Origin of the sequence: Micromonospora sp. NPDC048063, from assembly GCF_043202855.1 — a bacterium.
In the GTDB taxonomy this organism is placed as follows: Bacteria; Actinomycetota; Actinomycetes; order Mycobacteriales; family Micromonosporaceae; genus Micromonospora.
In genome coordinates, this window is sequence record NZ_JBIDBG010000010.1 from 1 (window position 1) to 230,686 (window position 230,686).

Consider the following 230,686-nt stretch of genomic DNA (forward strand, 5'->3'; position numbering starts at 1 on the left):
GGCGCGGTCATCCGGCGGATGCGCATCCGGGCGCCGGCCTCGTCGATCAGGTCGATCGCCTTGTCCGGCAGGAAGCGGTCGGAGATGTACCGGTCGGCCAGGGTGGCGGCAGCCACCAGCGCGGCGTCCGTGATCGAGACACGGTGGTGCGCCTCGTAACGGTCCCGCAGCCCCTTGAGGATCTCGATGGTGTGCGCCAACGACGGCTCACCGACCTGGATCGGCTGGAAGCGGCGCTCGAGCGCGGCGTCCTTCTCCAGGTGCTTGCGGTACTCGTCGAGGGTGGTGGCGCCGATGGTCTGCAGCTCGCCACGGGCCAGCATCGGCTTCAGGATGCTCGCAGCGTCGATCGCGCCCTCCGCCGCCCCAGCACCGACGAGGGTGTGGATCTCGTCGATGAACAGAATGATGTCACCGCGGGTGCGGATCTCCTTGAGGACCTTCTTCAGGCGCTCCTCGAAATCACCCCGGTAACGGGAACCGGCGACCAGGGCACCGAGGTCGAGGGTGTAGAGCTGCTTGTCCTTCAGCGTCTCCGGCACCTCGCCCTTGATGATCTTCTGGGACAGCCCCTCCACCACGGCGGTCTTGCCGACGCCGGGCTCACCGATCAGGACCGGGTTGTTCTTCGTCCGGCGGGAGAGCACCTGCATGACCCGCTCGATTTCCTTCTCGCGCCCGATGACCGGGTCGAGCTTGCCCTCGCGGGCGGCCTGGGTCAGGTTCCGGCCGAACTGGTCCAGCACGAGGCTGGTCGACGGCGCGGCCTCACCCGGCGCGGTACCCGCCGCGGCCGGCTCCTTGCCCTGGTAACCGGAGAGCAGCTGGATCACCTGCTGACGGACCCGGTTGAGGTCGGCGCCGAGCTTCACCAGGACCTGGGCGGCGACGCCCTCACCCTCACGGATCAGACCGAGCAGGATGTGCTCCGTGCCGATGTAGTTGTGCCCGAGCTGCAACGCCTCACGCAGCGACAGCTCCAACACCTTCTTGGCCCGCGGCGTGAACGGAATATGCCCGCTCGGCGCCTGCTGACCCTGGCCGATGATCTCCTCAACCTGCTGACGGACGCCCTCCAGGGAGATACCGAGGCTCTCCAGGGCCTTTGCCGCGACACCCTCACCCTCATGGATCAGGCCCAGCAGGATGTGCTCCGTACCGATGTAGTTGTGGTTGAGCATCCGGGCCTCTTCCTGGGCCAGGACGACAACCCGTCGCGCTCGGTCGGTGAACCGCTCGAACATGTCTGCCACCCCTGGAGAGTGACGCCGTCCCGGGTGACAGGAGGCCACCCGGGACGACGTCTTTCGGGACTACCAACGGCGGTTGGTCGTCACGCGCTGACGTAGGCTTCCGAGCCCACCAGCGCGTCACCCAGCTTCATCGACACACCGGTCAGGCGCGCCCGGGACTCGCCGTCCTTCGTCCGCAGCGCGGCGTCGGCGTGCTCGGCGGTCAGCAGCGTGCCGGTCGGCTCGATGTCCTTGAGCTGGCCGCTCAGGTGCACCGGGGCCGCCGCGTAGAGCGTGGCAGACGGGGTCACCAGCTCGAAGTGAGCGTCGAAGTGCAGCTCACCCGGGTAGCGCAGCCGGCTCAGGCTCTCCTCGTTGCCGTCGCCGAGCTGGCCGCCCGAGACGGTGAAGAAGCTGGCCCGCAGCATGACCTTGCCGCCGAGAGCCGGGCTGTTGCCCACCAGCGCCACGCGGGCGAGCTGGGCCAGCACCCCGGAGCCCTGGTCGTGCTTCTCCGGCCCGAAGAGGAGGATCTCGGCGCCCGCGGCGAGCGGGTAGTCGCCGGCGAGCTCGATCTCCTCGGTGCGGCCGTTGACCTCGACCTTGATCTTCGCCTCGGTCGAGGCCTGGATGATGATCGACGGGTCGACCAGCATCGAGACGCACGGGCCGATGCTCGACGCGAAGAAGGCGCTCGGCGTGTTGCCGACGGCCTCGTTCTCGTCGTTCGACGGGTACCACGCGGCCGGGAGGTTGGTGCCCCGGACCACGTTGTGCGCCGGCATGACCTCACCCTGGTCGCCGTACGGGCGGCCGAGGAACGGCGAGGTGAGCGGGGTCTTGTACGGCGGAAGGCCGTCCACGATCCCCTTGACGTCGATGACACCCCGGTGGGCCAGCCGCATGGTGCTGGTCTCCAGGATGCCGAACCGCCGGATGTAGAACTCCGCGGGGAAGTTCTTGCCGGGCACGATCTGCTTGATGTGACCAGTGTTCGGCAGGTACGGGTTCGACAGGATCTGGATCCGGTCGTTCAGCGTGTAGCTGAACCCCTTGATGCCGACCTCGGGGGCGCTGATGAGCTCCAGGTTGAAGCTCGCCGTGCCGTCCTCGTCGACGGTGTGCTTGAACCCCGGCATCGGCCACTTGTTCATCTGCACGAAGCCCGACAGGTTGATCGTCTCCCGACGGCCGCCGTAGTAGTCGTCACCGAAGACGACCGTCGCCGCAGCCAGGATGTGCGGCCGCAGCGGCTTCGGCTCGATGTTGAGCGACTCGTAGGTCTCTCTCGCCGTGTCAGTCACGGCTCCACCTCCCTGTTTGCCCCGGATGCCCTGACGCCCTCTGTGACGCTCTGCTCAACCCGGGAGGACCACTGACCCGAACGCTATTGTTTTCTAAAGTAACTGTCAACGGGGCCGCAGTGATCGTTTGCGAAATAATGTCCGGTTTCACTGATGGTTCAAGGGGATCATCCAACGGGGAGGGTTGAATCCCCGTAAGCGCATATCCCACCGACGCTATTTGTTCGTATACCGCTTCGGCACACGGTCGGAGCGCCCCCACAGGCTCGGGTAGGGCCGCGCCTCGTCCGCGACGGGCCGCCGGCGCCAAGTAGGGGCGTGCCGGCGGGCAGCCAATGTCAGCGGCGCGCCGGTCGGATCCGGCGGTCAGACCGCGTGGGTCGCCGCGGTGAGCCGGAAGTCCTGGACGCGCAGCATCGGCATGGCCGTACGTGCCACCGCGTCGCCCCAGTCGCGGGCCCGGGTCGGCACGGTCCGGCCCACCTCGGTGACCCGGGCCGCCATCGCCAGGGGGCTGTCGTTGAAGCGGAAGTTGTTGACCGCCCCGACGACCTCGCCGTCGCGCACCAGGTAGACGCCGTCCCGGGTCAGCCCGGTGAGGGCCATGGTGGCGAGGTCTACCTCACGGATGTACCAGAGGCTCGTCACCAGCAGGCCACGCCGGGTCGTCGCGATCAGGTCGGCGGCCGACACACCACCCGGCCCCTCCAGGATGAGGTTGTCCACCGCGGGCGTGAGCGGCATGCCCAACTCGTCCGCGCTGTCGCGGGTGTGCACCAGCGACCGCAGCCGACCCTGGTCCCACCAGCGGGTCGCGCCCAGCGGAAGGCCGTTGTCGAACACCGACCTCGTCGGCGTCGACGCGGGCGCCACCAGGAACGGGGCGCAGCGCAGCCCGTCGGCCGCCGGGTCGCTGCGCAGGGTCAGCGGCACGCCGGCGAGTTGCTCCCCGATCCGGGTCCGGCCCCCCGGTCCGCTGTAGACCGTCCGCCCCTGCGCCGCCGCCCGGGCTCCCGCCGTGGTGTAGGCGTAGTTCATCAGGTCGGCGACGGCGGTCGGCGGCAGCAGGCACTCGTAGCGACCGGGCGGCACCTCGAACCGCCGCCGGCCCCAGTGCAGGCGCCGGTCCAGCTCGTCCTGCAGCGCGGCCACCGAGACGTCGCCGAAGTCGGTGGTCACGGCGTTCGTCCAGACCGGGAAGCCGTCCCGGTCACGCGCGGTCAGCTCCAGGTGCCCGGCGGGCTCGTCGTGGCGCAGCCGCACACCCGTGGAGGTGCCGAGGAACGTGCTGCGCATCCGGTGCTCGGCGTACCCGTGCAGCACCCGGCCGCCGCGCCGCGCCCGGCCGAACCCGGCGGCCAACTGGTCGACCAGCCCGGTCAACACCGTCGGCGGCGCCGCCGGGACCGGGTCCTCCCAGTGCGGCGACCCGGCACCGGAGGCCGGCAGGGGCCGCGCGTCCGGCGCCGGCGGCGCCTGGCGGGCGGCCGCCCGCGCCGCCTCGACCAGCGCGACCACCTCGGCCCGGTCGGCCGGCCCGCACAGCGACACCGCACCCACCCGGCCGCCTGCGACGGCCACCACCGACACCCGGCGTTCGTCGCCGCTCCCGTTGCCGGTCAGCGCGTTGTCCGCCCACCGCAGGTGCACGTCGGCGCCCTGTTCCACGATCGCCACGCAGTCGTCGCCGCCCGCCGCGCCGAGGGCGATCTCCACCGTCTCCTGCGGGCTCGGGGTCCTCACGCGGGCGCCTCCGTCCGGGTGTTGGTCACGCGTACGCCTCGGAACAGCGCCGAGGGGCACCCGTGCCCGGCGGCGGCGAGTTGCAGCGGCTGCGCCTTGCCGCACTGCCCCGCACCGGACAGCAGCCAGGTCTGCGGGCCGCCCACCGCCTCCAGCGACCGCCAGAACTCCAGCGTCGTCCCCGTGTACGCGGCGTCCCGCACCTGGCCGGCCAGGCGGCCGTCCCGGATCCGGTAGAAGCGCTGCCCGGTGAACTGGAAGTTCACCCGTGCCATGTCGATCGAGAAGCTGTTGTCGCCGACGACGTACAGCCCGTCCCGCACCCGGCCGATCAACTCGCGGGTGTCCGGCCCGTCCGGCGCGGGGCGGAGCGAGACGTTCGGCATCCGCTGCACGGGCAGGTGCCGGTACGACTCGGCGTACGCGCAGCCGGTGGAGCGGACCAGCCCGGCGGCGCCGGCGGTCTGCCGATCGTGCTGCGTGCCGACCAGCACGCCGCCGCGGACGAGCGGCCACGACCGGGCGGCCACGCCGTCGTCGTCGTAGCCGATCGTGGCGAGCCCGTGCGGGGTGGTGCGGTCGGCGACCACGTTCATCGCCGGCGAGCCGTAGCGGAGCGACCCGATATCGTCCGGGGTGACGAACGAGGTGCCGGCGAAGGCCGCCTCCCGGCCGAGGATCCGGTCCAGCTCGGTGGCGTGCCCGACGGTCTCGTGGATCGTCAGCCAGAGGTTGGTCGGGTCGATGACGAGGTCGTACTCCCCCGGCTCGACCGACGGGGCGGCGAGCTTCTCGGCCAGCAGCCCCGGCAGGCGGGCCAGCTCGCCCGCCCAGTCCCAGCCGGTCCCGGTCAGGTACTCCCAGCCGCGGGCGGCCGGCGGCCCGAGGGTGCGCATGGTCTCGAAGGTGCCGTTGTCCGCGTCGATCCGGAACCCGACCACCATCGGGTGCAGCCACGTCCGCCGCTGCCGGATGCGCCGGCCCTCGCTGTCGTGGTACACGGTGGACTCGCGGAACACCTGCAGGTACGCCTCCGCCAGGTCGGCGCCGCCGTCGCGCAGGATCGCGCACCAGCGGGCCAGCAGGGCGGTGCGCTCGGCGGCGGGCACCGCGAAGGGGTCCACCTCGCACGGCGACTCCCACACCGCCGGCCCGTGGACCGGCTCGGGCGCCAGCCGGGGCGGTGCGCCGCGCAGCGGGCGCAGCATCCGGGCCAGCTCGCAGGCCCGGGCGGCCAGCTCGGTGACCCCCGGCGGGGAGAGGTCCATCCCCGAGGCGAAACCCCAGGTGCCGTCCACGAGGACCCGCACGCCGACCCCGGTCTCGACGCTCTCCTGAATGCCCTCCGGCTGCGCGTCGCGGACCCGCTCGCGCAGCGCCCGCACCCGCCGCAGCCGCACGTCGGCGTACGAGGCGCCGAGCCGGCGGGCCCGTTCCAGCGCGGCCAGGGCCAGCTCCCCGGCCGGCAGCGTGTCGAATCCCGGTTCCGTGGCGACGGCCGGGGCGGGCCCGGCGGTCACCGGAACCGGATGTCGGGGTACTGGGTGGTCCACTCCCCCGCCCGCACGGTACGCAGCGCCTCGGCGACCCGGTCGACCTCGCCGCGGGTGCTGTAGACCGCGAAGGAGAGCCGCACCGTGCCGAGCAGCCCCAGGTCGTCGAGGAACGCGCTGGCGCAGTGCACGCCGGACCGCACGGCGATGCCGTGCGCGTCGAGGTGCCCGCCCACGTCGTACGGGTGCAGGCCGTCCACGGCGATGGAGACGATGCCGGCCGGGTCCGCGGCCGGGTCGCCGACGACCCGCACCCGGTCGACGTCGCGCAGGACGTCGACGGCGTACCGGACCAGGTCCGCGTCGTGCGCCCGCACCGCGTCCCGGTCGAGCCCGTCCAGCCAGGTCAACGCGGTGGCGAGACCGACCGCGGCGCCGATGTCCGGGGTGCCGGCCTCCAGCCGCGCCGGAACCGGCACGTAGGACACCGGGGCGTCGTGCGAGACCCCCTTGACCGTCCCACCGCCCACCTGGTAGGGCGGCAGGTCGGCGAGCAGTTCCCGCCGGCCGTAGAGCACCCCGGAGCCCATCGGGGCGTACACCTTGTGGCCGGAGAAGCAGTAGAAGTCCGCGCCGATCTCCCGCACGTCGACCGGCAGGTGCGCGACCGCCTGCGCGCCGTCGACGACCACGGGCACGCCCCGATCGTGCGCCACCCGGACCAGCTCCCGCACGGGGTTGACGGTGCCGAGCACGTTGGAGACGTGGCTGACCGCGACGAGGCGGGTCCGCCGGCCCAGGACGGCGGCCAGATCCTCCGACCGGACCGGCCCGCCGGCCGGCGACGGCACGACCCGCAGCCTCGCCCCGCTCCGTTCGCAGAGCCGGCGCCACGGCAGCAGGTTGGAGTTGTGCTCCATGCCGGTGACCACGATGTCGTCGCCGGCGCCGACGATCCGCTGGGCGAAGGTGTCGGCGAGCAGGTTCACCGCGTCCGTCGTGCCCCGGGTGAAGACGATCTCGTCGGCGTGGGCGGCGTTCACGAACCGCCGGACCACCTCCCGGGCGTCCTCGTAACGGCCGGTGGCCTGGCGGCTGAGTTCGTAGAAGCCGCGCCCGACGTTGCTGTTCGCCGTGGTGTAGAAGTCGACCACCGCGTCGAGGACCGACCGGGGCTTCTGCGTCGTCGCGGCGTTGTCGAGGTAGGCCAGCGGCGGGCCGTGCCCGGCCACGTCGAGGAACGGGAACTCGGCCCGTACCGCGGACAGGGGACGGGCAGCCGTGTCGGTCATCGTGCTTCCTCCGTGAAGCTTGCGGTGAAGCGGTCGAGGAAACCCGGCGGGCAGGGGAAGAGCTTCTGCTCCGGGTAGGGCCGCTCGGACGGGGGGATCCACCCCGGCTCGCCGCGCCGGGGCCACCGCCCGGCCCGGTCCGCCAGGTGCGGGCCGTGGAAGAACCAGCAGATCTGGCTGACCTGCTCGGTGAAGACGACGGGATGCACCTCGGGCGAGTACATCGCCATGTGTCCGTACGCGGCCAGGAACTCGCCCGCCACCCCCATCGAGGCGCCGAGCATGACGTGACCGAAGACGTCGTGCACGGCCCGGAAGATGTCGTTGTGCAGCAGCGGTACGCCGCCGACCGTGACACCCGACGGGGCGCAGAGCGGATGGTCCGGCGCGGGCCCGTCGGGGCCGTGGCCGTCCCGGGTCAGGTAGACGTGCAGCACGCCGGTGCGGGCGAGGCGGTCGACCAGGTCCGCCGCGCCCCGGTACGGCTGCCCGGGGCCCCGCCACGGCTCGACGCGGATCCCCGCCCCGGCCAGCAGGGCGAAGTGGCGCAGGTTCTCCTCCGTGAACCGGCGGTAGCGGGCCGCCAGGCCCGGCCCCAGGTCGCGCCGGGGCGCCCGGTCGAAGTGCCGCGCCACCGTGCGGCAGAACTCCGGGTCGACGCGCACCCGGGTGCCGGGCAACCCACCCAGGTCCCGGCGCGGCAGCTCACCGCGGGCGGCGGCGTCGTCGACGTACGACTGGGCCAGCGCGAGCAGACCGGGGTGGCCGGCCGACGGACGGGCCGGGCGGGGCGCGCTCGGGCAGGCCGCGGTCATCCGGCCCTCCCCGGCCCGGCCCCCGGCGGGCCGGATCCGGCCGCCTCGGGCCGGCCGGCGCCGGCCGACGCGCCGGCGGGGCGGCGCGCGCGCAGGCAGAGCGCCGAGCCGGGCAGGGTGAGCACGCCGTCCGCGTCGGCGAAGGCGGCGGCGGCCTCGGCGAGCCGCTCCCAGCCCGCCCGCTCCGCGTCGGCGCCGAGCTGCCGCCGCACCGTGGCGAGCACACCGGGCGGCGTCACGTCGCGGGTGTACGCGAGGTACTCGTCGACGGACGCGAAGCGCATCGCGATCCCGACGGACTCGGTGCCGACGTCCGTGAAGCCCGCGGCGAGCAGGTCGGCGCGGGTGCGTTCGGCGTCGGACATGCTGAACGGGCCGGGACGGCCCGGCGGGGGGACCGGCAGGCCCGCGGCCAGCGTCCGGAAGCCCAGCGAGGTCATCGGGTTCGCCTCCGGCGGCCCCCAGACGGCGGCGGCCAGCACGCCGCCGGGAGCCAGGAGGCGGTGCAGGCCCGCGAGGGTACGCTGCCGGTCCACCGCGAACATCAGCCCCCACCGGCTGAGCACCGCGTCGAAGGAGTGCGCCGGCAGGTCGAGGGCCTCCACGTCGGACTCGGCGAACTCGATCGGGTGGTTGAGGCCGGCGGCGCAGTGGCGGGCCCGGTCGACCATCTCCGGTGCGAGGTCGATGCCGAGCACCCGGCCGGTGGGGGCGACCAGCCGGCCGGCGCTGACCGACGGCTCGCCGGTGCCGCAGCCGACGTCGAGCACCCGGTGGCCGGGGCGGAGCCCGGCGGCGCGCAGCAGCCAGTCGGTCACCGGCGCCGCGGCCCGCTCGTAGCGGTCCTGCCAGAAGTCCCACCCGGCGCTGACCGCGTTCCAGGTGTCACGTTGCTCGGCCTTGAAGGCCACGGAGTCGAACCGGACGGCGGTCATGTCGCTCTCCTCGCAGGCGGACTCGGCCTCAGCTAACTATATGATTGACAAGTTGGTCGGGCAACGGCGTGCGCTTGCCATCACCTGCCCGCCGCCGACACCCGGGCCCTCACCGGACGGCCGCCGGGCGCGCCGGACGCTCGCCGTCGAGCAGTTGCAGCAGGTAGTCGCCATACCCGCTGGCGCGCAGCGGCACCGCCAGGCGGCGCATCGCCGCGTCGTCGAGCAGCCCGGCCCGCCAGGCCGCCTCCTCGACGCAGCCGACCTTGACGCCGTGCCGTTCCTCGATCACGCGCACGTACTCGGCCGCCTTCATCAGGTCGCCGAACCGGCCGGTGTCCAGCCACGCGGTGCGCCGCCCGAGCAGCCGCACCTCCAGCCGGCCCTGGCGCAGGTACTCCCGGTTGACGTCGGTGATCTCCAACTCGCCCCGGGCGCTCGGCGTCAGCTCCGCGGCGATGGCGACGACGTCCGCGCCGTACACGTAGAGACCGGGCACGGCATACCGGGACGGCGGGACCAAGGGCTTCTCCACGATGTCGCGCACCGCGCCGCACTCGTCGAGGTCGAGCACCCCGTACGGCCGCGGGTCCGCCACCGGGAGCCCGAACACCAGCCCACCGTCCACCCCGGTCAGCTCGGCGAGCTGCCGGTCCAGCTCGGCGGAGTGGATGATGTTGTCGCCGAGGACGAGCATGGCCGGGCCGCCGGCGAGGAAGTCCGCGGCGAGCAGGAGCGCGTGCGCGATGCCGTCCGGGCGCTCCTGCACGGCGTACCGCAGGTCGAGCCCCCACTGGCCGCCGTCGCCGAGCAGGCGCCGGAACAGCGGCTGCTCGTCGGGGCGCGTGATGATGAGGATCTCCCGCACACCGGCCGTCACGAGGGTGCTCAGCGGATAGAAGATCATTGGCTTGTCGTAGACCGGCATCAGTTGCTTGGAGACCGCCCGGGTCACCGGCCACATCCGCGAGCCGGTGCCACCAGCGAGCAAAACACCACGCATTTTTAAAGCGTAGCGCATGGCGCCTGCGCGTGGTGGAAACATCACGTCGGGTGCCGGGCGGGGTAGCCTGCCCGGGGTGACCCGACCGTCGCGGAGGGAGCGGCAATGACCGACGTCGACCAGGAGACCGCGCTGCCGAGCTGGCCCGTCGGCGCCGACGGCGCGTACGTGGCCGCGCGGCGGGCACTCGCGTCGGCCGAGCAGGACCTGCGCGACCAGCTCGAACGCGTGGCCGCGGCGCGGCGGCGGCTGCCGCCCGGCCCGTTGCTGGCGGACTACCGGCTCGCCGAGGGACCGGCCGACCTGGCCCGGCCCGGGCCGGCCCGAAGCGTCCGGCTGCGCGACCTGTTCGAGGAGCACGAGACCCTCTTCGTCTACCACCTGATGTTCGCGCCGGACGCCGCCGAGGCCTGTCCGATGTGCTCGCTGTGGGTGGACGGCTTCCACGGGGTGCTTCCGCACCTGCGGCGGCACACCGCCGTGGCGGTGGTGGCGAAGGCGCCGCTGCCCCGGCTGCGCGCCTGGGCCCGGCGGCGGGGCTGGACCGGCCTGCGGGTCCTGTCCAGCCACGGCACGTCCTTCAACGCGGACCTGCGCGCCGAGCACCCGGACGGCACGCAACGACCGATGGTCAGCGTGCTGCGCGCCGAGGGCGATCGGGTACGGCACCTCTACTCCGCCCCGGCGAGCTTCCCGGACGGCGGCGAACGCGGCATCGACCTGCTCAGCCCGGTCTGGAACGTCCTCGACCTGCTGCCCCAGGGCCGCGGCGACTGGTACGCCGGCAACGACTACGTCCCCGGCCCGGCGACGTCCCCCGCACCGGCCTGACGGTCCGCCCTCGGACCGGCCCGGCGGCCTCCCCGGGCCGGCACGATCGCGCGTCCGGCCCGGCGGCTCGCCCGCGCCGGCACGACACCGTTCCGGCCCCGCCCGGCGGCGGATGCTCGCCGCCGGGTCACGACCCGGTGGCGAGCAGGTCGGGCAGCCGCACCGCCGCCAGCCGGCGGCCGGCGAAGTCGGCGTACCAGAGCAGCGCGCCGTCCCAGGTCAGGCCGACCGGACGGCCGGCCACCGGCGCCTGTCCGCGCAGCGTGCCGTGCCGGGCGTCGACCGCCCGCAGCATCGCCCCCTCGAAATCGGCGTAGACCACGAGGTCACCGGCCACCGTCAGCCCGGACGGCACGCCGGGCACCGGGAACTCACGCTGGACGGTCATCGTGGCGACGTCGCGGAGCTGCACCACCGACGGCCCGCGCAGCCCCATCCACATCGCCACGCCGGTGGTCTCCACCCCGCAGAGCCGGCCGCTGGGCGGGGCCACCTCCTTCTCGCCGAGTGCCTCGCCGGTGAGCGGGTCGATCAGCAGGATCCGCTTCGGACGGCCGCCGACCTGGCAGAGCGCGCCGCCGCCCACGGTGAGGTCGGCCCGCGCCCGGGGGCAGGACAGGGTCCGCACGACGGCGCCGGTGTCCGGGGCGAGAGCGTAGATCTCGCCGGCCTCCTGGTCCGAGTGCCAGAAGAACTCGCCGTCGAAGGTCAGGCCGCACAGGTAGCGCCCCGGCGCGGGCAGCGACCGGACGACCGGCAACGTCGTGTCGATCTCGCGGATGGCCATGGACGGCCCCTTTCGTGGCAGGCGGGTGGACGGCGGGACGTGGGCGGACGGCCGGCTCAGGGCCCGCCCGCCAGCGCCCGGGACAGGTCCTCGGCGAGGTCGTGCGGATCCTCGATGCCGACCGACAGGCGGATCAGCGAGTCGCCGATGCCCCGCCGCGCGCGGGCCTCGGGCGACAGCGGACGGTGCGTCATCAGGGCCGGGCACTCCACGAGGGAGTGCACGCCCCCGAGGCTGACACCGCAGGTGAAGAGCGTGAACCGGTCCAGCAGTCGCTCGGCGGGGCCGCCGAGGTAGTCGAAGGAGACGATCGCGCCGGGGGCGCTCATCTGGGCCTTGACGACCGCGTGCTGCGGGTGCTCGGGCAGCCCCGGATAGTGGACGGCGCCGACCGCAGGGCTCGCCCGCAGCCGCTCCACCAGGACGCGCGCGGTGGCGACCTGCCGGTGCACCCGCAGCGACAGGGTGTGCAACCCCCGGCGGACCAGGAAGCAGTCCAGCGCCCCCGGCACGTTCCCGGCCATCGTCCGGTACGCCCGGACCGCGGCGTGCAGGTCCGCGTCGCGGTAGACGAGGGCGCCGCCCAGCACGTCCGCGTGGCCGGCGATGGACTTGGTGGTGCTGTACAGCGAGACGTCGGCGCCGAGCGCCAGCGGCTGCTGGAGCACCGGGCTGGCGAAGGTGTTGTCGACCACCACGCGGGCCCCCCGCTCGTGCGCCCGCCGGCTGGCCTCGGCAACGTCCACCACGGTGAGCAGCGGGTTGGTCGGCGTCTCGATCCAGACCAGGGCGAGGTCCGGCTCCGCCAGGGCCGCCGTGATCCCCTCCGGGGTGGTCAGGTCGGCGTACCGCACCCGCACGCCCTGCCGCGCGGCCAGGTCGAACAGGCCGTCAGTGCCGGCGTACACGTCGTCGGTGCTCACCACGCACTGCCCGGGCCGCACCAGCGACAGCAGGGTCGCGGCAGCGGCCTGGCCGGAGGAGAAGACGGTGGCGAACGGGGCCCGTTCCAGCCCGGCGAGGCACTCCTCCAGCTCCTCCCGGGTGGGGTTCTCGCCCCGGCCGTAGAAGTAGCGGGGCTCGTCCTGCGCCCGGCGCTCGTAGGTGGTGGAGACGTGGATCGGGGGGACGACGTCCCCGGTGCCCGCCGACGGCCGGCGGCCGCCGTGCACCAGTCGGGTGTCGAAGCGCATGCCGCTCACCCCTGCCCCACCGTGGCCGCCCGGAACGGGGCGAACGCCCGGACCAGCCCGGCCGGCACCCGGACCGGCTCGGTGCGCCCGTTCGGCCCGCGCATGCACGCGATCCGCTGGCGCCCCCGGGCGACCAGCAGGTCGTCGCCGCCGAGCCGCAGGTAGTCGAAGCCCAGCTCCATCTGGGTCTGGCTGAGCTCGACCAGCCGCATTCGGACCGCGAGGCGGTCGAACGGCGCCAGTTCGGCGAAGAACTCGCACTCGGCCTTGAGCGTGAACAGCTTCAGATCGGCGCGCAGCTCGTCGAGGATCTCCGGCGCGTGCTCGTGCAGGAACATCTCCCGGCACCGGCCCTGCCAGCGCAGGTAGTTCACGTAGTACACGTTGCCGACGAGGTTCGTCTCCTCGAAGCCGACGACGTGCCGGTACTCGTAGTAGCGCGGCATGCTCACCGCCCCGCCCCGCCGAGCACGGCGACCACGGTCTGTGCCGCCGCTCCCGCGACCGCCACGACCCGGGTGGCGATCCGGACGTCGCCGGCGTCCAGCACCACCCAGCCGTCGGGGAACGCCCCGGGCAGCAGGGTGAGCCGGCCCTCGGGGCGGCCGGCCTTCTGCAGGCACTCCTCCGCGCACCAGACCCGGGTGGCGGCCACGTCCGGCGGGTCGCCGACCTCCGCGACGAGCAGCGCCGCCACGGCGCCGTGCCGACCCACCAGGTCGCGCCGCACGTCCGCCGGGCGGGCGGCCACCGGCTCGGCGTCGCAGGCGAGCGTCCCGTCCCCGGCGACGGCGAGGTCGAGCGGCGCCGAGTGCGCCACGGAGACGGTGTACGGCAGGTCGACCTCCGGCCGTCCGTCAGGCCGGTGCCGCACCACCACGGGCTGGCCCAGCGCGCGGGAGAGCAGCGCGCCGGAGTCGCGGGGCCCGCCGCCGGGCGCGGCGGCGACGGCGATGTCGCCGGGAAACACCTCGGCGAGCCGTCGTTGCAGCAGCGGCCCCAGCAGCACGGGCGGCCAGGACCCGCGCGGCGCGTGCGGACGCACGGCGCGCAGTCGCAGGCCCATCCAGTGCTCGATCACCGCGCCGGTGGCGTCCCGGACGACGACGTCGTACACGTAGGCGGTGCCGTGCTGCTCGCGTTCCCGCGCGGTCATCGTCACGGCCTCGGTGGCCGACAGCTTGGGGCCCGCCGACCAGATCCGGTCGATGCCCTCCGGCAGCAGCGTCGCGTCCGGCACGCACACCTGGATCCCGTGCATGAACGCGTCCCGGGCGCCCGGGTCGCCGAGCACCAGCCGGCCCGGCAGGAAGGCGCTGAACCAGGAGGCGGCGTCGCTGGTGACGACCTCGGCCTCGGCGACGCGCGCCGCGACCTGCCGGTAGCCCTTGATCCGGCGGAACCGACCGGCCTGGAACAACACGTCGCCGTAGAGGTCGCGGGCCGGGTCGAGCGGTACGGCCGGCAGCTCCGCCGGCGCCGGCGCCGCGGTGTACGCCGGGTAGGTCTCGTCCGGCGCGAACCGGAGCCGGGCGCGGAAGTGGTCGGCCGCGAAACCGGTCGCCGCGCTGCGCAGGACGACGTCGATGACCTGCTCCGACCGGACCAGCGCGGCGATGCGTACGGTCGTGCCGGTGTCCGGGTCGACGACCACCGGGCGGTCGAACCGGACCTCCTCGATCACGGGCACCCCCGGGTGCCGGGCCAGGGCGGTGGCCACCTGGGCCATGGCCTCCAACCCGAGCACCGCCGGGAACAGCAGGTCGCCGTCGAGCCGGTGGTCCTCGAGGTACGGATCCGTGGTGCGGGCCAGGTCGACCTCGCAGACCAGCTCGATGCAGTCGTAGCGCACCAGCGGCCGTTCGGTGAAGCGCAGCAGCGGCAGCTCCGAGCGGTGGTAGCGGAGGGTCTCCACGCCGCCGGTGCGCCCGGTGACCACCACCACCGGAGGCAGCGTGTCGTCGGCGACCACCTCGCGCAGGACCCGCAGGCCGTCGTCGGGGCTGATCGGGGTGACGCCGGAGCCGCTCAACGACTCGACCACCGACAGCCGCTCCCCCATGCCGACCCCGGACCACACCGACCACTCCAGGCAGACGGCGCGGCACCCCGGCCGCGTCGCGGCCACCTCCCGGGTCAGCTCGGCCAGCGCCTCGTTCGCCGCGGCGTAGTGCGCCTCGCCGTGCAGTCCGGCCCGCCCGATGATGCTGCCGAACGTGACCAGCAGGCGCAGGTGTGCGGGGTCGACTGCGGCGAGGACCGCCCGCAGGCCGTCGACCTTGGCGGCGAACACGCCCCGCAGGGCCGCCTCGTCCAGGTCGACGAGCGCGGCCGGGGTGTTCTGCCCGGCCCCGTGCAGCACGGCGGTCACCGGGCCCCAGTCGGCGGTCACCGCGGCGACCGCGGCGGCCACCGCGTCGGCGTCGGTGACGTCGACGCGCAGGTAGCGCAGGTCGGACGCGGCGTCCGCGAGCCGCATCAGATTGCCGGCCAGGGCCTCGTCGGCGGCGGGGTCGGACCGGCCGAGGACGGCCAACCGGGCGCCGCTCTCCCGGGCCAGCATCAGCGCGGACTCGGCGGTGATGCCCTTGCCGCCGCCGGTCACCAGCAGCACGTCCGCCGGACCCAGCGGCAGCGCGTCCGGCTCGGCGCCGGACGCGGGCAGCGGGCGCAGCACGGGCACCCGGCGGCCGCCGCCCGGGTCGTACACCACCTCGGTGAAGTCCTCCGTGGCGGCCACGTCGGCGACCACCCGGTCGACCGCGGCCGGTTCGAGGGGGGTGGTCACGACAGTGGTCCGCAGCCGGTCGCCCTCCAGCCGGGCGGTCTTGGCCACCGCCCCCGCCCGCGCCGCCGGCTGCACCACCACGAGCCGCCCGCCGGGCGGTCGGCGCAGCGCCGCCTGGGCCCCGCGCACCGCGACGGCCAGGTGCTCCTCGTCGGGTTCGTCCGGCAGGCAGACCAGCACGCCGTCGCCGACGCCGCCCGCCTCCAGAGCCCGGCGCAACGCGTCCGCGAGCGGGTGGTCGGGGTCGGCGAACACCTGCCAGCGACCGCACGGCTCCGTCGGGTCCGTCACCGGCAGCGGCTCGTCGACCAGGTCGACGACGAAGGTACGCACCCACGGCGCGACGCCGGCGACGAGGTCCGCGCGCTCGTGCGGGGCCTCGCGCTCCCGGGCCTCCAGCGCCTCGGCCATCTCCCGGACGGTGGCGGTGGCGAAGTTGGTCGGTATCGCCACCGCGGAGAGCCCCATCGCGCGGGCGGCCTCGTTGACGAGCTGGCCGACGGTGATCGAGCTCATGTGCAGGTCGTCGAGGAACCGGCTGTCGTCCCGGAGCACCTCCACCGGTAGCTCGGCGCGCTGCGCCACGAGGTGCCGCACCAGCTCCAGCGCGCCGGTGGCGGCCGGCAGCGGGGTTTCGTCGGCCCGGGCCGGAGCCGGGACCGGTTCGACCGCGGCCGGCGCCGGCCCGGCCAGCTCGGGTGCCGCCTCGCACGGGCTCGCGAAGAAGGTGCGGGCGCGGTGCGGGTCGAACGGTCGGGTCAGCCGGTCCTCGAACAGGGCCGGGTACGCGGTCGGGCCGCCGAGCACGTACACCGCGCCGACTGCGGCGAGCAGGCCGGACAGCGACTCGGCGTCGGTGTCGACCGCCAGCGCCGGCACGTCCGGCGCCTGCTCGCGGGCCAGCCCGGTGAGCACCTTGCCGGGGCCGACCTCGAGGAACAGGTCGACCTCGGCGGCGGCGCGTGCCAGCGCGGCGGCGAAGCGCACCGGAGCCTCGATCTGCCGGTGCAGGTGCTGCGGCAGGTCGGTGTCCGACGGGAGGACGGCGCCGGTCACCGTCGAGGCCACCCGGCGCAGCAGCGGCCCGAACCGGCGGGACCGCAGGCACTCGGCGAAGGCGGTGGCCGCCGGTGTCATCAGCGGCGAGTGGAAGGCGTGCGGGACGGGCAGCCGGGTGCAGCTCACCCCCGCCGTCGCGGCCCGCCGGGCCACCTCGGCCACGACGGCGTCGCCGCCGGCGACGACCGTCTGCCGGGGCCCGTTGTAGCCCGCGATCACCGCGCTGGTGCCGGCCAGCAGGGCGACGGTCTCCTCCGGCCCGGCGGTGACGCCCAGCATCGCCCCCGGCGCGGCGTGCCTGGCCATGGCCTCGCCCCGGAGCGTGACGAGTTCCCGCAGCTCGTCCTCGTCGAGGCAGCCCGCCCAGTGCAGCGTGGTGAGCTCGCCGAGGCTGTGGCCGACGACGACGGTCGCGTCGATGTCGAGCGCGGCGAGGGCGCGCAGCCCGGCCAGCGAGCCCGTGACGATCCGGGGTTGGGCGAACGCGGTCGACCCGGCCGCCTCGTCCCTGGGCGGTTCCCCGGCCGCGCGGTAGACGTCGTCCACCTCGGTGAACCGCCGGCGCAGCGCCCCGCCGCCCCAGCCCCGGCCGGAGCCCTGGCCGGGGAACAGGAAGCCGACCCGGACCGGCCGGGTGACCCGGCCGGCGAAGACGCCCCGCGCCGGGTCGACCAGCGTCCCGGCGCCCCCGGGCGCCAGGGCCCGGGCCGCCAGTCCGAGGCCGTGGTCGGCCTCCTCCGGGGACCGGGCCACGACCGCCGCCCGGTACGCGCGGCCGCGCTGGCCCCGGTGCAGGGTCGTGGCGAGGTCGCCCAACTCGGCGAAGGCCAGCCCGGCCACGACCATCCGCAGGTCGTCCAGCCGGTCGTGCAGCTCGTCGCGGGTGTCCGCGTCGACCAGGAGCAGCTCGGCGTCCTGCACGGACCGGGCGAGCTGCTGCGTCCGCCGGTCCAGGGACCGGCGGCGGGGGCGGGTGGGGCCGTCGACGACGAGGTGGGTGTTGATGCCGCCGAAGCCCATCGCGCTGACGCCGGCCCGCTGCGCGGCGCCGGCCGGCCACGGCTCGGCCCGCCGTACGGCGCGCAGCGCGGGCCGGTCCGCGGTGAGTTCCGGGTGCGGCTCGACGCACCCGACGGTCGGCGGGACGACCTGGTGGTGCACGGCCAGCACGGCCTTGATCAGGCCGGCCACCCCGGCCGCGGCCTTGGTGTGACCGATCATCCCCTTGATGGATCCGATCGCGGCGGCGTCGGCGTCCGGATCGGCCGCCCGGCGTTCCTCGCTCAGGGCCCGCAGCTCGGTGCCGTCGCCGACGGCCGTGCCGGTGCCGTGCCCCTCGAACAGCGGCACGGTGTCCACCCCGAAACCGGCCCGCTGGTACGCGCGCCGCAGGGCCAGCCGGTAGCCGGCCGCCTCCGGCCGGGTGATGCCGCCCCGGCCGTCCGAGGAGACGCCCCACCCGGCCACCGAGGCGTAGATGCGCCGGCCCTGCGCGAGCGCGTCCCGCTCCCGCATGAGCACCACCATGCCGCAGCCCTCGCCCGGCCAGAACCCGTTGGACCGGCGGTCGTAGACGCGCATCTCGTCGCCGGCGAGCGCGCCGGTCTTGGCGAAGCCGACCATCTCGAAGGGGTCGATGGAGAGGTCCACGCCGCCGGCCACCGCCACGTCGACGTCGAGGTCGGTCAGGCTGCGGCAGGCCGTGACCACCGACAGCAGCGAGGAGGCGCAGGCCCCGTCCACCGTGTACCCGCCGCCGTGCAGGTCGAAGTGGTTGCAGATCCGCCCGGCGATGGTGTTGGACAGGCCACCCGCGAGGCTGTCCTCGGTGATCTCGGCGAACGGCGCCTTGTAGGAGCGCTCCAGGTCGGCGAGGAAGGCCGCCACCCGGTCGTCGTCCCAGCCCTGCTCGCCGAGGGCGGCGCCCACCACGCGCCGGACGTACGGCCAGCGCAGGCGCATCATGCCGGCCCGGGTGAACTCGCCGGTGAGGGTGTTGCCGACGACCACCGCCGTCCGCTCCCGCGGCAGCCCGTCGCCCTCGGGGTACCCGGCGTCGGCGAGTGCCTGCGCGGCCATGTCGAGGGCCAGCCAGTGGGTGAGGTCGGTGGACCGGTACGTGCTCCCGCTGACCTTGAACCCGACCCGGTCGAACTCGTAGCCCTCGATGACGGCCGCGTTGCCGGCGTAGTAGCGGTCGGGGGCGGCCGGGTCCGGGGACCAGTAGTCGGCGGCCCGCATCCGCTCGTCGGGCAGGCGGCGGAACGCGCGCCGCCCGGCGAGGGCGTTCTCCCACAGCTGCCCGGGGCCGGCGGCGTCCGGGAAGCGGCAGGCCAGGCCGACGACGGCGATCCTGCTCATGCCCGCACCATCTCGCGGGCCACGGGTGGCACTGTGCCGTCGACGGCCCCCGGGGCGGCGGGCGTCGTGCCCCTGCCGTCGCGGGCGGCGACGCGCACCGCGTGCAGCGACCAGAGGAAGCCGCCCCGGATCAGGCAGACGATGGCGGTGGCGAAGAAGAGGCCGTAGACGATGGACGCGCCGGTGAGGACGCCGTACACCAGGGCCACCCCGCCGCCGAAGGCGAACTGGGACAGCGGCCGCGACGGGGTCGTTCCCGGGTCGGTGATCATGTAGTTGGTGAACAGGACGAACGCCACCCCGGTCATGGTGGCCAGCGCCGACGGGATGGAGGTGTCCAGCACGAGCCCCCGCACCACCGACTGGAGCACGAAGACGCCCAGCCAGCCGGCGATCAGCCACATCCGGCCGGTGAGCTTCGCGTTGAGCATGGTGCCGAAGACGACGATGACCGCGGGGACGATCCAGTCCGCGGGGCCCTCCAGGTATTCGGTGAACTGGTACGGCGGGGAGATCGAGATCCACGGGAAGAGCAGCAGCACCACGGCGATGCCGAAGTTGGACGGGTTCATGAAGTGCCGCAGCCGGCCGTTGACCGGCACCCGCAGCAGCCACTTCCCGCTGATCGCCACGGCCACCGCGAAGATCATCACCGGCAGGCGGTCGTTGACGTACAGCAGCATGTTCACCGCGAGGGCGGTGATGTGCGCGGGGTAGAGGAACTCGACCAGGCCGCGCAGGCCGTTGCCGCGGAACCGGGGCGGGCGCTGCTCGGCCCGCGCGCCGATGATCTCCAGCCCGAGCTCGACGGTGTAGCCGGTGGCGAGCGCGATCAGCGGCCACGCCCAGGCCTGCTCGAAGCCGAGGACGGTGTAGCCGGCGATGTTGAGGATGGTGATGGAGATGGCGAACCTGCGCAGCGCGGTGATCCGCGGGTCCTTCGCCGGCTTCTGCGTCATCGCGAGACCTCCCGAGCCTGCGAACCGAGGGTGAGGGTGTGTCGACCGGCGGTGAGCGACAACTCCTGCTCGTGCGGGACGCCGGACCGATCCCGCCAGGTGAGGTGGACCGACACCGGGCCGGTCACGTCGCCGAGACCGAGCGACACCTCGTTGCTGCGCCGGCCCGAGTGGCCGCTGCCGCCGTCGACCCGGTCGATGAGCACCCGGCCGTCCGGCGTGGTCACCCGGACCTGCGCGCCGACGACCGGCGACCCCGCCCCGGCGAGGGGGCCGGCGGCCGGCGCCTGCTCGTGCAGCAGCCGCAGGGTGAGGAAGGACCCGGTGTCCGGGCTGTCGTTGCGGTAGAAGACCGGCGCGTCCCACTGCCGGGCGACGGCGAAGTCGAGCCGGCCGTCGCCGTCGGCGTCGCCGGTCGCGATGCCCCGGCTGGGCACCCGGTCGGCCAGGCCCAGTTCATGGCTGAGGTCCTCGTAGCGGCCGTCGGCGCCCCGGACGTGGAAGGCCAGGTGCTGGCCCCCGGCGATGTCGTCGCCCTGCTCGACCCTGGGCCACCAGCGGGGGTTGGACAGCAGGTCGTCGTTGGCGGTGGCCGCCTCCTGCAACTGCGCCCAGCGGTTGACCTCGCCCTTGACGAAGCCGGCGGTCTGCACGATCGCCGGTTCGCCGCGGTTGGTGAAGTCGCCGAACTTGACGTCCCAGCTCCACCCGCTCCAGGCCAGGCCCAGCTCGGCGCTCCGGTCGTGCCACGGTGCCTCGCCGGCCCGCAACGCGGCGCGCAGCGCACCGGTGTCGGCGGCGGTGTTGACGAACGCGAAGTTGCTCTCCTGGATGCCGAACGAGGTGGTGATGTTGCCAACGTACAGGTCGAACATGCCGTCGCCGTCGATGTCACCGAAGTCCACGCCCATGCCCTTGAACGAGTCGTGGCCGAGCCGCTTGGACTTGGGGGTCAGGCCCGGCAGCCCGGGGCTCTCGACCAGCGCGAAGTCGATCCGCCCCCGCTCCGACCGGTTGTGCAGCAGCCGGTCCGGCCCGAAGTCGTTGGCCACGTACAGCTCGGGCAGCTGGTCGCCGTCGAGGTCGTTGGCGGCGACGGCCAGGGTCCAGCCCCGGGAGACCTTGGTGTCGAAGACGTCCGGGACCTCGGCGAAGGAGACGCTCGGCGTGGCGCCGGCGGTGGCGCCGGTCCACCGGAACACGTGGTCCTCGCCGCCGTTGAGGCCGTTGGACATGGACCGGTTCATCGCCACCCCGCCGTGCACGGTGTCGTCGAGGACGGCGCTGTCGGGGAAGTAGTTGCCGATGTAGACGTCGAGCTGCCCGTCGCCGTCGAAGTCGGCCAGCGTGGCGGCGTTCGTGTTCCACTTCGGCCCGTCGTACCGGCTCCCGCCGGTCGCCGCGCCCGGCACCAGCTCGACCGGGTGGTAGGCGTCCCGGGACAGCCCGGTCGCGTCGGCCCGGGCGAGGAAGACCACCGGGGTCCGGCCCCACCAGTACACGAGCAGGTCGGTGCGGCCGTCGGCGTTGAGGTCGCCGGGCAGGCAGCCCATCGGGGCGATGTACGGGTTCGTCGGCAGCGGCGCCGGGTCCAGCACGAACGGCTGGTAACGCTCGGCGCCGGCGGTCGGGGCCGGGGTCACCACGACGCGGTCGACGCGCGGGTCGGTGACGCACATGTCGTTGGCCAGCCCGTCGCCGTCCAGGTCGTTCATCGCGACGCCGGCGCCGACGGAGGAGATCCACGCCGCCAGGTGCTGGTACGCGCCGTTGACCCGGCGGATCGACTGCTGCGGCAGCCCGCCCGGCATCGGCAGCGACATCGGCGTGAACCGGTACGGCTGTGCCATGGCGCGCCGCTCGTCGGCGTTCGCCTCCGGCTGCCGGACCAGCACGTACATGCCGGTGAGCAGCACCAGCGCGACCAGTCCGGCGATCTGCCGGCGGAACATAGTGATGATTGCCGACAAGGGTCAGCACCTCCCCAGCGTCACGAACTGCTTGGCGATCCGCTGCCGCCACACCAGGTAGGCCGGCTCCGGCCCGTCCCGGTCGAGGTCGGCCAGCGCGGCCTGGGTGACCGCCGCCGCCTCGGCCGGTGGCGCGCCGCAGAAGACGTCGGTGGCGACCGCGGTGTGCGCGGTGGTCAGTCCGGCGCGCTCCCGGGCCTCCGCCGCGAAGGCGCTGCCCTGGGCCATCGCCGGGGCGTACGCGCCGCTGCGCTCACGCAGCCGCCGCAGGTCCTCGGGCGGTGCCCCGCCGGCGTACGTGGCGGCCAGCGCCACCCCGCTGTACAGGTCCTCGTGCCGGTCCGGCGGGAACCCGTCGACCGTGTCGGCGATCCGGTCGGTATCGCCGCCCTCGACGAACCACAGCGCCCGGCCGATGCCCTGGTCCACGACGCGCCCGGTCCACCGCCCGATCGGGTCGCCGGGCCAGGGCAGCACCTCGTCGCGCCGGTGCGACCGCACGTACCGCCGGGTGTGGAAGTACGCCTGGTGGAATCCGTAGCCGTCCAGGGCGAGCCAGCCCAGCAGCCGGTCGGCGGGTTGGATGGCGTGCCGACGCCAGCGGGGCAGGCGGGCCATCGCCCAGCCCACCCCGACATGGACCATGTAGACGTGCCGGGCGGCCGGCCCGGCCAGGAACCGGGCGACCCGGCGGCCACCGGTCAGCCCGTCCAGGACGGCGAGGCCCATCGCCGCGCCCTCGTACGCGAACCCGCGCAGCTCCGGCTCGACGGTCTCCAGCGCCACGGCCGCCTCGTCCGGGCCGCGGGCGCCGACGGCGTGCCCGTAGCCGGTGAGGAAGTGGGCGCCGACCGACTCCAGCCGCTCACGGGTCGGCTCGTCCCGGGCGCGGAAGCCGCGGGTCGCGAAGGTGGTCTGGGCCATCCCCGGCGTCAGGACGTATTGACGAATGGTTCGCCAATTGGCGGGCATGGCGCACTCCTCCCGCAGGTGGGACGCGGTTGAATCAGACGACGGTTGACGAAATGGTTCGTCGAAATCCAGCTCCGACGGGAGCCGGCGGATCGCCGTACCGCTACGGACCCATGTTTCACGGCGTTCATCGGATCCACTTCTCCCAACTTGCTCGGCTGACCCGCCAAAGGCTCCCCAGCCGGTTGCCGAGGCGTTCAAGAAATCGTCAAGGAGGACTACGCAGACTCCTCTGCGGTGCCCGATCCACTGCCACAGGGAGCTGATGTGAAATCGACGTCTGGCGTTGCCCGGAGCACGATGGAGCAGTCCCGGGAGGCGGCTGCGGCGCGGGCGATCGACTACATGCGCCGGCATCTGTCGGAGCCGCTGCAGCTGGCCGACCTGGCCCGGGTGGTTCCCTTCAGTCCGTTCCACTTCCACCGGCTGTTCCGTGACGTGACCACGATGACCCCGGCCCGCTTCCTCGCCGCGCTGCGGATGGCGGAGGCCCGCCGGATGCTGCTGCACTCCGGCCTGACGGTGACCGCGATCAGCGGCCACGTCGGCTACACGAGCGCGGGGACGTTCACCACCCAGTTCTCCCGGCTGGTCGGCACGTCGCCGGGGCACTTCCGGCAGATGTCCCGGCTGCTGGCCGGCCGGCCCTGCCACGTCCTGGCGGGCTGGCTGCGCAACGCCGTCACGGAGGTCACCCGGCCCCGGATGGTGCTGCACGTGCCCGACAGCGAGCCGGGCGACCTGGTGCTGGTCGGCCTGCGGGCCGACGGGGAGGCCGCGGACGCGTCGACCGCCTGGGCGGTGGCGCCCGACGGCGCGCAGGTCCCGGTGGTGGCGCGCCCGGGCACGTACCAGGCCCGGGTCGTGCTGGTCCGGGGCGACAGCACGCTGACCCGGGCCCTGGTGGACGAGGAGCCCACCAGCCACCTGGTCGGCACCGCCGAGCTGGTGCTGCCCCAGGACGGCTGCGCGGCCACCCCGGTCGCCACCGCGCCGCCGCGGCCGACCGACCCGCCGGCGCTGGCCATCGGCCCGGTGTGCCGGCTCGTCGAGACGTTCACGCGGCTGTCCGGCCCGGTGGGCCGGTCGGGCCCGGCCTGGCCGGCCGGCCGCACCGCGCTGGCCGCGGCGGCCATCGCGTGACCCGGCGGCACGGGCACGCACGCGTGTCGGCGACAGGACCACGAGGTCGTGACCAGGAAGGCGGTGCCGGGCCATCATGCCGTTCCTTCCCGACCCGGGCGGACCGTCCCCGCTGAGGGTGGTCATCGCCGGTGCCGGCTACGTCGGCACCTGTCTCGCCGTCACCCTCGCCGGCCGCGGCGCCGAAGTGGTCGCCGTCGACAGCGACCCGGGCACCGTCGCGGACCTGCGGGCCGGCCGCTGCCGGCTGCCCGAACCCGGCCTGGCCGGCGCCGTCCGGGACCTCGCCGCCACCGGGCGACTGACGGCCAGCACGTCGTACGACCCGGTCGGCGCGGCGGACGTGGTGGTCGTGACTGTCGGCACGCCGACCGACGCCGGCCACGAGATGGTCACCGACCAGCTCGTGGCGGCGTGCGAGCAGATCGCCCAGCGGCTGCGCGCCGGGCAACTGGTGATCCTCAAGTCGACGGTCTCCCCCGGCACCACCCGGACCCTCGTCGCGCCCCTGCTGGAGAGCGGCGGGCTGGTGCACGAGCGCGACTTCGGGCTGGCCTTCTGCCCGGAGCGACTCGCCGAGGGGGTGGCGCTGGCGCAGGTGCGGACGCTGCCGGTGGTGGTGGGCGGGTGCGGCCCGCGCAGCGCCGCCGCGGCCGAACGGTTCTGGCGGTCCGCGCTCGGCGTGGACGTCCGGCAGGTGCCGTCGGCCGAGGCCGCCGAGGTGGTCAAGCTCGCGACCAACTGGTGGATCGACGCGAACGTGGCGATCGCCAACGAGCTCGCCCGGTACTGCGCGGTGCTGGGGGTGGACGTCCTCGACGTCATCGGCGCGGCGAACACCCTGCCCAAGGGCAGCAGCATGGTGAACCTGCTGCTGCCGGGGGTGGGTGTCGGCGGCTCCTGCCTGACGAAGGACCCGTGGATGGCGTGGCGGGACGGGCGGGACCGGGGCGTGCCCCTGCGCACGGTCGAGACCGCGCGCGCGGTCAACGACGACATGCCCCGGCACACCGCCGCCGTCATCGCCGACGAGTTGGTCAAGCTGGGGCGGGACCGGTCCGACACGACGATCGCCGTGCTCGGTGCGGCGTTCAAGAACGACACCGGGGACGTCCGCAACACTCCGGTGCGCGGGGTCGTGGCGGCGCTGCGCGACAGCGGCTTCCGGGTCCGGATCTTCGACCCGCTGGCCGACCCCGCCGAGATCGTCGCCCGGTTCGGCACCGCACCGGCGGCGAGCCTGGACGAGGCGGTGAGCGGGGCGGGCTGCCTGGCCTTCCTCGCCGGGCACCGCCAGTTCCACGAGCTCGACTTCGGCGCCCTGGCCGAGCGGGTGGACGAGCCCTGCCTGGTCTTCGACGGCCGCATGCACCTCTCGCCGGCGCGCATCCGCGAGCTGCACCGGTTCGGCTTCGCCTACCGCGGCATTGGAAGGTGAGGAACAGTGCCCAGATCCCTGGTCACCGGCGGCTTCGGCTTCGTCGGCAGTCACGTCGTCGAACGGCTGGTCCGCCGGGGTGACGAGGTCGTCGTCTTCGACCTCGCCGACCCGCCGCCCGACCTGGAGCACCCGCCGGGCGCGATCCGGCACGTTCGCGGCGACGTCCGGGACGCCGACGGGCTGGCGGCTGCCGCCACCGGGGCGGAGGAGGTCTACCACCTCGCGGCGGTCGTCGGCGTCGACCGGTACCTGAGCCGGCCGCTGGACGTGGTCGAGATCAACGTGGACGGCACCCGCAACGCGCTGCGCGCCGCGCTGCGCGCCGGCGCCCGGGTCGTGGTGTCCAGCACGAGCGAGGTGTACGGGCGCAATCCGCGGGTGCCGTGGCGGGAGGACGACGACCGGGTGCTCGGCAGCACGGCGACGGACCGGTGGTCGTACTCGACGAGCAAGGCGGCGGCCGAGCACCTGGCGTTCGCGTTCCACCGGCAGGAGGGCCTGCCGGTGACGGTCCTGCGGTACTTCAACGTCTACGGCCCGCGCCAGCGCCCGGCCTACGTCCTGAGCCGCACCGTCGCCCGCCTGCTGCGGGGCGTTCCGCCCGTGGTGTACGACGACGGCCGCCAGACGCGGTGCTTCACCTGGATCGACGAGGCGGCCGAGGCGACCCTGCTGGCCGCCGCCCACCCGCGCGCCGTCGGCGAGTGTTTCAACATCGGCAGCAGCGTGGAGACCACCGTCGCCGAGGCGATCCGGCTGGCCGGCACGGTGGCCGGGGTGCCGGTGGCGGCCCAGACCGCGGACACCGGAGCCGGGCTCGGCTCCCGCTACCAGGACATCCCCCGCCGCGTGCCGGACTGCGGCAAGGCCGCCGCGCTGCTGGACTGGCGGGCCCGCGTACCGCTGGTGACCGGCCTGCGCCGGACCGTCGAGTGGGCCCGCCGCAACCCGTGGTGGACCGCCCAGGCCGACGACGGACTGGTCGTCAGGTAGGTCGGGCCGGTGCGTCGACCCGCGCCGATCCGGCCAGGCACGAAAAGGGAACCGGGACACATTCCGACGAATCCGTGAACGGTTCACGAGATCGCCGACGACCGTCCGGTTCCAGCATTTTCCGACAAAATGACAGATAGATCGTTGTGAACGGCAGACTGCCCCGGCCGCGATGCCGCAGCTAGCGTCCTGCCGGCTATATGGAGCCCGGAAAGATCGACTGTCGTCGAGCCGCTCGACCGGGGTGGTCAGCCCTTTGACGGGGTGCCGGATCCGCCGGTGCGCGTCGCCACGAATAGGCCCCGGCCGGTCAACCAGCCCTCGACGTACGTGGACTCGCAGCCGGCCGCCGCGAACGCCGAGTCGTACTCCTCGCGGGTGAACATGGTGAGCAGGCCGACCTGGCTGAACTCCCGGATCCCGGCGGCGTCGCCGACGAGCCAGCGCTCCTCCATCCGCGTCACCCGCCCCTGCCGGGTGGACCGCGACACCCGCGCCACCGTGCGGCCCTCCTCGCGCACCAGGTCGCCGCCGACGTACCCGTCGATGAACCGCTCCGGGAACCACCACGGCTCGAGCACCAGTACGCCGCCCGGCGCCAGGTGGGCCGACATCGCCGCCACGGCGGCCCGCATCTCGGCCACCGTGCCGAGGAAGTTGACCGCGGTGAACAGGCAGGTCACCGCGTCGAACGTGACGCCGAGGTCGAACGCCCGCATGTCCCCGGCGTGCAGGCGCACCCCGGGCAGCCGGTGTCGGGCCAGCGCCAGCATCGCCGGGGCCAGTTCGAGCCCCTCCACGTGGGGAAAGCGGGCGGCGAGGGTCTCGAGGTGCGCACCCGTGCCGCAGCCGACGTCGAGCAGCCGGACGGCGTCGGGGCGGGCGGCCAGGATCCGGTCGGCCACGTCCGTCGCCTCGTCGTGCCAGCTCTTGCCGCGGCCGCGGTAGGCGGCCTCGTACACCTCGGCGTGCTCCGGTCCGAACATCTCTCCCCCTCGCGGCATGGCCGCCCGTCCGTCGGCGCCCCGGCGGTACCGGGGCCCGACCGGCCGAACCGGCGGCTTCTATAACCCCGGTCTGATATTGTCGTACCCGTGCACGCGTTCGACATCCTGGGCGATCCCGTCCGCCGGCGCATCATCGAGCTGCTGGCGGACGGTGAACTGTCGGCCGGCGAGGTCGGTGCGGTCGTGCAGCGCGAGTTCGGCATCTCCCAGCCCGGCGTCTCCCAGCACCTGCGCGTGCTGCGGGAGAACGGCTTCGCCACCGTCCGCCCACAGGGCACCCGACGGCTCTACGCGGTCGACCCCGCCCCCCTGCAGGAACTCGACCGGTGGCTGGAGCGCTACCGGCGCTTCTGGAACCAGCGCCTCGACGCCCTGGGCACCGAGATCGCGCGCGGTCGCGCCCGCCAGGGCGAGGGCCGCACCGGCGGGTCCGAGGGGCGCCGGCCGCGCCCCCGGGCGTCCGCCGACGGCCAGGACTAGGTGGTACGGGCAGTCGCCGACGGCCACGACCAGGCGCCACGGGCAACCACGGACAGCCGCGACCAGGCGTCACGGGCAGTCAGCCCCGCCCGGTGGACGGGCGCCGGCGGGGCCGACACGGGCCGGCCCCGGCGGCGTACCGCCGGTCAGCCCGCGCTGCGGGAGGCGAAGTCCGGCAGCAGTCGGACGACCTCGTCGGGGCCCGGCATGGCGGCGATCTCGGCCGCCACGGCCCGCGCCCCGGTCCGGTAGCTCTCGTCGGTCAGCAGGCGCTTCGCGGCGCCCGCCACCGAGTCGGGGCTGATGTTGTCGGGCAGGAGATGGTCGCCGGCGCCGGCCTGCGCCACCGCCTGCGCGTTGGCGAAGGAGTCCCCCGCCCACGGGAAGGACAGCTGCGGCACGCCGACGCCCAGGGCGCCGAGGGTCGTGCCGCTGCCGCCGTGGTGCACCACCAGGTCGACGTGGGGCAGCAGGGCCGCCTGCGGGACCCATGCCTCCAGCCGCACGTTGGCCGGCACCTCGCCCAGCCCGCTGACGTCGAGGGACGGGCCGCTGGCGACCAGGACGTCGGCGTCGAGGCCGGCGAGCCCGTCGATCGCCGCCCGCAGCACCTCGACGGTGCCGCCGCTGGACGTGCCCAGCGTCAGGTAGACCAGCGGGCGGGCGGTGCCGCGCGAGGACACCCAGGCCGGGAGGTCGCCCTGCTCGGCGAAGGGCACCGGGCGCAGCTCGTGGCGCCGCGGGCGGGCCCGGAACTCCGGCTCCTGCAGCGACGGCGGGAAGATGTCGATGAAGGGGTTGCCGAAGCCGTCGATGCGCCCAGGCGGCAGGTCGAGGCCGAGCCGCTGGGCCAGCCCCCGCACCTCCTCCTCGATGGACCGGGTCAGGTCGTCCGGCGTGTCCCGGCCGACCCCGTGGCAGATGGTCGGGATGCCGGCCTTGAGGGCGGCCAGCCCGGCGCCGTAGTTGCTGATCTCCTGCACCACGAGGTCGGGCCGCAGCCGCTCGATCACCGGCTGGAGCTCGTCGAGGACGCGCTGTGGGATGACCCGCCCGAACACGATCTGCGGCAGCTCGCTGAGCTGCTCGGGGGTCAGCCCCTCGGGGCTGTCGGTGTCGAAGCGGATCCGCAGCGCCGCCAGGAACCCGTCGAAGACCGGCATCCCGGTCGCGACCGGCTCGAAGCCCAGCTTCCGCAGGGTGCCCGCGAAGCCCTCGCCGGTGGCGAAGGTGACCTCGTGGCCCGCCGCACGGGCGGCCGTGGCCAGCGGCAGCAGGGGATAGGTGTGGCCGTGGGTTCCGAGACTGGCGAACAGCACACGCACGGTGATCACTTGCCTTTCCAGGAGTTGGCAGGGCGACCCGTCTACTTGATTCATATCTAGCACACCGGCAAGTCGATCTACAGTGGCTCATCTTGCGCAAGTCCCACGCGCGGGCAACGACCTGAGGATCACGGCCGGTGCGACCGTATTGTGCCGACCCTACCCCTCCACTACGCTTGAAACTATCAAGTGATCTACGCAATGGAGGCTGCGGATGGACAGCGGCGACGGTCAGGACCTGCGTGCGTTCGTGCACGACTCACCGGAGGAGACGGAGACCACCCAGCGCCTGACGAAGCTCTTGACCAACTCCCCCATCCCGACGGAGGAACTGGTCAACAACCTCCCCCTGTTCCTGCGCCGCCACCAGATGACCGACCTGCTCTCCATGGACGCGCTCTACCGTGAGGTCCTCGACATCCCGGGCGTGATCATGGAGTTCGGCGTCCGGTTCGGCCGTCACCTCGCCACCTTCGCCGCCCTGCGCGGTGTCTACGAGCCCTACAACCCGCTGCGGCGCATCGTCGGCTTCGACACCTTCACCGGCTTCCCCGACGTCAACGACGTCGACCGCGTCGGCCCGACGGCGTACGAGGGCCGCTTCGCCGTACCCGGGGGCTATCCGGCGTACCTGAAAGAGGTGCTGGACGCGCACGAGTGCAGCGACTTCTTCGGGCACGTGACGCAGCGCAGCGTGCTCGTCGAGGGGGACGTCCGGGAGACGGTGCCGCGCTACCTCGCGGAGAACCCGCAGACCGTCATCGCGCTGGCGTACTTCGACCTCGACCTCTACGAGCCGACGAAGGCCGTGCTGGAGGCGATCCGGCCCTACCTCACCAAGGGCAGCATCGTCGCCTTCGACGAGCTCGACAATCCGAAGTGGCCCGGCGAGAACATCGCGATGCGGGAGGTGCTCGGGCTGGACCACGCCCCGCTGCGCCTGCTGCCGGGCCGCCCGGCGCCGGCGTACCTGCGGTGGGGCGACTGACCGGCGGCACCTGCCGCGGGGCCCGGGACGGCGACACCCGGCGGGAACCGCGGCGCTCGCGCGCGATTGACCGGACTACGTATAAACTATAACTTACGTTCGTGCCGACTTATGGAGGAGGATGGGCGGACCCCGTCTGACCCGCCCATCCGCCGCGCAGCGACAGTGAGGACGAGACATGACTCAGGAGAAGACCGCACCGGCCGCGAAGAGCACGACCACCAAGAGCACCGCCGCGAAGAAGCCGAAGCCCCCGAACTACGACCCGTTCGTCCGGCACAGCGTCACTGTCAAGGCCGACCGCAAGACCGCCTTCACGGTGTTCCTCGAAGGCTTCCCCGAGTGGTGGCCGAACAACTTCCGCACCACGAAGGTCGGGGCCCCACTGGGCGTCGACAAGAAGGGCGGTCGCTGGTATGAGATCGACGAGCAGGGCGAGGAGCACACCTTCGGCCTGATCCGGAAGGTCGACTCGCCGGACACGCTGGTCATCGGCTGGCGGCTCAACGGCTTCGGCCGGATCGACCCGGACAACGCGAGCGAGTTCACCGTGACCTTCGTGGCCGACGGCCAGAAAAAGACCCGGGTGGACGTCGAGCACACCCACTTCGACCGGATGGGCACCAAGCACGCCAAGCGGGTCCGCAACGGCATGGACAAGGGCTGGCCGACGATCCTCCAGTCGTTCCAGAACAAGATCGACGAAGAAGGGGCGAAGAAGTGAACGGCCCGGTGGCATCAGGTCAGGCGACGGAGCGGGCCCTCGGCCGGCGCACCATCCCGGCCGGCGAAGCCCGCAGCATCATCATCCGGCAGCGGTACGACGCGCCCGTCGACGAGGTCTGGAGCGCCTGCACCGACCCGAACCGCATCAACCGCTGGTTCATCGAGCCCAAGGGCGACCTCCGCGAGGGCGGCAACTTCGCCCTGCAGGGCAACGCCAGCGGCGACATCCTGCGCTGCGAGCCGCCGCGGCGGCTCACCATCAGCTGGGTGTACGAGGGCAAGCCGGACAGCGAGGTGGAGCTGCGACTCAGCGAGGAGGGCGACGGCACCCTGCTGGAGCTCGAGCACGCGACGACCTCGGAGCAGATGCTCGTGGAGGTCGGCATCGGCTGGGAGATGGCCCTCGACTTCCTCGGCATGTTCCTCCGGGGCGACCTGCCGGGCGGCCCGGTCCCGGAGGACGCGGCCGAGGAGTTCGAGCCGAGCCCCGAGATGATGCGGATCTCGCAGGAGCGCGGCGAGGCCTGGGCCGCGCTGGTCCACTCCGGTTCGTAGCCGGGGCGACGGCTGCTCGACCGACCACGACGCGGCCCCGGACGGACTCACGTCCGTCCGGGGCCGTCGTCCGTTCGCCGGCCGTGACGACGGCTCCCCGGACCGCACCGCCCCCACGCCGGGAGGATGCGCGCCCCGTCGGCCGGTAGGCACGTCAGCAGGACAGCACCGGGGTGCGCCGCGACGGCCCCGGGCGCCTGCCGGGGGAGGCAGGGGGCACCGGGGCCGTCGGTAAGGGGTGTCAGCGCTGCTTGCGGCTGTAGAGCCAGATCGTGGGCGGGGCGAGCAGCACGATGAGCACGGCACAGGTCAGCAGGCCGGCACCCATCTCCCCCGAGGTCACCGTGCCGTGCATCAGCCCGCGGGTGGCGGTCGCGGCATGGGTGACCGGGTTCAGCTTGACCACCGCCTCCAGCCAGCCCGGCATCGTCTGCGACGGCGCCAGGATGTTGCTGCCGAAGAGCAGCACGAACTGCAGGAGGTTGACCACGCCGGCGGCGGCGGTCGGCTGCGGGATCAGCACCGCGAACAGCATCCACAGCCAGGCGACGCTGAACGTGAACAGTTGCAGGTAGAGCAGGGCGAGCACCACCCCGGACAGGCCGCCGTCCGGCCGGAAGCCGAGCAGCAGGCCCAGCGACAGCGGCACGATCGAGGTCAGGGCGTACCGGACGGCGTCGCCGGTCATCGCCCCGACCAGCACCGCGGGCTGCCAGATGGGCGTGCTGCGGACCCGGTCGAACATGCCGGTGGCGATGTCCCGGTTGAGCGTCAGGGCGCTCATCATGCTCGACGACACCAGCGAGAGGACGATCACGCCGGGGAGGAAGAACTGCAGGTACTCCCGGGGCGAGCCGGCGATCGCGCCGCCGAGCAGGTAGGTAAAGACCAGCGTCAGGATGATCGGGAAGACCACCGCCGTGCCCAGGTGGTCCTGCACGTACCGGAGCTTGATCAGGTTTCGCCAGGCGAAGGTGCGGACGGCGAACAGCGGGCCGGGGCGGGGCGGCCGTTCCGTGCCGGCCACCGACCGGCTGAAGATCTCGGCCGGCAGCGGCCGCGCCTCGGTGCTGGGTGTCGTCATGCCCGTACCTCTGCTTCCTCTTCTTCGCTGGCGTCGAGCGTCGAGTGGCCGGTGAGGGCGAGGAACACCGTGTCGAGCGAGGGCTGGCCGAGCGTGAAGTCGTCGACGTGGATGCCGGCCCGCGCCAGCTCGCCCAGGGCCAGCGCCGCCCGGTCGGGGTCGGTCACCCGCACCGACAGCCGCGCCGGATCCGAGTCGAGGTCGGCGGCGGCGCCGACGGCCCGGGCGAGCAGGGTGCCCGCGTCGGCCCGGCGCTCGGGGTCGCGCAGCCGGACGTCGAGCACGCCGGCGGCGCGGCTCGCCTTCAACTCCGGCGGGGTGCCCTGCGCCACGATGCGGCCGTGGTCGATGAGCGTCAGCTCGTCGGCGAGGTGGTCCGCCTCGTCGAGGTACTGCGTGGTCAGCAGGACGGTGCCCCCGTCCCGGACCAGTGCCCGGATCATCTCCCAGACCTCGCTGCGGCTGCGCGGGTCGAGGCCGGTGGTCGGCTCGTCGAGGAACAGCAGCTCGGGGGTGACCACCATGCTCGCGGCCACGTCGATGCGCCGCCGCTGCCCGCCGGAGAAGGTCTTCACCAGTCGGCTGCCGACCTCGGCGAGGTCGAACGCCTCCATCAGCTGCTCCGCCCGGGCGACCGCGGACGCGTGCCGGAGACCCTGCAGGCGGCCGGCGAGGATCAGATTCTGCATGCCGGTCATGTCCTCGTCGAGGGACATGGTCTGGCCGGTGAGGCCGATGCGGCGCCGGACCTCGGCGGCCTCGCGGACCACGTCGTGCCCGAGCACGGACGCGGTGCCGGAGGTGGGTCGCATCAGCGTGGCGAGCATCTTGATGGCCGTCGTCTTGCCGGCCCCGTTCGGGCCCAGCACCCCGTGGATCGTCCCGGCCCGCACCGCCAGGTCCAGTCCGTCGACCGCGCGCGTCTGGCCGAAGACCTTCACCAGCTCACGGGTCTCGATGGCCAAGGCCGGATTGGTTGTCATGCTCACTCCTGTCGCGTCACAGGCGAACTCGGGCAGCTGGATCACGAGATTCCGTCGGGGTCAAACTACAAGAACCGCTTATATCAGTCAAGGCTGCTATTAGCCGTGGGCCGAATTCAGTCGGGCGGGTCCAGCCAGAGGTTCGCCGCGTCGTACCAGCGGTCCACGTGCGGCAGCGGGATCGCCCCTCGCACCCGGGAGCTGGTCAGGTGCTCGATGGTCGGCTCGCAGGCCAGGATCGGCACGATCGCCACGTCCTGGAGCACCTGCCGGTCGACCCGGTGCCACAGCTCCTCCGCCTCGGCCTCCGTCCGGGCGGACAGCGCGCGGTCGATCAGGTCGTCGACGACCGGGTTGTGGTATCCGCCGTAGTTGGCCGTGCCGACGCCGGTGTTGGACTGGAACATGGGCTGGACGTACGACCGCCCGTTGTTGCCGAACCAGTCCGGCATCCAGGCGGCCGGGGTGATGTCCCACTCCCCCGCCGCCGCGCGGGCCGGGTCCTGGAGGATGCGGTAGTACTCGTCGGTCTGGTCGATCTCCACCAGCCGGACGTCGACGCCGCCCGCGCCCAGGTCCTCGGCGATCGCCTTGGCCACCTGGCCGTGCACCGCGTCGATCCGGTAGATCATGGTGAGCCGCAGCCCGTCGGGGTACCCGGCCTCGGCGAGCAACTCCCGGCAGCGGGCCCGGTCGCCCCGGTCCCCCGGCGTCGGGTACGGGTCGTACTCGCGGTGGCCGAAGTTGCCCGGCGGGATGGCCGTGTGCGCGGGGCGGGTCACCGTGCCGATGTTCATGTCGTCGAAGAACCGGACCAGCCGCGCCTTGTCCACGGCGTACGCGATCGCCAGCCGGACGCCCCGCCTGCGCAGCGCCCCCCGCTCGTGGGGGCTGTGCAGGTTGAACGCCAGGTAGGGGTTCAGCGCCCAGCCGAGGTTCCGGTCGGCCTCGGTACGCCGGCGGGGCCTGCCCACGGCGGCGCCCCAGGAGAGGTCGGCCGCCCCACTCTCGATCTCGGCGCGGACCCGCTCGTCGCTCACCCTCGCCATCCGGACCTCGATCCGGTCCACGTGGCGGCGGCGGATCGGATCGGCGTCGGCCCGCCAGGCGGGGTTGTGGTCCATGGTCAGGTGGCTGCCCCGGGCATAGCTGGTGATGCGGTACGGCCCGTTCGAGCGGACCAGCCGCGCGAAGTCCGGACCGTCCGGAACGAGGTCGTCGAACTCCCGCGGGGCGGCGGAGGCGAACGGCATCGCCAGCAGGTTGAGCATGTCGTTGGCGGGGCGCAGCAGCTCGATCACCAGGGTCCGCTCGTCCTTGGCCCACAGGCCGCGGATCTCGTGGCTGTTCTGGTAGTCGGCCAGCTCGGCGGCGGTGGGCGTACGACCGGCGAAGCGGGCGCGGTAGCCCTCGGCGAACTCCGCCATGCCGGCGATGGTGCTCGTGTAGTAGGCGATGGCGCCGGCCCCGGCGACCGGGTTGGCCATCCGCTTGAAGCCGCGCACGAAGTCCCCGGCGGTCACCGGGCGCGGCGGCGTGGTGTCCCACCGGACCCCGTCGCGCAGGCGGATCGTGCACGTGCGGCCGTCCTCGCTGAGCCCGCCGTTGTCCACCGTGGGCAGTTCGGCGGCCACGTCGGGCACCGGCACGAGCGCGGCGGCGTCCTCGGTGGTCGGGTAGCTGAACAGCTGCCGGGCGAAGAGCCGGATGACCTGGTGGGAGAAGGCGTAGTAGGCGGCGGCGGGGTCCAGGTGGTCGAGGCCACCGGGCCCGTAGTAGCGCAGCGTGCCGCCGTGGCGAGGCTGCTGGTCGTGGTCCGGCACGGGTCTGCTGCCCCTTCCCCGGGTCAGGCCGGCACGCCGACCGCGACGGACATCACCGACGAGGTGCCGACGACCCGGTCCAGGCGCAGCCCGGCCGCGGTGAACAGCGGCTCCAGCTCGGCGGCGGTGCGTTCCTGGCCGGTGCGCGCGGCGAGCATCATGAAGTCCATCTCCTTGCTCTGGTGCGCCTCGTTGCCCTCGGGGACGACCGCGTCGATCACGAGCACCCGGCCGTGCGCGGGCATGACCCGGCGGCAGTTGGTCAGGATCCGGACGCTGTCCTCGTCGCCCCAGTTGTGCAGGATGCGCTTGAGCACGTGCACGTCGGCGTGGGGCACCTCGCTGAGGAAGTCGCCCTCGACCACCTTCCAGCGCCCCGCCACGTCCGGGGCGTCCAGCCGGTGCCGGGCGACCACATCCGCGCGGTCCAGCAGCACGCCCTGCAGGCCGGGGTGCTCGCGCAGGACGGTGAGCAGGAAGCCGCCCCGGCCGCCGCCGACGTCCGCCACGGTGCCGGTGGCGGGGAAGTCGCCGGCGCGGGCGAGGATGAGGTGTTCCGCCGCGCTGACCGTCTCCATGCCCTCGTAGTAGAGCGCCTCGACCTCGGCGTCGCCGTCGAAGTAGGCGTCCAGCGAGCTGCCGAAGATGTCGGCGAAGGCGGGGCGTTCCGGCCCCAGCGCGCTCGCCACCCGGTGGCTCATCGTCCAGAACATCGTGTCGGTGAACATGAGGATGCCGGCCCGCGCGGGCACCGGCGAGTCCGATCGCAGCGCCGCGCCCTTGTCGGTGAGCGCGAACCGGCCGTCGGACTCGCGGACCACGTCGCGGACCGCCAGCAGACGCAGCACCCGCCGGAGCGCGTCCGCGTCGGTGCCCGTCGCGGCGGCCAGCTCGGCGGGCGTACGGGGCCCGTCGACCAGGTGGTCGGCGACGCCGATGGTGGCGGCGGCCCGCAGGGCTGCCGCGTAGGTGTAGCCCATCGCCTCCTCGTAGAGGGCCAGCGCCGACTGCAACCTGTCCATGTCCCCTCCGGCCCGTGATGGCGGACTCTGCCGCTGCACTGTGTCGAATGCTATACCTGAGTCAAGTGCCTGTCAGGTGCAGTGGGGGCCAGGAGCGCAACTTGCGCGATAGTCCTGACCATGTCCACTTGAGAAAGTGATTGCAGTTCCCGGCCCGGAACGCCGCCGAGCTCCGGGCCCGCCGTCGGCTACGAAGGGATCACCGTGAGCCGTACCGTGGAGTCCCCTGGCCCGGCCACCGTGTCGGCGTCACCGGCGCAGAGTCCGCTGCGCACCGCGTCCTGGGCCCGCATCCGCGAGCTGTTCGCCCTGGACCCGACGACCGTGCACCTCAACACGGGGACGGTCGGCGCGATGCCGTACGAGGTGCTGGACACCGTGGACCGGGTGACCCGGCAGTGGACCGGCGGCCTGCTCGACGTCTACCGCCCGGCGATGTTCACCGAGTACCGGGACGCCATCGCCAGGACGTTCGGCGTGGACGGGGACGAGATCGTGATCTGCCACAACGCCACCGAGGGGGTCGCCCGGGTCATCCACGGCCTCGACCTGCGCGAGGGCGACGAGGTGGTGACGACCACGCACGAGTGCTACTCCGTGCTGTCCAACTTCAACCTGCTGCGCAACCGGTTCGGGGTGGTGCTCAGGACCGTCACCCCGCCGTCCGGCCACGAGGTGCGCGCGGAGGAGATCGTCGAGCTGGTCGAGGCCGCGATCACGCCCCGGACGAAGGTGCTCTCGTTCGCCGCGATCACCCTGTTCACCGGGACGATGTTCCCGATCCGGCAGCTGTGCGAGCTGGCCCACCGGCACGGGCTGACCACCGTCATCGACGGCGCGCTGATCCCCGGCATGCTCGACATCGACCTGCGCGCGACCGGGGCGGACTTCATCACCTGCTCCGGGTCGAAGTTCCAGTGCGGCCCGCTGGGCACCGGCCTGATCTACGTCCGCAACAAGGTCGTCCCCGAGCACAACCCGCTGCCGCTGCCCACGTTCTGGCCGCTCATCTCGACCTGGTACCCGATGATGGGCAGCCCACCGCCGCGGACCAGCACCGCCGTGGAGAGCTACAACATGGGCGACTTCCTGCAGAGCGCCGGCAGCGCCAACCTGGCGCGGGGCGCCGCCCTGGCCCGGGCCTTCGAGCTGTGGGACGACATTGGCCGCGACCGCATCGAGGCGTACATCATGGACCTCGCCGAGTACGCCCGCGGCCGGCTCATCGACGCCTTCGGCGCCGAGGCGATGTACTCCCCCGGCGCCGACCCGCGGCTGCGCTCGCCGCTGCTCGCGTTCAACCCGTTCCGGCGGCCCGAGGACGCCTGGAACATCAAGAAGTTCATCGGCTTCGTCAAGCGCCTGGAGACCGAGCACCGGATCTGGACCCGCTGGACGGAGTTCGACGTGCCCGGCTCACCGCACCAGCACTACGCGGCGCGCATCACCACCCACCTGTTCAACAACCGGGAAGAGATCGACCACACCGTACGGACGATGGTCCGCCTCGCCGAGGAGATGTCCTAAAGTGACGCAGGCGCGCAGTGCACCGACGACGAACGACACCCGGCGGTGGGGCACCCTGCGGCTGCTCGGGCCGGCCGCCGTCCACCAGGCGGACCCGGCGGCCGCCTGGTCGCCGGCCGAGCGCCAGTTGCTGCGGCTGTGCACCCGGCAGCTGATCAGCTACCGCCCGGAGCCCGACCCGGGCGACTGGCGTGCCCTCGCGCCGGTCGCCGACCTGGCCGCCGACGTCCCGTCGACCTACAACGCCGGCCTCGGCGCCAGCCACCGCAGCTACGTGGTGCACCTGCGCCCCGGGGTGCTCTGGGACACGCCGACCCCCCGCCCGGTAACCGCGCACGACGTCGTACGCGGCTTCAAGCGGCTGGCCAACCCGCTCACCCGGCACCCCGCGCTGGCGTACTTCCGGGGCACCCTGCGGGGCATGGACCGGTACTGCGACGAGTACGCCGCGGCGGTCGCCGGCCGTCCGCTCACCGCCGCGCTGCTCGCCGGCTTCCAGGACGCCCACGACATCCCCGGGGTCTTCGCCGTCGACGACGAGACGGTGGTCTTCGAGCTGGACCGCCCGGCGCTGGACTTCGTCGACATGCTGGCGCTGAGCGGTGCCTCCCCGGCGCCGGCGGAGTACGACGCCCACCTGCCGGGCAGCGTCGACCTGCACGAGCACCTGGTCGCCAACGGCCCGTACCGCGTCGCGTCGTGGCGCCCGGGGGGCACGATCCGGCTGGAGCCGAACCCGGCGTGGCGCGCGGAGACGGATCCGATCCGCCGGCAGCGGTTCGACGCCGTCGAGTTCCGCGTCGCCACGGGCGGGCCACGCGAACTGACCGACCGGCTCGCCGCCGACGACGCCGACCTGCCGTGGGGCGTGCCGAGCGGCCCGGTGCCCGGTCACCGGCTCGACCCCTGCCTGGTGTTCAACCTGCGCGACCCCGCCAACCCGGCCGTCGCCGACGTCGCGGTGCGCCGGGTCGTCGCCGGGGCGGTCGACCGGGCGGCGCTGGTGCGCATCGCCCGGGCCGCCGACCCGTGGTCCGAGGTCCGCGCCGCGCACACCGTCGTGCCCCCCGGCAACGACGGACACCGGCAGCCCGACCCGCTCGCCGACCCGACCCCCGACGCCGACGCGGACCCGCGCGAGCGGCTCGCCGCCGCGGGGCACCCGGACGGGCTCACCCTGACCGCGGTGCATCCCGACACGGCCGAGGACCTGGCGCTGGCCCGCTCGTGGGCGGCCGACCTCGGCGCCGCCGGCATCGACGTACGCCTGGTCGCGCTCGACGACGCCAACCACCGGGCCCTGCTCGCCGGCACGGGCGACGCGCCCGCCCTCCGGTGGGACCTGGCGGTGGCCGTGTTCACCGCGCCGTGGGCCTACGGCAACGCCCGGGTGTTCCTGCAACCGTTGGTCGGCGAGGGGCCCGGCAATCCCGGCGGCTACCGCGACGCCCGGGTCGACGGGCTGGTCGAGCGCGCGCTGGACGCCGCCGACCCGCGCGAGGCGGTCGCGCGGTGGCAGGAGGTGGAACGGCTGCTGCTCGCCGACGCCGCGGTCGTGCCCCTGCTGTTCCGGCGGGCCACGGACGCCGCGCCGCGTGGGCCCCGGGTGCGGCGCGCGACCGCCCTGCCGGCGCTCGCCGGCCTGCCCGACCTCGCCGACGTGCGGCTCGGGGTGGACCGGTGAACGGTGCCGCCGCCGACGCGGTGGTCGCCGACTACCTCGCGCTCGGGCTGCGGATGGGCCGGCTCGTCGAGGGCTACGTCGACTGCTGGTTCGGTGACCCGGCTCTCGCCGAGCGGGTCGCCGCGGAGCCGGCGCCGGTCCCGGCGGAGCTGGCCGGGCAGGCCCGCGACCTGCTGCGCCGCCTGGGCGACGCGGACCTCGACGCGGAGCGGCGGCGGTTCCTCGCCGCGCAACTGACCGCGGTGGATTGCGCGGCCCGGCGGGCGGCGGGCGAGCAGATCGGCTTCCTGGCCGAGGTGGAGACCTACTTCGACGTCGAGGTGGGGCTGGGCGACCCGGACCGGTACGCCGCCGCCCACGACGCCATCGACGCGCTGCTGCCGGGCACCGGCCCGCTGATGGACAAGGTCGAGGCGTTCTACGCCCGCAACGTGGTGCCGCCGGAGCGGCTGGGCCACGCCGTGCGGGCCGTCGCCGACGCGCTGCGCGCCCGCGCCCGGCCGCTGCTCGGCCTGCCCGACGCCGAGCGGGTCGACATCGAGGTGGTACGCGACCGGCCGTGGAACGCGTTCAACCGGTACCACGGCGGCTTCCGCTCCACGGTGACGCTGAACGAGACGGCGGGACGGACCATCGCCGTGCTGCCGCTGATGGCCACCCACGAGGCGTACCCGGGCCACCACACCGAGCACTGCCTCAAGGAGGCCGGCCTGGTGCTCGCCCGGGGCTGGGACGAGCACCGGATCGCCCTGGTCAACACCCCGCAGTGCCTGGTGGCGGAGGGCACGGCCGAACACGCGGCGGCGGCGCTGCTCGGGCCCGGCTGGGGACGGTGGACCACCGAGGTGCTGGCCGACGAGGGGGTGCCCGTCGAGGGCGAACTCGTCGAGCGGATGGTGGGGCTCGTCAACGAGCTGATGCCGGCCCGGCAGGACGCGGCGATCCTGCTGCACGACCGGGGGGCGTCGATCGACGACGCGGTGGAGCACCTGCACCGGTGGCTGCTGCTGCCGCGCGACCGGGCCGAGCAGATCGCCACCTTCCTGACCGACCCGCTGTGGCGGGCCTACTCGGTGACGTACATCGAGGGGGCCCGGCTGGTCGGCGGGTGGCTCGCGGCCCGGCCGGCCGGCGAGCCGCTCGTCGCGCGGTACCGCACCCTGCTGACCGAGCAGCTACGTCCCGCGCAGCTCCGCGACGGCACCGTCCCCGCGGGCCCGCGTCCGGTGCCCGCCGCCGGCTGAGCGCCCGCGCCACCGACCGCCGCCCCGCCCACCGGGCGGTGCCGTGCGCGGCCGGTCGATGCGCGGGCGGGGTTTCAGCGGGCGCGGGCCAGGTGTGCCTCCACCGCGTCGGCGGCCCGGACCGCGCCGCCGGCCCGGCGGACGTGGCCCCGCATGGCCTCGACCCGGGCGATCAGCGCGGGGTCGGCCGCGACGGCCCCGACGGCGGCGAGCAGCGTGTCGCCGTCGGCCTTCTCCCCGGGCAGCACCGCGCCGAGGCCGAGCTGGTCGACGCGCCGGGCCATCGGCCGCACGTCGAAGGACTGCGGCACGACCACCAGCGGGCGCCCCCAGTACAGCGCCTCCATGAGGGTGCCCATGCCGCCGTGCGTCACGCAGACCGTCGCCTGTTCGAGCACCTTGACGTGCGGGACCCAGCGGTGCGCCTCGACGTTGGGCGGCAGGTCGCCGAGAGCCGCGGGGTCGACCTGGCCGCCCAGCGTCATCACCACGTGCCACGGCTGGCCGTCGAACGCCCGCGCGCAGTCGCGGAAGAAGTCGGGCCGGTCGTTGAAGGTGGTGCCGAGCGACACCAGCACCACCGGCAGGTCGTCGGCCGGGCGGCTCCACTCGCCGAGGAACCGCCGGTCGTCGAAGCACGGCCCGACGAAGACAAAGCGGTCGTCGAAGGTGTCGCCGGCGATCTGGAACGCCTTCGGGACGAAGACCAGGTTGAGCTCCTCCACGTGGTTCCAGCACTCCACGACCGACCGGGAGAGGCCGTGCTCGGCCAGCAGGTCCCGCAGGGTGTCGCGGAACACCGGCAGGTCGAGCGGGTCGATCGTGCCGGCCAGGGTGACCATGTCCTGGGAGAACGAGTAGTGCTCGTTCGACGCGAACGCCGCGCTGAGCCGGACGGCGGGCCGCCGCCAGCGGGCGGCCAGCAACTGCCCGGCGATGAACGGGAAGTCGTCGTAGAGGACCAGGTCCGGCACGTCGCCGTCGAGCGCCGCGGCGGTGGCCCGGAGCACCGAGACGTTCTCGCGCAGGTACATCAGGTGGGGGCGGACGCCGAGGTCGTCCGAGCCGAACACCTCGGCGGCGTCCGCGTCGATGATCTCGGACTGGTAGGGCACGACCGTCGCGCCGGCGGCGCGGACCGGCCCGGCGAACCCGCCGGCGGTGACGTAGCTGACCCGGTGCCCGCGCCGGGCCAGCTCGGTGACCACGGTGAGGGTGGGCAGGATCAGGCCGTGGCTGGCGACGTTGACGATCAGGAGGTGGGCCATCGTCGACTCCGTCCGTGGTCGGGGTCCCGGGCGCGCCGGCGCGGGTCGGGTCAGGACATCCAGGCGTCCGGGGCGGCGCCGCCCCGGCCGAGCGGCGGGAACAGCTCGTCGAGCCGGGCGAGCTCGGCCGCGGACAGCGGCCGGTGCAGGGCCCGCAGGGCGCCGTCCAGGTGTTCGGGGGTACGCGGCCCGACGACCGCGGCGGTCACCGCCGGCCGGTGCAGCACCCAGGCCATGCCGACCTCCGCCGGGTCCCGGCCGGCCTCGGCGCAGAACTTCTCGTACGCGGTGAGGGTCGCGCGGTGGTGCTCGACCGCCTCGGCGGCCCGTCCCTGCGCGGACTTGACCGCGGTGCCGTCGGCCAGCTTCCGCAGCACGCCGCCGAGCAGCCCGCCGTGCAGCGGTGACCAGACGAGCACCCCGATGCCCTCGGCGGCGGCGGCCGGGAGCACCTCCAGCTCGACGTACCGGCTGACCAGGTTGTAGACGCACTGCTCGCTGGCCAGGCCGAGCAGCCGGTGCCGGCGCGCGGCCTCCTGGGCACTCACCAGGTCCCAGCCGGCGAAGTTCGAGGAGCCGACGTAGCGGACCTTGCCCTGCCGGACGAGCTGCTCCATGGCCTGCCAGATCTCGTCCCAGCCGACCTCCCGGTCGACGTGGTGCATCTGGTAGAGGTCGATGGTGTCGGTCTGGAGCCGGCGCAGCGACGCCTCGCAGGCCGCGACGACGTGTCGGGCCGACAGGCCCCGGGCGTTAGGGCCGTCCCCCATCGGGTTGCCGACCTTGGTCGCGAGGACCACCTCGTCCCGGCGGGCCGGGTCCTTGGCGAGCCAGCGCCCGATCATCTCCTCGGTCCAGCCCCGGTGCACCCGCCAGCCGTAGATGTCGGCGGTGTCGACCAGGTTGATTCCCTGCGCGACGGCGTGGTCGAGCAGCCGGTGGGCGTCGGCCTCGTCGACCCGGCCGCCGAAGTTGACGGTCCCGATCGCGACCCGGCTCACCCGCAGGCCGGTCCGCCCGAGCCGGACATGCAGCGACGACACCCCGGACCTCCCGTGCACCCGGTGCCGGACGCGGCGTCCGGCGACCCGTTGAAGATATACATTTCTCAACCCCTTCACCTCGCCGGTTGCAAGTTCCGCAATCAGGAAGAACGCCTGTCGGGCGATATCGACAGGGCTCCCTTGACGGCCCTCCGAGGGGACTTGAGAATCATGTGGCAACTAGCGAGAGGGGCGTCATGATCCCGCTGTCCAAGGTCGCCATGTCTCCGGACGTCGGCACCCGCGTCTCCGCCGTCCTGAGCAGTGGTCGGCTGGAGCACGGGCCGACCGTCGCCGAGTACGAGGCGGCCGTGGGCAGCCGCATCGGCAACCCCCGGGTGGTCTCGGTCAACTGCGGGACGGCCGGGCTCCACCTGGCCCTGAGCCTCGCCGCGCGGCCGGGGGCCGGCGAGCCGGAGCACGACGGCCCGGGCGAGGTGCTCACCACGCCGCTGACCTTCGAGGGCACGAACTGGCCCATCCTCGCCAACGGGCTGCGCATCCGGTGGGTGGACGTCGACCCGGCCACCCTCAACATGGACCTCGACGACCTGGCCGCGAAGATCTCACCCGCCACCCGGGCCATCGTGGTGGTCCACTGGGTCGGCTACCCGGTGGACCTCAACCGACTGCGCGCCGTCGTGGACCGGGCCACGGCGGGGTACGACCGCCGCCCGCTGGTCGTCGAGGACTGCGCGCAGGCGTGGGGCGCCACCTACCGGGGCGCGCCACTGGGCACGCACGGCAACGTCTGCGCGTACAGCACCGGGGCGATCAAGATCCTGACGACCGGCAGTGGCGGCTTCGTCGTGCTGCCCGACGACGACCTGTACGACCGGCTCCGGCTGCGCCGCTGGCTCGGCATCGAGCGGGCGTCGGACCGGATCACCGGCGACTACGACGTCGCCGAGTGGGGCTACCGGTTCATCCTCAACGAGATCGGCGGGGCGATCGGCCTGTCCAACCTGGAACGGGTCGACGAGCTGCTGCGCCGGCACCGGGAGAACGCCGCGTACTACGACAAGGAACTGGCCGGCATCGACGGCGTCGAGCAGACCGAGCGCGCCGACGACCGGGAGCCCGCCTTCTGGATGTACCCGCTGAAGGTCCGCGACCGTCCCGCCTTCATGCGCCGGCTGCGCGACGCCGGCATCGCCACCAGCGTCGTGTCACGCCGCAACGACGCGCACAGCTGCGTCGCGTCGGCCCGTACCACCCTGCCCGGGCTGGACCGGGTGGCGGACCGCGTGGTTCACATCCCGGTGGGCTGGTGGCTCTCCGAGGACGACCGGTCCCACGTCGTCGAAACGATCAAGTCCGGCTGGTGACCCCCGCCGCAACCCCGAACAGAAGGGCTCCGACATGCGCGTGCTGTTCGTCTCCTCCCCCGGGATCGGCCACCTCTTCCCGCTGATCCAGCTCGCCTGGGGCTTCCGCACGGCCGGCCACGACGTGCTGATCGCGGTCGCCGAGCACGCCGACCGGGCCGCCGCCGCCGGCCTGGAGGTGGTCGACGTGGCGCCCGACTTCAGCGCGGTCAAGGTCTTCGAGCAGGTGGCGAAGGACAACCCGCGCTTCGCCGAGACCGTCGCCACGCGTCCCGCGGTCGACCTGGAGGAGTGGGGGGTGCAGATCGCGGCGGTGAACCGCCCGCTGGTCGACGGGACGATCGCCCTGACCGACGACTTCCGGCCCGACCTGGTGGTCTACGAGCAGGGCGCCACCGTCGGGCTGCTGGCCGCCGACCGCGCCGGGGTGCCGGCCGTGCAGCGCAACCAGAGCGCCTGGCGGACCCGGGGTATGCACCGCTCGATCGCCTCCTTCCTGACCGACCTCATGGACAAGCACCAGGTCAGCCTGCCGGAGCCGGTGGCGACGATCGAGTCGTTCCCGCCGAGCCTGCTGCTGGAGGCGGAGCCCGAGGGCTGGTTCATGCGCTGGGTGCCGTACGGCGGTGGCGCCGTCCTCGGCGACCGGCTGCCGCCGGTGCCCGCCCGACCCGAGGTGGCGATCACCATGGGCACCATCGAGCTCCAGGCGTTCGGCATCGGCGCCGTGGAGCCCATCATCGCCGCCGCCGGCGAGGTGGACGCCGACTTCGTGCTCGCCCTCGGCGACCTCGACATCAGCCCGCTGGGCACGCTGCCGCGCAACGTCCGGTCGGTCGGCTGGACGCCGCTGCACACCCTGCTGCGTACGTGCACCGCGGTGGTGCACCACGGCGGCGGCGGCACGGTGATGACCGCCATCGACGCCGGCATCCCGCAGTTGCTCGCCCCGGACCCGCGCGACCAGTTCCAGCACACCGCCCGGGAGGCCGTCAGCCGGCGCGGCATCGGCCTGGTCAGCACGTCGGACAAGGTCGACGCGGACCTGCTGCGCCGGCTGATCGGGGACGAGTCGCTGCGCACCGCGGCCCGGGAGGTACGCGAGGAGATGGTCGCGCTGCCCACGCCCGCGGAGACGGTGCGGCGCATCGTCGAGCGCATCTCGGGTTGAGCCGGTCGCGCCGCCCGCCGCCGCCACCGTCGGCGGCGGGCGGCGCGAGGGAGCCACTGGAAGGGACACCTCGTGCTGGTCGATGCCGTGACCGCGTTCGATCCCACCGACGCCGACGTCCGGCGTGACCCGTACCCGTCCTACCACTGGCTGCTGCGGCACGACCCGGTGCACCTCGGCGCCCACCGGGTCTGGTACGTCTCCCGCTTCGCCGACGTGCGCGGCGTGCTCGGCGACCAACGCTTCGCCCGGACCGGCATCCGCCGGTTCTGGACCGACCTCGTCGGGCCCGGGCTGCTCGCCGAGATCGTCGGCGACATCATCCTGTTCCAGGACGAGCCCGACCACGGCCGGCTGCGCGGGGTGGTCGGCCCGGCCTTCTCGCCGTCCGCGCTGCGCCGGCTGGAACCGGTCATCGCCGACACCGTCGACGAGCTGCTGCGGCCCGCCCTGGCCCGGGGCGCGATGGACGCGGTCGACGAGTTGGCGTACCCGCTGGCGCTGCGCGCGGTCCTCGGCCTGCTCGGCCTGCCCGCCGCCGACTGGGAGCCGGTCGGGCGGTGGTCGCGCGACGTGGGGCGGACCCTGGACCGGGGCGCCAGCGCCGAGGACATGCATCGCGGCCACGCGGCGATCGCCGAGTTCGCCGACTACGTGGGGCGGGCCCTCGCGAGGCGGCGGCGCGAGGGCGGCGAGGACCTGCTGGCGCTGATGCTCGACGCCCACGACCGCGGCCTGATGAGCCGCAACGAGATCGTCAGCACGGTGGTCACGTTCATCTTCACCGGCCACGAGACGGTGGCCAGCCAGGTGGGCAACGCCGTGCTGAGCCTGCTGGCGCACCCCGACCAGCTCGACCTGCTCCGGCGTCGGCCGGACCTGCTGGCCCAGGCCGTCGAGGAGTGCCTGCGGTACGACCCGTCGGTGCAGTCCAACACCCGGCAGCTCGACGTCGACGTGGAGCTGCACGGCCGGCGGTTGCGCCGCGACGACGTGGTGGTCGTCCTGGCCGGCGCGGCGAACCGGGACCCGCGGCGGTACGACCGGCCCGACGAGTTCGACATCCGGCGGGACCCGGTCCCGTCGCTGTCCTTCGGCGCGGGGATGCGCTACTGCCTCGGGTCCTACCTCGCCCGTACGCAGCTACGCGCCGCGGTGGCGGCGCTGGCCCGCCTGCCGGGCCTGCGGCTGGGCTGCGCCGCGGACGGGCTGACCTATCAGCCGCGCACCATGTTCCGGGGTTTGGCCAGCCTGCCGATCGCGTTCACGCCAGGCGGTTGAGCGCCGCGTCGTCCCTGTCCGAGCAGGAGGAATCGTCGACCATGAGCCATCCCGAACCCGAGTACGACGTGATCGTCGTGGGCGGCGGCCCGGCCGGATCGAGCACGGCCGGTCTGCTCGCCCAGGAGGGCCACCGGGTCCTGCTGCTGGAGCGCGAGAAGTTCCCCCGCTACCACATCGGCGAGTCCCTGATCAGCGGCGTCACCCTCACCCTGGACGCGCTCGGCGTGCGCGAGCGGATGGCGGAGCTGCGCTTCCAGATCAAACACGGCGGTAGCCTGCTGTGGGGGGCCGACCAGACCGCCCCGTGGTCGTTCCGGTTCCGGGAGATCCGCGACGCCCGGTTCGACTACTCGTGGCAGGTCCGGCGCGCCGAGTTCGACGCGATGCTGCTGGACCGGGCGCGGGAACTGGGCGTGGTGGTGGTCGAGGGAGCCACCGTCCGGGGGCCGCTGACCGACGGCGACCGGATCGCGGGCGTCAGCTACCAGTTCCGGGGCGAGGCCGACCCGGTCGACGCCCGCGCCGCGATCGTCGTCGACGCGTCAGGGCAGCAGCGCTGGCTCGGCCGGCACTTCGGGCTGGTCTCCTGGCACGACGACCTGCGCAACATGGCGACGTGGAGCTACTACGCCGGGGCGCTGCGCTACCCCGGCGACCACGAGGGCGACCTGCTCGTCGAGAGCCGTTCCCACGGCTGGCTCTGGTACGCGCCGCTGAGCCGCACCCTAACCGGGATCGGGTATGTCACCCCGTCGGACCGGTTCGTCGAGTCCGGCCTGCCCCCGGAGCAGTTGCTGGAGAAACAGATCGCGGAGTCGAACGAGGTCTCCTGGCTCACCGCCGGCGCGCGGCGGGTCGACGCCTACCGCACCGCGCGGGACTGGTCGTACGCGTGCACCCAGTTCTCCGGGCCGGGCTGGGTGCTGGTCGGTGACGCGGCCGCCTTCATCGACCCCCTGCTGTCCTCCGGCGTGACGCTGGCGATGCGCGGCGCGCTCAGCCTGTCCCGGGCGGTGCACGAGGCGCTGGCCGCGCCGGAGAAGGAGCGTCACCTCATGCAGGTGTACGAGGACCGCTACCGGGACTTCCTCGCCGCCCTGATCGACCTGATCCGGTTCTTCTACGACGGCGCGCACGGCCGCGACGAGCTGCACCTGCGCGCCCAGACCATCGTGGACCCGGACCGGCTGATGCCGCCGAAGATCTCGTTCGTCTCCCTGCTGTCGGGGCTGGCGCGGGGCGACGAGACGCTCGACATCGCCCCTCGGACGGCCATTGACCGTCCGTCGGGCGCTATATAATCTTAAAGCGAAGTGCCTCGATCACATCCAACGCCGAGGAGAGAAGCCGATGCGCACCGCCGGAACGTACATCCGTGGGATCGGGGCCTACCTTCCTGAGACCGTCACCGTCGAGGACGCCGTCGCCCAGGGCCTGTACCCGCAGGAGGACATCGAGACTCACGGGCTGGGCGGCGCCGCGATTGCCGGCGAGCTGCCCGCGCCGGACATGGCGCTGCGCGCCGCCCAGGACGCCCTCAAGGAGAGCGAGCTGGGCCGCGGCGACATCGACCTGCTGCTCTACGCGGCCACCTGGCACCAGGGCCCCGAGGGCTGGCTGCCGCACGCCTACCTCCAGCACTACCTCCTCGGCGGGGTGCCCCGGGCGACCGAGATCCGGCAGGGCTGCAACGGCATGTTCACCATGCTCGAGATCGCGGCCAGCTACCTCAAGGCCGCGCCGGAACGCAAGGCCGCGATGCTCGTCGCCGCCGACAACTACGGCACCCCGCTGCTGGACCGCTGGCGCACCAACCTCGGCTTCATCCTCGGCGACGCCGCATCGGCGGTGGTGCTGAGCACCGAGAGCGGCTTCGCCGAGCTGCTGTCGGTCTGCTCCATCACCGTGCCGGAGGCCGAGGAGGTGCACCGCGGCGGCGAGCCGATGTTCCCGCCCGGCATGACCGTCGGCCGGGAGCTCGACTTCGGCGCCCGGCTCTTCTACCACATCACCGAGCAGACCCCCGTGCTCGCCGTGCTCGGCGAGGCGCAGGAGACGATGACCACCGTCGCCGAGCAGGCGCTCGCCGAGGCCGGCATCGGCACGACCGACCTGGCCAAGGTCTCCTTCATGAACTACTCCCGGGAGGTGGTCGAGCAGCGCTGCATGGCGCCCCTGGGGCTGGGGATGGAGAAGTCCACCTTCGACTTCGGGCGCATGATCGGGCACTGCGGGGCCAGCGACCACCTGCTCGCCCTGCACCACTCGCTGCGGGCCGGCGAGGTCACCGCCGGCGACCACGTGCTCTGGCTCGCGATGGGCCCCGGCGTGGAGTTCACCGCCGCCGTCCTGCGCGTGCTGGACAACCCCTACGTCGACCGCTGACCGCCCCCGCCCGCGCCGCGACCCGACCAACGGAGGTACGACGATGACCCGGGACGATCCCGCCGACAACCCGTACCAGGTGGCCGTCATCGGCATCGGTTGCCGGCTGCCCGGCGACGTCGACACCCCGGACGCCCTCTGGGAGCTGCTGCTCAAGGGCGGCCAGACCGCCGGTGAGATCCCCGCGCAGCGCTGGCGCTCCTACCGGGAGCGCGGCCCCGAGTACGAGGCGGTGCTGCGCGACACCGTCACCGCCGGCAGCTACCTGCGCGACGTCGCGGGCTTCGACGCGGAGTTCTTCGGCCTCTCGCCCCGGGAGGCGGCCGAGATGGACCCGCAGCAGCGGATCCTGCTCGAGGTCGGCTGGGAGGCCCTGGAGCACGCCGGCCTGCCGCCCACCGGGCTGGCCGGCACCGATACGGGCGTCTTCGTCGGGGTCAGCACCACCGACTACGGCGACCGGCTGCTGGAGGACCTGCCGACGGTCGAGGCGTACACCGGTATCGGCGCGGCCACCTGCGCCCTGGCCAACCGCATCTCCTACGCGCTGGACCTGCGCGGGCCGAGCGTCGCCGTCGACACGGCCTGCTCGGCGTCGCTGGTCGCGGTGCACCTGGCCTGCCAGAGCCTGCTGCTGCGGGAGAGCACGGTGGCCCTGGCCGGCGGCGTGAACCTGGTGCTCACCCCCGGGCAGAACGCCTCCCTCCAGGCCGCCGGCACCCTCGCCCCCGACGGCGTGAGCAAGTCGTTCGACCGCGACGCCGACGGGTACGGCCGCGGCGAGGGGTGCGGCGTGCTGGTGCTCAAGCGGCTCGACGACGCCGAACGCGACGGCGACCGGATCCTCGCGGTGATCCGTGGCAGCGCGGTCAACCAGGACGGCCACACCGACGGCATCATGGCCCCGTCCGGCCCCGCGCAGCAGCACGTCGTCCGCCGCGCCTGCGACCGGGCGGGCGTCGCCCCGGCGAGCGTGGACTACGTGGAGGCGCACGGCACCGGCACCCAGCTCGGCGACCCCGTCGAGGCGACCGCGCTGGCCGCCGTCTACGCCGCCGGCCGCCCCGAGGACCGGCCCTGCCTCATCGGCTCGATCAAGTCCAACGTCGGGCACCTGGAGGGGGCCGCCGGGGTCGCCGGGCTGATGAAGGCCATCCTCGCGCTGCACCACGGCCAGATCCCGGGCACCCCGCTGCGCGGCGAGCCGATCGACGCCGTCGCCGACGGCACCGGGCTGCGCCTGGCGACCGGCACGCTGCCCTGGCCCGAGCGGGACGGTCCACGCCGCGCCGCGGTCTCCGGTTTCGGCTACGGCGGCACCATCGCCCACCTCGTCCTGGAGGAGGCGCCGCCCGTGCCCGCCGGGGCCGACGCGCCGGCCACCGACGACGCGGCCCGGCCACTGTTCCCGCTGTCGGCCCGGTCGGACGCCGCACTGCGTCAGCAGGCCGCCCGGCTCGCCGACCGGCTCCACGGCGACGACCGTCCGGACCTGGCCGACGTCGGCCACACGCTGGCGCGCCGCCGGGCCCACCTGACCCACCGGGCGGTGGTCACCGGGCAGGACCGCGACGAGGTGGTCGCCGCCCTGCGCCGGCTCGCCGCCGGGCAGCCGGACCCCGACACGGTGTCGGGGGTGGCGCCGGCCGGGCGGCCCGCCCACCCCGTCTGGGTCTTCTCGGGGCACGGTTCGCACTGGGCCGGCATGGGCCGTGACCTGCTCGTCCACGAGCCGGCGTTCGCCGCGGCCATCGACGAGATCGAACCCGTCGTCGCCGAGGAGGCCGGCTTCTCGCTGCGGCAGGCGCTCGCCGCTCCCGAACTGGCCGGGGTGGACCGGATCCAGACGCTGACCTTCGCCATGCACCTCGGCCTGGCGGCGGTCTGGCGGGCGTACGGGGTCCGCCCGGCGGCCGTCATCGGGCACTCCGTCGGCGAGGTCGCCGCCGCCGTGACCGCGGGCATCCTGCCCCCGACCGACGGGGCCCGGCTGATCTGCCGCCGGTCGGCCCTGCTGCGGCGGGCCGCCGGCCGGGGCGCGATGGCCATGGTCACCCTGCCGTTCGCCGACGTCGCCGAGCGGCTCGCCGGCCGCGCCGACCTGGTCGCGGCGATCGCCTCCGCCCCCGCGTCCACCGTGGTCTCCGGCGACATCGCCGCCGTGGACGCCGTGATCGAGCAGTGGCCGGCGGAGCGGATCGCCGTCCGCCGCGTCCAGTCCGACGTGGCCTTCCACAGCCCGCACATGGACGACCTCGCCGACGAGCTGCGGGCCGCGGCGGCCGACCTGCGCACCGCGGCGGGAACCGTGCCGATGTACTCGACGGTGCTCGACGACCCGCGCGCCGCGGCCGCCTGCGACGGGGCGTACTGGGCGGCGAACCTGCGCCGGCCGGTCCGCCTGGTCGACGCGGTCGACGCGGCCCTGGCCGACGGACACCGCACCTTCGTCGAGATCTCCGCCCACCCGGTGGTCGCCCACTCGCTGCGCGAGACCCTCGACCACGCCGGCATCGAGGACGGGTACGTCGGCACGACGCTGCGCCGCCACGTCCCCGGGCACCGCACCGCCCTCGCCGCCGTCGCCGAGGCGCACTGCCACGGCGTCGAGGTCGACTGGGCGCGGCTGCGGCCCGACGGCGGGCTCACCGACCTGCCCCGGTACGCCTGGCGGCACCAGGAGCTGTGGCGCGAGCCCACTCCCCCGGTGGCCGCCGGCGGGCACGACATCGGCTCGCACACCCTGCTCGGCACGGCGACCACCGTCGCCGGCACCGAGCTGCGGCTGTGGCACACGGTGCTCAGCGACGCGAGCCGTCCGTACCCGGGCAGCCACACCGTGCAGGGCGCGGAACTCGTGCCGGCCGCGGTGCTCGCCGCCACCTTCCTCGCCGCCGGCGCCCGCGACGGCGCGGCGGTGACCCTGCACGACCTGTCGATGCGGGTGCCGCTGGCCACGGCCGGACGCCAGGAGGTCCAGGTGGTGGACGACGGCGGAACGCTGCTGCTCGCCTCCCGCCCGGCCGGCGCGGACGCCGCGCCGTGGCTGACCCACGCCACCGCGCGCGTCACGCCGGACGACACCGCGGCGCCGCCGGCGCCGGCCGCCGGCACCCGGGGCCCCGGCGGCGTGGTCGCCGACCCGGGGCTCGTGCGGGACCGGCTGGCCCGGGTGGGCGTTCCCGAGACGGCATTCCCCTGGACGGTCGACCGCCTCACCACCGGCAACGGCGGGCTGCGGGCCCGGGTCCGCTTCCCCGAGCCGGCCGAGGACTGGGCGGCCGTCATCGACGCCGCGGTGTCCATCGCACCGGCCGCGTTCCCCGGCGAGCCCCGGCTGCGCCTGGTCGACGCGATCGAGCGGATCTGGACGAACGGCACGGCGCCGGCAGTCGCCATCGTCGACGTCGTCCCGGACGACGCGCGAGAGGACACCGTCGACGTCACGGTCTCCGCGTCGGACGGCACGGTGGCCGCCCGGCTCAGCGGCCTGCACTACCCGGTGGTCCCCGACGCCCCGGCCGCCGACACCGACGGAACCGGACCGGACCGGCAGTCCCTGGCCGACCTCGACCCGGACGAGCTGCGCGAGCGCCTGATCGAGGAGGTGCGCGCGGCGGTCGCCGCCGAGATGAAGCTGGCCGTCGAGGCGCTCGACCCGCGCCTGCCACTGGTGCAGCAGGGCATGGACTCGGTCATGACGGTCATCGTGCGCCGGCGGCTGGAGAAGACCTACCGCCGCGTGCTGCCGGCCTCGCTGTTCTGGCAGCAGCCCACCGTCACGGCGATCGCGGTGCACCTGGCCGAGCTGATCGCCGCGCCGTCGCCGGACGGGGCCGTCGCCGACGCCGTGGCCCGCTGACCCACCCGGCCGCGCCGAACCGGAGGAGCCCATGGAACTCACCACGACCGACGCCCGGCCCGGGCTGCGGCACCGGATGCAACAGCTGATCTACGGGTTCTTCACGGCGCAGACGCTGCACGTGGCGGTCCGGCTGCGGATACCGGACCTGCTCGCCGACGGCGCGCGGGACGTCGTCGACCTCGCGGCGGCCACCGGCGCGGACGCCCCATCGCTGCGCCGGCTGCTGCGGGCGCTGGTCTTCCTGGAGGTGCTCGACGAGCCCGCGCCGGGCACCTTCGCCCTGACCGAGCAGGGCGAGGTGCTGCGGGCGGACGTGACCGGGTCGATGCGGGAGCTGGTGCTGCTGCTGTCCGGGCCGGAGAGCTGGGCCGCGTGGGGACACCTCGAGCACAGCGTACGCACCGGTGAGGTGGCGTGGGACCACGTGCACGGCCAGAGCTGCTTCGACCACCTGATGGCGGACCCGCAGCGGCAGGCGGCGTTCAACGCGGCCATGGCCGAGGGCTCACGGGCCTTCGTACCCACGCTGCTGTCGGCGTACGACTTCGGCGACCTGCGCACGGTGGTGGACGTGGGCGGCGGCAGCGGCGCCCTGCTCGCCGGGGTGCTCGCGGCGCACCCGCACCTGCGCGGCACGGTCTTCGACACCCCCGACGGCGTGGCCGACGCGGCGCGCACCATCGCCGAGCAGGGCGTGGCCGACCGGTGCCGGGTGGAGGCCGGTGACTTCTTCGTCTCGGTGCCGCCGGGCGCGGACGCCTACGTGCTCAAGAGCGTGCTGCACGACTGGGACGACGAGCAGTGCGTCGAGGTGCTGCGGACCGTCCGCCGGGCGGTACGGCCCGACAGCCGGGTGGTGCTCATCGAGTCGCTGATGCCGACGACCGTCACGACGGCGCCGAGCGTCGCGCAGGTGGTCATGAACGACCTGAACATGATGGTCTGTCACGGCGGCCGCGAGCGCACCATCGCGGAGTTCCGCGAGCTGCTGCGGGCGGCCGGCTTCCGGCTGGAGTCCGTCACGCCCTGCCCGGCGCCGAGCGTCATCGGCATCCTGGAGGCGGCGCCGACCCCCGCCGGCGGGCCGGGCGGGAGCTGAGGCGATGGCGCGCATCGGCGACGGCCTGGCCGACCTGGACGGCGTCCGGCGGCCGACCGACCCCCGCCTCGGCCCCGACGCCGCCCGGCCCGCGCCGGAGGCGACCCCCGAGGACATGGTCCGGATCCCCGGCGGGACCTTCCTCCAGGGCTCGCCCGAGCGGACGCTGGACTGGCTGGAGAGCGAGGGCCAGGCGTTCCCCCGGGACTGGTTCACCGACGAGACACCGCAGGTGCCGGTCACCCTGCCCGACTACCTCATCGACCGGCACCAGGTGACCGTCGCCCAGTTCGCCGCCTTCGTCTCCCGCACCGGCTACGTCACGTCCGCCGAACGGGCCGGCGGCAGCATGGTCTACGGCGATCAGTACTGGGAGATCCGCGAGGGCGCCTGCTGGCACCGACCGGCCGGGTACGGCAGCGGCGTCCGCAACCGCGACGACCACCCCGTGGTGCACATCTCCTTCGCCGACGCCGAGGCGTACGCGCGCTGGGTGGGCCGGCGGTTGCCCACCGAGCCGGAGTGGGAGCGGGCCGCCACCGGCCCGTCGTACCGGCTCTGGCCCTGGGGCGACACCTGGGACAGCCGGAACGCCAACACCGCCGAGCACACGGCCGGGGCGCTCGGCGACCTGGACGCCTGGCGGACCTGGTGGGGGGCCATCCACGCCGCGCAGGGGCCGATGCCGCAGACCACGCCGGTCGGCGCGTTCTCCCCACGCGGCGACAGTGTCGACGGGTGCGCCGACATGACCGGCAACGTCTACGAGTGGACGTCCACGGTGGCGCACCTCTACTCGCCCACCACCCGGTGCGACCCGACGATCCACCTGGTGATGGGGCGTTTCAGGGTGGTCCGGGGCGGCTCCTGGATGAACTTCCGCTACCAGGTGCGGTGCGCGGAACGGTTGTACGGGGACCCGACCGGATGGTCCAACTTCGCTCTCGGCTTCCGTTGTGCGCGTGACGTCACGGCGGTCCCCGACGTCGACGACAACGGGAGGTAGCGATGGTCACGGTGTTGCTGTCGGCCGGCTGGGCCCACCGGGGGCAGAAGAGTTTCGAGTGCCGCGAGGGCACCGTGCGGGACGTCATCAGGGAGTTCGTCGAGACGTACCCCGTCTACCGCCGCCGGCTGCTCGACGACACGGGCGAGCCGCTGACCTACTACAACGTCTACCTCGACGGGGACCTCGTCGAGAAGGCGGACCGGTCCCGGGTGACCGCCCGGTCCGACAGCACGGTCGCCATCGTCCCGCCGCTGGCCGGGGGCTGACCCACCGGTCGGACGCCCGGTCCCGACCCGGCGTCCGGCCACCGGCGTCCCGCCGAGCGCGTCCCCGTCAGGGAGGAAGCATGCTCCTGCCGCACACCGACGCCCGACCCGGCCCCCGGGCCGACCGTGACGACCTCGCTCGCCGGCTGGCCCGGTCGGCCCGGCACCGCCCCCGCCCGGCCGGCCGGCTGGCGGCCTGGCTCGCGCAGCGACAGCGGGCGAACCCGTTCGAGGTCACCGAGGTGCCGTTCGCCGACCTGACCGGCTGGCACTTCGCGCCCGACTCCGGCGACCTGGTGCACGAGAGCGGCCGGTTCTTCAGCGTCGAGGGCCTGCACGTGCGGACCGACCGCGGGCCGGTCGGCGAGTGGTGGCAGCCGATCATCCACCAGCCCGACCGGGCTATCCTCGGCATCCTGGCCCGGGAGATCGACGGGGTGCTGCACTTCCTCATGCAGGCCAAGATGGAGCCGGGCAACGTCAACGGCGTCCAGTTCTCCCCCACCGTGCAGTCCACCCCGAGCAACTACCAGCGCACGCACCGCGGCGCCCGGTCCCGCTACGTGGAGTACTTCCTGGAACCGGGGCGCGGCCGGGTCCTCGTGGACGTGCTCCAGTCGGAGCAGGGCTCCTGGTTCCGGGGCAAGCGCAACCGGAACATCATCGTCGAGGTCGCCGACGAGGTGGCACCGCACGAGGACTTCGTGTGGCTGACCCTCGGCCAGATCCACGACCTGCTGCACCGGCCGCACCTGATCAACATGGACGCCCGTACCGTGCTGTCCTGCCTGCCGGGACACGCCGTCGCCCGCGACGACGCCGCCGACGCCGGGACGATCGGCGCCGCGGTGGCGGAGTCCTCGCTGACCGACGGCGCGTGGCAGCCGCTGCTCGAGGTCCGCAACTGGCTGACCGCCAACAAGGCCGGTCCCACCCTGACGACCCGGCAGGTCCCGCTGCGCGAGGTGCGGGACTGGTACCGCACCGACGACGAGATCCGCCACCGCTCCGGCCGGTTCTTCCGCATCGTCGGCCGGCGGGTGCGGGCCAGCAACCGGGAGGTGGCGCAGTGGTGCCAGCCGTTGCTGGCGCCGTGCGGGACGGGTCTGGTGGCGTTCGTCGTCCGACGCATCGACGGCGTGCTGCACGCGCTCACCCACGCCGATCTGCGGCCCGGCTACCGGGACACCGTCGAGCTGGGGCCGACCGTGCAGTGCACCCCGGACAACTTCACCGGCCCGGCCTGGGACGGCCGCCCGGAGTACCTCGACCTGGTCCTCTCCGACGAGGTACGCGTGCACTACGACGTGCTGCAGTCGGAGGAGGGCGGGCGGTTCCACCACGCGGTGACCCGGCACATGGTGGTGGAGGTCGGCCCGGACTTCCCCACCGCGACGCCGCCGGACTACACCTGGCTGACCCTGGGCCAGCTGACCGCCGTGGCGGCCTTCAGCTACCAGGTCAACATCGAGGCGCGCAGCCTCCTGCTCTGCCTGCGGGCGCTGCGATGACCGGGCGCGACGACCGGCCCGACGGCGGCCGGCCGGTCCCACCCGGGCCGGCGGTCACGCCCGGACCGCCGGTCACGCCCGAGCCGGCGGCGCCCGAGCCGGCTGTGGCCGCCGGGCCGACCGGGAACGCGGCCGGGATCGATGCGTTTCCGCTGCCTCGCCGGTGCCCGTTCGGCCCGCCGGCCGAGTACGCCCGGCTGCGGGCCGAACAGCCGGTCGCCCGGCTGCCCATGCTCGGCGGCAACACGGCCTGGGTGGTGTCCCGGTACGCCGACGTCAAGCAGGTGCTCGGCGACCCGCGGATGAGCGCGGACCGGCGCCGGGCCGGTTTCCCGCGGTTCGCGCCGACCACGGAGAGCCAGCGGCAGGCCTCGTTCGAGAACTTCCGCCCCCCGCTGAACTGGATGGACCCGCCGGAGCACACCGCGGCCCGCCGCCAGATCGTCGACGAGTTCGCCGCGCGGCGGGTGCGCCAGCTGCGGCCGCTGGTCGAGCGGGTGGTGGACGAGCACCTCGACGCCATGACGGCCGGGCGGTCGAGCGCCGACCTGGTGCCGTCGTTCAGCTATCCGGTGCCGTCGCGGGTGATCTGCGAGATGCTCGGCGTGCCGTACGGTGAACACGCGTTCTTCGAACGCCGGTCCACCCGGATGCTGAGTCGCGGCGCGCCCGCGGACGAGCGGGCCCGGTGCGCCCGCGAGATCCGCGACCTCCTCGACGGCGTGGTGACCGACAAGGAGCGGCACCCCGGTGACGACGTGCTCAGCCGGCTGCTCGCCGCGCAGCGCGCGGCCGGCGAGCCGGACCACGAGGCCGTGGTGAGCATGGCCTTCGTGCTGCTCGTCGCCGGGCACGTCACGACGTCGAACATGATCTCACTGAGCGTGCTGGCCCTGTTGACCCATCCGGAGCGGCTCGCCCGCCTGCGCGCCGAGCCGGGCCGGTTCCCCGCCGCCGTCGAGGAGTTGCTGCGGTACTTCACCGTCGTCGAGGCGGCGACCGCGCGCACCGCCACCGCCGACGTGACGATCGGTGGGGTGACCATCCGGGCCGGGGACGGGGTCGTGGCGCTGGGCCAGGCCGCGAACCGGGACCCGGCGGCGTTCGACCGCCCGGACGAGTTCGACCCGGACCGCGACGCCCGCCACCACCTTGCCTTCGGCTACGGACGCCACATCTGCCCCGGCCAGCACCTGGCCCGGCTGGAACTGGACGTCGCGCTGCGCCGGCTGGTCCGGCGGCTGCCCGGGCTGCGGCTGACCGTGGACGTGGACGACCTGCCGCTCAAGGAGGACGGCAACATCTTCGGCCTGTACGCGCTGCCGGTCGCCTGGTGAGTCGACGCACCCACGGCCCGGGGTGGGACCGCGCCCGGGGTCAGCGTCGCTGGGCGATCACCGTCGTCCACGCCTGGCTGATCCGCTCGGCCGACTCGGACGCGGCCGCCATGTCCTCGGGACCCGCCGTGGCGATCCAGTCGACCGCGCGGCCCTCGGGCAGCGTGCCGGCGAGGTAGTCGTCCAGCGCGACCAGGCTCATCTCCCAGCCGGCGCCGATGCCCCACGCCCCCGGCGCCGCGTTGGGGATGATCTCGGCCGGCACCGGCGCGTGCTCCAGCTCCAGGACGGTGGCGTCCCCCGCCGGCGTGAGCCGCAGCTCGACCTCGCTGCTGCCGTCACTCGACTCCCAGGTCAGGCCGATCGTGTTCGGCCGCTCGCACCGCAGGATCTCGCCGCTGGCGTTGCCCTCCAGTTGGAAGCGCCCGCCGACCCGCAGGTCACCGGAGATCGGCAGGAACCAGCGCACCAGGCGCTCGGGATCGGTGATGGCGTCCCACAGCTCCTCCGGTGAGGCGTCGTAGCTGCGCCGGACCACCAGGGCGTTCATGCCGCTGGGGTGATCGCGCAACTCGCGCTCGGTGTCCCTGACGACGTCGGACGTCTTGTTCATGCCACATGGCCTTCCTGCTGGTGCGTGGTGCCAACGGAGCCGGTCCGGCCCGCACGTCGAGGACTTTAGCAGCCATGACTTACCTAACGTCCGATTTGTGCCCGCCGCGCGTCCGCACCACACGAGCGGGTGACTTGACATCCTCCCCCGCCTAAAAGCGGGGGATTCCCACCCTCACGAGTTGGGGTTCCTGGTTCACCGCAGACCGCACGAAAGGAGGTTCCCCCTCGTGTCTGACGTCCGCTCCGCAGGCGTTTTGTGTCTCGACCAGCCCGGCCGCGACAGCGATGTTCTTGGCGGCGTTGACGTCCCGGTCATGCCGGGTGCCGCAACCCGGACACGACCAATGCCGTGTGCCGAGGGAAAGCTGGGCGAGCAGGTGCCCGCACGCCGAACACGTCTTCGACGACGGAAACCAGCGATCCACCACGGCGAGGGTACGGCCGTCGCGGTGCGCCTTGTAGGCGAGCAGGGTACGGAACTCGGCCCAGCCGGTACGCGAGATCGCTTTGGCCAGGCAGCGGTTGCGGACCATGTTCGCCACCGCCAGATCCTCCACCGCGATGGCCGCGAACCGGCGCACCAGGGCGGTGGACTGCTGGTGGAGGAAGTCCCGGCGCGCGTCACGTACCCGCGAATGCGCCCGCGCGACTTTCCGCTTGGCCTTTGCGCGGTTGGCCGAGCCCCTCTGCCGGCGGGCCAGCATCCGCTGGTAGCGCTTCAACCGACGCTCCCGACGCTCCATGTGCCTCGGGTGGGGGATGCGCTCGCCGGTGGACAACACCGCGAAGTCGGTCAGACCGAGGTCCACGCCCACCACCTCGCCGGGGGGTTCGGGTGCGGCGGGTGCCTCAATGTCGACGGCGAAGGTCACGAACCAACGGCCGTCCGCCTCACGCGACACCGTCACCATCGTCGGACCCAACCCCGCCACGTCCAGGTCCGGCCAGGACCACACGAACCGCAGCACACCCGGCGTCTTCCCCAACGACAGGTTCCCGCCACGCAATCGGAACGCCGACCTGGTGAAACTGGCGGACTGGCGGCCGTGCCGCGACTTGTACCGCGGATACCGGGCCCGCTTGGCGAAAAACGCCATCATGGCGGTGTGCTGGTGCCGCAGGGTCTGCTGCAACGGCACCGACGACACCTCACCCAGAAACGCCAGATCGGGCTGCTTCTTCATCTCCGTCAACGCCCGATCCGTCTCCGCGTAGGAAGTGGATCTCCGCTCGGTGTGCCAACGAGCATGACGGGCAGCGAGAGTGCGATTCCAGACCACGCGCACACACCCGAACGTGCGGTTCAACACCGCCGCCTGCTCCGGCGTCGGGTAAGCCCGACACCTGTACGCCGTCCGGCACAGGGACCAGTCATACCAGAAGGGACAGTCATGGCTGACACTGCGTCCGCCATTCCTCCCCGCCCTGAAGGACGGGGCATCCTGGCGGTGATCCGGTGAAGGCGGCGCGACGGGGCGGTGATCGACGATGCGCTGCCCCCGAACGGCGAGCGACCGCCAGGGCCGGCCCGGGCGGCGGCCCGGGCGGCGGGGGCCTCGGGAAGGACGACGCCACGCGAACCGGACGCGCGGTGGGCGGGCGCGGCCGGGCGGGCCCTGGAAGTGGTCCGAGACGGGTGCCACCGGGCGGGACCCGGAGAGTTGACCGGCGCGGGCAGGCCACCCGGGCGGGCGGGCCGCGACGGGGTCGCGGGATCAGGCGATGTCGCGGTCGACGCGGGAGCGGCGCCGGGCGAGCAGCACGAGCACGGCGAGGAGCGCGAGACCGTCGACGGCGAGCAGGGCGGCGCCGACCGGGTCGATCCCGTGGGCGTGGGCCGGCGCCGGGGGCTCCGGCTGCGGGGCAGCCGCCCCGCCCGCCGCGCCCACCGTGAACCGGGCGATGCCGGAGGCGTCCCGACCGTCGCCGGTGACCACGTGGTACGCGACGGCGATCTCACCGGACCCGGTGACCCGCACCGCCTGGGTCAGGCCGTCGCGGCCGACGGCCGTCAGCGCCCCCTGGTTGAGCAGGGACCGGTCCGCGTCGTAGACGGAGATGTGGGATCCGGCGAGGTCCGGCCGGCCGTCGACCCGGATCCGTACCGCGGTCGGCGCGCCCGACAGGACGGCGCCGTCGGCCGGCTCGACCGAGACCACCTCGACCTTCGACGCGGCGGTGGACGGCGAGTCGATCCGGCCGGCGAGGGCGAGGACGGCCACCAGCGCCGCCACGGTGAGGGCGGCGCCGGCGTAGATCCGTCTCGTGCTCGACATGACGGCGGGGTCAGTCGGTGGCGGCCACGGGCTGGCGCCACGTCGGCGCACCGGCCCGGTGCACGCAGGAGCACGTCGCGGCGGCCCGCTCCGCGGCGTTCGGACGCAGGTGCAGGTACATGGCGATCAGCATCGGGAGGAAGACCACCGAGTTGTAGAACAGATGCAGCTCCACCCGAGGCACGATCAGCTGGAGCAGGCTGGTCGGCTCGGCCGCGCCCGGCAGCCGGAAGGTGCTGTGGGCCTGCACGAGCAGCAGCGCGTGCTCGATGTGGTGCCAGAACTGCAGGGCCAGGGCCACCATCCACCAGGCCCGGGAGCGGCCGGTGAACCCGGACCGCAGCATGAACAGGCCGATCAGCATCACGATGGCGTAGCCGTAGTGCATCCACTCGGAACTGACCAGCCAGGGGAACGGCATCCCCAGCACGCCGCGCGCCTCCGGCCGCGGCCAACCGAGCACCCAGATCTGGTACGCCTGCACCAGGTGCTCCGCCCAGTGCGCGACGACCACCGCCATGTACAGGGTGAGCGCCGTGCGGTGGAACCTGCCGTTGAGTGACGCCATCAGGCCGGGTGACGCGTTGCTCGTAGCGGTTGCCATGGATCCTCCAGACTCCACACCGGAAGGTGTCCCCTCAACGCTAGAGGCGTGACGACCGCAGCGTGACTCTGAGCTTGCGCTGAGTACGCCGGCAGAGGTGAGGGCGTCGTGGAATCGGGCCGGGACCCGGCGGGGCGGACCGTGAGCGCAGCCGCGCGGTCACCGCGGCGAGCCGGCGTTCCTGCTCCGACGCCAGGTAGAAGTGGCTACCGGGAAAGGTCTCCAGCGTGAAGCCACCGGTGGTCAGCTCGGCCCAGGCGTTCACCGTCGCGGTGGCGCAGGTCGGGTCGTCGGTGCCCAGGTAGCCGGTGATCGGAAGGCTCAGGAGGAGTGGACGGTACGGGCGGTCAGCTGACCGTCGCCGCCCACGCCTTCTTGGCGTTCTTCCAGGTCGGAGAGTTGACCTCGTCCCAGGCGCGGTGGCGCAGCTCCTCCAGGACCTCCGCCGGCACCAGGGTGCCCGTCATGTTGGCCCGGTAGATGTTCATCGTGTCCGGGTCGAAGTCGGGGCTGATGTGGCCGCCCGCGATCGCCATGTCGAACAACGGCGCGCCGGGCAGCGGTACGACGAGGAAGAAGTTCGCGGCGTCCAGCCCGTAGGAGACGTGCTCCTTGGCGAGCTGGATGGTCGTCTCGATCTCCTCCAGCGTCTCGTCCGGGTAGCCCATCATGTAGTTGCCGTAGATCTGGAAGCCGTACTCCTTCATGGCGACGATCAGCCCGGGCAGGTCGGCCTTCTCGATGTTGAGCTTGTTGCTCGCGTACTTGCGGATGATCCGCAGGTTGCCCGACTCGAAGGGCATGTTGATCTGCGTGAAGCCCGCGTCGGCCATCGCCTCCAGGACCTCGTGGTCGGGCTTCCAGCGCTTGAGCAGGTGGATGAGGTTGATGCCGTTGAGGTCGCAGATCGTCACGCCCGCGCCCTGGATCTTCTTGAGCAGCCGGAGACCGCGCCGCTTGTCGCCCAGGAGCGAGTCGTCCTCGATGAACACGTTGTCGACGCCCAGGTTCTTCAGCGTCTCGATCTCCGCCAGCACCCGGTCGTCCGACTTGACGCGGAACTTGCCGATCGGGCCGCTGGGACTCCCCTCCTGCTCACCGGCGATGTGACAGTACGCGCAGTGGAACGGGCAGCCGAGCGAGGTCATCATGGTCGCGTACCGCAGCTCGGCGCCGGGCTCGAAGAGGCCGGAGTGCGGCCGGGCGATGGTCCAGTACCGCTCGTTGGGCAGCAGGTCCCAGGCCGGCATGGGCAGGGTGTCCAGGTCCCACACGACGTCCTGCGCCCGCGCGGGGTTCATCCGGATCCGCCCGTCGTCGAGGAAGGCGACGCCGTGGATGTCGGCGAAGCTCGGGTGCGCCGACCGTCGTACGGCCTCGACGATGTCGATGATCGTGTGCTCGGCCTCGGACAGGCAGACCACGTCGAAGCCCGCCCCGAAGAACTGCGGCAGCCGCGACCGCGCGTTGACCCCGCCGGTGACGAGGAGCTTCTCCGGGTAGGCCGCCCGGATGAGCCGCGCGCAGTGCAGGACCATCGTCTCCTGGTCGGTGAAGATCGAGGTGATGCCGACGATGTCGTGGTCCTTCACCACCTCGAGGATCCGCTCGTCGCTGACGCCGGTGCGGAGGAACCCGCTGGGCAGCGGCGTGGGGTTGGCGAAGATCTCGTCGAGCGGGTCGGCGCCCTCGCCGACGCAGGCGTCGAAGACGCGGACGTGCACGCCGTGCTCCCGCAGGGCTCCGCCCAGGTTCGGGTACGCGAGCGATCCGTTCGGCTTGCACACCGTGCCGGGGGCGGTCTGGTTCGGCGGGTACAGCAGCAGCACGCTGACGTCACGAAGACCCATGGCGAAATACTACCTAGTTTTGAAGTGGAAACAAGGACCACGACGACGGAGACTGAAATCGGCATCGATATGTCAAGTGGATGGTCAGGGCGCGACCCGCTCCAGGTACGCCTCGACCTCGTCCGCCGCCCGGGCCGGCCCACCGGCCGAGAGGATGTCGCGCTGCATCTCGCGGACGCGCTCCCGGACCGCGGAGTCGGCCGCGAGCCGTTCCACGGCCTCGCGGATGCTGGCCGGCTCGAGTTGGTCCGGCCGCAGCACGGAGCCCAGGCCCAACTCGATGACGCGCTCCGCGGACGGGGCGGCCTCGGTCGCGAAGTGCGGCACGAGCACCAGGGGGACGCCCGCGGCGAAGGCCTCCAGCACGGCTCCGGTGGTGCCGTGCGTCAGGCACGCCGTCGCGTGCGCGAGCACGGAGTGGAACGGGATCCACTGGTGCGCCTCCACGTTGGGCGGCAGGGGTCCCAGCACCGCCGGGTCGAGGAAGCCGCCGATCGCCATGACCACGTGCCAGGGGGTGTCGGCGAAGGCCTGCGCGCAGGCGCGGAAGAACTCCGGGTGCTCGTTGAACTGGTTGCCGAGCGAAACGAGCAGCACCGGCGCGTCCGGCCGCGGCGGCTGCCAGCCGGGCTGGCCGTCACGGCCGGTGAGGGTGGGCCCGACGAACGCGAACCGCTCGTCGAAGGTCTCGGCGAAGGGCTGGAACGACTTCGGCAGGAAGACGATGGTGAGGCCCTCGATCTCGTCCCAGTACTCCTTGACCGGGGTGTCGACGCCGTACTGCCCGAGCAGGTCGACCAGCACCGAGTGCACGGCCTCCACGTCGGCCGGGTGGCGTTGGCCGTTGCTCTTCCACAGCTCTTTGAACAGCGAGTAGTGCTCGTTCGCGGCGAAGCCGCCGGTGAGGCGTACGGCCGGCCGGTTCCACCGGGTGGCCAGGAGCCGCCCCGCGATGAACGGGAACACGTCGTAGACGACGAGGTCGGGCGGGTTGTCCCCCAGCGCCTCCTCGGCGGCCCGCAGGATGGCCACGTTCTCCCGGACGTAAACCAGGTGCAGTTGCGTCTCGGCGTCCTCCTGCTTGACGACCTCGGGCACGTGGAAGGTGTCGAACTCGGACTTGTACAGCGCGACCTCGGCGCCGGCGGCCTTGACCTCGTCGGCGAACAACGGGGTCGTCACGTACGTGACGCGGTGCCCCCGCCGGGCCAACTCGCTGACGAGGCCGAGCGACGGGTAGACGTGACCGTGACCCTGGACGTTGGCGAAGAGGATGTGACGCTGGCGCATGGGCTCACTCCCGGCTGGTCGTCTCGGCGTTGGCAACGCGGCGCGTGCGCGCGGAGCGGTGGCTCCACTGTGGCCTGGCCGCGCCCGCCGACAAGGGCGACGACGACACGACGAGGGGCCAAGGCTTTAAACATATATAGCACAATGGATCGAGGAGCCGCTATGTCGGAAGATCCGGTGGTTCAGCCGAGGGCGGGCGCCCCGGACGGCTCCGAAAGCACGGCGAGCAGCTCCGCGACGGCGGCGGTCATGGCCTCCCGGCCGGCGCTCAGGTAGCGCCGGGGGTCGACCGAGCCGTCCGTGGCGAGCGCGGCCCGGACCGCGCCGGTGAACGCCACGTTGAGGGCCGTCCCGACGTTGACCTTGACGATGCCGTTGCCGACCCCGGCCCGCAGCTCCCCGAAGGGCACGCCGGACGACCCGTGCAGGACCAGCGGCACCGGGACGGCCTCGCGCAGCGCCACGATCAGCTCCTGGTCCAGCGTCGCCGTCCGGGTGGTCATCGTGTGCGAGCTGCCGACGGCGACGGCGAGCGCGTCGACGCCCGTCTCCGCCACGTAGCGGGCCGCTTCCTCCGGGTCGGTGCGGACTCCGGCGAGGTGGGCGCTGGCCGGCGCTCCCGGCTTGCCGCCGACGTGGCCCAGCTCCGCCTCCAGCCACAGGCCCTGCTCGCGGGCCCAGGTCGCCGCGGCGCGGGTGGCCGCGACGTTGTGGTCGTACGGCAGCGCGCCGGCGTCGAACATCACCGAGCTGAATCCGGCGTCCGCCGCCTGGCGCAGCAGCGTGACGTCCTCCACGTGGTCGAGGTGCAGGCCGAGCGAAACCGGGCAGAGGCGCGCGACCTCGGCCGCCGCGGCGGCGATCGGCAGCACGCCGGCGTGGTAGCGCACCGCGTTCTGGCTGATCTGGAGGATCGCCGGGCGGTCGGCGGCGGCGGCGCCGGCGGCGATCGCCTGGGCGTGTTCGAGCGTGATGACGTTGAAGGCCAGCACGCCGGTGCCGGCGGCGCGGGCGGCGGCGACCAGTTCAGCGGTGGCGGCGAGCGGCATCGGTGACCTCCTCGACGGTGACGTGGGTGAGCAGCCGGTCCGCCGTGGGGGCGTCGAAGTCCCCGGCGTACGGCGAGACGACGGCCGCGGCCGAGATCGCGGCGGCCCGGGCGAGGGTCCGCGGCCACGGCTGCCCGGTGGCGAGTCCCTGGGCGAGGACGGCGGCCAGGGCGTCGCCCGCGCCGGTGGGGTTGCCGAGCACGGTCTCCGGCGCGCGCACCTCGTACGCGGTCCCGCCGGCGACGGCGACGAAGCCCCGGGCGCCGCGGGAGACCACCGAGGCCCCGGCTCCCAGGTCGCCCAGCCGGTACGCGGCGGAGACCGCCTCCGCCCGGGTGCGGGGCGCGGCCCCGACGATGTCGGCGATCTCGTCCGCGTTGGGCTTGACCACGTCGGGGCGTGCGGTGAGCGCGTGGTGCAGCGTGGCCCCCGCCGCGTCGACCAGCACGACCGCCCCCGCCGAGTGGGCCGCGACGGTGAGGTCGCGGTACGCGGTGACCGGCACGCCGGGCGGGCAACTGCCCGAGAGCACCACGACCGCCGCGGACGCGACGGCGTCGTCGAAGCGTTCGGTGAAGGAGCCCCACTCGGCCGCCGTGACGACGGGGCCCGGTTCGTTCAGGACGGTCGCCGCTTTCGGGGACACCACGGTGACCGTGCGCCGGGACTCGCCGCCGACGGTGGTGAGGTCGGCCGGGATGCCGGCGTCGCGCAGCTCCTCCCGGATGGTCTCGCCGGTCGTGCCGCCGGCCAGGCCCAGCAGTCGGGTCGGGGCGCCGAGCAGGGACAGCACGCGCGCCACGTTCACCCCCTTGCCCCCGGCCCGGCACCGCGTCGTGGTGACCCGGTGCGAGGTGCCGGGAACGAGCTCGGGCACCGTGTAGGTGACGTCGATCGCCGGGTTGGGACACACCGCGAGGATCACGGTCGGCTCGCGGTCGCCGGCAGCACGACGGACCGGGTGAGGTGGCGCGGCCGGTCCGGGTCGAGGCCCTTGCGGTTGGCGACCGCGACGGCGAGCCGCTGCGCGGCGACCAGCTGCGCCATCGGATCCGCCGGGGACTGGACCACCATGGCGCCGGTGGCGGCGACGTCCTCCCGCAGGCCGTCCGGCGTCGGCCCGAGGATCCACACCGCCGACTGGGCGTCGGCGACGCTGATGGGGCCGTGCCGGTACTCCATCGCGGGGTACGACTCCGCCCACGCCTGCGCGGCCTCGCGCAGCTTCAGGGCCGCCTCGTGCGCCAGCCCGACCGACCAGCCGGTGCCGAGGAAGGTGAACTGCCGGCGGTCGAGCAGCGCCGGGTCGACGGGGGCGGCCAGGACCGCGCGGGCGTCGTCGACCGCGGTGCCCAGTCCGGCGCCGACGGCGCAGCGCCACAGCGCGAGCGCCGTCGTGGCGAACCGGGTCTGCACGACCGACCGCTCGTCGGCGAAGTCCAGCACCACGGACCGGTCGGCGAGCCGCGTGGCCGCCTCGTCGGGGACGGCGGTGACGACGGTGGACCGCTGGCCGGCGGGGAGGTCGGCGAGCAGGCGGAGCACCTCGGTGGTGGTCCCGGACCGGGTCAGGGCGACGACCCGGTCGTAGCGGCGGTGGTGCGGGAACTGCGAAGCCGCGAAGGCGTCGGTCTCGCCGCCGGCGGACTCCCGCAGCGCGGCGAAGCACTGCGCCATGAACAGCGACGTGCCGCATCCGACGACGGCGACCCGCTCACCGGGTGCGGGCAGCGCCGCGGTCACGGCCGACGACCGGGCCAGGCTCTCGGCTCGCGACCACGACTCCGGCTGCGACGTGATCTCCTCGGTGATGTACGCCATCGACTGCCACCTCATGCAATGAAAGTGCCGCAATTTTGCAACTTGTTGCAGGACGCTACGACGACGGGCGGCACCGGTCAAGGTGGGCCGGGCACGGCGGGCGAGCCGATAGGGTTACCCGCCGGATGCGTCCAGGGACCGGAGTGCGCGACGATGAACCGCTACGAACGGTGGAACAGGCTGCTCGAGATGCTGGCCGAGCAGGGCCAGCTGGACATCGAGACGACCGCCGCAGCGCTGCGGGTCAGCGGCGCGACGGTGCGCCGCGACTTCGACGAGCTCGCCGCCCAGCAGCTGGTCACGCGGACCAGGGGTGGCGCCGCCGCGAGCAACGTCACCTACGACCTGCCGCTGCGCTACAAGGCGGGCCGGCACGCGCCGGAGAAGCAGCGCATCGGCGAGGCCGCCGCCGCGCTGATCGCCCCGCACTCCACCGTCGGCATCAACGGCGGCACCACCGCGACCGAGGTCGCCCGTGCCCTGGCGCTGCGCGCCGACCTGGCCGCCGACGGCCGCACACCGGCGCTGACGGTGGTCACCAACGCGCTCAACATCGCCAACGAGCTCATCGTCCGCCCGCACATCCGGGTGGTCCTCACGGGAGGGACGGCCCGGCCCCACTCGTACGAGCTGGTCGGTCCCATCGCCGCGACGATGCTCGACGGGGTGGCGTTGGACGTCGCGGTGATCGGGGTGGACGCGATCGACCACCGGCACGGGGCGAGCGCGCACCACGACGGCGAGGCGGCCGTCAACCACACCATGCTGGCCACCGCGGCCCGCGCGATCGTGGTGGCGGACGGCTCGAAGCTGGGCCGTCGCGCGTTCGCGCGCATCTGCACCCTCGGCGAGATCGACACGCTGGTCACCGACACCGGCGCGGACGACGAGCAGGCGGCGCTCCTGACCCAGGCCGGGGTGACCGTGGTGCGGGCCTGACCGGCCGCGTCAACGGGGGGTGCGCCGAACCCTGTTCACCCCCGCCCGGCGAGCGCCTCACCCAGCGGGGTGCGCCGGTAGAGCACCGTGCGGCCGGTGCGGGCACGGGCGACCAGCCCGGCGTCGCGCAGCACCGCCAGATGGCCGCCCACCCCGCCCAGGCTGGCCCCGAGCTGGGCGGCGAGCTGGCTGGTGGTGGCGGGCGCGGCCAACGCCCGCAGCACCGCCGCCCGCCCCTGTCCGACCAGCCGGTCCAGCGCGTCCTCCGGCCGGGCCGGGTCGGGCGGCCCCAGCAGTTCCGCCACCCCCGAGGCTCGGTAGACGACGGCGAACGGCCACGGCGGGTCGACGTAGGTGATCATGGTGCCGAAGACCGTGGGGACGAAGAGCAGGCCCCGGCCGTCGAGTCGGCGGACGCCCGGGTCGCCGTCGGCGACCTCGATCGCCCCGACGGCCCCGCCGTGCGCCCACCGCAACCGGGGGTCCAGGTCGGCGACGGCGGCCCCCCAGCCGTACGCGAGGAGCCGGCCGGCCCGGTGCAGCAGGTCCCGTTCGAGGACCGCGCGAAGGCGGGGCCAGTCCGGCTCGACCAGGGTCGCCCAGGCGGCCTCGATCGCGTCCGCGAGCAGGTCCACCACGTGGGGCGAGTCGTAGATCCGGCGCGCGTACGCCGGTGGGGTGCCGCGTGGACCGGCGAGGTTGCGGGCCAGTTCGTCGCGGGCCTGCGCGAGCGGGGTCGCCCGTACCACGGCCAGTTCGTCGGCGAAGTCCCGCCCGGTGCCGTCCGGTGGTGGCTGGATGAAGTCCGCGTTGTAGCCGCCGCGGCGCAGCAACGCCAGCAGCGCGCCCACCGCCGGCAACTCCCGCCGCAGCCGCTGGTACCCCGGTCGCGCCCGGGCCACCCACGGCGCCAGCACGGAGGCGGGGTTCTGTCCGGCGCAGAGCCGCAGCGCGGCCACCGCCTCGCCCAGCGGGGAGATGGCGTAGCGGCTCGCCGCCACGTCGGCCGGGGTCACCTCGATCCGCACACCGCACCTTTCGTCCTACAGCGAAAGGATAGGCCGGCCACCGGAACGGCCCGCACGATGCCCGGGTGACCACCACCTCCACCAGAGCCGGCGCCGGGCGACCCGCCGCCTACCGGGACGCCTTCGCCGTCGCCGAGTTCCGGGCGCTCCTCGGCAGCTTCGGCGTGTTCATGATCGGCGAGACGGTGAAGATGCTCGCCCTGTCCGTGCTCGTCTACGAGCGCACCGGCTCGGGGCTGCTCGCCGCCCTGGCGTACGTGACCGGGTTCCTGCCCCACGCGCTGGGTGGGCTGTTCATGCTCGCGCTCGCCGACCGGTGGCCTCCGCGCGCGGTGATCGTCGGGTACGACCTGCTCCGGCTCGCCCTGGTGGTGGTCCTCGCCCTCGGCGCGCTCTCCCCGGCAGGCATGCTGGTCCTGGCCGCGGCCGTCGGCCTGCTGGCCCCGGTCGGCAGCGCCGCGCGCTCGGCGCTGCTGCCGGAGGTGCTGCCGGGCGACACGTACGTGCTCGGGCGGTCCCTGCTCACCGTCGCGGCGGGCGGCACCCAGGTGGCCGGGTTCGCCCTCGGCGGGCTCCTGCTCGGCTGGATCGGCCCGTACGGCGCGTTGTGGGTGGCCGCCGCGACGTGTGCCGTCTCGGCCCTGCTCGTCCGCGCCGGGCTCGCGGCGCGACCGCCCCGGGCGGGGCGGGACGGTTCCGGGGCGGTCCGGGAGACCTGGCGGGTCAACCGGGCGCTGCTCGCCGACCGGCGGATCCGCGGGCTGCTGCTGGCCCAGTGGCTGCCCGGCTCGCTGCTGGTCGGGGCGGAGGGCGTCGCCGTGCCGTACGCCGCCGGTCTCGGGCCGGACGCCAGCGCGGGCGTGCTGTTGATGGCCGCCGCGTCCGGGATGCTCGTCGGGAACCTGCTGGTCGGGCGGTTCGTCGCCCCCGCCCGCCGGGAGGCGTGGACACCCTGGCTCGCGCTGCTGCTCGGCGTACCCATGCTGGTCTTCGCGGCCCGGCCGGGCCTGTGGCCGGCGGCGGCCCTCTTCGCGGTGGCCACCGCGGGCTTCGCCTACCAGCTCGGTCTGGCCCAGCGGTTCCTCGACGCCGTTCCGGAGGCCCGTCGCGGTCAGGCCTTCGGGCTGCTCGGCGCCGGCCTGATGGCGGCCCAGGGCCTGGCCGCCGCGGCCGGCGGCGCCCTGAGCGACGTCCTCCTTCCGGGCGCGGTGATGGCGCTGGCCGGTGGCGCGTCGCTCGCGGCGACGCTGGCGCTGTGGCGGGTCCTCTCCCCGCTACGATGACGGTCGAGCATCGAGACAGGTCTCTGGCTATACCCGCCCGCGACTGGTAGAAATTTTGCAAGGCCGTTCACCTGCCGGCAAAATTCTTCCCCCACAGTGAGGCTTCGATGACGATAAGAAGGATCATGGCGAGCCTCACGGTCGCCATCGTCGGTTCGGTGGGGGCGGTGACCCCGACCTGGGCGGCCCCCACCGAGGACCGGACCGTCAGCTACCGCGGCTACCAGGTGGCGGTGCCCGCCGGCTGGCAGGTCGTCGACCTGGCCGAGGACCCCCACGCCTGCGTCCGGTTCGACCGGCCCACCGTCTACCTGGGCCACCCCGGCGACGAGCCCTGGTGCCCCTCCGGCCTGGTCGGGCGCACGGCGGGACTCGTCATCGAACCGATCGACGCCGTCACCGCCGACCGCCTCACGGCGGACACCGCCGTCACGACGAGCGGCCGGGCGACCGTGGACGCCCCACCGTCGCGCGACGGCACCATCCAGGTCGCGGTACGCGACGCCGGCGTCCTCGTCACGGCCGCCCACACGCCGGACACCGAGGCGACGGTCCGCCGCATCCTGGCCTCCGCCAGCCTCGGTCGGGGCGCCACGCCGGCGCCCCTGGACCCCGCGCGCACGGCCGCCGGGCCGACCCCGGTGGCACCCCTGGCGGCGGCCGGTCCGCAGCCGGGCACCTACACCGGCAAGGGCTTCGACACGTGCACCGCCCCGGCCCAGTCGACCATGGACGCGTGGCGCAACAGCTCGCCGTACCGTGCGGTCGGCATCTACATCAGCGGCGCCAGCCGGTCCTGCACCCAGGCCAACCTGACGGCGACCTGGGTGACCAACCAGACCAACAAGGGCTGGCACCTGATCCCCATCGAGCTGGACTACCAGGCCCCGTGCGGCACCCGCACGCCGAAGATGTCGTACGACCCGGCCACCGCCCGGTCGCAGGGCGCCACCCGGGCGGCCAGCGCGGTGAACGCGGCCGGCGCGCTGGGCATCCCCGCCGGAAGCGTGATCTACAACGACATCGAGCACTACCCGACGAGCGAGTCGTGCAAGGCGGCGGTGCTCTCGTACCTGTCCGGCTGGACCGAACGGCTCCACGCGCTCGGCTACCTCTCGGGCATGTACTCCAGCGGCTCCTCCGGTGTCCGAGACCTCTGCGCCGCCTACGACGACCCCCGGTACACCCGCGTCGACCACCTCTTCTTCGGCTGGTGGAACGGCGTGGCGGACACCGACGCGGGCAGCTACTGCCCGGACGGGCACTACGCCAACCGTCAGCGGATCCACCAGTACACCGGAGACAGCTACGAGACCTGGGGCGGGGTGCGGATCTACATCGACCGCGACTACCTCGACGTCTCGGCCGGGACCACGCCGCCGCAGGAGTTCAGTGTCACGGTCGACAACGCCACCGCGGGTCGGTTCACGGCGAGCGCGAACTGGGGGACCTCGACCTACTCCAGCCAGCGGATGGGTCCCGACTACCGGTTCGCCGACCCGCTCTCCGCCAGCGACGTGGCCTGGTACAAGGCGAACCTGCCCGAGACCGGCGCGTACGAGGTCTCGGTCTGGTACCCCGCCTCCTCCGGCTACAACGACTCGACCCCGTACATCGTGGCCACCACCGGCGGCAACCAGTCGGTGCGGGTCAACCAGCGCCTCAACGGCGGCCGGTGGGTGTCGCTCGGCGTGTTCACGCTGGCCGCCGGCGACGGCGACAAGGTCGGCGTGAGCCGGTGGACCAGCGGCACGGGCTACGTCGTCGCCGACGCGGTCCGCATCACCCGCGCCTGAGGCAGGTCGCGGCGACCCGTCGGTCCGCCGACCCGTGTCGGTGGACCGGCGGGGCGCCCAGGGGGCGGGCCGTCGGTCCGTGGGCGAGGTCGCCTGCGCCGACCTCGCCCACGGACGCGCGTGGCCACGCCCGCGTCAGACCTTGTCGGCCCCCTCGTTGGCGTCGCGCACGAAGTAGCGCTGGAAGACGACGAAGATGATCGCCACCGGGATGGTGGCCAGCAGCGCCGCGCCCAGCTTGAGCGGGTACTGGGTGCCCTTGCCGAGCGAGCCGCTGACCAGGTCGGCCAGGCCTCGCGGCAGGGTGAACAGGCCGGGATCCTGCACCGCGACCAGGCTGTGCGGGAACTCGTTCCAGGAGCCCTGGAAGGACAGGATCGTCACCGTGATCAGTGCCGGCTTCGCCATCGGCAGCACCACGGACCAGAAGGTCCGGAAGATGCTCGCGCCGTCGATGCGGGCCGCCTCCTCCACGCTGACGGGGACGGACTCGAAGAACTGCTTCATGATGAACACGCCGGCCGCGTCGGCGAGCAACGGCACGATCAGCCCGGCGTAGCTGTTGTACATGCCCAGTTGGTTGAGCACCAGGAACTTCGGGATCAGCAGGACGACGGGGGGCACCGCCATCACGGCGATGATCGCGACGAAGAGGCCGCGACGGCCGCGGAAGCGCAGCCGGGCCAGCGCGTAGCCGGCGAGCGAGGCGAAGAAGACCCGGCCGAGGGTGACCAGCACGGTGACGAGCAGCGAGTTGCCGAGCCAGAGCGGAAAGTTGGTGCCGGCGAAGATCCGCTCGAAGCCGGCCAGCGTCAGCGGGTCCGGGATCGGCGAGAGCGGGTTGGCCGCCGCGTCGGGCTCGGTCTTGAGCGAGTTGCCGATCTGGATCACGAACGGGTAGAGGAAGACCAGTCCGAAGAAGACCAGAACGGCGTACCCCAGGAAGCGGGTGGCCAGGGTGCGGGCGGCGGGGCCGCCGCGGCGGGCGGGCGCCGCCGCGACCGGCGGCCGGTCGGTCAGCGCGGTCATCTGCCGCCCCCTTCCGGTACGCGGCGACGCCGCCAGCCGCGCCGACGGCCCTCGACGTCCCGGTCGGCCATCACCCGGCGCTGGACCAGGGTGAGCACGATGATGATCAGGAACAGTACGAACGAGATCGCGGCACCGGAGCCGTATTCGAAGTCCCGGAACGCGGTCCGGTACGACAGGTAGGCCGGGGTGAGCGTGGTCTTCGCCGGCTCGCCCTGGCTCATCACGTACACCTGGTCGAAGACCTGCCAGGAGCCGATCAGGCCGAGGGTGAGCACCAGGAACGTGGTGGGCTTGATCAGCGGCAGGGTGACGTGCCGGAACCGCTGCCAGCGGGTCGCGCCGTCGAGGGTGCTCGCCTCGTCGAGCGCCACCGGGACGCCCTGCAGCGCGGCGAGGAACATCAGCATGAAGGTCCCGGAGGTCGTCCAGACCACCAGCGCGATGATCGACATCATCGCGACGCTCGGCCCGGAGAGCCACTCCCACCAGCTCAACCCGAGGGGGCCGCCGCCGGTCAGGGCGGCGGGCGCGGCGTCCACGCCGACCGCGCCGAGGAGCAGGTGCAGCACCCCGCGCGAGTCGGCGAACCACTGCGGCCCGTTGACGCCGAAGACGCCCAGCAGGTTGTTGACCGCGCCGGAGTTGGCGAACAGGAACAGGAAGACCACGCTGATCGCGACCGAACTGGTCACCGACGGGAAGTAGAACGCGGTCCGGAAGAACGCCTTCCCCTTCAGCATCCGGTTGTTGACCACGAGCGCGAGCCCGAGGGCGAGCAGCGTCTGCGCCGGCACGACGATCGCCACGTAGTAGATGTTGTTCCGCATGCTGGTCATCAGGTCCCGGCGGGCGAGCCCGTCCTCGGCGAACAGCCGGGTGTAGTTCTCCGTGCCGACGAACGGGACGTCGGCGGTGAACGGGCTGCCCTGGCCGTTCCAGTCGGTCAGGCTCACCCAGAACGCCATCAGGATCGGCAGCAGCATGAACAGCCCGAGGATGACGATGACCGGCGCCACGAAGAGCCAGCCGGCGAGATTCTCCCCGCTCCGGACGCCGCGGCCCGGACGACGGGGCGGGCCCGCGGTCGCAGCGGCGGGCGCCGCCAGTGCTTCGGTTGCCATCTCCCCTCCTTCGACTCGTGGGTGACCGCGGGGGCGCCGCCGACCGGCGGCGCTCCCGCGGTGCACCTCAGTTGCCGCCGAGCGCCGCCTTGGCGTTCTTGTCGAAGTTGGCCAGCACGGCCTTCGGGTCCCCGGCGGCCAGGCCCTGGAGGCCGGCCTCGAGGTCGCTGAGGACGCTGTCCATCTTGGGGGCGTTCACCGGGCCCTGGGCGTACGCGGCGCCGTCGATGAAGGGCTTGTCCGCCGGGAAGGTGCTGGTGTACTGGTCGCGCACGGACTGGCGGGACGGCATGACGCCGAACGCCTTGGCGAAGGACATCTGCTGCTCGCCGGAGGTCATCGCCTCGACGAACCTGATCGCCTGCTCCTTGTGCTTGCTCTTGGCGGCGACGCCCCAGCACTGGGTGAAGGAGAGCGTTCCCTTGCCCTTCGGGCCGGCCGGCAGCTCGACGACCTTGTACTTCACGTTCGGGAAGTCGTTCTGCAGGGCGCCCTTGATCCAGTTGCCCTCGATGGTCATGACGGCCTTGCCCTTGCCGAACGCCTCGCCTGACCAGCCGGCGTCGAGCTGCTTCGGGTAGCGGGCGAGGCCGTCGGTGAGCATCTTCTTGACGTTCTGGAGGGCGGCCACGTTCTCCGGGGTGTCGGCGGTGGCCTGCTTGCCGTCCTTGCTCATCAGCCAGCCGCCGCTCTGCACCATGAACGCGCCGATGCGGTCCCGCGTGTCGCCGAGGGCGAGCGGGATGAGGCCCTTGGCCTTGATCTTCTGGGCGGTGGCGGTGAGCTGGTCCCAGGTGGTGGGCACGTCCGCGTCGGTGAGGCCGGCCCTGGCCCACAGGTCGGTGTTGATCTGGAGGGCGAGGGTGGAGAAGTCCTTCGGCGCGCAGTAGAGCTTGCCGTCGTAGGTGAAGGTGGTGCGCAGGCTTTCGTGGAAGTCGTCCGGGTTGCTGATCTTGTCGCCGTACGGCTCCAGCGCCCCGACGCTGGCGTAGTCGGCGAACCGGGCCGCGTCGACGTAGAAGACGTCCGGCGGGGTGCCGCCGGCGAGGGCCTGGCCGAGTTGCTGGGTGAGGTCCTGGGCCGGGGTGACCGTGGCCTGGTTGCCCGACGACGACGCCCACTTCGCCGCGGCCTCCTGGACGGCCTTGGTCTCGGCATCGCCCGAGGACCCGATCAGGATCTGCAGGTTGGCCGGGCCGCTGGACTGTGGGGTGTCGCCGGAGGAGTCGTCGAAGCCGCTGCCACAGGCGGCGGAGGCGAGCAGGGTGACGGCGGCGATGCCGGCCACAGCCGTCCGGGTGAGGGATCGAGGTGCCATCTGGTTCTCCTGGTGGGGGACGGGGGTCAGGCGGTGTGTCGCAGGACCAGTGAGGGCTGGAGCAACACGTGGTCGGGGGCCCGGTGGGGCCCGTCGAGGACGGCGGTGAGCAGGTCCACGCAGCGGGCCGCGGCCTCGCCGAGGGGTTGGCTGACGCTGCTCAGCCCGATCGCGGCGGCGACCGGGGTGTCGTCGAAGCCGATCACCGGCACGGCCGGATCGGCGGCCCGGACTGCCTGAAGGGCACCCAGGGCGAGGGAGTCGCTGGCACAGACCAGGGCGGTCGGGGGCGCGGCGCCGCCGAGCAGCTCCCGGGCGACCTGCCCGCCCTCGGCGATGCCGTCCACGGTCTCCCGGTCCAGCCCGCTCGGGTCGACCCCCGCGGCGGCCAGGGTCGCGTGCCAACCGGCGCGGCGGTCGTCGCCCACGCCGGAACCGGTCGGCCAGCCGACGAAGGCGATCCGCCGGTGACCGGCCGCCAGCAGGTAGGCGGTGGCCTGTGCGGTGCCGGCGGCGCCGTCGACGTCGACCCAGGGGTGCGCGTCGGGAGCGTCCCAGGGCCGGCCGAAGGTCACGAAGGGCACGCCACGTCGGGCGAGCCAGGCCGTCCGCGGGTCGCCGTGGTCGGTGCCGGTCAGCACGAAGGCGTCGAGGTCGTACGCGCCGAGCAGGTCGTCGTAGGCGACGATCTCGCGGTCGACGTCGGTGGCGGTGTAGAGCATGATCCGGTAGCCAGCGGTCTCGGCGGTCTCGGTGAGGCCGTGCAGGAACCGGTCGAGCACGGAGCCGTTGATCCCGTCCCGGGTGGGTTCGATGCGGACCGCGATCAGCCGGGACCGGCCGGTGCGCATCTGCCGGGCGGCCTGGTTGGCCCGGTAGCCCAGGGCGGCGATCGCCTCCTGCACGCGCAGGCGGGTTTCCTCGCGCACGATGTGCGGGGCGTTGAGCACGTTGGACACGGTCTGCCGGCTGACCCGGGCGCGCCGGGCCACGGTCGCGATGGTCACTTTTTCGGCCATTTCATGCCTCTCGCCGTCTTGAACGATCCAAGCCCCGTACGGCAGAATTGGATCGTTCAAGTTCCAGGAATGTTTCGCACTTTGCACCGCCCGAGGACCGCCTGTCAAGACATCGGTCCGTCCGAGAAGGATCTGGAGTCGAGTCGTGATCGAACGCCACCTGCAACCCCTGCTGCATGATCTGGTAGGGGTGGTCCTCGCTCCCACCAGCGCGCTGGGGGACGCGGCCGGGCAGATCCGCCCGGCCGGCGTCCAGGGTGTCTTCCACGCCGACGCCCGGGTGCTCTCCCGGGCCGAGCTGCGGGTCGACGACCGCGAGCCGGAGGCAGTGGCCCGCGGCGCGGTCGAGCCGCACGGCGTCCGCTTCGTCGGCCTGGCCCGCTGGCTCGGCGACCCCACCCCCGACCCGACCGTCCGGCTCGACCGGACACGGCGGCTCGACCCGCGCGGGCTCGTCGAGGAGGTGCGCGTCGTCTCGACCGCCACGATCGCGGTCAAGGCCGTCGTCAGCATCGACCTCGGCTGCGACCTCGCCCCGATCGAGCTGGTCAAGTCCGGCGAGACGACGCAGCCGCTGGCAGCCCGGACCGGGCGGCCCGGCGAGCTGACGTGGGCGGCGGACGGCATCGTGGTGACGGTCGTCGGCGAGGGCGCCGACGTCGTCGCCGACCGGGCCACCGCGCCACGGCTGTCCTGGCCGGTCGAACTGGCTCCCGGCGACACCGTCACGCTGCGCTGGCGACTGACCGTCGAGGACCCGCGCGCGGTGGTGGTCTGCCCGCCCGGCAAACCCAACTGGTCCGAGCCCGACGTCCACGCCGACGACCGCCGACTGACCCGGCTCCTGCGCCGCAGCCTGGACGATCTGCGCGGGCTGCGGCTCGCCGACCCGGGCGCGCCACAGGACGTCTTCCTCGGCGCCGGGGTGCCCTGGTTCCTCACCCTCTTCGGGCGGGACAGCCTCTGGGCCGCCCGGATGATGCTGCCGCTCGGCACCGACCTGGCCGCCGGCACGCTGCGGGTGCTCGCCCGTCGGCAGGGCACCCGGGTCGACCCGGACACCGGCGAGGCCCCCGGCAAGATCCTGCACGAGCTGCGCCGGCACGAGTTCGCCCTGCCCGACCACCGGCTGCGGCTGCCGCCGGCGTACTACGGCACCGTCGACGCCACCCTGCTGTGGGTCAACCTGCTGCACGACGCCTGGCGCTGGGGCCTGGCAGACGACCAGATCGAGCCGCTGCTGCCGCACCTGGAGGCCGCCCTGGGCTGGCTCGGCGAGCACGCCGACGCCGACGGCGACGGCCTGGTCGAATACGTGGACAGCACCGGTCACGGGCTGTCCAACCAGGGCTGGAAGGACTCCGGCGACGCGGTCAGGTTCCGTGACGGCCGGCTGGCGACGGCACCCATCGTGCTGGCCGAGGTGCAGGGGTACGCGCACGAGGCGGCGGTCAACGGGGCGGCCCTGCTGGATGCCTTCGGCCGCCCGGGGGCGGACCGCTGGCGGGGCCACGCGCAACGGCTGGCCGAACGCTTCCGCGCCGCCTTCTGGGTCGACGGCGGCCCGCAGGGCCCCCGACCGGCGCTGGCGCTGGACCGGGACAAGCGCCCCGTCGACTCACTGACCAGCAACATCGGCCACCTGCTCGGCACCGGCCTGCTCGACGCCGCCGAGGAGGCGCAGGTCGCCCGCCTGCTCACCGGCAACGCGATGGCCGGCGGGTTCGGGCTGCGCACCATGTCCACCGACGACGCCGGGTTCAGCCCGCTGTCGTACCACTGCGGGTCCGTCTGGTCCCACGACACGGCGATCGTGCTCGCGGGGCTGGCCCGGGCCGGCTTCGCGGAAGCCGCGCGCGGCCTCGCCGAAGGGCTGCTCGGGGCCGCCGAGGCGTTCGACTACCGGCTACCGGAGCTGTACGGCGGGGACGACCGGTCGGTGCTCGGCCGCCCGGTCCCCTACCCCGCCGCCTGCCACCCGCAGGCATGGTCGGCGGCGAGCGCGGTGCTGCTGCTCCAGGCGGCCCTGGGCCTCTATCCGGACGTCCCGGCCGGCACGGTCCGACTAGCCCCGCTGGCCGGGCCCGAACTCGGCGCGCTGTCGGTCACCGGTCTCCGCCTCGCCAACCACGCGGTCACCGTCGCCGTCGACGGCACCGGACGGGCGACCGCCGACCTCCCCCGTTCCCTCACCGTGATCCCCGCCCGCGTCCCGCAGCCTCGCCCGTCCGACGACTCGTGGACCGGTGCGGCTTACCGCTGACCCGCTTCCGCCTACCTCCGGCCTCCGAAGCGAGCGGCGGGCTTGCTGGCCCGCTGGTGGCCCCGCCTGCTTCCCGGCATCGCCGCCGGCGCCACCCACGGCGTGATCCGGGTCGGCCATGCCGTCCATGCCCTACTCGGCGCACAGACCGCACCACGGCTACGCCAACCCCGTCATGCTCGTACACGCGGCGACCGCTCCCCACGCGGTCCTGCGGTCCCTGCCCGCCCTGCCACCGGCGCTGTGGAGGCCGAGCCTGGCAGCTGCGTGGGCGGCGGCAGCCGCCGTCACCGCCGCGTACTCCCCCGCCGCGGCACGCCCTCCGGAGGCGACGCCGGCGACGCAGGCTGCCGAGCTGATGTCCCTGGCCGCCGGTACCGGCGACGCCCACGCGATCAAGTTCGCCGACACGGCCATCGACACGCACGGCCACACCGGCAACCCCCGCGACGATCGGCCTGGCGATCCACTCCGGCCGCCAGATCGCCGCCGACTGAGAACTACCGGCGCACGTGCCGCCGCGACCTGGCTCCGGCGCCCGCGCCTGGGCCACTGGATTCGATACGCTCCCGCCTCGCGGAAGTCGCCGATGGGCTCGACTAGCCCTCATCAAGGGCGTCGAGTGGCTTGCGCCAGACCGACACGTGGCTCTCGCTGTCGGACGTGAAGGGAGCCCGGTTCCAGTCCGCCACCCGCTGCTCCAGCGTCAAGCCGGCCAGCCGCGCCATGAGGTCGCACTCGGCAGGCCAGATGTAGCGGAAGTTGCTGCAGCCGTAGCGCGTGCTCCCGTCGTCCAGCCGCCAGTAGTGGTGCGAGGTCCCCTGCTGCGTGACCATGTCGTAGGTGTCGATGCCGACATGCCGGTCGGTCACCTCGAACGGCACCGCCGCCTGCCCTGGCGGGAACCGCCGGATGCCCGGCACCCACAGCTCGACGACGAAGCGACCACCCGGCGACAGGTGCCGGGCAGCGTTGCGGAAGCACTGCACCTGCTCGTCCTGGGTACGCAGGTTGCCGATGCTGTTCCACACCACGTACACGAGCGAGAACCGGCCGGGGACGGTCGTCGTGGCCATGTCACCGACGACGACCGGCAACTCCTCCGCGGGCACCTTGCGCCGCAGCTGGTCGGCCATCGGCTGCGACAGCTCGATCCCGGCCACCGAGAGGCCTCGGGCGGCGAGCGGGATCGCCACCCGACCCGTGCCGATCGCGAACTCGAGCGCGGGGCCGGAACCCGCCAACCGGGCGAGGAAGTCCACAGCGGGGTCGAGCACCTCGGGGGCGAACATCTCGGCCGAGCTGTCGTCGTACCGCTCCGCGGTGTCCTCGTCCCACAGGTCGCTGCTCGTCACGGGCACGAGCCTGCCCGCCTTCCTGTGATCATGCCAGCCATTTTCGAAGAGGCCACGACCGTGACCGCCTCCCGGCGGCCGAAGCCGGCCACCACACCTCATCCCCGACCGACCCCCGGCGCCGCATCGTCCACTGTGCGCTGTCTCGTGTTCCGACGGTCGTCTCAGACCGCTTCCCTCGCTGATGCTGTTCGGATTCCCTGACCCGGTCCTCGCGATCGCGCGGTCTGTCGCACAACGAATGAGGGCGGTGAGAGCGCCGTGCCGGCGGCCTGGTTGCCGTCCGGCGCGGGCCCAGTCCCTGACGAAAGTCAGGGGTGGTTGCTGTCGATCGGACCCTGTGACGGCAGGGCGCGGATTCGTAGCGTGGCCGGCGTCAATCGAGATGATCGGAGCACGCCGTGAGGGCGGATAGTTTCTGCTGGTGGCGGGGGATCGTTCTGGCGGCGGCCACGGGCTTGGCAGTTTCTGTGGGCTCCGGCCCCGCACTGGCCGCTGATGCGGGCGACGACGCCGTGGATGCCGGAGCGGTGGAGCGGGTCGTGGAGGACTTCGCGAGCAGGGCCGGGTATCCGGGGATCGCCGTGGCGATCACCAGGGGAGATCGGGTGCTGCATGTCGGCGGTCATGGTCACGACGCGTCCGGCGCGGCGGTGACCGCGGCGACGCCGATGCCGGTCGCGTCCGTCAGCAAGTCGTTCACGGCCCTGGCGGTAATGCAGCTCGTGGAGGCGGGGAAGGTGGAGCTGGACGCGCCGGTTCGCCGTTATCTACCGGACTTCCAGATCGACGACGCCCGCGGGGCGCGAGTCACGGTGCGGGAGTTGCTGAATCAGACCTCCGGAATCACCGACCGCACGCTGCGGGAGAAGAGCCTGCGGCAGCCGGACTCGCTTGCGGCCGCGCAGCAGCGGGCGCGCGCGGCCACCCTGGCGGCCGATCCCGGCACCAGGTACGCGTACACGAACACGAACTATCACCTCGCGGCGCGGCTGGTCGAGGTGGTCTCCGGGGAGCCGTTCGCGGACTACCTGCGTGATCGGGTGTTCGAGCCGGTGGGTATGCGGTCCACCGTCAGCATCGATCAGACCCCGGGCGATCTGCCGGAGCAGGTGCGTGAGGGTTACGTGTATGCGTACGGGGCGACGGTCCCGGCGGCCGAGCCGAAGCGGTTCGTGGCGGGCTCTGACGGGGTGATCGCCACCGCGGCGGACATGGCTCAGTGGCTGATCATGCAGAACAGCGGCGGTGTCGCGGCCAGCGGTGCGCGCGTGGTTTCCGCATCGAGCATCACCGCCATGCACACGTCGTCCGGCTCGGGCTCGACCTACAGCCTGGGCTGGGATCGTGACGACAACGGCTGGGTCCGCCACAACGGCGTGTGGTTCACCTTCACCGCCAGCCAGCTGCTCCTGCCGTCTGGCCACGGCATCGCGGTGCTGGGCAACAGCGGTATCGGCCTGGGCAACGAGGGCACCGATCAGCTGGCGGACGCCATCGCGGAGCTGGTGAGCGGCGACAGCCCGCAGGCGCCTGCGGCCCTGCGGCTGATCATCGACCTTGTGCTGGCCGGCTTCACGTTGGTCAGCTTGGCGTTGGGCGTGCGCAACCTTCGCCACAGCGGCGAGTGGGCACGCCGGTTCGCCGTCAGGCCGCTCTGGCAGCCGGTCTTGCGGCTGGTGCCGCGGCTGGTGCCGGTGGCGTTGCTGGTGATGCTGCCCGACCTGCTCGGTCAGGTTGTGGGCGGCGGACGGGACGTCACCTTCGTGCAGTTGGCGTACTACACGCTGCCGCTGGTCGTCTGGACGGCGGTCGCTGCGATCACCAATGTGAGCGTCATGATGACTCGGATCTGGGCTCTGGTTCGGGCACGCCACGCTGCCAGCGGCCATGCCGCGTCCGCTGCGGTCGCCCCGGCCGAGATGCTCGCCGGGTAACGCCGATGCTCGCGACGAGCACGATGGGCGGGTGGCCGCGTCGGTCACCCGCCCCGCCGTGGGCGTTGCCCGATGCGGCTGTCCGCCCCGTCCCGTGACTTCAGGCGACCGGGTGCTCGATCTGGGATCGTGCCCGCACGAACATGTCGTCCGGATCGCCTGTCTGCGGAAAGCCGATAAAGGCCACCATGCCGATGCTGTGGTCGTCCGCCCAGGCGCAGGTGTCGACCCAGACGCCCTGATCCTCTCCCTTGCCGCAGCGCGCTTCACCGCCCATCGGGCCGGGTCGCGTGGGTTCGACCTCGGACAACCTTGGCAGTGTCGCGAAGATGCGGTCGAGTGCCGCAGTCGGGTCTGGCACCTTGCCGGACACTCCGCTGACAACAACCGTGTACTTGTCATCCGCAGTGGTGTAAGCAGTTGCGACCGCGCTGGTGGCATCGCCGTCAAGGAGCGTCTTCAAGGCGCCCACGCTCTGCTGCGCCGCATTCCGCCACTTTCGGTTCTTCGACTCCGGCCAGCCACTCAGGAGCTTCTCGGGCTTGTCGAGACGCATGGCTACAGCCTGTGCGGGGGAGGGTTGGGCGTTCCCCGTCCGCTGCGCTGTGTCCGCAGGCCGCGCCAACACGCCCACGATCAGCAGACCCCCGACAACCAACGCACCCATCACCATCGCGCGCCGGCGTTTGGCTGCCACATTCGTTCCCGACATCCGTCACATCCTCGAAGCTCTCGTCGTGCCGACATCGCCGGCGCCTTCCTGCAACACGCTGCGCCGGTTGATGCTCGGAATCTCCCTGATCGGAACGGGCGATGACGTTCACCAGCCATGCGACGTCGAACCACGGTGCCAGTGGGTGACTAGTCAGGCACGACCTCGCCGGTGATGGCGCGGGAACGTTGCGCGACGGCTGCGCTTATCGGTGCGAGGGCCGGAAGGTGCATGCCCTGCGGGCCGAAGATCAGCCATGCGATCGCGACCGCGTACCATGGCGCCGCCGGGCCATGCAGCATCAGCGGATTGCCCTCCTGGTAGCGGAGGATGAACGACCACTGGGTCAGGTCGGCGGAAAGTTCCAGTACGCCGTTGTGCCAGAAGCTCAACATGTTGCCCTGCCAGTCCCCGAGCAGCCGCTGGTTGGTGAGGATCATCCGCACCTGCGCCTGGTCCCGCCACTGGGCCGCCGCCATGGCCTGGGCGCGGCTGCGGGCACTGGCGTTGCTGATGGCGTCACCGGCCATGCCGGCGAGCACGAAGCCCGTCGAGCCGAACCAGAAGTGGCTGCTCTCCCGATACTGCACGGCGGTGCCGTAGAAGCGTGCGTAACCCAGCACCGTGTCGCCGAAGATCGTTTCGTTCTGGCTCACCCGCAGTCCGCTGGGCGGCAGCGCGACCAACTGGCCACCGCGCGCCAGGTGCTCGTACAGCCGGCACGCACTGCTCCAACCGTCGCGCAGAACGGCTTCGAGCGCGGCGGCAGAATCCTTACGGCGGCTCACGTGCGGTTCCTCCGGCTCTCCAGTACGGGCTCGTGGCGGCGCAGCGCCCACCGCACCGCCGCGGTCAGCAGTACGGTCTGGCCCGCCAGAACGGCCATCGCCCAGCTCCACGCGCCGGTGGTGTGCGCCCAGAGTGCGTCCGGCGCGGGCTTCAGCATTATCGCGCGCAGGTCCACCGTGGCGGCTGCGGCGGCGTAGCCCCAGCGGGCCGGGGCAAGCCAGGAGAGCTGTTCGATGCCGGCGCGTTCGACCACGGCGAACAGCCCGCCGCAGAGCACGAGCTGCGCCATCACAAGCCCGACCAGCACCGGCATCGTCTGCTCGCTGGTGGACACGTAGACACTGACCAGCAGCCCGAGCACGGTGGCCGCCAGCGTGGTCAGCCAGACCACCGCGATCAGCTCGACCAGCGGCACGCCCAGCACGAGCGCCTCGGGTGGCGCCGGCCGGCCCACCATGCCGAGCAGGACGAACAGCGCCGCCTGGAACGCGTTCAATACGGCGAACACGGCCAGCTTCGCGCTCAGGTAGGCGCCGGGCGCCATGCCCACCGCTCGTTCCCGGCGGTAGATGGCACCCTCCCCGACGAACTCCCGGATGCCCCCGGCCAGTCCGATGAAGACCGCACCGATGGTCAGGATGACCAGCAGTTGGGCGGCCTCGGTGCTGCGCCCGGGCGGCTGTGCGGGCAGCCCGAGGCCGTCGGAGCCGGGGACCACGTGCAGCAGGGCGGCGAGGCCCACCGGCAGGCCGAGGGAGAGCGCCGCGTACAGCCGGTCGGCGAGGGTGACGGCGACCGTGCGGCGGGCGAGGATCGCCGTCTGCCGCCACCATCCCTGGCGCGGCGGTGACGCGGTGGCCGCCGTCCGCTCGGTCGGCGGTGCGGCCTTGGCCGGCGGGCGGGTGGCCGCGAACTTGGCGGCCCAGACTTCCGGGTCGGCGGCGACCGCGGTGAACACGTCGGCGTACTCGGCCGCCCCGAAGAAGTCGAGCAGTTCGTCCGGCGGGCCGAAGTAGGCGACCTTGCCGCCGCGGGCGAGTACCAGCACCCGGTCGCACACGTTCAGGTGCAGCGGACTGTGCGTCACCACCACGACGGTTCGGCCGCGATCGGCCAGCTCGCGCAGGCCGTGCATCACGTCGCGGTCCAGCGCCGGGTCGAGCCCGGAGGTCGGCTCGTCGAGGAAGAGCAGCGAGGGCTCGGTGAGCAGCTCCAGGGCCACCGAGGTGCGCTTGCGCTGTCCGCCTGAGAGCGTGTCGATGCGTTGGTCGGCGTGTGCGGTGAGGGCGAGCTGGGCGAGTACCTCGTCGATGCGCTGGTCCCGCTCCGCAGGCGTCACGTCGGCGCCGAAGCGCAGCCCGGCCGCGTAGCGCAACGCGCGGCGTACGGTCAACTGACGGTGCAGGATGTCGTCCTGCGGCACCAGGCCGATGCGGTGCCGCAGGTCGGCATACTCGGCGTAGAGGTCGCGGTCCTGGTAGCGGACCGTGCCGGCCTGCGCCGGGCGGTTGCCGGTCAGCGCCCCCAGCAGCGTCGACTTGCCGGCACCGCTCGGGCCGACCACCGCGAGCAGGCTGCACTCGTCCAGCTCGAACGAGACCTCTGAGAGCAGGTTCCGCGTGCCGACCGTGACACCGAGCCCCTCGGCGCGCAGCGACACCCGGCCGGCGTCGACGTAGTCGTGCAGTGCGGTGCCGTCGAACACCATCTGGTGGTGCCCGAACGAGAGGAGGTCCCCGGCGTTCAGCACCGCCTGCTCGACCTGCCGCCCGTTGACGTACGTGCCGTTGCGCGTACCCAGGTCGATCACGCGGAATCCGGCGCCGTCCCGGACAAGGTCGGCGTGGTAGCGGGAGACCAGCAGGTCGTCGAGGACGATGTCGTTCTCCGGCGCCCGCCCGATCAGGATCCGATCCGCGGCCGGGTAGCTGGCCGAGGGGGTCCGGCCCAGCGCGAATCGTGCACCAGGTGGTGGCTCGGCCGCGGATACGGGCCCGCTCGGGCGTACCTCGGTGGACAGGCCCGGCTGCGCGGAATCGGTCACCGGCGGCGGAGCAGCGGGAGGCCCTTCCGGGCGGAAGGTGAGCACCGGACCGTCGACGGCGTTGCCGAGCCGCACCGCGCAGGCGACCCCTATCTCCAGCTCGTGCACCTGACGGCCGTCGAGGAACGTGCCGTTCCGGCTGGCGAGGTCACGCAGGTGCCACCGTCCGGCCCGGTAGGTGATTTCCAGGTGCTCGCGGGAGGCCCGCGAGTCGTCCAGGACGATCGGACAGAGGGGATCACGGCCGATCCGCAGCGGCCCGCCGGCCGCGGTGACCCGTCGCTCCCCGTCCTCACCGGGTACGCCGACCAGCAACGTGGCGCTCGCGCCGCCACCTCCCTCGGGGGCGGTCATCGGTTCGCTCTGGGTTTCGGCAGCCGCTTGGCCATCGACGTCGCCATTTTGATCAGGTCGCTCTGGTGACTGCCACCTTCGTAGTCGTTCTGGATCGCGACCTGGAAGAGCACCTGGCCCGAGCGGACGAAGATCATCGCGTAGACGCCGTTGGAGCCGCTGACGGTGATCCCGAACGACTCCTCACCCAACTTCGGCACCGTGAACGGCCGCCATCCGCACCGCTCGGCCGCCGTGCGGGTGGCATCGAGGAACGGGTCGGCCGCGTTGCCGTAGAAGCCGGCGACCGCTGAGCCGAGGTACGGGTACTGGCCGCTGGACACCCAGTAGCTGTTGCTGCTGTGCGCCCCGATCGCATCACCGCGAACGTTGCCGTCCGAGCAGAGCGCAAGCTTGGCCAGGCCATTGTGCAGCGCGTCGCTGGAGGAGCTCGTGTTGACCAGGTCCCGGTCTCCGAGCTTCATCGCGGACACGACGTCGGCCACCGACAGCAACACCGGCTCCAGTGCGGTCACCGCCGGCGGCGGGGAGGCACGGTCGACGCTGGGGGTCGGACTCGCACCGAGGCCGCCGGGCAGGCTGCCTTGGCTGAGGCTCCACACCGACGGTACGCAGCAGGCGGCCAAGAGGACCGTTGCCACGATTCCGATGATCATCGGGGCTTTGGACTTCTTCCGAGGCTGGCCGGGCGCCCCGGGAAAGCCGGACGGCCCCGGGCCAGGCGGCAGCGGGTAGTCCGCCGGCCCCGGAGCCGGCCGCGGGCCGGGCGGCAACGGGTAGCCCGCCGGCCCCGGAGCCGGCCGCGGGCCGGGCGGCAACGGGTAGCCCGGCGACCCCGGAGCCGGCCGTGGGCCGGGCGGCAGCGGGTAGCCCGGCGACGCAGGGTTGCCCGACGACGGGAAGCCGGGCGGCCCGGAGGTGGGCGGCAACGGAGAGCCCGGCGACCCGGAGGTAGGCGGCAACGGAGAGCCCGGCGGCCCCGAGGTGGGCGGCAACGGAGAGCCCGGCGGCCCCGAGGTGGGCGGCAACGGGTAGCTCGACGGCCCAGAGGTCGGCGGCAACGGAGAGTTCGACGGCCCAGGGGTGGGCGGCGACGACGGCTGCGGTGCCCCGCCGATCGCGGTCTCCGGCGGTGCGGCGTGCAGCGCGTTGACCCAGGCCGCCGCGGCGGCCGGCCGGCGCTCGGCGGTCACCGCGACCATCGACAGGATCCCGCGGATCACCCGGTCCTGCCCTGGACCGAGTGCCGCGGTGAGCCGCTGGGTCATGCCGTCGATGTCGCCGGGCACCGGCATCTCGCTGGTCACCGCGTAGTAGACGGTCGCGCCGAGGGCGTAGCGGTCCGTGGCCGGGGTGTACTCCCCCCGGGCCAGGGACTCCGGTGCCATGAACGGTGCCGTGCCGTACAACCGGGCGGTGCCGCTGGTGCTACGCAGCCGGACCAGGCCGAAGTCGACCAGATAGGCCCGCCCGCTGCCGGAGACCAGGATGTTGGCCGGTTTGATGTCCCGATGCAGGACCGGTATGCCGTCGGTGTCCTGGCCGCTGTGCAGGTAGTCGACGGCCTCGGCGATCGGCCCAAGCGGCTTGAGGATGTCCAACCCGCGCACCCCGCCGCTTTCCAGCATTTCCTGGAGGCTGCGGCCTTCGATCCACTTCATCACGAAGTACAGCCGTGGTGAGCTGTCCGTGGTGGACTCGCCGGCCGGGTGCGGCGACGGGCCGACGAAGACCTCTTTGACCTTCACCAGCGCCGGGTGTTCGAGTTGGGTCGCCAGCGCCGCCTGCAGCCGAAGGCCCTCCAGGCCGCGGTCGGTCTGGTCCTCCGCCGGCACCCGGAGGATCTTCACCGCGTACGAGAACGCCACGTCTCCGTGGTGCTCGCGAGCCCGCCAGACCTCCCCCTCGCCACCAGCGGCACGCCGCTCGATCAGCTCATACCGGTCCGGCGCGTCCGGCGGTCCCACGTAGCTGTGCTGCGCAACCGACACGACGGTCATCGTGCCAAACGGTACTGACGAATCAAAATTCGTGCTCTTGTCGCAACCCTCACCCTTGCGCCGCCGAGAAAGCCCATCGCGGCACCCAGCACAGCCGGCGGAGCCGACCGCAAACCGAGATGCCGACGGTACTTGCGCGCGTCTCGTTCGCCCGCCGAGCCGGGGCAGATGGTGGCTCGTCGCGAGTCTCGCTTCGGCTGACCGCCGGAAGCGCTGCACACCACCCCATCAACTGCTCCGACTGCGGCAACCGCGCTATTCAGCAGGGCCCCGCCGCACGTCATCCCAGCGTCCCTGGAAGGTGTCGCACCACCCGGGTGCTGCCCTTGCAGTCGGCTGGACAGCCCTCGTGGTAGTTCGCGGACTGCTGGGCGCCGGCGAGGAGATACGACAGCCCTACCAGGTTGTCGTCCTTGAGCAGCAGTGCCTCGGCCTCGATTTCCTCGAAGCGCCGCTGCTCGGTCAACAGCCAGCCGAGCTGCCGGTAGGAAGGATTGTGGCCCGGCTCGGCCAGCTTGTCCCGGACGAGCTGAGTCGCCTCCTCCAGGCGGCCCTGTGCCGCCAGCAGCCGCACGCGAACGTGCTCCTCGCCCGCGTCAACGGCGGCCTGGTAGGCGGCTACCGCCTCGTCGGCGCGGCCCAGCTTCTCCAACAGCGCACCCAGCGGCCATCGAGAAACACCCTTTCCGCCGATCGCTGACCGATAGGCGCGGACCGCCTCGTCCAGCTGGCCCGCCCGGGCATACACCTTGGCCAGCCGGACGCCCGCCGCCGCGTCACCAGCCGCGATCGCCATCTGGTACTCGCCGATGGCCTCGTCCATCCGGCCGGCCTTGGCGAGCAACGCGGCGAGACGGACCCGGGCTTCTGGCTCACCCGCCTCCACCGCCGCCCGCCACCCGGCGATTGCCTCGTCGGTCCGGCCCGCATCCGCCAGCATGTTCGCGAGGCCGCCGTACGCCCGAGGCAGACCGGCCTCGATGGCCGCCCGCCAATGCGCCTCCGCCTCCTCGACGCGGCCGTCCTCCATCAGCAGGTCGGTCAGGCGTTCCACATCCAGCCAGTCCCCGCCGCCGGCCCGGGCTTCGAGAATCGTGATCGCCTCGTCCACCCGCCCCTGCTCGACCAGCCACTCGGGGCGATCGTCCGGATCAATCGGCTCATCGATCATGCCGGCACGATACGAATGTGGTGCTCTGCGAATCAGTCGATTTCCTCGGCGTCGCTCAGGTCTTCCAGCCGCACCGGCCGGTGCTGGGCAAATATCACAGCCAGGCCGTAGGGGTCGCAGACGGCAAAGCCTCCCTCCTGGAAGTGCAGCATCCATTCGCTGTCGGCGTAGAAGTTGAGCTGGGGGCTGTCCAGCGGAAGCTCCTCGGCAGGGACTTCCCGGTAGGGATCAAGCTCGTCCTCGGCCAAGCCGAACGAGGCCGGATCGGTCAGCATCGTGGCGCGCACGAAGCGAAGCCCTGTCACCAGGTAGTGATCGATGTCGTCGAGCACGTGGGCGATCATCGGCAGATCGACGTGGTCGAGGTCGTCGGCGCCGTCGAGCAGGATGTTGACCGCGATCGGCAGGCGGTAGGCCGAGCTCGTGACCGGCTGCTGGAGTCTCCATGTGGACAGATCGCCGGGCCCGCGTTCGAGAGCCAGTAGGCCGATGCCAGGACGAGACACGGTCGTGGTCATGTCGACATCCTCCACCCGCCTACCAACGCCTGACCAGACTGGGCATGCGCGGCCTGGGCGGCGGCAATCCCGACCGTGTCGATCAGCCGGCGCCGTATCGGCTGGCGGGTCTCGATCAGCGCACGGTAGCTTGCCGCCCGTGACCGACTGGATCAAGATTTTCGACGACGACTGCCGCCTTCCAGCAGGGCGTGAGCTGAACGAACTGACCACGGAACTGGCGCAGTGCCTACGCGATCCGGACCCGGACGTTCGCGACGGCCATCCGTACGTCGTGCTGCGCACCTGGATCGAACGCGACGTCATCGCCGGTGATCGCCGTGTGCAACTCGGCGACGAGATGGCCGACCGGTTCACCGACCCGCGCACCGAGGCCCGCACCTTCGCGCCCCTGGTCCTGGACATGATCGTCAGTCGGGGAGACTTCCGTCCGCGCTGGCTCGACGCCTTCAGTCGCTGGTATCCGGCAGAGACGGACCTGCGGGGATACCATCCGCGGCTGGGCTGGCTGCACGCGGTGGCGCACGGTGCCGACCTGCTCGGCACCTTCGGCCGCCACCGTGACGTCGATCCCGCCGCCATGCTCGACCTGGCGGGCGCCCGGCTGCTCGCCCGCACCGACCACCTCTGGGCCGAGCGGGAGGACGACCGCCTCGCCCGCGCCGTCGCCCTGACTCTGACCCGCCCGGAGCTCACCGCCGCGGCGTCGACGACCTGGCTCGACCCGATCACCGCCGACTTCCGTGCCGTGTCCGCCTCGACCACACCCACGTACGTTTCCAACACGCTGCGCACACTGCGGGCACTCTACGTACTCGTCGATTGCGGGATACGGGTCCGACCAGACGGTCCCCGGCAGCAGATCACCCACCGCCACGAGGTCAAGCAGCGGCTGGTCGACGTTCTGGAAAGCGACGCCAAGGCCATCGGCTGACCGGGTAGCGGACCAGTCGCACGTGATGGGCTGCGGGCTGCGGGCTGGGGGCTGCGGGCTGGGGGCTGGGGGCTGCGGGCTGGGGGCTGCGGGCTGGGGGCTGCGGGCTGCGGGCTGCGGGCTGCGGGCTGCGGGCTGCGGGCTGCGGGCTGCGGGGTCATGGTCCTCGGCACCAGTCATCAGGTGCCACTCGCCGTCACCCATGCGCCAGCCGATACTGAACCGCTCGATCTGCGGGTACGCCCTCCACGGCGGCAGGACCCGCCCATGAGCATCAAGCTGTTCCCACACGGCGGCGTCGAGAAGTTCACGCGTCCGGTCGTCCACCGTTGACGCTGCTCAGCTCAGGCTGATGACGGGCCGGGTCAGGACCTCGTGGGCGTACCGGTCGTCGGAGGCGAGCCACTGGCCGAAATCCCTGTCGCGGTAGGCGGTCGCAAGGGTGAGCCAGCCCAGGAAGAAGCCGCTGCCGCCACACGTGGCGCCGCCGCCATCGCCGCCGCACACGATGGTTCGCTCGGTGGTCGCCTCGTGCTTGTAGGGATCCTGCCCGATCGCCAACCCCCACAGGTTCGCCTCGCGGTGCGCGCCGGTCTTGCAGTCGTACGGGTAGCCGTCGTTGGGGCAGTCGTCGCCCCAGCGGAACAGGGTTGTCGCACCGGCTCCACACGCCCACTCCCACTCATCCGCAGTGGTCGTCCGCAAGCCGATGCTCGCGAGCCCGGCCACAGCCTCGTCGTAGGAGACCTCCCGGGTCGCCCGGGCCCGCGCCACCTGCCCGCTCTGGTCGAACTCGACCGTCAGCCCACCACCAGATCGGAACACCTTCACCACGCCGCGCCGATCCCCGGTCGACGCGACGAGTTCGAGTACCCGAGGGTCGTCCGGCGCCAGCGGAATCTCGCAGGGGTCGAACGCTTCCACCGCGACCAGCATCGCCGGCATCTCGGCGCCGCGTACCGGCGAGGTCATCGCGTCGACGTACTCGGCCAGCGGTGGAAGGCCGTACTCGTCGGCGCTGTCGGCGTAGCTGGCCGCCTGCTCCGGAAAGGGCTGGAATCGGGCCGCGTCGTAGCCGAGAGTCGGCCGGCCGCCGGGTACGAGAGCGAACTGCATCCCGTCACGGTCGAACAGCGCCATCCGGTGCGACCGCCCCGCGTACGCCGTGTCTTTCAGGCCCACCACAGTCAGGTCGTGTCGGTCGGCGATGTCCTGGGCGATCCGGCGGGCAGCGCCGTCAGACAGGTCGTTCCACTGCGCGAAACTGAGGTCGGCGTACGGCACCGCGCAAGAATAGAGCCGAAGGCGCCGATTCAGGCAACGTGCGTGAGGTAGCCGGCGACGGCCTCGTCGAGCACCTCCCGGCCGGGCCGTGCCCACACCTCCTCGGCGAAGACCTCCACCTCCACCGGTCCGGCGTAGCCGGCCGCGTCCACGGCTTCCCGGAAGCGGCGCAGCTCGACGCAGCCCGCGCCGGGCAGCCCCCGGCCGAGCAGCACCCCCGCCGGCAGCGGCGTCACCCAGTCGGCGATCTGGAAGCAGGCGATGCGTCTCTCCCGGCCGGCCCGCGCGATCTGCGCCCACACCTGGTCGTCCCACCAGAGGTGGTACGTGTCGACGACGACGCCCACCGTCTCCGCCGGATACGGCGCGACGAGGTCCAGGGCCTGACCGAGACTGGCAACCACGCACCGGTCGGAGCAGAACATCGGGTGCAGCGGCTCCACGGCGAGCCGGACCCCCGCGGCCCGGGCGTACGGCACCAACTCGCCGATCGCGTCCCGCGCGTGCGCCCGGGCACCGTCGATGTCCCGGCTGCCGTCGGGCAGGCCGCCGGAGACCAGCACCAGCACCGGCGCGCTTATTGCCGCCGCCTCGTCGATGGCACGCCGGTTCTCGTCGAGCCAGCCGGGAGCGCTGAAGAACCCGCCGCGGCACAGCGATGTGACGGTCAGGCCCGCGTCCCGCACCAGCGCCGCGGCCGGCTCGACCCCGTACGCGGCCAGATCCTCCCGCCACAGCCCCACCCCGGACACCCCGGCGTCGACGCAGCCGGCGACGAGCTCCGGCAGCGGCCACCGCTTCGTCGTCGCCGAGTTGAGTGCGAACCGCTTCACTGCGCCACCCCCGCCGTGGTCATGAACGCCCGCGCGCGGTGCGCGGCCAGCTCGGCGTCGGGCAGCAGCCCGGCCGCGTCGGCCAGCCGCAGCAGCCGGCCCAGGTGCACCGGTGACCGCCCCGACTGGAGACCACCGACCATCGTGAAGTGGTCCTGGTGACCGGCGAGCCAGGCCAGGAACACGATGCCGGTCTTGTAGTAGAAGGTCGGGGCGCCGAACAGGTGCCGGGCGAGCGGCAGCGTCGACGCCAGGATCCGGTCGTACGTCGCCAGGTCGCCGCCGTCCAGTGCGCGCAGCGCGGCGGCGGCCGGCGGCGCGATCGCGGCGAGGACGCCGAGCAGGGCGTCGGAGTGGCCCTCGCCGTCGCCCCGGATCAGGGCCGGGTAGTTGAAGTCGTCGCCGGTGTAGAGCCGTACCCCCGCGGGCAGGCGCCGGCGCAGCGCGACCTCGAAGTCCTCGTCGAGCAGCGACAGCTTGACGCCGTCGACCCTGCCGGTGTGCGCACCGATCAGCGCGACCACGGTGTCCGCGGCCCGCGCGGGATCGGCGTCGCCCCAGTAGCCGGCGAGGGCCGGGTCGAACGCCGGGCCGAGCCAGTGCAGCACCACCGGGCCGTCGGCGTCGGCCAGCAGCCGGCCGTAGACGTCGAGGTAGTCGTCGGCGGACCGGGCCGCGGCGGCCAGGTGGCGGCTGCACATGAGGACCGGCCGGGCGCCGGCGTCCTGCACGTCGGCGAGCTGCTCGGCGTACGCCTTGCGGATCTCGTCGAGCGTGGCCGGGCCGGCCGGCAGCTGGTCGGTGGCGACGCCCGCGCAGATCGCGCCGCCCTCGGCCCGGGCGGCCGCCGCCGAGCGCCGCACCAACTCGCGCGCGGCCGGGTAGTCCATGCCCATGCCACGCTGGGCGGTGTCCATCGCCTCGGCGACGCCGAACCCGTACGACCACAGGTGCCGGCGGAACGCCAGGGTCGCGTCCCAGTCGACGGCGGCGGGCGTGCCCGGCACGTTCTCCGCGCTGGGGTCGGCGACGACGTGCGCGGCGGCGTACGCGACCCGGCTGGCGAAACGGGCGCCGGGCGTGACGTGCTCGCGCCCGGCACCGGAGAGGGTGAGCGGCCCGTCGGGCAGGTTGACGGTCCGGGTCACGGCCGCAGCTCCGTGACCTCGACGCGCCGGCCCTCCCGCGCCGACTGCAGGCCCAGCTCGGCCAGCTGCACACCCCGCGCGCCGGCCCACAGGTCCCAGGTGTACGGGGCGTCCTCGGCAACGTGCCGCAGGAACATCTCCCACTGCGCCTTGAATCCGTTGTCGAACGCCTCGTTGTCCGGCACCTCCTGCCACTGCGCGCGGAAGTCGTCGGTGGACGGCAGGTCCGGGTTCCAGACCGGCTTCGGGGTGGCGGCCCGGTGCTGGACGCGGCAGCGACGCAGGCCGGCGACCGCGCTGCCCTCGGTGCCGTCGACCTGGAACTCGACCAGCTCGTCCCGGTTCACCCGGACGGCCCAGGAGGAGTTGACCTGCGCGACGATGCCGCCGTCCAGCTCGAAGATCGCGTACGCGGCGTCGTCGGCGGTCGCGTCGTAGGGCTGACCGTCCTCGGCCCACCGGCGCGGGATGTGGGTGGTGACGTGCGCGGTGACCGCCCGGACCGGCGCGAGGATCTGCTCCAGGACGTAGTGCCAGTGCGGGAACATGTCGACGACGATGCCGCCACCGTCGGCGGCCCGGTAGTTCCAGCTCGGCCGCTGGGCCTCCTGCCAGTCGCCCTCGAAGACCCAGTAGCCGAACTCGCCGCGCACCGACAGGATCCGGCCGAAGAACCCGCCCTTCACGAGTCGGTCGAGCTTGCGCAGGCCGGGCAGGAAGAGCTTGTCCTGCACGACGCCGTGCCGTACGCCGGCCGCGTCGGCGACGCGCGCCAGCTCGACCGCGCCGTGCAGGGTGGTGGCGACGGGCTTCTCCGTGTAGATGTGCTTGCCCGCCGCGACGGCGAGCCCGATCGCCTTCTCCCGTTCGCTGGTGACCTGGGCGTCGAAATAGATCGAGACGTCCGGTCGCGACAGCGCGGCGTCCAGGTCGGTCGTCCAGTCGGTCAACCCGTGCCGGGCCGCGACGTCGCGTAGTTTGGCCTCGTTCCGCCCGACCAGGACGGGTTCCGGCCAGAGCCGGCTCCCGTCACGCAGCGGTACGCCGCCCTGCTCGCGGATGGCCAGCAGCGACCGGACCAGGTGCTGCCGGTAGCCCATCCGCCCGGTCACGCCGTTCATCACGATGCCGATCGGGACACGTGCCGTCATCGTCCCACTCTCCTCAGGGGTCATCTCCGCACCCGGGCCGGCCGGGTGCCGCACACTGCCCGTCTCCGGCGGGGACGACGGCCCTGCCGTCGTCCCCGCCGGAGGGGTTCAGGCCGGGGTTCCGGTCACCGTCAGGTGACGCAGCCGGCCGATGTTGTCGAACGAGCCGAAGCCGACCCGTCCGGAGCCGAACGTGGTGTCCTTCGCGGTCATCAGCGGGTCCTTCTTCCCGTCCACGTAGACCGCGATCTCGCCGGTGGCCGGCAGGTGCACGACGCGCACCTTGTGCCAGTCGGCGTCGACGATCGCCGGGTTCGCGCCGCGTGACCGGCCGTTCCACTGGTGGTCGATGCGCTGCCGGTCGGCGTTGTTGACCTTGAAGATGCCGTTGTGCGGCAGGATCGTGTTGTCGGTCGACAGGTGGGCGTAGTAGAACTCGGTGTCCGAGCGCCAGCCGAAGACGATGATCACGTCCCGGTTGCTCACCTCGACCGGCGTGTCGAGCCGGACGTCGGCCTGGATCTCCACGGACGACCACTGCGGCCCGTCGGTCACCACCGCGTACTCGAAGGGGCGGCGCGGGCCGGGCCGGCTCACGCCCGCCTCGGCGAGGATCACCTCGTCACGGTCGAACTGCCACTTCGACGGGGTCACCGGCGCCCAGCCGTCCGGGCCCGAGGGCTTGTGCAGCTTGGTGCCGCCGACGTCGCCGCCCGCGAACTCCCGGGTTCCGGTCACCTTCCAGATCTTCCCGTTGGCCTTGGCGAGGAGGTAGAGCCCGCCGGCGGCGTCGGTACCGAAACGCAGGTCTACCCGCTCCGGGTTGCCCGGGGCGCCGGGGCCGGAGAGGTCCTGCATGCGCACCGGCTCACCGGCGGCGGTGAAGAGCGCGAGGCGGTGGATCGTGGCCATCTCGTGGCCCTGCCGCATCTCGTGCGCCTCGGTGTAGAGGACCTGCCCGTCGACCAGATCGCCGAAGACGTACTTGCCCTTCAGCGCGGGCAGCTCGTTGCCGCGGTAGACGAACCCGCCGGCCACCGCGACACCGACGTCGGAGGTGCAGTTCCAGCCGGGCGCCGGGTTGTGGTCGTACGCCGCGACCGGGTACGTGTAGCCGAAGTCGGCGTCGTCCGGCGGCAGCGGCAGGAGCTTGTCGCAGGCGCGCCCCGCCTTGTTGAAGACGAACGCGCCCTCGCGCTCGCTCCAGCCGAAGTTGTCACCGGCGCGCACCTCGTAGATCGCCTCGATGGCGTGCTCGCCGATGTGACCGAGGAACATCCGGCCGGTGGCCGGGTCCCAGCTGAACCGGTGCGGGTCGCGGAACCCGACCGCGTAGACCTCACCCAGGGCGTCGGCCCGGCCGACGAACGGGTTGTCCGCCGGGATGCCGTACTGCCCGTTGGCCGAGTCGGTGCCCTGCGGGTCGATGCGCAGCAGCTTGCCGTGCACCATGCCCAGGTTCTGCGGCTCGGTGTTGCGTACGCCGGTGCCGCCGTCGCCGACGGCCAGGTACAGCAGCCCGTAGTCGCGCTGGCCGGGCCGCGCCGTGGGGTTGAAGTTGATCTCCTGGATGCCGTGGACCTGGCCGGCGAAGCCGATCCGCAGCAGCTCGCGCCGGCTGCCGGAGAACGTGTCGGCGGCCGGGTCGGTCGCCGTCCACTCGGTGATCACGCCGTGGAAGATGCTGTTGGCCTGGGCGTGGTCCGGTGCCCTGGTGGCCAGCGACGCCTGTTCGGTGTGGATGGTGTAGAAGCGGCCGTTGGTGCCGAACTCGGGGTGGAACGCGACGTAGCCGAAGCCCTGGCCGAGCCCGCGGCCGGAGAAGAACTGCGGCGCGAAGGTGTCGGCGACGTCCAGGTAGACGTGCGGCACGCCGTCCCTGACCAGGTAGAGGTGGCCGTTGAGGTCCGGCACGGCACGCCGGCCGGAGCCGTCGGGCAGCTCCATGATGGTGTTGATGCGGGCGGTACGCATCAGCCGCTGGTCGGTCGGTGCCGGGATGGGGAACGACTGAGGGAAGCTGGCGTACTCGGTCAGGACCAGTCCGAGCCTGGACTGGCTGGGCATCTCGACGACCGGGTCGTAGACGGGGTCGGCGGCCCGGACAGGGCCGACCACCAGGGTGGACAGGACGAGGGTGGCGGCGGTCAGCCCGGCCGTCAGCGCGGATCTGCGGGTCTTGCGGACACTGCGCACGCGGGTCTCCTTCCCGGTGAGGCGGTGCGGAGGGTGGTCAGCGGGCCATGTAGCGGTACTGCTTCTCGACGTCGGACGCCGAGACGACGGTGTCGAGGAACATCAGGGCGTCCATACGGCAGTCGCACGGGTTGCGCTCCAGCGTGTCCTGCGGGAAGCTCCCGCCGATCTTGATGCCGCGCGGGTCCGAGGCGGTGGTGACGTGCGGGCCGGGGCCGGACACGAGCCACGGGTCGTCGGTGCGGGTGTAGAAGCCGTCCACCGGCTGGCCGTTGCGGTAGAGCGCCAGCGCGCCGGTGTTGAAGTCGAAGGTGGCCGCGAGGTGGACCCACTCCCCCTTCGGCAGCAGCGTCCGCCAGTCCTCCCCCGCCGCGAAGGTCTGCGAGTTGCCCCCGTCGAGGCGCCGGCCGAGCGCGACCAGCCGCAGTTCGCCGTTGACGTCGATGAGCTCCAGCAGCGCCCGGACGCCGTGGCCGTCCGAGTCGCCCGTCAGCACACCGGCCAGCCCGATCGCGTTGAACCGGTCGGCCGGGTTGGCGGTGGTGGAGTTGGGCGCCGAGGCCTCCATCTCCATCTTGAACCAGCCCATCACGGTGGTGCCCTGGGTGCCGGCGAAGGGGCGCAGGGTGCGTACGCCGCTGGCCGACCAGATGCCCGCCTTCCAGTCGTCGTTGCCGGCCTGGGCGGGGTTCACCTGCCGGGTCTGCAACGCGTTGCCGCTGCCCGGGTAGGCGTGCTCGGCCACGCGCATGTCGGCGCCGCCGTTGACGAGTTCGATCTCGGTGCCGGAGCGGCCCAGGTCCCGCTCGAGCGCCGCGTCACCCTCCGCCGGGTGGTCGAAGTCGTAGAAGGCGACCAGGCTCGATCGCAGGTGGGGATGGACGTCGCGCGGGTTGCTCCGGTCCGCCTGGGCCGGTGGCACCCCGGCGCCCGCCAGCACGCCGGTCGCCAGTACGGCGGCGGTGGCGACGGCGAGCCGTCTCGTTCTGGTCATCGCGATACGCCTCGTTTCAGCTCTGGCGGAGCACGCAACCGCTTCCGGAAGCGCTTCCGTGCTCACGCTCCAACTCTGTGTGCCGCTGTCACGTCGGGGTCTGTTACCGCTTCGGCGGTGCCGTCGGCTCGGCGGGCCGTCCGCCGAGGTACAGCTCGCCGAGCTGCGGGTCGGCCAACAGTTGCGGCGCCGGCCCGGAGATGTGCACGCGCCCGAGGTCGAGCACGCAGCCGAGGTCGGCCGTCTCCAGCGCCCGCCGGGCGTTCTGCTCCACGAGCAGCACCGCCGTACCGGCGTCGCGCATTCGCACGACCTGTTCGAACACGGTGGTCGTCGCCTTCGGGTCCAGACCCATGGACGGCTCGTCGAGGAGCACGACCTTGGGGTTGACCATGAGCGACCGGGCGAACTCCACCTGCTTCTGCTGCCCGCCGGAGAGCAGTCCGGCCAGCGAGTTCCAGCGCTGCGCGACGACCGGGAAGACCTCCTTGACGAAGGCCGTCCGTTCGGCGATCAACGCCTTGTCCTTCAACGTGTAGCCGCCCAGCAGGACGTTCTCCGCCACGGTCATCTCGCGGAAGACGCTGTGCCCCTGCAGGACGTGCGCGACGCCGGAGGCGAGCATCCGCTGCGGCCCCTGGCCGGTCACGTCCACGCCGCCGACGAGGATCCTCCCGGAACGGGGCCTGAGCAGCCCGCTGGCGACCTTCAGGACGGTGGACTTCCCGGCGCCGTTGGGGCCGACCAGGCAGACGATCTGGCCCGCGGGCACCGAGACGGTCAGGCCGCGCAGCACCGGCGCGGCGCGCCCGTAGCCGGCCTGGATGTCGACGAGTTCGATTTCAGACGCCAAGGTAGGCCCCCAGGACGCGTTCGTCGGAGCGGATGAGCGACGGCGGACCTTCGGCGATCGGGCGGCCGCGGTCGAACACCACGATGTGGTCGCTGACGCTCATCACGAGGTCCATGTTGTGCTCGACGATCACGAACGTGCGCCCCTCGGCGTTGAGTTCGCGGACCAGGGTGCCGATCCGGTCCAGCAGCGCCGGGTTGACGCCGCCGGCCGGCTCGTCGAGCAGGACGGTTTCCGGGTCGCTCATCAGCACACCGGCGAGTTCCAGCAGCTTCTGCTGGCCCCAGGACATGTTGCGCGCCTCCACGTCGGCCAGGTGCTCGATGCCGAGGCGGGTGAGCCAGCCCCGGGCACGGTCGACCTCCGCGTGGCCGCGGGCGCCACGCAGCAGGCCGGTCAGGCCGGCCGGGCGTACGGCCGCGAGGACGTTGTCCAGCGCCGTCATCCGGGGAAAGACGCGGCACAGCTGGAACGTACGGCCGACGCCGGCGTGGACGATGCGGTGCGGGGCCGCGCCGGTGATGTGCCGCCCGCGGTAGGTGACCTGCCCGCCGTCCGGCCTGATCATCCCGGTGACGCAGTTGAAGAAGGTCGTCTTGCCCGACCCGTTCGGCCCGATCAGCGCGTTGACCTTGCCGTGCTGGAACTCGACGGTCGCGCCGTCGAGCGCCACCACGCCACCGAACGCCTTGGTGAGCCCGGCGGTGGCCAACCCTCGTACCTCGCTCATGCCGGCACTCCGCTTCGCTCCGTGCCGTCATGAGGCACCACCGCCCTGAGCCGAACGATTCGCTCACTTCGTTCGCTCATGCCGGCACTCCGCTTCGCTCCGTGCCGTCATGAGGCACCACCGCCCTGAGCCAAACGATTCGCTCACTTCGCTCGCTCATGCCCGCTCCTCCGTCGACTGGGTCCGCGCACCGGCGGCGCCAGCGGCGGCGTCCACCGGTTCCCGGGTGGCCGGCGCGGCGGCGGCCTCGGCGCGCTGCTGGCGCAGCTGCGCGGCCGTGATCTCGCGGATCGAGTTCTGCGCCGGCCGCATCCGGCCGAGCAGGGAACCGATCGCCGGCAGCACGCCGTCGGGCATGAAGAGCACGACCAGCGCGAGCAGCAGGCCCGTCGCGGCCAGGTGCAGCTGGGTGTCGCCGAACTCCACCTTGAAGTACTCCAGCCCGATGCCGACCACCAGCGCGCCGATCAGCGGGCCGAACAGGTTCCGGACGCCGCCGAGCAGCGCCATCAGCACCAGGTACGAGCCGGTGAGGATGGAGAACTGGAACACCGGGTCGAGGTCGCCGAACCAGAGCGCGTAGAGCCCGCCGCCCAGGGCGGTGAACCCCGCCGAGACCACGAACACCACCAGCTTGTACGCGAAGGTCGGGGTGCCCAGCGCCTCCGCCTTGTCCTCGTCCTCCCGGATGGCCTTCAGCCCGAGGCCGAACCGGGAGCGGTCGATGACCCACCAGGCCAGCAGGGCCAGCGCGAGCAGGCCGGTGAACAGGTAGTAGAACACCCGGTGGTGCTCCGGACGGAGCAGGTCCGGGAACGGGCGCGGCACGACCAGACCGCGTGACCCGCCGGTGAGCGACGCCCAGCTCTGGAAGACCAGCAGCAGGATCAGCACCAGCGCGATCGAGACGATGACGAACGACGCGCCGCGGACCCGCAGCGCGGCGAAGCCGATCGGTACGGCGAGGGCGGCCACCAGCAGGGCCGCCACCACGAGGGCCACGAAGCTCGGCAGGCCGGCCTTCGTGACCAGCAGGGCGGTCCCGTAGCCGCCGAGCCCGGCGAGGGCGCCGTGGCCGAGGGAGATGTACCCGGTGAACCCGCCGACGAAATTCCATGACGTCGAGAGCACCGCGTAGTTGAGCACCACGACGCCCGCCGAGAGGATGTACGGGTTGGGTGCCAGGGACGGGAAGGCCAGCACCGCCACGGCGAGCAGCACGATCGCCGCCACCTGGAGGGCCCGGTCGAGGCTGCGCCGTGCTGTCGGTGGCCCGGCCGGCGGGACGGCCACCGTCGCCGGGTCAGAAGCGCTGGGCAAGGCGACCTCCGAAGAAACCTTGTGGCCGGAACGCAAGCGTCGCGAACAGGGCCAGGTAGAAGATGGTCTGCGCCCAGGTCGTGCCGAGCGGGATCTGCAGCAGGCTCTGCAGCATGCCGAGCACCATCGCGGCCATCGCGGCACCGGGTACGCTGCCCAGCCCGCCCACCACGATGATGGCCATCAGCGGGCCGATCCAGTGCCAGTGCAGCGACGGGTAGATGGTGGTGTCGAGGGCCAGGGCCGTGCCGCCGACGGCCGCGGTGGCGAGGCCGAGGCCGAAGCCGTACCCGGCCACCCGCTCGGTCTCGATGCCCACCAGCCGTGCCGCGTCGCGGTGCTGGATGGTCGCCCGCAGGGCCCAGCCGAAGGTGGTCTTCTTCATCAGCAGGTAGAGGGTGGCCAGGGCGACGGCGGCGAGGCCGAACGCGATCAGCTTGACCACCGCGACCCGGGCACCGAAGATCCCGAAGCTCGCCGAGCCGTAGCCGAGCTGGACCCGCCGCTGGGTGCCGTCGAACACGTAGCCGAGCAGACCCTCGATGGCGACCGCGATCGCGAAGGTCAGCAGCACCGACATCATGGTCAGCGTGGCCGGGCGCAGCCGGGCCAGGAGCAGCCGCTGCAACAGGACGCCGCAGGCGAAGAAGAGCGGCACGGTGGCGATCATCGACAGCAGCGGATCGACGCCCAGCCGGGTGTGGGACCACCAGGCGAGGTACGCGGCGAGGATGAGGAACGCCGAGTGGGCGATCATCACGACCCGCATGATTCCGAAGTAGAGGGTGAGTCCCGCTGCCAGGAGGGCGTAGAGCCCTCCCAGCAGCAGACCCAGGATGACGCTCTGGAAGAGCAGGGCACCGGAGGGCATGTCGTCCTACCAGGCCGGCTTCGGGTAGACGAGGTCGGTCTCCTTGGCGTCGGCCGGCAGCACGATCTGGATCTTGCCGCCCGCCCACTGCTGGATCATGTGGGCGCCCTTGGGCTTGCCCGTCGCGTCCCAGGAGAGCGGGCCGACCACCGTCTCCACGGTGTTGCCGCGGACCCACTCGACCAACTTCTTCTGGCACTCACCCTGCTCGGCGCAGCCCACCGCGGTGATCGCCGCCGCGACGACCTGCCCGGTCGTGTACGCGTTGGCCTCGTCCTCCTCCGGCGGCGAGCCGAACTGCGCGGTGTACTTCTCGACGAACTCCTTGTTGCTCGGGTACGGCGCGTCCTGCGTGTACCCGGTCGGCGAGAGGATCCCCTCGGTCTTGTTGCCGATCGCCGCGGCGAACTCGGGGTTCGTCGGGGCGGTGGAGAAGGCGGCCAGCTTCGGCTGGTACCTGAGCTGCTGGAGGGCGACGATCAGGTTCACGCCGTCCTGGTACTGGGAGCCGCCCACCACGAGGTCGGCCTTCGACGACGCGATCTTCGCGGCGATGCTGCCGAAGTCGGTGGTGTTCGGCGGGTAGACCTCGTCGACGACGGTGCGGACGCCGCCCGCTTCGAGCTTCTCCTTCAGCCCGTACGCCGTGCCCTGCGCGAACGGGTCGTCCATGGCCGCGTACGCCGCGGTCTTCGGCCGCTGGTCGGGCGGCAGTGCCAGGATGTACTCGGCCAGGTGGTTGTAGTGGTCGTTCGCCACCGCCGGGGCGGCATAGAACAGGTTCTTGAAGCCCTGCTCGAAGACCTCCTTCGCCGCGCCCGCCGGCTCGACGAAGAGCATGCCGTACTCCTCGGCGACCCGGGCCGCGGGCACGACGAGACGGGTCGAGAACGGGCCCACCACGAGGTCCACGTTGTCCTTGCCGATCAACTGCTCGTAGTCGGCGACCACCCGGTCCGCGTTGGACTGGTCGTCGAGGATCTTCAGCTCGACCTTGCGGCCCAGGAGGCCGCCCTTGTCGTTGGTGATCTTGGCCCAGGCCTCGTAGCCGCGCTGGACACCCTTCCCCGGTTCGGAAAAGTCCCCGGTCAGGGGAAGGGAGATCCCCACGACGATCGGATCGTCGGCGTCGGAGGAGCCCCCGCCACCGCCGCCACCACAGGCCGCGAGCGCGAGGGTGAGGCTCGCGCCGAGTGCTGTCATCCACTGGATTCGCTTCAAACGGGTTGTCATCCCGAGACGCTCCTTTGCCGGGACGGAAGCGCTTGCGAAAGCGCTTGCGTAGACTAGGCTGTGGTTTGCGTCACTGGCAATAGTCAGATGACATCGATGTTTCCAGGGAGTTGCCGATGCCCAGGCCTGGCCCGAGACTGCGGCTGATCGACGTCGCCGAGCGCGCGGGTGTCTCGCTGGCGACCGCGTCCCGCGCCCTCGCCGGCCGGGAGGGGGTCAGCGAGGAGGTCGCGGGGCGCGTCCGGCAGGTCGCCCAGGAGCTGGGATACGTCGCCAACCCGTACGCCCGCACCCTCGCCGGCGGCACGAGTTCGACGGTCGGGCTGGTCGTGCACCAGGTCGACGACCCCTACTTCTCCGAGATCGCCGGCGGGGTCATCCAGGTGGCCGCCGAGGAGGGGCTGCTGGTGCAGATCTGCCACTCCGGCCGGGACCCGGACGCGGAGCTACGGCAGCTGCGCCATCTCATCGCGCAGCGGGTCGGGATCATCCTGGTCGCCGGATCGGGCTACGACGACGCCCGGATCGAGGCCGAGGCCCGCGCCGAGCTCGCGGAGTTCCAGAGCCAGGGCGGCCGGGTCGCCGTCATCGGCCGGCACGCCCTCGGCGTCGACGCGGTCCTGCCCGACAACGAGGCCGGCGGCCGCGCCCTCGCCGAGCACCTGCTGGACCTCGGGCACCGCCACATCGCCGTCGCAGCCGGCACGGCCGGGCTCACCACCGTCGCCGACCGGCTCTCCGGCGTGGCGGCCGCCCTGCGGCAGCGCGGCCTCTCCCTCGACGACCTTCCCGTCGTGCACTCCGACTTCACCCGCGACGGCGGCCGGGTCGCCGCCGAACGGATCCTGCGCGACCACCCCCGGACCACCGCGATCATCGCGCTCAACGACGCGATGGCCATCGGCGTGCTGTCGACGCTGCGGGCGCACCGCATCCCCGTGCCCGAACGGATGTCGGTCGTCGGGTTCGACGACGTCTCCGTCGCCGCCGACCTCGCCCCCAGCCTCACCACCATCCGGCTGCCCATGACCGACATGGGGCGGATGGCGCTGTCGCTCGCGCTCAAGCCCCGGTCGACCCGTCCCCGCCGCCGGTCCACCGGCCACCTCCTGGTGGTCCGCGACTCGACCGGGCCCGCCCCCACGGTGCTGCCCGCGAGCCGCGCCGACGGCCACCGCACCGGGGCCGGCGACCTGAGCGGAGCCGTCGGGCCCGTCGGCTGAACCCTCCCCGAGGTCGCGGGCCCTGCACCGGTGGCAGGATCAGGCCATGCCTTTGATCGAGGTCGTACTGGGTGACATCACGGACGAGGACGTCGACGCGATCGTCACCGCGGCGAACGAGTCGCTGCTCGGTGGCGGCGGCGTCGACGGGGCGATCCACCGCGCGGCCGGGCCACGGCTCGCCCGGGCGGGCGCCGCGCTGGCGCCGTGCGAGCCGGGCGACGCGGTGGCCACTCCGGCGTTCGACCTGGACCCACCGGTACGACACGTCATCCACACGGTCGGCCCGGTGTGGGAGGGCGGCGGCCACGGGGAGACCGACGTCCTGGCGTCGTGCTACCGGCGCTGTCTCGAGGTCGCCGACGTCATCGGCGCGCGCAGCGTCGCGTTCCCGGCCATCGCCACCGGCGTCTACGGGTTCCCGGCCGACCGGGCGGCGGCGATCGCCGTGACCACGATCCAGGCCACCCCCACCGAGGTCGGGCAGGTACGCCTCGTCGCCTTCGACGAGGCCACGTACGACCTGCTGACCGCGGCGCTGCACACCTGACCGCCTCGTACGCGCCATCCCCGTGCCGCATCGGCGGGACCCGAATCGAGGTCGGCCCGGCGAGCGCCGCGATTCCCGGGTCGGGTCTGTCACGATGGGCGCTCCCACGGACATGGAGTAGACGTGGGTTCGGGGACTGAGCACGAGGACCGCTTCCGACGCGTCTACGCGGCGAACTTCGAGCCGCTGCTGGCGTACGCCATGCGGCGCGTCGAGCAGCCCGAAGACGCGGCGGACGTGGTCGCCGAGACGTTTCTCGTCGCCTGGCGGCGCAGCCGTGACATGCCGCCGGAGGCTGAGGTTCGGCTGTGGCTGTACGGCGTGGCCCGACGGGTGCTGGCCAACCACCACCGCGGCGGAGTGCGCCGGGAACGGCTCGGTGAACGGTTGCGGCAACGACTCAGGGTCGCCGTCGCCGGCGACCCGGGCAGCGAGGTGCCCGAACGGCTCACGGTCCGGGCCGCGCTGGCCCGGCTGGGCGAGTTGGATCGCGAGGTGTTGATGCTGACCTTCTGGGAGGGCCTGGAGCCGCGCGAGGCCGCCGCGGTCCTGCACGTGAGCCCGGCTGTTGTCCGTACCCGGCTGTCACGTGCCCGGGCCCGGTTGCGAGATCTCGTCGGTGACGACCTCGGCCCGCCCGGACATGTACTCGACGTCATGGCAGCACGCACCTCGGAGGAGGGCAGATGACCGACGAGCACCTCGGCCGGATGGTCCGAGACGCCGACCCGTACCGACCCGATGTCATCAGGCACCTCGACGGGGCCGCGCAGAACCTCTTGGAGGAGATCATGTCCGTGCCGACCCTCGGACCCGTCGCCGAGCCGCCCGGCAAACGCCCCCGGGCGCGCCGCGGCATGATGAGCGGGCTCGTCGGCGCAAGCGTCGCGGCCACCCTTCTCGCCGGCGTCCTGGCCGTCTCGATCATGAACGGTGACCAGCCGGAAGGGCGCCCGGCGACCCCGCCGATCGCCTCCGAAGCGACGGGCCCGGCCGCGTATTCGGCGATGGTGCTCAAGGCGGCCGAGGAGAACCCGCGGCTGCTGATCGACCAGCCTGGCTGGAAGGCGACCACCGTCTACGGGTTCGCCGAGAAAGCGGGCACCATCGCGTTCAGCAACGGCGGACAGCAACTGGAGATGAACTGGTACCCGGCCGCCCAGTACGACGGCTACCACAAGGATCGGCTCCGGGTCAGCGAGCCGGAACCGGTGAAGGTCGACGGCTGGCCGGCCGACCTGTTCCGGTACAGCGCGAGCGACTTCGCCGTCATGCTCCGTCCCCGCGACGGTTCCTTCGTCGAACTGCGTACCGGGAGCGCCTGGACGCGGAGCGAGTTCGATCGCGTTGTCGCCGACGTGGTCCGCGTCGACGCCCGCACCTGGCTGGCCGCACTTCCGGCCGAGATCGTCACACCCGAGCGGGTGCAGGAGCAGGCGGCCAAGGTGCTCGCCGACGTGCCGCTCCCGCCAGGCTTCGACATCGCCGCACTGAACGGTCTCGGCACCAACGACCCCTACCAGTTCGGCGCCAAGGTGACCAGCCGGATCGGCTGCGGATGGATCGCCGAATGGCTGCGGGCGAAAGAGGCCGGCGACGACGGCGCCCTCCGGCGGGCCGCGGACGCGTTGCGCGGTAGCCACAAGTGGAAGGTGCTACACCAGATGAACGACGAGGGTGACTGGCCGGAGGTGTTCTGGGAGACCGCCGACAAGGTGGCCGCCGGAAGCCCGCCCGTCGGGTACAAGGAGGCCCTGGGCTGCGAGTAGCCGTCCCGGACCGGCGAGCAGTCTCGGGCTGGGCGCTGAGGATCCCCGGATCCTCAGCGCCCGGCGCCTGCTCTGCGTCTCATCGCGCCCCGGGGGCGGCGCGCCGATTACGGTCCTGACGGCCTTGCCGCCCTGGGCGGCCTGCTCGCCATCGCCACAGCCCTACTCGGATCGGGCTGGAACTCGGCCTGATCGCCGGCACCGCAGATGGTCACCGACGCGGTGCCCCTGGCCAACCGGGCCAGGACCCAGGGCATGATGGACGTGTCCATCGCTGTCGCCGGCGCCACCGGCGGCCTTTCCTCCGGCCTGGTCGTCTCCGCCGCCGGTTCTCCGGTCCTGGCGCTCGTCGGCGGCCTCGTGTCCCTCACCATGCTGCCCGCCATCACCGCCACCACGAGGATCCGATGAACCCGCCCACCGACCCTGCCGTCCGCACCGTCGACGGCAGTGGCCTTCTCTGCGTCACCCTCCTGCTCCGCCTGCGGAAGGAAATCGACGGCGTCCCGCCGGGCACCGTCGTGCACGTCATCGCCACCGACCCCGTCGCGCCCATCGACCTACCCGCCTGGTGCCACCTGACCGGCCACACGTGGCTCGGCCGCCAACCATCCGCGGCCGGCACGGTCTACGCGATCCGCGTCACCGCAGCGGCCACACCGGTCGACCAGCAGCGACCCTGGATCACCCACAGCTGACCGGCCTGCGGGGCGTTCACCCACTTCACCGTGCCGAGCCTGAGCCGCTCCGATTCGGCGATCCCAGCCCGGTCGGGGTCAGCATCGGCTGCGACGGCGTCTGCGCTCCCCGAAGGACTCGAACCCCTAACCTTCTGGCGCATAGGTCGGGTTGAGGGAGAAGTAGTCCTCCTCTTCCTGGGCCAGGTGCAGCCGGAGCACGGCGTCCAGGCCGTACAGGGCGGCCAGCAGGTCGGGCACCTCCTCGCGGCGCAGCCGGCCGTCCGGGTGTTGGGCCAGGTGGCCGCCGATCCGGTTCATGAGCCGGTGGATCTCCACGTGTGCGCGGCTCATCGTCGAGGTCGCGTCGGCGCTGCCGAGCGGGCCCGCCAACGCCGGGTAGAGGTGGCGTTCCTCGGCCGCCTCGTGCGGCAGCACCTCGTCGACCAGGCGGCGGTGCACGTCGCGCAACGCCGGCACGCACTCCGGCGCGTCGGGGCGGGTCGCCACCAGGTCGGCGGTGTCGCGCAGCCGGGTCAGCACGTCCCGCACCCCGCCGTGCTCGCCGGCGTACCGGTCGAGCAGTTTCCGGGTTTCCGGCGGGACGTCGCGGCGGCGCAGGCCGCCCCCGAGGGCGCGCAGCGCGTTGAGGATCACCAGCACGTCGATGCCCTCCTGGAGGAACGCGCCGGCGACCGGGGGCAGCCCGCCGGCCGCAGCGATGATCATCGCGACGACGGCCAGGCCCATCCCGACGGTGGCGCTCTGCACCGCGATGCGGCGCGCGTACCGGGCGATGTCGACGGCGTCGGCGAGCCGGTCCAGCCGGTCCACGGTGAGCACCGCGTCGGCGACGTCGGCGGACGCCGTCGCCCCGGTGGCGCCCATTGCCACCCCCACGTGCGCCGCAGCCAGGGCCGGGGCGTCGTTGACGCCGTCGCCGACCATCACCGTGATCGTCCGGCCGGACTCCTCCCGGACCCGGGCCACTTTCTCCTGCGGCGAGCACTGGGCGATCACGTCGTCCACGCCGACGGCCTGCGCCACTTGTCGAGCGGTCTCCGACCGGTCGCCGGTGACCATGATCAACCGGCGGAGGCCGGCCTCCCGGAGCCGCCGCACGGTACGCCGGGCGTCGGGACGTACCGGATCCTCCAGCAGGATCGCGCCGAGCGGGGCGCGGTCGTCGCTGACCCAGACGGTGGAGCGGCCGGCCATTTCGGCGCGCTCGTGTACCCGGCGCGCCCACTCGGGTGGTTCACCGGTGAGCTGGCCGACCCGGACCAGGCGGCCGTCCACCCGGCCGGTGACCCCGCGCCCCGGTTCCTCGGTGACGTCGGCCGGCTCGGCCAGCGGCAGCCCCTGCTCGCGGGCCTGCCGGACCAGGGCGGCGGCAAGCACGTGCGGGGAGAGCTGCTCGACGGAGGCGGCAAGCCGCAGCACCTCGTCCCGGTCGCCGCCGGGGGCGACCACCGTCTCGGCGGCACGGGGGCGGCCGGTGGTGAGCGTGCCGGTCTTGTCCATCAGCAGGGTGCGGGCCCGGCCCAGCAGCTCCAGCGACCCGCCGTCGCGGACCAGTACGCCGCGCCGGGCCACCCGGGACAGCCCGGAGACGATCGCGATGGGGGTGGCCAGCAGCAGCGGGCAGGGGGTGGCCACCACCAGCACCGCCACCGCCCGCAGGAACTGGCCGCTGAGCAGCCAGGCGAGCCCCGCCAGCAGCAGGGTGAACGGCACGAACGCGGCGGCGTACCGGTCGGCGAGCCGAACCATCGGGGCCTTGTGCGCGGTGGCCTCCTCCGCGAGCCGGACGATGCCCGCGTACGTGCTCTCTGCCGCGCTCTTGCCGGCCCGCAGCCCGAACCCGGCGCCGGCGTTGACCACACCGCTGACGACCTGCTCACCGGCGGAGCGGGTGACCAGCTGCGATTCGCCGGTGACCGTCGACTCGTCCAGGGTCGCGGCCTCCTCGACGGTCCCGTCCACCGGCACCACGTCGCCGGGGCCGACGACGAGCCGATCTCCCACCGCCACCTGGTCCAGGGGCACAACCTCGATCCCGCCGTCCGGGGTGCGTCGCCGCGCCTGCCGGGGTGCCCGTTCCAGCAGCGCGCGCAGGTCACGGCTGGCCCGGCGCTGCGCGTAGTCCTCCAGCGCCTGCCCGGTGGCGACCATCACGGCGATCACCGCGCCGGCCAGGTACTCGCGGACCAGCAGCGTGCCGACCAGCGCCAGGACGGCGATCACGTCCACCCCGAACTGCCGGCGCCACACCTGCCGCAGCGTCGACCAGGTGGCCGGCAGCAGTGCCACCAGGGTCACCGCCGCCCAGACCAGTTGGGCCGCCTCCGGCAGCCCGGCGAGCCACAACCCGGCGCCGGCCAGCACGGCCAGGGTGAGCAGGGTCAGCGGCGCCCACTGCCGCCAGTCCACCCGGCGCCGCCCCACCGGCCGCTCCGGTACGCACTCGCGCGGTTCCGCCCTCACCTACGGATCGTCCCAGCGGCGCGGCCGGCCGGACCGGGCAACCGAGGTAATCCGGCGCGGGCCGGGCGAGCGCCAGCGCGCTCACCGAGGCCGCCACGACGGCCGGTCGCGCCCCCCTCCGTGGACAACACCCCACCCTGGCGCTGGGCAGCCCTCCCGACGCGCTGGCACTACGGAGGGTGCGGGCCCCGCCTCGCCGCCACCGACCCGAGGGTTCGGGTAAGATCCCCCGCCAGCGGAACATCCCTGGCTAATGCCATCAGCTATCCGAGGGCTCACGCCGAGCTACTCTCCGCCGCCCCGTTCTCCCCGCCACCCCGGTTTCCTCCAGCGGCCAGCACCTCGGCGAAGAACCGCAACCGGACCTCGTCCTGCACCGACTCACCGCCTTCGTGTCCGTTGAACGGGTACACCTCGATCCGGCGCGGGCCGGCATAGTGGTGGTAGGCGCCGAACACCGTCGACGGCGGGCAGCTGGCGTCCATCAACGCCACGCTGAACAGTGCCGGGCAGCGCCCCCGGATGGCGAAGTTGACCCCGTCGACATAGCTCAACGTGTCGAAGACCCGCTCCACGTTGCCCCGGTGGACCTTCAGGTAGTTGACGATCTCCTGGTAGGGGCCGGCGGTGGCCCGCTCGGCGCCACGCCGGAAGTCACAGAGGAAGGGCACGTCGGGCGCGACCGCGCGCAGCCGGGGGTCGAGGGCCGCGACCGCCAGCGACAGCCCGCCACCCTGGCTGATTCCGGTGGCCACCACCTGGTCCGGATCGACCAGCGGATGCGCCCGGGCCGCCTGTACGGCACGCACCGCGTCGGTGACCACCCGCCGGTAGTAGAGGGTTCGGGGGTCGAGCACGCCCCGGGTGACAAAGCCGGGATGCTGCGGGTTGCCGCCGGCCGGCTCGTGGTCGGGGGTCGCTCCGGCACTCCACCCGCTGCCCTGGCCCCGTACGTCCATGAACAGGTGGGCATAGCCCGCGGCGGCGTAGAGCAGGTTCTCGTGCGGCAGGCCCCGGCCGCCGCCGTAACCGGGAAACTCCACCACGCACGGCAGCGGCTTTTCGGCACCGGTCGGGACGGCGAGCCACGCCTTGACCCGGTCGCCGCCGAAGCCACTGAACGTCACGTCGTGGACGGTGATCACGCGCAGCGGCGAGTCGACCGGCTCGAAGGTGGCGTCCAGATCGCGCCGGGCCGCCTCGGCCAGGGTGTCGGCCCAGAACTCGTCGAAATCGGCGGGCTCGCGGCGCACCGGCCGGTATCCGGCGAGTTCGGCCAACGGCAGGTCGGTCAGCGGCATGGCGTACCCCATTTCCTCTGGTCGTGTCGGCCGACCCGAACCAGCCATGGTCACGCTGGGTGACGACTGATGTCCAGTATGGACGGGCGGGTGAACGGCCGGATGCCATCCTTGGCTGCGGCGAGCGGCCGGGTCAAGAGCCCCGTCGCCTGACCCGACGACCGGGAAGTGCGCTACTAATCCGTATTAGCTTCTTGACTCGACGGATCGCCCGGGACCACACTCAGCACTCGGATCAGCCTGACACCTACCGCGCCCTTCGTCACTATTGGTGTCGGGTTGGCCATGCCCCGACGCCGCCCTCGCCGCGACCGCCGGCCAGTCTCCCGTGCCTCGTCCGAGTCGCCGGTTCCGCTCCGACCCGCCTGCCCGTCCCGACAGGAGGACCATCATGGCCAACGACCCGACCCCGACCAGGTTCAGACGCCGAGCGTTGCTGGCCGCCGCAGCAGGCGGAGCAGCGCTGCTCGCCGTACCGATCCGGGCGCTCGCCGAGACGTCGGAGACCACCGCGTCGGGCCTGCCGCTGCTGGCCCCACTGCCGCCCGGAGCACCGGACCGGACCCTGTTCGCCCCGCTGGAACAGCGGTTCGCCGGCTACCTGGCGATCCTTCCGGGGATGACCAACGACATCGACGACACGACCAACCACGGGTTCATGGGCGGCGGCTGGTGGCGCTCCCCGAACGCGCCGTACAACGCCAGGGTGCAGGAGCACGTCTACACGTTGAGCTGGTTCCACGCCAACCAGCGGCCGTGGAATCCGTACGCCGGAAACGCGGCGCTGGCCGGGCGGCTCGACGCGGCGCTCGGGCACTACCTCGGGCTCCAGCACGACGACGGATCCTGGCCGGAGTACAGCCGCAACGAGCACTCGCTGCCCGCCACCGGCTTCGGCCTCGGTTACCTGGCCAAGACCCTGGCCAACCTGCGGCAGTCAGGCGCGCTGCCGCAGCGGCGGACAGAGATCGAACGGGCCCTGCACGCCGGGATGGGCTGGCTGCTGAATCCGGCCAACGGCATCTGGCGTACCCCGGTCCAGTGGACCAACCAGGTCGCCGGCGGCCTCGCCGGCGCGACCCTGGCGCTGCGGCTCCAACCGGACGCCGCGCTGGCCGCCCGGCTCACCGAGCGGATCGACTTCCTGGCCGAGCAGGGACAGAGCCCGGCCGGCTTCTTCTACGACCCGACCGGCATGGACATCAACTACAACTTCGAGGTGATGCTGCCGGAGCTGGCGGAGATCTACCTGCTCACCGGCAACCGGGCCGTGCTGGGAATGGCCCGCCGGTTCACCGAGTGGTTCGGCTACAACCTGCTCCGCGAGCCGGACGGCTCGGGCTGGCTCACCTACTACGCCATGTCCGCCCGGACCAGCGTCGCCTACTACGACAACGTGATCCCCGACCCGGACCGCACCAACCTCAACTCGGCCTTCGTCCACGACCTGCCACAACTCGGCGCGTTCCTCACGTCCAGGGAGGACCGGGCCGCCGCCCGCGCCGCCTGGGCCGCCCAGCCGAGCCCCGCTCCCGGGCCGGCCAAGCAGGACACCTCGCCCCGGATCATCGCGCACGCACCGTACGAGGAGACGCTGCCGAGCAACGCCGAGAAGGAGCGGGCCATCGCGGCGCTGCCCTACCTGCGGCAGCCGGAGTTCGCCCAGGTGCGCCGGGACACCGCGGTCAAGCAGGACTACCTCTACGTCAGGCGGCCGGGGCTCTATTTCGGAGCGTTCTTCGGCACCCGGCCGACCAGCACGGTCCGCAGCGGACCGGGCTTCCTCTGGCACCCGGCGGCCGGCACCATCGTGCACGCCCAGCAGAGCGACACCGGTTGCTGGTCGACGCTGCTGCCCAACGGCAACCCGGACGGCCGGAGCAACCTGGTCGCCGAATACCAGGTCGGTGACCGGGAGTGGAACGGGAAGTTCCTCTCCCCCGGCGACGCGCCGGTGCGGGTGCGCTACCGTCTGCCGGACTCGCGGATCACCACCGAGCTGACCGTCACCCGGGACAGCGTGATTCGCTCGGTGCGGGTCACCTCGACGGCGACCGAGCAGATCCCACTGGTGCTGCAACCGCGGGACGTCGTGACGTTCGCCGACGGCACCCCGGTCGCCTACGGCGCCGACGCGGCTGCCCGCACCGACGGCCTGACCATCCGTCGCGGCGGCACCGTCGTCACGGTCAGTTGGGACAGCGTACGGCCGGCCACCGTGACCAGCACGTCCCGGACCTACCTGCGCGACGCCCGGCGCCGGGTGCACACGCTGCGGGTGCCGCACGACGGCCGGATCGAGGTACGCATCACCCTCTCCTGACCGTACGGTCTGATACCGACCAACTGCCGGACAGCACCACCCTTCCGGCGACCGAGGCGGCCGCCGGCGTGGACACCACGCCGGCGGCAGTCCTCCCAGCAGATGAAATCCGTCCGTGTCCCGCGGCTCGAACAAGGACTGTTCCGCGCCAGCCTGCCCGTCCCACTCGGCTGACCGCCATCGCTTGACCAGTAGCCGTGGCCCGGCCCGCCCGATCTCTTGACACCGCGTAACGGCATTCCCGGCCGCCGGTCAGGTACGCTACGACGCGGTGCGGTTCCGGCCCGTCACCGACGATGGCTACGGCGTCATCAGCGACGTCGCCGCGCTGTCCGGCGGGAGGCTGGCGCTGCGGCCCGGCGCACTCGCCCGGCGCACCGACGAGGGACTGGTCGAGCCGGACCGGGAGGAGAGGGACGACTACGCCGCTACCGCCGGCTCACCGGCGCGGGCAGGATCCGAGCGCGACCCGTCAGCGACTCCGGCGGGCGTTGAGCCGCGCGGCCTGACGCGTCAGGTGGTCTCGCTCGGCGAGGTTGGGGGCCTTGTGGGCCGCCTCGGCGTACAGCCGTGCCGCCGTGGCCAGGTCGCCGTCGCGCTCGTGGAGGTACGCCGCCACCGCGGCGTGGCGCGGCAGCGAGTCGTCCAGCGCCGCGAGCGCCGCCAGCCCGGCGCGCGCTCCGTCGGCCTCGCCGACGGCCACGGCGCGGTTGAGCCGGACGACCGGGCTGTCGGTCAGGCGCGCGAGTTCGTCGTACCACTCGACGATCTGCACCCAGTCCGTCTCCTCGGCGGTGCGTGCGTCAGCGTGCAGTGCCGCGATGGCGGCCTGGGCCTGGAACTCGCCCAGCCGGTCACGGGCGAGTGCGGCCTGCAGGATCTCGACGCCCTCGGCGATCGACGCGGTGTCCCACCGGCCGCGGTCCTGGTCGGCCAGTGGCATCAGGCTGCCGTCGGGCGCGGTCCGGGTGGCGCGCCGGGCGTGGTGCAGCAGCATGAGGGCGAGCAGCCCCGCCACCTCGGGGTGGTCGATCGCGGTCGCGAGCTGCCGGGTGAGCCGGATGGCCTCGGCGGCGAGGTCCACGTCGCCGGAGTAGCCCTCGTTGAAGACCAGGTAGAGCACGCGCAGCACGGTGGCGACGTCGCCGGGCTGGTTGAACCGCACGCCGGAGACGGTGCGCTTGGCCCGGCTGATGCGTTGCGCCATGGTCGCCTCGGGCACCAGGTAGGCCTGGGCGATCTGGCGGGTGGTCAGCCCGCCGACGGCGCGCAGCGTGAGGGCGACCGCGGACGACGGCGTCAGTGACGGGTGGGCGCACAGGAAGTAGAGCTGGAGCGTGTCGTCGACCGCGGGCGCGGGCCCGGGCGCCGGCTCCTCGTCGATGAGGTCCTCACGCCGGCGGCGGGCGGCGTCCGCCCGGGTCGCGTCGAGGAACCGGCGCCAGGCCACGGTGACCAGCCAGCCCTTCGGGTCCCGCGGCGGGTCGGCCGGCCAGACGCGGACCGCCTCGACCAGCGCGTCCTGCACGGCGTCCTCGGCCGCCGCGAAGTCGGCTCCGCGGCGGACGAGGATCCCGAGCACGCTCGGCGTGAGGCTCCGGAGCAGGGCCTCGTCCATCAGATCACTCCGTGATGGTGGGCGGCTCGGCCAGGAACGGACGTACCTCGAGCCACTCGTGGATCGGCCTGCCGCCCGCCCCCGGGGCGGCCGACAGCTCCCCAGCCAGCTCGATGGCGCGCTCGTAACTGTCGACGTCGAGCACCATCCACCCGGCGATGAGGTCCTTGGTCTCGGCGAACGGGCCGTCGGTGACCGGCGGGCGACCCTCACCGTCGTACCGGACGAACGTCCCCTCCGGGGCGAGCGCCTGGCCGTCGACGAACTCGCCGGTCCCCTCGAGCCGGGCCGCGAAGTCGCGCATGTACTGCACGTGCGCCGAGATCTCCTCCGGCGTCCACTGGTCCATGGGCACGTCGTTGACCGCAGCCGGAGCGCCGCGGTAGTGCTTGAGCAGCAAGTACTTGGCCATCGTGTTTCTCCTCGGTGCTGGTGCGACCCATTCTGGTCACGGCCAGCCCGGGGACGGAGCCAGTCACGGGTTCTCGACATCGCCGTCCGAGATTTTTTGGCTCTCCGCCGCGGTCGCCTCGGCCCCGGGACAGGTCTCCCACAGCAGCCCGTCGATCTCGACGACGGGCTGCTCAGCCTCCGCCGAGGGGGCCACCGACCGACCTGGGATATCTGCCCTAGAGATCCTGGACAGGACGTGACAGCAGGCAGAACTCGTTGCCCTCAGGATCAGCGAGCACGACCCAGCTCACGTCGGAGGACTGTCCCACGTCGACGCGTCGCGCACCGAGGGCGAGCAACCGGTCAAGCTCCTCCGCGGTGGACACGCCGTCGGCACGCAGGTCGAAATGCAACCGGTTCTTGATCACCTTGCCCTCCGGCACGGCCGCCACGTCGATCATCGGCCAGGAACGGTCGGAGGCCGCAATGGTGATCACCTCACCATCCTCATCGACAACCTGCCAGCCGAGAACCGAGCACCAGAAGTCGGCGATCAGTTGTGGCCGGACGGCGTCGATGGCGATGGCGGCAAGACGGCTCGGCATGCCGTCATTCTCACCCACGAACAGGCTGAGCCGTGTTCTGGCCGTCCGCTCCACCGCGCCACTATCCAATTGATGATTCTCCATATATTGTGCAGGCCGGAAGCGCCGTTGCCGTTCACTGTGGAGCGTGGAGGAGCGGATGAGACTCATCTCGTGGCAGGACAGGCGACGCGGCCGATCGGCGCCGGCGGCCCTGGGCATCCTGGTGCTGGCGGCCGGACTGGCGGTTGCCGGTCCACCCACCGCCGCACAGGCATCCGACTGCACGCGCACCCACACCGGTCGCACGCCGTTGCCGGACCTGCGTACCGGTACGTACCTCGGTGCGCAGGGCGGGCTCTACCCGGGTGGCGTCAACGTCCGCCCGGCCGCACACGACTCGGCGGGGCGGTCCCTGGCGGCCACCCAGGTCGTCCCGCGCAACGCGGCGGGCGCCGCCGACCCGACCAACGGCCGGATCGTGTTCGCCTCGATCGGCATGTCGAACACCACCCAGGAGTTCCAGGCGTTCATGCAGGCGACGGCAGGTGACACCACCATCAACCCCCGGTTGGTGATGGTCGACGGAGCCCAGGGCGGGCGCGCTGCGACCGACTGGGCTGACCCGAACAGCACCACTTGGCAGATCCTCAACGATCGGCTGAGGCAGGCCGGGGTCACCCCAGCCCAGGTGCAGACAGTCTGGCTGAAGCAGCAGTTCGCCGGGGACGGGCTGGGCGCGTTCCCCAGCGGGGCGCAGAAGCTACGGGACTCCCTACGCAGCATCGTCACCATCGCCCGGAGCAAGTACCCGAACCTGCGAATCGTCCACCTGTCCAGCCGCACCTACGGTGACTACTCCACCGCGACCCGCGGCACCGGCGCCTACGAGCAGGCGTTTGCCGTCAAGTGGCTGATCGAGGACCAGATCGCCGGAGATCCTCGACTGGCGTACGCCGGCAGCGGCGCCCCGGCTCCATGGCTGGCCTGGGGCCCTTATCTGTGGGCGGACGGGCTCGGCGCGGACGACGTGGTGGGCGGCGTGCCGGGGCGCAGCGACGGGCTGGAGTGGTCCTGCGCTGACTACCAGAGCGACGGCGTTCACCCCAGCACCTCCGGCCGGAAAAAGGTCGCCCAGGCGCTGATCAGCTTCTACAAGAACGACACCACCGCCACCCCCTGGTTCCGTCGCAGTTGACCGCAGCCAGCCCGCGACACGCCGCCCGGCGAAGGGACGGACCGGTCGGGCAGGATGGATCCGGTCGCGGAGAACTGCCATGATGCCGCGCATGTCACTGCACCGCCGCACCGTGCTCGGCGCCGGTCTCGCGGCAGCCGCCGCCACCCTCGCCGGCTGTCGCGAGGTGGTCCGTTCGGCCACTTCCGGCCCGACCGCCGGCCCCAGCCCGTCGGCCGCGTCGCCGCGACCGGCGGCGGGACGGGTCACGGCTCCGAGGGCCGCGACGTCAGCCACCACCGGCACCCCCGTGACGTCCGCCGACCGCAGGCTGCTCCGCGAACTCGACCGCCACCTCGTTCCGACCAGCGCCAACCCCAAGCATCCGGCGTACGCGGGCGCGGTCGCGCTCTGTCAGGTGAACGGCACCACCACGGCGCGGGCGCGGGTCGGCAAGGCGCTGCGCTACGGCGCGGGCCCGGTGCTGCTGCCCGAGTCGAAGCAGGTCGCGATGCGGCCCGACTCGATCTTCGACCTAGCCTCGATCACCAAGGTCTACACCGCGATCCTCGCGCTACAACAGGTCGACAAGGGACGGCTCGATCTCCACGCGCCCGTGGCCGAATACCTGCCGGCCTTCACGGGCACGGGCAAGACCAGGGTCACCGTCGCCATGCTGCTGGCGCACACCAGCGGACTACCCGTCGGAGCCAAAGTCGCCGGCCTGCCCGACGACGCAGCCCGCCGGGCGGCGGTCCTCGCCACTCCCCTGGTCAGCGGCGCGATCCCCGGCACGGTCTTCCGCTACTCCAGCGTCGGCCTGATGGTCCTCGCATTCCTGGTCGAGCAGGTCACCGGGCAGCGGCTCGACCAGGCCCTCACGACCGGGTTGACCGGGCCACTCGGCCTGAAGGACACCGGATTCAACCCCAAGACCTGGCTCAGCGCCTCAGATCAGGCGAGCCGACTCGTCGCCACCGACGCGCGGTCCTCCCGAGGGCTGCTCCGCGGCGTGGTGCACGACGACGTCGCCAACCACATGGGGGGAATCGCCGGCCACGCCGGCATCTTCAGCACCGCCGCCGAGGTAGCCGTCATCGGGCAGCTGCTGCTCAACGGCGGCATCCACAACGGCACCCGGATCCTCTCCGAAGAGATCACCCGACAGATGCTCACCAACGTGAACACCGGCCTGCCCGCCGTCGACCCGGAACGACCCAACCGCACCGCCGCGCACGGCCTCGGCGTCGTGCTCGACCAGCCCTGGTTCATGGGCCGGCTCAGCAGCCCCCGCACCTTCGGGCACACCGGCTTCACCGGCACCTCCCTGGTAGTCCACCCGGACCGCCGGGTGGTCCTGGTCCTCCTGACAAACCGTGCCCACCCGAACTGGAGCTGGGCGAACCCGGACCCGGTTCGGGTGGCCGTCGCCAACGCCGTCTCCGCCGCCGCGACTCCGCGCTAGTACTGCCACTACCGGGCCGCACGGTGGCGACGAAACCTCAAGGGGCGTACGGTGCGCCACGGCGTCATGCGTGGTGGGGCCCCTCCCGCCGGTCGGCGGAAGGGGCCCACAGGTCGTCAGCCCTTGACCGGGATGGCCCGGGGCAGCGACTGGTCGATCGAGGCGCCGCCGGCGTCCTCGGCGGTGACGCGGAAGCCGAGGAAGCCGCCCGCGACCAGCGCCGTACGCGGCGCGACGAAGGCGTACTCGCCCTTGTCCCTGCGCGACACGTCGACCTCGGTCCAGGTGGCGCCACCGTCGGCGGTCACCCAGGCCCGCACCTTGCGGAGCGTGTCCGACGCACCGGTGATGCTGGCCTCGAGGGTCAGGGTCCGGTTCGGCCGGGCCCGGTTGTGCAGGTCCAGGTCGGCGGTGACGCGGGTGTTGAGCAGCCGGACCGGGCTGGCCGTGCCGGACGACCCGTCGGTGCGGAAGGTCCACCGGGTCTGGCCTTCGCCGCCCATCGGGAAGACGCCGCCCGAGGTGAACGACCGCTCCAGGACGTAGGACGCGGGGCCGGCGTTGTCGAACGTCTTGTCGATCTTGGCACCCCCGTCCACGACCAGTGCCCCGTTCCGGTAGAGCCTGGTGGTGGACGACCACTTCTGCGGGTAGCTGAAGTCGATGTAGTCGACGGTACGGCCCGTCGTGTCGACAGCGTCGTTCATGCTGAGCTCCAGCCGGGCCCCGGTGATGGTGCCCTGGGCACGGGTCGTCAGCGGACCGGCGAACCAGGTGGCGCTGGTGGTGGTGCGCGGCTGGTAGGTGGTGACCGGTCCCGGCGTGTTACGCAGTTCCACCCGGTCCTTCTGGCGGTAGGTGAACCGCATCCACTGGGTGTCCCGCGCCTGGATGTACTCGGTGCGGACCCGGGGCACGGTCAAGTACGACGGCGAGGTGATGTTGAGCGCGATCAGGCCAGGGCCGTAGACCGTGCTGCCCTCCTGGTAGCGGTGGTCCTCGTTGTAGCCCTTGTAGGTGGTGCGGATCTTGGCCAGGTCGCGGACGTCGCGCCGGCTGAGCCGGTGCGAGGCCTCGGCGGGCACCTCGTCGTCAGCGAAGGTGAGGTCGAAGAGGAACTTGCTGTCACCGGTCATGTGGTCGCTGTTCGCGTCGGCGAGCCGCCAGCGCTCCGAGCGGCCGACGGTGCCGCCCATGGTGCCGTTGGTCGGGCTGATCCAGAGCGTGTCCCGGCTGAACGGGCCGTAGGCCCCACCGATCAGGACGCTGTGGCCGGTCCAGTACTTGCCGTCCGGCGTCGTCCGGCGCAGGTTGGCGGCGACCAGTTCGGGCCGGGTGTCGAAGCCCTCCACGGTGACGGTCCAGCGCCGGGTTTCCCGGGCGTCCAGGACGATCGAGTCGGAGTCCGCCGCGTTGTCCAGGGTCAGGATCGCAACGGCGTGGTTGCCCCCGACCATCATGGCCACGGTGCCGACCACCACGTACGGGCCGTCGGGCACCCGGATGTCGGCGGTGCCCGGTTCCGCGGGGATGTTCGCCGTGATGGCGGTGCCGCTCTGGGTGTTGAGCAGCGTCACCTGGGCCGCGGCCGGGCTGCCGTCGCGGTCGAGCGCGGAGACGGTCACCGTACGGGTCCGGTCGAGCATCAGCGGCACACGTAGCGCCTGGCTGCCGTCGGTCGGGGTGGCGGTGAGCGCACCGCTGTAGGTGCCGGTGGGCGTGCCGGTGCTGTCGACGGTGAGCGTGACCTCGCCGGAGCCGCCGGCGGGCAGGGTGAGGGTGCTCGGGCTGACAGCCAGGAGACCGGCGGGGGTGCCGGCCCCCGAGCGGCCGAGGACGCCGGCGAGGGAGACGGTGGTCTCCGCCGTACCGGTGTTGGTGATGGTGACCTTACGGGTGGTGGTCCCCTCGGCGCCGGGGAAGGCGACTGACACCTCGGAGGCGAGCAGGCGCTGCGACAGCGCGGCGTTGGCGTCGAGCAGGCCGGCGCCCACCTCGTGGATCGACTGCGTGGCGGGCGGGGCCACGGCGGTCCCCATCAGCGCCGACTTCAACCGGTCGGCCTTCCAGTCCGGGTGTTCCTCGGCGAGCAGCGCCGCGGCGCCCGCGACGTGCGGGGCGGCCATCGACGTACCGCTCATCGCCATGTACCTGGGGTCGGGCTGAGGGGTGCCCTTGTTCGTCCCGGCGGCACGGGCGGCGACGATGTTCACGCCCGGTGCGGCGATCTCCGGCTTGATGAGGCCGGGAGCTCGCGTCGGTCCCCGGCTGGAGAAGACGGCGGTGCCGCCCGCGTAGTCGACTGCGGCGACCGACAGGGCGCTGGGGGCGATCGACGGGGCGGAGACGGAGCCGACGCGCGGACCGTCGTTGCCGGCGGAGACCACGAAGAGCGCGCCGGACTGGGCGGTGAGCCGCTCCAGCGCGGTGGACACCGGGTCGGTGCCGTCGGTGGGGCCACTGCCCAGCGACATGTTGATGACCCGGGCGCCCTGCCCGACCGCCCATTCCATGCCGGAGATGATCATCGAGTTGGTACCGTCGCCGTTGTCGTCGAGGACCTTGCCGACGATCAGGTCGGCCTGCGGGGCGACCCCGGAACGGATGCCGACCGCGCCCGCGCCGCTACCCGCCACGGTCGCCGCGACGTGGGTGCCGTGGCTGTGGCCGTCGATGGCGTTGCCCTTGCCGGTGAAGTCCGCGGAGCTGCTGATCCGGCCGGCCAGGTCGGGGTGGGTCGGGTCGACGCCGGTGTCCAGCACGGCGACCTTGACGCCCTTGCCGCTACGCCCCGTCGCCCATGCCTCGGGGGCCTTGATCTGGGTCAGGTTGCGGTCGAGGGCGTCCACCCTGACCTTGGCGTCCAGCCAGATCCGGCTGAAGCTGTCCAGCGTCTCGCCGAGCTCGTCGGCGTCGTCCTTGTCCAGCATGGCCGCGCTGGCGCCGATCGACGGCAGCTCGCGTTCTGCGGAGAGCAACCCGTCGGCCGCGCTCCGCGCCCGGGCCGCCGCCTTCGGGTCGGACTTGACGATCAGCGGGAGGGTATCCCGGCGGGCGTCGTCGAAGCCGTCACGCAGCAGGCCCGTGACGTTGAACAGCTGCGGGTCGAGCCGGCCGCCGACCTGCCCGATCACGTCGCTGGGATAGAAGAAGGTGTCGCCGTCCACGTCGGTGCGGGCCAGGAACGTTCCGGGCGGCGAACCGGGCGCGGGTTCCGCGACGTAGGACCGACTGCCGTCCGGGGCGGTGGTCACCGTTACCCGGTCCCCGGTGACCAGGGTGATCGTCGTGGCCGTAGCCCCCTCCGGGGCGGTGGTGGTGCCGGCTGTCGCACCGGGCGCAGCGGACGCGGGGAGCGCCGGCAGCCCGAGGATCGCCAGGCCCGCCAGCCCCGCGATCCATCGTGAGCGGATGGGTTGTCTCATCAGTCCTCCAGATTCCATTGCCTGTGCTGCGATCCCCCGATTCGGATCCGGAGCACCACGGGAACGCCGGTCTCGTCCGTGGCGAGCAGTACCGCACCGCCCGCCGCGCACCATGCGCCCACCTCGCCGGGGACCGTCGGGTCCTCGGTGAGCAGTTCCACCACGCAGCCGGGTGGCAGGCGATGGCAGTGCCGTTCGAGAACGTCCCGCACTCGTGGCCAGGACTCACCGCCGGCGTCGACGACGGCATGAACGGGTTGCATGCGTTTCCTCGGGGTTGAAAGCGTCTGGCTCGTCGCACGGTAGGAGGCGGCAATTACCACGCCCTTACCGCCGCCAGGCGGGTCCACGCCGCCGGGTCCGCCGGCCCGCCCGGCCGTTTCCCGAGGCCAAGCCCTCGGCCTCCCGTCGGGGCTCGGCCGCGCCTCAGCCGCCGACCGGGCCGGCGGTCGCGGCGTCCGCTGCGGCCAACTCGTCGGCCAGCGCGCGGATGCCGTCGAGGACCTGCAGATCGCCGGAGTCCCGGGCCACCCGCTGGCAGGCGGCCAGCGCCGCCCGCGCCTCCTCCGTGCGGCCGGTGCGCAGGAGGATCTCGGTGAGGTTCGCCAGGGTGGGTGGTAGCGCCCACGAGTGGCCGAGCGAACGGGCCAGCCGGACCGCGGACCGGGCCAGGGCGTGCGCCCGCCGATGCTCACCCAGGTGCAGCTCGATCACCGCCAGGTTGCTCTGGTCGATGGCGAGCACCGTCGGGTCACCCATCCGCCTGGCCGCGGTCACCGCCCGCCGGGCACAGTCCCGCGCCACGTCCAGCCGGCCGTTGACCCGGGCCAGTTCGCCCATGGTGGAAAGCGCCCCGGCCAGCAGCGTCAGGTCGTCGCAGCGTTCAGCCAGCCGCAGCGCCTCCGCGCAGACGTCGGACGCCCGCTCGAGCTCCCCGGTGAGCATCAGGCACGCCGCGCGGATCGACTCGACCCGGGCGAGCCGAGGCAGGATCGCCGCCTCGTCGAGCCCGACGACCGCCTGTTCCGCGCGGGTGAGGGCCGTCAGGGCCTTCGCGTACTGCCCGCAGCCGAAGTGCATCGTCCCCACGGTCAGCTCCAGGTCGACGCGTTCGGTGACGTTGCCCCCACCGGGCACCTCCGCCAGCCGGTGCCGGACCGAGTCCAACTCGGCCAGGCCGTCCTGCGGGCGGGACACCCGGCCGAGCACCTCCGCCAGCACGATCGCCACCCGCACCGTACTGCGGGCGTCCGACGACTGCTGGAACGTCCGCAAGGCCGCGCGCAGTACCCGCTCCCCCTCCTGGTAGCGGGCGCTGCGGCGCAGCACGATCCCCCAGTCCAGGCGGGCGGCGGCCGCGGCGAACGAATCGGCGGCGTCCAGTCGGGCCACCAGGTCCGCGTAGTAGACGCAGGCACTGTCGTTGGCGAAGAGGCTGGCTGCGCGTTCGGCGGCGCGCCGCAGCCAGTCCACGGCCCGCGGGTCGTCAGCCCGACCGAGATGGAAGGCAACCGCCTCGATGGCGTCGGGGCGGCGCGCCAGAATCGTGTCGGCGTACGCGCGATGCAGGTGGCGCCGGCTCGCGGCACCGAGCTGCTCGGCGCAGGCCAACTCCACCAGAGGATGGCGGAACGCGTACCCGAGCACTGGCCGGCCCCCCGTGGTGACCTCCCGTTCCACGACCAGGCCGGCGGCGACAGCGATGTCCAGCGCCGCCGCCACCGCCGGACCGCCGAGCGGCGGGTGGAGCCCGGCCACCGCGACCGCCTCCAGCTCACCGAGAGAGACCGCACCGCCTCCGCCGACCGCGAGTGCCCCGAGCACCGCCCTGGCCTCGCCGGAAAGGCGGGTCAGCCGGCCGCGGACGAGACGTCGCACCCCGTCGGGTACGCCTCGCATGTCACCGGCGGTGGCGAGTTCCAGAGCGAACAGCGGGTTGCCCCGGGACAGCTCGTAGATGCGCCGGGCACGCTGCGGCGCGACGCCGGTGAGCCGCGCACAGTCGGCGAGGCTGAGCCGGAGCAGGGCCACCTCCATGGCCAGCCCCTGTTCCACGGCGGTGTCCAACACCAAACGCCGCGGGTCGCAGGCGGGCAGCTCGTCGTCACGGATGGTCGCGACGAGCCGCCAGCGCCGAAACCGGATGGTACGCAGCAGGTGGTGCAACAGACGCAGCGAGGCCGGGTCGGCGGCGTGCAGGTCGTCGAGGACGATCAGCAGCGGTCGGGCGGCGGCCAGGTCGGTCAGCAGCGCCGCCACCGCCCGGAAGAACCGGGCCTGCTCCTCCTCCGGGCTGGCGGCGCTGCCGGGAGCATCCCCCAGGGTGGTCAGCACAGCGGCCAGCCCTGGGTGCTCGGCCGCCACCGCTGCCCGTTCGGTCGCGGGGCAGGTGGCGAGGTACCCGTCGAGCGCCTCGGCGAACACCCCGTACGGGGTCTGTCCTTCCGCCGGGTGGCAGGTGCCCCACAACACCTGCGTGCCAACCGCGGCGGCCTGCCGAGCGGCCTCCGCGACCAGCCGGGTCTTGCCGATACCCGCCTCGCCGGTCACGAGCGCGAGCGGCACCCCACCCGGCTCGGTAGCGGCCCCGCGACCGGCCGTGGCGTGCTCCACCAGCAGGGCCAGCGGGCGGGTCCGGCCGATCAGCGGCTGGTCGTGCGGGCGGCGGATCGCCGAGGGCAGCAGCGTCGCGGTGTTGTCCGCCGGCACGGTACGCGGAGCAGCCAGCAGGTCCAGCGCTTCCCGCAGCAGCGTCTGGAACTCGGGGGCGGGTGGGACTCCCAGTTCCTCCGCGAGCACGTCGCGCGCCACGTGGTACTGCCGCACCGCCTGCCTCGGCCGCCCCGCGTCCAGCAGCACGCGAGCCAGCAACAGATGCAGCTCCTCGGCATCGGGCACCCGGTCCAGTTCGGCCCGCAGCACCTCGACGGCCAGGTCCGGCTCCCCCGCCGTCATCAGTACCCCGGCCAGGGCGGGTACCACCCGGGCACGCAGCGCCGCCCACTGCCGCCGCCGCTCGTCGGCCCAGGTGGCGTACCGGTCCTCGGGCAACAGTTCGCCGCCCAGCATCTCCAGCGCGGCGGTGAGCGACGCCCGATCCCCGGTGTCGAGGGCGAGACCGGCCATCCTCGTGGCCTCGTCCGCGTCGACCACCGTCGAGGCCGGGTCGAGGCTCAGCAACTCGCCGTCGCTGTGCACGTACGCCGACGGAATCCGCGGAGGTAGTTCCGGTTCCAGCGCGTGCCGGGCACTGTGCAGGGTCACGTGCAGGTTACGCAGGGCCGCCTCGCGTGACACGTCCGGCCAGATCGCCTCCAGCGCCTGGTCCCGGTGCAGGCGGTTGCCGGGCGTGACGGCCAGGATCTTGATCAGGGTCCGGGCGCTGCTGCGCCGCCAGTGCCCGGCGACCGGCAGGCCGCCCTCCCGCTCCACCCGGAATCCGCCAAGAAGGTGGATGCGCAGCCGGCTGGGCCGTCCGAACTCCGGTTCACCCGGCTGAGCTGGCCCTGGCATGCGCGACACCATAGCGACGGTCAGGTGCCGGCCGCCCGCAAGGGGCCACGTCGGCCCTGCGGGACCCCGGTGCGGGTGGTCCCGTCCGACGGACACCGGCCACACATGGTGTCCGAACAGCCGGAGATCCGGACGGCGACGTCTGGGGCAGCCTCAGCCGTCGTTGAGCCTGCCTGAAGCCGCCCGGACCGCTGCGGCGGCATCGGGTGGAGACGCGCGCCTCAGCGTGCGCCGTAGTAGCGGCGGTGCAGGTCGTGCACCTGCGCGGCGAGGTCAGGCACGGGCCCTTCCACCACGACGTTGGGAGCGATGTCCCGGATCGGCAGAGACCGCACGGGTGGCGGGGGCACGTTCATCTCGGTCAGCCAGCCCGCCAACTGCTCGGAAGAAGCCACGTACACGATCCGGCCGAGACCCACCCAGCCGTGCGCCGCAGCACACATGGGGCAGTGCTCGCCGGAGGTGAAGACGGTCGCCTGCGCTCGTTGTTCAGGGGACATGTTCGCCGCGGCCCAGCGGGCCAGCTCGAACTCCGGGTGGCGGGTCCGGTCGCCGCCCGCCACCCGGTTGCGGTCCTCGGCGAGGGCGGTCCCGTCGGCGTCGACCAGCACCGAGCCGAACGGCTCGTCGCCCACTTCCAGAGCCTCGACGGCCAGCTCGATACAGCGGCGGAGATGCCGCAGTTCCATGTCGCTTACCATGGGTCTCCCGGGAGTCAACCGCCGCTTTCAGGGCACTGCTTCAACTGGCTTCGCTCTCGGCAACGGAGGTCAGCCGGTCGGCTGCTGCGACAGGATAGCGATGATCGCGGTGTTGCCGCAGCCGCCGCGCGTTGTGTTGCACCGTGTCGATGCACAACCACCCAGCCGTGGCCGGCACCGCACGGCCGACCCCGGAGGCCAGGTCCGTTTGTGTCGGGTTCGAGGGGCGTCTCATTGATCGAACGTGAGCCGCTCCCATTCGAGGCCGCCGCGCCAGTCGGACCGGCCGGCCGCCCAACCGGTGATGACCGACTGGAGCACGTCCAGTTCGTCGACGTACGCCCGGAAGTGGCGGTCCGGCCCGCCTTCCCGGTACTCGACGACCAGACGCCACCTCCCGTCGTCGTCGCTGGCCTCGGCGCACTGGATATAGGTCTGCCCGTCGGGGGCGCCAGTGCGATTCACAACCAGGAACTCCTCGCCCATCGAGTGCACCCGCTCGGCGAGATCCAGCAGCAGTTCCTCGGCCGGGTCGTCGTACGTGGCACCCGACTCGACTCTGGCCCGGACGGTGGGACTTGTCATGCGGCGAGTGTGCCAGCCCGGCTCGACCCCGCGCCTGCCCGGGGAGAACGAACACGTTCGGCCCCCTCGGGCAGATTTCATGCCCTTCGCGCCGATCGCAACAAGCCTGGAGGTTTCTGGGTCGCCGCTGCCGCGCCCACGTGCCGGCGACGAGGCGATCGTAGGAAGCCGGCCGATCAAGGACGACAGCCGCAGCGCTGCTCAGCGACGGAGCCAGCCGGCCTACCGACCGTTTCGGCCGGACCGACTGGACTGGCGTCCTGACGACGCCTGCACGACATCGGGGCTGCCACCGCCCGATGTCAAGGCCGCGTTCTCCGGGCTCATCGCAGCCGGGCTACTGGCCGTCGATGACGAGAACCCCGACGCGGTTACGGCAGCTCGGCCGGATCTCGCGGGCGAGGTTCTGCTGTTGCGCCGGATGCAGGAACTCCACGAGGCGCGGGCTGTGCTGCAACAGTTGGCGCTCGGCTACCGCACGGCCCCGCGGCAACGCGACCAGTCCGACACGGAAACGGCCCGGAGCCACATCGCCCCGGGCCGCTCCTTCACCCTGGTTCAGCGCACCGCGTACGCCCTGATCAAGGTTTGCTCGACCGCGTTGCCGCGGTCGTCCTGTGCCTTGATCCGCAGCGAGACGAATCCGGAACCGGGGTTGCGGACGCCGACGTGGAAGCCGTCGCCTTGTGGGTGCACGGTCGTGTCGTGCCACGTGGCGCCGTCGTCGTACGAGGCCCGGACCTCGACGGTCTTCACGGCGCCGACGGACGCCCCGGTCTGCGGCACCACCGTCAACCGGAAGTGGCCGGTGACCCCACCGAGCTGGGTGTTGTGCTCGTCGGTGGCGAAGTCGTAGCGCGGCCACAGCAGCGGCAGCGTCGCGGATCCGCCGGCCGGGCGGGTCGAGTCGAAGGTCCAGGCGGTGCGGGTCGACGTCGACAGCGGGTACCAGTTTGCGTGCGAGGTGTCCATGGTGATCCGGTACGTGCCGGGATCGGCGCTTACCGGCACGGTGGCGCGGAGGAACCGTCGCTGCTCGTTGATCAGCTCACCGTTGCGGTAGACGCGCACCAGCGAGGTGTCACCCGGGGTGTCGAACCGGCCCAGGTGGCTGGGGTCGGAGTCGCCGATCTCGGGGATGTACAACTTGAACTCGTCGCCCTGACGGTACGCCTCGGCGACCTGCGGCCCCGCGGGCCCGTTGGCCGGGGCCAGCCAGGTGGACGAGGCCACCTCACCCGGGGTGTGGACCCGTAGGCCGTCGTTGAGCGAGCGCGAGATCTTGGTGACGTCGGGGAAGTAGTTGTGGACCCAGCGGACTCCGGCGAGCGCGCCGGGCGCGTCGCCCGCCGAGTACCACTCCTCCCGCTGGTGCGGCGCGGAGAACCAGTCCACGACGTCCAGCGAGACGCTGTCGTACCACAGCCACATCGGCTGGGTGTCGCCGATGACCGTCTTGTCCTTTGCCGCGGGGAAGGTCGACTTGTAGACGGCCGAGTTGTTGCGGGTGACGTTCACCTGCGGGTTCTCGGGGAGCCCGCCCGAGTGGCGGTAGCTCACGTTGTAGACGTACGGGCTGTTGGCGATGCCCCGCAGGTCGAGCGTGGTGGTGCCCCTGGCGATGGTGTCGGTGAGCACCTTGCCGGTGTCCGCGCCGAGGCCGTAGGTGGGGATGGGCGTCGTGCCGGGCGGGAACGGCGGTGTGAAGGCGCCCGGGGTTCCGTTGACCATGACCGCGACCGCGGCGCCCTTGGCGGCGACCGCCTTCACCTGGTCGAGCATCTGCACCCCGGTGGTGCGCTGGATCACCGCCAGCTTCCCCGTCAGGTCCACGCCCTCCAGCGCGGCCGGGGTCGCCGGGCCGGCGTCGACCGCCTGCATCTTGGTGTGGCCGTCGAAGTTGGCGGTGAAGGCGCCCGGCATCAGCGGGAGCGGGGTGCCGTCCGCGTAGGAGGAGCGGATGATCGGGGCATATCGGCGCGTGCGGAAGTTCAGGTCGAAGGACCCGCGGGTCACCTTCTCGGTCGGCACCACGTACGCGTGCTGGTAGAAGGGGCCGGACATGCCGAGCATGACCTGGAGGCCCGGGCCGAAGGGCGGGATGTAGGTGAAGCCCAGCCTGAAGCCGTGCGCCTCGGTGTTCCTCGGCGTCCGAACCTTGATCTCCTTGCCTTGCCGAGCGTCGAGGGTGACGGTTGTGGGACCGTTCACCTCGAGTTGCGGGTCGCCGGCCAGGGTGAGGTCCTCGGCGCGACCACCAGCGTTCGCGGTGCCCACCAGGCCCATGACGAAGTAGCGGCCGACCGGCACCCGCAGTGTCGTGATTCCGCTATTCAGCGGCACGTCACGGAAGAAGCCGTTGTCGGTGTTGTAGACATAGACGGAGTTGCCGACGCTCGCCGGGTTGCCCTTGCGGTCGGTGGCGTTGATCGTCAGGTCGTAGCCCGGGGGCTGGATGAGGGCACCGATCGTGGTCCGGGTGACCTCGCCGGTGTCGGCGGTCGCGGTGACCCGAGCGGTGTAGGCGCCGTCGAGGCCGGTCGACGGAGTCACCGTGACGGTGGTCTCGGCCGTGCCGACTGCCGGGACGGTGACCGTGTCGGCGGCCAGCGTGAACACACCCGCGGGCGCCGCGGACCCGGTGGGACCGGTGGCGGTGAGGGTGAGTTTCAGTGTCCTTGAGGTGCCGGCGGTATTGACGTAGGTGATCTTTCTGAGGACCGGGGCGCTGTTGCCGTCGATCGCTCCGGCGCTGACCGTGGCCGGGTTCGAGTAGAGGGTGGCGTCGAGGGTCTTCGGCACGTCAACCCTGCCGTTGCCCTGCTGGAACGCCGTGAACGGGCCCGGCTTGGCGGTGCCGACCAAGACCTGCTTGAGGTGGTCGTACGTCCAGTCGGGGTGGCGCTGCTTGAGGATGGCGGCGGCGCCGGCGACGTGCGGGGTGGCCATCGACGTACCGTTGGCGCTGGTGTAGCTCCCGTCCACCGGGGTGCCCATGGTGGTGCCGGCGGCGCGGGCGGCGACGATGCCGACGCCGGGCGCGGTGATCTCCGGCTTGACCGCGAAGTCCGCCGCGCGCGGACCACGGCTGGAGAAAGGCGCGAGGACGTCGCTCTTGTCAACGGCGCCCACGGTCAGCGCGGCGTCGGCAGCGCCGGGAGAGCCAACCGTCGTGCTGCCGGGGCCCGCGTTGCCGGCCGCGATGACGAAAAGGGTGTCGTTGGAGGCGCTCAGATCGTTGACGGCCTGGCTCATCGGGTCCGTGCCGTCGCCGGCGGCCGTCGAGCCGAGGCTCATACTGACGATGTCCGCACCCTGGGCGACCGCCCACTGCATACCCGAGATGATCCCGGACTCCGAGCCCTCGCCCTGGTTGCTGAGCACCTTGCCGATGTAGAGGTCGGCCGCAGGCGCGACGCCCTTGTACTTGCCGCTGGATGCGGCGCCGGAGCCCGCGATGGTGGAGGCGACGTGCGTGCCGTGGCCGTGGTGGTCGACGGGGTCCGGGTCGCCGGTAAAGTTCTTGGTGGCCTTGATCCGGTCGACGAGGTCGGGGTGGTTGGGGTCGATCCCGGTGTCCAGGACCGCGACCTTCACGCCCTTGCCGTCATAGCCCTTTGCCCAGGCCTCTGGGGCGCCGATCTGCGGCACGCTGCGATCCAGGGCGACCTTGACGGGCTTGTCGAGCCAGAGCTTGGTGATGCCGTCCGCGAGCACGGGCCGGACGGCCGCGGTCTTCGCGTTGTCGTCGTCGACCGCCTCCCAGAACGTCCGGGCGTGCTTCTTCGACGCCGACAGCGCGAGGCCGTCGATACTCGACAGCTTGGCCTGCCGCACCGAGCCAGCAGGGGTGGAGGCGTCATCGGCCGCCGCGGGCGTGTTGTACGTGGCGATCAGCGGGATGGCGGCGCGGCGCTCGTCGTCGTACCCGTACGAGACGAGTTTGGTGAGGTTGAACAACTCGCGGTCCAGCCGGCCGGCGGCGATGTACGGGCCGGCCTCCGTCGGGATGGCGTAGAGGTCCTCGCCGAGCTTGACGGTGAGGATGTCCGGCTGCGTTCCGTCGGCGTTCGGCACGACAGTGCCCGCGGAGGTGCCGTCCGAGTACTGGTCGAGCTGGATCCGCTCGCCGGTGACCAGCGTGAGCTGGTGGGAGTCGACGAGTTTGGCGGACTGCTGGGGCCCGGCCGATTCGGGGGGACTCGCGCTCGCTGGGCCGGCGAGTGAGCCGGCCAGGACCCCGACGGCGAGCACCGCCGTCAGCCGCCGGGGCCACGGCGGCCGGGGAGATACGGGAATGGTTCGCACGTGGCGACCACCTTTCAACGGGGGTGGGACGGGGACTTACAGGGCTTCGTAGCCGTCGTCGTCCGCGGGCACGCTGCCCTGGCTGGACGTAGGCTGCTGCGGGGCAGTGGACCGCGCGGACGCGCGAGCCTGCTCAGGCTGCTGGTCCGGCTCGTTCGACGGCGGGACTTGTGGTGTTTCCATGGCGGTCGAGTGTTGTCCCCGCACCGGTTACCGGGCGACTGGGCAGATGACCCAACTTTGCCGCCCCGCACCCGCCTAGCGGTCGTCGCCGGCCGGGTCTTCGGTGACGACGCCGGCTTCCACGACCCGCACGGCCAGCGCCGTCCTGGACGACACCTCGAGCTTGCGCATCGCTGCCTCCAGGTGCCGCGCAACCGTCTTCGGTGACAGGAAGAGGGCGGTGGCGATTTCCCGGTTGGTCCGGCCACCCACGAGCAGCCGAACCACGTCGAGTTCCCGGGGAGACAGCTGATCGCCGTAGCTGCGCCGTCCACCCCGCCACGACGGACGCTTCACCTCCACGCCGTGTGCCCGCAGCGTGTGCATGACCCGCATGGCATCACCACGGGCTCCGAGGGCCGACAATCCCTGGAAGGTCTCCGCAAGGACAGGCAGCGCGGCGTTCGACCGGTCCGCGCGCAGCAGGCAGCCGGCCTGCCGCTCCCGGCTGAGCAGGGCGTCGTACGGCTGCGGGAGGCCCTGCCACGCCTCGGCGGCAAGTGCGAACTGGTCGGCGGCGCTGAGGAGATCGCCTCGGTGTTGGGCCAGGATGGCCCTGCAGGTCGCCAGGGCGGCGTGCGGGGCAGGTGCGCGGCGACCGCACACTCCCGCGGCAAAGGCGTCGACCAGGTCGCTGGCCGTGCTGACGCGGCCGGTCATGAGCAGTGCCTCGACCCGGGCCGGGGCGAGTTCGGTGGCCCAGATCCAGGTGTCCTTGCCCTCGATGAACCGGATCGGCTCGTCGGTCAGTTGCAGCACGTCGTCGATCCGCCCGGCGCCCAGCCGGAGCTTGGCCAGGGCGCCGGCAGGCTCGACCGAGTATTCCGCCCCGCCCTGCCGATCCGCCTGTTCAAGGACAAGCCGCAGGCATTCGTCCGCTCTGTCCTGGTCGCCGCGGGCCGCGTGCAGCAAGCCGGTGACCATGGCCGGCGCCAGGCGACTCACCGGCTGCAGCAGATCCTCGTCGGTAGCCAGCGAACCGGCCCGCTCGGCCAACCCGTCCCACGCTCCGGTGAGCCAGTCCAGCTGCGTCAGCGTCACCTGTCCCACCGCGCGAAGCTTGCGGTACTGGTACTTCTCGGCCAGCCCGACGCCCAGCGCGAGCACCCGACTCGCCTCCGCGTACCGCCCCCAGATCAACGCCATGTGCCCGACGTTGAGATGGCCGACCGTGACGTGCAGCCTCTCGGCGGTGGTGGCCGCGTCGTCGCCGATCAACGCCGCCTCCGCCCACCCCTCCTCCTCACCGAGCAACAGGAGCCCACTCGCCCGTCCGATCCGGATGCTCAACTGGTCCACCGGCGCCATCGAAGCCGGCACCTGCGCTACCCGGCGCAGCCACCTGAGGTGTTCGGCCGCTGGCGTGGTCGTCCCGTACGGCAGGCCGAGAAACATCATCGCGCGGGCCGCCTCCGCCGGGTTGTGCCCGAGGTCGGGAAGTGCGCGTTCCATCTCGATCCGGGCCTGCGCGAACGCCTCCATCTGCAGCAGCAGCCGGGCGACCTGGAAGCGGATCTCCGCCGCCTCACCCGGCGTCGGCTGGCCGGTGGCCAGCACACGGCGGAGAGCGTCCATCAGTTCGCGGTAGCGGTCGCGCCCGGTGAGCAGGCCGAACGGAATCTTGCCGGTGAGCCGGACCACGTCGGCGGGCAGCAAGACGCCGTTGGTGAGCAGATCGTGCAGCAGGACTACCGCCGTCGCACCGTCGCCCGAGGCGAGCGCGAGGTCGGCGGACTGTTCCGCGTACCGACACCAGGCCGTGGTGTCGCCGGCCTCCCTGAAATGGCGCGCCAGTTGCGCGACCGGTGGCGGGGTGACGCCTTCGAGCACATGTGCGGCGCGCCGGTGCATCGCCCGCCGTTCCGGAGCCGGGATCGCCTCGTAAACTGCCCGGCACGACAGCGTGTGACGGAACGAAACCAGCCCTCTCGGATCCTCCCTCAGCAGCCCTGAACCCACCGCCTCCGCCAGGCCGACCAGCCTGCTCGCGGGATCCCCAGCCGGCTCCATCACCTCGACGACGGTGTCCTCGGCAGCGGGGTCGGTCAGTACGGCGGCCGCACGCAGCGCCGCCTGCGCGGCCGGGCCGAGCCGTACGGCGCGTTCCAGCACGGCGTCGCGGACCGTCGGCGGTACATCGATCTCGCCGAGCCGATGCCGCACCCAGGAGCTACCCCGCCTGACCAGGTCAGCGCGGTTCCACATCAGTCGCACGGACTCCTCGATGGCGAGCGGAAGCCCGTCGGTCCGATCATGCAGAAAGGTCGCGAATTCGTCGGAAACCGGTTCCCCGCCGAGCATCGAGGACACCATGTTGGCAGTCCCGGCGACGTCCAGCGGTTCCAGCGTCAGCCGCAGCCGCGCCACCCCCACCGGTTGCCGCGACGACAACCGCAGCAGCAGGGAGTCCGGCGCGATCTCCCCCGGACGATAGGTCACGAGCAGGCTGATCCGTTGCCGCGGACGTGACGCCAGAAAGAGCAGGAACTCCAGGGTTGCCTCATCCGCCCAATGCACGTCCTCCACCGCGAGCAACCTGATGTTCAGCCGGTCGAGGATCTCCGCCAAGGCCCGGAACAGGCGGTGTCGTGCCGCTGCCGCGTCTTCGGCCGGCTCGGGAGCAGGTGGCAACGCCGTCGCCCACTCGGGGAACAGCGGTCGAAGCGCCCCCGCCAGCCCGCTCAGGCCGAGCCCGGCGACATCCTCAGCCGCCGGTCGGATCGCATCCACCACCGGGCCGAGGGTGAACGGCTGCCGGAACGCCGGGCAGGTCGCCAGCAGCACCTGTCGACGGTCCGAGGTCCGCGTCGCGAGAGTCTCCTGCACCAACCGGCTCTTGCCGATACCGGCTTCGCCCTCGACGAGCACGATCGCCGGCGGATCCGACAGCGCCGTCCTCAGGGCGGCGAGTTCGTGCCCACGTCCGACCATGCCGGGCGACGAAATCGCCGAGAGGTCGCCGGTGTCAGACCCGCTGGTAGACATTCGCACTATCGGGCGAACAGGGGCGACCGCGCACCGGCCGTCATGCCGGTTCCGGCGGAGGCGAGCAACATGAGCAGAGGCTACAACGCGGGAAAGCGCGTTTGAAGTGCCCGTACAAGGGCTCAGGAACCTTGCTGGGGATGCCACAGTGCCGGTCGGCGGCCGCTCGTTCCCGCCGCGGCGTGATGTCCTTCGTCACGCAGGCTGCCTGCTCCTTCTGCCGGCCGCGGGGGTACAGCTCGCTCGAGCTGTACCCCGCCACCCCGGCCAGCCGGTGCCGCGCCACCACACAGGGGCGCGTCGGCACCGTCGGCCGATGGCCAACTGGGGCGGCCCCGTCAGCGAAGGAAGATGGTTCCTCCCCATCCTGGGCCGTGTGCTGCCGCCGTCGGGAACATCAATCCACTCGTGAAGCGACCTGCATTGATGTTCGTGACGAGCCGGCCCGCACCGTTGATCGAGATCAGGTCGGCGCGGCCGTCCCCGCTCAGGTCGGTCGGGTAGGGCAGCATGTTGGCGTTCCAACCCTGGCCCACCGAAGCTCGGGGTCCGAGGCTGACCAGCCCGTTCGTCACGCCCTGGTTGCGGAAGGCGGCAAGCGTCCCGTCCGCCAGCACGCCGAGCACATCCGCGGGCCCGTCACCATCGAGGTCGACGACGTGCATGGCCAGGTAACCGGTCCAGCCCGCACCGACCCGCTGACCGGCGGCGAACATACCTCCGCTGAAGCTGCCGGTGTTGAGGTAGTGCCACAGCGACCCATCCGGCTTGATGGACATCAGGTCGGCTCTTCCGTCACCCGTGAGGTCACCGACGAAGGGAAGCTCGGCGGTGCTCCAGCCCTGGCCCACCGGGACGGCCGGACCCCAGGTGACCGCACCGTTGTTCATGCCGGTGTTGCGGAATGCCTTGAGCGTGCCGTCCGGGAACACCCCCAGCAGGTCGGCGCGCCCGTCGTCATCGAGGTCGGCCAGGTGCACCGCCAACGTCCCCTGCCAGCCACCGCCGACCTGGACGCCTGCGGCGAACATGCCACCCGTGACGGACCCGGTGTTCCTGAACTGCACCAAGGCTCCGGTGCTGGTCACCGTGAGCAGGTCCGCGAGCCGGTCACCGTCAAGGTCACCGATGATGGGCAGTTGCGAGGCCGACCATCCCTGCCCGACCGTCTGGGTAGCGCCCAGCTCCGGCCAGTTCACCGTGGTGCGCATGTTCTCGTACGCGTTCAGCGTGCCGTTTCCCGTCACGGCCAGGACATCGGAGCGCCCGTCTCCGCTCAGGTCCACCCGGTCGATGCCCCGACGCAGCGCGAAGGTCACCAGGGGGTGGAGCACACCGTGTGCCACCGACTCGGGATGGGCGGCGATGGCGGGAAGAAGGTTACGGATCTCCTGGCGAAGGTTGTCCGCGACCGTGGTCTGTCCGGCGCGCTCGGCGGTCAGGAGATCCACGGCGCGGGTCGCCGCGTCCACGAGGCGCACCGCCTGCTGCAGCCATGGCTTCGCCTGGGTTGTCAGGCTGGTTTGCATGGCCTGCAGGTCCATGCTGGCCGTCTTGAGATCAGCGAGCCTCTGTTTGAGTGCGACGGCGGCGCCGTCCACCCCGTTTCCGGTGCGGAGGGCGTCGCGGAAGCTTCTGATGGCGGCCGCCAGCGCCACCGAGTCGGTGTGGTCGATGACGGACGAGCGGTTGATCTCCGCGAAGGTTCGGAGCTGGCCGGCCTTCGGCCCACCGAGGGTGTTGATGGCGCGTAACCAGGAGTTCTCTGGCTGGTACTGTGCCGGATTCCAGGCGAAGTCGGCGGCGGTGAGCAGGGGGAGCTGAGAGGGGCCCTGCTGGGTCATCTCGTTGAACAGGATTCCTGGAGCAGCCGAGAGCGCGGGCTCTCGCCCGGCCAGCGGGCCCATCTGGAGCCGGTCCCAGACCTGGTCGTTGACGGGGAAGTTGTCCCAGATGGCGAGGCGGTGCCGGGGGAACGCCAACTGTGCGTCGTCGAGATTCTTCTTGGTGATACGCGGAGACAGCACCTCGGGTCCGGTCCAGTACACGCCCACGTCGGCGCCGAGCCGGGTGTCGAACTCGGTGCGGTAGCTGCTGGCCGCCGTCCCGGCGTACTCGCTGCTGACGGTGTACAGCTGGCCCATGTCGGCGTGGGTGCTGATGAACTGTGTCTGGACGAAATTCGTGACGTCGGCCTGCGCCCGGGCCCACGCCGTGACCCCGGTTCCGTATGTGCCGGTGTCGGTGGAGCAGGAGAACGGCCGTGTCGGGAAGACGTCGTCCCAGGCGATGACGAAGTGCCTGACTCCGATCTGGCGCAGCTGGTCGAGCCGGGAGAGCAGCGTGCTGCGCTCCGTGGCGGACGAGTGGCAGATGCCGTTGGCCTGGTCGAGTGGCATCTCGGGTGAGATCCGGTATACGAACGCGACGTGCAGGCTGTTGGCCTTGGTAACGGTTTCTCGTAGATCGCCAAGTTCGGCGTCCGTGTACGGGGTCCGCCAGTTGTTGCTGCCGCTGCCGCCCGTGCGCGGGTCCGCCGCGGGCCCGTAGAAGAAGCGGTTCATCTTGTTGCGGGCGAGGACCTCCACCTGTTCCAGCCGGTCAGCTTTCGTCCACAAGGCCACCCCTGGTGGTGGGGGGTTGGCCGAGTCCATACCGCCGCGGAACGAGAAGGCCGGCCAGTCCTTGATCGTGACCCGCGCGATTTCCGCGCCGGAGGAATCCGACGCCAGGAGCTGTCTCAGGGTCTGCGCGGCGTAGAAGGTGCCCACCTTGTCGCCGCCGGCGAGCACGACCCGCTGCCTGCCGCCGGAGTCCGTCCCGGTGGCCAGCAGATAACCCTGGTCCGGCAGGGTGCTCGGGGTGGTGACACCGAGTGCGTTCAGGGCCGCCGCGCTGGCGGGGGTCTCCCGCGCTCCCCCGACGTAGACGGTTGTTCCGGCGCCGGGATCGGTGTTGGTGAGGGTGACCCTGGTGCGGTGTGCGGTGAGAGCGGCCACCACAGCGTCAACGGCCGGCTGGTCCGCAGCCGCGCCACGGACGACTGTCACAGCGACCGGCAGGTCAAGCGTGGTCCCGGTGACGGACAGCTCCCGTGGCTGTGGATTGAGGGGCGGGGTGGCCGCAGCGCCGCTGGCCGTGGACGGTGAGCCCAACAGCCCGACCGCGCCGAACAGCGAGGCGAGCACACAGCCGGCCACTGTGCGTGGGAAGCGCCAGCGTCCCCGAGGACGGTAGCCGTTTCGCATGGACGCACTCCTAGGAACTCGAGGTTCGTGACTGGATGCCGTGGCGCGCGGCAGGCACGCACCGGCTTAGAAATACTGGACTAGACCATCGAGATTCGTCAATGACTACAGGCCGGTTGATCAACAGGCTTCACCGCCCCACGACCGTCACACCCTTGACGTAGTGGGCCTTCACCATGTCCGGGGTGAGCGCGCGATCGTAGACGGCGACCTCGGACATCCATCCGCCGAAGCGGTTCGCCGCGTCATCCCCTCGTGCCCCGATCTTCAGCGAAGCAGCCCCATCGGTCGGCACCCGGCTGATCGGCACGGATGCGCGCTCGGTGCCGTCGAGATAGACCTTGAGCGTCGAGCCGTCGAAGACGGACACCAGGTGGTGCCAGCCCCACTGCAGCACGGGGGCACCGACCGGACCGGTGGTGGACAGGGAGTCCGAGAGGTTCATCGCCGCCGGCCGGTTCTTCGCACCCAGGCGCAGGAGGTACCCGTTACGGGCGGGCGAGTCGTACTTCTCCAGCACGCCCTGGTCGCCGCCCTCCCGGACGTAGACCCATGCCTCCAGGGCATAGGGGCCGGTCAGGCTCAGGCTTGCCGAGTCGGGTACCTCGATGTAGCCGCCCTCAAGGCTCATCGACCGGCTGTTCCCAGCGGCCAGCGGCCCCGGCTGGCCCTGGACCACGGATCCCCGGACGACCCCGTTGTTGCCGTGCCCGGACCTGTCGAGCACTGTCGCCCCGCTGTCGTCGAGCCGCCAGTAACCGACGGCGCCGTCGGCCCGCACCAGGTCGGCGTAGGTCCCGGGAGCCGGCCTGGCCACCGTCACGGTCGTGGTGAACGCCCTCGGCTCCCCGCCATCCGGGCGGGCGGTCATGACGATCCGGTAGTCACCCGGCGCCGCATTCTCCGGGACCGAGACGCGCGTACGGACCTGCTGCCAAGCGAGCCCGTTCCTGGCGTTGCGGGTGAACAGGATCTGCTCGGACGATGGCGTCCATCCGTTCGGAAGGTCCACCGAGATCCGGCCCTGGACGACTGCGGTCCCGGACATCTCGACGAGCATCCCGAGATCAGTCGTCGCCCCCGGGGCGACCATGGTCGCCAGTTCGGTCGCAACGACCTGCGCCCGGGACAGTTGGCCCACCTTGACGCGCGACACCGTAGCTCGAACGGTCGTCGTCCCTGTGCCCGGCACCGTCACGGCGTCGCCCTCGATGGCGACTGCCGCGCCGTTGGCGGTCGCGGCCTCCAGCCGGTAGCCGGCCGGCAGTCGTAGGTGCAGCTTGACCTGCTGGAGCCCGGGGCGACCCGCCGCGGCGGGCGGGGGCGTCACCGTGGCTTCGATCGTGCCCCGGGCAACGGCCGAGGTGATGGAGTAGGTCACCGGGCCGAACAGGGTCGGCAGTTTGGTGACCCCGACCGTCTGGCCGTCGGACAGCCACGGCTTGGGCGTTGCCGGCGCGAGGTCGAGCTCGGTCGGCACCCCCGCGGCGTCGAGGGTCTCGTTGACGAGCATCCCCCGCAGCGCCTTGAGGTACGTGGCGTTGTTCGGTGACAGGGGTGCCCGGAACTGGGAGCGGTAGTACTCCATCGGGCACGGCGCGACGGTTTCGCCCTCGCCCCCGATGAAGGTGTTGCGGGTGAAGCCCTGGGCGAGCATGCCGTAGAACGTCAGCCCGATCCGGTCGGCATCACCGATCTGGTCGAGATACTTGAGGTAGGACCAGCCGTACTGCTGGTCGACGCCGCTCGAGCGGTAACCGTCCGCTGCGGGCCACGGGCCGGCAGGGCGGGTCTGGCACGCCTCGACCGGCTCACCGCTGAGATTGAACCGGGTGAGCCCGAGGAACGTGGCGCCGTGCTTGTTGAGGAAGGTCGTCAGCCCCTGCCCGACCGGGCTGTTGAGATCGATCAAGCCGCTGCCCAGGGCGTACGGCATGATGAGGTTCCAGTAGCTGCCCTGCGGTGAGTTCGTGATCATCCCGGCCGGGTCGAAGTCGTTCGGCTCGAGCAGCGCAACGGGCACGAAGACCGAGCCGTCGGGCAACTGGGTCTTGCTCCGGTCGATCGCGGCGAGGGTCGCGGCGCGTAGCCCGTCTGCCTGTGCGGTGAAGGCGGCCGCGTCGTCGGGGCGGCCGATGAGACGCAGGACGACACCCATGTCGCGCAGGCCACGCCACACGTCTGCCTGGTGGTGGATGCCGTGAGCCCGTGCGCTGTTGTCGGAATAGAGGCTCGTCTTGGCGAGCAGCCCGTTGGGGTCGTTGCTCCGCTGGGCCGCGATGTCGTTGAGCCACGCCTTGAAGGTGGCCAGGTGGGCCGTGATGAGTCCGGAGTCCCCGGTCTGGAGGTGGTATCTCGCGGCCGCCTGGAGCTTGATGCCCCGCTCCCAGGTCGTGAACCCGTCAAGGTACTGCCCCCGGACGAGGAACTCGTCCATCGTCTGCCGGGTGCGCGGCGCGTAGCCGAAGTCGCCGAGCGATCCGACCGTGGCCACCACCTCGGGGATCCAGGCGAACTTCGGGTCGTCGGGCAGCTCGTAGCCGTTGCCGATCGTGAGGTTGTAGCCCATGACGAGGTTGGTCAGCAGCATGGACCGCATGGCGTCGGCGGCGTACTTCTCCGGAATCTGCACCCCACTCCCGGTGTCGAGCTGGCCCTTCCAGTAGGCGATCATCTGTGCCCGCCTGGCGTCGTATCCGCTGCTGTCCATGACGACCGTCCCGAGCGCCTGGGGCTGGTTCATCATGAGCAGGTGGACCTCCGCCGGGCCCTTGCTGAGGTCGAGGGTGTAGGTCAGATCCGGTGCGCTCCACGCAGCCTGGCCGCTGTAGGCGAGCGCGAGCTTGTCGCCCACCTTGAGGTTGTTCTCGGCAGCCACGGCCCCGGCGACGTACATGCCGTTCAGGTTGACGCGGAGCGTGGCCGACGTCTGGCCGGAGTTCCCCGGCCGGACGATGAAGCGGATCATGCTCATGAGCCGAGCGGAGCCGGAGAACCGGGTGACGTAGGACTCCCGTTCATAGGTCCGTCCCTGGCGGTCGGTGTAGCGGTTCTGCAGCACCGGCTGGTAGCCATCGGCGAGCGTCGGCTCGTCAAGCCTGGTCTCGGCCGAGCCGTAGAGTTCGGTCCCGTCGCCGACGTAGAACTTGACCCACTGCCGAGTCCGCCCGTCGGCGAAGTCCGAGTTGATCTGGCTGCCGTCGGTGAAGTGGAAGCTGAAGTCCCGCTGCGCGCTGAAGTTCTTGAGGTCCGGCATCGGGTATGTCAATGGAAGGTTGTTCCACCGGGTGTCGTGCCAGAAGTCGTCGCCGTGGTTGGCCGGTACGAGAAGGTCCCGCATGTTTGCCATCGTCGGGCCGTCAGGCAGCGCCATGAGCTGCTCGCCCCACGTGTCGGTCCCTTGCCGCAGGGCCGCCTGCACGCGCTGGACGTATCCGTCGGGGAACGCCGGCTGTTCTGGACGACCGATTGGCCCGTCAGGCATGGCGTCCCCAGCTGACGGCCCGGACGCAGCCCGGGGTGAGGCCGGCGCCGCTGCGGTAACCGGCGCCAGGACGACTCCCCCGGCCGCGAGACAAGCCACCAGGAGCGCAGCCATGCATGCCCATCGGTTCGTACTTTGTCTAGCAGCCATCAGCCCTGCTCCTCATCGATTCGGTAACCGCGACGCGGGCTGGCGGGCGTGCACTCGGCGCCCAGGGCCACCCGCGCGTTCGGGCAGATGCGGCAGACGCTAATACTGGTATAGACCGGAGTCAAGATGCGTCGTCTGCGCGCCTCTCCGCAGCACCCACCCCGGTCTGGTAGCCGGCCGAAGCCGGACAACGCCTGACGGCAGCAACCGTGGAGAACCCGTTGCGCGGAGACCCGCACGGCGGGTTCGGCGAGCGGCCTGGAGAAACGGACCAGCGGCAACGCAGGCACCGCGCTCCAGGCCGACCCAACCAGGACTTCCCCGATGAACGTCTCCCCCGACGCCTGGAAGCCTTCGTCCGTGGCGGATCAGGGTTCGATCGGCCGGACCTGATCCCGGTACCGCTCATAGAGGCCGCGATTGTGCGCGTCGCCCTGAGCAAGGTTCGCGGATACGTGGACGGGCGGGTCGACGTCGCGGGCCAACAGCCGGCGGCAGACCAGCTCGGTGAGGAGCTGCGCGATGAGGACTCCGGTGAACGACGAAATCGCCCCGGTCCGAACTCCTGGGGTGATCTCCAGTGCCGCGTCTCCTGCGGGCGCGTGGTTGTCGATCACCACATCCGCCAGGTCAGCGAGATGCGGTCCCTCGGTGGAACGTGCACCGGCCGAGCGCGTGTGGGCCAGTGAGGTGACCGCCACGATCGGATGGGAACGCTCGCGGGCCAGCGTCGCCATCTCGATGACGGCGGCGTTGATGCCGGAGTTGGAGACGATGAGGAAGGCGTCGTGCTCGGAGGGTGCGGCGAGGTGGTAGATCCGCTCGGCGAGACCGGACTCGCGCTCGTACGTCGGGTCGAGGATCGGCCCCGGGTCGGCACCGCCGAACATCACGAGATCCTTGACCGCCAGCATGCTGACGGCGGCGAGCCCGCCGGCACGCCCGGCGAGTTCGAGGGTGACGATCCGCGAGTGACCGGTCCCGAACGCCTGTAGGACGCCGTCGGCGGCGATGGCGTCGGCGACGAGCCCGGCTGCGGCCTCGATGGCGTCGAGCTCCGTGGCCAGAACCCGTTCGAGCGCGTTCCGGGCGATGGTGGCGTAGGCCGGCTCAGGCACTGATCCTCCTGGAATGTTCACGGTCGCCGACGGCTTCGATGGCGGCTTCGACGGCAGCCTCGACGACGATCTCGCCGCTGCCCGAGGTGACCGGACTGACATAGGTTTCGTAGCAGGGTTGCGTGTCGCGGGCGGGTAGGTAGCCGAGGTAGCCGTTCGCATAGCCGAGGACCACGATGGCCCCCACCTGGTCGGACGCTGCCGAACGGATCGTTTCGCCCAGCTCGAGGAACAGCTCGCCGGGAACGGCCACGATCGTGACCCCGTCGAGGTCCACCGCCTCCACGTCGACGACGTACGGTTCGGTGCGGCGGCGCGCCGCCTGCTCCTCCGCGATCCGCCTCCCCTGTTGCAGGACCCAGCGGATGCGTTCGTCCTTGCCCACCGGCAGCGGCGCTTGCCGCAGGGCCACGTCGAGCTCCGCGGGCTGCTTGGGGGCGAGTGTGACGGTTCGCGAGACCGGCGGCCGTACCGGCGTCCGGGTGCCCCCGCCGACGTGCGGCGGCACCGGTAGTACCCGGTCGGCCAGCCAGGCCCCGAGCCGATCCACCTCGTCAAGCCCCCGCCCCTGACGGGTCTGCCGGGTACTGATGTCGCCGGCGGCACCGGTGGCGACGACCACCCACCTGCCTGGTGCGGACAGCGCCCGGCGGATGCCGCCGTTCAGGTCCGCGCTCACATGGTTGTTGTCGGCGGGGAGGATGGTCGGGTGGACCGGAGAGATCACGACCAGTCCCACCACGTCGGCGCCCGCGGTGACCGTGAGGGTGTCGACGGGAATGTCCAGCGGGCCCGCGTCGGCGACGTTGCGGCGACCGGCCAGCTTGGGAACCAGTGTGCGGACCCAGCCGAGTCCGGCGGTGCGCTCGGACGCCATGGCGGACCGCACGGCTTCGAGGGATGCGGCTTCGAGCCGGTCGGCGAGGTGGCGTGGCGTGGCCTCGCCGCCGGGGCTGCAGCCCGCCTCGGGACTCGCGTGGGTGTGGGTGGCGGCGACCCAGCAGGACTGCACGCCGACGTCCCGCATGGCGCTCCGGATCCGCTCGACGACGTCGACGTTGACGCAGATCAGATCCGCGACCACCAGCGCGAACCGGTGGCCGTCGTCGGCGAACGTGACGGCATGGACCTCCAGCGGGTCGAGCACGTTCTGGACGCCGTCGGAGCGGTCGGCGTAGCCACCCATGGGTTCTCCGGGCACGACCTCGAGCCGCACCACCCCGTGTCCGACCCTCATGCGTCGCCACCGGTTCCGTGGCCCGCCAGCAGGCGTGCGTAGGGGTCGGCACCGCTCAGCAGCGCCGGACCGCCATCGAGCGGCTCCGCTCTGGGTGTGACCAGGGACAGTCCCCTGGCCTCGAGTTCAGCCGCCAGCGACTGGTGGAGCGCGTTCCCCGGGGCCAGCAGCCGTCCGCTGAAGGACACCCGCCGGGCTGCCCCGCTGAGGCCGAGCCGGACGGCTGCCACCTGCGCCGCAGCGGCGAGATCGGCCGCGGCCCGGGCGCAGATCCGCCCCGCCACCGGGTCGGCCCGCGCGGCCGCGTCGAGCACGTCGCGGGCGAAGGCCGCGGTACGGGCGACAATGGCGGGGTCGCGGTAGTAACGCTGTAGCGACGCCAGGTCGATGCCGCCGAGCGCGGTGACGAGACGGTCGGCCAGTACCGTTGCCGGCCCGACCTGGTCGTGCGACGCGGTCGCGGCGCGCATGCCGGCCAGTCCGATGGCGTACGCGCTGCCCCGGTCACCGAGGTGGGGGCCCCATCCGTCGAGCCGGGCATGGTCGCCGCCGGCGTCCACCGCGAGCACGGTCGTCCCGGTCCCGACACACAGCAGTACGCCGGGGCCGCCGAGAGCGCCGGCGTGCGCGAGGATGCTGTCCTCCACGACCACGGCCCGGCCGCCGAACTGCCGCTCGAGGGCGAGTGCGAGACGCCGGCGTCCAGCGCGCTCCCCCGGTACGCCGGTCAGGCCGGCCACCACGCCGGCCACCTGTGCGGGGAGGGAGATCGTCGCCGCGGCGCCACGAACGGCGGCCAGGATCCGTTCGACGCCGTCCTCGTGGGGCTGGTAGGAGAAGCCCGGGCCGACGCCGAGCTGGCGGCCCTCCGGGGTACGCAGCAGCAGCCGAAGTTCCGACTTGCCGCCGTCGATGGTGATCGTCGTGGTCATCGCGACATCCCTGCGGTCAGCCCTGCGACAATCTGCTTGGTCGCGAGTGCGAACACCACGGCCAGCGGTACCAGGGCGATCACGAGTCCGGCGAACAGGGTGCCGCGGTCGGCGGCGAACTCGCCGAAGAACCGGGTCAGCCCGACCGGAATGGTGTACTTGTCGCCGCTGCGCAGCAGGACCAACGGGTAGAAGAAGTCGTTCCAGGTCGGTGCGAACTGGAAGACGGTTGCCACCGCGAGCGCCGGCCGCATCAGGGGCAGGACGACCGACACGAACAGTCGGCCCTCGTTCGCCCCGTCGATCCGCGCGGCCTCCTCCAGCTCACCGGGCAGTCCCCGCATGAAGCCCATGATCACGAAGACCGAGAACGGGATTCCGCTCGCCGCGTAGAGCAGCACCAGCCCGATCCGACTGTCGATCAGACCCATCGACTGGAACATGTAGAACACCGGCAGCAGGCCGAGTTTCGCGGGAATCATCAACCCGGACAGGAAGAACGCCGCCAGCAGGGCGCGGCCCCGGAACTTCCACCTGGCCAGGGCGTAGGCGGCCATCGCCGACACGCTGACGCACAATGCCACCGAAGCGCAGGTGACTGTGAGGGAGTTGACGAAGTACGTCGAGATCGACGCGGTCTGCCACGCGCGGGTGTAGTTGCTCAGGTCGAACGAACTGGGCAGGCCGACCGGCGCGCGGAGGATCTCCGCGTTGGGCCGGAGCGAGCCGATCAGCACCAGCAGCAGCGGGCCGAAGGCGATCGCGGCGTACGTCCACAGGAGGAGCTGGCTGCCCGCGCCGTGCAGCAGCGAACGCTGGCGGGTGCCGCGCGGACGTATGGTCTCGGCTCCGGCCTTCGATGCCCGGCGGGGGGCGGCGCGAAGGGTGGTACTCATCTAGTGGACCTCCCGACGGCGCAGCGCCCGCTCCAGGGCCAGGGAGACGCCGAAGATGAGCACGAAGATCAGCATGGCCAACGCCGACGACTCTCCGATCGCGTTGCTGCCGCCTTGGAAGGCGGTCCGGTAGTAGAGAAGGCCCAGCACGTCCATGGCGCCCCCGGGCCCGCCGTCGGAACCGCCGAGCGCGTAGACGAGGTCGAAGATGTTGAAGCATCCGATGAACGTCAACACGGTGATCACGCCGACCGCCGGCATCAGAAGTGGGAACCGGATGCTCCAGAACGCCCGGGTCGCTGACGCGCCGTCCATCGCGGCCGCCTCCTCCAGCTCCTTGGGGATACCGGCCAGGGCGGCGCCGAAGATGAGCATCGGTCCGCCGATCCACTGCCAGGCGTTGACCAGGATCAGTACCGGCAGGGCGAGGTCCGGCTCGCCGAGCCACGGGCGCGCCCAGGCGTCCAGGCCGACCGCACTGAGCGCGAAGTTGATCGGGCCGAAGGTGGGGCTCAGCAACAACGACCAGATGTACCCGACGATAAGCGGGCTGATCAGGTACGGGAGCGAGAAGAGCGTCTGGAACAGCCGCTTGCCCCAGGGGTTGCGGTGCAGGAGCACCGCCAGGCCGAGCCCGATGGTGTTCTGGATCGCCATGGTGCCGACGAAGAAGAGCACGTTGTGTCCGAGCGCGGCGGGGATCTCGTCGCTCAGCGGGTAGCGGGTGAGGATCTCCCGGTAGTTGCCGATCCCGACGAACTCCCCCTGGCGGGTGCCGTCCCAGCGGAACAGCCCGTAGTAGAAGGCGGTGACGAGCGGCACCACGAGGAACAGCCCGTAGAGCGCGAACGCCGGCAGGCAGAACGACGTGATCCACCCTGCCGAGACCCGTCCTGCCCGGCGGCGTGACCGCCGGGCAGGACGGACCGTCAGTTCTTGGGCCGGAACCACTGATCGACCCCTCGTTGGATGTGTGCGGCCACGTCGGCGGCGGTGCTTCGGCCCAGGACGTAGTCGGAGAACGCCTCGGAGGCGAGGTCCCAGGCGGTGGGTGTGCCGCCGGAGAAGTACGCGTAGGTGACGTACGGGCTGGGGTTCGCCTGGTAACCCTTGAGTGCCTGCGCCAGGAGTTCGTCCTGCGGCTCGGCGCCCGGTACCGGGGAGATCTGCTGAAGCTCGTTGGACAGCGCCTTGCCGAACTCCTCCGTCGCCATCCACCGCACGAGGTCCAGCGCCGCGTCCCGGTGGCGGGATTTCGCCGAGACGCCGAACGACCCGTCGACGTAGCCGGGCACCAGCGTCTTGTCGACCGCCGCGCCGGGCGCCGGCGGCACGTTGAAGATGCCCATGTCGAGCTGGGGGTTGGCCTTCTTGAACCCGGCGAGCTCCCAGACGCCACCAGGGAACATGGCGGCCCGGCCGGAGGTGAAGAGGGCCTGCGCGTCGCTGTAGTTCACCCCGGCCGCCTGCGCCGGCCAGTACTTCTGGGTGCTCTGCCAGGTCTCGAGCGACTTCACCCAGGGCGCGTCGGTGAACTTCGCCGAGCCGTTGAGCATCTTGGTGAGGTAGTCGGGGCCGCCGTACGTGGTGGCTCCGAAGATCTCCTGCTCGATCGGCAGCATCCACTTGTCGGTGACGGTGTTCGCCAGCGGGGTGACGCCGGCCTTGCTGAGCTTGTCGAAGCCCGCGATCATGTCCGCCCAGGTGGTGGGGGCGGCGATGCCGTTGTCGGCGAAGATCTTCTTGTTGTAGATGACGTGCAGCGTCTGGATCGCGAACGGAACGCCGTAGACGCGCCCGTCCTTCTCGCCCTTCGCGCCGTCGAGGATCGGCTTCGGGAATCCGCTCAGCTTGTCGACCTGGTCGTCGAGGGGCACCAGGCTGCCGGAGCCGACCAGCGGCTGGAGCAGCCCGTAGGAGCGCAGCTGCGCGACGTCGGGGCCGTTGGCATCGGTGAGCCCGGTCTTGAGGATCGTGTCGTACTCGGTGTTCTTGTAGGGGACGTACTCCACGGTCACGCCCGGGTGGGCCTTCTCGTAGATCTGGAAGATCTTCTTGTACGCCGCGACGTCCTCCTGCCGCCAGCCCCAGACCTTCAGGTTGACGGCGTCGCCACCACCGTCCCCGCTGTCGCCCGGCGCGCAGGCGGCGAGGGTGACGGCGAGTGTCGCGACCACCCCTATCACACCGAATCTTCTGGGCATCTCGTCTCCGATCGTCGTGGCCGCCACCCTCCAGACCTGGCGGACGCGCCGAGCGTAATACTGGTATAGACCGGAGGTCAACGGGTTGCAGCGAGTCAACGGCGGGCCGGAAACTGCCCGTAGGATGGCTCCAACTGCGGGGAAAGGGGATCGGGTCCGTGCCAAGGAGGCGACACGAGCCGAGCGACGGGGCGCTTGAATCGTTGCTGGCGGAGCACAACCGCGGCAAGGGCGAGCACATCAGAGACGTGCTCACCGCTATGGTCCTGAGCTCGCGGGACGGCGCGCTGCTTCCCTCGGAGCGGGTCCTCGCCGAACGGTTCGGCGTCGCCCGGATGACCGTCCGGGGCTCCATCGACGCGCTGGAGTCGAAGAGAATGGTCCGGCGGGTGCCCGGGCGCGGGACCTTCGTGCAGCACCCCACGCTGACCCACTCGGAGATCTTCCGCTCGTTCAGCGAGGACATGCGGATGCGCGGCATGGCACCGGGCGCCAAGTCGTACCGCGCCCGCACCCGCCCGGCCACTCGCGCCGTCGCCGCCAGCCTCGACATCGCCCCGGGCGAGCCGACCCATTACATCGAGCGGATCCGCACCGCGGACGGCATCCCGATGGCGCTGGAGCGGACCAACCTCGCCGCGACGCGGTTCCCCAACCTGCTGGCGGTGATGGGGCGCGACGACTCGCTGTACGAGGTGCTGGGCCGCGCCTTCGGGGTGCGGCTGGAATCGGCGCGGCAGACGGTCACCATCGCCCGGCTGACCGACGCCGAGGCGAAGCGGCTCGAAGTCGCGGAGGACAGCCCGGCGTTCCTGATCGAGCGCATCTCGGTGGACAACATGGGAAAGGTCGTGGAGTTCGGCCGGTCGCTCTACCGCGGGGATCGTTACGCCATCCAGATGCACGTCAGCCCCCCGTCGCCGGAGGGCTGACGCACATCGGGGGAGGCCGGTCAGCCGAGGCCGGTGAGGTGGTGCGCCTCGAGTTCGGCCGCGGTCAGGGCCCGGTCGTAGATCGCCGCCTCGTCGAGGTCGCCCTGGAGCCGCTGGTTCGCGTCGTCTCCGCGGCCACCGAGCTTGACGCCCGCCGTACCGCTGCCTGGCGACACCGACGTCGCGACGCTGTTGTCCGCCACCCCGTCGAGGTACACGGTCAGTCGTGACCCGTCGAAGACGGCGGCGACGTGGTGCCACGTGTTCGGTGACAGCCGGGTACGGCCGGTCACCAGGCCGTACCCCTTTCCGGCAGCGCCCAGCGACCACGCCTGCAGGACGCCGTCTGTCACCCTCAGCGCATACCCGTTGACCGCCGGCCCGCTGTAACTCTCGATGATCGCCTGCCCCGGCGCCGGGGCGAGCGTGTCGAGCTTCACCCACGCCTCCAGGGTGAACGCGCCCCGGAGGTCGGTTCGCGGGCTTCGTGGCGCCTCGACGTACCCGGCGGAGAGGTCTGCCGCCCGGTCACCGGTGATCGCACCCTCGGCCCCCGGGTGGGCACCGGCCAGGTAGGTGCCGTTCCGCTGGCTGGCGGAGCCGTCCACGGCGGTGCTGGAGCCGGTCGCGTCGCCGAGCCGCCAGTAGCCGGCCGGGTTCGCCCCGGTCACGAGGTTCGGGTAGCTCTGCTCCCCGACCAGGATCGGGAGCGACACGTTCACCGGTGGCACGCCGTCCTCGGCGAAGGACACCGTCACCTGGTGGCGTCCCGGCTCGGCGTCGGCCGGGACGGTCACCTCCACCGGTACGCTCGCGACGATGGTCCGCCCACCCGGCTGGGCACGGAACACCTGCTTCGCCGGGTCGATGGTCCAGCCGGCCGGGCCGGTGGCGCTCACCTGGCCACTGATCCCGTGATCCGCGAACACCTCGAAGGTGACCTGGAATCGCTTCGTCTTACCGGGCGCGATCAGCGATCCCGGCGGATCGACCGAGACGGTGCCGCTGAACACGTCGGAGTAGTGCGGGACGATCTCGTAGATGTGCGGGGCCGCGCTGCCCGATGTCCACCGGATCCGTACCGCGCCGGCCGCGAGGTCCGCGGCCGGCACCTTGGTGAACCCGTCAGCGAGCGGTCCGAGATCCACCCAGGCGCCGTCGACCAGCGCCTGGATCATGCCGTCGGCGGGAGCGGTCGCGTCCTGCACCACGGTCACCGCCGACAGCCGGTGCGGCTTGGTGATCGGAACCGTGATCACGTCGCCGTCCTGCGGCTTGCCGGCGGCGACGTACGCCGTGTCGTCGCGCCGGTCGGTCAGGTTGCCCAGCGCCGACCCCTGGGTGGCAGCCGGTAGGCCCGTCGGAGCCCCGAGGTCGCCGTACCAGCGGTCACCGATGTAGCCGTCGCTCTGCGAGGCCGCGAAGCTGAGCAGGTCGTCGACCGGACCGGGGCTGATCTGGTGCCACGTCCTGTCGAGGATGCCACGGGCACGCGCCTGGTCCCGTCGTGCCAGCCAGGCCGCTTCGCCGTCCCCCCGGTCCTGGGCCCGGAGGATGGCCACGGCCGCCCGGCCTGCCTGGCCGGTCACTCCGACGCGGTCCAGCCAGGGCCCGATCTGCTTGAGCAGCGCGGGGTTGTCGAGCTGCGCCCGGAGCGCGGCGGGCAGTTCCGCCAGGCGGCGCATCTCACGATCGAGCTGCTCGAGTTCGTCGCCCACCGGCCGGCCCGCCGAGTACTCGGCGATGAGCCGGTTGACGAGCGCGGCGAACTGCGGCCGTGCGGTGTTGTCGAGGACGCTGGCCCGGTTGTTCTCCGCGAACAGCCGCAGCTCCTGGTAGGCGTCGCCGCCGACGATCTGCAGCGTGCGCGTCCATGAGCGCTCCGGGTCGTAGGCCCCGGGGTTCCAGGCGTAGTCGGCCTGCGTGCCGAGTGAGATCAGCGAGGCCTCCTGGTGCTGGACGAGTTCGTTGAACGAGATGCCGATGACGTCGTCCGCCATGCTGGCGTCGCGGTTCACCAGTGGGCCCAACAGCAGCCGGTTGGGGCTGTAGTCGTTGACCGGGTAGTTGTCCCAGAGCATGATCCGGTGCCGCGGCCAGGCGGCCTGCGCCGCCCGGAGGTCGTCCCTGGTGATGCTCGGCGAGACCACTTCCGGCCCGGTCCAGTAGAGGTCGACGTCGGCGCTCACCAACTCGTCGAACCGGTTCTTGTACGGCGTACGGGTCATGCCCCAGTACTCGGTCGGCACGGTCACCAGACGGGTGGCGCCGGGGTGCTTCTCGATGAACTCGCGTTGGACCAGGTTGGTGACCCCGGCCTGGGCGGCGGCGAGCGGCGATGAATCGCCCTGGTAGGCGTCCCGGTCCTCCTGGCACGCGAAGTTACCGGACACGTCGTCCCAGGCGATGACGTAACTGCGGACCCCGATCTCCCACAACTGCGCGAAGCGGGCCAGCAGCTTGGCCCGATCGGACTCGCGCACGTGGCACATCCCCTGACCGGGCGCCAAGGGCGCCTCCGGCGAGACCCGGTACACGAAATCGACATGACGCGACCGCGCCAGGTCCACGATCTCCTTCAGCCGGCCCAGTTCCGCCTCGTCGTACAGGGAGTCCCACTTCGAGCCGGTACGCAGGTCGTCCGCAGGCCCGTAGAAGAACTGGTTCATCTTGTGCCGAGCCAGGAACTCGATCTGCGAGCGCCGGTCCTCCTGCGACCACACCGGTCCGTAGAACGACTCCATGCCGCCCCGAATTCGGTAACCCGGCCAGTCGCGCACCGCTACACCGTCAACTGTTACCCGGGAGCCTTCCGACACGAGCAGCTGACGCAGTGACTGAACGGCGTAGAAGGTGCCGGCGCCGTCCAGACCCGCGAGGACGATCCGCGGTCGCCCGAGACGATCGTGGCCGGCCGCCAGGACGTACCCCTCACCGGGCAGCCCCGCTGGCCCCTCGACCCCGAGGGCACTCAGCACTGCGGTGCTCGCCGACGTCTCGCCCGGTCCGCCGAGGAGGATCAACGGGCGCGACGTCGACATGTCCGCGGTTCGGACGACCCTGGCCGTGACACCGTGCGCCCCGAGCAGATCCACGAGCGATTCCTGGGCCGCCGAATCCACGGCCGCGCCCGCGACGACATCGACATCGCCGGGCAGGACGACGGACCCCGGACGCGGCGCTACCTGCTGCGGCACCGGGAGAATACGGGCCATATCCACCCGATCAGGAGCCTGGGCCTCGCCCCGAGCAGGAGGAGGGTTCACCAGCCCAATGGCGAGCCCGACCAATCCGGCGAATATTCCGGCGCGGCGACAGCCACGAAACGAACGCGACAGAAACATCACACCTCCACTCCTTCAATAGTCGCGGCGCCGACCGGCACCCGATCCCTGCGCCGCGTCGTCCACTCCCAACCGAGATCAGCTAGCCAGACCGGTCTATACCAGTAACAAGAATCCATGCCGCGCCTGGCCACGTCAACCCTGCCGCGAACCGCAGATGCGGGCGGCCGAGCATCAACGGTCGTGCGCAGACTCGGGGGGGCCATGGCCCGGCACGACGCCGAACCACTTCGATCGGCACGACAGCACGTAGGCAGAACGAGGCGCACGCACAACCGGACGGCTGTACGTGCGCCTCGTGACCGAGAAAGACGCCGACCGGGCGGACGCCCTGTTCCATGCGCTCGCTGACAGCGGAAGGAGCAGTTGGCCGGCGGCGACGTGACGGTGGTGCGGTCGGCGGCATCCATGCTCACCGAACTCGAACAGGTCTGGCGCAGGTGGTCGACCACGACCTCAAGCCCGGCGGTCCCGCCGGCCGACCCGGTGGCCCGGCTGCGCGAGCGGTGACCTACTCGCGCCCTCGCCTACGAACCGCTGGCCGACGACGAGACGTTCACCCGCGTCCAGGCACTGCTCGCCAGCGTAGGGAGACGTCCCGACGGAGCCATGAAGCCGCGCGCCAGCAAGTGCATGCGTGCTGTCCGGGCTGCTGCACCGCGGCATCTGCCAGCGACGCATGATCGGCAGCTTCGACAACGGCCGCAACAACGGCGGCGGCCTCGGCACACCCTCCGCCAGCCAACGACGTCGACGATGCTGGCGAGCAGATCGAAGGTGACCGTGAAGTCAGCGACGAGGTCGTCGGTGAACAGCCGGAAAGCCCGACTGCCAGGGCACGTTCGCGGATTCGCCGGGCAGCGAATCGGTCCAGGGCGAACCGCCGACCATCACCGGCTCCGGCTCGTCGGCCCTACCTGGCTTCGTCGGATCCTCAGCCTGCTTCGTCGACCCGAGCCCGTCCGCGCCGAGCGGGCGGAGTCCGTCCGCGCCGAGCGGGCGGTCCCGTTCCGACGCCAGCGGCATGATCTTGTCGGGGACGACGGCCGCCGACTCATCGGCGTCCGGCTGCGGCCAGCGCCGCCACCTCTGGACACTGGCGACCCCGACCAGGAGCAGCGAGCCCAGCAGCAGCGTCGTCCCGGTCCGTACCGGGGTGAGCAGGTCGATCTGGTAACCCACCACGCTCAGCTTGTGACCGAGTAGATCCAGCAGCCGTGCCGGGCTGAACAACAGGCCCACGTAGCTGACCGTGTACGCCAGCCCGGTCAGCACCGAGCCGAGCGGGGAAATCCGTACGGTGGCGACGAGCCCGAGCAGAAGGCCAGCAGCCGCGAGCACCAGCAACGGCTCGAGCAGAGCGTCAGCGTCGAGGGCACCACCGCTTTCCTGCGCATCCCCGAACACCCGCAGGGACCGGCCTTGTCCAGCGGCGAGCAGGACCCAGGCCAGCGGACCCACGACGAGCGCGGCGATTACGGTCTTGATGTGTCGCATCCGGGCAAGGTACCGAGCTTCCGTCGTTGACCGGCAACGCGATAAGCAAAACTTAACCCGCCATCACGCTACGCCGTCCGGCGTAGCTGACGGTGTCGAAGGTGGGCTGTCAGCATGCGTGGAAATCGATGAGTTCCGCGCCAAGATCGCGACAAGGATCGCGCGGCGGCGCCGACCGGCACCTCTGCTGCCCCAACGGGTCGAGCGTCCGAAGGGTCGGGCGGGCTCACGGCGTACCCGTACCTACGACGTCGCCGGATCGGCCTCCGCCATGCCGGTGATCCGGTCCCACGCCGGAATGGGCAGGGCGATCACGGCGGCCGGGAAGAGCCCGTGCTCCTCGTTGTCGATGTGCCGGTGCAGCCGGTCCAGGGCGGCGAGCACGGCGGGCCAGTCCGGGGTCGTCCGATCCACCGCACCGAGCACGCCGTGGATGTCGTCGTGTTCGGCGCAGAGCTTGTCGACGGCCTCGGCCAGGCTGCCCTCTTCGCGCAGTTCGACGAAGAGGCCGGTCTCCTCGGTCGCGGTGTGCGGCAGCAGCAGGGAGAGCAGGGCGTCCAGGGCGGCCAGCCGGTCGTCGGTCTCGGCGAGAATGGCCCGGCGGAGCTCGCCGGCCGCGTTGGCGATCTCGTCGTGCTCGGCCGACAGCCGGCCGATCAGCGGGAAGTCGCGGCAGCCGCAGTAGTTGCACATGTCCTTCTCCCTATCTCCTCCAGGCGCGGTTCGATCGTCCACCCGGCGCGGCACGGCCAGCCAGGCCGAAAGACCCGCCGGCGCCGGGACGGTGGTCACACCGCCCGGCGTCCCGCAATCGTCGTCGTGCCGGTCAGCGGGGTGCGAGCGTCCGGCTCAGCCGGATCTGCCACACCTGCGGGCCCTCCTGCAGCCACTCGGTCGTCACTGCGCCGCCGTAGCGTTGGTCGATCTCGGCGAGCAGCGGCCGGGGCGCGTGCGGCGCGACCAGGACCAGCGCGTCACCCGCCCGCAGCCGGTCCAGGGCGGCGAGCGCGGTGGCGTGCCGCTGTCCGTGCGGCAGGTCCCGGACGTCCAGCCGGGGGTCGATGCTCAGCACCGGCGCCGCGCCTGCGCCGGCCGGGGCGTCCCCGCCGCAGCCACAGGAGCCGCCGCCGCACCCGCCCCCGGCGGCCGGCGTCGCCTCGCCCAGCAGGTCGTGCATGCCGGCGAGCAACCCCGCGAGCGAGACGTCCGCGGCTCCGACCAGTAGTGGTACGACCAGGTGGTTCTCCTTGTCGAGGTGCACCGCGAACAGCGCGGCGAGGGCGCTGGCGGCCGCTGCCGCGGGTACCGCGCGGGTGAGGCCGGCCAGCTCGGAGACGAGCCCGACGATGGCCTTGTGCTCACCGAGCATGCCGTCGACGAGCAGCTTCCCCTCGGCGAGTGCCGCCGCGGCGGGTATAGGGCGGCCTCCTCTGCGTGCGCGTGCGGCAGCAGCTCGGCGTGCAGCCACCGGACGAGTTCGTCGCGAGCACGCATCGCCTCCGCGTCGTCGCCGCGGCCGGCTGCCTCCACCAGGTGGTTGGTCAGCGTGTCGAGTGTGGTGGCGAGTGCGGCGTGGTGCCGTACGACCGCCTCGGCCGCCTGGCGGTCCGCGGTCGCTTCCGACTGTGACATGGCGCCCTCCCGGGTTTTGATGCCGTTTGACGTTGTAACGTTAACCATCGTGAAAACCCGTGGAGAAGGGCCGGTTGGGGAGACGATCGGCACTCCCCGCCGTCGGGCCCTCGGCACCCAGAGCCAGGGGTGGCGATCCGCAACCTGGTGCGGCTCTCCCTGCCATCGGCTCCGGTCATGACCACGCCCCGGCCGATACCCGTCGCCTGGCGGTTGCCAGCCCTCGCCGCTGGCGGGGTCGCCCTGCTCACCGGCCTGTACGCGGCCCTGTTGCTGCTCGGCACCCGGGTGCCCGCGCCCCCGGGACAGCTGGCAGAGGTGCACGGGCCGCTGATGGTCCTCGGCTTCGTCGGGACCCTGATCGCCCTGGAGCGGGCGGTGGCACTGGGCGACCGCTGGGCCCTGCTCGCGCCGGCCTGCTCCGGCGGCGGCGCCCTGCTGCTGGTGCTCACCGGGCCGAGCCTCACCGCCCGCCTGTTGCTGATGGTCGCCTCGGTCCTCCTGCTCGGCGTCTACCGGCAGATCTGGCGGCGTCAGCCGGGCGTCGCGCTGTTCGCCCAGGCTGCCGGCGCGCTGGCCTGGTACGCCGCCACACTGCTCTGGCTCGCCGGACTCACCGTGGCCGAGATCGTGCCGTGGCTGGCCACGTTCGTGGTGGCCACGATCGCGGGGGAACGCTTCGAACTGGCGCGTGTGGCGCTGCCCCCACGCGCCGGTCGGTGGTTCCTCGGCGCCCTGTCGGCACTGATGGCCGGCGTGACCGCCACCGCCGTCTGGCCCGGCATCGGCCCGTACCTGTTCGGCGCGGGACTGCTCGCCGTGGTGGCCTGGCTCGCCGCCTTCGACGTCGCCCGCCGCACCGTCCGGAGCCGGGGTCTGCCCCGGTACGTGGCGCTGGGCCTGCTCGCCGGCTACGCCTGGCTGGGACTGGCCGGCCTGCTCTGGGCCGGGGCGGGCGCCAGCGCTGACGGCCCCCGCTACGACGCCACCCTGCACGCCGTCTTCCTGGGGTTCACCATGTCGATGATCTTCGTGCACGCCCCGGTGATCCTGCCGGCCGTGCTGCGCCGGCCCCTGCCGTACCAGCGCCTGCTGTACGCGCCGTTGGCGCTGCTGCACGCCTCCCTCCTGGTGCGGGTCGTCATCGGTGACGCCCTGCGGGTGCAGCCGGTGTGGCGTGGGGCCGGCGTGGCCAACGTCCTCGCGGTCCTCGCCTTCGTCGGCCTCGCGGTGGTGTCTTCGCTGCGACCGCCCCGAAACCGGGACGCGTCGCCGACCCGACCCGTTCCGATGGCGGTGAGGTGATGGCCCTGACGGACCGGGCGGCCACGCCTGGGTCGACGGGGACCGGTCGGGCCGGCTGGCACCGGCGCGTGACCGCGCTACCGATGGCGTACCTGGCCGGGCTGGTCGTCCTCGCCTTCAGTCACCCGTTCCTGCCCTCCTGGCGTTGGCTGGCGATCCACCTTCTCCTGCTCGGGGCGGTGACCAACGCGATCGTGGTGTGGGGCGCCCACTTCACCGTCGCCGTGCTGCGCGCCCCGGCACCGCCGAACCGCCGCGGGGAGACGGCCCGTCTCGCCGTACTCAATGTCGGCGTGCTGGCGGTGCTGTTCGGCGCCCTGGTTGGCCGGCCGTGGGCCGGAGTCGCCGGCGCGGCCCTCGTCTTCACCGCGATCGCCGCCCACGCCCACTGGCTGGCCGGCCGCCTGCGCGCCGCACTGCCCGGCCGGTTCACGGTCACCGTCCACTACTACCTCGCGGCGACCCTCGCCATCGGCGTCGGTATCCCGGTCGGAGCCTGGATGCTGGTGGTGGACGACGCGACCCGTCCCCGGCTGACGCTCTTCCACGCCCACGTCAACCTGCTCGGCTGGGTCACCCTCACCGTCCTCGGCACGCTGCTGACGCTCTGGCCGACGGTGTTGCGCGCCCGGATGGCCGCCGGCGCCGCCCGCGCCGCCACGCTCGCCCTGCCCCTGCTGACCACCGGACTCGTCCTGCTCGGCGTCGGGCTACTCGCCTGGTGGCGTACGGTCATCGGGGGCGGCCTGGTGCTCTTCGTCCTCGGCGCGCTGACCGCGCTGCGCCCCGCCATCACCGCCGCCCGCGCCCGGCCACCCGCCTCCTTCGCCACCTGGTCGATCGCGGCGGCCGCCGGCTGGCTGCTCGTCGCGCTCGCCGTCGACACCGCGACCCTGCTCGCCAGCACCGGGCCGGAGGAGGCGGCGGGCCGTTTCGGGATCGTGCTCGTCCCGTTGCTGGCCGGCTTCGTCGCGCAGGTCCTCATCGGGTCGTTGAGCTACCTGCTGCCGGTGGTCCTCGGCGGCGGACCGGGGCCGGCGCGGCGCCGCATCGCCATCCTCGACCGCAACTGGCCACAACGGGTGGCGATGGCGAACGCGGCCCTCGTGGTGTTCGCCCTGCCGAGTCCCCCGTTCGTTCGCATCACCACCTCACTGTTGATCCTCGCCGCGCTGGTGCAGTTCCTCGTGCCGGCCGTGCGGGTCCTACTCGCCGCGCGGAGGTAACCGTGTCCGGGCCCGACCCCACCACGCCGATCCGCCCCCTCGGTGGCGTCGCCGTAGGCCTCACCCTCGTCCTGATCGCCGTCCTGGTCGGCGTCGCCGGCCAGCGGCTCTCCACCGCACCGTCCGGTGCCGGCACGGCCGCGAACGGATCCGTGCCGGCCTCCGGGCGCACCACCACCGTCTCCGTGGTCGCGCAGGGGATGCGGTTCCAACCGGACCGGATCACCGTTCCACGCGGCGACCGCCTGGTCATCGAGGTGACCAACCGTGACGACCGCCGCCACGACCTCGTCCTGGCCACCGGCCAACGGACCGCCGCCATCGGCCGTGGGGCGACCGCGCGGCTGGACGCCGGCGTGATCGGCGGACCGGTGGCGGGTTGGTGCTCCCTGCCCGGGCACCGCCAGGCCGGCATGACGCTGACGATCACGACCACCGACGCGCCGGCCGGCACCGGCCACGAGAGCGGGCACACCACGCCCGGCGCGGAGGTACCGCGCGTCGACGCCATGGCCGCCCCCGCGGCGACCTTCACCGCCCGGGACGCCGCCGCGCCGGCCACGCCGCCCGGTCGCCTGCACAAGCGGGAACTGCGGGTGCGCGAGGTGGAGCGCGAGGTCGCCCCGGGCGTACGGCAGAAGCTCTGGACGTTCGACGGCACGGTCCCCGGGCCGGTGCTGCGCGGCAAGGTCGGCGACACCTTCGAGATCACCCTGATCAATGACGGCACGGTCGACCACGGGATCGACTTCCACGCCGGTGCGGTCGCCCCGGACGAGGTGATGCGCCCGATCGACCCCGGGCAGCGGTTGACCTACCGGTTCACCGCCACCCGGGCCGGCATCTGGATGTATCACTGCTCGACCATGCCGATGCTGCACCACATCGGCAACGGCATGTACGGCGCGGTGATCATCGACCCGCCCGACCTGCCCAAGGTCGACCGGGAATACGTCCTCGTCCAGTCCGAGCTGTACCTCGGCGGCGACGGCGAGCCCGGCGACCTGGCGAAGATGCAGGCGGAGCGGCCCGATGCCGTCGTCTTCAACGGCTACGTCGCCCAGTACGCCCACCGGCCGCTACCCGCGCGGGCCGGCGAGCGCGTCCGCGTCTGGCTGCTCGACGCCGGCCCCAACCGGGACAGCTCCTTCCACGTCGTCGGCGCCCAGTTCGACACCGTCTACCGGGAGGGGCGCTGGGAGAGCCGGCCGGCCGACCCCGGCGGGGCTCAGGTGCTTTCGTTGACTCCGGCCGCCGGCGGCTTCGTCGAGATGGTCTTCCCCGAGCCCGGGCACTACCCGTTCGTCAGCCACGCCATGGTCGACGCGGAACGCGGTGCCCGGGGCGTCTTCGAGGTGACGCCCTCCTGACAGACCGCCGACGACCACCACGCCCTGGCCGTACTCATTTCGGCCGGTGGTGGAACCCATGCGGCGGAGCACGACGCCACCGACCCCTTCGGCGGCACCGCCCTCTCCTGCGTCCGGATCTCAACCGCAGCCAACAGCATGGTCCTGATCTCGATCGACCACGCCGACGGCATACTCCAGATTTCCGGCGCCCCCGCCCCGCTGGCCATCTTCGCGTCGAACCTCGAATCAATGGCAGCTGACGAGCACGGCGGCATGCCAACGCGGTAGCTCAACAGGCTTGACAAAACAGGAGCGTCCACTTCGCCGGCGACCGGTCATCGCCGGTGGCCGGCTGTCCGACTTCGGTTGATGCGTAGAACGCGGGTAAGAGGTACCCGAACCCCAGCCCCTGGGTGGCGGAGGGGGCTGGACCGTGTGCGTCAGGTGGTGGCCGTGGCGACGGGATCTCGACCAGGCCCGGTCGATTCTGGCCCGAACGCCGCCGCCACCGCTGCCGAGCTGGGGTTGCCTGCGCCGGTCACCACCGACACCCCCACCGGACGGCAGCGGCCAGGTATAGGACTGACGGGCGCGGCGGGGGGAGCCCGCCGCGCCCGTCAGGCAGCCGCTCGACCGCGGGACCTCACGCCGCCACCGGTTGCCGACCGGGCCTGCGGGCGAAGCCGCCCATCCGTACCGCGGTGAACACCGCTGCGGCCAGCGCCACGTCCGACAGCAGCATCAACCCGATCGAGTACGAGCCCTGTGCGCCGTACACCCAGCCCATGACGAGGGGCGGCACGAAGCCACCGAGGCCGCCCGCCGCGCCGACCAGCCCGGTGACCGCGCCGACCTGCTCGGCCGGGGCGACCTTGCCGACCAGCGCGAAGACGGCTCCGCTGGCGGCACCGAGCAGGATCGCCATGCCGAGGAGGGCCACCGTGGCAACCGGCATCAGCGGCGGTTCGAAGGCCTGGACGACGGCCAGGGCGGCCACCAGGGCGAAGCACCACACCAGCACCGGCACGGGGTGCAGACGGTCGGACAGCCAGCCGCCGACGGGGCGGGCGGCCACGGCCAGCACCACGAAGCCGGCGGTGCGCAGCGCCCCGTCGGCGGCGCTCAGTTCGTACGTGGTGCCCAGGTAGGCGGGTAGGTAGACGCTGAAGGCGACGAAGCCGCCGAAGCCGACCGCGTACAGGAAGCACAGTTGCCAGGTCACGGTGAGCCGCCCGACGTCGGCCAGTCGCCGCCAGGGGGAACCGGTGGGCCGGGTGCGGCCGGGGGCGTCCCGCAGCAGCAGGAACGCCAGCACCGCGTACCCGGCGAGGATCGCGGCGACGAGCAGGAACGGAGCCCGTTCGCCGTAGGCGTCGGCCAGCCGGACGGTGGTGAAGTTCGCGATCGCCGTGCCACCCATGCCCACGCCGAACACGCCGATGGCGAAGCCCCGCCGCGCCGGCGGGTACCAGCCGGAGACGTGCGGGACGCCGACGGCGAACGCGGTGCCGCCGATGCCGAGGAAGAAGCCGGTCAGGATCAGCGCCGCGTAGGAGTTGACCACGGTGAGCGTCAGCACCGGGACGATCGTCGCCACGGTAACCAGGGGAAACACCAGGCGCGCGCCGTACCGGTCGGTGAGTGCCCCGACCGGGATGCGGCCGAGCGAACCGACGACCACCGGCACGGCGACGAGCAGCGACTGGGCGGCGAAGCTCAGGCCGAGCCGCTCCTTGATTCCCGGGCCCAGCGGCCCGAGCAGCGCCCACGCCCAGAAGTTGACCAGAAATCCGAGGGTGGCGACGGCGAGTTGAAGGGGCGCGCCGCTGGTTCTGGCCGGCTGCGTTCGGTTGCCCGCCGCCGGGTGTCTTTCTCCGGTCATGGTCATCGCTTTTCTCCGTCGAGATTGTCGAAAGGTGCCCCAAGCCAAAGCGGATCAGCATGATCCGCTTCCTGGTTCTGAGCCTGTTGCAGCCGAACGGGACGAGTCAGGGCAGGAAGTCCCAACTCCGCGGCGCCCGGTGTCGGGAGCGCGTGCGCCAGCGGGCGCGCCACCGCCCAGTCGGTCGGCCGGGAGGTGTGCGGATGCCCCGCAACGATGGTCACGTGGCCTCCTCAGGTACGAGGGCGGTCAGGGCGACACGTGCCACGTCGAGGTCGGCACGCCGCCCGACGGCCACCCCGACGAGATACGCCGCGAGCGGGCCTGCCGGACGGCAGACACCGTGTGCCACCGTCCGCACCAGGTCGAGCAGTGCGCGGGTGTCGTCGCTCGACGGCGTCGGCAGGTCGAGCGCCGCCGCGGCGCCGGGGAGCCAGTCGTCCAGCCGTGGGTCGGCCATGATGTCTCCTTCGTGGTTCAGCCGCCGGCGAACGGCGGTAGCACGTCGACCGTGGCGGCCGGAGGTAGGAGCTGGTGTTCGTCGCGCCACTGGGTGCCGTCGACCAGGAAGCTGCACGCCCGCAGGGCGTTCCGTAGCTCCGGTCCGTGCCGAACGCCGATCCGGTCGAGCAGTTCGGCCAGCGTGCCGGCCTGCTGGTCCTCCTCGGTCACTCCGGCGGCGGCCCGGGTGCCGCCGAAGTACCGGATCCGTACGGTGGTCATCGGCCCGTCCGGGCCCGGCCCCGGTGCCGTGGCCGAGATGGTCCGTCCCAGCCGGTCCGGGTGGGCGTGCGGCCACCCACGGCCAGCAGTGCCCGCTCCGCCTCCTCGGTCGCTCGCGACATACGCCTCATGCCTCCGATCGGTCGCTGTGGCGTCCACGGTCGGACCGGTCACGGCACACGAACCGGAGGGACGTCCCGGCAATCCTGCCGACCCGATATCTCGCCGGACCGGGGCCGAAGGTCCCGAGATCACCGGGCAGTTACGCCCGTGGTCGAGACGACCGGGCTACGCGGCGGCCGCAGGTGGGAATGGGGCGGTTCGGCGGCTGAGGACGAGCGTCCTCGGCCGTGCCGTCACGGCCGAGACGTCCGTGGCATTCCCGGGTCGAGCGACCCATCGGCGGGGGTCTCCGGTCCCTGGTGTGCGCCGTTTCCGCCGGGCACCGTGCACGCCGTGACAGGGGCTACCACATCGGCATCAGGCGGCGGGCCGCACCGGGCGGGAGCGTCGGTGCGGACACCACGACATGACGTACGGGAGCGCCCGTTCATCGTCATCTGGGAGGCCACCCAGGCCTGCCCGCTGGCCTGCCGGCACTGCCGCGCGTCGGCCCGGCCGCTGCGCGACCCGGCCGAGCTCGACACCGACGAGGCGACGACGCTCATGGCCCAGGTCGCGGCCTTCGGCCGCCCCGCGCCGCTGTTCGTGATCACCGGTGGGGACCCGTTCCAGCGGCCGGACCTGGAGACGCTGGTCTGCCGGGGGGAGGAGCTGGGCCTGCCGGTGTCGGTGTCGCCGTCGGGCACCCCGACGCTCACCCGGGACGCCCTGGCCGGCATCCGGAACGCCGGCGCCCGGGCCATCTCGCTGAGCCTGGACGCGGCCACCGCCGCCGGACACGACGGGTTCCGGGGCGTGCCGGGAGTCTGGGAGCTCACCGGCCGGGCCTGGCAGGAGGCGCGGGACCTGGGACTCAAGGTCCAGATCAACACGACGGTCACCCGGGACACGGTGCGCGACCTGCCGGCGATCGCGGCCCAGGTGCACGATCGGGGCGTCTCGCTGTGGAGCGTCTTCTTCCTCGTGCCGACCGGTCGTGGACGGGCGCTGGCGAGCCTGGACGCGGCGGAGACCGAGGACGTGCTGCACGTGCTCTACGACCTCGGGGAAACCGTGCCGGTGAAGACCACCGAGGCGCACCACTTCCGCCGGGTCTGCCTGCAACGCGACGCGCTGGCGCGCCGCGGGGAGGACCCGGTGACGGCGTTCGGGTTGGGGCCGCTGTACCGGGAACTGCGCGCGCGCCTGGACGAGCACGGCCTGACCGGTCGCGCCGATCGGGTGCGACGGGCGCCACTACGGGTCAGCGCGGGCAATGGCTTCGTCTTCGTCTCGCACCGCGGGGACGTTCACCCGAGCGGGTTCCTGCCGCTGCCCGCGGGCAACGTTCGGCGGCTGTCGCTGGTAGACATCTACCGCGACTCCGAGCTGTTCACCGGCCTGCGGGATCCGGGGCGGCTGCGGGGACGCTGCGGCGCCTGCGAGTTCCGCGCGGTGTGCGGGGGATCTCGGGCCCGGGCGTACGCGGTCACCGGGGACCTGTGGGCGCAGGACCCGTCCTGCGGCTACCGGCCCGGCTCGTTTCCCTGGCCAGCGGAGAAGTGACCAGTTGTCGTCCCTCCCCCGCGGATCCATCTGTATCGGCCTCGTCAGACCCGTCCCGCCGGGACCAGGGTCCCGGTCGTTGTCGGGAATGTGAGCGGCAGAACGTGACTCCCGGGTTTTTACGGCTGGCGACGTTGTAACGTTATCCAGCGTGGAAACCACGCGGACAGGGCCGATCGGGGAAGTGATCGACACGGGCCGGCACCGGGCGCTCGGCACCGCGAGCCGGGCCTCGATCCTGGAGATCATCAAGGCGTCCGGGGGCGGCATGACCATCGCGGAGGTGGGAGAGCGGACCGGGCTGCACCCGTCGACCGCCCGCGCCCACCTCGACCGGCTGGTCGACGCGGGCCTGCTGGTCAAGGCCCGGGCCAGCGGCGGTCAGCCGGGCAGGCCGGCCTGGCGCTACCGGACCGTCGCAGCCGAGGCTCCTGCGCCCGCGCCGTACCGGGCCCTGGCCGTCGCTCTGCTCGACCATCTGTCTCGGCGCAACCGGGGCGACGTGCGGGCCGAAGCCGCCCGGGCCGGGCAGGACTGGGGCCGGCAACTGGCCGCCGTCACCCCGCCCGGTGACGACCCGACCGACGTTCTCCTCGCCGTGCTGCGCGGCCTCGGCTTCAGCCCCCGTCTGCACCACACCGGCGACGGACGGACGGAGATCCACCTGCACACCTGCCCCTTCCTGGAGCTGGTCAACCGCAACCCGGACGCGATCTGCAACCTCCACGTCGGCGTGGTGCAGGGTGCCCTGGAGCAGGCCGGGGCCCCGTCCGCCAGCGCCGCCCTCGAGCCGTTCGGCGCGCCGGACGCCTGCGTGGTGCGCCTGGTCGTGCCCACGGCCGACACCGCCGGCCGGCGCCGGTCGGCGTCCCGACGAGCGCCAGCTCCACCCAGCCGTGCTGGCGGACCCCGGCCCTCGCCGCCGGCGGCTGCGCCCTGCTGACCGGCCGGTAGGGCGAGGCGGAGCCTGGCCCGCTCGCCCGCTCGTGAGCGGGCTCTTCCCGAGTCACCGCCAGCCCGTGCCGTGACCACGGCCTCGCGGCAGTTCGGCCGCCGTCACCCTGCCACCTCATGACTGTCTCCGTGGACGTGCTGGACGACCTGCGTGCCGACGTGACCCCGCTCCGCAGGGTTCGCGATCCGGCACCGGATCGCTGGCCGATGAGCCCCGGACTGCTCCCATGACGTGCTCGTACGGCGTGGGATCGCGCAAAAGGGCAGCAGCTACCGGACGTTGCCACCGCCGTTCCCGCGACATCAGGACTTTGGTCCTTCCGGCTCAGGACCGCTGCCTCCCGATCCGAAGGTATTCGCACTGGAGGCTGGGCTGGTGCGGCGCGGCAGCGCGGCACCGACGCGCCACGGGCCGTCGCCTCACTCGACGCCGAAGGAGTGACCACCGTGTCACCACACCGCTCGCCGGACGCCGCCCAGCCTCCCGCGACGGACCAGGTTCCCGGCGTGGCGCCGTTGCTGGCCGCTCGCCGCTTCCTGACCGGGACGACGACCGGCGACCATGGTCGGACCCTGCACCAGGTCGAGGAGAACGGCTGGGAGTCGTTCTACCGCGACCGCTGGCGCTACGACCGCGTCGTCCGCTCCACCCACGGCGTCAACTGCACCGGCTCGTGCTCCTGGAACGTCTTCGTCAAGGACGGACTGATCACCTGGGAGCACCAGGCCACCGACTACCCGACGACGGGTGCGGACTCGCCGGACTACGAGCCGCGCGGCTGCCCCCGGGGCGCCTCCTTCTCCTGGTACGAGTACTCCCCGTCGCGGGTACGCCACCCGTATGTGCGCGGGGTCCTTGCCGAGATGTTCCGCGAGGCGTACCAGCGCCTCGGCGACCCCGTGTCAGCCTGGGCCGAGATCGTGGAGAACCCGCTGAAGGCACGGGCCTACAAGAGCCAGCGCGGGCGCGGCGGCTTCGTCCGTGCCACCTGGGACGAGGCGATCACCATGATGGCCGCCGCGCACGTCTACACCACCAAGACGTACGGGCCGGACCGGGTCGTGGGTTTCTCGCCGATTCCGGCGATGTCGATGGCGTCGTTCGCCGCCGGCACCCGCTACCATGCGCTGCTCGGCGGCACGCTGCTCAGCTTCTACGACTGGTACGCCGACCTGCCGGTCGCCTCGCCCCAGATCTGGGGTGACCAGACCGACGTGCCGGAGGCGGGCGACTGGTGGAACGCCACGTACCTGATGATGTGGGGTTCCAACATCCCGGTGACCCGTACCCCGGACGCGCACTTCCTGGCCGAGGCCCGCTACAAGGGGACCAAGGTGGTCGCGGTCAGCCCGGACTACGCCGACAACGTCAAGTTCGCCGACGACTGGCTCGCCCCGCACCCCGGCACCGACGGCGCCCTCGCCATGGCGATGGGCCACGTCGTCCTCGCCGAGTTCTTCCGCGACCGGCAGGTGCCGTACTTCACCGACTACGTGCGCAGGTACACCGACCTGCCGTTCCTGGTCACGCTCCGGCAGCGCGCGGGCGGCGGGTGGACGCCCGACCGGTTCCTCACCGCGGCCGACCTCGGCGACGACGGTGGCAAGCACAAGACGGTGCTGATCGACGAGCGTACGGGCGAACCGGTTGTGCCGAACGGCTCGCTCGGCTTCCGCTACGGCGCCCACGACGCCGGCCGGTGGAACCTGGACCTCGGCGATGTCGTGCCCGCCCTCGGGCTGCTCGGCCGTACCGACGACGCCGTGGAGGTCGACCTGGCCCGCTTCGACGTCGGCGACACCGAAGGCGGCACCACGATGCGCCGCGGCGTGCCGGTGACCCGGGTGGGCGACCACCTCGTCACCACCGTGTTCGACCTGCTGATGGCCGAGTACGGGGTGCGCCGCGGCGACCTGCCGGGTGACTGGCCGACCGGGTACGACGACGTGGACTCCCCGAACACCCCGGCCTGGCAGGAGCAGATCACCGGCGTGCCGGCTGCGCTCGCCGCCCGGATCGCCCGCGAGTTCGCCCGCAACGCCGAGCGCAGCCGGGGCCGTTCGATGATCGTCATCGGCGCCGGCGCGAACCAGTGGTTCCACTCCGACATGACGTACCGGGCCTTCATCTCGCTCGTCACGCTGACCGGCTGCCAGGGCGTCAACGGGGGTGGCTGGGCGCACTACGTCGGCCAGGAGAAGGCCAGGCCGCTGACCGGCCAGCAGCACATGTCGTTCGCCTTCGACTGGCAGCGCCCGATGCGCCACCAGGCCGCCACCCCGTTCTGGTACCTGCACACCGACCAGTGGCGCTACGAGCGGGTGCCCGCCGACGAGCTGTCGTCACCGCTGGGTACCGGCCGGTTCGCCGGGATGTCGTTCGCGGACACGGTCGCGGCCGCCCAGCGGATGGGCTGGAGCCCCGGCCACCCGGCCTTCAACCGCAACCCGCTGGACCTCACGGACGAGGCGGCCGCCACGGGCCGCACGGTCCAGCAGTACGTGGTGGACGAACTGAGGGCCGGCCGGCTCAAGGCGGTGGCCGAGGACCCCGACGACCCGACGAACTTCCCCCGGTGCCTGACCCTGTGGCGGGCCAACCTGCTGGGCTCCTCGGGCAAGGGCAACGAGTACTTCATGCGGCACCTGCTCGGCGTGGACTCCCTCGCGAGCGCGGAGGAGTGCGCCCCCGGCCAGCGGCCCCGCGACGTGGTCTGGCGCGACGAGGCGCCGACCGGGAAGCTGGACCTGCTCACGGCGATCGACTTCCGGATGACCAACACCGGCCTGCACGCCGACATGGTCCTGCCGGCCGCCACCTGGTACGAGAAGCACGACATCTCGACCACCGACATGCATCCGTTCGTGCACGCGTTCAGCCCGGCCGTCGAGCCGCCGGCGGACGCGCACACCGACTACGACACCTTCCTCGCCCTCGCCGACCGGTTCAGCGAACTCGCCAGCGTTCACCTGGGTGTGCGCCGGGACGTCCTCGCGGTGCCCTTGCAGCACGACACCCCGGACGAGCTGGCCACCCCCGGCGGCCGGGTACGCGACTGGAAGGCGGGCGACTGCGAGCCCGTACCCGGTGTCACGATGCCGAAGCTGGTCGAGATCGAACGCGACTACTCGCTGATCGGCGCCAAGATGCGCGCGGTGGGCCCGCTGCTGGACACCCTCGGCACCACCACCAAGGCGATCACGGTCGACGTCACCGCGGAGATCGAATACCTGCGGCACCAGAACGGCGTGGTCCCGGACGGCCCCTTCGCCGGGCGCCCGTCGTTGGCCACCGCCGACCGGATGTGCGAGGCGATCCTCGCGTTGTCCGGCACCACCAACGGCCGGGTCGCCGCGGCCGGCTTCGCCGCCCTGGAGGAGCGTACCGGGCAGCCCTTCGTCGACCTGGTCGCCGGCCACGAGCAGGACCGGATCTCGTACCCGGACACCCAGGACGCGCCGCAGCCGGTCTTCACCAGCCCGGAGTGGTCGGGGTCGGAGAAGGGCGGCCGCCGGTACTCGCCGTTCACCCTCAACGTCGAACGGTCGAAGCCGTGGCACACCCTCACCGGCCGGCAGCACTTCTTCGTCGAGCACGACTGGATCGCCGAGCTCGGTGAGCAGCTGCCGGCCTTCCGCCCGCCGCTGAACATGGCGCGCCACTTCGGCAGGCCCGGCGAGCTGGTGGACGGCGGCGTGACGGTGCGGTTCCTGACCCCGCACGCCAAGTGGTCGATCCACTCCATGTACCACGACAACGAGCTGATGCTCGCGCTGTCGCGGGGCGGGCCGGTGATCTGGATGAGCGTCGAGGACGCCGCGAAGATCGGCGTCAGGGACAACGAGTGGGTGGAGGCGCACAACCGCAACGGCATCGTCGTCGCCCGGGCGGTGGTCAGCCACCGCATGCCCGAGGGCACGTCGTTCCAGTACCACTCGCCGGAGCGCACCGTGAACGTGCCGAAGGCCGAGAAGGGCCGCCGCGGCGGCTACCACAACTCGATGACCCGGCTGCTGATCAAGCCCACCCACCTCGCCGGTGGGCACGCCCAGCTCACCTACGCCTTCAACTACTACGGCCCGATCGGCAGCCAGCGCGACGAGATCACCGTGATCCGCCGTCGCAACCAGGAGGTGGAGTACTGATGCGGATTCGTGCGCAGGTCGCCATGGTGATGAACCTCGACAAGTGCATCGGCTGCCACACCTGCTCGGTGACGTGCAAGCAGACCTGGACCAACCGTGAGGGCACCGAGTACGTGTGGTTCAACAACGTCGAGACCAAGCCGGGCATCGGATACCCCAAGCACTACGAGGACCAGGACCGCTGGCACGGCGGGTGGAAGCTCGACGGCAAGGGGCGGCTGACCCTGCGCTCCGGCGGGCGGGTCAAGCGGCTGACGCGGATCTTCGCCAACCCGGACCTGCCGTCGCTCGACGACTACTACGAGCCGGCGACCTTCGACAAGGACATCCTCGTCAGCGCGCCCGCCGGCCTCACCGACACGCCGGTCAAGCGGCCGTACTCCGCCCTGACCGGCGAGCCCATGTCGGTGCAGTGGGGCGCGAACTGGGAGGACAGTCTCGGCGGCGCCCACGAGCGCGCCGACGCCGACCCGAACATCGCGCGTATGCCCGCCGACGCCGCGGCGAAGGTCAGGTTCGAGTTCGAGAAGACCTTCATGTTCCACCTGCCGCGGATCTGCGAGCACTGCCTCAACCCGGCGTGCGTGTCGGCCTGCCCTTCCGGCGCGATGTACAAGCGGGAAGAGGACGGCATCGTGCTGGTCGACCAGGACAAGTGCCGGGGCTGGCGGATGTGCGTGTCGGCGTGCCCGTACAAGAAGGTGTACGTCAACCACGCCACCGGCAAGGCCGAGAAGTGCACGCTGTGCTTTCCGCGCATCGAGGCCGGGCAGCCCACCATCTGCTCCGAGACGTGCGTGGGGCGGCTGCGCTACCTCGGCATCGTCTTCTACGACGAGGACGGCGTGCTCGCCGCCGCATCGGTACCGGACGAGCGCGACCTGCTCGATGCCCAGCGCGACGTCTTCCTGGATCCGCACGACCCGGCGGTGCAACAGGCGGCCCGCGACGCTGGCATGCCCGACGAGTGGATCGAGGCGGCGAAGCTGTCGCCGGTGTGGCGGCTGATCAGTGAGTACCGCATCGCGCTGCCGCTGCACCCCGAGTACCGCACGCTGCCGATGGTCTGGTACGTGCCCCCGCTGTCGCCGGTGCTCGACGCGGCCGGCGCGGCCGGCCGGGACGACACGGACGCCGACGAGGTGTTCCACACCATCCGGGACCTACGTATCCCGGTGGAGTACCTGGCGGAGCTGTTCACCGCCGGCGACGCCGACGCCACCGCCGGCGTGCTGATGAAGCTGGCCGCCATGCGCTCGTACATGCGCGCCCGCACCCTCGACGGCACCGTCGCCGAGGATCTGTTGGACCGCATCGGGATGACCGCCGGCCAGGTCGAGTCGATGTACCGGCTGCTGGCGATCGCCAAGTACGACGAGCGGTACGTCATCCCGACCGCCTACCGCGCCGACGCCGCCGCCCTCGAGGCGCAGGCCGCGCAGACCGGCTGCTCACTCGACTGCGAGGGCGGACCCGGTATGGGGGGCGAGGCGACGGCCGCAGCGGCCGTGGAGCGCTTCCACCTCGTCGACGGCAAGGACGACGTGCACGTCGGCCGGCGCGGGCTCGTGTCCCGTCGCCGCGACGGGCGGGCCGGGCTGTCCATCAACCCGCTGCGGGGCCAGTCATGACCGCCTCCGCCATCGACACCGTCCGGGTGGCCGCAGCCGATCGGACCCGGCTGTTCCAGCTCACCTCCGTGCTGCTCAACTACCCCGACGCCGAGCTGCTCGCCGCCGGGGACGAGCTGCGCGGCGCGGCCGAGCGGATCGAGCACCCGCGGCTGCGCGGCCAGGTCGAGGAGTTCCTCACCTGGCTGCTGGGCACCGCGCCCATCGACGTGCAGCGGCACTACGTGCAGACCTTCGACCTGCGCCGCCGCTCCGGCCTGTACCTGACGTACTACCTGCACGGCGACACCCGCAAGCGGGGAATGGCGCTGCTCATCCTCCAGCAGCGCTACCGCGCCCACGGGCTGCGGCTGACCGGCGGCGAGCTGCCCGACCTGCTGCCGGTCGTGCTCGAGTTCGCCGCGACCGTCGGCCCGGGTGCGGGGGAAGCCCCGCTGCGCCAGCACCGGCGCGGTATCGAACTGCTACGCGCCGCGCTGGCCGAGCTCCGCACGCCTTACCACCTCCTCCTCGACGCGATCACCAGCGCCCTGCCCGCGCTGACCGACGCCGACCGGGACGCCATCGCGGCGCTCGCCCTCGACGGCCCGCCCGTCGAGTCCGTCGGCCTGGACGCCCTCGGTCCCGACGAGCTCACCGGCGTCGGCCTCGCCCCCTACCCCACCTGCCGCCCGTCGGAGGCGCCGCGATGAACACCGTCATCTGGATCGTCCTGCCCTACCTGTGCCTGTCGGTGTTCGTCGCCGGCCACGTGTGGCGGTGGCGACACGACCAGTTCGGGTGGACCACCCACACCAGCCAGCTGCTGGAGAACCGGATCCTGCGCCTGGGATCGCCGCTGTTCCACCTCGGCGCGTTCGGCGTCATCGGCGGGCACGCCATGGGGCTGCTGGTGCCGGCCTCCGTCACCGAGGCCCTCGGCATCCCCGAGCACGCCTACCACCTGACCGCCGTCTGGGGCGGCACCATCACCGGCCTCATGCTCGTTGCCGGACTGGCCCTGCTCATGGCCCGTCGCTTCGTCAACGGGCGGGTCCGGCGCAAGACCACCGTCATGGACAAGGTGCTCTATGCCGCGCTGGCGGCCATGGTCGCGCTCGGCATGACCGCCACGGTCGCCACCAACCTGCTCGGGAGCGGGTACGACTACCGGGAGACGATCGCTGTCTGGTTCCGCAGCGTCTTCTGGTTCGCGCCGCGCAGCGACCTCATGGTCGGCGCGCCGCTGGTCTACCAGCTGCACGCCATCGGCGGCTTCCTGTTCCTGGCGCTGTGGCCGTTCACCCGGCTCGTGCACGTCTGGTCTGCGCCGCTGGCCTATTTGTGGCGCCCGTACGTCGTCTACCGCGGGCGCCGCGGCCCCGTCCCGGCCGCTCCCGCCTCCCCGGCCGCCGTGCGCGAGGCGACCGCCCGCCGGCCCGGGTCACCGGTTCGGTGAGCGACAGGAACGAACGTCACCCCCGCGTTACAACTAGGGTGGGGACTGACGAGGTCACGGAGACCGGCGGAGGAGACGTGGTCGACTACCTGCCCACCATCTACAAACAGTTCCTCGGACGTTTCCCCGAGGTCGCCGAGGCGCAGGGGGTGCTCGCTCGCCTCGTCCGTGAGCGCAGCCCCTTCGACGAGCGGACCGACCGGCTGATCCGACTTGCCATGGCGATCGGAGCCGAGGCCGAGGGGGCGGTGCGCTCCAACGTTCGCAAAGCCGTCGAGCACGGAGCAACGCTCGACGAGGTGCGCGCCGTCGCCCTCGGCGCCATCACCACGTGCGGCTTTCCCACCGCGATCGCCGCCCTCGGCTGGATCGAGGAAGTGGCGGTGGCCGAGAACTTCCCCGACGGCGGCGCAGCCGCCTCGTAGGCCCGGCAACCGGAGTCGGCGGCGAAGCCGCCGTCGCGGCCTCGACCAGCCGCCGGCCGATCCCCTGGTGCCGCCAAGGCGGATCCGCTGCGGTATCCAGGAGGACCGATGGCCGCCCCGCTCCGTCCAGCGTGTCGCCCCTGGACGTCCCGCGCCGCGGGACCATCCGGCCGGCATCGATCAGATACGATACGTCGGCCGGTCGGTCATGAGGGGGAGTGACGTATGGGTCGTCGACGGAGGATCACCTGGCGGTATCTCGCCGCCGCGCTGCTGGCGCTGACCATGGGAGCGGTCGTCCTGCCGGCGCCCGCACAGGCGGTGGACTACCCCGGCGGGCGGCGCATCTACAGCGTCGCGCTCGGGGCCATCCCCGCCGCCGGCGCGCCCGCCACCGCTCCGGTCTGGGTCCGGCTGGCGACCTACTACTTCTTCGGCAACGGCACGGTGACCGAGAGCTTCTGGTACTGGAACCGGTCCACCGTCGTCGGGGCCGCCGGCACGGGCGTCCGGACGACCGGCTGCACCGGCCACGACTGCGAGGTGCGGACGGCCGCCGGGTTCCAGCCCGGTGGCGTCGTGAAGTCCCTGAGCGGCACGTACACCAACTCCGGTGACAGCGTCACCATCACCTGGAGCGGGGGCGTCCAGGAAACCTGGGCGGTCAGCCAGCCCGCCAGCGACCTGGCCCGGCTCGACTTCGTCAGCTCCAACTACGGGGTCACCGCCGGCTGGGGCTTCGGCAGTTCCGCCTCGAACGACGCGTACACGCCGGTCAGCAACATCCCGCTGGCCCAGTACACCGGCCGGTACGCCGGCTACAGCGGAAGCACCGGCGCCGCCGGCCCCAGCGGGATGGACCTCCGGTCGTTCGCCCGATGCAACGGGAACTGCCTGAGCTGGCTCAGCCCCCCGACCACCACCTGTTCGTCCTGCCCGAACGGCGCGACCTCCGCCCCGATCCGCTACTACCTCGCGGGAGCGGGCCGGCGGAACTTCTACGAGCACTGGTGCACCTGCCTGACGTCGAGCACCTGCTACACCGGTGGTTCGCACCGCAAGCCGCAGCTCCAGGTGATCGGCGACAACGGGACGTTCCACGGGTGGGTCGGCGTGGAGGCATCCAACTCCACGGCGAACACCGGCTACTTCGCGGTGCATTACCACGTGAACGTCTGACCGACCGGGGGCACCGCCGGCTCAGGCCAGGGTGCCCAAGTCCAGGGTCCGCCAGGCGGTCACCGTACGCCCGCCGGTGGACCCGGACCACCAGAGCATGTCGCCCCGGCAAGGCGGTGACGGCTTCCAGGAAGCGCCTTCCCGCGAGAACCAAGAAGTTCGCGACGCCACCTCGCCACACTGTCGAACATGTGTACGATCACCGCGTGGATGAGGAGGTCCCGTGAAAGAGATCTCCTGGTGGAGCATCTGGGCGGCTGGCCTCTAGGACGCCTGGCGGATGGGCATGTCGGCCAGCCAGACGTCGGCCAGGCCGCTGAGGGGGACGTCGAGGGCCTGACTGAGGCAGACCACGGTGCCGAATGCCGGCGCGGGAAGACGGCCCGCCTCGATCTTGCGCAGCGTCTCGGGGGAGATGCCGGCTGCCAGGGCCACCTCGACGAGGCTGCGGCCGGCACGCGCGGCCCGAAGGGCGGCTCCGAGGCGCTGGCCCGCTGCGATCTGTTCGGCGGTGAGTGGTTGGCGAACCATGCCAGCAGGATATCCCTCCGGAGCACCCCGACCTGACGTGGTATAAAAATGCCGGTATAAAAATACCGCATCCGGAGAGGGAGGCTGTCGTGATCGAACTCAAGTCCGCCGAGGAGATCGGCCGGATGGCGGTGACCGGCCAGTTCGTCGGCGAGCTGCTCGCCGAGCTGAGCGATGTCGCCGCAGTCGGCGTCAACCTGTTAGACCTCGAACACCACGCCCGCCGCCGGATCAAGGAACGCGGCGCCGAATCCTGCTACTGGGACTACGCCCCTTCGTTCGGCCGCGGCCCGTTCCGCAACGTGCTGTGCCTGTCGGTCAACGACGCGGTGCTGCACGGCCTGCCGCACGACTATGTTCTGCGGGACGGTGATCTGCTCAGCATCGACATGGCAGCCGGCATCGACGGCTGGGTCGCCGACTCCGCGCTCTCCGTCATCGTCGGCACCCCCGACCCGGCCGATGAGAAGCTGATCGAGGCCACCGAGGTCGCACTGGAGGCCGGCATCACCGCCGCCCAGCCCGGCGGTCGCCTCGGCGACATCTCCGCCGCGATCGGCGAGGTCGCCCGCTCCTACGGCTACGCCGTCAACGCCGAGTTCGGCGGCCACGGCATCGGCCGCACCATGCACGAGGCCCCGCACGTCTCCAACAACGGCCGCGCCCGTCGCGGCATGAGGCTCGACCGCGGTCTCACCATCGCCATCGAGCCCTGGTTCTGCCGCTCCACCGACAAAATCAAGTTCGACAACGACGGCTGGACGATCCGCTCCGCCGACGGCTCCCGCACCGCCCACTCCGAGCACACGGTCGCCATCACGGCTTCCGGCCCCCAGGTCCTGACCCGCCGCCCCACTCACTGCCCCACCTCGGCCGACCCCACCAAAAAGCCCGCCACAGCCTCCTGACCACTGCCCGCCCCGGGGCGTGACTCAGCGGTTCCGGGCATGGGGCCGGCCACAACTTCCTGAGCAACTCGCAACCGCCAGCAGCTCACCCTTCCGCCAGCCTGCACCAGCGTGGCCAACAGTCGGTCCCGGCCGCAACCACGCACGAGGTCGTCAGGCAGGCGCCATCACACTGATCACCGAACTGGCCCTTGGTTGACGGGCCTCTACTCTGGACAGGAGGAACGACCAACCAAGGGATCGTGCCCACATGGAGCCAGGGGTCGGCACCGAACCGCTGAAGAGCCAAGTCAGGACTGCGGGAGATCTACATGCGGCGTTTCCTTCTACCTCTGGCCGTGGTGCTGTCCGCCGTACTCGGCCTCGCGGTCAACCTGGCTTCTGAGACGATCCCCCTACCGCCGTGGCTCGGCTGGGCCCCCTGGGTCGCGATCGTCCTGCTGCTGTTGGCCATCGTGGTGGTGGAGGGGCGGCGCGGTCGTGAGGAGCCGCAGTTGTCGGCACCGGAACAGGTCACGGAGGCGGCGAACATGCTGGCCCAGGCCACCGTGTCGCAGTGGTCAGCGCAAGCCGATGCCCAGGGCATCGGTACGAACGCCGACCCGGTGCGGGTCACCTGGCACCGGGACCATCAGCGGTCACTGCCGATGCACGAGGTGTTCGGCGCTCCCGGGGGTAACGTTCGGCGGGTTCCGCGCCGTCGAAGCGCCAGCCGCCGAGCCCCGGCCGGGGACCAGCCGGGCGAACAAGGCGTGGTCACCCGCCTGTATGTCGACCTGTATCGGCGGATCCAGCGCCAGCAACTGGTCCTGCTCGGCCCGGCCGGTAGCGGGAAGACCGCAACGATGCTGATCCTGCTGATCGAGGCAGCGAAGGAGTGCGTCAGACCGGCCTCGGCACCGGAGCGCGCCGACACGCCGGTGCCGGTCTGGGTCACCCTGGGCGGGTGGAACCCGGACGAGAGGTCGCTGCTCGACCACGTGGTCGAGGAGATGGAGACGAACTTCCCGGCGCTGCGGCACCCGCGCTACGGCGCGAAGGTCGCACGCCGCCTGGTCGAGCACAAGCGGGTGGCGCTCTTCCTCGACGGCCTCGACGAGATGCCCGCGGCGGGGCAGCGGGCCGCGCTCACCAGGATCGCGCGCGAGGCCGCCGGGCTGCGGATCGTGCTCACCTCCCGGATCGAGGGGTACGACCAGGCGCGTGCCGGCGGACGGTTGCCGCGTCCGGTCGTCCTCCAGCTCGACAAGGTCGAGTCGGAGACTGCCGTCGAGTACCTGCGCCGTGGTCACGACAGTGACCGGCAACGCCGGTTTTGGCACCGGCTCACCGAACATCTGCTCAGCCGACCCGACTCACCGGTCGCGGAAGCGTTCGCCACCCCGCTGATCCTGAGTCTGGCCCGCGACGCGTTCGACGGGCCGGACGGTGACGTACCCGACCCTGCGGAGCTGATCGGGCTCACCTCGGTGGCAGCGGTGAAGGTCCGCGTGATCGGCCAGTTCCTGGAGCGGGCCTACCCGTCCGGTTCCGGCCGGCGCGGCGGGCGCGACCAGCGTCACCTGTTCTACCTGTCCTGGCTCGCTCACCACCTGCGGGGGCGCCGCGACCTGCGCTGGTGGGAGATCCCGACCTGGATTCCGATCAGGGATCTATCGATTGCGATCTGCACCGGGTTCGGACTGCCGACGGCAGTGCTGGCCGGGGCGTACGTGGCGTTGACCGGCGGGGCTCGGTCCGACGTGTTGTTGACTTCCCTGGGCGCGTTTCTCGTGGCTGCCGCCGCGGTCGGGTTCGTCCTGACGTCCTCTCCTTCCGCCTCGGTGCCGACCCCGACCGAACCGATCGGTATGGACCTGCGGTGGCCGACTCGGGCGGAGCTGCGGACGCTGTGGCTGGCCGGATCGGGACCGCCGCTGGTTGTCGGGGTGGGCGTCGGACTCGTCCTCGGCCCGTTCGCCGGCGTGATCTCCGGGTTGGCTCTCATGGGCCTCCTGATCGTCGGTTCGTCGATCGTCCGGGCCAACGTCACGTTCGGCCTGCTCGGCATCTGGCTGACGCCGCTGGCCGACTCACCAGCGAGCACCCCGGACGGTACGTTTCGGGCCGACCGCCGCCGCACCGTGGTCACGTTCAGTTCTGCGGTGATCCTCGGTGGCGTCATGTTCGCGCTGTTCAACGTCGCGGATCCGCCTCGGCCCGGGACGTGGTCGGTCGGACCGGAGTCCGGCATCGTGATCGGGGCGGCGTATGGCGTCATCACCGGCCTCGGCCCAGCAGTGCTGACGGGCTTCGGCCAGGTCGCGTTGCTGCTGCACGGGCGTCCGCCGGTGCGGTTCCCGGTGCTGTTCCGGGAGGCGCTGCGGCGGCAGGTGCTGCGGCAGGCTGGTGTGGTGTACCAGTTCCGGCACGCCGAACTCCAGGACCACCTGGCCGCCGTCTACCAGCGACGGCAGGATGCGGGGCCGGCCCGCCGGCCGCTGGCGCCGGAGTCCGACAGTGAGACCGTGGCGACCGCCCGGTGGTCGGGCGGTCAGCGGAACCGGCCGGGGCGGCTCGACCTCGGCTCGATCTGACCCTACCTCCGCCTGCCTCGCCCGGACGCTCGCAGCCACACCCATCCGATTCTGGCGGCTGCAACCCCACCCGCAGCAAGATCAAACCGAGCTACGTGGCATTGGTCCTGACGTCGCGGCGGCGAGTGGACCGATCATCGACCACTACCGCTCCTTGAGGCGGCGGTCGACCTCCTCGGCGACCCGCCGGTGCAGCTCGGCCAACCGCTCGTCGGTGTACTTGGTCAGGTCGCCCGGGTCCGTGCCGCCGTTCGCCGCCTGCTCCTGTTGCTTCTGCTGCTCCCGGCGTTGCAGCTCCTGCTCCTCAGGCGAACCGGGGGCGGCGTACGCGCATCGGACGAGGGTGCCGTCGGCGTTCTTCAGGCAGGTTGCCTCCCGGCCGTTGATCTGGCCCCGGCCCTCCACCCGGTACCGGATGCTCTGCTCACTGCCGAGTGTGGCGGTCCACGTGCTGCCGCCGGTCGGCACCACCTCGAACACCTGGTCGTCGTTCCAGCAGCAGACGTCCCGGTACTCCGCCTTGATCAGGGCGACGATCGCCTGGGGCGACGACCAGGTCGGGTTGAGCCGGTGCACGGTCAGCGGGGCGAGACCGCTGCCGGCGTGCCGGGTCGGCACGGTCGACACCGCCACCACCGAACTGGCCTCGCCCTGCGGGGTGAGCGGGGTGACGTACGCGCTGCGTCCGCTGCCGTCGCGGTAGCGGAGGGTGAACTCCGACTCGTTGCCCTCGTTGGCGCCGTCCTCGGAGGCGTCCCAGCCGCTGCGCTCGAACCACCAGTCGGCGAAACCGCCGACGGCGGTGGTGCCCTCCCGCTGCCGGGCGGCCAGGCTGATCGGGTAGGACGGTCCGGGCACCTTCGTCGTGTCGTCGGTGATGGTGACCTCTCCGGTTCGGCCGTCGTACCGCGCCACACCGGCCGGCCGTTCGGTCACCACCAGGATTCCGGTCTGCTTCTTCAGCGGCACCACCACGATCGGGTTGTCGCCCTGGCAGTAGACGTACGCGTCGTCGGCGGAGAACCGGGCCCAACGTCGTTCGGCGGAGATCTTCCGGCCCAGGTTGTGGCTGAACCAGCCGCCGATCCGCGCGTCGGCGGCTGACACGTCGAACTGGCACCGCTGCTGCGCCCGGCTCTTGCCGCCGAGCGGCACCTCCTGCATCAGACCGACCTCGTAACCGGCCAACCAGCCGCGCCGCTCGACCAGGACGGCGAAGCGGTCGGAGTCGGGCAGGTAGCTGACGTCGGTGATCTCGCCGGTGACGTCGCCCAGGTTGGGCGCGGCCTGTGCCTTGCCGACCAGGTACGGCGCGCGTGCGGCCAGCTCCGGGACCGGATCGCTCACCACCGTCATGGTGGTCCCGTACGCCCGGTCCTGGAGGTATTCGCCGTAGACCAGCCAGCAGCCCCCCAGGGCCAGTCCGACGGCGGCGCCCAGCCAACCGAGGACGATGGCCCCGCCGGTCGACCTGGGCGTGACCTTGCGCCCGCGGAGCCGGTGGGTGAGCAGCCGCACCAGGGCCGGCGCCCCGGCGAGCAGGGCCAGCAGGGCCGGCGCTACCAGCCAGGGCACGAGTTTGCGCAGCTCCCACACGAGGACGGTGGTGGCGTACGAGGCGTACCAGCCGACCGCGCCGAGCAGGATGAGCAGAAAGATCGGCGTACCCATCCGCAGCGCCCGATGCATCGACACCCTCCTTTGACAGGACGAGCCCCGATCCTATTCGGACGTCAAGACGCCTTGGTGCCGTCAGAGCAGCGCGACGCCGATCAGCGGATGCGTCGAGGATCGCTCACCTGCGGGTACCGGCGGCGGGCGACCACCAGGTGGCTGTTGGATGCCCGGGTCGTGATCTTGGGCGACTGTCGCCATGACGCGCGTTCCGGCCGGCCGTAGGTGCCGGCTAGCGACGAGGCCATTGGACATGTGCTGGCCGGGCGCCGAACCGGACGCCCGTCCGGAACCTCCGGGTCGCGCTGCACACCGCCCAGTCACGCGGGCCGCGTCCGGGATCAACCTTTGCGGGGCTGGCTCACGCCGAGAATGTTGCCTTCGCTGTCCTTGAACCATGCGCCGCGCATCGTCGGGAACTCTGCGACGCCGTTGACTGTCTTGAGGCCAGGGAGATCGTATTCTTCGAACGTCACGCCGCGCCTCCGGAGGTCCGCCATCTCGGCGTCGAGGTCGGCGACCAGCCAGGCTGCCAACGTGTGGGGCGCCTGCCCGGCGTTGGATGTGGGATAGATGAAGAACCGCGTTCCGCCGGACTCGAAATGGACTGCGTCCTCGGCTTCCTGCGACATGGTCAGGCCCAGGGTGTCGCGATAGAAGCGCTTGGCCCGTTCCATGTCGCTCGCGGGAATGGCCGCCTGCATCGGTGCGTCTGTCAACATGATGGCTCACCTCGTGTGACAGCGTAGTCGGCACCAGGCCGACAGGCTTCCGCTTTGTCCCACTTTGCCATCGTCGGGGGCCGCTCTGGAACTCGCCGGCCCGGTAGTGCCCGCCGGCAGAACACCTGGTAGCGCACCTCGGCGAACTCGCCGCGCTGCCGCGACGACGGCGGCGTTCGCCATGCTCGCCGGCGCGGGCCCCGCTTCCCGCGTCCTCCGGCAAGACCATCCGCTACCGACTCAACCGCTCAGGAGACCGCCAGCTCCATCGACGCCTCGAAAACACACCCCAACCACTTGGCGCGCCATAGGAGCGTTTCCCGGGCGGTCAGTCGTGCTCGGGAATACCGGCCACCCGGTGCGACGCGGCGTGCATGACCTCGGTCACCAGTCGACGCACATGACCTCCCCGGGCGCTGTACAACGCCCGCCGGCCGTCGCGCCGCACCGTGACCAGTCCCGTCAGCCGTAGCTTGCCCAGGTGCTGCGACACCGCCGGCCGCGCCACTCCCAGCGCCGCCACGAGCGCGGTCACATCATGCTCCCCGTCGACGAGCAGCCACATCAACCGCAGCCGAGTGCCGTCCGCAAGCATCCGCAACATCTCCGTTGCTGCCTCGACGTGGCTGTCGACAGGGAGGCGTTGTTGCAGGTCACTAGCACCTGCACCGTTGTCGCGTGCGTACATGAGCACATATTATCGCCGTCGTCGGGGGTACCAACCCCCTGCCGTAAAGGGATGGTGGGAGACGCGGTGAACGACCACGACCACGACCAGGGCCACGACCATCCGGGCGGGCACGAGCACGGTCACGGGCAGGGCCATGACCACCCGCACGATCACGGCCATCACCACGGGGGCCGGCTCACCGCCTGGTGGCACCGGCTGACCCACGCGGTCGTCCCCCACTCACACGACTCCCGCGCGAAGATCGACCCGGCGTTGGAGTCCTCCCGCGAGGGACTACGCGCCCTGTGGATCTCGCTCGTCGGCCTCGGGACCACCGCCGTCGCCCAAACGGTCATCGTCGTGCTGTCCGGCTCGGTCGCCCTGCTCGGCGACACCCTGCACAACGTCGCCGACGCCCTCACGGCCGTGCCCCTCGCGATCGCCTTCCTTCTCGGCCGGCGTGCCGCCACCCGCGCCTACACCTACGGCTACGGCCGGGCCGAAGACATCGCCGGCATCATCATCGTCGCGGTCATCGCCGCCTCCGCCGTCGCCGCCGCCTGGACCGCTGTCGCCCGACTGCTGCACCCCGCCGAGGTGGCCCACCTGCCCTGGGTGGCCGCCGCCGGCCTCGTCGGCTTCATCGGCAACGAACTGGTCGCCCGCTACCGCATCCGCGTCGGCCGCCGCATCGGCTCCGCCGCCCTGGTCGCCGACGGCCTGCACGCCCGCACCGACGGCTACACCTCCCTCGCCGTACTCGCCGCCGCCGGCGGGGCCGCCCTCGGCTGGCACTGGGCCGACCCGGTCGTCGGTCTCGCCATCGCCGTCGCCATCACCTTCGTCCTCAAGGACGCCGCCCGCGAGGTCTACCGACGCCTCATGGACGCCGTCGACCCCGAGCTGGTCGACCAGGCCGAAACCACACTGCGCGCCGTCGACGGCGTCCGCGACGTCACCGCCGTCCGGCTCCGCTGGATCGGCCACCGCCTCCACGCCGAAGCCGAACTCGTCGTGGACACCCACCTCAGCCTCGTCGCCGCCCACGAGATCGCCGCCGACGCCGAACACCAACTCACCCACGCCGTACCCCGACTCACCAGCGCCACCGTCCACACCGATCCCGACTGCCACCCCGGCGCCCACCACCACACCGACCTGTCACACAAGCGCCGGCAGATGACCCGCTGACGACCCGAGCGCGCGTGCACGACATAACGGCTGACCGACACGCTCCGGCGGCGGAGAGCGCCTGACGCGATCCGTGTGGGGTTCGGCCAACCACGCGCAGGGCGGACGACGGGGCGACGTGGACCACGGGTCCGTGGTTTCGCCGTCGGGACGGCATGGCCCACGTTCCACGATCAGGGCGCGGCCCTCTCCGGCCACCGGCCGGGGCACCACCCGCGCCCCGACCCGGTTCAGGTCGTACTGACGCCGTCGACCGTGCGGGGGACGCGGAGCGGGTTGGCCTCGCGCAGCTCCGGCGGAAGCAACGGATCCGGGACGTTCTGGTAGCAGACCGGGCGCAGCCAGCGCTCGATCGAGGTGCTTCCCACCGAGGTCGAGCCGCTCGTGGAGGCGGGGTACGGTCCCCCGTGGTGCATGGCGGGGGCGACCGTCACCCCGGTGGGCCAACCGTCCACCACGACCCGTCCCGCGATCTCGCTCAACCCGGCGACCAGGTCCGCCGCCGCGTCGTCCCGCTCGTCGGCGGCCAGGTGCACCGTCGCCGTGAGGTTGCCCGGCAAGGCGTTGAGCACCGCGTCCCGTTCGGCCGTCGAGCCGTAGCGGACCAGCACGGTGACCGGCCCGAAGCACTCCTCGAGCAACTCCCGGTACGCCCCTGCGTCGAGCCGCGACGCCGCGACGGTCAGTACGCCCGGCCGTACGGCCAGCGGCACCGCGTCATCGCCGGCCTCGCCCGCCCCGAGCGGTTCCGCCACCCCTGGTAGCGCCGCGCGGGCGCGCACCCCGGCGAGGAACGCCTCCCGCATGCGCGGGTCGAGCAGTGGCCCGGACGGGACCGCCGCCGCGACGACCGCCTGGACGACGGCGTCACCCGCTGGTCCCTCGGGCAGCAGGACGAGGCCCGGCTTGACGCAGAACTGGCCCATGCCCTGCGTGTACGAGGCCGCCAGCCCCGCACCGATCTCCTCCGCCCTGGTCTCGGCTGCGCGTTCGGTCACCACCACCGGGTTGAGGCTGCCCAGCTCACCGTGGAACGGGATCGGTCGCGGCCGGCAGGATGCGATGTCGAACAAGGCGCGGCCGCCGCGCACCGAGCCGGTGAACCCCACGGCCGCGGTGAGTGGATGGCGTACGAGTTCCGGGCCGGCGTCGAAACCGTGGACCAGGCGGAGGACGTCCTCGGGCAGTCCGACCTCGGCCGCCGCCGACCGGAGGATCCGGGCGCAGAGGACGGAGGTGGCGGGGTGGTCCGGGTGTGCCTTGACCACGACGGGGCACCCCGCGGCCAGAGCGCTCGCGGTGTCGCCGCCTGGCACGCTGAACGCCAGGGGGAAGTTGCTCGCCGCGAAGACGCCGACCACGCCCAGCGGCACCTTGTAGCGACGCAGGTCGGGGCGAGGTGCGGGCTGCGCCGACGGGTCGGCGTGGTCGATGATCACGCCCAGGTAGGTGCCGGCCGAGACCACGTCCGCGAACAGGCGCAGCTGGTAGCACGTGCGGGCGAGTTCGCCGCCGAGCCGCACCCGGCCGAGCGCCGACTCCGCGTCGGCGGTCGCGATGATCTCCTCGCCGTTCGTCTCCAGGAGCGCGGCGGCTGCGCGAAGCAGCTCCGTACGCGCGGCGCGGTCCTGCAGTGCCGCACCGGCGGCTGCGGCCGTGCGCACCGCCTGGTCCACATCGTGCGCCGTCGACTCGGCCGCCACGCGCTCGCGTGGTCTGCCGGTACGCGGGTCGACGCTCAACACGTCATTCACCGTATCGTCCTCTTTCTTCCTTCTCGGCGGGCGTCGTGTCCTCGGCCAGGGCAGCGAGCTCCCCCAGGGGCACCGGCACGGCGAGGCTGCGGGTGGCCAGCGGGCGCAGGTCGTCCGTCGTGGTCTCACGCCCGGTCAGCCAGGCCGCGATCCCGGCGGTGGCGAGGCCGCACACCCGTCCCTGACACCAGCCCATCCCAGGCCGGGCCAGCATCTTCAGCGTCCGCGCGTCCTCCGCGCCGAGGTGCTCGTGCGCCCGGCGCAGGTCGCCGTATGAGACCTCCTCGCAGCGGCAGACCAGCGTCGTCTCCGACAGCCACTCGGGCCATGCACCTGGCACCGGATAGGTGCGGTGCATGGCGGCGGCGAACCCGCGGCCCCGCCGGACGGCCCGTCGCAGCCGCCACATCAGCGCCCGGTCGGTCGGGCGGCCGCGCGCGTCAGCGAGGGCGAGCGCGGCCAGCCGCCCCTCGTGGACGGCCAGCGCCGCGCCGCCCACACCGGTCGCCTCACCAGCGACGTACAGTCCTTCGACGCTGCTGCGCTGACGGTCGTCGACGACCACGACGAGCGATCCGTCGGTGTCCTTCGCCGTTTCGGCATCGAGCATGAGCGGCAGTTCGAGCGAGGGGGTGAAGCCCCAACCGAGTGCGACGAGGTCGGCGGCGATCTCCTCGTCCGGCCCGGTCGGGCGGCCGTCGCGGTCCACCCGGGCGACCCGGACCGCCTCCGCCCGGTCCTTCCCGAGTACCTCACGGATCACGGTCCTCGTCCGGTACGGGATGCGGTGCCGGGCCATCAGCATCGCGTACCGCAGGGCCTCGACGCCCTTGGCCGGCGCGGACATCGCGCCGAGCGGATCGCGTAGCCAGCCCAGCGTCGCGTTGGCCTCGATGACGGCTGCGACGGTCACTCCGGCGCGCGCGAGGCCGGTGGCCACGGGGAGCAGGAACGGGCCGGTGCCGGCGATGACCGCACGCCGCCCCGCCGCCGTGCGATGCCCCTTGAGCAGGGCCTGCGCTCCCCCCACGGTCATCACGCCGGGCAGGTCCCAGCCGGGCACGGGTAGTTGCCGGTCGTATCCTCCTGGGCACAGGATCAGCGTTGGCGCGACGAGCGTGAGGTCCGCGCCATCCAGCGGGGTGACGGTGGACGTGGCAGCCGTCATCCGGAGCGTGAAGGTCCCGCCAGTGTCGCGGGTGATGAGCCAGACCTGGTGGCCGGGGAGGTAGCGGACCTGGCCCGCTGTGCGGAGGGCGTTCAGGCGGTCCCGCAGCCGGGTGAAGGCCGGCCAGCCGTGATGGCCGACGCGATCGTCGGGACGGGCGTGGGCCTCGTCGTAGTGCCGCCAGTACTGCCCGCCGGGTTGCGCGGCGGTGTCGATGAGGGTGACCCCGAGCCCGGCCTCGGCGGCTTCGACGGCGGCGGCGAGGCCGGCTGGTCCCGCGCCGACCACGGCGACGTCAGGCACGTGTGGCCTCGCTGTCTCCCCGGTCGCCGGCGTCTGGTGTGTCCGGCCCGGCGTCGTCGCCGAGGCGCATGCCGTCGGCGGCGGTGACGAGACAGGCGCGCTGGTCGGGAACGCCGTCGACCGTGATGAGACAGTCGAAGCAGCTGCCGATGCCGCAGAACAGTCCTCGCGGCGTGCCGCCCCTGCGGGTGGTGCGCCAGCTCGTGATTCCGGCGGAGACCAGCGCGGCGGCGACGCTCTGGCCGGGCTCGGCCGGCACGACGGCACCGCGGAATGTCATCTGGTGCGTCATCGAAACGCCTCCTCGTCCTGCGCGAAGCGGTCCGGTGCGAACGGCGTGAGACTCAGGTCGGTCCGCTCCCCCACGAGCGCCTGGGCGATCAACTTGCCGGTGCCGACGGACAGACCGATGCCTGCGCCCTCGTGGCCGCAGGCGTGCCAGAGGCCGGGTGCCCGGGTGTCCGGACCGATGACGGGCAGATGGTCTGGGCAGTAGGGACGGAAACCGAGGTAGGTGCGCATCACCCGGATCTGCCGGAGCATCGGGAACAACGCGATGGCCTTGGCCGCGAGCGTGCCGACAGCGGTAACGGACATGGTCCGGTCGAGTCCGACGCGCTCACGCGACGCGCCGATGAGGATCGTGCCGCCGACGGTCCCCTCGACCACGGGCGAGGTTTGCAGTGCCGCGTCGGAGCTGCCCACGTCACCGACGTACTCGGCGGCGTACACCTTGTGGCGGATCGTCCGGGGTGGCATCGGCTGGGTGACCAGGACGAAGCCCCGTCGGGGTAGCACGGGGACACGCACTCCGGCGCGGCCGGCGAGGTCGCCGGCCCACGTGCCGGCGGCGTTGAGCACCGCGCTGGCCGGGATGTCTCCTCCCGAGGTGCGTACGCCCGTCACCCGCGGGCCGTCGCGGAGGAACCCCGTCACCTCGGTGTGCGTACGCACCCGCGTGCCGCGCTCGCGGGCCAGCCGGAGCAGGTGGGCCGCCACCAGCATCGGCTGGACCTGAGCATCCTGTGGGTAGTAGGCGCCACCGGCGAGCCGCGGCGACAGATGCGGCTCGTAGTCGCGCAACTCGGCTCGCGGGACGTCGCGGACCTCGACGCCGCAGCGGCGCTGGTGGACGGTGAGCTCGCGCAGTGCGGCACGGCTCTGCTCCGATGCCGCTACGACCAGCCCGCCCTTGGCCTCGAACTCCCACAGATCGCCGTGCTCGGCGAGATCCTCGCGCCAGACCCGCTGCGAGTACAGTGCCAGGTCCAGCTCGGGACCGGCCTGTTTGTCGGACACCAGCACGTTCCCCTCGCCGGCGCTGGAGGTACCGCCGGCGATCGCACCGCGCTCGACGACGACCACCCGCAGGCCCGCCAGTGCCGCGAAGTACGCGCTGGCAGCGCCCACCACGCCTGCCCCGACGACCACCAGGTCCGCGCTCACGCCGTCGCTTCCCCACGGTGGGCGGCAGCGTGGGGCTCGACCGCGCCGTGGATCCGCTCGCTGCGCTCGGTCATGCCGCCCCGCTTCGCCTCATGGGGCGTCCTTGACGCTGTCTGCCCACAGACCGCGAACGTGGCCGATGTGGCGGTGCATCAGCAGTTCGGCCCCGGACGGGTCGCGGGCTTCGATGAAGTCCAGAAGCTCGTGGTGCTCCGCCGCCGAGCGGCCCAGTCTGCCGCTCTCCAACAGTGGGGTCAGGCCGAGCAGCCGGGTCCGCGAGCGCAGGTCGGACACGACATCCACCAGGAAGCGGTTGCGGCTGTAGCCGAGCAGGGTCAGGTGGAAGACGTGGTCGGCCTCGATGTAGCCGACCAGGTCGCCGCGCTCCGCCGCGTCGACGATGGCCTGCGCGAGTGCCCTCAGCTCGGGGAAGTCCGCCTTCGGGATCACCGCCACGACATTGCGCACGGTCGGCGGCTCGATGAGCAGCCGCACGGCGGCCAGGTTGTCGAGGTCCTCCTCGGAGACCTCCGTGATGCGGAAGCCCTTGTTCGGATGAGGTACGGCCAGGCCACTCTTCACCAGGTCGAGCATGGCCTCCCGCACCGGTGTGGGCGATACGCCGAGCTGCGCGCCGAGCGCCGGAGCCGAGTACACCACGCCGGGCTCCAGCTTGCCGGAGATGATCGCCGCACGCAGGGCCTCCCTGATCCGGTCGCGGAGGTTCTCTCTGCGACCGATGTCAGGAAGGTCCGGGACCGGCACCGGGCTCACAGCAGGAATCCCGCGGGGAACGGGTCGGTGGGGTCGAGGTGGAACTGTGCCGTCGCGGTGACCCATGCCCTGCCCGTGATCGACGGCAGCACGGCGGGGAGCGACCCGACCGTGGTCTCGCCGAGCAGCCGCCCGGTGAAGCGGGTGCCGATGAACGACTCGTTGACGAAGTCCTCGCCGATGCCCAGCTCGCCCCGCGCCCACAACTGCGCCATCCGGGCGCTCGTGCCGGTGCCGCACGGGGACCGGTCGAACCAGCCGGGGTGGATGGCCATGGCGTGCCGCGACAGCTTGGCGGTGGAGCCCGGGGCCCTCAGGTAGACGTGGTGGCAGCCGTTGATGTCGTCACGCTCGGGGTGCACCGGCCGGTCCTGCTCGTTCACCGCATCCATGACCGCCAGACCCGCGGCGAGCAGGTCGCCGGCGCGGGCGCGGTCGAAGGGCAGCCCGAGGTCCGCCAGGTCGACGATCGCGTAGAAGTTTCCGCCGAACGCCATGTCGTACTCGACCGCGCCGATGCCCGGTACCTCGATCTTCCGGTCGATCGCGTACGCGAAAGACGGGACGTTCTGGATGGTGACCGACTCCGCCGCACCGTCGCGCACCGTCACGGAGGCGACGACCAGGCCGGCGGGAGTGTCGAGCCTGATCGTGGTCACCGGCTCGACGAGGGGCACCATCCCGGTCTCGACGAGGACCGTCGCGACGCCGATCGTGCCGTGGCCGCACATCGGCAGCAGCCCGGAGACCTCGATGAAGAGCACGCCGTAGTCGGCGTCGGGACGGGTCGGCGGCTGCAGGATCGCGCCGCTCATCGCGGCGTGGCCGCGTGGTTCGTACATCAGCAACGTGCGGACGTCATCGCTGTTCTCCATGAACCACAGCCGGCGCTCGGCCATGGTCGCCCCGGGGATGGTGCCCATGCCGCCGACGACGACCCGGGTGGGCATCCCCTCGGTGTGCGAGTCGACGACGTGGAACGTGCGGCGGGACCTCATCGGTAGCCCTTGGCGAGCACCGCTTCGGTGTCGGCGGTGATCCTGGCTGCCAGTTCCGACGGCAGCGGCAGGCGTGGCGGACGGCAGGCACCGCCCTTGCGCCCGGCGACGTCCATCGACAGCTTGATCGACTGGACGAACTCGGTCCTGGAGTCCCAGCGCAGCAGCGCGTGCAGGTCCCGGTAGATCGGCAGGGCCTTGGCGATGTCGGCGGGGTCGCCTGAGGTGACCAGCCGGTAGAGCTCCACGGTGCTCTCCGGGATCGCGTTCGGGTAGCCGGCGATCCAGCCGACGGCTCCGGCGATACCCAGTTCGAGCAGCACGTCGTCGGCGCCGACCAGAATGTCCAGGTCGGGGGCCAGTTCGTTGATCTCGTACGCCCTGCGCACGTCGCCGGTGAACTCCTTCACCCCGACGATCAAGCCCTCCTGGAACAGTTCGGCAAGCAGCGCAGGCGCCAGGTCGACCTTGGTGTCGATGGGGTTGTTGTAGGCGACGACAGGCAGTCCGGCGCGCGCGACCTCGCGGTAGTGCTCGACCACTGCCCGGCGGTCGGCGCGGTAGGCGTTGGGCGGCAGCAGCAGGACGGAGGTGGCTCCGGCTTCGGCGGCCTGTTCGGCCCAGCGGCGGGCCTCGAGCGCGCCGTAGGCGGCGACGCCGGGCATGACGCCGAATCCGGCGGGGGCGGCCTGTACGGCGGTCTCGACGACGCGCTCCCGCTCCTGCGGGGTCAGCGTCTGGTACTCACCGAGGGAGCCGTTGGGCGTCACGCCGTCACAGCCTCCAGCGGCGAGGAACCCGACGTGCTCGGCGAACGCGTCGTAGTCGATGGAGAGGTCGTCGTGGAGGGGCAGCGCCGTCGCGACGTGCACGCCGCGCCAGGGCCTTGCGGGGGTGGTCACTGCTGGCTCCTCATCGATCGTACGGGGAAGGTACACAGTGCAATGTCACATCATCCATGCACGGCCATCCACTTCTCCAGGCCGTCGGCCTCCAGCGGCAGCGCGCTGGACAACACCTCCGGACCGTCGGGCGTGACCAGCAGGTCGTCCTCGATACGCACACCGATCCCACGCAGCTCCGGAGGCACGGTCAGGTCGTGCGGGTGGAAGTACAGTCCGGGCTCGACCGTCAGCACCATGCCGGGCGCCACAGCCGCACCCTGATAGGCCTCCTCCGCGGCTCGGCCGCAGTCGTGCACGTCCAACCCCAGGTGGTGGCCAATTCCGCACACCAGATAGCGCCGGTGGTGTTGCCCGGTGTCGGACAGCGCCTCGTCCACGGAGACCGGCAACAGCCCCCAGTCCGCCAGGCCCCGCGCGATCACCTCCATCGCCGCGTGGTGGAACTCCGTGAACCGGCGGCCCGGGCCCACCGCCGCCAACCCGGCCCTGTGGGCCTGTTCCACCAGGTCGTGCACCTGCCGCTGCGCCGGCGAGAACCGCCCGGAGGCGGGAAACGTCCGGGTGACATCGGCGGTGTAGTAGCTGTTGACCTCGACCCCCATGTCGAGCAGGAGCACCTCGTCCGGCAGCACCGGGCCGTCGCAGCGCACCCAGTGCAGTGTGGGCGCGTGCCGGCCGCTACCGACGATCGTGGTGTAGCCGGGGCCGTTGCCGTACGCCCGGGCGTACCGGTCGAAGGTGCCCTGCAGCCACCGCTCCCCGGGCCCCGCAATCGCGGTGGGGATCTCCCGGACGACCGCGGCGAAGCCCTCGACGGTGCGGTCCACCGCCTCCCGGAGCTGCCCGATCTCCCACTCGTCCTTGTACATGCGCAACTCGGCGAGGGTCCGCGCGACCTCCTCGTCCCGGGTCACGTCCTCGGTGAGTTCTGCGCGCGGCCGAACCTCGACGTTCAGCGCCCGCGCCCAGTCGGCCAGCCCCGGCGCCGCGCCCACCCACAACTCGCCGTAGCGGGCGTCGGAGAAGAACCCGGAGTCACCGGGCTGGGCCGGCGGCGGCAGGTAGAGAGTGGCGTCGCCGCCGCGCAACACCACGACGGCGTTCTCGACCGAGCAGCCGGTCGTCCAGAAGAAGTCACTGTCCGGACGGAAGTCGTAGCTCGTGTCGTTGCTGCGTACGGGCGCCTCCCCGGCCGCCAACACGACGGTCCGGCCCGGGAGGGCCTCGGCCAGGCGGGCCCGGTGGGCGGCAGCCGCCTCGGCGGCGCCGGGCACGACCGACGGGGTGCGGTCGGGCACGTCCCAGCCCGTCGTCATGTACTCCGTGAACGCCGCGACCTCGGACAGCTTCGGCGGCCTGCCATCACGCAACGGAAATTCCCTCCTGCCGTGGAGCGGACGGGCTCGGGTCGGATCCGTCGATGTCGCGGACTCCTCCGCCCACCTCGTTGATCATCTCGGTCAGCCGGGCGAAGACCCGGTCGTCCTCGCGTAGGCCGTCGTGTTCGTACTCGTTGGTGATCCAGGTCCGGACGTTGCCCACCCGGGACGCCGTGTCCAGTTGCAGACCCGCGTCCACGTACATGTCGTCGTGGTAGACGGCGGCCACCACCGGGATCTCGTTGCCGGCCAGCCGGTCGAGGTCGTAGAGCGGTGGCCACTCGTCCCGGACCGCCAGCGCTTCCACGGCGTCGCGAAACGGACGCAGCTCGGCGATCTCCTGGAACATCCAGGGGTAGACCATCTCACCGGTGAACAGCAGCGGCCTGGTCTCCTCGGCGAACTGCGGATGCCTCTCCCGCTCCGCCTGGGCCGCCCAGCCGGTGGCAGCGGCGCCATGTCCGTAGATGCTCTCGTGCAGGGCCGCGAAGAGCGGGTTGTCACTGTACGCCGTCCTGGCCAGCACCTGGTGCAGGAACGTCGCCGACAGCTCGTCCCCGGAGAACGCCTCGTCGAGCAGCCAGTGCATGCGCTCGTATCCGGGCTTCATGCCGAGGTCGATGCCGAGCGACTGCAACCGGCGGACCGTCAGCACATCGCCGTCGGGCAGCAACACGTCGCCTTCGGCCAGCCGATCGGCGATCCGACCCACCTGCGCGACCTGGTGCGGGTACCGCCGGTAGAACTCCCTGTTCTTCGCCTCCACTCGCGGGTAGGTACGCCGGTAGACCTCCGCCGCCGACGGGTCGAGACCGGGCAGGCCACCGGTGACGTAGCAGGCGCTCAAACCCTCCGGAGCCTTCGACAGGTACGTCAGCGTGACGAAGCCGCCGTACGACTGCCCGAGGGTGGACCAGCGCCCGCCGCCGAAGACGGACTTCCGCAGGTGCTCGTGGTCGGCCACGATCGAGTCAGCCCGGAAGCACGCGAGGAAGCGGGCAGCCTCCTCCGCCGTCGCGAACGCGCTCATCCGGCGGCCGTCGACGCGGGTGCTGCGGCCAGTGCCACGCTGGTCGACCAGGACCACGCGGTGATCGCGCAGTGCCAGGCCGAGCCAGCCGGACCGGGTGAGCGGACGGGGCCCCTTCCCGCCCGGTCCGCCCTGCAGGTAGACCAGGCACGGCAGGTCCTCCCCGGCCCGGGTGGGATCGACGATCTCACGGGCGAAGACCTGGATGTCGCCGCGCGTCGGGTCAGACCAATCCAGCGGCACCTCGCTGACGTGGTCCCGGATGCGCATGCCAGGGATCGTGTAGGTCGCGGTGACGGTCATCGGCACCCTCCTCTCGCCGCCGCGGCCGGCTGAGCCGCTGTCGCCCCCGCGGCACCGAACACGATCACCACCTGCTGCGGGCACGTACGCCTGGCCCATCAGTAAGGTGTGCCATTGCACTGATCGTAGGTGGAGATCCGGTATCTGCCAAGCCGGACGCCCGTACGGCCCCCACCAACCGGGCACCGCCGGAGACGCTCCCTCGGAACCAACGGCGCCATACGCACAGTCAGATCAGGCCCTCGCGCACCGCGTACGCCACCGCGTGGGTGCGGTTGCGCAGCTGGAACCGCGTGGTGATGTCGTGCAGCACGTTCTTGACGGTCCGCTCGGAGTAGCTGAGCCGGGTGGCCACCTCCCGGGTGTCCATCCCGTCGGCGACCAGCCGCAGCACCTGACTCTCCCGGTGGGACAGCCCGTTGACGTCGATGCCGCGCGGGGCGAGCACCGTCTGCTGCAACCGGGTGACCTGCTTGACCAGCCGGCCGAGCACCTCCGGCGGCATCGCGGCACCCCCGGAGGCGGTGCTGACGACGAGCTGCGCCAGCCGGTGACTGGTCGCCTCGGCCCGTGAGGCGAGGGAGCGTACCCCCAGCTCCACGGCGGGGATCAGGGCCGTGTCCGACTCGACGGCGGCGACCAGCACGAAACGCCGGCAGCCCAGCCGGCGGACCGCCCGGATCAGGTCCAGTGCCTCCTGGTCGAGCGTGTCGGCGGCGACCACGCCGACGGTCTCGGCGGTGATCCGATCCTCGGGGACGACCTCGATCTCCATCCGCCCGCGCAGGGCCGCGGTGATGCCGGCCGTGGAGATCGGGTCGGGGGTACGAATGTGTGCCTGCGCACGTCCGGTCATGACGGTTCCTTAGCCTGTGGGGTCGAACGAGCATCGGGGGTACGCGACACGGTCGCCGGGTTGCGGGCCGGCCGTCGGGTCGCGGAGTGGCGGTGTCTCGGGTGACGGGCGGGACCAGCCGGCGATGGTGATCCGACCCGGCCTAAACGGTAGAGAACCCGGTGGCCCGGGGACTGGCAGCGCACTGGACGCGACCGGACGGCGGTCCTGTCCATCGCCTCCCTGTCGAGCTGCGGAGTTGCCCGTCCGGGCAACGACGGGCTGGACGGGCACCGGCAGAAACCGGCAGAACGGTTACCCGGGCGGATGGTCCACGCTCCGTGCTCGGTCCGTCTACGCTCCACTGTGGTTACTGGCCGGTTTCGCTGGATCACCTGACCCCGAACCGCCAGGATCACGTGTCGGTGGTGGCCGGCCGAGCCGCGGGGGCGAACAGGGGACCGGAAGATGGCGGAGAACGGCGCCGAGCTGAGGCTCCGGCGGTTGCGCGCCGGGCTGACCCAGGAGGAGCTGGCCCGTCGGGCGGGGATCAGCGTCCGGGCGGTACGGGACATCGAACAGGGTCGGGTACGCACTCCCCGCCCGGAGTCACTGCGCCGCATCGCCGAGGCCGTCGGCCCGCCCGACCCGGAGCCACCCGGCCCGGAGCCGCCCGGCGGGACGGGGTCGCTACGCATCGGCGTGCTCGGTCCGTTGACCCTGCGGGTGGGCGCGGAGCCGGTCGCGCTGGGCTCGGGACGGCAGCGGATGCTGCTCGGTCTGCTCGCCCTGCATCCGGAGACGACCGTCTCCCGGCAGGAGATCGTCGACGTCCTCTGGGGCCACGATCCGCCGGACAGCTGCCTGAACCTGGTGCACACCTACGTGGCCCGGCTCCGCCGGGCGCTCGCCCACCCCGGCGGCGGGACGAGCGGCGGCAGGGCGAACGGCATTGCCGGGGCGGGCGGGAGCGGTGGGGCGACCAGCGGCGGCGGCACGACCATCGTGCACGCCGGTGGCGGCTACCAACTGCGCGTCGGCCCCCGGCAGCTCGACCTGACCCGGTTCACCGCCCTGATCGGTCGGGCCGAGGGCAGTGTGGCCGGTGACCTGCCGAGCCTGGACCGCCTGGCCGAGGCGCTGGCCCTGTGGCGGGGACCGGTCCTGACCGACCTCGGGCCCGGCCTGGCCCAGCATCCGACCGCCGCCGCCCTGAACCGCCGCCGGATCGCCACCGCCGTCACGTACGCCACGCTCGCCGTGGAGCTGGGCCTGCCGGACCGGGCGGTCCGCGAGCTCAGCGCGGTGGCCAGCCACGAGCCGCTGCACGAGCAGGTGCACGCCCGACTGATGCTCGCCCTCGCCGCCTGCGGCCAGCAGGCCCGGGCGCTGACCCTGCATCGGAAACTACGGGACCGCCTCGCCGACCAGCTCGGGGTGGAGCCCGGCCCGGAACTGCGCGAGGCGCAGCTACGCATCCTCCGGCAGGACCTGCCGGTGATCGTGCCTCGGGCCGGGACGGCCGCCTCGGCTCCGCCCCGGCCGGTCGAGCCGGCACCGCCCCGGATGCCCGACCACCGGCCGCCGGCCCAACTGCCGGCCGACGTCGCGCACTTCACCGGCCGGAGCAGCCAGATGGCCGCACTCGACACCCTGCTGGCCGCGTCGACCGGCGCCAGCGGGCCGGTCGTCGTCGCCACGATCACGGGCATGGCCGGGGTGGGCAAGACCGCTCTGGCGGTGCACTGGGCCCACCGGGTGCGGCAGCACTTCCCGGACGGGCAGCTCTACGTCAACCTGCGGGGCTACTCGACGGCCAACCCGGTCCGCGAGGGCGAGGCGCTCGCCGGGTTCCTGCACGCGCTGGGCGTGCCGGCCGAGCAGATCCCGGTCGACCCGGGCCAGGCCGCCGCGCTGCTGCGTACCCTGCTCGACGGCCGCCGGATGCTCCTGGTGCTCGACAACGCGGCGAGCGCCGACCAGGTCCGACCGCTGCTGCCCGGCACCCCCGGCTGCCTGGCACTGGTCACCAGCCGGGACCGGCTCAGTGGGCTGGTCGCGATCGACGGCGCGCGCCGCATCGCCCTCGACGTGCTCACCGGGGCCGAGGCCAGCGCCCTGCTGACCCGGATCATCCCTGCCGACCAGGTGGCCGCCGCCCCGGCCGAGATCGCCGAGCTGGCGGAGGTGTGCGCCCGGTTGCCGCTGGCACTGCGGATCGCCGCCGCCGACCTCATCGACCATCCGGGTCGGCCGATCAGCGCGCACACCGCCCGGCTCAGCGCCGGCAACCAGCTCGCCGGGCTGCGGGTCGAGGGGGATGACCAGGCCGCCGTTCGGGCGGCCTTCGACCTGTCGTACGCGGCGCTGCCCCCCTCGACCCGCCGGCTCTTCCGGTTGCTCGGGCCGGCTCCCGGGGCGGACGTGACCGCGCCGGCGGCCGCCGCCGTCGCCGCGGTCGACGAGGCCACGGCCGCGCGGGAGCTGGACCGGCTCGCCGCCGCGCACCTGGTGCAGCAGCCCCGCACCGGCCGGTACACCTTCCACGACCTGCTGCGGATCTACGCGGTGGAGCGGGCCACCGCCGAGGACCCGGCACCGAAGCTGCGCGCGGCGAACCGGCGGCTCTACGCCTGGTGCCAGCGACGCACCGAGGCCGCCGCGGCAGCGATCTACCCGCAGATGGTGCGCCTGCCGTCGAGCAGGGACCTCGGCACCGACGACGCGGCGGGGTTCGCCTCGGCCGGCGAGGCGATGGCCTGGCTGGAGGCGGAACGCAGCAACCTGGTCCGGGTCGTCGCGCACGCCGCCGAGCACGCGGACCCGGCCGCCTGGCGCGTCCCCGACGCGCTGCGCGGGTACTACCAGTTCCGCCCACACAGCGACGGCTTCCTGGCGGCGACCCACGCGCTGCGCGCCGCGCAGACCGCCGGCGACGAGGCGGGCGAGGCCGCGAGCCGGCTGGGACTGGCCAGCCTGCACCTACGCCGCAGCGAGTACCGGGTGGGCCTGGAACACGCCACCGCGATGATCGACGCGGCCATCCGGGCGGACTGGCCCGAAGGGCTGGCGGCGGCGTACGGCACCTGCGGGTTGATGCACCTGCGGGCCGGGCGGCTGGCCGACGCGGCGGAGCTGACCCGACGGGCGGTGGAGATCCACGAACGGCTCGGCGGAGCCGAGCGGTTGAGCACCAGTCTCGGCAACCTCGGGGTCATCTACCGCGACATGGGTCGGCTACGCGAGGCCGAGGAGGTCTTCCGGCAGGGGCTGGCGCTGACCCGGCGTACCGGCATGCGGATGAACACGGGAATCAGCCTGAGCAACCTCGGGGACGTCGAGTACGCCCTCGGCCGGTACGACGATGCCCTGGCCCACCTCGGCGAGGCCCTGGAGGTGAGCCGGGAGACCGGTTACCGGCCGACGGAGGTGGAGAGCCTGCGGCGACTGGCCGCGCTGCACGTGCACGCGGACGACCTGGTCCGGGCGGCCGAACTGGCCGAGGCCGCACTGGCCCTGGCCGAGCTGGTCGGCGACCCGCCCCAGCAGGCCGCCGCCCGCAACGTGCTGGGCATGGTGCACCTGCGGCGGGGAGACGGCGACGCCGCGGTGACGGAGCACCGGCGGGCGCTGGCGCTGGCCCGGGCCAGCGGTGCCCACGGTGAACAGGCGGAATCGCTGATCGGACTGGCCGAGGTGCACCGACGGACCGATCCGACGGAGGCGCTCGCTGTGGCGGGGCAGGCGTGGGAGGTGGCCCGGGCCGCCGGGTACCGGGTCTGGGTGGGCCACGCCCTGGTCACCAGGGCCGAGGCGCTGAGCGGCCGGGACCCGGTGGCGGCGGTACGGACGGCCCGCGACGCGCTGGCGACGCACCGGGAGACCGGCCATCTCCTCGGCCGGTTGCGCAGCCTGCGGCTGCTCGCCGGGATCGGCCCGGTCGCCGGCCTCACCGCCGCCGAGCAGACGGCGTACCGGCGGGAGGCCGACCGGCTCGACGGCCTCGGCCGGTGGCGACCCGCCGGCCGGCCGCCCGGCGTCGGGTGACGCGGGACGGCCGGCGCGGTGCCGAGCCGGTGGGGCTGGCCGGTGGGATCAGCCGACGCGGGTCGGTGAAACCGGTCGGCGGTCCACCCGGGCGTCCCGGAGCGCCCCCTCAGACCAGGTCGAACTCGCGGGCCAGGTACTGGAACCTCTCGACGGTGAGCACGGTGGCCAGGATCAGTTCGTCCTCGGCCGAGAGGTCGTCCACCTCGTCGTCGAGCACCTTGGCGAGGACCTGCCGGGCGGCGTCCGGGTCGACGTGGGTCAGCGGCTCCTGCCGCGTGAGGTCCGGCTGGTCGGCGGTTCCGGTCTCCGGGTCGAACACGGCGGTCGGGTCGTACTCCGCCGCCGGGTGGTGGCCGCCGGACGGGTCGAGCCCGGTGTCGTGGTCGTGGGGCGTCCACTGCTCCCGCCCGGTGGTCCACTGGTCGTGCTCGACCCACTGGTCCTGCCCGGTCCACTGGTCCTGCTCCGACCACTGGTCCTGTTCGTCGTCGGACTGTTCGTCGGCCTCCGGGTCCTGGTAGGCGGCGAGGGTCCAGGTCTGCACCACCCTGTCGATCACGCGCGCCATGTCCGCCGCCGGTTCGCCCAGCTCGTCCACGGCGAAGATCTCGACCGGGGGCACGGAGCTGGCGTACTGGTAGACGGTGTCGTAGAAGTCGGCCAGCCACTCGTTGTGCTGGTACCAGTCCAGGTCGCCCCAGTTCTCGCCGAGCAGGCCGGGCAGCAGCTCCCAGCTCGTCTCCGGCTGCCCGGCGAGGATCCGGCCGACGCTCACCGCCGTCCAGTTCAGGTAGAGGTACGCGTCCTCCAGGCTCGCCGGCCCGGTGGGGTCGAAGGTCTCCGGGTAGTTGGTCATCTCGACTCCCCTGTCAGGCCGTCACGGTGAAGTACTTGTTGCTGTCCTCGTCGAGCAGGCGCAGCACCGGATTGCCGGACTGGTCGACGCCGAGCCGGAAGTTGCCGGTGTCGTCGTGGGACTGGGACTTGCCGACCGAACCCGCGTGCTGGGCCCGCCAGGTGATCTTCACCTGGGCCCCGACCTGACCGTTGACCTCCTCGACCCGTGCGCCGAACCGCAGGGTCGACGTCTCGTGGAAGCGGTTCTTGATCGCCTTGATGTCGTACTTGGTCCCGTCCTCGCCGACCACGAGTGGATCCCCCGCCACGGTGTCCAGCACGGTGAGCGACACATCCTGGAAGCTGGCGTACCGGACCCCGTTCTGCTGGACGACCTGGCGGTGGCCGGCCTGGTCCGGATCGGTGAAGTAGTGGACCAGGGTGTAGCGGAGCAGCAGCAGCACCCTGATCTTGGTGCGGACCTGGCTGCCCAGCACGGCACCGTTGCGGATGTACTCCAGCCGCATCGCCCCCTGGCGGCCGTTCTGGCCCGCCCGGGCCACCACCCCGTTGGCGGCGGCGCTGTCGACGGTGAGCGTGTCCGGGCCGCTGAGCTGGTCGAATCCGATCACCCGCAGGCTGTCGTGCTCGTGCGCGGCGAGCGCGTGCGCGGCCTGCCAGGCGCTCCGGGTGATCCGGGTGGCGGCGAGCAGGGACACCCGGCCGGCCGGGGCGTTGGCCGCGCCGATCAGGCTCGGCCGGTTGTGCACCCGTCCGCTGAGCGGCGTGATGCGGAAGTGCTTCTCGGTACGCCCCTCACCGGGGGCGATCTCCAGCAGGCCGTTGCTGTGCACCAGGAACGCGCCGACGTCGTTGTGGTTCAGCGCGAGCGTGGCCCCCATGACGGTCTTGGCCTGGTGCTGGACCCGGTAGTTGATCCGGAAGTGCGGCAGCCCGCTGGTGATCGGCGTGGTGTCGAAGACGAGGCTGCCGACCTCGTTGAACTTGTTGAACGGGTTCCGGCCCCGGCCGGTGGCCATCAGCGAGATGCTCAGTCCCGAGATGCCCCACATCGGATAGTCGGCGAGCGCGTCCAGGTGGCGGGTCTTCAGGTGCTGGCCGGCCTTCGGCACGTAGTCGAAGGTGGTGAACCGCACCAGCAGTTCCACGCAGACCCGTTTCCGGTCGGTCACGCCGACCTTGCCCCGGCGCAGGTAGCGCAGCCAGTACACGTGGTCCACGGACTGGCTGCCCCGCACCATGACGACCTGTTTGTCCCCGAGTGGGTTCGGTGAGGCCAGCATGTCCAGCGGCATCTCCTTCTCGAAGCGGGCGTCGTTGAAGCCGGTGACCTGGAACAGACCTTCGGTCAGTCCCCGTGCCTGGCCGGTGACGAACCCGGTCAGGCCGGCGGTGGTGTTCAGTACGATGGCTGCCTCTGCCACGGACGTACCTCCGTCTCAGGTGGACCGCCGGACGGGTGACCGACGGGGGTGGTCGGGGTGGTGGCGCGGTGGACCGCGCCGCCGGGGAGCGTCACTCCCGGGCGAAGAACTCGAGTTCGCTGACGGCCACGTCGGTGCCCTTCTCCGCCCGGTACACGTCGGTGACCTGGATCTGCACGCTGGTGACTCCCTTGGCGGCGGTCAGCGTGAGGGTCTGCGGCTCGCCGGTGTCCTGCACGGTCAGCGTGTCCGAGCGGTTGGTGGACCAGACCAGGTGCAACTTCGCCGGCCGGTGCGAGGCGGTGTAGTCCTCCGCCGTCCCGGCGGTGACGATGAGCCGTTCCAGGTCGACCTCGGCGCCGAAGCGCAGGGTCACCGTGGGCGGCTGTTCGGCGTCCCAGCGGACCTGCCAGTGCGTGTTGCGGTACTGGTCGACGGTGAGGTCCGGGCCGTGCTCGGCGACCGACGCGCTGCCGGTCACCTCCACCGGCCGGGCCGCCACGAACCGGGGGTTGAGCTTCCGGTCGACCCAGGCGCGGGCGTCGCGCACCGGCGGCACCACGACCGCGTTCACCCGTTCCCGCAGCGGCGGATAGATCAGGTACGCGACACCGAGCGCGAAGAGCAGCACCGCGGCGACCGCGTTCGCCCGCTGGTAGACGCGATGGAGCACACCGACGACGCCACCGCCCGAGCCACCACCCGAGCCACCACCCGGGGCGCCGGGACGGGTGCCCGCCGCTGCGACCTTCGGGCCACGCCGGGGCAGTAGCCGTTGCCACCACCGGCGGCGGACCACCTCGGCGGTACGCAGCGAGTCGCCGCAGCGGCTGCAGAACCGGCGGGTCGGCGGGTTGCCCTCGCCGCACTCGCCGCAGATCAGGTCACCCGGTTCCAGCCGGCGGGTGGAAGCGCGTCGGCCGGTCGTGGCCGTCCGGGGCCGGACCGGCTGGGGCGTCACCTCCTCCGGTTCGGAGCCGACCAAACCCCCGGCACGGGGCCGCCCGGACGTCCGGCCGGTGGTCGTCCGCCCGGCCTGGCTGGCCGGGTCCTCCTCGGTCGCCACCAGTGGGCTGGTGTGCGGCGCGGCGAGCGCGCGCCGGGGACGCGGCGCCGGGACGGGCTCCTCGTCCGGATCGTCGGCCCGGTCCGCCCCGTCAGCCGGTTCTGGCACGGCCGACGCGACGGCGGCCACCTCGACCGCGTCGACCGGTTCGTGTTCCGGGTCCGATCCGGCCGGCCGGGACAGCCCGGCACGCCCGGCAGCGGTCCCGGACCCTCCAGCGCTCCCGGATTCGCCGGAGGCAGGCCGCGCCGGGCCGGACGGTGGTCCGTCGGGCACGCCGGGCCGGGTGCCGGCGGGGCGCTCGACCGGTCGGGGCAACCGTGCGTTGGCCACCCCCGGTGGCGGTGGGGGCAGGCGGCGCGGCGGCCCACCCGTACCCGGCGGCCTCGCGCCCACGCCCGGCGGGCCAGCCGGTGCGGAACGAAGCCCCGGGACCACACCACCACCGGCACCGGACGGGCCCGGACGAACACCCGGAACGCCCGCGCCGCCGGTCCCCGGCGGACCGGGACGGACAGCCGGGGTCGCTGGGCCACCGGTTCCCGGTGCCGGGATCCCCGACGGCACCGCCCTCGGGCCGACGGTGCCGGGTCCGGGGCGACGTGAAACCGCCGGGCCGGTGCCGGGCGGGCCGGGACGCACGCCCGGGGGCGTTCCGGGGCCGCCCCCTCCCGGCGGACCAGGACGGGACACCCCGGGCGGGCCGGGACGGAGACCGGGCGGCGCACCCGGGCGGCCGGTGCCGGGTGGGCCCGGTCGGGTCCCGCCGGCTCCACCGGGCAACCCCGGGGGACCGCCCAGCCCGGGACGGGCCCCCGGTCCCCGGGCGGAGCCGTCCGAGACCCGGACCACGCCCTGGTCGACCGGGGAACCGCCCGGGGCCGGCGCGATCACGCCGGCGATGCGTTGCAGCAGGGTCGGACGCAGGCGCTGCTCCGGCTCCGGCTCGGGATCGGGCTCCACGGTGACCTTCGGCGTGGTCTTCTCGCCGGTCCACTCGAGGAAGCTCCCACAGGAACCGCAGAAGGTGTCCGCGTCACCGTTGTGGTTGCCGCACTCACGACAGACGATCACGGCCGAGCACCTCCAGGGTCGTCGCGACGTGGGCCGGCACGGCCGCGCGGATCAGCTCCTCCAGGGCGTACCGGGCGACCCGGTCGGGTTCGGCCGCCCGGACGCGGACGTGCAGCCGGGCCGGCGGGACCGGCCCGGTGTGCGATCGCGGGTGGGCCGACCAGGAGACCTCGGCCGAGTCCACGACCTCCACCTCGCCGTCGGTGGCCAGCTCCAGCAGCATTCGGAGCCCGCGCGCGGTGCCCCGTAGCCGGTGCGCCGCGGCCGCGTTGGCGACCATTGCGCGCTGCCGTTCGACCGGCCAGTTCTCGTCCAGGTGCGCACCGACCCACTCGCCGAGCCAGAGCAGGAAGTCCGGCGGCGTCAGCCACGGATCGAGGTACGCGTCGAGGCAGTCCAGGGTGGAGACCACCGGGGCGACCACCTGGTCCAGGGCCGCTGTCCAGCGGACCAGCAGGTCGTCCTCCTGCAACAGGGCGGGTAGGAACCCGGCGACCGGGTACGGCATCCGCACGTCGACCAGGCCGCGCATCAGTGCTCCTCCACTCGGAGCTGGTGGTCGAAGGAGAAGACGAGGCTGTCCGGCTCCAGGTCGACCCGGCCCGCCTCGGCACCCCGTTCCCCGGTCACCGGGTTGGCGGTGAACAGCCTCAGGTCCTCCACCAGCTCCACGCCCCGGACCCGTTGCAGCACGGCGAAGAGTTCCCCGGCCTGCACCGGGCGGCCGAAGGGCCAGCCCAGCCCGTCCGGGCCGCCGCCGGCCAGCGGGCTGAGGAAGCCGTACAGGGCGGCCAGGCCGTCCTCGCGGACCCGGTCGACGCGGACCCGGGGCCGGGCGACCACCCGGGCCACCACGGTCACCCCCCGGTAGCGGGGCGGCTCGACGACCGCCCGGGTACCGATCAGCCGGGTGGCGTCCAGCCGCTCGGCCACCCGGGTCAGACTGGCCTCGGCCGGGATCAGGTCCTCCAGCCGCAGCCGGCCCCGGTCGGTCGGGGCCGCCGGCACCACCAGGATCCGGGCCACCGGCGGGCCGTCGCCGTCGCTCGGTACGCAGCGCACCCGGGCCAGTTCGGGGGCCGCCTCGCGGGCGAGCACCTCGTGGTCCTCGGCGGTGACCGCGCGGTCCCGGCTGCGCAGCGTCAGCGGGCCCCGGCGGCGGGCCTCGTCCAGGGTCTCGCCGTCCACGCCGCCGCTGGCCGGGTGGCGGTTGTCCACTCCGGCGACGTACGGGACGCTGGTGCGTAGCGCGCGGACCGCGCTGGCGGCGACGTTGCCCCGGCTGCCACCGCCGACCGCGTAGCGGCGCAGCCGCAGCCGACTGCCCCGGGGCGGCACGGCACCGTGGCGGCGCAGCGTGCCGTCGGGCTGCCGGACCGCCGGGCCGAGCACGACCTCCCCGGCCACCCCGTCGAGCAGGAAGTGCCGGTCGTCCGGGCCGCTGGCGGCGAAGTGGCGGACCGGGGTCCATGGCTGCCAGCCGTCGTCGGAGCTGACCTCGAGCACCGGGTCGCCGAGGTTGGTCAGCACCGGTCGGCGGGACAGCGGGAAACGTTGGCCGGGCACCCCCTCCGAGTCGCCGAGTTCCTCGTCGTCGACCAGGTCGGCGTGCACCGCCTCGGTGGTGCCGCCCACGGTGTTGGCGGCCAGGCCGAGGATCACCGGGGTGGCGCGGTAGGCCGGCTGGCCCTCCTCGGGCTCCACCACCCGGGCGCGCAGCCAGCCGGCGAGGACGCCGTCGACCAGGGTGGCCTGGTGTCCCTCGGGTACGTGCAGCAGGAGCGCCCCGGGCCGGTTGAGCGCGCCGGTCTCGTCCAGGCTGACCTCGCACTCCCGCCAGCCGTCGGCGACCCACGCCTCCCAGCGCAGCGGCGGATGCTGCGGGTTGACCCCGACGCCGTCCACCCGGCCCTCGAACTCCAGCCGCACCGCGCAGCCACCGACCGGCCGGTCCAGGCCGACCAGCAGTTCGTCGCCCGGCCGGGGTACGGCGGAGAACGCGGCCACCGGGCCGCCGAGTTCCAGGGCGGCGGTCTGGTCGGTGGTCCCGTCGGCGGTGCGGACGCGTAACCGGGTCAGGGCGCAGGGCGGCACGGTGAGGTCGGCCAGGGTGGTGAAGACCAGCGGGTCGTCGCCGTCGGCGACGGTGACCGCCCGGGTGCCCGCCGGGACGACCTGGATGGCCCGGGCCGGCGTGGAGAGCCAGAACGTCAACGACGTCCGGGCTGCGGTGGGCGGCACCAGGCGCACCCCGATCAGCTCCAGGAACTTCACGTAGAGCCGGTCGGGCACCCGGTTGAGCCGGTAGATGAGCTGGTCGGTCAGGGACGCGAAGGTCTCGATCAGGGTCACGCCGGGGTCGGCCGGGTGCAGGTCGGTCCACTCCGGGCAGCGGTCGGCGATCAGCCGACGCGCGTCGGCGACCAGGTCCTCGTAGGTACGGTCGTCGAGGGCGGGGGCGGGCAGCGCCATCAGTTCGGCACCTCCGCCCCGGCCGGGGCCTCGCCACCGGGCAACGTCCGCAGGTCGAGCTGGAGGCTGTGCGGATCCTCGGTGCCGCGGGCCCGGTAGCGGATGTCGATGTGCAGCAGCCCGTCGCCGCCGGCTGGGTCGTCGGTGACGGCGACCTCGTCGATCTCGGCCCGGGGTTCCCACCGTTCCAGCGCGGTACGGATCTCCACCGCGACCGCGCGGCGGGTCGCGGCGGTGGCCGGCTCGAAGACGAAGTCGCGCAGCCGGGAGCCGAACTCCGGCCGCATCGGGCGTTCGCCCGGGTAGGTCGCCAGGATCACGTGCATCGCCTGCTCGAGCAGGGCGGCCCCGCTGACCGTGGCGAGCCCGCCGTGGGGCTGGACGCGCAGGGGAAAGGCACACCCGGTGCCGATGACGTCGGCCTGCATGGCACTCCTCAGTTGAGCTGGATGGGTTTGCCCTTGATGGCGGTCGCCGCGGTGCCGCTGATGTTGATCTGCGTACCGTCGATGTCGACCGTCTTGGCCTTGAGCTTCAGGCTGGTGCCGCCGTCGAGGGTCATGCTGCCGCCGGGGCCGGCCTTGATCTCCACGGCGGTCTGCCCGGTGCACTCGATGACCAGCTTCCCGGGCCGGTCGGGGGCGCAGCGCAGGGTCACCTCCCCGGTCACCTGGTCCATGGCGAGGGCGAGCTTGTCGCCCTTGGTGCCGAGGACCACGTTCGCGGCGGTGGGCCGGCCCTTGCCGCCGGGCGGTACCTCGTCGTGGAAGACCAGGCGGTTGCCGGACGGCGAGAGCAGCCCGCGCCGGATCACCGAGCCGGTCTGGCCGACCGACTTGACGCCGCTGGTGCCCGGTTTCGTCGACGAGGTCTGTGCGCCGTCCAGGCCGTACCCGGTGTGCCGGCTGGGCAGGCTGCCCAGCACGTACGGGCGGCGTACGTCGCCGAACTCGAAGGCCACCAGCACCTGGTCGCCCGGCTCGGGTACGAAGAACGCCCCGGCGACCGGACCGGCGAAGAGCTGTCCGACCGGCGCCCAGTCGGTCTCGTGGTCCGGCGACAGCCAGGGCAGGGCGAGCTTCACCCGGCCCAGGTTCCGCGGGTCCCGGACGTTGCTGACCACCCCGCAGACCACCCCGTCGATCCGACCCGCCCCGGCTCCGCCGCCGGTGTCGTCGGTGCCGGTGAGGCCGAGCAGCGACCGGTCCTGGGTGCCGCCGACGGTGAACTCGGTCCGGTACCCGTCGGTGGTCTCGTCGAAGACGTGCCGGGCGGCGCTGAGCGTCCAGGTGCCGGCGAACGGCGCCGGTACCCCGTCCACCCGGATCGCCCGGCCGGCGACCAGCCGGGCGTCGCCGAGCGTCTCCCCCTCGGCCTCGGCGAACGAGCCACCGAGGCCGGCCGCCAGGCTCGCCGCCACCTCCCGGACCGCGCCGTCGGCCCGGTCCGGGACGGGCAGGCCCCGGCCGACCAGGACGTGCGCCCGGGGGCCCGGGGGCGGCCCGACGTCACCGACAGCGCTGTTGCCGGCACGCGGGGCCGGGGCGGCGCGGGGCACGAAGGCGTCGGCGGCAGCGGCCGGGGTCCGGCCCGCGCCCAGGTCCACCCCGTCGGCGGTGGTCGCGGTACGGCTGGCGACCACCGTCGCCGCGACCGGGTCCCAGGCCCGCACCTCGACCTCGGGGGCGAGGTTGCCGGCGGTGACCCGGGGCAGGAAACGGCGCAGGTTGCCCCGGAAGGTCAGCGGCAGCGGGGTGCCGGCCCGGCGGGCGGCGGTGGCCCGCCGGAAGTGGAACCGGTCGCCGTCGGCGCCGACCTCGTAGCCGAGTTCCCGGGCCCGGCCGGTGAGGAACTCCCAGTCGGTCTGGTCGACCTGGGCGAGATGGGCCAGCGTGCCGCCGGTGGCGTCGATGGTGCCGACGGTGAGCTTGGCGGCGGTGGCGACCTGGCGGGCGATGTCGGAGTCGGACTGGTTGAGGAAGGTACGGGTCCGGCGGACCCGGTGCAACCGGTGGTCGTGGGTGTAGCCGCGCACCACCACGTACGCGGTGAGGTCGACGAAGCGGCCCTCCAGGGCGGTCACCTCGCCGCTGATCAGCCGGTGCTCGGCCGAGCCGTCCTGGGTGGGGCCGAAGACCTGCACCGCCGTGCCGAGCTGGAGACCGGCCCGGGTGAGCACGTCACCGTCCAGGTCGGCGAAGGTCAACTCGAACATGTCCGGCAGCCACTGCTGGGTGTCCACCACCAGCCGGACGAGACCGGCGGCGACCGGTGCCGGCAGGTCCCGACCGGCCGCGCCGGTGGTGACCCGGGGGCGCAGGGCGGTCGTACCCCAGAGCAGGTGGCGCCGGTCGACGCCGCTCATCGCCGCGCCCCCGGCGTCGGCACTGCCCCGCCACGGGTCTGGGCCCGGAGCGGGTCGTCGATGCCGCTCGCCGCGGCCCGTTGCCGCCACTGCGCCGGGTCGGTCCACACCGAGCGGGGCGGCGCGGGGGCACCGGGCTGCCGGGGGAAGATCTCCCCCTTGAACACGACCAGGTCCAGGGTGGCCTGGGCCCGGATCGGCTGCCCGTCCCCGTCGAACCGGGTGAGGTTGACGTTCAGCGTGCTCAGCTTGACCGTCATGGAGAGCTTGCCCCAGGTGAAGGTGAGATCGGGCAGGGCGGCCTCGCTGGCGGTGCCGTTCCGGTCCTCGGTCCCGGAGAAGGCGATCAGCTTCTGCACGTCCTGCGCGACGTCGGGCCCGACCAGGAGCACCTCCCCCGCCGACACCCGCAGCGCGGTGTCCGAGGCGATCACCAGGCCCTTGCCCTGCCCGACGAGCTGGCTGGCCCGGGAGGATCGGGTGATGTTCATCTTGGTCGGGTTGTAGGCGAAGGTGACCGTGCCGTCCGCCGGCGACGACAGCGAGGCCGTCGCCGCCCGGGCCTGGAGGTCGGGGAAGAAGCCCTCGTGCACCAGTTCCAGGCGCTCCACCGCCACCTGGTTGGTGTCGGCGGAGAGGTCCGGTCCGGACCACGAGGACGGGCGTACGCCGTAGAGCAGCCAACTGTCGACCGGTTTGCCGTCGGCGTCGAGCAGGGTGATCCGGGCGGTGGTCCGGGTGTCGTCGCCGGTGCCGTCCCGCCAGGAGCCCAGGACGTCGACCAGCCAACGCCGCAACCGCGCGGAGTGCTCCCGGTGGACGGCCCGTTCCAGCACGATCGGCGGGTAGCTGACCTCGCCCGGCAGGTGGTACTGGCCGACGTGGTCCCCGCTCACCCGGACCACCTCCGGCTTGAAGTCGGCCCGCAGGCCCCGGCAGGAGCGCCAGAGGCCGAGTTGGACGCCGCCGATGGTCACCTGGAACCGCATGGCGAGGCCGAGCTTGTCGGTCCGCCGGACCCCGGGTCCGCTGCGGAACAACTGCGCCAGGCCCCCGGAGGCCAGCCCCTGCGCGGTCTGGTTCGGGTCGCCCAGCATCCCGCCGAGCTGTCCCGCGGAGATCGTCTTCATCACTGCTCCGTTCCTGGTCTCGCTGTGGCGGTGGCCGGGTCAGAGCGAGAACGAGACGTCGTCGTCGAGGAAGCCGGTGTGGGCCAGCTCCAGGGTCTCCACGGCGACCCCGGCCCGACTCGGGTCGAGTTCGGACACCGACCAGCCGACCGGGAAGAAGTGCTTCAACTCCCAGCCGACGATCTTGATGCCGAGGCTGTCGACGAGCTGGATGCTGCCGCTGAGCGGCTGGTACCGCCGGGCCTGCTGGCAGAGCCACTCCTGCACCACCTGGGAGTCGAAGCAGACCGCCCGGCTGAGTCGGATCCGGCTGTAGGTCGGGGCGCCCACGAAGGTGTGGACGTCGTTGCTGTCCCCGGCGCGGTACTCGCAGACCTGCCAGGTCACGCCGAGCCCGGAGACCCGGGACCAGGAGCCGAGGTTGTAGCGCTCGTCGTCGATGACCACCAGGTACCGGTGGTTGACCCCGGTGACCTCGAAGAAGCCGCCCATGAACCGGGCCGCGGTGGAGAGACCGCCCGCCATCGTTCCGTACCTCCTCGTCGTCCGCGTCGTCGTGCTGGTGGGTCGCGCGTTCCCGGTCCGGGTGTTCCTGGGTCGGGTGTTCCTCGGTCGGGCTCGTCGGGTCAGGGGAACCGGGCCAGTCGTCCGCCGCGTTCCCGGTCGACCAGCAGTTCCTGTCGGAGCCGGCCGCGCAGCCGTCCGTAGAGGCGTCCGGCCAGTTCCTCCAGGTCGTCCGCGTCGTCCAGGTCCACCGTCCGCCCCGGCAGCCGGTCACCGAGCCAGGACCGCAGGAATGCGGTGTCCCGGTCGAGGCGAGCCGTGGTGGCCTCCTCCCGCTCCGTCGCGGTACGCAGCTCCTCGCGGAGTCGCTCCACCGCGTCGCGGACCTCGGCGAGGCGGCCGGCACTGCGGTCGAACGCGGGCGGGGCGGTCGCGGCGGCCACCTCGGCCCGTAGCGCCGCCAGGGTCGTCTCCGGCATGGGCTCGGACGACCCGGCCTGCTCGGCCCCTTCCTGCCGGTTCACCTCGGCCCGCACCGGGTCGCGCAGGTCGGCCAGGGCGTCGGCCGAACCCCCCACGGGTGCCCGCTGGACCGGGTGACCCGTCGGGGCCGGGCCGACGGGACCGGCCCGCCAGGTCAGCCCGCCGTCCGGCGTCGCCCCCCAGGTGCCCCCGGCGGACGTCGAGGCCGGTCCGGCGGGGACGGCCACCAGCGGCACCGCCGGGGCCAGCGGGCCCACTCCGTTCGGCGTGGATCCGTCGCCGAAGGCGTACTCGGCGGCCAGGGCACGTGCCTCCAGGTCACGTCCGGCGGCCGTCGACTCCGCCGGGGCCGTCCCGCCGAGCACGCGCTGCTGCACGACGTGGGCCAGCTCGTGGGCGAGCAGGGCCCGGGCGGGCGGCGCGTCGAGCGGGCCGGCGTCCGCCGGCAACAGGACCTCGCCGTCGCGGGTGGCGGCACGGGCACCGGCCTGCCGTACCTCGGCGGTGGCCTCGGGGCCGCGCCGGACCGGCACGTCCGAGACGTCGACGCCGTATCGGCGGCGGATCCCGTCCACCAGTACGGCGGGCACCGGCTCGCCGGTAGGCCCCTCAGCCGGTGCGGCCGGGAGCACCCGGGACGGCGGGTCCGGGTACCGCAGCGGCATGGCCGGTGGGTGCCCCGGCCGGGCGGGCGGCGCGTTGTCCGGCGGAGCATCACCGGTCAGGTCGTTTCGCGATCTGCGTTCCGGCGTCGCTGGCGCCCCGTCGATCCCGGCCACCGGAGACGACCGACGGAACGGACCGCCCGCAGTGGACGGCACGGCTGTTCCGGACGCGATCCGGTCGTCCGTGGCCGGTGCCGGTCCGGTGCCGGGTGCCGGCACCGGCCACGGGTCCGCGACCACCGGCGTACCGATGGCGGGCCCGGTCGGGGACGCCGGGCGCCACGGGGGCGGGGTGGGCGTGCCCGGGGTGGACACGCCCGACGTCGGCTCCGTCCCGGTGGGACGCGGATCGGCGTACCCCGCGACGCCGGGTGGGGCCGGAAGCTGTGGGGCACCGGCGATCGGCTCCCCCGCGTCGCCGGGCACCGCGCCGCTGGTGGGCACCGGACGGCTGACCAGCGGTGCGTCGCCGCGGTCCTGCTCAGGGGTCGCCGGGTCAGGGCCGGTGACCGACACCGCACCGCCGACCGGCGGTGGACCGGGTGGTTGGGCCGGGAGTTCCGTACGGACGACCGATGCCGGCACCCCGGTCGTGACGGGTGGCACCGGCGCCGGCCGTTCCCCGGTGCCGACTGACGAGGCGTCCGTACGCCGGGTCAGGAACCGGGCCGGCGACAGCGCAGCTTGGTCACCCGCCGGACGTACGGCGGCCCCACCCCGCGTCGCGGCGACCGGGCCACCTCCCGACGGGTCGTCCGGTCCGGCGGTCGACCCGCTTCGCTCCACCCGCCGCGTGACCGGTGCGGTCGGCCGGTCGGGGCGGTGCGGGGCCGGCCCGACCGGCTCGTCGCGGCGGTGCGGGGCCGGGCTGGCCGGGGCGGCGGGGCTGTGTGCGGACAGTCCGGTCGGGTCGTCGGAGCGGTGCGCGGGCGGGTCGGTCGGCGACACGGGCGGCGGGTCGTCAGCCGGGTGCGGGGCGGTGTTCGTCGCGGGCACTGCTGCCGGGCGGTCCACCGGGGCGCTCGCCGCGCCCACCGGCCTTACCTCCGGCGTGGGGGTGACCGGCGTGTCCTCCCCCGCCCGAGCCGGGCGGGGCGGTGTGCGCCGGGCGGACCGGGCACGGGAGACCACCTCGACCGGGCGGACCACCCGGCCGTCCGCCGGTGCCGAGCCGGCACCGAGCTGCTCGCTGTCGGGGGGCGGATCGGTGGCACGCGGTGCGGTCTCGCCCCGCTGTCGCACGGCCCCCGGCGTGCCGGCCGTGCGGGCCGCCTCCGCCGCCCGGGTGGCCTCCGCCGCGAGGTGGACGTCCTCGAAACCGGGGGGTGGCCAGACGGGCGCGATCGGCAGTCCGGCAGCGGCGAACCGGGCGGCGGTCCGGGTTGCCGCCTCGTCCCGCCCGGCCGGGCCACCGTCGCGCGCCGGCCCGGTGGCCGGGCCCAGGTCGGGCTTCGAGCCGCTGGCCGGGTCCAGCTGGTGCCCCAGGCCGGTGCCGGGGTCCAGGTCGTCGTTTCCGGTCAGCGGGGTCCCGTGGGTGGCTGCCGGGACGACCGGCACCAGCGTGCGGGACGCGTCCACCCGGCGGTCGGTGGACCCGGTGAGCAGCGGTGCGACGACGGGCCCGGCGGACCGGAGGACGGCGGTGGCGCCGGCGGCCCCGGCGGAGAAGGCCGGCCCGGACGACGGAACACCCGCCACCACCGGGGGCGGGGTGAGCGTGACCATGGCCGGGACGGGTGCCACGGTCAGCAGCGGCGCGGCGGCTCCGGCCCACTCCCGTACGGGGTACGCCGACGCAGTCAGCGGCCCGGGCACCCGCGCCAGCGGGGCGGCCGCCAGCGACGACCGTCCCCCGGCGGGCGGCACCGACGCCGGGACGGACGCCTCCGCGGCCGGCTGGAACAACCGGCGGGGCCGGAGGGACCAGGCCATCCCCCACCTCCTCAGTCAGATCAGGGCCGGTTCGTGGTCGGGACGGCTGGGTCAGGCTCCCGCCGGCAAGGCGCCGGCCAGGTCCACCGCGAACTCGTCCCCGCAGTGCGGGCAGGTGACCTCCGCGCCGGTGTGCCCCTGCTGGTTGACCCGCCGGTAGAGGTCCTGCAGGAAGGCCAGGTCGGAGGCGAAGAGCCGCTCGATCACCGTGGTGTCGACCGGCTGCACCGCACCGATCCGGGTCACCGTCCGGGCCAGCAGCAACACGGTGAGGTACGCCGGGTTCTGCCGTACCCGGGGATCGCCCTGGGGATGGATCTCGTCGCGGGCCGTGGCGAGCCGCAGGACGCCCTGCCGGTGCACCGCGCCCCGGTCGTCGACCAGCCCACGGGGCAGCACGAACGGGAACTCGGTCCGCAGGCCCGCCGCCGGTCCGGCGGCGGGCTCGGCGAGGTCAGATCCGCGCATTGAAGTCGAACAGGTCGTCGCACATCAGCGTGACCGTCTGGTAGACGATGTCGGTCGAGCCGGCCTTGACCCCGCTGACCTCCACCTTCGCCGGCCAGGCGTTGGTCATCATGTAGGTCAGCCGGGCGTCGCCGTTGAGGTCGTCACCGGGCCCGTAGAGCTTCAGTGCGCAGTCCCGGTACGCGTCGTACATCAGGTTGCGCACCTTCTGGTGCCAGAGCCAGAGGTCACCGTTGAGGTCGAGTCCCCGCTTGAGGGTCACCGTCGGCGGCTTGGTCCGGCCGAAGTGCCGGGAGAAGATCGGCCCGGTGGGACCGGCGGCCATGTACTCGGCGTTCTCCACCTCGCTGCTGATGCCGACCAGCTCGGCGAAGTTGACCGCGTTCATGCCCGGCACCTCCAGCCGGAACACGGCGGCACTGATGATCTCGGTGTTCTGGCGCGGGTCCTGGGTACCCTGACCTGCCATGGTCGTCCTTCCTGGTTACGTCGTCGCTCGGGGTCAGTCGTCGCCCGCGCCGTGCGAGAGCTGGGAGAGGCGGAACACCACGAACTCGGCCGGCTTGACCGGTGCGATGCCGATGTCGACGGTGAGGATCCCGGCGTCGAGGTTCTCCGGCGGGTTGTTCTCCGCGTCGCACTTGACGAAGAACGCCTCGGACCAGGTGTCGCCCATCAGGGCGCCGCTGCGCCACACCCGGCGGAGGAACATCGTGATGACCCGGCGCACCGCGTCCCAGAGCCGGGGATCGTTGGGCTCGAAGACCACCCAGTTGGTGCCGAGCAGGATGGACTTCTCGATCCAGTTGAACAGCCGCCGGACGTTGAGGTAGCGCCACTCGGCGTCGCTGGAGAGCGTACGGGCGCCCCAGATCCGGATGCCCTGGCCGGGGAAGGACCGGATGCAGTTGACCCCGATCGGGTTGAGTTGGTCGTGCTCGCCCTTGGTCAGGCCGCTCTCCAGGGCGAGCGCGCCCCGGATGATCTCGTTGGCCGGTGCCTTGTGCACGCCCCGGGTGTCGTCGTTGCGGGCCCACACACCGGCGACGTGGCCGCTCGGCGGCATGAACACCGCCCGCCCCTGCGCCGGGTCCATGACCTTGATCCAGGGCCAGTAGAGGGTCGCGTACTTGGAGTCGTAGCCGGCGACGTCCTGCCGCCACTCCTTGAGGCGCTGCGGGTGCAGCCCGGGCGGCGGGTCGAGGATGGCCACCCGGTCGCCCATCAGCTCGCAGTGCGCGATCATCGCGAGCTGGACGGCCCTGAACGCCTCGTCGTCGATGGCCCCGCGCTGGTGGGCGGCGGCCAGATCCGGCACGCTGAGCATGGTGACGTCCTCGATCGCCTCCAGGCCGGCGAAGCCGGTCCGGTCGCTGACGTCCCCGACGTAGTCCTCGGCGCGCACCCGCAGGTCGCCGTCGACGGTGGTGGTGTCCGGCAGTGCCGCAGCGGCGAGGGCGACCTCGGCACCGCGTCGAGGCGGGGCGAGCGTCGTGCCCTTGGCCTCCTCGATCTGGATCAGCTTCGACTGCTGGCGGACGACGGTGACCACGTTGCCGGCACCCCGGCGGGTGGTCAGGTTGTCCAGCGTCTCGACCGGCTTGCCGGCCCGCTTCACCACGAGCTTGAAGGTGTCGTCGCCGCCGTCGGAGGCGTCGGTGACCTCGACCGAGAGGTCCTGCCCGGCCGGGCCGGGCAGGACGGCGCGAACGGTGAAGGAGAGCTTCCCGTTGTCCCCGCCGGCCGGCACCGCCGCGGTGGCGTACGCCCCGTCGCCGCCCGCCGCCCCGGCGTCTCCGTCGGAGCCACCCACCCGGACGACGTACGCGGAACCGCCGCCGTTGAGGAAGTATCCGTAGACCGACAGGGGCAGGAACGCCCCGGCAACGAAGCCGCCGAAGGTGCGGGTGTACTGCGACCAGTTGGTGATCAGGGTGGGCTCGTTGACCGGCCCCCTCTCGGCGAAGCCGACGAACGCGGCGACGGCGGTCCCGACCGCCTCGATCGGCCTCGACCCGGAGGACACCTCCTCCACGTAGACGCCCGGCGACAGATACGTCGGCATCGAACCTCCTGTACGACGGTGTGTTGCGGCGAGCATGCCAACGGCGCCGGGCCGGATCCGTTGCCCGCCGGACCGCCACGGGGGTAGGCCGCACTGCCCCGAAGGGCAACGGATCCGCCCCATCGGCCTGCCCGGCCGCCGAGCGCGGGCCCACCCCGCCGACCGGCAGGGTGGGTGGGTGATCTGGGATGTCGACCTGTCGGTCCGGGCCTGGCTGGGCAGCTACCTGCCGCCGGAGGTGCCCGTGGTCTTCGACCCGCCGGACCGCTGCGCGCAGCTGGACGGCGAGCGGGTCTCGGCCTTCCTGCTCGACGTGGAGGAGGACTCCAGTGGCGTCTCCGCCAGCTGGGACGACCTGCGCGACGCCACCGGCCAGGTGACCGGGCGCCGCCCGCCGGGGCGGCGCTACCGGTTCAGCTACCTGCTCACCGCCTGGGGACCGGACACCGAGCGGGAACACCGTCTCCTCGGCGACCTGCTGGTCGGCTGCGCGGGTTGCACCGCGCTGCCCGTCCGTTTCCTCGTCGGGGTGCTTGCGCGGGCGAACCAGTCCGTGGTGGTGCGCAGCGCCCCCCGCCGCGAGGGGGACGCCGGGTCGGCGTGGCTGCCGCACGGCGGCGCCGCCCGCACCGGCCTGCACCTGCAACTGCTCGTCCCGTACGTGCCGGAGGCGACGACCGACCTGGCGCCGGCACCGCGCGAGGTGAGCGTCAGCGCCGGACGGCACGACGACACCCCAGGGGCCCGCGCCGCCCGCCGCCCCGGACGGATCAGCGAACCCGGCTGAGCGTCGAGCGGATCAGGGTGGGCCCGGTCCGCACCGGGCGACCCGACACGGCCGGGCCAGCGGGTTGCCCGATCAGGTAGCCACGGCTGCCCGTTGGTGTACCTCGATCGCGGTACTGCCGGCGCCCGCCGCGCGGCGAGACTGCGCGGCATGAGCGCCGCTGTGGGACTTGCCGAGACCGAGCTGACCGTCGCGCCCGGCGACGAGGTCGGCTGCACCGTACGGGTGCGCAACACCGCCTCCGTCGTCGACCACTTCACCCTCGACGTGGTCGGCGACGCCGGCTCCTGGGCCCAGGTCGAGCCACCGACGATGAACCTGCTGCCCGGCACCGAAGAGGAGGCCCGGGTCACCTTCCGGCCGCCCCGCTCCGCCACCGTTCCGGCCGGCGACCTCGACTTCGGGGTACGGGTCCGGGGCCGGGAGGACCCGGACGGCTCGGTGGTCGAGGAGGGCCGGGTCACCGTCCTGCCCTTCGTGGAGCTCGCCGCCGAGCTGGTGCCCCGGACCTCCCGGGCCCGTCGGACCGGGGCCCACCAGCTCGTCGTGGACAACACCGGCAACACCGAGACCACCGTCGAGGTGCTGCCCACCGACCCGGACCTGCTGCTCGGCTTCCGGGCCCGGCCCGCCGCGCCGGTGCTGCGTCCGGGCACCGCCACCTTCGTCAAGCTGCGGGTACGCCCGAAGAAGCGGTTCCTGCTCGGCCCCGACCGCAGCCTGCCCTTCCAGGTGGCCGTCACCCGGCCCGAGACCGAGCCGATCACCTGCGACGGGCTGCTGGTGCAACGGGCGGTGCTGCCCGCCTGGTCGCCCCGGGTGGCGCTGGTCGCCGTCGCGGTGGTCGTGGCGGTGACGGCGCTCTGGTTCGCGGTGCTCAAACCCACCGTGCAGTCCACCGCGAAGGAGGCCGCGCAGGTACGGACCCAGCAGCTCAACCAGGAGTTGAGCGAGGAGGTCGCCGAGGTCAGGACGCAGGCCAGCGAGGCGGCGAAGACCGCCGAGAAGGCCGAGCAGGCGGTGACCGGGGGGGCCGCCTCGCCGAAGCCGAGCGCGCCGGCGAGCCCGACGGCCGGCCCGGGGGGCGGTCCGGCCGGAACACTGGAGAACGCCGACCCGGAAACCGCCGCCGACTTCCGGGTGGCCACCAACGCCTCCCCGACCTCGAACGAGTTCGCCCTGTCGACGTACCGGCCGGCGGCGAGGAAGGTGCTCTGGGTGACCGACGTCGTGCTGCAGAACCCGCACGGCGACGCGGGCGTGCTCCAGGTGCGGCGGGGTGACACCGTGCTGCTGGAGACCGGCCTGAACAACTTCCGCGACCTGGACTACCACTTCGTACAGCCGTTGAAGTTCTCCGCCGACCAGCCGGTCACGGTGGCCGTCCGGTGCACCAACCCGGGCGACACACCGTGCACCCCGGCGGCGTACTTCGCCGGCCAACTGGTGCCGGTCGCGCCGGCGACCAGCCCGTCCGCCAGCCCCGGCGCCGCCCGATGAGCGCCCGGCCGAAGTCCGGCGGGGCCACCGACGTCCCTCCCGTACGCACCGCGGTCCGCGCCCGCGACCCGATCTCCCAGGCCGGGGTGGTCGCCCAGCTCGGCGCCGATCTTGGCGGCGGGGACCCGGCCGGGGTCCGCCCCGTGATGGTGACCGGGGACGACGCGACGGCGGACGTGCTGGTGCTCGTCGGGGACACCGTGGACGACTGGCTGCTGGCCCAGCTCGACGCGCTGGCCGCCGCGCCCGGACCGGCACCCCGCCCGGTGCTGGTAGTGGGACAGCTCGACGACACGGCGGGGCTCCAGGCCATCGAGGCAGGCGGGCTGAGCATGGTACGACGCGCGGAGAGCACCGCGCCGCTGCTCCGCGAGGTGGTGCGGGCCGCCGCCCGAGGTGAGGCGCGGCTCCCCACCGACCTGCTCAGCTCCCTGCTGACCCGGGTGGGACGCGCCCAGCGCCAGGTGCTGGCCCCCCGGGGTCTGACCATCCTGCCCCTGTCGCCACGGCAGCTCGCCGTGCTGCGGATGATCGCCGCCGGGGCGGACACCGCGACGATCGCCCGGGACCTGTCCTACTCGGAACGCAGCATCAAGAACATCGTGCACGAGATCACCGTCCAGCTCGGCGTCCGCAACCGGACCCAGGCGGTCGCGCACGCCATCCGCGAGGGTCTGATCTGACCGTCCGACCGTTCCCGGTCCCGGAAGTAAGGAAGGAGCGGCGACGTGGGCGTACCCGCGGCGAAGCTCGGCGACAAGGTGGTCGGCACCGACACGCACATCGTCATGCTCCCCTCGCCGGTGGGGCCGGTGCCGACCCCGACCCCGATGCCCTTCACCGGCACGATCACCACCGGGTGCAGCACCGACGTGCTGATCGAGGGGAAACCGGCCGCCGTGGTGGGCAGCGGGGCGGTGAATGCGCCCCCGCACGTGCCCACCGGCGGGCCGTTCCAGGTCCCGCCGACCAACCAGGGCACCGTCCTCGCCGGCAGCCCGCTGGTGCTGGTCAACGGCAAGCCCGTCGCCCGGCACGGCGACAAGGTCAACACCTGCAACGATCCCGCGCCCGCGCCGAACGGCACCGTCGTCGCCACCGGTCAGGTGCTCGTCGGCTGATCGCGCCGGGGGTCAGCGACGCCGGGTGAAGACGCCCGGCTGCGCCGTCGGGGACTGCACGAGGAACGTCCCGCTGGTCACCGTCCCGACCGTCGGCACCGCCGCGACCGCCGTGCGGGGACCGGCCGGCCCGTCGGCGAAGACCACCATCGGTACGGCGAACCGGCCGGAGGCGTCCGCCGCCACGGTCACCGCCCCGGTGCCGTCAGCCCAGGCCAGCGAGACCGTCGCGCCCGGCGGGAAGTCCCGGCCGATGCCGGTCACCACCTGACCGGGCCGGCCGACCCCCGGGTTGAACGTCAGGATCGGGCTGCGGCCGAAGACGCGCAGGGTCAGTGACTGCGCCGCCCGTCCCCCGGTGTCGGTGGAACTGGCCAGGGTGAGCACCGTGCTGGCCGCCCCGATGACGCGCGGGGTCGCCGCGACGTCCAGCGCGCAGGAACCGCCGACGGCGAGCACCGGGCCGCACCCGTTCCCGCTGACCGCGAAGGCCGCCGGGTACGGCTGCGGGCCGAGCGTGGCGGTGACGCTGAGCGGGTAGTCCCCGGCGTTGCTCAGGAGCACCCGGCGGGTCGGGGCGGCCACCCCGAGGGACGCCTCACCGAGGTCGAGCAGGGTCGTGTCGGAGTGCAGCACCGGCACGTCGGGGGCGGCCCCGGTCACGGTCACCGCCAGCCGCTCCGCCGTGCCGTGGACGATCCCGTCCACGGTGACCGTGAACCGGCAGGCGTACTCGCCGTTGCGGGCCTTCGGGTCGACCCGGACCGTGAGCGTGACGTCGACGCTGCCGCCGCTGTCGACGGTCCGCTCGCCGGGCGTGACGTCGGCGCTGAGCTGCGGGTCGCAGTCGGAGACGCGGGCGGCGACGGTGGCCGGGATCGCCCGGATGCCGGCAAGGATCGCGGTGGAGACCTCACCGGCGGAGGCCGCCCTGAGCAGCACCCCGTCGGTGCGAGCGGTGATCTCGGTGAACTGCCCGGTCTGGTCGAGGCTGGAGAACGGGGACGCGGTGACGTCGACCGCCACCACCCGGATGCCCCGGGCGGTGAGCGCGGTGACCGTCCCGGCGAGGTCGTGGCCGAGGCTCGGATCGTGCGACGGCGCGTCACCGAAGATCACCAGGATCGGGCTGCTGTCGGTGCGGAGGGCGACCGCGCCGGTGGCGACCCGGGACAACGCGTGCAGGTTCGCCTCCGGGATGTCCCCGCCACCGGCCGCGGTCCAGGTGTTCACCGCCTCCTGCACGGCGGTGGGGTCGGCGGTCAGGTCCTGGTTGACCCGGAAGGCATACTCGTCGCCGCCGTCGCGGTACTCGGCGACGGCGAACCGGGCGTCCGGCTGTACGGCGCTGATGTCCGCGACGATCCGGCGGGCGTTGGTCTTGACGTCCTCCAGCGCCCCGCCCATGCTGCCGGTGGTGTCGGCGAGCAGCACCACGTCGGGGCGGGGCGGCACGGTGGCCGTGGTGACTGTGCGGGTGAGCGTCGCCGACCCGCCGGGGCTCAACCCGATCGTCGGGTCGGTCAGGCCACCGTCGGGCGGGCCGGCGGCCGGTGCGGCGGCGTCCGCGACGCTGATCCGGAACTCCGCTCCGCCGCCCGTGGTCGGTGTCGCGAGGAACGCGGCGTGCCCGGCCGGCGGAGCGCTGGCCACCAGGATTGCCATGACGGCCAGCGCCGACGCGGCGCGCAGTGAGCGGGAGGCGAATGCGGCCATGCCGGGCATTGAAGCCGGCCGGGCCGGCGTCGCGCAGCGGGTGGGCGGACAGACCTGGGTGCAGACCTTCCTACACCTACGGGCAACGCCGGCCGCACCCGCGTCCCTCGGACCGGCCGGCGCACCCGGTTGCCGGCCGATCGCGTCGGGTCAGGACAGGACCTTGACCGTCATGCCGTCCGAGCAGCGCCGGACCACCGCGACCAGGCTGGCCTGGTGGCTCGCCTTGACCGGGGTGACGGTGAAGTACGCCTTGCGGCCCTTGCCGTGCCGCACCACGTAGCTCTCCGCGTCGCCGCCGACCCACAGGTCGCCGAACGTCTTCAGCACGTTGTAGATCGGCGTGTACATGTCGTTCTCGTCGACGTAGAACATCACCAGGTCCTTGAACTGGACGTAGTGCGTGTACGCCCCGTCGCTGTCTAGGGTGGCGATGATCCCGGTGTTGTGGGCGTTGAGCGCCGAGTCGATGGTCACCGTCACGTCCACGCTCTCGCCGATGACCGAGACCACCATCCGCTCGTCCCGGTACATTCGCGCGAAGCGGTTGCCCATGGCCTGCTCGATCCGCTCGACGAGTTCGTCGAGGTCGACCCCCCAACGGCCGAGGTGGACCTGCGCCTCGTCCCAGCTGAACGTCTCGGGCAGGTGGGAGTTGGCCTCGGGGTTCAGGGTGAAGGCCACCCCGAGCCGGAAGGGGTAGGACAACCAGGGATACCGCCTCGCCGCGACCTCGGCGGGCTCGCTGAACGACACACCCGGCTTCCGGACGACGGTGACCGTCCCCTCGTCGCCGCGGACGTGCCCCGTGTCGTCGCTCTCCTCGTGGCCGTGCTGGCCCTGGTCGTGGCTCGGGATGTGGAGCGGGTCGTCGACTCGCTCCTTGCCCTTCTCCAGGGCCTCCACCGCCTGGTGCTCCTTCGCCTCGTCGGCGAGCAGCGCGCAGTCGTCGAGGAAGGCGTCCATCACCCCGCCGTCGCGCAGCAGCGCGACGGCGGCCTGCTGGATCTCCTCCCGCCACAGCCGAAACGTGTCGACGTCGGTCGAGAGCGCGTCGGCGAGCACCATGGCGTCGTGGTCGTCGCGTACCTGCGTGGGCACGTACGGGAACCGGGCGGCGGTCCGCTCCAGGGCGGTGAGCATCGCCGGATCGTCCCACGGGCGGGGTAGGCGTCGGTGGAGAATCTCCATCGTCTCCGCGACGTCCTCGGCGTAGGCGTTGGTGACCAGCAGGTACTCCACGGCGCGGACCAGCTCGTGCGAGTACGGGTAGCGTTCCTCGACCCATCGGCCGAACATCCGCGTGCCGTAGTCACCATCCAGGACGGTGGCGAACTCCACGGCAGCGAAGTACGCGGGGTCGGAGGCAGCGTCGTGCCAGTAGGTCTCTCGCCAGGTCATGACCGCTCTTCTCGCTCGGCGACAGTCGACGCGGTCACCATGGCGCAGCGGTGGCCTCACCGACACGCGCAGTCGGCGGTCTTTGGGGCAGTCCGTACTGCCTCACCAGGCACCGCGGGCCGCGGCTGCGGACGTCGGTCAGGCCGGCATCGGCCCCTGGCCCGCGTGCGGTGGCCGGTACCAGATCGGGAGACCTCATCACAGCCGAGAAGCCCGTTGGGGTCGTGCCGCGCACCCTTCGGACGTGACCGAAAGGTGTTGCCCGTCCCGGAACGGGACCCTGACGATCGGATACGAGGAACGACCCCGCACGTCCACTCAGCACGAGGGGTCGTCCGAGGAGTAACCGCTGAACAAGAGCACAACTGCGTTCTCTGCGATCCGTGGCCACCCGGAGATGTCTCACCGTTGACGGACCCGGAGGACCGGTCCCGGCCATTTCCGATGAGCGCGGTTAGTGGATGTCACCGGGGGTTGGTATGCACGAAGCCGCTGAAAGAGGAGTCCTGTTCAGCCTGCTGGGGCCGGTGACTGCTGTACTGCCCAATGGGGCGGTACGTCTCGGCGGTCCACGTCAGCGGGCAATCTTGGCGGCGCTGCTGCTGGAGCCAGGCCGGGTCGTCCCGGTCGAACGGATCGTGGACGCGGTGTGGGGTCCGCACGCGCCATCTACGGCCCGGAACCAGATTGCAGCCGGGGTCTGCAGCCTGCGCCGCGATTTCCGGGCGGCCGGCCTCGGTAGCGAGCTCATCGGCACGAGTCCGCCTGGATACGTACTGCAGGTCGGCGCTGACAGCATCGACCTTCACCAGATGGAGCGCTGGGCCGCCGAGGCGAGAACACTGGCTGGCGCGGGACGGCTGGACGAGGCAGTGACGAAGCTGCGCGATGCTCTGGCCATGTGGCAGGGCCGGCCGCTGGTCGATATTGAAGGCCGGCTCGCGCACGTGGTGGAGCGGATCGAGGAGCGCCGGGTGGCCTTGACCGAGGAGTGCCTCGGCTTGGAGCTGCGACTGGGCCGCGCTCGCGCAGTCATTCCCGAGCTGCAAATACTGGTTCAGCGACACCCGTTCCGGGAACAGTTGCGCGCCTGCCTCATGGTGGCGCTGACGTACTGCGGACGTACAGCCGATGCACTCACCGTGTTCCGCGACGGTCGCCGGTTACTGGTAGAGGAACTGGGCGTGGAGCCGGGCCCCCAACTGCGGGAAATGCACGACCGGATCCTGCAGGGGGACGAGGTGGCAATCCCGATGAGGGAGGGCGGACCATGCCCCGAATGGCCTCCGCTCCCGCCCAGTTGCCGACAGGCGACCATGCGTTCGTCGGTCGCACTGAGGAATTGACCCAGATCGACTCCCTCATCATGGAGCGACCGCGGCAGGGTCGCGCGCTCGCGATCGTCCAGGGACCTGGTGGGATCGGCAAGAGCGCCCTCGCCATGCGCTGATCGACGCTGACCCGAACTATCGAAACGCGGCCCGGTCCGACAGGTTCGTCGGTCAATTCGCTTGCCCGGTGCCGGTTCCCGATCATCGGCAAGGGATCGGCACCTGACCGGCTGGCTGGTCAAGGACTGCCTTCTCGCCGGCCCGGACGGCGAACGGCAGCACGTTCCCCGAGGGCGGCAGCGGGCAGATGAATGCCTCGGAGAACGCACACGGAGGCAGGGTGACGCGGTTGAAGTCCAGCGTCACCGGGCCCGCCGTCGCCGGCAGGGGCAGAAACAGAAACCGGGCCGCGCCGTAGCTCTCCCGTCCGCTGGTGGCGTCCCGGAACGTGATGTGCGCTTCACCCTCGTGGCCGGTGTACAGCGCGACCAGCTCGGCGTGCCGGCCGTCGACGGTGAAGGTGAACGTGCCGACGACCGGGTAGTCCACCAGCCGGTCGGAGCGGCTGTGCGCGGTGCGCACCGCCTGGCCGGCGTCGGCCGGGGTGAACTCGGCGGTCACCACCCAGGCGGGGTCGGGGGCGTACGCGTCGATGCCGGCGAAGCGGTGCACCGCCGGCGCGTGCGGGTCGTACGTCCGTACCGCCAGGTCGGCGCCGCGGCGGATGATCTTCAGTTCGACGTCGCCCACCATGAGTCGCTGGTCGGGGCGCAGCCGGCCCTCGGCGGTCGGTACGCCGCCGACGAGCAGGCCTTCGGCGCCGGACACCCGCACGTCGGTTCCGTCGGCCCACCAGGTGCCGGGTATCCCGTCGATCCGGGTGCGCCCCACCAGCCAGTGAGTGCCGGTCAGCGTGAGGTCCCCACCCGGCGCCGAAACGGCCGCCTCACGTTCGGCGTGCCAGGTCCGCCACTGATCGACAAAGGTCACGGTTCCTCCAGCAGGTCGAGCGGCAGTTGCGGGATGGCCGCCAGCAGGGCACGGGTGTACTCGTCGGCGGGGTCGGTCAGCACGTCCGCGGTCGGGCCGCGCTCGACGACGCGGCCGTGGCGCATGACCAGCACCTCCTGGCACAGCTGGCTGACGATCGCCAGGTCGTGCGAGACCAGCACCAGCGTGAGCCCGAGCCGGCCAACGAGATCCTTGAGCAGGTCGATGATCTGCAGCCGGACCGAGACGTCGAGGGCGCTGACGGGCTCGTCGGCGAGCAGGATCCGCGGGGCCGGTGCGAGCGCCCGCGCGATGGCGATGCGCTGGCGCTGGCCGCCGGAGAACTCGTGCGGGTAGCGCCGTCCGTCTTCCGGGCGCAGCCCCACCGCGGTGAGCACCTCGGCGACGCGCTCGGCGCGGGCCGCCCGGTCCGTACCGATGCGCAGCGAGCGCAGCGGCTCGGCGACGATCGACGCGACCGACATGCGGGGGTTCAGCGACGACCGGGGGTCCTGGAAGACGACCTGGACCTGCCGACGGAACACGCGGTGTCGAACCCGGTCGAGGGACTGGCCGGCGAAGCGGATCTCGCCCGAGGTGGGGCGGTCCACGCCGAGCAGCTGCCGCAGCAGGGTCGACTTCCCGGCGCCCGACTCGCCGACGATCCCGAGGCTGGTCCCCGGTCGCACGGTGACGTCCACCCCGTCGAGCGCCGGGTGGGTGCGGCCCGGGAACCATCGGGTGAGCTGATGCCCGGTGAGAATCGGATCGCTCATCGGTCCTCCCTGCGCACGCTGGGGCGGGCCAGCCGGGTCACCCTGGCGGCGCTCGCGACGAGCTGCCGGGCGTAGCCGGAGCGGGGCCGGCGCAGCACGTCGTCGACCGGGCCGGATTCGACCAACCGGCCCGTGCGCATGACCAGGAGATGGCGGGCCAGTCCGGCGACGACCGGCAGGTCGTGGCTGATGAACAGCAGCCCCACCCCGGTCTCCTCGATCAGCTCGTCGAGCAGGGTGAGGATCTGCGCCTGCACGGTCACGTCCAGCGCCGTCGTCGGCTCGTCGGCGATGAGCACCCGGGGCCGGCAGGCGAGGGCCATCGCCAGGGCCACCCGCTGCCGTTGGCCGCCGGAGAGTTCGTGCGGCAGGGCCCGTACCAGCCGGGCCGGGTCGGGCAGGTGCACCCGGTCGCACCACTCGATCGCGCGGCGCTCGGCGTCGCTGCGGTTGAGGCCCTGGTGCAGCCGCAGCGGACCGGCGATCTGGCGGCCGACCGGCATCAGCGGGTCCAGGGCGGTCAGGGGCTCCTGGAACACGATGCTGACGGTGCGGCCGCGGACCCGACGCCACCGCCGGTCCGGCGCGCCGAGGTGGTCCTCGCCGTCGATGAGGATGCGGCCGCTCGTGCGCATGCCCGGCGGTAGCAGTCCCAGCAGCGCCAGCGCGGTCAGCGACTTGCCTGAGCCGGATTCGCCGATGAGGCCGACCCGGTCGCGGGCGGCGAGGCCGAACGAGACGTCGCGAACGAGCGGCTGCCCGTCGAGCGTGATGGTCAGCCCGGTGGTCTCCAGGACGGTCATCGGTCCGCTGCCTGCCTTTCCTGCCGTAGCTGCGGGTCGAGGACCTCCCGCAGGCCGTCACCGAGCAGGTTGACCCCGACGACCGTGACGGCGACTGCGAGGCCGGGCAGCAGGACGTTCCACGGGGCCACGCTCACCGTCGACTGCGCCTCCTGGAGCATGCGGCCCCACGACGGCGCGGGCGGCGGAGTGCCGAGCCCCAGGTACGACAGCGACGCCTCGGCGATGACCGCGACGCCGAAGGCGAGGGCGGCCTGCACCAGCAGGGTGTGCCAGATGTTGGGCAGGACGTGCCGGACCAGGACCATCAGTGGCCCGGTGCCACAGGTACGCGCCGCGAGTACGTAGTCCTGGGTGAGCACCCGGCTCGCCGAGATCCGGGTCAACCGGGCCACCTCGGCGGAGACGCCGATCCCGATCGCGCTGATCGCGACTCCGGTCGACGCGCCGTACACGGTGACCAGCAGCATCGCCAGCAGCAGGGTCGGGAAGGCGATCACGATGTCGATCACTCCGATGACGGCGTTCTCGACGAGCCGGCCGGCGATCGCCGCGAGCAGGCCCAACGGGACGCCGATGACGAACGCCACCGCGACCGAGGCCAGCCCGATCCACGCCGCGGTACGCGCGCCGAGCATCAGCTGGGTGAACTGGTCGCGGCCCAGGCGATCGGTGCCCGCCCAGTGCCGTGCGGACGGGCCGGCCAGCCGGGCCGCCGGGTCGGTGTGGTCCAGCCCGTACGGGGACCAGACAAGCGACACCAGCGCCAGGGCGAGAACCGCCAGCAGCAGCGCCGCGCCGACCACGAACGACGGCGAGCGCCAGCCTCGGCGTCGCCGGACGGGGGTGTCGAGCGCATCGGTCGTTTCGATCGTCTCGACCAGAGGTGTGCTCATGCCCGTGCTCTCAGTCTCGGGTCGACCAGCCGCTGCACGACGTCCACGACGAGCCCCATCACCAGCACGATCGCCGTCATGAGAAAGACCGTGCCCTGCACGATCGGCAGATCGCGGGCCTTCACGCTGGTCAACAGCAGCGAGCCCAGGCCGGGCAGGGCGAAAACGCTCTCGATGACCACGGTGCCCAGCAGTGAACTGGCCAGCAGGAGGCCCAGGATCTGGACCACGGTTGCGGCACCGTTGCGTGGTCCGTGCCGCCACAGCGCCTGCGGCAGGCTGTAGCCGAGGGAGCGGGCGGTGCGCACGTACTCCTGGCTCAGCACGTCGAGCGTCGCCGAGCGTACGTAGCGCACCAGCACCGACCCCTGCGCGATCGCCAACGTCGCCACCGGCAGGACCAGCGACTGGACCGCGGCTTGCGGGTCCTGCCAGCCGGTGCGGGGAAACCCGCCCGGCGGCAGCGCCCGCCACTGCACCGCGACCAGCCAGACCACCACGATCCCGACCCAGAAGATGGGCAGCGCGATCCCCAACTGCGCCAGCGTCGACACCGCCACCCCGAGCAGGCCCCGCCGCCGTACCGCCGCGAACACCCCGATCGGTACGGCCACGATGATCGACAGCACGAACGCGCTCAGCGCCAGCGGTACGGTGACCGGGAGCCGGCCGGCGATCTGATCGAGCACCGGCATCCGGGTGAACAGGCTGTCCCCGAGGTTCCCGGTCACCAGGTCGCCCAACCAGTGGCCGTACTGCGCCAGCACAGGCCGGTCGGTGCCGAGCTGGTGCCGGATCGCGTCGATCTGGTCCGGGGAGGACCCGACCGCCAGCAGCGTGACGGCCGGGTCACCCGGTAGGACCCGGAGCAGGAAGAACACCGCCGAGCCCGCGACGAAAAGCGAACCGATCAGCCAGGCGACCCGACGGATGAGGTAGCTGAGCATGCCTATCGCCTAGCGTTTGGTGATCGGCGCGACGTAGAAGCTGTCCGTGGTGTTGTTCTTCTGGTAGCCGCTGACCGAGGTGCTGGCGACCTTGATGGCCGGGTCGAGGAACAGCCAGGCGCTCGCCGCGTCCTCGGAGATCTGCCGTGCCACCTTCTTCAGCAGGGCGGTCTGCTCGTCGGGCGTCGCGGCGGTCTCGGAGTCCTTGACCCACTTCTGCACCTGCGGGTTGTCGTACTGCCAGTAGAACGTCGGGTCGCCGTACCAGACCAGGTCGCGCTGGTTGACGTGGGTCATGATGGTGGCCTGGAAGTTGTGGTTCTTGTAGACCTTGTCGGTCCAGGTCGCGTCGTCGACGGGGTTCAGCGTGATGGTGATACCGGCCTGGGCGAGCTGGCTCTTCAGCCCCTGCGCGATGATGTTGACCGCGTCCGACGGTACGTAGTCGACGGTGAAGGACAGACCGTTCGCGTACCCGGCCTTGGCCAGCAGCTGCTTGGCGCCGGCCACGTTGTGGTCGTCGATGCTGGTCAGGTCCTCGTACCAGGGGTCCGTGGGCGGCACCATCGAGCCGATGACCTGGCCCCGGTCGGCCCACACCGCCGTCAGCAGCGCCTTGCGGTCGATGGCCTGCCGGATGGCGTGCCGCACGTCGGGGTTGTTGAACGGGGCGATGGCGTCGTTGAAGTTGAACAACTCCTTCGTCGTCGACGTGCCCTCCACGATGGAGAACTGCGGCTGGTTGTCGAACTGGGGGAGCACATCCGGCGAGGACACCTGGGTCACCAGGTCGAGTTGGCCGGCGAGCAGCGCGTTGTTCTCGGCGGTGGCGTCCTTGAAGAACCGGTACACCACCTGCTTGTTGCTGGCCTTCGTGCCCCAGTACCCGTCGTTGCGGGTCAGCGTGATGGAGTCACCCTGCTTCCAGGAGGTCAGGGCGTACGGGCCGGTGCCGATCACCGTCGTCTCCGGGTTGCCGGCGCCGGGCTTGGTGACAGCCGCGCCGGTGCTGGTGAGGTAGAAGAGGAACGATTGCGACCGCGTCGACAGGGTGACCTTGACGGTGCCGTCGTCCGGCGCCTCGATCGTCTTCATGATCGAGAGGTTCTTCTTGCGGGCGCTGGTCGACTCGTCGGACGTCACCCGCTTGAGCGCGACCACCACGTCGCTGGCCTTCAGCGGGGTGCCGTCGGAAAAGGTCACGCCAGACTGCAGGTGGAAGGTGTATGCCGTGCCGTCCGGCGACACGTCCCACGACTTGGCCAGCAGCGGCTCGACCTTGCCCTCGTCGGTGAGCACGGTGAGCCCCTCGACGACGTTGCGCAGCAGCACCTGGGCGTGGCCGGTGTTGCCGCCCTTGATCGTATTGAGCGTCGTCGGCTCGTTCAGCGAACCGACCGTGATCGTCGCGTCGGGGTCGGCGGCGCCCGTCGACCCGGGGCTCGTCGACGAGCCGCAGGCGGCGATCAGCAACGCGAGGATGGTGGTGGCCGCGAGCGCGCCGAGCGGGCGCAACCGGCGTGCGAAGGGTAGGCCGACCGAGGGCCTGCGGTGAGTGGTCATGTCCGTACTCCAGGCAGACGGAACCTGCGTCGCGCGAGCGCGGGACGCGGTGATTGAGATTCACAAATGAGGGGAAGATCAGACGTTGATGACGGCGCGCGGGCAGCGTGGCGTGGCAGCCACGGGCGCGGGCCGGGGTGTCAGACCGTCAACAACAGCAGATACGGCGCGCGGCGACGACACGGACCGCGAGCGGGGTCCGGTCCAACGACGGCGCAGTGTTCACGCAGGTCAGAGTACATGATCACGCAGTTGGGGCGACCAGCCGGCATCGTGTCGTCTGCCACAGGTCCTTGGCCCCAGGTGGGAAGATGCGCCGATGCCGCTCACCTTTCCGTCGCACCCCGGCGTGGTACTCCCGCTCAAGCTCTGGCGACCCCGATGGTTCGACGGTGTCGCGCTGACTACCGGGGCGGTCGCACCCCACATCAAATACGCGTTCCTCGGGGTCGGTCCGGAGTGGCAGAGCCACACCCTCACCGCGCTGGTGTGGTGGTGTCTGCCGGTGGCGCTGCTCGGCGCGTGGCTCGTCCGCGCCACCGTCGCGACCAGGTCAGCGACGTCGCCTGGTGGACCGTGTCCGACATTCCCAGCAGCCTCGTAGGCGCGCTGGTCACGCTCGCCGGCGCCGTCGTGGTCGGCCGCCGTCGGCTCCTTCGCGCCTGGCACGGCAACCCACCGCCGGTCCCCACCCGCCCGACGGTGTTCTGGTCCACAGCGGGCGCCGCCGCAATCATCGGGTACGCCCTGACCCCGCTTCTGCCAGCCGAGAATCTGCCATGGGCGACTGCAGTACGGCTGCTGTGTCTCACGGCCGGGGCGCTACTCGTCGCCGCCGTTGCAGTGCAAGCAATGAACGCTAGGACCGCCCCCGCTGACAGACGTACGGTGGCGCGTGGGAGCCATTCGGAAGCGCCGCCCTCATCGCTGTAGCAGGCTCTGCCAGCGCTGGATGAATGGGCGGACGAAACCTCCGGGGCCAGGGTGCCTAGCTCGGCCAGCCAATCGCGTCGAGGAACTCCTCCACGGCAACCACGACTCGACTGAGCACTGCGATCGACTCGGTGAGCGGGCCGGGTACGTACATACCGTGATCCGCGCCTTCCACCTCCAACACGTGGGGCGACAACCGGCGGGCGACATCACCGCCCCATACGTTGTCGGGTCCGAACCTCGCGCCGGGAATCACGACAGCGTCAGCCATGCGGACGACCTTACCCAGACCCTGTGGGAACAGGATGGTCGTGACACTTCCGCTGGGCAGCCAGCACCCGCGCCCGCGCCACCGCATTCGCCCACAACGCCCGCCCGCAATCGCACAGCCGCTTCACGGGAGGTCTACCGGCCCGTACCGGGTCCGGTTGGCCCCGGTGCTCAGCGCCCAGTAGCGGTCGCCGAACGACCAGTGCCACCATTCGGTCGGGTAGTTGACCATGCCGGCGGACGAGAGCGCCCGGGCGAGGATGTCGCGGTTGGTGCGGGCCTGCGGGGCGATGTGGGGTGATCCGGTGAAGCAGGCGTTGGCGCTGTCCACCGGGCTGGCGTTGACGATCGTGCCCAGGTCCAGTTCGATCCCGTCGGCCGTGCAGAGGGTGAGGTCGACCGTCCCGCCGGTGCTGTGCGGAGCCACCTCGGGCGGCGAGATGTACTTGCTGGCCTCCACGTGCCGGCGCGCCGAGTCCCACTCCGGGTACCTGCGGCGCAGTTCGTCCTTGTAGCTCTCGAAGTAGGTCGTCTGCAGGCTGAGCGGCCGGTACCCCTCGATGATCAGCAGCCGCAGTCCTCGGGGCAGGGTCTGCTGGGCGGCGAGCAAGCGCTGGACCGTTGCCTCACGGAGGTGCGCGTAGGCCCCGGCCTCGTCGGCCAGGCGATCGTCAACCCGAAGTTCCGCAACCTGGCGCACGTCGACCAGGGCTTCCCCGTTGTCGCCTAGCGGGATGGCCGAGATTCGCCGATCAGACAGCAGGATCATGGCCGGCACCGGCCGGCGGCGTCGATGATTGCGCTGGCCACGGCTGTGGCCGCGTGGGGGCGGCCGTGTTGACGGGCGGCGTTGGCCAGCTTCTGGCGTCGTTCCGGGTGGTCGAGCAGCACCATGATCTCCTCGTAGAGGCGGTTGGCGGAGGCCTCGGGGCCGGCGAGCATGCGGGAGGCACCGGCGTCGGCGAGGTGTTGTGCGGTCCGCCGCTGTTCGTCGCCGCCGGTGGGGATGAGCGGGACGAGGACGCATGCCTTGCCCAGGGCGGTGAGTTCGGCGACGGTGCCGGCGCCGCTGCGCGCGACGACGATGTCCGCGGCGCTCAGGACGTCCGGCAGCTCGCCGTGGACGTAGTCGACGACCCGGTACCTGCTGCGCAGGTGTTCCGGAAGGGCGGCCGCGACCTGCCGCATCCGGCCGAGGGAGTAGTCGCCGCACTGGTGCAGCACCTGACATCTCGGCAGGAGTCCGGGGAGGCTGTCGGCGATCAGGTTGTTGACCTGGACGGCGCCTTGGGCGCCGCCGGTGACGTACACCAGCGGCAGGCGGGGGTCCAGGTGGAATGCGGCGAGCGCCCGGTTGCGGTTACCCGTGAGGATCTCGGGCCGGATCGGGTTGCCGGTGACCACCGCGCGGGTTCTCGCTCCGGCGGGCAGGTGGTCGATGGAGGATTCGTGGCTCAGCAGGACTCGATCAGCGAGGCGGGCGAGGATCCGGTTCGCCAGCCCGAGCGTGAGGATCTGCTCGTGCATGACCAGCGGGCGGCGGGTCAGCCAGGCGGCGATCCCGATCGGGACGGAGACGTATCCGCCGGTGGAGAAGACCACCTCGGGCCGGGTGCGCACCACGATCATGATGGCCTGGAAGATACCGAGCGGCACGCGGAAGGCGTCGGCGACGTTGCGGCCCCACTCGCGCAGGTTCGGCGAGCGGCGCAGTTTGCCGGTGGTGATCGCCGTGAAGGGGATGCCCTCCTGCCGGGCGATTCTGGCCTCCAGCCCGTGGGCGACGCCCACCCAGCGGACGTCCGGTTCGGTGCCGGCTGCCGCTAGCCGGTCGCGGAGCGCACGGATCGTGGTCAGCGCCGGGTAGGTGTGCCCGCCCGTTCCCCCGCCCGCGACGATCATGCGGAGACCACGGAGATGTGCCGCGGCGTAGACGGCCATCAGCAGGAACTCGGGCAGGG

The 230,686-nt window shown here is 72.4% G+C and carries 182 protein-coding genes and 3 pseudogenes (1 of these 185 cut by a window edge); 62 read left to right on the plus strand and 123 right to left on the minus strand.

What is annotated here, in order from left to right; genetic code table 11:
• The 8 genes and pseudogenes from ACGFZ2_RS22920 to rfbA form a co-directional block, all read right to left on the minus strand.
• Nucleotides 1-1,244: Clp protease N-terminal domain-containing protein (locus ACGFZ2_RS22920; RefSeq protein ID WP_393457043.1), on the minus strand; the 1,244-nt coding region annotated here is incomplete at its 3' end.
• Between the two features lie 89 nt (nt 1,245-1,333).
• On the minus strand, nt 1,334-2,536 hold the full coding sequence (locus ACGFZ2_RS22925; RefSeq protein ID WP_350687465.1) for a DUF6004 family protein: 1,203 nt from the start codon (nt 2,534-2,536) through the stop codon (nt 1,334-1,336).
• A gap of 366 nt (nt 2,537-2,902) precedes the next feature.
• A complete protein-coding gene (locus tag ACGFZ2_RS22930; RefSeq protein ID WP_393270388.1) occupies nt 2,903-4,252 on the minus strand; it encodes a metallopeptidase TldD-related protein in 1,350 nt (449 codons plus the stop codon).
• A gap of 23 nt (nt 4,253-4,275) precedes the next feature.
• Nucleotides 4,276-5,832 carry a TldD/PmbA family protein gene (locus tag ACGFZ2_RS22935; protein WP_393456631.1) on the minus strand — a complete coding sequence of 519 codons (1,557 nt, stop codon included), beginning with the start codon at nt 5,830-5,832 and terminating at the stop codon, nt 4,276-4,278.
• The gene (locus tag ACGFZ2_RS22940; RefSeq protein ID WP_393270371.1) at nt 5,796-7,064 is read right to left on the minus strand and encodes an aminotransferase class V-fold PLP-dependent enzyme; all 1,269 of its coding nucleotides are present in this window, start codon (nt 7,062-7,064) and stop codon (nt 5,796-5,798) included. The genes ACGFZ2_RS22935 and ACGFZ2_RS22940 overlap by 37 nt, the downstream gene beginning before the upstream one ends.
• Nucleotides 7,061-7,879: a crotonobetainyl-CoA--carnitine CoA-transferase gene (locus tag ACGFZ2_RS22945; RefSeq protein ID WP_393456634.1), complete on the minus strand. Its 819-nt coding sequence runs from the start codon at nt 7,877-7,879 to the stop codon at nt 7,061-7,063. Before ACGFZ2_RS22945 ends, ACGFZ2_RS22940 begins: the two co-directional genes overlap by 4 nt.
• 83 nt (nt 7,880-7,962) lie before the next feature.
• Nucleotides 7,963-8,814: pseudogene (locus ACGFZ2_RS22950) on the minus strand (class I SAM-dependent methyltransferase); the annotation flags it as partial.
• Between the two features lie 109 nt (nt 8,815-8,923).
• Nucleotides 8,924-9,817, minus strand: coding sequence for a glucose-1-phosphate thymidylyltransferase RfbA (rfbA, locus tag ACGFZ2_RS22955; RefSeq protein ID WP_350712403.1), 894 nt, complete (start codon nt 9,815-9,817; stop codon nt 8,924-8,926).
• A 105-nt stretch (nt 9,818-9,922) separates the two neighbouring features.
• Between rfbA and ACGFZ2_RS22960 the strand changes: the two genes are divergently transcribed.
• Nucleotides 9,923-10,648 carry a DUF899 family protein gene (locus ACGFZ2_RS22960; protein WP_393456638.1) on the plus strand — a complete coding sequence of 242 codons (726 nt, stop codon included), beginning with the start codon at nt 9,923-9,925 and terminating at the stop codon, nt 10,646-10,648.
• Nucleotides 10,649-10,775: 127 nt separating this feature from the next.
• Here the strand turns inward: ACGFZ2_RS22960 and ACGFZ2_RS22965 are convergent, their stop codons facing one another.
• Genes ACGFZ2_RS22965 through ACGFZ2_RS22995 form a run of 7 tightly spaced genes read right to left on the minus strand, consistent with a single transcriptional unit; the run spans nt 10,776 to nt 22,737 of the window.
• Nucleotides 10,776-11,435, minus strand: coding sequence for a hypothetical protein (locus ACGFZ2_RS22965; RefSeq protein WP_357699533.1), 660 nt, complete (start codon nt 11,433-11,435; stop codon nt 10,776-10,778).
• A 56-nt stretch (nt 11,436-11,491) separates the two neighbouring features.
• Nucleotides 11,492-12,628 carry a trans-sulfuration enzyme family protein gene (locus ACGFZ2_RS22970; protein ID WP_393456641.1) on the minus strand — a complete coding sequence of 379 codons (1,137 nt, stop codon included), beginning with the start codon at nt 12,626-12,628 and terminating at the stop codon, nt 11,492-11,494.
• Nucleotides 12,629-12,633: 5 nt separating this feature from the next.
• Entirely contained in the window at nt 12,634-13,074 is a 441-nt protein-coding gene (locus ACGFZ2_RS22975; protein WP_357463048.1) for an acyl-CoA thioesterase, read from the minus strand.
• A gap of 2 nt (nt 13,075-13,076) precedes the next feature.
• On the minus strand, nt 13,077-18,950 hold the full coding sequence (locus ACGFZ2_RS22980; protein ID WP_393457046.1) for an SDR family NAD(P)-dependent oxidoreductase: 5,874 nt from the start codon (nt 18,948-18,950) through the stop codon (nt 13,077-13,079).
• Nucleotides 18,833-19,795 (minus strand): enediyne biosynthesis protein, encoded by a 963-nt coding sequence (locus ACGFZ2_RS22985; RefSeq protein WP_393270359.1) that lies wholly within the window; start codon nt 19,793-19,795, stop codon nt 18,833-18,835. The genes ACGFZ2_RS22980 and ACGFZ2_RS22985 overlap by 118 nt, the downstream gene beginning before the upstream one ends.
• Nucleotides 19,792-21,765, minus strand: a complete 1,974-nt coding sequence (locus ACGFZ2_RS22990; RefSeq protein ID WP_393456644.1) for a CRTAC1 family protein — start codon at nt 21,763-21,765, stop codon at nt 19,792-19,794. The genes ACGFZ2_RS22985 and ACGFZ2_RS22990 overlap by 4 nt, the downstream gene beginning before the upstream one ends.
• A gap of 3 nt (nt 21,766-21,768) precedes the next feature.
• Nucleotides 21,769-22,737: a DUF1702 family protein gene (locus ACGFZ2_RS22995; protein ID WP_393270353.1), complete on the minus strand. Its 969-nt coding sequence runs from the start codon at nt 22,735-22,737 to the stop codon at nt 21,769-21,771.
• Between the two features lie 300 nt (nt 22,738-23,037).
• Here ACGFZ2_RS22995 and ACGFZ2_RS23000 point away from each other — a divergent pair, with 300 nt between their 5' ends.
• The 3 genes from ACGFZ2_RS23000 (at nt 23,038) to ACGFZ2_RS23010 (ending at nt 26,314) form a co-directional block, all read left to right on the plus strand.
• Nucleotides 23,038-23,880: a helix-turn-helix domain-containing protein gene (locus ACGFZ2_RS23000; protein ID WP_393457049.1), complete on the plus strand. Its 843-nt coding sequence runs from the start codon at nt 23,038-23,040 to the stop codon at nt 23,878-23,880.
• Nucleotides 23,881-23,998: 118 nt separating this feature from the next.
• Nucleotides 23,999-25,318, plus strand: coding sequence for a nucleotide sugar dehydrogenase (locus ACGFZ2_RS23005; RefSeq protein WP_393457052.1), 1,320 nt, complete (start codon nt 23,999-24,001; stop codon nt 25,316-25,318).
• Nucleotides 25,319-25,324: 6 nt separating this feature from the next.
• Nucleotides 25,325-26,314 carry an NAD-dependent epimerase/dehydratase family protein gene (locus ACGFZ2_RS23010; RefSeq protein ID WP_393270348.1) on the plus strand — a complete coding sequence of 330 codons (990 nt, stop codon included), beginning with the start codon at nt 25,325-25,327 and terminating at the stop codon, nt 26,312-26,314.
• 248 nt (nt 26,315-26,562) lie between these two features.
• Here ACGFZ2_RS23010 and ACGFZ2_RS23015 read toward each other — a convergent pair whose 3' ends face one another.
• The gene (locus ACGFZ2_RS23015; RefSeq protein ID WP_393456647.1) at nt 26,563-27,300 is read right to left on the minus strand and encodes a class I SAM-dependent methyltransferase; all 738 of its coding nucleotides are present in this window, start codon (nt 27,298-27,300) and stop codon (nt 26,563-26,565) included.
• A gap of 108 nt (nt 27,301-27,408) precedes the next feature.
• On the opposite strand from ACGFZ2_RS23015, the gene ACGFZ2_RS23020 reads away from it, so the two are divergent.
• A complete protein-coding gene (locus ACGFZ2_RS23020; protein ID WP_350712414.1) occupies nt 27,409-27,801 on the plus strand; it encodes a metalloregulator ArsR/SmtB family transcription factor in 393 nt (130 codons plus the stop codon).
• Between the two features lie 146 nt (nt 27,802-27,947).
• Here ACGFZ2_RS23020 and ACGFZ2_RS23025 read toward each other — a convergent pair whose 3' ends face one another.
• Entirely contained in the window at nt 27,948-29,135 is a 1,188-nt protein-coding gene (locus ACGFZ2_RS23025; protein WP_393456650.1) for a glycosyltransferase, read from the minus strand.
• 205 nt (nt 29,136-29,340) lie between these two features.
• On the opposite strand from ACGFZ2_RS23025, the gene ACGFZ2_RS23030 reads away from it, so the two are divergent.
• The 3 genes from ACGFZ2_RS23030 (at nt 29,341) to ACGFZ2_RS23040 (ending at nt 31,395) form a co-directional block, all read left to right on the plus strand.
• Nucleotides 29,341-30,114 carry a class I SAM-dependent methyltransferase gene (locus ACGFZ2_RS23030; protein WP_393456653.1) on the plus strand — a complete coding sequence of 258 codons (774 nt, stop codon included), beginning with the start codon at nt 29,341-29,343 and terminating at the stop codon, nt 30,112-30,114.
• A 178-nt stretch (nt 30,115-30,292) separates the two neighbouring features.
• Nucleotides 30,293-30,838, plus strand: a complete 546-nt coding sequence (locus ACGFZ2_RS23035; RefSeq protein ID WP_350712417.1) for an SRPBCC family protein — start codon at nt 30,293-30,295, stop codon at nt 30,836-30,838.
• An 8-nt stretch (nt 30,839-30,846) separates the two neighbouring features.
• Entirely contained in the window at nt 30,847-31,395 is a 549-nt protein-coding gene (locus ACGFZ2_RS23040; RefSeq protein ID WP_393456656.1) for an SRPBCC family protein, read from the plus strand.
• A 241-nt stretch (nt 31,396-31,636) separates the two neighbouring features.
• Here the strand turns inward: ACGFZ2_RS23040 and ACGFZ2_RS23045 are convergent, their stop codons facing one another.
• The 4 genes from ACGFZ2_RS23045 to ACGFZ2_RS23060 all read right to left on the minus strand — a co-directional run bounded on the left by ACGFZ2_RS23045 (nt 31,637) and on the right by ACGFZ2_RS23060 (nt 36,307).
• Nucleotides 31,637-32,479 carry an ABC transporter permease gene (locus tag ACGFZ2_RS23045; RefSeq protein ID WP_393456659.1) on the minus strand — a complete coding sequence of 281 codons (843 nt, stop codon included), beginning with the start codon at nt 32,477-32,479 and terminating at the stop codon, nt 31,637-31,639.
• The gene (locus ACGFZ2_RS23050; RefSeq protein ID WP_350710726.1) at nt 32,476-33,462 is read right to left on the minus strand and encodes an ATP-binding cassette domain-containing protein; all 987 of its coding nucleotides are present in this window, start codon (nt 33,460-33,462) and stop codon (nt 32,476-32,478) included. The genes ACGFZ2_RS23045 and ACGFZ2_RS23050 overlap by 4 nt, the downstream gene beginning before the upstream one ends.
• Nucleotides 33,463-33,578: 116 nt before the next feature.
• Nucleotides 33,579-35,285, minus strand: a complete 1,707-nt coding sequence (locus ACGFZ2_RS23055) for an ABC transporter substrate-binding protein (RefSeq protein WP_393456663.1) — start codon at nt 35,283-35,285, stop codon at nt 33,579-33,581.
• Between the two features lie 23 nt (nt 35,286-35,308).
• The gene (locus ACGFZ2_RS23060; RefSeq protein ID WP_393456666.1) at nt 35,309-36,307 is read right to left on the minus strand and encodes a methyltransferase; all 999 of its coding nucleotides are present in this window, start codon (nt 36,305-36,307) and stop codon (nt 35,309-35,311) included.
• A 204-nt stretch (nt 36,308-36,511) separates the two neighbouring features.
• On the opposite strand from ACGFZ2_RS23060, the gene ACGFZ2_RS23065 reads away from it, so the two are divergent.
• From ACGFZ2_RS23065 to ACGFZ2_RS23075, 3 genes are read left to right on the plus strand one after another with little or no spacing between them, the layout of a single operon-like run.
• Nucleotides 36,512-37,834: an aminotransferase class V-fold PLP-dependent enzyme gene (locus tag ACGFZ2_RS23065; RefSeq protein ID WP_393270319.1), complete on the plus strand. Its 1,323-nt coding sequence runs from the start codon at nt 36,512-36,514 to the stop codon at nt 37,832-37,834.
• Nucleotide 37,835: 1 nt separating this feature from the next.
• Nucleotides 37,836-39,518, plus strand: coding sequence for an ABC transporter substrate-binding protein (locus ACGFZ2_RS23070; RefSeq protein WP_393456669.1), 1,683 nt, complete (start codon nt 37,836-37,838; stop codon nt 39,516-39,518).
• Nucleotides 39,519-39,571: 53 nt separating this feature from the next.
• Nucleotides 39,572-40,762, plus strand: a complete 1,191-nt coding sequence (locus ACGFZ2_RS23075; protein ID WP_393457055.1) for a DUF885 domain-containing protein — start codon at nt 39,572-39,574, stop codon at nt 40,760-40,762.
• 74 nt (nt 40,763-40,836) lie between these two features.
• Here ACGFZ2_RS23075 and ACGFZ2_RS23080 read toward each other — a convergent pair whose 3' ends face one another.
• Nucleotides 40,837-42,030 carry a macrolide family glycosyltransferase gene (locus ACGFZ2_RS23080; RefSeq protein WP_393456672.1) on the minus strand — a complete coding sequence of 398 codons (1,194 nt, stop codon included), beginning with the start codon at nt 42,028-42,030 and terminating at the stop codon, nt 40,837-40,839.
• 50 nt (nt 42,031-42,080) lie between these two features.
• Nucleotides 42,081-43,073, minus strand: a complete 993-nt coding sequence (locus ACGFZ2_RS23085) for an aldo/keto reductase (RefSeq protein ID WP_393456675.1) — start codon at nt 43,071-43,073, stop codon at nt 42,081-42,083.
• 197 nt (nt 43,074-43,270) lie between these two features.
• On the opposite strand from ACGFZ2_RS23085, the gene ACGFZ2_RS23090 reads away from it, so the two are divergent.
• From ACGFZ2_RS23090 to ACGFZ2_RS23140, 11 genes are all read left to right on the plus strand, one after another.
• Nucleotides 43,271-44,401, plus strand: coding sequence for a DegT/DnrJ/EryC1/StrS family aminotransferase (locus ACGFZ2_RS23090; RefSeq protein WP_393456677.1), 1,131 nt, complete (start codon nt 43,271-43,273; stop codon nt 44,399-44,401).
• 34 nt (nt 44,402-44,435) lie between these two features.
• Nucleotides 44,436-45,572, plus strand: coding sequence for a nucleotide disphospho-sugar-binding domain-containing protein (locus ACGFZ2_RS23095; RefSeq protein WP_393456680.1), 1,137 nt, complete (start codon nt 44,436-44,438; stop codon nt 45,570-45,572).
• Nucleotides 45,573-45,644: 72 nt separating this feature from the next.
• Nucleotides 45,645-46,853 carry a cytochrome P450 gene (locus ACGFZ2_RS23100; RefSeq protein WP_393456683.1) on the plus strand — a complete coding sequence of 403 codons (1,209 nt, stop codon included), beginning with the start codon at nt 45,645-45,647 and terminating at the stop codon, nt 46,851-46,853.
• A 41-nt stretch (nt 46,854-46,894) separates the two neighbouring features.
• Nucleotides 46,895-48,157 carry an NAD(P)/FAD-dependent oxidoreductase gene (locus ACGFZ2_RS23105; RefSeq protein ID WP_393456686.1) on the plus strand — a complete coding sequence of 421 codons (1,263 nt, stop codon included), beginning with the start codon at nt 46,895-46,897 and terminating at the stop codon, nt 48,155-48,157.
• Between the two features lie 49 nt (nt 48,158-48,206).
• Nucleotides 48,207-49,241 carry a ketoacyl-ACP synthase III family protein gene (locus tag ACGFZ2_RS23110; RefSeq protein ID WP_363709261.1) on the plus strand — a complete coding sequence of 345 codons (1,035 nt, stop codon included), beginning with the start codon at nt 48,207-48,209 and terminating at the stop codon, nt 49,239-49,241.
• Nucleotides 49,242-49,284: 43 nt separating this feature from the next.
• Entirely contained in the window at nt 49,285-53,103 is a 3,819-nt protein-coding gene (locus ACGFZ2_RS23115) for a type I polyketide synthase (RefSeq protein ID WP_393456689.1), read from the plus strand.
• 31 nt (nt 53,104-53,134) lie between these two features.
• The gene (locus ACGFZ2_RS23120; RefSeq protein ID WP_393456692.1) at nt 53,135-54,205 is read left to right on the plus strand and encodes a methyltransferase; all 1,071 of its coding nucleotides are present in this window, start codon (nt 53,135-53,137) and stop codon (nt 54,203-54,205) included.
• Nucleotides 54,206-54,320: 115 nt separating this feature from the next.
• Nucleotides 54,321-55,211: a formylglycine-generating enzyme family protein gene (locus ACGFZ2_RS23125; RefSeq protein ID WP_393270376.1), complete on the plus strand. Its 891-nt coding sequence runs from the start codon at nt 54,321-54,323 to the stop codon at nt 55,209-55,211.
• A 2-nt stretch (nt 55,212-55,213) separates the two neighbouring features.
• Nucleotides 55,214-55,480, plus strand: coding sequence for a MoaD/ThiS family protein (locus tag ACGFZ2_RS23130; protein ID WP_357458789.1), 267 nt, complete (start codon nt 55,214-55,216; stop codon nt 55,478-55,480).
• 80 nt (nt 55,481-55,560) lie between these two features.
• On the plus strand, nt 55,561-56,991 hold the full coding sequence (locus tag ACGFZ2_RS23135) for an NDP-hexose 2,3-dehydratase family protein (protein ID WP_393456695.1): 1,431 nt from the start codon (nt 55,561-55,563) through the stop codon (nt 56,989-56,991).
• Entirely contained in the window at nt 56,988-58,328 is a 1,341-nt protein-coding gene (locus ACGFZ2_RS23140; protein ID WP_393456698.1) for a cytochrome P450, read from the plus strand. Before ACGFZ2_RS23135 ends, ACGFZ2_RS23140 begins: the two co-directional genes overlap by 4 nt.
• Nucleotides 58,329-58,368: 40 nt before the next feature.
• On the opposite strand, the gene ACGFZ2_RS23145 is transcribed toward ACGFZ2_RS23140, so the two are convergent.
• The 9 genes from ACGFZ2_RS23145 to ACGFZ2_RS23185 all read right to left on the minus strand — a co-directional run bounded on the left by ACGFZ2_RS23145 (nt 58,369) and on the right by ACGFZ2_RS23185 (nt 67,833).
• Nucleotides 58,369-58,941, minus strand: a complete 573-nt coding sequence (locus tag ACGFZ2_RS23145; protein WP_393270285.1) for an SRPBCC family protein — start codon at nt 58,939-58,941, stop codon at nt 58,369-58,371.
• A 151-nt stretch (nt 58,942-59,092) separates the two neighbouring features.
• The gene (locus ACGFZ2_RS23150) at nt 59,093-60,586 is read right to left on the minus strand and encodes an RNA-guided endonuclease InsQ/TnpB family protein (RefSeq protein WP_393456701.1); all 1,494 of its coding nucleotides are present in this window, start codon (nt 60,584-60,586) and stop codon (nt 59,093-59,095) included.
• A gap of 72 nt (nt 60,587-60,658) precedes the next feature.
• Complete coding sequence (locus tag ACGFZ2_RS23155) at nt 60,659-61,219, minus strand: copper resistance protein CopC (RefSeq protein WP_393456704.1); 561 nt, start codon at nt 61,217-61,219, stop codon at nt 60,659-60,661.
• Nucleotides 61,220-61,229: 10 nt separating this feature from the next.
• Nucleotides 61,230-61,823: a hypothetical protein gene (locus tag ACGFZ2_RS23160; RefSeq protein ID WP_393456707.1), complete on the minus strand. Its 594-nt coding sequence runs from the start codon at nt 61,821-61,823 to the stop codon at nt 61,230-61,232.
• 347 nt (nt 61,824-62,170) lie between these two features.
• Nucleotides 62,171-63,673, minus strand: a complete 1,503-nt coding sequence (locus ACGFZ2_RS23165) for a radical SAM protein (protein WP_350710685.1) — start codon at nt 63,671-63,673, stop codon at nt 62,171-62,173.
• An 84-nt stretch (nt 63,674-63,757) separates the two neighbouring features.
• Nucleotides 63,758-64,963, minus strand: a complete 1,206-nt coding sequence (locus ACGFZ2_RS23170) for a macrolide family glycosyltransferase (protein ID WP_393456710.1) — start codon at nt 64,961-64,963, stop codon at nt 63,758-63,760.
• 182 nt (nt 64,964-65,145) lie between these two features.
• Nucleotides 65,146-66,012, minus strand: a complete 867-nt coding sequence (locus ACGFZ2_RS23175; RefSeq protein ID WP_393456713.1) for a class II fructose-bisphosphate aldolase — start codon at nt 66,010-66,012, stop codon at nt 65,146-65,148.
• Complete coding sequence (locus ACGFZ2_RS23180; RefSeq protein ID WP_393456716.1) at nt 65,990-66,937, minus strand: 1-phosphofructokinase family hexose kinase; 948 nt, start codon at nt 66,935-66,937, stop codon at nt 65,990-65,992. The genes ACGFZ2_RS23175 and ACGFZ2_RS23180 overlap by 23 nt, the downstream gene beginning before the upstream one ends.
• The gene (locus ACGFZ2_RS23185; RefSeq protein WP_393456719.1) at nt 66,934-67,833 is read right to left on the minus strand and encodes an SIS domain-containing protein; all 900 of its coding nucleotides are present in this window, start codon (nt 67,831-67,833) and stop codon (nt 66,934-66,936) included. The genes ACGFZ2_RS23180 and ACGFZ2_RS23185 overlap by 4 nt, the downstream gene beginning before the upstream one ends.
• Nucleotides 67,834-67,986: 153 nt before the next feature.
• Here ACGFZ2_RS23185 and ACGFZ2_RS23190 point away from each other — a divergent pair, with 153 nt between their 5' ends.
• Nucleotides 67,987-68,772 carry a DeoR/GlpR family DNA-binding transcription regulator gene (locus ACGFZ2_RS23190; RefSeq protein WP_393456722.1) on the plus strand — a complete coding sequence of 262 codons (786 nt, stop codon included), beginning with the start codon at nt 67,987-67,989 and terminating at the stop codon, nt 68,770-68,772.
• A gap of 35 nt (nt 68,773-68,807) precedes the next feature.
• Here ACGFZ2_RS23190 and ACGFZ2_RS23195 read toward each other — a convergent pair whose 3' ends face one another.
• The gene (locus ACGFZ2_RS23195) at nt 68,808-69,800 is read right to left on the minus strand and encodes a winged helix-turn-helix domain-containing protein (RefSeq protein ID WP_393456725.1); all 993 of its coding nucleotides are present in this window, start codon (nt 69,798-69,800) and stop codon (nt 68,808-68,810) included.
• Between the two features lie 65 nt (nt 69,801-69,865).
• Here ACGFZ2_RS23195 and ACGFZ2_RS23200 point away from each other — a divergent pair, with 65 nt between their 5' ends.
• Both ACGFZ2_RS23200 and ACGFZ2_RS23205 read left to right on the plus strand, forming a co-directional pair.
• The gene (locus ACGFZ2_RS23200) at nt 69,866-71,083 is read left to right on the plus strand and encodes an MFS transporter (protein WP_393456727.1); all 1,218 of its coding nucleotides are present in this window, start codon (nt 69,866-69,868) and stop codon (nt 71,081-71,083) included.
• A gap of 125 nt (nt 71,084-71,208) precedes the next feature.
• The gene (locus tag ACGFZ2_RS23205) at nt 71,209-72,879 is read left to right on the plus strand and encodes a glycoside hydrolase domain-containing protein (protein WP_393263378.1); all 1,671 of its coding nucleotides are present in this window, start codon (nt 71,209-71,211) and stop codon (nt 72,877-72,879) included.
• Between the two features lie 135 nt (nt 72,880-73,014).
• Here ACGFZ2_RS23205 and ACGFZ2_RS23210 read toward each other — a convergent pair whose 3' ends face one another.
• From ACGFZ2_RS23210 to ACGFZ2_RS23225, 4 genes are all read right to left on the minus strand, one after another.
• Nucleotides 73,015-73,908 (minus strand): carbohydrate ABC transporter permease, encoded by an 894-nt coding sequence (locus ACGFZ2_RS23210; RefSeq protein ID WP_393263380.1) that lies wholly within the window; start codon nt 73,906-73,908, stop codon nt 73,015-73,017.
• The gene (locus ACGFZ2_RS23215) at nt 73,905-75,032 is read right to left on the minus strand and encodes a carbohydrate ABC transporter permease (RefSeq protein WP_393456729.1); all 1,128 of its coding nucleotides are present in this window, start codon (nt 75,030-75,032) and stop codon (nt 73,905-73,907) included. Before ACGFZ2_RS23215 ends, ACGFZ2_RS23210 begins: the two co-directional genes overlap by 4 nt.
• A 67-nt stretch (nt 75,033-75,099) precedes the next feature.
• Nucleotides 75,100-76,350, minus strand: a complete 1,251-nt coding sequence (locus tag ACGFZ2_RS23220; RefSeq protein WP_393456732.1) for an extracellular solute-binding protein — start codon at nt 76,348-76,350, stop codon at nt 75,100-75,102.
• Nucleotides 76,351-76,376: 26 nt separating this feature from the next.
• Nucleotides 76,377-77,357 carry a LacI family DNA-binding transcriptional regulator gene (locus tag ACGFZ2_RS23225; RefSeq protein ID WP_393263385.1) on the minus strand — a complete coding sequence of 327 codons (981 nt, stop codon included), beginning with the start codon at nt 77,355-77,357 and terminating at the stop codon, nt 76,377-76,379.
• A 157-nt stretch (nt 77,358-77,514) separates the two neighbouring features.
• On the opposite strand from ACGFZ2_RS23225, the gene ACGFZ2_RS23230 reads away from it, so the two are divergent.
• Nucleotides 77,515-79,632: a glycogen debranching N-terminal domain-containing protein gene (locus ACGFZ2_RS23230; RefSeq protein ID WP_393263387.1), complete on the plus strand. Its 2,118-nt coding sequence runs from the start codon at nt 77,515-77,517 to the stop codon at nt 79,630-79,632.
• 42 nt (nt 79,633-79,674) lie between these two features.
• Nucleotides 79,675-80,074 (plus strand): annotated as a pseudogene (locus tag ACGFZ2_RS23235) (hypothetical protein); the annotation flags it as partial.
• A gap of 157 nt (nt 80,075-80,231) precedes the next feature.
• On the opposite strand, the gene ACGFZ2_RS23240 reads toward ACGFZ2_RS23235, so the two are convergent.
• Nucleotides 80,232-80,987, minus strand: a complete 756-nt coding sequence (locus tag ACGFZ2_RS23240; protein ID WP_393263388.1) for a class I SAM-dependent DNA methyltransferase — start codon at nt 80,985-80,987, stop codon at nt 80,232-80,234.
• 542 nt (nt 80,988-81,529) lie between these two features.
• Between ACGFZ2_RS23240 and ACGFZ2_RS23245 the strand changes: the two genes are divergently transcribed.
• Complete coding sequence (locus ACGFZ2_RS23245; RefSeq protein ID WP_393456735.1) at nt 81,530-82,924, plus strand: serine hydrolase domain-containing protein; 1,395 nt, start codon at nt 81,530-81,532, stop codon at nt 82,922-82,924.
• 100 nt (nt 82,925-83,024) lie between these two features.
• Here ACGFZ2_RS23245 and ACGFZ2_RS23250 read toward each other — a convergent pair whose 3' ends face one another.
• The 6 genes from ACGFZ2_RS23250 to ACGFZ2_RS23275 form a co-directional block, all read right to left on the minus strand.
• Entirely contained in the window at nt 83,025-83,480 is a 456-nt protein-coding gene (locus ACGFZ2_RS23250) for a hypothetical protein (RefSeq protein ID WP_393456738.1), read from the minus strand.
• A gap of 305 nt (nt 83,481-83,785) precedes the next feature.
• Nucleotides 83,786-84,424: a hypothetical protein gene (locus ACGFZ2_RS23255; protein ID WP_393263393.1), complete on the minus strand. Its 639-nt coding sequence runs from the start codon at nt 84,422-84,424 to the stop codon at nt 83,786-83,788.
• Complete coding sequence (locus tag ACGFZ2_RS23260; RefSeq protein WP_393263395.1) at nt 84,421-86,823, minus strand: FHA domain-containing protein; 2,403 nt, start codon at nt 86,821-86,823, stop codon at nt 84,421-84,423. Before ACGFZ2_RS23260 ends, ACGFZ2_RS23255 begins: the two co-directional genes overlap by 4 nt.
• A complete protein-coding gene (locus ACGFZ2_RS23265) occupies nt 86,820-88,823 on the minus strand; it encodes a serine/threonine protein kinase (RefSeq protein WP_393456741.1) in 2,004 nt (667 codons plus the stop codon). Before ACGFZ2_RS23265 ends, ACGFZ2_RS23260 begins: the two co-directional genes overlap by 4 nt.
• Before the next feature lie 280 nt (nt 88,824-89,103).
• A complete protein-coding gene (locus ACGFZ2_RS23270) occupies nt 89,104-89,994 on the minus strand; it encodes a tetratricopeptide repeat protein (RefSeq protein WP_393456744.1) in 891 nt (296 codons plus the stop codon).
• A gap of 32 nt (nt 89,995-90,026) precedes the next feature.
• Entirely contained in the window at nt 90,027-90,512 is a 486-nt protein-coding gene (locus ACGFZ2_RS23275) for a hypothetical protein (protein WP_393456747.1), read from the minus strand.
• 139 nt (nt 90,513-90,651) lie between these two features.
• Here ACGFZ2_RS23275 and ACGFZ2_RS23280 point away from each other — a divergent pair, with 139 nt between their 5' ends.
• A complete protein-coding gene (locus tag ACGFZ2_RS23280) occupies nt 90,652-91,446 on the plus strand; it encodes a DUF2785 domain-containing protein (protein WP_393456750.1) in 795 nt (264 codons plus the stop codon).
• 339 nt (nt 91,447-91,785) lie between these two features.
• Here ACGFZ2_RS23280 and ACGFZ2_RS23285 read toward each other — a convergent pair whose 3' ends face one another.
• The 11 genes from ACGFZ2_RS23285 to ACGFZ2_RS23335 form a co-directional block, all read right to left on the minus strand.
• Nucleotides 91,786-92,730 (minus strand): hypothetical protein, encoded by a 945-nt coding sequence (locus ACGFZ2_RS23285; protein ID WP_393456753.1) that lies wholly within the window; start codon nt 92,728-92,730, stop codon nt 91,786-91,788.
• A gap of 29 nt (nt 92,731-92,759) precedes the next feature.
• A complete protein-coding gene (locus tag ACGFZ2_RS23290; protein WP_393456756.1) occupies nt 92,760-93,563 on the minus strand; it encodes a sugar phosphate isomerase/epimerase family protein in 804 nt (267 codons plus the stop codon).
• Nucleotides 93,560-94,711, minus strand: coding sequence for a DUF993 family protein (locus ACGFZ2_RS23295; protein ID WP_393456759.1), 1,152 nt, complete (start codon nt 94,709-94,711; stop codon nt 93,560-93,562). The genes ACGFZ2_RS23290 and ACGFZ2_RS23295 overlap by 4 nt, the downstream gene beginning before the upstream one ends.
• Entirely contained in the window at nt 94,708-95,862 is a 1,155-nt protein-coding gene (locus ACGFZ2_RS23300) for a Gfo/Idh/MocA family protein (protein ID WP_393456762.1), read from the minus strand. Before ACGFZ2_RS23300 ends, ACGFZ2_RS23295 begins: the two co-directional genes overlap by 4 nt.
• A gap of 108 nt (nt 95,863-95,970) precedes the next feature.
• Nucleotides 95,971-98,058 (minus strand): PQQ-dependent sugar dehydrogenase, encoded by a 2,088-nt coding sequence (locus ACGFZ2_RS23305; RefSeq protein ID WP_393456765.1) that lies wholly within the window; start codon nt 98,056-98,058, stop codon nt 95,971-95,973.
• Between the two features lie 37 nt (nt 98,059-98,095).
• Nucleotides 98,096-99,052 carry a LamG-like jellyroll fold domain-containing protein gene (locus ACGFZ2_RS23310; RefSeq protein ID WP_393456768.1) on the minus strand — a complete coding sequence of 319 codons (957 nt, stop codon included), beginning with the start codon at nt 99,050-99,052 and terminating at the stop codon, nt 98,096-98,098.
• Between the two features lie 103 nt (nt 99,053-99,155).
• On the minus strand, nt 99,156-99,905 hold the full coding sequence (locus ACGFZ2_RS23315; protein WP_350682651.1) for an ABC transporter ATP-binding protein: 750 nt from the start codon (nt 99,903-99,905) through the stop codon (nt 99,156-99,158).
• Nucleotides 99,895-100,635 (minus strand): ABC transporter ATP-binding protein, encoded by a 741-nt coding sequence (locus ACGFZ2_RS23320; protein WP_393456771.1) that lies wholly within the window; start codon nt 100,633-100,635, stop codon nt 99,895-99,897. Before ACGFZ2_RS23320 ends, ACGFZ2_RS23315 begins: the two co-directional genes overlap by 11 nt.
• A gap of 156 nt (nt 100,636-100,791) precedes the next feature.
• Nucleotides 100,792-101,955: a branched-chain amino acid ABC transporter permease gene (locus ACGFZ2_RS23325; RefSeq protein ID WP_393456774.1), complete on the minus strand. Its 1,164-nt coding sequence runs from the start codon at nt 101,953-101,955 to the stop codon at nt 100,792-100,794.
• Nucleotides 101,939-102,826 carry a branched-chain amino acid ABC transporter permease gene (locus tag ACGFZ2_RS23330; RefSeq protein ID WP_393456777.1) on the minus strand — a complete coding sequence of 296 codons (888 nt, stop codon included), beginning with the start codon at nt 102,824-102,826 and terminating at the stop codon, nt 101,939-101,941. Before ACGFZ2_RS23330 ends, ACGFZ2_RS23325 begins: the two co-directional genes overlap by 17 nt.
• A 6-nt stretch (nt 102,827-102,832) precedes the next feature.
• Entirely contained in the window at nt 102,833-104,059 is a 1,227-nt protein-coding gene (locus tag ACGFZ2_RS23335) for an amino acid ABC transporter substrate-binding protein (RefSeq protein WP_393456780.1), read from the minus strand.
• 116 nt (nt 104,060-104,175) lie between these two features.
• Between ACGFZ2_RS23335 and ACGFZ2_RS23340 the strand changes: the two genes are divergently transcribed.
• The 6 genes from ACGFZ2_RS23340 to ACGFZ2_RS23365 all read left to right on the plus strand — a co-directional run bounded on the left by ACGFZ2_RS23340 (nt 104,176) and on the right by ACGFZ2_RS23365 (nt 108,299).
• Nucleotides 104,176-105,282, plus strand: a complete 1,107-nt coding sequence (locus ACGFZ2_RS23340) for a LacI family DNA-binding transcriptional regulator (protein WP_393263430.1) — start codon at nt 104,176-104,178, stop codon at nt 105,280-105,282.
• Nucleotides 105,283-105,328: 46 nt separating this feature from the next.
• Nucleotides 105,329-105,832, plus strand: coding sequence for an O-acetyl-ADP-ribose deacetylase (locus ACGFZ2_RS23345; protein ID WP_393263432.1), 504 nt, complete (start codon nt 105,329-105,331; stop codon nt 105,830-105,832).
• A gap of 123 nt (nt 105,833-105,955) precedes the next feature.
• Nucleotides 105,956-106,522, plus strand: a complete 567-nt coding sequence (locus tag ACGFZ2_RS23350) for an RNA polymerase sigma factor (protein ID WP_393263434.1) — start codon at nt 105,956-105,958, stop codon at nt 106,520-106,522.
• A complete protein-coding gene (locus ACGFZ2_RS23355; RefSeq protein ID WP_393456783.1) occupies nt 106,519-107,601 on the plus strand; it encodes a hypothetical protein in 1,083 nt (360 codons plus the stop codon). The genes ACGFZ2_RS23350 and ACGFZ2_RS23355 overlap by 4 nt, the downstream gene beginning before the upstream one ends.
• 207 nt (nt 107,602-107,808) lie before the next feature.
• Nucleotides 107,809-108,012 (plus strand): hypothetical protein, encoded by a 204-nt coding sequence (locus ACGFZ2_RS23360; RefSeq protein ID WP_393456786.1) that lies wholly within the window; start codon nt 107,809-107,811, stop codon nt 108,010-108,012.
• On the plus strand, nt 108,009-108,299 hold the full coding sequence (locus ACGFZ2_RS23365) for a sulfurtransferase TusA family protein (protein ID WP_393456789.1): 291 nt from the start codon (nt 108,009-108,011) through the stop codon (nt 108,297-108,299). Before ACGFZ2_RS23360 ends, ACGFZ2_RS23365 begins: the two co-directional genes overlap by 4 nt.
• A gap of 126 nt (nt 108,300-108,425) precedes the next feature.
• On the opposite strand, the gene ACGFZ2_RS23370 is transcribed toward ACGFZ2_RS23365, so the two are convergent.
• Nucleotides 108,426-110,765 (minus strand): heavy metal translocating P-type ATPase, encoded by a 2,340-nt coding sequence (locus ACGFZ2_RS23370; protein ID WP_393456792.1) that lies wholly within the window; start codon nt 110,763-110,765, stop codon nt 108,426-108,428.
• 275 nt (nt 110,766-111,040) lie between these two features.
• Nucleotides 111,041-112,066 carry an acetylxylan esterase gene (locus tag ACGFZ2_RS23375; protein WP_393456795.1) on the minus strand — a complete coding sequence of 342 codons (1,026 nt, stop codon included), beginning with the start codon at nt 112,064-112,066 and terminating at the stop codon, nt 111,041-111,043.
• A 391-nt stretch (nt 112,067-112,457) separates the two neighbouring features.
• Between ACGFZ2_RS23375 and ACGFZ2_RS23380 the strand changes: the two genes are divergently transcribed.
• Nucleotides 112,458-114,389, plus strand: coding sequence for a hypothetical protein (locus ACGFZ2_RS23380; protein ID WP_393456798.1), 1,932 nt, complete (start codon nt 112,458-112,460; stop codon nt 114,387-114,389).
• 472 nt (nt 114,390-114,861) lie between these two features.
• Here the strand turns inward: ACGFZ2_RS23380 and ACGFZ2_RS23385 are convergent, their stop codons facing one another.
• The 4 genes from ACGFZ2_RS23385 to ACGFZ2_RS23400 form a co-directional block, all read right to left on the minus strand.
• Nucleotides 114,862-116,007: an RNA polymerase sigma factor gene (locus tag ACGFZ2_RS23385; protein WP_393263447.1), complete on the minus strand. Its 1,146-nt coding sequence runs from the start codon at nt 116,005-116,007 to the stop codon at nt 114,862-114,864.
• A gap of 4 nt (nt 116,008-116,011) precedes the next feature.
• A complete protein-coding gene (locus ACGFZ2_RS23390; RefSeq protein WP_393456801.1) occupies nt 116,012-116,419 on the minus strand; it encodes a YciI family protein in 408 nt (135 codons plus the stop codon).
• A 63-nt stretch (nt 116,420-116,482) separates the two neighbouring features.
• Nucleotides 116,483-116,614: a hypothetical protein gene (locus ACGFZ2_RS23395; protein ID WP_393456804.1), complete on the minus strand. Its 132-nt coding sequence runs from the start codon at nt 116,612-116,614 to the stop codon at nt 116,483-116,485.
• A gap of 22 nt (nt 116,615-116,636) precedes the next feature.
• Complete coding sequence (locus ACGFZ2_RS23400) at nt 116,637-117,155, minus strand: VOC family protein (RefSeq protein ID WP_393456807.1); 519 nt, start codon at nt 117,153-117,155, stop codon at nt 116,637-116,639.
• Between ACGFZ2_RS23400 and ACGFZ2_RS23405 the strand changes: the two genes are divergently transcribed.
• Nucleotides 117,145-118,182 carry a hypothetical protein gene (locus ACGFZ2_RS23405; RefSeq protein WP_393263455.1) on the plus strand — a complete coding sequence of 346 codons (1,038 nt, stop codon included), beginning with the start codon at nt 117,145-117,147 and terminating at the stop codon, nt 118,180-118,182. The two genes, ACGFZ2_RS23400 and ACGFZ2_RS23405, sit on opposite strands and share 11 nt — an antisense overlap.
• Nucleotides 118,183-118,273: 91 nt before the next feature.
• Nucleotides 118,274-119,626, plus strand: a complete 1,353-nt coding sequence (locus ACGFZ2_RS23410; protein ID WP_393456810.1) for a serine hydrolase domain-containing protein — start codon at nt 118,274-118,276, stop codon at nt 119,624-119,626.
• 116 nt (nt 119,627-119,742) lie between these two features.
• Here the strand turns inward: ACGFZ2_RS23410 and ACGFZ2_RS23415 are convergent, their stop codons facing one another.
• The 15 genes from ACGFZ2_RS23415 to ACGFZ2_RS23485 all read right to left on the minus strand — a co-directional run bounded on the left by ACGFZ2_RS23415 (nt 119,743) and on the right by ACGFZ2_RS23485 (nt 148,634).
• Nucleotides 119,743-123,051, minus strand: a complete 3,309-nt coding sequence (locus tag ACGFZ2_RS23415; protein ID WP_393456813.1) for a S8 family serine peptidase — start codon at nt 123,049-123,051, stop codon at nt 119,743-119,745.
• The gene (locus ACGFZ2_RS23420) at nt 123,051-123,314 is read right to left on the minus strand and encodes a sulfurtransferase TusA family protein (protein WP_393263461.1); all 264 of its coding nucleotides are present in this window, start codon (nt 123,312-123,314) and stop codon (nt 123,051-123,053) included. The genes ACGFZ2_RS23415 and ACGFZ2_RS23420 overlap by 1 nt, the downstream gene beginning before the upstream one ends.
• Before the next feature lie 163 nt (nt 123,315-123,477).
• Nucleotides 123,478-126,564: an ATP-binding protein gene (locus tag ACGFZ2_RS23425; protein ID WP_393456816.1), complete on the minus strand. Its 3,087-nt coding sequence runs from the start codon at nt 126,562-126,564 to the stop codon at nt 123,478-123,480.
• A 221-nt stretch (nt 126,565-126,785) separates the two neighbouring features.
• A complete protein-coding gene (locus ACGFZ2_RS23430; RefSeq protein WP_393263465.1) occupies nt 126,786-127,253 on the minus strand; it encodes a nucleoside deaminase in 468 nt (155 codons plus the stop codon).
• A gap of 243 nt (nt 127,254-127,496) precedes the next feature.
• Nucleotides 127,497-127,850 (minus strand): hypothetical protein, encoded by a 354-nt coding sequence (locus tag ACGFZ2_RS23435; RefSeq protein ID WP_393263466.1) that lies wholly within the window; start codon nt 127,848-127,850, stop codon nt 127,497-127,499.
• A gap of 558 nt (nt 127,851-128,408) precedes the next feature.
• Entirely contained in the window at nt 128,409-132,158 is a 3,750-nt protein-coding gene (locus tag ACGFZ2_RS23440) for a S8 family serine peptidase (protein ID WP_393456819.1), read from the minus strand.
• A gap of 258 nt (nt 132,159-132,416) precedes the next feature.
• Nucleotides 132,417-135,365, minus strand: a complete 2,949-nt coding sequence (locus ACGFZ2_RS23445) for an ATP-binding protein (protein ID WP_393457058.1) — start codon at nt 135,363-135,365, stop codon at nt 132,417-132,419.
• 338 nt (nt 135,366-135,703) lie between these two features.
• The gene (locus ACGFZ2_RS23450) at nt 135,704-138,613 is read right to left on the minus strand and encodes a beta-N-acetylglucosaminidase domain-containing protein (RefSeq protein ID WP_393456822.1); all 2,910 of its coding nucleotides are present in this window, start codon (nt 138,611-138,613) and stop codon (nt 135,704-135,706) included.
• Nucleotides 138,614-138,743: 130 nt separating this feature from the next.
• The gene (locus ACGFZ2_RS23455) at nt 138,744-142,211 is read right to left on the minus strand and encodes a LamG-like jellyroll fold domain-containing protein (protein WP_393456825.1); all 3,468 of its coding nucleotides are present in this window, start codon (nt 142,209-142,211) and stop codon (nt 138,744-138,746) included.
• Between the two features lie 404 nt (nt 142,212-142,615).
• The gene (locus ACGFZ2_RS23460; RefSeq protein WP_393456828.1) at nt 142,616-143,365 is read right to left on the minus strand and encodes a sugar isomerase domain-containing protein; all 750 of its coding nucleotides are present in this window, start codon (nt 143,363-143,365) and stop codon (nt 142,616-142,618) included.
• A complete protein-coding gene (locus ACGFZ2_RS23465) occupies nt 143,358-144,584 on the minus strand; it encodes a hypothetical protein (RefSeq protein WP_393456831.1) in 1,227 nt (408 codons plus the stop codon). Before ACGFZ2_RS23465 ends, ACGFZ2_RS23460 begins: the two co-directional genes overlap by 8 nt.
• Before the next feature lie 14 nt (nt 144,585-144,598).
• A complete protein-coding gene (locus ACGFZ2_RS23470; RefSeq protein ID WP_393456834.1) occupies nt 144,599-145,534 on the minus strand; it encodes an N-acetylglucosamine kinase in 936 nt (311 codons plus the stop codon).
• Complete coding sequence (locus tag ACGFZ2_RS23475; protein ID WP_393456837.1) at nt 145,531-146,430, minus strand: carbohydrate ABC transporter permease; 900 nt, start codon at nt 146,428-146,430, stop codon at nt 145,531-145,533. Before ACGFZ2_RS23475 ends, ACGFZ2_RS23470 begins: the two co-directional genes overlap by 4 nt.
• The gene (locus tag ACGFZ2_RS23480; protein WP_393263481.1) at nt 146,431-147,381 is read right to left on the minus strand and encodes a carbohydrate ABC transporter permease; all 951 of its coding nucleotides are present in this window, start codon (nt 147,379-147,381) and stop codon (nt 146,431-146,433) included.
• A complete protein-coding gene (locus tag ACGFZ2_RS23485; RefSeq protein ID WP_393263483.1) occupies nt 147,360-148,634 on the minus strand; it encodes an ABC transporter substrate-binding protein in 1,275 nt (424 codons plus the stop codon). The genes ACGFZ2_RS23480 and ACGFZ2_RS23485 overlap by 22 nt, the downstream gene beginning before the upstream one ends.
• Before the next feature lie 158 nt (nt 148,635-148,792).
• Here ACGFZ2_RS23485 and ACGFZ2_RS23490 point away from each other — a divergent pair, with 158 nt between their 5' ends.
• Entirely contained in the window at nt 148,793-149,566 is a 774-nt protein-coding gene (locus tag ACGFZ2_RS23490; protein WP_393263485.1) for a GntR family transcriptional regulator, read from the plus strand.
• 20 nt (nt 149,567-149,586) lie between these two features.
• Here the strand turns inward: ACGFZ2_RS23490 and ACGFZ2_RS23495 are convergent, their stop codons facing one another.
• Nucleotides 149,587-152,910, minus strand: coding sequence for a beta-N-acetylglucosaminidase domain-containing protein (locus tag ACGFZ2_RS23495; protein WP_393457061.1), 3,324 nt, complete (start codon nt 152,908-152,910; stop codon nt 149,587-149,589).
• Between the two features lie 366 nt (nt 152,911-153,276).
• Between ACGFZ2_RS23495 and ACGFZ2_RS23500 the strand changes: the two genes are divergently transcribed.
• A complete protein-coding gene (locus ACGFZ2_RS23500; protein WP_393456840.1) occupies nt 153,277-153,420 on the plus strand; it encodes a hypothetical protein in 144 nt (47 codons plus the stop codon).
• Between the two features lie 279 nt (nt 153,421-153,699).
• Here ACGFZ2_RS23500 and ACGFZ2_RS23505 read toward each other — a convergent pair whose 3' ends face one another.
• From ACGFZ2_RS23505 to ACGFZ2_RS23515, 3 genes are all read right to left on the minus strand, one after another.
• Nucleotides 153,700-154,407: a hypothetical protein gene (locus ACGFZ2_RS23505; RefSeq protein WP_393456843.1), complete on the minus strand. Its 708-nt coding sequence runs from the start codon at nt 154,405-154,407 to the stop codon at nt 153,700-153,702.
• A 243-nt stretch (nt 154,408-154,650) separates the two neighbouring features.
• Nucleotides 154,651-155,100, minus strand: a complete 450-nt coding sequence (locus tag ACGFZ2_RS23510; RefSeq protein ID WP_393263490.1) for a hemerythrin domain-containing protein — start codon at nt 155,098-155,100, stop codon at nt 154,651-154,653.
• Between the two features lie 133 nt (nt 155,101-155,233).
• Nucleotides 155,234-155,776, minus strand: coding sequence for a DUF2249 domain-containing protein (locus ACGFZ2_RS23515; RefSeq protein ID WP_393456846.1), 543 nt, complete (start codon nt 155,774-155,776; stop codon nt 155,234-155,236).
• 71 nt (nt 155,777-155,847) lie between these two features.
• On the opposite strand from ACGFZ2_RS23515, the gene ACGFZ2_RS23520 reads away from it, so the two are divergent.
• From ACGFZ2_RS23520 to ACGFZ2_RS23535, 4 genes are all read left to right on the plus strand, one after another.
• Entirely contained in the window at nt 155,848-156,036 is a 189-nt protein-coding gene (locus ACGFZ2_RS23520; RefSeq protein WP_393456849.1) for a hypothetical protein, read from the plus strand.
• Between the two features lie 180 nt (nt 156,037-156,216).
• On the plus strand, nt 156,217-157,344 hold the full coding sequence (locus ACGFZ2_RS23525) for a hypothetical protein (RefSeq protein ID WP_393456852.1): 1,128 nt from the start codon (nt 156,217-156,219) through the stop codon (nt 157,342-157,344).
• 68 nt (nt 157,345-157,412) lie between these two features.
• Complete coding sequence (locus ACGFZ2_RS23530; RefSeq protein ID WP_393456855.1) at nt 157,413-158,570, plus strand: hypothetical protein; 1,158 nt, start codon at nt 157,413-157,415, stop codon at nt 158,568-158,570.
• Between the two features lie 2 nt (nt 158,571-158,572).
• Complete coding sequence (locus tag ACGFZ2_RS23535; protein WP_393456858.1) at nt 158,573-159,940, plus strand: multicopper oxidase domain-containing protein; 1,368 nt, start codon at nt 158,573-158,575, stop codon at nt 159,938-159,940.
• A 625-nt stretch (nt 159,941-160,565) separates the two neighbouring features.
• On the opposite strand, the gene ACGFZ2_RS23540 is transcribed toward ACGFZ2_RS23535, so the two are convergent.
• Genes ACGFZ2_RS23540 through ACGFZ2_RS23555 form a run of 4 tightly spaced genes read right to left on the minus strand, consistent with a single transcriptional unit; the run spans nt 160,566 to nt 162,527 of the window.
• Nucleotides 160,566-161,810: a nitrate/nitrite transporter gene (locus ACGFZ2_RS23540; RefSeq protein WP_393263504.1), complete on the minus strand. Its 1,245-nt coding sequence runs from the start codon at nt 161,808-161,810 to the stop codon at nt 160,566-160,568.
• Nucleotides 161,807-162,028, minus strand: a complete 222-nt coding sequence (locus ACGFZ2_RS23545; RefSeq protein ID WP_393456861.1) for a hypothetical protein — start codon at nt 162,026-162,028, stop codon at nt 161,807-161,809. The genes ACGFZ2_RS23540 and ACGFZ2_RS23545 overlap by 4 nt, the downstream gene beginning before the upstream one ends.
• Nucleotides 162,025-162,264, minus strand: a complete 240-nt coding sequence (locus tag ACGFZ2_RS23550) for a DUF6457 domain-containing protein (protein WP_393263508.1) — start codon at nt 162,262-162,264, stop codon at nt 162,025-162,027. Before ACGFZ2_RS23550 ends, ACGFZ2_RS23545 begins: the two co-directional genes overlap by 4 nt.
• A gap of 17 nt (nt 162,265-162,281) precedes the next feature.
• Nucleotides 162,282-162,527, minus strand: a complete 246-nt coding sequence (locus ACGFZ2_RS23555; RefSeq protein ID WP_393456864.1) for a MoaD/ThiS family protein — start codon at nt 162,525-162,527, stop codon at nt 162,282-162,284.
• Between the two features lie 513 nt (nt 162,528-163,040).
• Here ACGFZ2_RS23555 and ACGFZ2_RS23560 point away from each other — a divergent pair.
• The 8 genes and pseudogenes from ACGFZ2_RS23560 (at nt 163,041) to ACGFZ2_RS23595 (ending at nt 173,968) form a co-directional block, all read left to right on the plus strand.
• On the plus strand, nt 163,041-164,195 hold the full coding sequence (locus ACGFZ2_RS23560; protein ID WP_393456867.1) for a TIGR04053 family radical SAM/SPASM domain-containing protein: 1,155 nt from the start codon (nt 163,041-163,043) through the stop codon (nt 164,193-164,195).
• Between the two features lie 151 nt (nt 164,196-164,346).
• Nucleotides 164,347-165,042 (plus strand): annotated as a pseudogene (locus ACGFZ2_RS23565) (helix-turn-helix transcriptional regulator); the annotation flags it as partial.
• 554 nt (nt 165,043-165,596) lie between these two features.
• Nucleotides 165,597-169,295, plus strand: coding sequence for a nitrate reductase subunit alpha (locus ACGFZ2_RS23570; protein ID WP_393456870.1), 3,699 nt, complete (start codon nt 165,597-165,599; stop codon nt 169,293-169,295).
• On the plus strand, nt 169,295-170,926 hold the full coding sequence (gene narH, locus ACGFZ2_RS23575) for a nitrate reductase subunit beta (protein WP_393456873.1): 1,632 nt from the start codon (nt 169,295-169,297) through the stop codon (nt 170,924-170,926). Before ACGFZ2_RS23570 ends, narH begins: the two co-directional genes overlap by 1 nt.
• The gene (gene narJ / locus ACGFZ2_RS23580) at nt 170,923-171,618 is read left to right on the plus strand and encodes a nitrate reductase molybdenum cofactor assembly chaperone (RefSeq protein ID WP_393263514.1); all 696 of its coding nucleotides are present in this window, start codon (nt 170,923-170,925) and stop codon (nt 171,616-171,618) included. Before narH ends, narJ begins: the two co-directional genes overlap by 4 nt.
• A complete protein-coding gene (gene narI, locus ACGFZ2_RS23585) occupies nt 171,615-172,364 on the plus strand; it encodes a respiratory nitrate reductase subunit gamma (RefSeq protein WP_393456876.1) in 750 nt (249 codons plus the stop codon). The genes narJ and narI overlap by 4 nt, the downstream gene beginning before the upstream one ends.
• 77 nt (nt 172,365-172,441) lie before the next feature.
• Nucleotides 172,442-172,789, plus strand: a complete 348-nt coding sequence (locus ACGFZ2_RS23590) for a carboxymuconolactone decarboxylase family protein (RefSeq protein ID WP_393263518.1) — start codon at nt 172,442-172,444, stop codon at nt 172,787-172,789.
• A 225-nt stretch (nt 172,790-173,014) separates the two neighbouring features.
• A complete protein-coding gene (locus tag ACGFZ2_RS23595) occupies nt 173,015-173,968 on the plus strand; it encodes a hypothetical protein (RefSeq protein ID WP_393263522.1) in 954 nt (317 codons plus the stop codon).
• A gap of 264 nt (nt 173,969-174,232) precedes the next feature.
• Here ACGFZ2_RS23595 and ACGFZ2_RS23600 read toward each other — a convergent pair whose 3' ends face one another.
• Nucleotides 174,233-174,499 carry a helix-turn-helix domain-containing protein gene (locus tag ACGFZ2_RS23600; protein WP_393263524.1) on the minus strand — a complete coding sequence of 89 codons (267 nt, stop codon included), beginning with the start codon at nt 174,497-174,499 and terminating at the stop codon, nt 174,233-174,235.
• Nucleotides 174,500-174,588: 89 nt separating this feature from the next.
• On the opposite strand from ACGFZ2_RS23600, the gene map reads away from it, so the two are divergent.
• Both map and ACGFZ2_RS23610 read left to right on the plus strand, forming a co-directional pair.
• Nucleotides 174,589-175,407: a type I methionyl aminopeptidase gene (gene map, locus ACGFZ2_RS23605; RefSeq protein WP_393263836.1), complete on the plus strand. Its 819-nt coding sequence runs from the start codon at nt 174,589-174,591 to the stop codon at nt 175,405-175,407.
• Between the two features lie 311 nt (nt 175,408-175,718).
• On the plus strand, nt 175,719-177,983 hold the full coding sequence (locus ACGFZ2_RS23610) for an NACHT domain-containing protein (protein WP_393456879.1): 2,265 nt from the start codon (nt 175,719-175,721) through the stop codon (nt 177,981-177,983).
• 144 nt (nt 177,984-178,127) lie between these two features.
• On the opposite strand, the gene ACGFZ2_RS23615 is transcribed toward ACGFZ2_RS23610, so the two are convergent.
• The 3 genes from ACGFZ2_RS23615 to ACGFZ2_RS23625 all read right to left on the minus strand — a co-directional run bounded on the left by ACGFZ2_RS23615 (nt 178,128) and on the right by ACGFZ2_RS23625 (nt 181,067).
• A complete protein-coding gene (locus tag ACGFZ2_RS23615) occupies nt 178,128-179,672 on the minus strand; it encodes a hypothetical protein (RefSeq protein WP_393456882.1) in 1,545 nt (514 codons plus the stop codon).
• Between the two features lie 326 nt (nt 179,673-179,998).
• Nucleotides 179,999-180,379 (minus strand): VOC family protein, encoded by a 381-nt coding sequence (locus ACGFZ2_RS23620; protein ID WP_393263530.1) that lies wholly within the window; start codon nt 180,377-180,379, stop codon nt 179,999-180,001.
• Between the two features lie 328 nt (nt 180,380-180,707).
• Nucleotides 180,708-181,067 carry an ArsR/SmtB family transcription factor gene (locus ACGFZ2_RS23625; protein ID WP_393263531.1) on the minus strand — a complete coding sequence of 120 codons (360 nt, stop codon included), beginning with the start codon at nt 181,065-181,067 and terminating at the stop codon, nt 180,708-180,710.
• A 66-nt stretch (nt 181,068-181,133) separates the two neighbouring features.
• Between ACGFZ2_RS23625 and ACGFZ2_RS23630 the strand changes: the two genes are divergently transcribed.
• Entirely contained in the window at nt 181,134-182,240 is a 1,107-nt protein-coding gene (locus tag ACGFZ2_RS23630) for a cation diffusion facilitator family transporter (RefSeq protein ID WP_393263533.1), read from the plus strand.
• Between the two features lie 230 nt (nt 182,241-182,470).
• Here ACGFZ2_RS23630 and ACGFZ2_RS23635 read toward each other — a convergent pair whose 3' ends face one another.
• The 10 genes from ACGFZ2_RS23635 to ACGFZ2_RS23680 all read right to left on the minus strand — a co-directional run bounded on the left by ACGFZ2_RS23635 (nt 182,471) and on the right by ACGFZ2_RS23680 (nt 193,156).
• Nucleotides 182,471-183,994 (minus strand): aldehyde dehydrogenase (NADP(+)), encoded by a 1,524-nt coding sequence (locus ACGFZ2_RS23635; RefSeq protein WP_393456885.1) that lies wholly within the window; start codon nt 183,992-183,994, stop codon nt 182,471-182,473.
• Nucleotides 183,987-185,465: an NAD(P)/FAD-dependent oxidoreductase gene (locus ACGFZ2_RS23640; RefSeq protein ID WP_393456888.1), complete on the minus strand. Its 1,479-nt coding sequence runs from the start codon at nt 185,463-185,465 to the stop codon at nt 183,987-183,989. The genes ACGFZ2_RS23635 and ACGFZ2_RS23640 overlap by 8 nt, the downstream gene beginning before the upstream one ends.
• Nucleotides 185,458-185,757, minus strand: a complete 300-nt coding sequence (locus tag ACGFZ2_RS23645; protein ID WP_393456891.1) for a (2Fe-2S)-binding protein — start codon at nt 185,755-185,757, stop codon at nt 185,458-185,460. Before ACGFZ2_RS23645 ends, ACGFZ2_RS23640 begins: the two co-directional genes overlap by 8 nt.
• Nucleotides 185,754-186,911, minus strand: coding sequence for an NAD(P)/FAD-dependent oxidoreductase (locus ACGFZ2_RS23650; protein WP_393456894.1), 1,158 nt, complete (start codon nt 186,909-186,911; stop codon nt 185,754-185,756). The genes ACGFZ2_RS23645 and ACGFZ2_RS23650 overlap by 4 nt, the downstream gene beginning before the upstream one ends.
• 90 nt (nt 186,912-187,001) lie before the next feature.
• Nucleotides 187,002-187,685, minus strand: coding sequence for a GntR family transcriptional regulator (locus ACGFZ2_RS23655; protein WP_393263542.1), 684 nt, complete (start codon nt 187,683-187,685; stop codon nt 187,002-187,004).
• Nucleotides 187,682-188,683, minus strand: a complete 1,002-nt coding sequence (locus ACGFZ2_RS23660) for a proline racemase family protein (RefSeq protein WP_393456897.1) — start codon at nt 188,681-188,683, stop codon at nt 187,682-187,684. Before ACGFZ2_RS23660 ends, ACGFZ2_RS23655 begins: the two co-directional genes overlap by 4 nt.
• Entirely contained in the window at nt 188,680-189,585 is a 906-nt protein-coding gene (locus ACGFZ2_RS23665; RefSeq protein ID WP_393263546.1) for a dihydrodipicolinate synthase family protein, read from the minus strand. Before ACGFZ2_RS23665 ends, ACGFZ2_RS23660 begins: the two co-directional genes overlap by 4 nt.
• A gap of 50 nt (nt 189,586-189,635) precedes the next feature.
• Entirely contained in the window at nt 189,636-190,958 is a 1,323-nt protein-coding gene (locus ACGFZ2_RS23670) for an aminopeptidase P family protein (protein ID WP_393456900.1), read from the minus strand.
• The gene (locus tag ACGFZ2_RS23675; protein WP_393456903.1) at nt 190,951-192,300 is read right to left on the minus strand and encodes an alpha/beta fold hydrolase; all 1,350 of its coding nucleotides are present in this window, start codon (nt 192,298-192,300) and stop codon (nt 190,951-190,953) included. Before ACGFZ2_RS23675 ends, ACGFZ2_RS23670 begins: the two co-directional genes overlap by 8 nt.
• Nucleotides 192,301-192,529: 229 nt before the next feature.
• Nucleotides 192,530-193,156 carry a LuxR C-terminal-related transcriptional regulator gene (locus ACGFZ2_RS23680; RefSeq protein ID WP_393456906.1) on the minus strand — a complete coding sequence of 209 codons (627 nt, stop codon included), beginning with the start codon at nt 193,154-193,156 and terminating at the stop codon, nt 192,530-192,532.
• A gap of 447 nt (nt 193,157-193,603) precedes the next feature.
• Between ACGFZ2_RS23680 and ACGFZ2_RS23685 the strand changes: the two genes are divergently transcribed.
• Entirely contained in the window at nt 193,604-197,182 is a 3,579-nt protein-coding gene (locus ACGFZ2_RS23685) for a BTAD domain-containing putative transcriptional regulator (RefSeq protein WP_393456909.1), read from the plus strand.
• Nucleotides 197,183-197,291: 109 nt separating this feature from the next.
• Here ACGFZ2_RS23685 and ACGFZ2_RS23690 read toward each other — a convergent pair whose 3' ends face one another.
• The 13 genes from ACGFZ2_RS23690 to ACGFZ2_RS23750 all read right to left on the minus strand — a co-directional run bounded on the left by ACGFZ2_RS23690 (nt 197,292) and on the right by ACGFZ2_RS23750 (nt 213,691).
• Nucleotides 197,292-198,041 carry a hypothetical protein gene (locus tag ACGFZ2_RS23690; RefSeq protein ID WP_393456912.1) on the minus strand — a complete coding sequence of 250 codons (750 nt, stop codon included), beginning with the start codon at nt 198,039-198,041 and terminating at the stop codon, nt 197,292-197,294.
• A gap of 13 nt (nt 198,042-198,054) precedes the next feature.
• Nucleotides 198,055-199,467, minus strand: coding sequence for a hypothetical protein (locus ACGFZ2_RS23695; protein WP_393456915.1), 1,413 nt, complete (start codon nt 199,465-199,467; stop codon nt 198,055-198,057).
• Nucleotides 199,468-199,558: 91 nt separating this feature from the next.
• Nucleotides 199,559-200,641: a zinc ribbon domain-containing protein gene (locus tag ACGFZ2_RS23700; protein ID WP_393456918.1), complete on the minus strand. Its 1,083-nt coding sequence runs from the start codon at nt 200,639-200,641 to the stop codon at nt 199,559-199,561.
• Between the two features lie 949 nt (nt 200,642-201,590).
• Nucleotides 201,591-202,139 (minus strand): phage tail protein, encoded by a 549-nt coding sequence (locus tag ACGFZ2_RS23705; protein ID WP_393456921.1) that lies wholly within the window; start codon nt 202,137-202,139, stop codon nt 201,591-201,593.
• Complete coding sequence (locus ACGFZ2_RS23710; protein WP_393456924.1) at nt 202,139-204,079, minus strand: putative baseplate assembly protein; 1,941 nt, start codon at nt 204,077-204,079, stop codon at nt 202,139-202,141. The genes ACGFZ2_RS23705 and ACGFZ2_RS23710 overlap by 1 nt, the downstream gene beginning before the upstream one ends.
• Nucleotides 204,079-204,507 (minus strand): GPW/gp25 family protein, encoded by a 429-nt coding sequence (locus ACGFZ2_RS23715; RefSeq protein ID WP_393456927.1) that lies wholly within the window; start codon nt 204,505-204,507, stop codon nt 204,079-204,081. The genes ACGFZ2_RS23710 and ACGFZ2_RS23715 overlap by 1 nt, the downstream gene beginning before the upstream one ends.
• Nucleotides 204,508-204,515: 8 nt before the next feature.
• Nucleotides 204,516-206,444: a phage baseplate assembly protein V gene (locus ACGFZ2_RS23720; RefSeq protein WP_393456930.1), complete on the minus strand. Its 1,929-nt coding sequence runs from the start codon at nt 206,442-206,444 to the stop codon at nt 204,516-204,518.
• Nucleotides 206,441-207,574, minus strand: a complete 1,134-nt coding sequence (locus ACGFZ2_RS23725; RefSeq protein WP_393456933.1) for a phage tail protein — start codon at nt 207,572-207,574, stop codon at nt 206,441-206,443. The genes ACGFZ2_RS23720 and ACGFZ2_RS23725 overlap by 4 nt, the downstream gene beginning before the upstream one ends.
• Nucleotides 207,575-207,613: 39 nt before the next feature.
• Nucleotides 207,614-208,099 carry a phage tail protein gene (locus ACGFZ2_RS23730; protein ID WP_393263570.1) on the minus strand — a complete coding sequence of 162 codons (486 nt, stop codon included), beginning with the start codon at nt 208,097-208,099 and terminating at the stop codon, nt 207,614-207,616.
• A 101-nt stretch (nt 208,100-208,200) separates the two neighbouring features.
• The gene (locus ACGFZ2_RS23735) at nt 208,201-211,158 is read right to left on the minus strand and encodes a DUF4157 domain-containing protein (RefSeq protein WP_393456936.1); all 2,958 of its coding nucleotides are present in this window, start codon (nt 211,156-211,158) and stop codon (nt 208,201-208,203) included.
• A 51-nt stretch (nt 211,159-211,209) separates the two neighbouring features.
• The gene (locus ACGFZ2_RS23740) at nt 211,210-211,626 is read right to left on the minus strand and encodes a hypothetical protein (RefSeq protein WP_393456939.1); all 417 of its coding nucleotides are present in this window, start codon (nt 211,624-211,626) and stop codon (nt 211,210-211,212) included.
• Nucleotides 211,613-212,095, minus strand: a complete 483-nt coding sequence (locus ACGFZ2_RS23745) for a phage tail protein (RefSeq protein WP_393263576.1) — start codon at nt 212,093-212,095, stop codon at nt 211,613-211,615. Before ACGFZ2_RS23745 ends, ACGFZ2_RS23740 begins: the two co-directional genes overlap by 14 nt.
• 33 nt (nt 212,096-212,128) lie before the next feature.
• Entirely contained in the window at nt 212,129-213,691 is a 1,563-nt protein-coding gene (locus ACGFZ2_RS23750) for a phage tail sheath family protein (RefSeq protein WP_393456942.1), read from the minus strand.
• 178 nt (nt 213,692-213,869) lie between these two features.
• Between ACGFZ2_RS23750 and ACGFZ2_RS23755 the strand changes: the two genes are divergently transcribed.
• The 4 genes from ACGFZ2_RS23755 (at nt 213,870) to ACGFZ2_RS23770 (ending at nt 217,099) form a co-directional block, all read left to right on the plus strand.
• On the plus strand, nt 213,870-214,478 hold the full coding sequence (locus ACGFZ2_RS23755; RefSeq protein ID WP_393456945.1) for a Pvc16 family protein: 609 nt from the start codon (nt 213,870-213,872) through the stop codon (nt 214,476-214,478).
• Between the two features lie 150 nt (nt 214,479-214,628).
• Nucleotides 214,629-215,978 (plus strand): hypothetical protein, encoded by a 1,350-nt coding sequence (locus ACGFZ2_RS23760; RefSeq protein WP_393263582.1) that lies wholly within the window; start codon nt 214,629-214,631, stop codon nt 215,976-215,978.
• Complete coding sequence (locus ACGFZ2_RS23765; RefSeq protein ID WP_393456948.1) at nt 215,975-216,661, plus strand: LuxR C-terminal-related transcriptional regulator; 687 nt, start codon at nt 215,975-215,977, stop codon at nt 216,659-216,661. Before ACGFZ2_RS23760 ends, ACGFZ2_RS23765 begins: the two co-directional genes overlap by 4 nt.
• 45 nt (nt 216,662-216,706) lie before the next feature.
• Complete coding sequence (locus tag ACGFZ2_RS23770) at nt 216,707-217,099, plus strand: PAAR domain-containing protein (protein WP_393263585.1); 393 nt, start codon at nt 216,707-216,709, stop codon at nt 217,097-217,099.
• A gap of 12 nt (nt 217,100-217,111) precedes the next feature.
• On the opposite strand, the gene ACGFZ2_RS23775 is transcribed toward ACGFZ2_RS23770, so the two are convergent.
• Complete coding sequence (locus ACGFZ2_RS23775; protein ID WP_393456951.1) at nt 217,112-218,815, minus strand: VWA domain-containing protein; 1,704 nt, start codon at nt 218,813-218,815, stop codon at nt 217,112-217,114.
• A 150-nt stretch (nt 218,816-218,965) separates the two neighbouring features.
• Complete coding sequence (locus tag ACGFZ2_RS23780; protein WP_393456954.1) at nt 218,966-220,216, minus strand: hypothetical protein; 1,251 nt, start codon at nt 220,214-220,216, stop codon at nt 218,966-218,968.
• A gap of 479 nt (nt 220,217-220,695) precedes the next feature.
• Between ACGFZ2_RS23780 and ACGFZ2_RS23785 the strand changes: the two genes are divergently transcribed.
• Nucleotides 220,696-221,562 (plus strand): BTAD domain-containing putative transcriptional regulator, encoded by an 867-nt coding sequence (locus ACGFZ2_RS23785; RefSeq protein ID WP_393456957.1) that lies wholly within the window; start codon nt 220,696-220,698, stop codon nt 221,560-221,562.
• A gap of 186 nt (nt 221,563-221,748) precedes the next feature.
• Here the strand turns inward: ACGFZ2_RS23785 and ACGFZ2_RS23790 are convergent, their stop codons facing one another.
• From ACGFZ2_RS23790 to ACGFZ2_RS23815, 6 genes are read right to left on the minus strand one after another with little or no spacing between them, the layout of a single operon-like run.
• A complete protein-coding gene (locus tag ACGFZ2_RS23790; RefSeq protein WP_393263592.1) occupies nt 221,749-222,537 on the minus strand; it encodes a DUF1684 domain-containing protein in 789 nt (262 codons plus the stop codon).
• Complete coding sequence (locus ACGFZ2_RS23795) at nt 222,534-223,313, minus strand: ATP-binding cassette domain-containing protein (protein WP_393263594.1); 780 nt, start codon at nt 223,311-223,313, stop codon at nt 222,534-222,536. Before ACGFZ2_RS23795 ends, ACGFZ2_RS23790 begins: the two co-directional genes overlap by 4 nt.
• A complete protein-coding gene (locus tag ACGFZ2_RS23800) occupies nt 223,310-224,116 on the minus strand; it encodes an ATP-binding cassette domain-containing protein (protein ID WP_393456960.1) in 807 nt (268 codons plus the stop codon). The genes ACGFZ2_RS23795 and ACGFZ2_RS23800 overlap by 4 nt, the downstream gene beginning before the upstream one ends.
• Nucleotides 224,113-225,012, minus strand: coding sequence for an ABC transporter permease (locus ACGFZ2_RS23805; RefSeq protein ID WP_393456963.1), 900 nt, complete (start codon nt 225,010-225,012; stop codon nt 224,113-224,115). The genes ACGFZ2_RS23800 and ACGFZ2_RS23805 overlap by 4 nt, the downstream gene beginning before the upstream one ends.
• Nucleotides 225,009-225,959 (minus strand): ABC transporter permease, encoded by a 951-nt coding sequence (locus tag ACGFZ2_RS23810; RefSeq protein ID WP_393456966.1) that lies wholly within the window; start codon nt 225,957-225,959, stop codon nt 225,009-225,011. The genes ACGFZ2_RS23805 and ACGFZ2_RS23810 overlap by 4 nt, the downstream gene beginning before the upstream one ends.
• Before the next feature lie 9 nt (nt 225,960-225,968).
• A complete protein-coding gene (locus tag ACGFZ2_RS23815) occupies nt 225,969-227,522 on the minus strand; it encodes an ABC transporter substrate-binding protein (RefSeq protein WP_393456969.1) in 1,554 nt (517 codons plus the stop codon).
• A gap of 319 nt (nt 227,523-227,841) precedes the next feature.
• Here ACGFZ2_RS23815 and ACGFZ2_RS23820 point away from each other — a divergent pair, with 319 nt between their 5' ends.
• Nucleotides 227,842-228,126, plus strand: a complete 285-nt coding sequence (locus ACGFZ2_RS23820) for a DUF4184 family protein (RefSeq protein WP_393456972.1) — start codon at nt 227,842-227,844, stop codon at nt 228,124-228,126.
• A 384-nt stretch (nt 228,127-228,510) separates the two neighbouring features.
• On the opposite strand, the gene ACGFZ2_RS23825 is transcribed toward ACGFZ2_RS23820, so the two are convergent.
• The 4 genes from ACGFZ2_RS23825 to ACGFZ2_RS23840 all read right to left on the minus strand — a co-directional run.
• Complete coding sequence (locus ACGFZ2_RS23825; protein ID WP_393456975.1) at nt 228,511-228,726, minus strand: hypothetical protein; 216 nt, start codon at nt 228,724-228,726, stop codon at nt 228,511-228,513.
• A gap of 123 nt (nt 228,727-228,849) precedes the next feature.
• Complete coding sequence (locus ACGFZ2_RS23830) at nt 228,850-229,389, minus strand: M15 family metallopeptidase (RefSeq protein ID WP_393457064.1); 540 nt, start codon at nt 229,387-229,389, stop codon at nt 228,850-228,852.
• A 101-nt stretch (nt 229,390-229,490) separates the two neighbouring features.
• Nucleotides 229,491-230,666, minus strand: a complete 1,176-nt coding sequence (locus ACGFZ2_RS23835) for a glycosyltransferase (RefSeq protein ID WP_393456978.1) — start codon at nt 230,664-230,666, stop codon at nt 229,491-229,493.
• On the minus strand, nt 230,666-230,686 hold the 3' portion of the coding sequence (locus ACGFZ2_RS23840) for a D-alanine--D-alanine ligase family protein (RefSeq protein ID WP_393456981.1). 1,008 nt of this gene lie beyond the right edge of the window; the window shows 21 of its 1,029 coding nt (coding positions 1,009-1,029); its start codon lies off the right edge, out of view; it ends in the stop codon at nt 230,666-230,668. The genes ACGFZ2_RS23835 and ACGFZ2_RS23840 overlap by 1 nt, the downstream gene beginning before the upstream one ends.

Coding starts and splice junctions, on each gene's coding strand:
- ACGFZ2_RS22940 (WP_393270371.1), bottom strand. CDS start 7,064: ATGACCGACACGGCTGCCCGTCCCCTGTCCGCGGTACGGGCCGAGTTC.
- ACGFZ2_RS22945 (WP_393456634.1), bottom strand. CDS start 7,879: ATGACCGCGGCCTGCCCGAGCGCGCCCCGCCCGGCCCGTCCGTCGGCC.
- rfbA (WP_350712403.1), bottom strand. CDS start 9,817: ATGCGTGGTGTTTTGCTCGCTGGTGGCACCGGCTCGCGGATGTGGCCG.
- ACGFZ2_RS22960 (WP_393456638.1), top strand. CDS start 9,923: ATGACCGACGTCGACCAGGAGACCGCGCTGCCGAGCTGGCCCGTCGGC.
- ACGFZ2_RS22965 (WP_357699533.1), bottom strand. CDS start 11,435: ATGGCCATCCGCGAGATCGACACGACGTTGCCGGTCGTCCGGTCGCTG.
- ACGFZ2_RS22970 (WP_393456641.1), bottom strand. CDS start 12,628: ATGCGCTTCGACACCCGACTGGTGCACGGCGGCCGCCGGCCGTCGGCG.
- ACGFZ2_RS22975 (WP_357463048.1), bottom strand. CDS start 13,074: ATGCCGCGCTACTACGAGTACCGGCACGTCGTCGGCTTCGAGGAGACG.
- ACGFZ2_RS22985 (WP_393270359.1), bottom strand. CDS start 19,795: ATGACGCAGAAGCCGGCGAAGGACCCGCGGATCACCGCGCTGCGCAGG.
- ACGFZ2_RS22995 (WP_393270353.1), bottom strand. CDS start 22,737: ATGCCCGCCAATTGGCGAACCATTCGTCAATACGTCCTGACGCCGGGG.
- ACGFZ2_RS23000 (WP_393457049.1), top strand. CDS start 23,038: ATGGAGCAGTCCCGGGAGGCGGCTGCGGCGCGGGCGATCGACTACATG.
- ACGFZ2_RS23015 (WP_393456647.1), bottom strand. CDS start 27,300: ATGTTCGGACCGGAGCACGCCGAGGTGTACGAGGCCGCCTACCGCGGC.
- ACGFZ2_RS23030 (WP_393456653.1), top strand. CDS start 29,341: ATGGACAGCGGCGACGGTCAGGACCTGCGTGCGTTCGTGCACGACTCA.
- ACGFZ2_RS23035 (WP_350712417.1), top strand. CDS start 30,293: ATGACTCAGGAGAAGACCGCACCGGCCGCGAAGAGCACGACCACCAAG.
- ACGFZ2_RS23045 (WP_393456659.1), bottom strand. CDS start 32,479: ATGACGACACCCAGCACCGAGGCGCGGCCGCTGCCGGCCGAGATCTTC.
- ACGFZ2_RS23050 (WP_350710726.1), bottom strand. CDS start 33,462: ATGACAACCAATCCGGCCTTGGCCATCGAGACCCGTGAGCTGGTGAAG.
- ACGFZ2_RS23060 (WP_393456666.1), bottom strand. CDS start 36,307: ATGGACAGGTTGCAGTCGGCGCTGGCCCTCTACGAGGAGGCGATGGGC.
- ACGFZ2_RS23075 (WP_393457055.1), top strand. CDS start 39,572: ATGGGCCGGCTCGTCGAGGGCTACGTCGACTGCTGGTTCGGTGACCCG.
- ACGFZ2_RS23080 (WP_393456672.1), bottom strand. CDS start 42,030: ATGGCCCACCTCCTGATCGTCAACGTCGCCAGCCACGGCCTGATCCTG.
- ACGFZ2_RS23090 (WP_393456677.1), top strand. CDS start 43,271: ATGATCCCGCTGTCCAAGGTCGCCATGTCTCCGGACGTCGGCACCCGC.
- ACGFZ2_RS23095 (WP_393456680.1), top strand. CDS start 44,436: ATGCGCGTGCTGTTCGTCTCCTCCCCCGGGATCGGCCACCTCTTCCCG.
- ACGFZ2_RS23105 (WP_393456686.1), top strand. CDS start 46,895: ATGAGCCATCCCGAACCCGAGTACGACGTGATCGTCGTGGGCGGCGGC.
- ACGFZ2_RS23110 (WP_363709261.1), top strand. CDS start 48,207: ATGCGCACCGCCGGAACGTACATCCGTGGGATCGGGGCCTACCTTCCT.
- ACGFZ2_RS23115 (WP_393456689.1), top strand. CDS start 49,285: ATGACCCGGGACGATCCCGCCGACAACCCGTACCAGGTGGCCGTCATC.
- ACGFZ2_RS23120 (WP_393456692.1), top strand. CDS start 53,135: ATGGAACTCACCACGACCGACGCCCGGCCCGGGCTGCGGCACCGGATG.
- ACGFZ2_RS23125 (WP_393270376.1), top strand. CDS start 54,321: ATGGTCCGGATCCCCGGCGGGACCTTCCTCCAGGGCTCGCCCGAGCGG.
- ACGFZ2_RS23130 (WP_357458789.1), top strand. CDS start 55,214: ATGGTCACGGTGTTGCTGTCGGCCGGCTGGGCCCACCGGGGGCAGAAG.
- ACGFZ2_RS23135 (WP_393456695.1), top strand. CDS start 55,561: ATGCTCCTGCCGCACACCGACGCCCGACCCGGCCCCCGGGCCGACCGT.
- ACGFZ2_RS23140 (WP_393456698.1), top strand. CDS start 56,988: ATGACCGGGCGCGACGACCGGCCCGACGGCGGCCGGCCGGTCCCACCC.
- ACGFZ2_RS23145 (WP_393270285.1), bottom strand. CDS start 58,941: ATGAACAAGACGTCCGACGTCGTCAGGGACACCGAGCGCGAGTTGCGC.
- ACGFZ2_RS23155 (WP_393456704.1), bottom strand. CDS start 61,219: ATGTCGAGCACGAGACGGATCTACGCCGGCGCCGCCCTCACCGTGGCG.
- ACGFZ2_RS23160 (WP_393456707.1), bottom strand. CDS start 61,823: ATGGCAACCGCTACGAGCAACGCGTCACCCGGCCTGATGGCGTCACTC.
- ACGFZ2_RS23165 (WP_350710685.1), bottom strand. CDS start 63,673: ATGGGTCTTCGTGACGTCAGCGTGCTGCTGCTGTACCCGCCGAACCAG.
- ACGFZ2_RS23170 (WP_393456710.1), bottom strand. CDS start 64,963: ATGCGCCAGCGTCACATCCTCTTCGCCAACGTCCAGGGTCACGGTCAC.
- ACGFZ2_RS23175 (WP_393456713.1), bottom strand. CDS start 66,012: ATGCCGCTCGCCGCCACCGCTGAACTGGTCGCCGCCGCCCGCGCCGCC.
- ACGFZ2_RS23185 (WP_393456719.1), bottom strand. CDS start 67,833: ATGGCGTACATCACCGAGGAGATCACGTCGCAGCCGGAGTCGTGGTCG.
- ACGFZ2_RS23190 (WP_393456722.1), top strand. CDS start 67,987: ATGAACCGCTACGAACGGTGGAACAGGCTGCTCGAGATGCTGGCCGAG.
- ACGFZ2_RS23205 (WP_393263378.1), top strand. CDS start 71,209: ATGGCGAGCCTCACGGTCGCCATCGTCGGTTCGGTGGGGGCGGTGACC.
- ACGFZ2_RS23210 (WP_393263380.1), bottom strand. CDS start 73,908: ATGACCGCGCTGACCGACCGGCCGCCGGTCGCGGCGGCGCCCGCCCGC.
- ACGFZ2_RS23215 (WP_393456729.1), bottom strand. CDS start 75,032: ATGGCAACCGAAGCACTGGCGGCGCCCGCCGCTGCGACCGCGGGCCCG.
- ACGFZ2_RS23220 (WP_393456732.1), bottom strand. CDS start 76,350: ATGGCACCTCGATCCCTCACCCGGACGGCTGTGGCCGGCATCGCCGCC.
- ACGFZ2_RS23250 (WP_393456738.1), bottom strand. CDS start 83,480: ATGCGTCTCGACAAGCCCGAGAAGCTCCTGAGTGGCTGGCCGGAGTCG.
- ACGFZ2_RS23260 (WP_393263395.1), bottom strand. CDS start 86,823: ATGACCGCCCCCGAGGGAGGTGGCGGCGCGAGCGCCACGTTGCTGGTC.
- ACGFZ2_RS23265 (WP_393456741.1), bottom strand. CDS start 88,823: ATGACCGTCGTGTCGGTTGCGCAGCACAGCTACGTGGGACCGCCGGAC.
- ACGFZ2_RS23270 (WP_393456744.1), bottom strand. CDS start 89,994: ATGATCGATGAGCCGATTGATCCGGACGATCGCCCCGAGTGGCTGGTC.
- ACGFZ2_RS23275 (WP_393456747.1), bottom strand. CDS start 90,512: ATGACCACGACCGTGTCTCGTCCTGGCATCGGCCTACTGGCTCTCGAA.
- ACGFZ2_RS23300 (WP_393456762.1), bottom strand. CDS start 95,862: ATGACGGCACGTGTCCCGATCGGCATCGTGATGAACGGCGTGACCGGG.
- ACGFZ2_RS23310 (WP_393456768.1), bottom strand. CDS start 99,052: ATGACCAGAACGAGACGGCTCGCCGTCGCCACCGCCGCCGTACTGGCG.
- ACGFZ2_RS23320 (WP_393456771.1), bottom strand. CDS start 100,635: ATGAGCGAGGTACGAGGGTTGGCCACCGCCGGGCTCACCAAGGCGTTC.
- ACGFZ2_RS23330 (WP_393456777.1), bottom strand. CDS start 102,826: ATGCCCTCCGGTGCCCTGCTCTTCCAGAGCGTCATCCTGGGTCTGCTG.
- ACGFZ2_RS23335 (WP_393456780.1), bottom strand. CDS start 104,059: ATGACAACCCGTTTGAAGCGAATCCAGTGGATGACAGCACTCGGCGCG.
- ACGFZ2_RS23340 (WP_393263430.1), top strand. CDS start 104,176: ATGCCCAGGCCTGGCCCGAGACTGCGGCTGATCGACGTCGCCGAGCGC.
- ACGFZ2_RS23345 (WP_393263432.1), top strand. CDS start 105,329: ATGCCTTTGATCGAGGTCGTACTGGGTGACATCACGGACGAGGACGTC.
- ACGFZ2_RS23355 (WP_393456783.1), top strand. CDS start 106,519: ATGACCGACGAGCACCTCGGCCGGATGGTCCGAGACGCCGACCCGTAC.
- ACGFZ2_RS23360 (WP_393456786.1), top strand. CDS start 107,809: ATGGTCACCGACGCGGTGCCCCTGGCCAACCGGGCCAGGACCCAGGGC.
- ACGFZ2_RS23365 (WP_393456789.1), top strand. CDS start 108,009: ATGAACCCGCCCACCGACCCTGCCGTCCGCACCGTCGACGGCAGTGGC.
- ACGFZ2_RS23375 (WP_393456795.1), bottom strand. CDS start 112,066: ATGCCGCTGACCGACCTGCCGTTGGCCGAACTCGCCGGATACCGGCCG.
- ACGFZ2_RS23380 (WP_393456798.1), top strand. CDS start 112,458: ATGGCCAACGACCCGACCCCGACCAGGTTCAGACGCCGAGCGTTGCTG.
- ACGFZ2_RS23385 (WP_393263447.1), bottom strand. CDS start 116,007: ATGGACGAGGCCCTGCTCCGGAGCCTCACGCCGAGCGTGCTCGGGATC.
- ACGFZ2_RS23390 (WP_393456801.1), bottom strand. CDS start 116,419: ATGGCCAAGTACTTGCTGCTCAAGCACTACCGCGGCGCTCCGGCTGCG.
- ACGFZ2_RS23405 (WP_393263455.1), top strand. CDS start 117,145: ATGAGACTCATCTCGTGGCAGGACAGGCGACGCGGCCGATCGGCGCCG.
- ACGFZ2_RS23400 (WP_393456807.1), bottom strand. CDS start 117,155: ATGAGTCTCATCCGCTCCTCCACGCTCCACAGTGAACGGCAACGGCGC.
- ACGFZ2_RS23410 (WP_393456810.1), top strand. CDS start 118,274: ATGTCACTGCACCGCCGCACCGTGCTCGGCGCCGGTCTCGCGGCAGCC.
- ACGFZ2_RS23415 (WP_393456813.1), bottom strand. CDS start 123,051: ATGAGACAACCCATCCGCTCACGATGGATCGCGGGGCTGGCGGGCCTG.
- ACGFZ2_RS23420 (WP_393263461.1), bottom strand. CDS start 123,314: ATGCAACCCGTTCATGCCGTCGTCGACGCCGGCGGTGAGTCCTGGCCA.
- ACGFZ2_RS23425 (WP_393456816.1), bottom strand. CDS start 126,564: ATGCCAGGGCCAGCTCAGCCGGGTGAACCGGAGTTCGGACGGCCCAGC.
- ACGFZ2_RS23430 (WP_393263465.1), bottom strand. CDS start 127,253: ATGGAACTGCGGCATCTCCGCCGCTGTATCGAGCTGGCCGTCGAGGCT.
- ACGFZ2_RS23435 (WP_393263466.1), bottom strand. CDS start 127,850: ATGACAAGTCCCACCGTCCGGGCCAGAGTCGAGTCGGGTGCCACGTAC.
- ACGFZ2_RS23445 (WP_393457058.1), bottom strand. CDS start 135,365: ATGTCTACCAGCGGGTCTGACACCGGCGACCTCTCGGCGATTTCGTCG.
- ACGFZ2_RS23450 (WP_393456822.1), bottom strand. CDS start 138,613: ATGCGAAACGGCTACCGTCCTCGGGGACGCTGGCGCTTCCCACGCACA.
- ACGFZ2_RS23455 (WP_393456825.1), bottom strand. CDS start 142,211: ATGGCTGCGCTCCTGGTGGCTTGTCTCGCGGCCGGGGGAGTCGTCCTG.
- ACGFZ2_RS23470 (WP_393456834.1), bottom strand. CDS start 145,534: ATGACCACGACGATCACCATCGACGGCGGCAAGTCGGAACTTCGGCTG.
- ACGFZ2_RS23475 (WP_393456837.1), bottom strand. CDS start 146,430: ATGAGTACCACCCTTCGCGCCGCCCCCCGCCGGGCATCGAAGGCCGGA.
- ACGFZ2_RS23485 (WP_393263483.1), bottom strand. CDS start 148,634: ATGCCCAGAAGATTCGGTGTGATAGGGGTGGTCGCGACACTCGCCGTC.
- ACGFZ2_RS23495 (WP_393457061.1), bottom strand. CDS start 152,910: ATGTTTCTGTCGCGTTCGTTTCGTGGCTGTCGCCGCGCCGGAATATTC.
- ACGFZ2_RS23505 (WP_393456843.1), bottom strand. CDS start 154,407: ATGCGACACATCAAGACCGTAATCGCCGCGCTCGTCGTGGGTCCGCTG.
- ACGFZ2_RS23510 (WP_393263490.1), bottom strand. CDS start 155,100: ATGTGCAACTACTGCGGCTGCCGCGACTTCCCGCTGATCGGCCGGCTG.
- ACGFZ2_RS23515 (WP_393456846.1), bottom strand. CDS start 155,776: ATGCTCGGTGAGCACAAGGCCATCGTCGGGCTCGTCTCCGAGCTGGCC.
- ACGFZ2_RS23525 (WP_393456852.1), top strand. CDS start 156,217: ATGACCACGCCCCGGCCGATACCCGTCGCCTGGCGGTTGCCAGCCCTC.
- ACGFZ2_RS23540 (WP_393263504.1), bottom strand. CDS start 161,810: ATGACCATGACCGGAGAAAGACACCCGGCGGCGGGCAACCGAACGCAG.
- ACGFZ2_RS23550 (WP_393263508.1), bottom strand. CDS start 162,264: ATGGCCGACCCACGGCTGGACGACTGGCTCCCCGGCGCCGCGGCGGCG.
- ACGFZ2_RS23555 (WP_393456864.1), bottom strand. CDS start 162,527: ATGACCACCGTACGGATCCGGTACTTCGGCGGCACCCGGGCCGCCGCC.
- narH (WP_393456873.1), top strand. CDS start 169,295: ATGCGGATTCGTGCGCAGGTCGCCATGGTGATGAACCTCGACAAGTGC.
- narJ (WP_393263514.1), top strand. CDS start 170,923: ATGACCGCCTCCGCCATCGACACCGTCCGGGTGGCCGCAGCCGATCGG.
- narI (WP_393456876.1), top strand. CDS start 171,615: ATGAACACCGTCATCTGGATCGTCCTGCCCTACCTGTGCCTGTCGGTG.
- ACGFZ2_RS23595 (WP_393263522.1), top strand. CDS start 173,015: ATGGGTCGTCGACGGAGGATCACCTGGCGGTATCTCGCCGCCGCGCTG.
- ACGFZ2_RS23600 (WP_393263524.1), bottom strand. CDS start 174,499: ATGGTTCGCCAACCACTCACCGCCGAACAGATCGCAGCGGGCCAGCGC.
- ACGFZ2_RS23610 (WP_393456879.1), top strand. CDS start 175,719: ATGCGGCGTTTCCTTCTACCTCTGGCCGTGGTGCTGTCCGCCGTACTC.
- ACGFZ2_RS23615 (WP_393456882.1), bottom strand. CDS start 179,672: ATGCATCGGGCGCTGCGGATGGGTACGCCGATCTTTCTGCTCATCCTG.
- ACGFZ2_RS23620 (WP_393263530.1), bottom strand. CDS start 180,379: ATGTTGACAGACGCACCGATGCAGGCGGCCATTCCCGCGAGCGACATG.
- ACGFZ2_RS23625 (WP_393263531.1), bottom strand. CDS start 181,067: ATGTACGCACGCGACAACGGTGCAGGTGCTAGTGACCTGCAACAACGC.
- ACGFZ2_RS23645 (WP_393456891.1), bottom strand. CDS start 185,757: ATGACGCACCAGATGACATTCCGCGGTGCCGTCGTGCCGGCCGAGCCC.
- ACGFZ2_RS23660 (WP_393456897.1), bottom strand. CDS start 188,683: ATGAGGTCCCGCCGCACGTTCCACGTCGTCGACTCGCACACCGAGGGG.
- ACGFZ2_RS23675 (WP_393456903.1), bottom strand. CDS start 192,300: ATGACCGTCACCGCGACCTACACGATCCCTGGCATGCGCATCCGGGAC.
- ACGFZ2_RS23680 (WP_393456906.1), bottom strand. CDS start 193,156: ATGACCGGACGTGCGCAGGCACACATTCGTACCCCCGACCCGATCTCC.
- ACGFZ2_RS23685 (WP_393456909.1), top strand. CDS start 193,604: ATGGCGGAGAACGGCGCCGAGCTGAGGCTCCGGCGGTTGCGCGCCGGG.
- ACGFZ2_RS23690 (WP_393456912.1), bottom strand. CDS start 198,041: ATGACCAACTACCCGGAGACCTTCGACCCCACCGGGCCGGCGAGCCTG.
- ACGFZ2_RS23705 (WP_393456921.1), bottom strand. CDS start 202,139: ATGCGCGGCCTGGTCGACGTGCGGATGCCGTACCCGGTCGCCGGGTTC.
- ACGFZ2_RS23710 (WP_393456924.1), bottom strand. CDS start 204,079: ATGGCGCTGCCCGCCCCCGCCCTCGACGACCGTACCTACGAGGACCTG.
- ACGFZ2_RS23715 (WP_393456927.1), bottom strand. CDS start 204,507: ATGCAGGCCGACGTCATCGGCACCGGGTGTGCCTTTCCCCTGCGCGTC.
- ACGFZ2_RS23720 (WP_393456930.1), bottom strand. CDS start 206,444: ATGAGCGGCGTCGACCGGCGCCACCTGCTCTGGGGTACGACCGCCCTG.
- ACGFZ2_RS23725 (WP_393456933.1), bottom strand. CDS start 207,574: ATGAAGACGATCTCCGCGGGACAGCTCGGCGGGATGCTGGGCGACCCG.
- ACGFZ2_RS23730 (WP_393263570.1), bottom strand. CDS start 208,099: ATGGCGGGCGGTCTCTCCACCGCGGCCCGGTTCATGGGCGGCTTCTTC.
- ACGFZ2_RS23735 (WP_393456936.1), bottom strand. CDS start 211,158: ATGGCCTGGTCCCTCCGGCCCCGCCGGTTGTTCCAGCCGGCCGCGGAG.
- ACGFZ2_RS23740 (WP_393456939.1), bottom strand. CDS start 211,626: ATGCGCGGATCTGACCTCGCCGAGCCCGCCGCCGGACCGGCGGCGGGC.
- ACGFZ2_RS23745 (WP_393263576.1), bottom strand. CDS start 212,095: ATGGCAGGTCAGGGTACCCAGGACCCGCGCCAGAACACCGAGATCATC.
- ACGFZ2_RS23750 (WP_393456942.1), bottom strand. CDS start 213,691: ATGCCGACGTATCTGTCGCCGGGCGTCTACGTGGAGGAGGTGTCCTCC.
- ACGFZ2_RS23760 (WP_393263582.1), top strand. CDS start 214,629: ATGAGCGCCGCTGTGGGACTTGCCGAGACCGAGCTGACCGTCGCGCCC.
- ACGFZ2_RS23765 (WP_393456948.1), top strand. CDS start 215,975: ATGAGCGCCCGGCCGAAGTCCGGCGGGGCCACCGACGTCCCTCCCGTA.
- ACGFZ2_RS23775 (WP_393456951.1), bottom strand. CDS start 218,815: ATGGCCGCATTCGCCTCCCGCTCACTGCGCGCCGCGTCGGCGCTGGCC.
- ACGFZ2_RS23780 (WP_393456954.1), bottom strand. CDS start 220,216: ATGACCTGGCGAGAGACCTACTGGCACGACGCTGCCTCCGACCCCGCG.
- ACGFZ2_RS23785 (WP_393456957.1), top strand. CDS start 220,696: ATGCACGAAGCCGCTGAAAGAGGAGTCCTGTTCAGCCTGCTGGGGCCG.
- ACGFZ2_RS23795 (WP_393263594.1), bottom strand. CDS start 223,313: ATGAGCGATCCGATTCTCACCGGGCATCAGCTCACCCGATGGTTCCCG.
- ACGFZ2_RS23800 (WP_393456960.1), bottom strand. CDS start 224,116: ATGACCGTCCTGGAGACCACCGGGCTGACCATCACGCTCGACGGGCAG.
- ACGFZ2_RS23805 (WP_393456963.1), bottom strand. CDS start 225,012: ATGAGCACACCTCTGGTCGAGACGATCGAAACGACCGATGCGCTCGAC.
- ACGFZ2_RS23810 (WP_393456966.1), bottom strand. CDS start 225,959: ATGCTCAGCTACCTCATCCGTCGGGTCGCCTGGCTGATCGGTTCGCTT.
- ACGFZ2_RS23815 (WP_393456969.1), bottom strand. CDS start 227,522: ATGACCACTCACCGCAGGCCCTCGGTCGGCCTACCCTTCGCACGCCGG.
- ACGFZ2_RS23820 (WP_393456972.1), top strand. CDS start 227,842: ATGCCGCTCACCTTTCCGTCGCACCCCGGCGTGGTACTCCCGCTCAAG.
- ACGFZ2_RS23825 (WP_393456975.1), bottom strand. CDS start 228,726: ATGGCTGACGCTGTCGTGATTCCCGGCGCGAGGTTCGGACCCGACAAC.
- ACGFZ2_RS23835 (WP_393456978.1), bottom strand. CDS start 230,666: ATGGCCGTCTACGCCGCGGCACATCTCCGTGGTCTCCGCATGATCGTC.